This is a genomic window from Limnobacter sp. MED105 (genome assembly GCF_000170915.1).
In the GTDB taxonomy this organism is placed as follows: domain Bacteria; phylum Pseudomonadota; class Gammaproteobacteria; order Burkholderiales; family Burkholderiaceae_B; genus Limnobacter.
In genome coordinates this window covers 1-162,476 of sequence record NZ_ABCT01000007.1, presented here as the reverse complement: position 1 = coordinate 162,476, position 162,476 = coordinate 1, and the positions used below count along the sequence as shown (strand labels likewise).

Below are 162,476 nucleotides of genomic sequence, written 5' to 3'. Positions count from 1 at the left end.
AGCAGCGCGGCCAAGAGGGTTAGGCTCAGATCAAAGGGTGGGTTGTGTGCCTCGGACTTTTCTTGCGAGGAATCCAGCTTGGGCTTCTCCAGCTTGGTGCTATCCAGCTCGGAATTCTCCATAGCAGTGAGCAGCACATGGGCCACTGTTTCGGCTGTGTGCACCAACAGCCCGTGATCGGTGTGGTGGTGACTGCGCGTAGAAGCTGCGTACTGCAAAAACTTGGTCAAGCGACCTTCTTGCCCCAAGATCTCCAGCAAGAGTGCACGATCACAGGGTTCAAGATGCCGAAACACTTCGCTTAAAAATGCGCAAAGGCTCGCTGTAATGAGGAAATCCCCCGTGCCTTCCAACTTGATGCGTTTGGGAAGCACCGCTTGCGCGTAATCAAAAGGATTGAAGTGTGGGTCTTCATCCACCGGGTCCATGCATGACACCCAATAGGTCTTGCCGCCCAAATCACCATTGCCATCGGTGTGATCAACACATTCGGCCTTGGCCCACACCTTGGGGTCGACCTGCACCGCAGGGCAATCTTGCAAGGTGTTCTCACCACGGCAGGCAAGATTCACCGTAATCATGCCTTTGTACAGTTTGTCCGAGGAGGAATACACCGGCACCAAGACAGTGGCGTGTTGTACTTCACCGTCGTATTGGTGCGCTTTGACGAATCCTTGTTTGGCCAGGCAAATATCCCCGCGAGATGCGGTGAACTGCGGTGCGTTCAACCCAAACAAAGCACCGGTGAATGGTCTGTTGAATTCCCGAATCGCGGGCACGGTCAGTGGCACGGCCACATCCCCAATTGTGGAGCCAAGCGCTGCATGCGCCTTGGCGATCAGGCTCTTGATATTGCGAGAAGTGAAGATGGGCATGAGGTTGTAGATTTTCATTGTTGTTCTCCTTCTGATTTATTGTTTTGGTAGCTTTCAAACATCTGCAGCCATGGATTTTGAATGGCGGGTTTGGAAGCAGGTTTTTCGTTACTCACTGGAGTGGACGCAAGGTCCAACGCTGTGGGTACCCGAAGTGACTGGGGTGGCTGTAATGGCTTGGTAACCGCCAACACGGAAGGCTTTTCCGCCACCACCACGGAAGTCTGAGCAACCGGCGGAGCAACACCCGGACCTAGGTTCGCCGCCAACATGCGCTCAAAGGCTGAGCCATCACGACGGGTCAAGTTGGGTACATAGCGTGAGTACACCTTGAACAGCATTTCTGTGGAGGAATGCCCCATCTGAAATGCAATCCACTCCGGTGACTCACCTGCGGCCAGCATCAACGTGGCGAAGGTATGCCGGGTTTGATAGGGGGTGCGGAGTTTCAATCCCAGTGAGCGCAGCATGGGGTACCACACACGGTTGCTCATGTTGCGGTTGGTCAGTGGCCCGCCGTTACAATTGGCAAATACATAGGGCGACTTCGTGCCTGTAACTCCCCATTGGGCTTTGAGGGCCTCATACACCTGTGGCGCCATCTGGATATCTCGGTTGGAATCCGCGGTCTTTGGCGTTTCCTCATAGTCATCCACAATGGTTTCGCGAATGGTGATCAGGCGCTTTTCAAAATCGATGTACTTCCACTTCAGACCGTGAATTTCTCCAGGGCGCATGCCCGTGAAAAACTTCACCGTGAAGTAATCCCGAAAGTCTTCGCGGCAGTACTTGATGATCATCTCCACCTCTTCAATGGTGAAGGGTGTGACATCCGTCTTTTTGATCCGCATCCGTTTGATATTCTGGTACGGAGTGGTAAAGTTGAATCGATCAGCGGCTTCATCTAAGACCTGTTTCACAGACGTCATCACATGATTGATCCGTGAGGCTGACATTGTTGTTCCTGGTTTTTTGCCCGGGGCTTTGGCGAGAACTGAGCGAAATTCCAGAAGGTCCTGTTTGGTGATACTGCTGATCACCCTCTTTCCAAACTGTGGGATCAACCATTTCTCCAAGATGTCCCGCTTGGTGCGAATGTTCGAACGCTTCCACAACGACTCGTTTTCTTCGATGAATTTCTGAGCGAATTCAGTGAAGGTGGGATGACCTGATGAGGAAATATTATCAACCGCTTGGCGCACCGACTGGTTGGCCATTGGAATGGAAACCATTGGCGAAGTTGGCTGGTATTGCTCAGTTTCGAGGGCCTCGATTTTTTCCAGATTTCTGCTTGACGGAAAGGCTGATCTATACCGGAAAGTACCTTTTTTAATCTCAGCAACGATTCCAGCCATCACGCGCTCCATGAGCTTGCGATTCTCGGGCGTATCTTTCAAATTAGACTGTTCACGACACCTCACTTTCAAATACTGAAAGTCGAAGTAAAGCAGTCCAGTCTCGGGTCGTACACGAATATGTGACATCACATACTCCTTGAAGCGGTCATGGGAATAGCCGATGCCAAGGAGGCTGCTGAGAACATATCTTGCTCAATCTGCTCCCAGATAAACAAAATCTTCCTCCCTCCGAAGGGTCGAAAATAATGACGCCCCTCGATCAAAACTGAATCTTTCAGGCGATCGCGGATGGTTCGAATGTCGTACTTGATGCGAGCAGATAGCTCTTCTGTCGTCAAATAAGTTGCCATGATTGCTCCTTTAATGGTTAAAATAGGAGACCATTAAGACCTTCTAAAGATTATTTTGATCTCCTGTAGATCATTATGCATAAATTTTGATCTTTTGCAAGTCTTTTTGATCTTCTATAGATCATTTTGTATTCAAGGAGCATCATGCGAATCCACTTCGCGCGACTTTTAGGCGAACACAAGAAGAAAATTACTGATGTTGCACGGGACACTGGTATCAACAGAGGGACGTTGACCAGGCTGTATCACGAGACCGCCGAGAGAATTGATCTTGAGGTGCTGCAGCAGTTGTGCGACTACTTCGACTGCGAAGTAGATGTTCTATTGGAGAGGACGAAGGACTAATCGTATGTGTGGTCGGTATGTCCTTGAAGGACCAGTTTCCCGGTTAACCGCATATTTCGATGCACGCTATACCGAAGACGAAAGTCAATTCAAGAACAGCTACAACATTGCTCCCACCACAAAGGTACCCGTAGTAAGAATAAATCGCGAAGGCGAACGAGTCATTCTCAACCATATTTGGGGGCTCATTCCCCATTGGGCTAAAGATAAAACTGGCAGTGCAAAACTGAACAATGCACGCGGAGAAACTGTTCATGAAAAACCATCATTTAGAACAGCTTTCAAAAAGTTCCGCTGCTTAATTCCAGCAAGCGGCTACTATGAATGGCAAGCACCACCTGAGGGGAGTGGCAGCCGCAAACAGCCTTTTTATATTTACCCCAATGAAACATCCTATTTCGCGATGGCTGGTGTTTGTGATCACTGGATCGACAAAATAAGTGGTGAGCTTGTCATGAGCACTGCGATCATTACAACCGAGCCTTGCGAGAAACTGAAACAGGTTCACGACCGCATGCCAGTGATGATTTCGAAAGAGTATTGGACTGAGTGGTTAGATCCAAAGAATCAGGATTTGAATTCGTTAAGGCAATTTGTTTCGAGCAGTGATGAAGTGAATTTTCATGCGGTGGGTTTTGGAGTGAGTGGGACAGGAAAGAATAGGGTCGACTCTGAGGCGCTTACACAGCCAATGGATCCTAAGCTATCTGAGTAGATGAATGGCGACTTTTCAGCCAATACGGTCGTGAAACTATCTAATCGGAAGGTATCCAAAGTGGTCGCGAGCCGACTTCGAGTGAAGCTTGCATCAGGAGCGCGACGTCAGAAGCATCCCCTGCATGCACTGGTTATAAGTCATTTAACTATTCTCAAATAAGGCGGAAGCCTCTTCCCTCCGGCGCTTTGAGTATCCTCACCCAAAAAGGTCTTCCGTGCCTCATCTACGACCCCCTCAAGTTCTTTCAGGTAATATTCGCAAAGCTCCTCGATAGACTTTTTCTTTAAATCGTCATCATTTGGAACCGGCAATTCACTGAAGTGCTGCCGAACCTTAGCTATGCTCTCGGGGAGTTCAACATAATACTTTTCCTTTGTCCCATCCTGCAATTCGATTTCCCACCCACTGCCGCCAGTTTGATCTCCAATGAAAAATCCACTGGCTCCTGGGGGAGGCGTTCCCAACTTTGCCATGTCAGAAGATGAAAAGTTAACTGAGGCGGATGTGCTGAGCGGGAGTTTTCCCTGCTTGAGTATTTCGTTTCTCAGCGTGACGAAATACTTCATCAGAACATCTGACTTCATTTTTTCTTGTATCGGTTGATACCAAGCATCAAACCGATCAGAACCAACAGGCGTTTTAAGGTTCTGAATTACGAAAGTCACCGACCGGCCAAAAACGACCAAGTTCCGGAGGCCCGTATATCTCCGGTAACGGTTTCCGGAGGTGAGATCCTCGTAACCAAACCGAGCAGTTTGGAGCGTTTCTTCAGCCTTCTGAATTATCGCCTGAATATCATTAACCACTCAAAACCTCAATGGCTTATAACACCAGCGTAATAGGCACAAGCTTGCGAGCGTCCTGACTTGCGAGTTTGTTGTCTTTTGGCTCATTTAATTATCCCATTTCTGAAGATGGATTTCTTAGTACCTTTTTGCAGATACTCAACTACACCAACAAGCTCCTTAGAGAAGTCCATTTCTATCAGCTCATTTATAGGCTTTGATACGGAATATTCGATTTTATAGCCGACTAACTTAAGTTTGATATCTTGATGATATATAAAAGCCTTTTCAAGTTTTACGGTCTTTTTAAACACACCATACTCTTTCCCTTCCTGCTCCGATAACTTACTAGCCAGCTCATGAAGGGAATATCTTTCATTTTCAATTAGGTCTTCTATAAATATCTCATTATTTAAGCCTGAAAAATTAATTAGTGATTCAGTAGCAATATCATTATTGGCTTTGATCCATTCACTATCCAAAACAGGCTCAAACTTATGAATATACGCGGGTATCAACAAATGCATGTTAATGCATATTTTTTTGATTAGTGGCGTGCCGTCATCATATGTCCAGTCGGTATCATTTTGCTCGCGAACAATTAGAAGGTCGATTTTGTTTTTTTCGGCTTTATTCTTAGCACCAGACTGATACCCTTTCTTGGTTGCAAATACCGCCTTCAGATCTGGGATGTCACGAATTTTTCCAATCAATGCATCTATCTTATCCATAGATACCTTTGACGCATAGTCCTTACACTCGATGACAGTTTTATATGTAAGGCCACCAAGCTCGTATTCCCAATAAATATCGAACTGCCTATCAATTCCGCAACTGTCGGTGATCTTTTTGTCTACTTCAACCTTAATATTCTTTTGCGTAGTAATATTTTCGGCATTAAGTAGTGCTTGCTGTAAATTTCCTACGAACATTTCGTATTCTTTCCCTGTATTTGCCACTTAAAAACTCCGATGCTTAATTTTTTGCGAAAGATAACGCCCGCGGTAAGCTACGCCGTAAGGAGCGAAGTGACTGAAGGGAGCCCAAAGCGCGGCTTTTGGCGTCAGCTTGACAAAACAGTTAGGCCTTTTCCGCTTATCACATCAGATTTTTGCACTCAATACAAACATGCAACACCCTTCACTCTTACTCCCATGGGGCAGATTATGGCCTTAGCTATTTAGCCCGCTTTGCCTCATGTTCTCTGATTAACCTCTTTAAGCGAGCTTCCATACGTTTTGCCCTAGCAACTTCTACTTCGTACTCTGCCTTGGACTGCGGTCGTCGCCCAAATTCATCCTGAAAATAAAAGGTACCATCATCCTTCCCGACGACCGTATACCCAACTTGCGCGGCAATTTCATAGCCAGAGGGAAGTAGAAACTTACCGAGCTTGTTCCACATCCTTGTTTTGAGCTGCCGCTCGGGAAATAGGTCGTCCACTTTAACTCCAGCAACATACTGTTTTGCTCGTGTTTTCAGTATGTAGTTAACCTCTCTGACCTGCTCTGCATTAAGTGATCGATTCCGTATTGTGTCGTGATACCAAACCATGCTGTTATCGAACAACCTTGGGTTCGTGCGAGACTTGCGGGCATTCTTAGGTAACGGATTTCGTGCCCATTCATAGTGGGTCATTACGAATAAGCGATTGCTGTCGAAAGGAAACAGCGTTTGCGTACCTTGCCAATGTTGTAATGGATCCAAATGGGGTGGGATCGCTGGATCTGCTGGAAAGACGTGGCGATTGAAAAAAGTGACTGGATGATCAGTGAAAATGAATTTCGCATCGGAATCCTCTGCAGACAAAATTTCCCGAGCACCTTCTGCCCACATTAGGCAGTGCATTTTTCGAAGTCTCTGCATTTCGAATAAAAGAGCTTCATGGTTGCGAGATTTCGTGATTGCTCTGAGAAATGCCAACCCCTTGGGTGTTCTAAGTCTTAAAGCATCTAAAAACTCGAACATTTGCCAGTAGGTTTTGTGTACGGTATTCCAGTCCTCTGCTAGAAATGCATCTATTGCGCGTCGACCTTTCCTGTCTATGGCTCCAAAGAGATAGGTCTCGATATCGTCATTTGGCGTTCCGAAAACTCTTGTACTGTAGAGATTCTTTTCAAAGAACCATGCAGCTGGCCCCTTATTAAGAATTGAGGCGCTTGTACCTCTAACTACACCCCTGTTATCTCGAAATTGCTTGGGATGAAGGTCGAGTATATTGAAAGCGGTTGCCCCAGAGTGCAAGAATCGGCGCTGATACCACTCAGGTACATAGTGGTGTCTATGGCTTAATTGAGTTGGCATTTTTTGTGTACCTATTGGGCTTTCCTAACCAAGGGAATTCTAGCCTCTCATAAGTGTAAGCCAAACGCTGCTTTATGCGTAAGGTCCGTGTTGATCGCGGAGTTAGGGCGAAGAAATTGTCAAGATGCCCTATACGACGTGGGTGTCCGGCATTGCAGGTGTAGCTGGTATAGCTGGCGTGGCTGGCGTGGCTGGCGTGGCTGGCGTGGCTGGCGTGGCTGGCGTGGCTGGCGTGGTTGGCGTGGTTGGCGTGGTTGGCGTGGTTGGCGTGGTTGGCGTGGTTGGCGTGGTTGGCGTGGTTGGCGTGGTTGGCGTGGTTGGCGTGGTTGGCGAAATCTTCCGCCTGCGTTGTTTCATGATTTCTTTTTCCTTCATGGTTCAACTCCAAGCCAAATCCCAACCGATATCTCACTTTTGAGGCTCTGGGGTTCTAGGTTCTTCAGGTCCAAGGTTTTGGGAAGTTTCCTGTTTTACATCTTTGCCACTAAGCTTTGCGCTAAAACCATCAGCAAGAGTTTTTGCAGCATTACCCGTGGCAAAAAACTTTCCAAGCCCGACGTTGTTATTGTTAGTGCTCGATGTAACTTCAAATTGTCCCAAGACTGATAATGCATCTTCATGGCTAGCCGTGGCTTGGGCGCGAACCTGAGTTGAACTACCATCTTTTTGTTTTACCGTAACAGGAACAATTGCAAAGTTCTTATCCTTATAACCTAAGGTAAATTCAGCACCCTGATCAGTTGCGGAGCCGCTAATTGTTATGCCGACTGTCTGGGTTTGTCCAAATACAAGAGGCATATTCTCAGTAGTAGCACAGCCTGATAAGATGACGCAAGTCGCGACAATGAAAGTTGAATAGTTCATTTAAATCTCCTATTGTTCAGAGGTGTGTACACAAATACTCTTGTTTCTACTAACGACTTCAAGTACCGCCTTGGCTTGGTTTTTATCTTTTACCCAAAATATAACTCGACAATCATCATTAAAAATTGTTATTTCCTGATTGGAATATCCCACAGAGTGACCAGCCGGACCAGATGATAATCCGATGGATGTCATCTGAATAACTACCGGCGTGGCCTCAGGTGCAACTGAGACCGCGGCGAAGCCAAATGACCTCTCTATCTTCGTATGCCCTTCAGAAGATGTAACGGAGATTGTGGTACAGGCACCCAATGCAAGAGTTTGCAAAATCAAGAGGCAACAGCGAATAAGCATCAGAGGATTTGATGTCACGGCAGTATGCCTCATTGCTTTTGGTTGAACGAATGGTTTCTAATTTCACTCACCACAGATTACATGAGCATGACTTTTATCTTGTTTTTTCGAGAAGATCTATAGCCCTTTGAGAAGTCCGCTAATGCTCAAAGTCTCCGCCATCAAATACACAGGAGTCAATGAGAATGAAATTATCACAAGGATTAAAGTCCATGAACCCCACCTGAGACATAGCGTTTGAGAGGAGAGGAATCTCTCGGCTTGCCGAGTGACGTCATTTCGATTAAAGGGTTAGTCATCGAGCGCCATGTTTGAACGGATCCAATCACCGACTATTTCGTATCCAAACTCCTCAGAGAGCGCTTGCCTAGCCAGGCCAACATGAGTGAAGAAAACGCCGGCAGCGGCTCGCTCGGGTGTAGTGCCGAAATACTCCTCGTCTTGTTCACTCTGGTTAACACGCTCTGCCTCAGCAACGAGGATCTCAGTAATGTGCTTGGCTAGTAGCTCCCGCAAATCGTCGGCGGTATTTATACCGAAGTGAAAAAGGTCATTGAGCAATTCTGCGTAATTTTCGTCGCCGTTGCGGTTTTGTGGTGGGAGCATGTCGGAGAGCACCGACCGGGCAATATCGACATTTAGGGGTTCAGACGGATCCAGTTTGGAAATTCCCGCCTCTACATACAAGGCTCGTTCAGCAAGAAGCCGCTCAAACTCTAGATCGATAGTCTCCAGCAAGGCGGAAACTCGGTGTATCGAGCGCTTTAGTGGCGGAGGTACCGTAGCTTCATGTTTGTATTGAAGCTTGTGTGACGCGGCGGCCCAGATATGCTGCGCTAGCGTACGTACTTGTATCTCCGCTTTCAGATGTCCAAGCCCTGCAAAACTCGGAACGCGCAGCCACGGTTCAGGGAGTCTCAGTATGTAGTGACGGGATTGATAGCCGAACTGACTTTCTGTCAGGCGAATCGATGTGTCCTCTGTACTCAGTACGTTGAACGTGGCGTGAAGTAGTTCGTTAACGCGCACTACATCGGGCAGAAATAGCAGAATGATTCGAAGGCCGACGAAATCGTCTAAGTCTTGAAGATTCTGTATTTTGAGGGACTTTCGTTCTATCTTCTCGGCGATAGAGGTCCATGACTTAACGCGTCCTTCCATTGGAACGCCCAGCGTGACTCCATTGGTTGAGAAGAGACTTTCGAGTTGATCCAAGAGTGCAATGCGCAGTCGAGTTGCGTCTCCGACTAATGTATTGAATTGGGTTTGGAGTGCTTCACTGGTCATTCCGATGCCTAACTTGATTTATCGAACAATAACGGCGAGATTAATTGATGCGAACATCGAAAGTTATTTCTTTAACTTAACTATTTCAAATGCACGCTAAGCATCACATAAACAACATGAAAAATAAATCCCAGTTATTCGCCACCAAACGGTAAAATTGCGACCCGATTCTGAAGATCAGTTCATCAGCGGCTACCGTCTAGGTACCGAAGTACACTTTTACTAATAACCAAGAACTTCCACAGGGCCCTTCCAACGTCCGCCTCGGGCGATTAGCGGAAGCTTCGTTTCAGAGGTTACTTGTCGTTAAACACTGCCACCAAGTTGAATTTCTTCTTATGTGACAGATAAACATGTGTCAAAGATAGGTCGATACTCACGAAACGTCTGTGACAGAAAACTTGTCACAGAATTTGTCACAGGCTTGTCACAGCCGCATACTGATGGGTGGAGACTAAAAGGCAAATTTCCAAATAAATGGCCAGTGAGGAAATTTCTCTGTCGAGAATAATGCAGGCAAGAAACAAGAAGGACCTAGCACCTTACAGCGCTAAGTCCTTGATATTGTTGGGGCGATGTATGGGGCTCGAACCCACGACCCATGGAATCACAATCCATTGCTCTACCAACTGAGCTAACACCGCCACCGTAAACCGGTACTAAATTCTTGGCCTGCCCGGAGGGGTTCGAACCCCCGACCCTCGGCTTAGAAGGCCGATGCTCTATCCAACTGAGCTACGGGCAGAATTTGCATTGTAACTCGCACACGCGAATGGGTAGAAAGCACCCACTGGACAAGGATAGAACATCCTTTAAATTCGGTGGTCGGGGCAGAAGGATTCGAACCCTCGACCCTCTGGTCCCAAACCAGATGCGCTACCAGACTGCGCTATGCCCCGACAAAGAAGCGGAATTTTATGTTGATTTCAAGGTTTCGTCAAGGCCTCACACAGCGTTAAGTCAAATTGGGCGCTGCGTTGAAGGGGCTCAGGCCATTTGCCTTCAACTACGCCGAGTTTGCGCGATTCCTTCGCTCCCAACTCAGCAGCACGTTCCAGCCATGTTTTAACTGGGCGAAACTTGAAAACCGATCGGTTTCTGATCGCCGGGCTGCCATCTGAATACACAAACTGCCGATATTCATCGGCAATGGCTGCCCGATCAAACCCGCTCACTTGCCGCTCTGCAAGCTGGGCAAAAAACCCATTCGCGTTGTAAGCCATACCAGTCAACTCCCGACAGGTGGATGGCGAGGGCGGCACTGCAAACTGGGTTTGCCGGGAAAAAGGCTCCTCCAGCCACCTGGCCATACCCTCGGTAAACCACTTGGTTTTAAAGGGCGAATAGGCGTATTGGTACACATGGAACAGTTCATGGGCGGGCGTGGTGCTCAGGCGAGGGTCCACCTGTGAACCAATTTTTATTTTCAGCGTAAAGGCCTTGGAGGACTGACCCTCGTACCAGTTGGGTTTGGTGGGCTCATCAAACGCAAGGCCTGTACCCTGGTCGAAGTGCTGAATATGCACCTCGATTCCATCGCTTTGAGCGTATCTCGGGTGTTTCAAAGGCGGAACCAAATTCAGCTGGGTTTGATATAACCAATCCGCAGCCTTTAGTTGCACAAAAATATCGTCTACTCGATCGGGAACCCCATTGCCATTCCGGTCATCTGGAGGAACGGCATGTTTGCCTTCGGTGGTGTAGAAAACCCTGAACACCCCTTCAGCCACACTGTGGGTGTAAAGTGCTTTGGGGTGAGGCTTGGCCCACGCAGACTGCGCAAGGATTAAAAATACCAACAATCCGGGCAAGCAGAGCGAATGCGGTTCAGGCTTGATTACACTGAAAACCTGGCTCGGCAAATATCGGCATATTTCTTTTATTTGCATCATTTCTTTACTGAAATCTGACTGAAAACATTATGTTCCTGGACTTCATTGAAATTGGCACCTCCGACTTCAACACCCTGATTCAGGCGGCTGGCCCCAATACGCGCGGCCTGTCCATTGATCCCATATCACTTTACATCGACCGCCTTCCAAATCGCCCAGGCTGTAAAAAAATCAACGCGGCCATCTCCAATGTTGAAGGCTCGGTAAATGTCTATTTCATACCACCTCAAACTCTGGCAAAACACAAACTGCCCAACTGGCTTCGCGGCTGTAATTCAATCGGCGCACCTCACCCCACAGTGACAAAACACCTTCAGAAAACAGGCTTGGCCCAAGAAGAAGTTTTGGTGACCCAGGCAGTACCGTGCCTTCGACTGCAAACCGTTTTTAAACAACACGAAGTTGACGGGGTGTTCATGCTCAAGGTCGACACCGAAGGCCATGATGCAGTCATACTGAATGACTTTTTCAGCGATGCGAAACCCGAACAATGGCCGCATCAAATTATTTTTGAATCCAACAAGTTATCTGACAGCGAGACCATTCATCGGCTGATCTCAAAACTGATTTTGATGGGCTATGACATCGTGTCTTGCCAAACCGGCGGCGGTGCCAGCGACACGCATCTGCGATTGAACCTCAATCGCTTGAAGGGCGAGCGCGCCACCATTCAAACAGCGCAAGGCTATTACCTGGAGGGTTATCCGAAAAATTACTCGCCACTCAACCTGCCGCACGAGAACAATCTGGATTCAGCCCTGAAGTACGCCAGCCAACAACAAGCGGCTGGCGTCACCTTTCAATATGGTCGGTATGAAGTTCGGCAGGGGCGCTACCTTCAACACTCTGTAAAAGACTTACAGGTGTGCAGTTGGGTAACGCTTCCGGCAAGCTGAGTAAAGCTGAATCAGGCTTTGGGCAAGGCTTCAAGAATGGAATCGACCAGGCGATTGGCTGTCGATTTGTCGGCCGTTTCCACCATCACGCGCAACACAGGCTCGGTGCCAGAAGGACGAATCAACAAACGACCATTGCCACCCAACTCAGCCTTCACAGCCTCACATACACCCTGCACTTTCACATCGTTGGCCCAATCGTACCCAACCGGCAAACGGGCGTTTTTAAGCACCTGTGGCAGCATGGCCACGGGCTTCAAAATGTCGGCCAGGGGCATGCCCAGGTTGCGCACAGCGCGCAGCACCTGAAGGGCACTCACAATGCCGTCACCAGTGGAATGGCGGTCAAGAACCAACAAATGCCCTGAACTTTCACCCCCCAACTGCCAGCCATTGGCCTGCAGTTTTTCAAATACATAGCGATCACCCACCTTGGCGCGCTCAAAACCCACATTCAGTTTATTCAAGGCCAGTTCAAGCCCCAGGTTGCTCATCAAAGTGCCCACCACGCCGTCCACCTTGCCCTGCATGTGCAAGCGCTCGGCCACCAAGGCAAACAACAACTCATCGCCGTTGTAAATTCGGCCGCTACCATCGACGCAAATCAAGCGGTCCGCGTCGCCATCCAGCGCAAAACCGTAATCGGCCTTGTGTTCAAACACAGCCCTGGCCACGAAATCAGGATAGGTGGCACCCACACCACGGTTAATGTTCAAACCATCGGGCTGATCGGCCAACACGACCACATCGGCCCCCAGTTCACGGAAAACCGCAGGCGCAATTTGGTAGGCTGCACCATTGGCACAATCCACCACAATTTTCAAACCACGCAGGTGTTTGTCCCGGGGAAAGGTGCCTTTACAAAATTCGATGTAGCGGCCCGCAGCGTCGTTTAAGCGCTTGGCCTTGCCCAACTCTTCCGACGATTTACAAGGCGCATTCAGCGCCAGTTGTGCCTCAATTTCCATTTCCCAGGCATCGGGCAATTTGGTGCCCTCACCCGAGAAAAACTTGATGCCATTGTCTTGGTAAGGGTTGTGGGACGCACTGATCACCACGCCAGCCGACATATTCAAGGCGCGTGCCAAATAGGCCACACCCGCAGTGGGCATGGGCCCCACCATCACTACATCTACACCCACCGACGTAAAGCCCGCTTCAAGGCAGCTTTCCAGCAAATAGCCACTCACGCGGGTGTCTTTGCCAATCAACACACGCGGGCGCCTTCCATCGCCTTCGTGTTTGGCCAGCACCGTGCCCGCGGCTTGCCCCAAACGCAACACGAAATCGGGAACCATGGGGTTTTGTCCCACTGTGCCGCGAATGCCATCGGTACCGAAATATTGTCTGCTCATGGAATATCTGCAATATAGGTGAATAATGTTTATAGGTCTGATTTTACGGGAACTGCGCTGCGCCCCAGGTAATCGATCCCGCTTAATTTACAAAAGCTTTCGAGGTGCGCCGGGTTCTCAATACCGTACACCCCCAAATCAGCGCCCGGCGTGAACAACGCGTTGGTGCGTTCGTTGGAGCGCTGTTGCAACCAGCCAAAAGCGGTGTGGCGCTTGGCCTCCATGTCGGGGTGCCAATGCTGGCCTTCAACCACTCGGCCCACTTCTTTATACAGGTGATACAGCGGAATCAGATTGTGCCGGGGGTGAAACACCTGATAACCCTTCGCATGCGCGCGCAGGGACAGGCTTTGCTCCTCACCCCGAAAATACAGATAGGGGTCGTACGGCACCTGCTGGGTAAAATCGCCGGTCGTGAACAGAAAACAGGCCCCCACATGAAAACCGGGAAGGTGGGTCACTTCGGGCGGCTCAGTCCGCTTGCGAACCACCCGGAACTGCAGCACCGCTCGATCTGCCGTCAACACACTGCCAGGGTCGCGTTCAATGAAAAATATCTCATCCGATTTTGAAGGTTCATCCGCCACCGCCCTGCCCTGCCCATCGAACCGGAAACCTGGGGGGTATGTGCTAATTAAAGGCTTTGGGTGCGCGGCCTGCAGTTGCTGTAGTTGATCAATCAACAATTCATCCCAAGCTGGATCAAACAAAGTATGAGAATCAATTTGCAGCAAATAATCCTGATCGTTGTACAAAGAAAAAGCGATCGACCTCGCCCAACTTACCCCGCGGGAATCAACAGGCGACAATCCCACATAGTTGATGTTTTTGCGCGCAGGAAACTGACTCAACCATGCCGGGTTCAGCTGCTCGGACTGATCAACCAAACCCACATAAATTCGCTGCGGATAAGTTGCTTTGGCAAACAATTGATGAATGGTCAAATGCAGATGGGGCTCGCAATACGCAGCGACACTCACGAAAATCGTGGGCAGCTTGAGCACGCTGGCAGCCTGCATCATTGATTCAAGGCGAAGGCCACTTTCAAAGCCTCCACAGTTTCACGCACATCGTGCACCCGCAACACAGCCGCCCCATGTTGCGCCGCATAGGTAGCCGCAGCCACCGAGCCCGCAGTACGTAAACCCGGGTCGGCTTGCCCGGTTAGCTCCGCAATCATGCGCTTGCGCGATACGCCCACCAACACGCCCGCACCGAAGGTAGAGAACAAGGGCGTTGCTTTCAGCAAATCAATGTTGTGTTGCAGTGTTTTGCCAAAACCAAAGCCAGGGTCAACAAGAACACGGCTGGATTGCACACCTGTCTGCTCAAGCGCCACCATGCGTTGGTTCAAAAACCCCTCAACCTCGCTGACCACATTGGTGTACTGGGGCGATTTTTGCATCGTTCGCGGCTCGCCTTGCATGTGCATCACCACCGCTCCTGCATTCGACTGCGCAAGCACCGCCTCCGCACCCGCATCCCGAAAACCGTTCACATCGTTCAAAATATCCACACCCAAATGCACGGCACGCGCCATCACATTGGCTTTCATGGTGTCGATGGACAAGGGCACATTCCAGTTCATCAACTCTTTCAGAACCTCTGCAACACGCGCCCATTCGTCGTCGGCATCAACACCCTGCGCACCTGGGCGGGTCGACTCCCCGCCAATGTCCAGAATTTGCGCGCCCTGCTCCACCAGCTTGCGGGCATGCTCAATGGCCAGGCTGGTTTGGTTGTACCGACCGCCATCCGAAAATGAGTCGGGGGTTACATTCACAATACCCATAATCAGGGGCTTGCCGTGGGTGTAGGTAAGCTCGAAACGACCTGCTTTCCAAGTGCGAACCATGTGCTGCCTTGTGAGTTGCTGTGCTGGTATTTTACGGCATAGCAGCAGCTTAGTTCGCCTGCTGTGCTCACAGCTTATCCGTTAGCCTAGCCCGCTCAGGTGCGCACCCGTTTGTCCAAGCTTGCTCAGGTGCATACCCTCTCTCGCCAGAAAACCTGAATACCCCCTTGTTATTGATTAACCGCCCTAAGCGCACCCGCTAAACAGCGGGCGGGCTGCGCTTTCGGCCTCGCCGAACGGACGGTTAATTCAACACCAAGGGCAGGTTTTCTTGATCGGCGCTGCGAGGGTATCGGCCCTGAGCGCACTGGCAACGGAGTTAGCGTACTGGCTTACTGGCCTACTAGCGCGGGCGTTGGCGCTGCTGGCGTTGGTTCGGGCGAGGCTTGGGCGCTGTGCCGCCTTGCCGGCTTTGCAAGGCTTCCCGGCGGCTTCGTAGCGCGGGGCGGTTCCGCTAGGAACCGATGCGAAGACGCTTAAGCGTTTCGCATGCCCCAAGCCAGAAGCATCAAGCCGGATCAGAAGCATTGCTTAGGCAAGGTGGCACAGTACCCAGGTCTCGACCACACCAACGCCGCGCCACAATCAAAAGACTTGCTTAAGGCTTGGTGACGTAGCACCCAAGCCTCGCCATAACCCAACTCCGAAGCAAGCAACAAAAAAGCCGTTGGTCGCAAAACCAACGGCTTTCATTTTTAACAACCAGGCGAAAATTAATCCGCTTTCACACTCATTGCAGCAGGTGCAGGCTGAGGCGAAGGAGCAACCTTCTCGCCACCGCCACCACTGGAGCTGGGGCTGCCACCCGCAGGAGGTGTGCTACCGCCAGTTGACGGCGGGCGAGGGTCCTTGCCATCCATGATGTCGTTGATCTGATCGGCATCAATGGTTTCCCATTCCAACAAGGCCTTGGCCATAACGTGTACTTTGTCGCGATTTTGATCGAGGATGTCCCAAGCCACTTTGTACTGGGAATCAATGATCTTGCGAATTTCAGCATCCACCATTTGCATGGTTTGCTCGCTCATGTGTGTGGTCTTGGTCACTGAGCGGCCGAGGAACACCTCGCCTTCGTTCTCGGCATACACCATGGGGCCAAGAGCCTCGGTCATGCCGTAACGGGTCACCATGTCGCGGGCAATGGCTGTTGCACGCTCAAAGTCATTCGATGCACCAGTGGTCATCTGGTTCATGAAAATTTCTTCAGCAATACGACCACCAAACAGCACAGCAATGGTACACAGCATGCGTTCTTTGTCCATGCTGTAGCGGTCACCTTCGGGCAACTGCATGGTCACACCCAAAGCACGGCCCCGCGGAATAATGGTCACTTTGTGCACAGGGTCGGTTTTTGTCATCAACTTGGCAACCACAGCGTGGCCCGACTCATGGTAAGCCGTGTTGCGGCGTTCCTCTTCGGGCATCACCATGCTGCGGCGCTCGGCGCCCATGATGATTTTGTCTTTGGCTTTTTCAAAGTCGTTCATTTCAACCACACGGCCATTTCGACGTGCAGCAAACAAAGCAGCTTCGTTCACCAGGTTGGCCAAATCTGCGCCTGAAAAACCAGGGCAACCACGCGCCAACACAGATGCATTCACATCGGGCGACATTGGAATTTTTCGCATGTGCACTTTTAAAATCTGCTCGCGACCACGAATATCGGGCAGGCTGACCACCACCTGACGGTCAAAACGACCTGGGCGCAGCAACGCTGGATCCAATACATCGGGGCGGTTTGTGGCCGCAATCACGATAATCGCCTGGTCGGTCGAAAAACCGTCCATTTCAACCAGCATCTGGTTCAGGGTTTGCTCGCGTTCGTCGTTACCGCCACCCAAACCTGCACCGCGCTGGCGCCCCACCGCATCAATTTCGTCAATGAAAATAATGCAAGGTGCCTGCTTCTTCGCCTGTTCGAACATGTCACGAACACGGGCTGCGCCCACACCCACAAACATTTCAACGAAATCAGAACCGGAAATCGCGAAGAAAGGTACTTTGGCTTCACCCGCAATCGCCTTGGCCAGCAAGGTTTTACCGGTACCTGGTGAACCCACCATCAGTACACCACGCGGAATTCGGCCACCCAGCTTCTGAAACCTTGTGGGATCTTTCAGGAAATCCACCATTTCCTGCACATCTTCTTTGGCTTCGTCGCAACCGGCCACGTCTGCAAAAGTAACCGGGTTGGTGTTTTCATCCAGCAACTTGGCACGGCTTTTACCGAAGCTGAACGCTCCGCCCTTGCCGCCGCCCTGCATTTGACGCATAAAGAAAATCCACACGCCAATCAACAGGATCATGGGGAACCAGCTGACGAACAGACTCATCAACAAAGAGGGTTCTTCTTCGGGTTTGGCGCGCACCTGCACACCGTACTTCAGCAGATCACCCACCATCCAGATGTCGCCGGGTGAATACACCACGCGCTCACGGTCGTCGGTGGTGAGGGCACGCACGGTGCGGCCTTCAACGATCACGCTCTTGATGCGTCCATTTTGCGCATCCTGCATGAACTCGGAATAGGTCATTTCGTTGGAGCGTGTTTGCTGCCCTTCAAACTGTTTGAACACAGTAAAGAGCACCAGCGCTACAACCAACCAAACTGCTGCTTTGGAAAACGAATTATTCAATGCCACTTCTCCTCGAGGACTCTGCCACCACCCTAGGGAAATGGGGACAGGATGTCCATTTTAAACCCAAGCGAATGAAATACGCCATCACACTATTTCATGGTGTGGATTAACAATCGCAATCACTTGGATCATGATGCTGCAAAATACCTATTTAAGACCCTTGCAAAGCAAAAAGGTTTCACGAGAACGATCTCGCGAGGCCTTGGGTTTGCGCGGCGATACGCTTTTAAACACCTGCTTCATCTGGTGCACAATATTGCTGTAAGAGGATCCATGAAAAATCTTCACGATCAGGGCTCCATTGGGCTTGAGGTGATTCAGTGCAAAATCAATGGCAAGCTCGCACACATGTTCAATGCGGGCTGAATCGGCCGCGGCAACACCGGAAAGATTGGGGGCCATGTCAGAAACCACCAAATCCAGTTTTTCGCCACCCAAGCGTTGATTCAGGTCCTCTAGCACCGCTTCGTCGCGAAAATCCCCTTGAATGAATTCAACACCTGCAATTGGTTCCATTGGAAGCAGATCCAGTGCGATAATACGGCCGTTGATGACACCACCGGGCCCGACCAAGGCTTCCCGAAGCACCTGCGACCAACTTCCTGGCGCACTGCCCAGGTCGACCACCTTGATGCCCGGCTTCAACAATCCTTCCGGCTCTGCGATTTCCTTCAATTTGAAGGCAGCGCGAGCTCGATAACCCGCATTCGTGGCCATTTTCACGTAAGGGTCGTTGATGTGGTCATGCAACCAGTTTTTATTGAGTTTCTTCTTTTTAGCCACCGATTACCCAACCGAGTGAAAAATTAATATGACGGACACCACAGCTGTAACCCTGACACCCGCCGAGAAAAAGGCGCTTAAAGCCCAGGCCCATGCGTTGGATCCGGTAGTTTTGATCGGCGACAAGGGCTTAACACCCAACGTTGTCAAAGAAATCGACATGAACCTGAACGCACACGGCCTGATCAAGGTACGCGTTGCGGGCGACGACCGGGAAGCACGCCTTGAATATGCGCAAGCCATTTGCGATGAAACTGGCGCAGCCCTGGTTCAACACATCGGCAAGTTGCTGGTGTTGTTCCGCCCCAAAGCAGAAGACTCCGAAAAAGCCAAAGCCAAAAGCCGACCTAAACCCAAGGGACCGCGCCAAACCAAGCGTCAGTTTGCGTCGAAGGCCTGATTTATCCTACTGAAGTCGAAACCGGTTTGACACCAAACCGGTTCAGGCCCCACACCAAAGCCCCAATCATTTTGACGGAATACAGCACGCTTGAAATGGCGTGCATATTGCCGAACTGGCTGCGCATGGCCGCCAGCTCGTCACCTTGCAAATCAGCCATGGCCGCACGCAGGGTATTCATGTAGGGCTGAAGCCAGGCCAGCTCAATTACACTTACTGCCAAAATAACAGCCATCAAACCACTGAGCCGAAAACTGGCCCGCAACTCGCCAGCAAAATTTGACAAGGCCAGCAATACGGCGCTACTCACCAGGGAGTACAGGGCCAGCATGTAAAACAACCGGCCGGCTACCAATCCAGCCTCAGGGCGCGGCAACCACTTGAACAAACCTGGCGCAACCAGAATGGCCATGAACCACAAAGCCCCGAGCCAAATTGCCCAGAACGCCAGTTCCGCACCCCGAAAACCGCGCCAAGTCATTGTTCCTGCACTCCTTTATTGATTCAACATCAAATGTACTTCACTTCCAGCACTTCGTATTCGCGCAAACCGCCTGGAGCCTGAACATGGGCCACATCGCCTTCGTACTTGCCAATCAAGGCACGTGCGATCGGACTGGAGATGGAAATAAGGCCAGCCTTGATGTCTGCCTCATCGTCGCCCACAATTTGGTACTCAACAGTTGCGCCGGCTTCAATATCTTCCAGTTTTACAGTGGCACCGAACACCACGCGGCCTTCGGCGTCCACGTTGGTGGGGTCGATGATCTGCGCATTGCTCATCTTGCCTTCAATTTCCTTGATGCGCCCTTCGATAAAACCCTGCTTTTCCTTGGCTGCATCGTATTCGGCGTTTTCGGACAAATCGCCCTGCGCGCGCGCCTCGGAAATGGCATTGATCACTGCGGGGCGATCAATGGTTTTCAGGCGGTGCAATTCTTGTTTCAGCTTTTCAGCACCCTTGACGGTCAATGGAATAGTGGCCATAAATTCAGTTGTTCCTGCAAATGGAAAGCCGCCTGATAGCAAACATTGCTATGAGACGGCTTAAAGGTTCAGACAGGCAGATTAAGCGGAGAGTTCCGCATGCAGGCTTTGAACGCTGTAAACGTCCATTGCGCCGAGGTGTTTCATGCCCTCGACTGAAGCCAATGCACCTGCCATGGTTGTAAAGATCGTAACACGAGAACTCAGTGAAGTGGTTCTAATGTAACGGCTGTCGTTGATCGCACTTCGGCGCTCTTCAACCGTGTTCACCACCAACTGGACTTCACCGTTTTTCAGCATATCGACAATGTTCGGGCGACCTTCCAGCACCTTGTTGACCACGGTGCATTCAATACCACCTTCAGCAATGGCCGCTGCCGTGCCTCGCGTTGCAATAATCTTGAAGCCCAGATCGATCAAACCCTTGGCAAGCTTCACGGTGTGCTTCTTGTCTTCGGTTTTCACGCTGATAAAGGCTGTACCGCCCTCGGGCAGCTTGACTGAAGCAGCCAGTTGCGACTTCACAAAAGCCTCACCGAATGTACGGCCCACGCCCATGACTTCACCAGTCGACTTCATTTCAGGGCCAAGAATGGTGTCAACGCCCGGGAATTTCACGAACGGGAACACGGCTTCTTTCACTGAGAAGTACTTGGGCACTGGAATTTCTGTGATGCCTTGATCTGCGAAAGTACGGCCCGCCATGCAGCGCGCTGCAATTTTGGCCAATTGCTTGCCCGTCGCCTTGGACACATAAGGCACGGTGCGTGAAGCGCGGGGGTTTACTTCCAGCACATACACGGTGTCGTTTTGAATGGCGAACTGCACGTTCATCAAGCCGATCACATTCAGGGCTTTGGCCATGAGTTCGGACTGACGTTTCAATTCAGTCACCATGTCGGCCGACAGACTGTACGGGGGCAAGCAGCAAGCCGAGTCGCCACTGTGCACACCAGCCTGTTCAATGTGCTCCATCACACCGCCGATCATCACGGTTTGGCCGTCGCACAAGGCATCCACGTCTACTTCAATCGCGTCGTTCAAGAAGCGGTCGAGCAGCACAGGGCTGTCATTGCTTACTTTCACGGCTTCGCGCATGTAGCGTTCAAGGTCTTTCTGCTCATGCACAATTTCCATGGCACGGCCACCCAGCACATAGCTTGGGCGCACCACCAAGGGGTAACCAATTTCCTGGGCATGGGCAATGGCTTCGGCTTCAGTGCGCGCGGTGCGGTTAGGCGGCTGGCGCAGGTTCAACTTAGTCAACAACTTCTGGAAACGCTCGCGGTCTTCGGCGATGTCGATGCTTTCAGGGCTGGTACCGATAATGGGTACACCATTGGCTTCGAGTGACTTCGCCAATTTCAATGGCGTTTGGCCACCGTATTGAACAATCACGCCGACAGGCTTTTCGATGGCCACAATTTCCAGCACGTCTTCAAGCGTCAATGGCTCGAAGTACAGGCGATCGGAAGTGTCGTAATCGGTTGAAACTGTTTCCGGGTTGCAGTTGACCATGATGGTTTCATAGCCATCTTCACGCAGTGCCATGGCAGCATGCACGCAGCAATAATCGAACTCAATGCCCTGGCCAATGCGGTTGGGGCCACCACCCAGCACAATGATTTTCTTCTTGTCGGTAGGCGCAGCCTCACATTCCTCTTCGTAAGTGGAATACATGTAGGCCGTACCGGTTTTGAATTCGGCCGCACAGGTGTCCACGCGCTTGTACACGGGGCGCACATTGTGCTGGTGGCGCAACTTGCGAATTTCCGCTTCGGACACGTCCAGCAAATAGGCCAAACGACGATCGGAGAAACCTTTGCGCTTGAGCAGCCGCAAAACCGGCTCAGTCAAATCGGCCAGGGTTTTCGTTTCCAGTTCAAGTTCGGTTTCAACAATGTCTTGAATCTGGATCAGGAACCAACGGTCAATCTTGGTCAGCTGGTGCACTTCTTCCAGGCTAAAGCCTTGGGCAAAAGCATCGCCCACATAGAAGATACGCTCCGGGCCGGGCTCACCCAGCTCGCGCTCAATCACTTCGCGATCGGTTGTTTTCTGGTTCAACCCGTCCACACCCACTTCCAGGCCACGCAGGGCCTTCTGGAAACTTTCCTGGAATGTGCGGCCCATGGCCATTACTTCGCCCACACTCTTCATTTGTGTGGTGAGGCGGTCATCGGCTGTTGGGAATTTTTCGAATGCAAAACGTGGAATTTTTGTAACCACGTAGTCAATCGATGGCTCGAACGACGCGGGTGTCAAACCACCAGTGATATCGTTTTTCAGCTCATCGAGGGTGTAACCCACAGACAGCTTGGCTGCCACTTTGGCGATCGGGAAGCCGGTTGCTTTAGAAGCAAGGGCAGACGAACGCGACACGCGAGGGTTCATTTCAATCACGATCATTCGGCCATTGGCCGGGTTGATCGAGAACTGCACGTTTGAACCACCGGTATCTACGCCAATTTCGCGCAGAATGGCAATGGAGGCATTGCGCATCAACTGGTATTCGCGGTCGGTCAGTGTTTGTGCAGGCGCTACGGTAATGCTGTCGCCGGTGTGCACGCCCATGGGGTCGAGGTTTTCAATGGAACACACGATAATGCAGTTGTCGGCGCTGTCGCGCACCACTTCCATTTCGTATTCTTTCCAGCCAATCAGACTTTCTTCAATCAGAAGCTCGTTGGTGGGCGAGGCTTCCAGGCCACGGCGGCAAATGGTTTCGAACTCTTCGGCGTTGTAAGCGATACCGCCACCGGTACCACCCAAGGTGAAGCTGGGGCGAATAATGACCGGGAAGCCATTGCTGCCTACTTCTTTGGCAATGCGGGCCTGCACTTCCAGCGCTTCTTCCATGGAATGGGCCACACCGCTTTTTGCAGAATCCAGACCAATGCTGGTCATGGCATTCTTGAACTTCAAGCGGTCTTCGGCTTTTTCAATGGCCTCTTCTTTTGCGCCAATCAACTCGACATTGTATTTGGCCAAAACACCGTGCTTGGCCAGATCAAGCGCACAGTTCAATGCAGTTTGACCACCCATGGTGGGCAACACGGCATCGGGGCGCTCTTTTTCGATAATGCGCTCAACAACCTGCCAAGTGATGGGTTCGATGTAGGTGACATCGGCCATTTCCGGGTCGGTCATGATAGTGGCCGGGTTGCTGTTGACCAGCACCACTTTGTAACCTTCTTCGCGAAGCGCTTTACAGGCTTGGGCACCTGAGTAATCGAATTCGCAGGCCTGACCAATCACAATGGGGCCGGCGCCGATGATCAGGATTGTTTTTAGATCGTTACGCTTTGGCATAACTTCCCTTTAATTTTAAAAATTTCAATACGGTTCAGACGAGGGTGTGCACTTGGGGCCGGTTAGGCTTTGGCTGCCTTGATGTCTGAAATAAAACGGTCGAACAATTCAGCCAGATCGTGTGGACCTGGGCTGGCTTCCGGGTGACCCTGGAAGCAGAAGGCAGCCCGGTCGGTCCGCTCAAGGCCTTGAATAGAGCCATCGAACAGCGACACATGGGTAACACGCAAGTTGCCAGGCAATGAGTCGGCATCGACCGCAAAACCATGGTTCTGACTGGTAATGGCCACGCGCTTGGTTTTCAGGTCTTGAACCGGGTGGTTTGCACCGTGATGGCCAAACTTCATTTTCATGGTTTTAGCGCCGCTGGCCAAAGCCATCAACTGGTGACCCAAACAAATACCGAATACAGGCAGCTTGGTGTTGTCCAGAATGTGCTTGATGGCGGAAATTGCATAGTCGCAAGGCTCGGGGTCGCCTGGGCCGTTGCTCAAGAACACACCATCGGGGTTCAAGGCGAGTACTTTCTCCACTGGCGTTTGTGCAGGCACCACCGTAACACGGCAGCCGCGCTGGGCCAGCATGCGCAAAATATTGCGCTTGGCGCCGTAGTCGAACGCCACCACGTGGTGCGGACGCTCGCCGGTTTGGAAATGAGGTTCTTCAGCGGCCACTCCCAAGGCCCATTCGCCTTCAACCCATTCATGAACCTCGGTGCAGGAAACCACCTTGGCCAGGTCCATGCCGGCCAAGCCAGGGAAGCCTTTGGCCAATTCAATGGCGCGTTCAGCGCTGAAAGTTTCGCCGCTGTCCTCGGTCAACAGGCAGCCATTTTGGGCACCTTTTTCACGCAGAATACGGGTCAGCTTGCGGGTATCAATGCCTGCAATGCCTGGTACGCCATGCTTTTTCAGGTAATCGGCCAACGGCAGCGTTGAACGAAAGTTCGACACCAGTTCGGGCAGGTCTTTGATGACCAGACCTGACAAATGAAGCCCTGAGGATTCTTCGTCTTGCGGGTTGGTACCCACATTCCCGATGTGCGGATAGGTGAGGGTAACAATTTGGCGACAATACGATGGGTCGGTGGCAATTTCTTGATAGCCCGTGAGCGAGGTGTTGAATACCACTTCACCCACTTTCGTGGTGGGGGCGCCAAAAGAAATGCCCTCGAATACTGTGCCGTCTGCGAGCGCGAGCAAGGCGCGCGGGTGGGCGCTTGCGACTAATTTCGACAAGGGAAACTCCAATAGATGCGACAAAACACCCGGGGACAAATAACACCCGCGCAGGCTTTTTGCCTAAGAATCATTCAGCTAGCCGAGAATTATACCCGGAACAGCCGGGTTCGGCCACACCGAAGTGCGGCCTATCCAGAAGTTTGGAAGAATTTGGTCGCAAATCAGTTGGGAAGTCTTCTGCCGTACCAACAAAGCAAAGCAACAGTGACATACATCAACAGCCCATAAACAACGACCGGGACAGCAATTTCCGCGTTACCCAACAAAGACAATGCAATTGTTAAACCCAGCGTAGAGTTCTTGACACACATCTCTATTGAAACGGTCAGACTGTCACGGGCATTCAAACCGCTTAGCTTTCCACCCAACAAACCCAGGGCGATTGCGGCGAAATTCAAAGCGACGACAGGCATCCAGGCCTGAGCAAACCAAGTGGGCATATTTTCAGATTCGCTCACTCCAATCAAAACAATAATCGCAACCAACACAAACACCGCAAACTTGTTGATTGCTGGCTCAAATTTCTGGGACAGCTCAGGTTTCTTGGCACGAACAAACATGCCAATACACACCGGAATAATCACGATCACCATCATGGTAATGAGGGTTTTCAGAAAAGGAAGTTGCAGCTCGGTGTTGGCCCCGACAAACAGCGGAAGCGCGTAGGACATGTAAAAGGGAATGGTGAGCACTGTCAACAGGCTGGCAATCACAGTCAAGGTGATGGACAAAGCCAGGTTGGCTTTGGCCATGTAAGTCAGGACGTTCGAAGTGGTGCCGCCAGGCATGACCGCCGACAAAACCAGACCAGCCGCCATGACCCCGCCGCCGAAAAGACCGCCGATTGCAAACCCCAGCAAAGGCACACCAAGCAGTTGCAACACTGTACCAACGATCACCCCTTTGGGCTGTTCTTTGATGCGTCGAAAATCTTCCACGGTCAGGCTTAAACCCATACCGATCATGATGATAAAAAGGGAAACCGGTAAACCGATCGTGATGTAGGTGTTGCCGAGCATTGTGTCTCCGAGAATATTTTTTGTTGTTCAGCTAATGTAGCCGATGGCTGAAAGATTCGCTGTCAGCAAAATGCGGTTTAATCAGCCTTTTTGAATTCTGTGCGAACAATTTGCTCAAGAAAGTCGGCGACCACCCGGGTTTTCAGGGACAACTGGCTGCTTAAACCCGGTGGAAACACCAAGTACATGGGCAAACCGCCTGTGGCCGGGTTGTCGCAATACCAATCTGAAAGAATTTCAACCAGTTCGCCACGTGCCAAGGCGCCCTGCAGCATCCAGTCTGCGCTTCGACCCAAACCCAAACCCGACTGAATGGCACGCACCACCATCATTGGACTGGAACAGGTAAGCCATGAAATCACCCGGTGCTTTTGACTGGGCTGCGCGCCGTTCTTGGGCCAGAACTCCCATTCCTTTTGGTCGCCTCGCTGAGAAAATGCAATGCACTGGTGGTGTACCAAATCGGCCGGGGTTTGCGGTACGCCATGCTTTTCAAGGTAAGCGGGTGCGGCATACAGCTTTCGCCAAATGGTGGCCACTTTGCGGGCCCGCAAGGTGGAGTCTTGCAACAAGCCAACACGCAAAGCAATATCAAAGCCTTCTTCTACAATCATTGCGTTGCGGTTGGAGAGGTCCACTTGCAGTTGCACATCGGGGTACTTGGCATGAAATTCAGACAGGCGGGGTGCGAGTATCTTTTCGCCCACGATCACCGGAAGGCTGATACGAACGGTTCCGTGCGGCTGCCCGCTTTGCAGTTGGGTAATCGCATCACGCGCCTCTTGCTGACTTTCCAGCATGCGCTGCGCATACAGTTTATAAATTTCGCCTGCCTCAGTAATTTTGACCTGCCGCGTGGTGCGGTTAAGCAGACGGATATTCAAATGGGCCTCGAGCTGCGCAATGGCTCGGCTGATACTGGACGGGTTCTCGCCTTTCAGCTTGGCCGCAGCCGCAAAGCTACCTGTGTTGACCACCATCAGGAAAGTTTCAGCGGCTTGAAGTTCATTGAAATTGTTGCTCATGGCGCAATGGTGTAATTCGATACCGGTAGTTTATTTGCACAATGTACATCAATACCATGACTTCACACCATCTCAAAAGGAGTGTGAATCATGAACGAATGGCCCGAAAACCTCACTGGCCTGGACCTGAACTGGAACCTGTTTGAAACCGCAAACAAGGCAGTCAGGACAACATTAATTTTGCTGATTGTTTTGGCTGGCATTGGCCTGGCCCAAGCCACGAATCTGACCACTGAGCTGCCCACCGTGCTGGTGACCGAAACCACGGAATGGCTGAACTTTTCTGGCTGGTTTTCTGACGGTGCAATTGGCGGATTTGACGCAGCAGGTGCCAGCATTGGGGGTTGGTAAGACCAGAATGACACAACTGTAATCATGCAGTGGGAAGTTTGTCATTCGAAAGGTCGCACAGTGGAACTGGATTCGGTACGAGGTCGTGCCGAATCTTCAACCACTGGAGACCGCCATGAAAACATTCGCACAAACTTGCTTTGCAATCGCCATAAGCACAGCATCCACCCTTGCTTTGGCAAACAACCCGGTGAATCAACCGATGACCGAATGCGAGAAAGCCAAGGCCACCAAGACAACGGAAATTGCTCAACAAACCACACACCATGATGTGGTGATTCAAGCGATTGCCAAGGCAATGCATGAACCAAAAACAAAGTATTAACTGCAAATTCGCTGCGGCGGCCAGCGCCACCAAGCCGCCACAACAGCGAGAGCGAACAGAGTATAGGCCAGGGCAAATACCCAGCCTGGGGCCTGGTAGAACATCACGCCATGCACCCAATGCTGAATGAAACTGCCCTGGTAAACACCCTGCCCAGCCTGCAAACGCAACCAGTTTTCAAGCGTAGTAAGCGGGCATTCAATGCCCAGCCAACTTTCAAGAACAACCACTGAAATTGCAAGCAGGTGTATGGCCCTGAACCACCAGCGGTTTACCCAAGGCCAACACAACAAATTGCCCAAGATGATCAGCAGCAAACCACCCACCACAAATAGCACAATGGCAAAGTGGATCAGCAACACCAGGTCAGCAAGATTTGAATAATTCATGCATTGAGCATAAACAAAAAGCCCCTCGATGTGAGGGGCTTTTCATTGACCGAATTACATGGGCAGTTTAGAAATTGGCAACGGCCATTTCGGTGACACCCTGGTAACCATTCACTATGCTGTCGCGCAAGCCAGGCACTGTATTCAACACATGGTCGGCGAAGAAGCGGGAAGTCAAAATCTTGTCGCTGTAGAAACTGTCTGTTTCGCCAGCCTTGATTTTTGCTTCTGCGGCCAACAGCGCACGCGCCATTTGCCAGCCAGCCACTGTGGTGCCGGCCAGTTTCAGATAAGGCACTGAACCGGCAAACACTGCGTTGGGGTTGCCTTTCATGTTGTCGACTACAAACTGTGCTGCATCCAGGAATGAGGCGCGGGCCGCATCCAGACGCGCTGCCACTGCCTTGGCGTGTGCAGAACCGGATTCATTCAACTGAACCACTGTGCGTGCAATTTCCGCACACAGGGCTTTGACCATGGCACCACCGTCACGCGAGGTTTTGCGGCCCACCAGGTCGTTGGCCTGAATGGCGGTTGTGCCTTCGTAGATGGTCAGGATTTTTGCATCGCGGTAGTACTGCGCTGCACCTGTTTCTTCAATGAAGCCCATGCCGCCGTGTACCTGCACACCGGTGGATGTCACATCGATACTCATTTCAGTCGACCAGCCTTTAACCAGCGGCACCATGAATTCATACACAGCCATGTTTTGCTTGCGTGTGGCTTCATCGGCGTGGAAATGGGCGGCATCGTATGCAGCACCGGCCACGCAAGCCATGGCGCGCGCAGCTTCAACCTGCGAACGCATGCTCATCAACATGCGCTTCACATCGGGGTGGTGAATAATGGCAACGGCTTCGTTGGCAGAGCCATCAACCGGGCGAGACTGCACGCGGTCGTTGGCGTACTGCACGGCTTTTTGATAAGCACGCTCGGCCAAACCAATGCCCTGAACACCCACCTGGAAACGGGCGGCGTTCATCATCACGAACATGTACTGCAAACCCTTGTTCTCTTCACCCACCAGGTAACCAATTGCGCCCTGGCCCACTTCACCCTTGTTGTCGCCGTACAGCAGCACCGCGGTTGGCGAGGCCTTGATGCCCAGCTTGTGTTCGATGGATGCGCAGTACACATCGTTGCGTTTGCCCAAAGAACCGTCTTCGTTCACCAAAAACTTGGGCACTACGAACAGACTGATGCCTTTCACGCCTTCGGGCGCATCGGGGGTACGGGCAAGCACCAAGTGCACAATGTTGCCGGCCATGTCGTGTTCACCGTAGGTGATGTAGATTTTCTGGCCAGAAATACGATAGGTGCCATCGCCTTGCGGCACGGCTTTGGAACGCACCAGCGCCAGGTCTGAACCGGCCTGTGGCTCGGTCAGGTTCATGGTGCCGGTCCATTCGCCGGAAATCATTTTGGGGATATACGTTTCTTTCAGTTGCTGGCTGCCTGCCACCAACAACGCTTCAATTGCGCCATCGGTCAGCAAGGGGCACAACGCAAAGCTGAGGTTGGCGCCGTTGACCATTTCCATGCAAGGTGTTGCCACCAGCTTGGGCAGACTTGGCCGCCAAATTCAGCGGGGTGCTGCAGACCTTGCCAGCCTTGCTCGCCGAAGGCTTTGAATGCCTCTTTGAAGCCTTTGGCTGTGGTTACAACGCCGTCTTTCCAGTTGGCGGCCTCTACGTCGCCCGACCAGTTCAATGGGGCTACCACTTCGCTGGTGAACTTCGCATTTTCATTCAGAACCGCATCCACGGTTTCCTCGGTTGCATCTTCACAACCGGGCAACTGGGATACTTGATCCAAGCCGGCCAATTCTTTCAAGACAAACATCATGTCTTTGACTGGGGCGTTGTAACTCATTGTCGTCTCCTGATACAGCTTTGCGTTTTTGATTACTTACAGTTTTGTAATTACAGCTTTTCAGTCAGCTGTGGCACTACGTCGAACAGGTCGCCCACCAAACCATAGTCGGCCACACCAAAAATTGGTGCTTCGGGGTCTTTGTTCACAGCCACAATCACCTTGCTGTCTTTCATGCCGGCCAGGTGCTGAATGGCACCGGAAATACCGAAGGCCATGTACAACTGGGGTGCCACGATTTTGCCGGTTTGGCCCACTTGCCAGTCGTTGGGTGCATAGCCTGCATCCACTGCAGCACGAGAAGCGCCGATGGCCGCATTCAGTTTGTCGGCCAAGGGGTTCAACACGCTGAAGTTTTCAGCAGAGCCCATACCGCGACCACCAGAAATAATAGTGCCTGCGGCTGTCAGTTCAGGGCGATCGCTCTTGGCCACTTCGCGACTTACGAATGTGGACTTGCCAGAATCGGCAGCGGCGCTCAGGTTTTCAATGGCAGCAGAACCGCCTTCGGCCGCAACCGGGTCGAATGCAGTTGTGCGAACGGTGATGACCTTGGTGGCGTCAGAGGACTGAACCGTGGCGATCACGTTGCCGGCGTAAATTGGGCGTGTGAAGGTGTCTGCGCTTTCAACACTGATGATGTCGGAAATTTGAGCAACATCCAGCTTGGCGGCAACACGCGGCAACACGTTTTTACCCACACTGGTTGAGGGTGCCAAAATGTGGCCGTAGTTGCCAGCAATTGCCAGAATTTGCGCAGCCAGGTTTTCTGCCAACTGGTCGCCCAGTGAGTCAGAATCTGCAACCAATACCTTGGCCACACCAGCAGCCTTGGCGGCTTGTTCCGCAGCAGCGCCACAACCCTTGCCGGAAACCAGCACGTGAATGTCGCCACCAATTTTCTGGGCCGCAGCGATGGTGTTCAGCGTAGCGGGCTTGATACTTTGATTGTCGTGTTCTGCAATAACGAGTACTGACATGATTTGTGCTCCTTGAATCCCTGACTTAAATGACTTTCGCTTCGTTCTTCAGCTTGTCGACCAACGTGGCCACGTCGGGCACGGTGATACCAGCGGAACGTGTGGGGGGGTCACTTACTTTCAGGGTTTTGATACGTGGATCAACATTCACGCCCAAATCCGCAGGCTTGATGGTGTCGATCTGCTTTTTCTTGGCCTTCATGATGTTGGGCAAAGTCACATAGCGTGGCTCGTTCAGGCGCAGGTCAGTTGTAACAACCGCTGGCAGGCTCAAGCTAACTGTTTCCAGGCCGCCGTCTACTTCACGGGTTACATTCACTTTGCCGCCTTCAACCACAACCTTCGATGCGAATGTGCCCTGTGGCATGTCGGCCAAGGCAGCCAGCATTTGACCAGTTTGGTTGCAATCGTCGTCGATGGCCTGCTTGCCCATGATGACCAGGTCAATGCCTTCTTTCTCAACAATCGCTTTCAGGATTTTGGCCACAGCCAGAGGCTGCAACTCAACATCGGTTTCAACCAGAATGCCGCGATCCGCGCCAATGGCAGCCGCAGTGCGCAGTGTTTCAACACATTGGGCCACGCCACAGCTTACGGCGATCACTTCAGTTGCAACGCCAGCTTCTTTCAGGCGTGTTGCTTCTTCTACGGCGATTTCGTCGAAGGGGTTCATGGACATTTTTACGTTGGCGATATCTACGCCAGAACCATCGCTTTTGCAGCGCACTTTTACGTTGTAATCGACTACGCGTTTAACGGGTACCAGGATCTTCATGCAAGCCATCCCTTCTTGAAATTGGAAAATGTGTAATTTGGATTATACGAAGCGTTTTCTCAAAAAACGCACGATCGTTCGATTTTTCATAGAGTCTACACTCTAAGGGGGGGGTTTGTCGAGGTTATTGGTAGCGCGCGCAGATCGATTTCATGGCCGAAAAGCAGCATTCATCGATTTCATCCCGGCTTCGAATTGTGCAATCCAGATCGATGACCCGCCCGGTTGAAAGGCTATACACCAAGCCCCCCACCGCCACCGGCTCTCCCCGCGCCCAGGCAGCGTTCACGGCCGGGCTCAAAGCCGCCAAGCGCACCTGCTGAATCACATTCAGCTCGCACAACTTGTCGACATTCCGGTGGGCCTCTTCGAGCGATGCCGGGTTGAACAGCTGGTGATCGTGGGCCAGTTCACGCACACCCTCAAGCCAGTCGCCCGGCGAACCGCCCGCATGCAAACCCAAAGCAATGCGTACGCCGCCACAGTTGTGATGCCCAAACACCAACAGGTGCTTCACCTTCAAGCTGTCAATAGAAAACTGAATGGCAGTTTGCAAACTCAGGTCGTTCAAACCGGCCTGATTGGCCACGTTTTTATAAACGAACAGCTCGCCAAGATTGCTTTGCAGCAGGGTGTTGGGGTCTGCCCGACTGTCGCAGCAGCTAATCACGGTAAAGGCTGGGCTTTGCCCCGCCGAGAGCCGCTTGAAATAATCGGGATCCTGAGCGGTAATTTGCGCCACCCATTCGGCATTGCGTGCCAGCATTTCGCCGAGTCGTTCCTCTGAGTAAGGCGCAGGAGTCGAGAATATCAAGATGCAAGCGCCTCCACATGGGCATACACAGAATCGGCCAAGGCCTCCAACTCGTAACCGCCTTCCAGCGTACTGACCAGTTTTCCGTCGCAATATTCCTCAGCCACCCGTTTCAAAAACTGCGTAATCCAACCGTAGTCCTCAGTGGTCAATTGCATGTCGGCCAGCGGGTCACTTTCATGGGCATCAAACCCGGCCGAAACCAACACCAGCTGAGGCTTGAAGCGATCAATTGCATCGACCCAGTGGGTTTGAATGGCCTGCTTGATTGCCTCGCGACCACCGCCGGGTTGAATCGGGCAATTCACCATGTTGCGCGCACCGTCGAGCCCACCGCTGAAGGGATAAAGCGGCGACTGAAAAGTGCTGCACATCAACACCTTGGGATTGTTGGCAAACGCATGCTCAGTGCCGTTGCCGTGGTGCACATCAAAGTCCACGATCAACACACGCTCCAAGCGGTAGGCATCAATGGCATGTTGTGCAGCAATGGCGACGTTATTGAACACACAAAAGCCCATGGCCCGGTCTACGCAGGCATGGTGACCTGGCGGACGAACGGCACAAAAGGCATTGTTCACAGCATGGGCCATCACCAAATCGACCGCATGCACGCAAGCACCCGCAGCGCGGCGTGCCGCATCCAGCGAGAACTCGGACAAGGTGGTGTCGCCATCGATGTCGATGTTGCGCTTCAAAGGGAAACGGGCCTTGATACTTTCAACATAGGCCGGGTTGTGCACTGCGGTCACGGCAGACCATGCCACCTCTGGAGCCTCACAATGCACCAAACGTGGCCAAAGCTCGGAAGATTCCAGTTTTTCTCGAATCACGCGCAAACGAGCCATGCTCTCGGGGTGACCAAGACCGGGATTGTGCAGGGCGCAATCAGAATGGGAAATATAGGCTGTGGTCATGGCTTAGGCCCGAACAGCAAGGGAATGCTGGGTTATAGTGAATAACAGACCTGCCAATTCAAGCAAACACGCGCCGGGTCGACCGCTACTTCTTTTTATTACGCCTATACCGGACATGCTGACTCCTTTTGTGACTACTCAACGAATCTTATCAAGCTTTGCCACCATTCTAATCAGCACAGCACTGTGCACTCAAGCCGTACAGGCCCAAGAGACCGACAAGGTTAATTTTGCCGAACACAAAAATGCGACAGCCCTGGCAGAGCGACTGAAAGCCAAAGAGGGCATCCCAGCCAGCACCACACTTGAACTGTTGAAACAGGCGGAACTTCTGCCCCAAGTGGTGAAGGCCGTAAAGCCACCCAAAACCAAGGGCGTGCGCAACTGGGACACCTACCGCAGCCGTTTTGTGGAACCCTACCGCATTCGCAAAGGCGTGGAGTTTTGGGACGCCAACCTGGAAACCTTGAAAGAGGCTGAGGCCCAATACGGCATTCCACAGGAAGTGATTGTGGCCATTATTGGTGTGGAAACCATTTACGGGCAACACATTGGCAATTACCGGGTACTCGATTCACTGGCCACACTGGCCTTTGCTTACCCTGAAGGCCAACGCGACCGATCCGAGTTTTTTCTCAGTGAACTCGAGGCCTTCATCGCCCTTTGCAACAGAACTCACCTGGATGCACTGGAGGTGAAAGGCTCGTATGCGGGTGCAATTGGTTTGGGCCAGTTCATGCCCAGCTCATGGACTGCATTTGCAGTCGATGGCGACGCCGACGGCATCGTGGATTTATTCCACAGCCGCCGCGATGCAATTTTCAGTGTGGCCAATTTCCTGAAAGTGCACGGCTGGGAAACTGGCAAAGCCACTCGCGTGCTGGTGGACATTGAACATGCGGACAATTTGAAAGAATTGCTGGCGCCCGACATCGTACCCACCTTTACCCCGGCTGTGATGCGGCAAAAAGGCGTGAAATTGAATGGTGAAACGCTGCCCGATGAAAAACTGGCGCTGATTGAGTTGGTGCGGGGAGATGGGGAACCCGCCTTTGTGGCGGGCGGGCAAAACTTTTATGTGGTGACCCGCTACAACCGCAGCTCCTTCTATGCCAACGCCGTGCTGGAACTTAGCGAAGCGCTGAAACTTAGAAGGGACATGCTGAACTGAGGGGCAACAGCGCGCAACTAGGCTGGAAATACACCTGTGGACAAATAGCGATCGCCGCGGTCGCACACAATAAACACGATGGTGGCGTTTTCAACTTCCTCGGCAATTTTCAGGGCAATATGCGCTGCACCTGCTGCTGAAATACCGCAGAAAATACCTTCTTCGGCCGCCATTTTTCGGGCCATTTCTTCGGCTTGAAGCTGGGTAACCTGCACAACACGGTCTACCCCGGCTGGCTTGTAAATTTTAGGCAGGTACTCTTGCGGCCATTTGCGAATACCCGGAATTTGCGACCCCTCGCTGGGTTCAGCGCCAATGATTTGCACATTGGGGTTTTGGCTTTTCAGGTAACGAGACACTCCCATGATTGAGCCTGTGGTGCCCATGGCACTGACAAAGTGGGTCACCTTGCCACCTGTATCACGCCAAATTTCAGGGCCTGTGGTTTCAAAATGCGCCAGCGGGTTGTCTTCATTGGCGAACTGGTCAAGAATCACGCCCTTGCCCTGATCTCGCATTTGCTCGGCGAGGTCGCGCGCATATTCCATGCCGCCTTTTTGTGGCGTCAGAATAATTTCCGCGCCAAAGGCACGCATGGTTTGGCGGCGTTCAATGCTGAGGTGTTCAGGCATGATCAACACCATGCGATAACCACGAATGGCTGCAGCCATGGCCAAGGCAATGCCGGTATTGCCTGAGGTGGCTTCAATCAGCGTGTCACCAGGCTTGATAGTGCCGCGGGCTTCGGCACGCTTGATCATGGAAATTGCGGGGCGGTCCTTGACTGAGCCGGCTGGGTTATTGCCCTCTAGTTTGCCCAGAATCACATTGCCGCGATCGGCATTGGCCTTGCCTGGCAAACGTTGTAACTGCACCAAGGGGGTGTTGCCGATGGTGTCTTCAATGGTGAGGTATTTCACAGCCGGATCACTTTTAAACAACGGTAATCCGGCTATTTTAGCTTAATGTGGGTGCACAACACCGTCACGCAGCGCTGGCCTGTGTTCGATCCACTGTGGCAGAAGCGAAGCAATGATCATGGAGAACAAACCCAGCACCATGCCCAGCAGCTGGGGCGGCCAAATTTCGCTTGGGAAAAAGTTTTTGGCGATCAGCCAACTGCTGACACCCACCACAATTGACACAACTGCGCCTTGGCTGGTGGCCTTCGACCAGTACAAACCAAAAACAAGCGGTACAAAAGCAGCCGCCAAAGTAATTTCGTAAGCGCTCTCCACCATCTCGAAAATAGACGAATCGCTGTTGATGGCAAACGCCACCACAATGATGGTGAATACAAACACTGAAATACGCATGGTCAATAACAAGGCCTTGTCGTTCATTTTGGGATAAATGTTCTTGACAATGTTCTCTGCGAAAGACACGGACGGTGCCAGCAAAGTGGCACTGGAGGTACTCATGATGGCCGAGATCAGTGCGCCAAAGAATATGATTTGGGCAAACAAAGGTGTGTGCATCAACACCAGGTTGGGCAACACCATTTGCGAGTCCTCCGACACCATGGCGGTGAAGGTGGCGGGGTCAATCATGATGGCACCGTAGGCCAGAAACACCGGAATGAATGCGAAGAAAAAGTACATGGAGCCACCCAGTACAGCGCCACGCACAGCGGTTTTCTCGTTTTTTGCTGAACTGATGCGCTGAAAAATGTCCTGCTGGGGAATTGAACCAAAAGCCATGGTCAGAAAGGCGCCCACAAACGGCACCCAGAGCACATAGCTGAATTCTTCCGGGAAAAACTGCAGCTTGCCTGCAGCCTCTGCATGATCAACCACCGTGCCTACACCACCCGCCAGGTCAGCCACAATCCACATGATGTAAACCAAGCCAGCCGCAATCACCACCATCTGGATGAAATCCAGCACCGCCACTGACAACATGCCACCGAACAAGGTGTAGATAAGCACCACACTGGCGCCGATCACCATGCCCCATTCCTGGGAAACCGCACCATCGGTGAGCACGTTGAAGATCAATCCCAGTGCACTGATTTGCGCAGCAACCCAACCCAGGTAAGACACCACAATACAGGCGCTGCAGAAAATTTCGACCGCCCGGTTGTAACGCACCCGGTAGTAGTCGCCCAAAGTCAGCAAATTCAGGCGATAAATTTTGGGCGCGATGAACAAACCAGCCAGAATCAGGCACATGGAAGCACCAAACGGGTCGGCCACAATGCCACTCAAACCCTCTTCCACAAAGGTGGAGGAAATGCCCAGCACAGTTTCCGAGCCAAACCAGGTCGCAAACACTGTGGCTGTAACAATGGGCAGGGAAAGGTGCCGGCCAGCCACGGCGTAATCCGCCGCACTACTTACATTTCTGGCCACATACAGGCCAATGAGCACAGAAACCAGCAAATATGCAACAACGGAGGCAAGCAACATCTTGAAAACCCACCAGAGAGAAAAATTGATTTCGGATTATAGGCAAGAAATGTGCGCGCTGCTAGAACAAGCCTTTCGGCCCGGAGTAGCCGATTAAAAACGGCCACAACAGGTCGAGTGCCACCACACCAAACAGCACAGCCAGCATCAACACCATCCAGAACAAAGCCCGGTTCAATCGCTTTTGCTGCTTGACCAATTGTTCAATTTGATCATCGACCCGACCATTGGAGTGCGTGAGCGTTTGATGCAAGAGGCGCGGCAAGGCAGGCAGAATTTGTGACCATTGCGCAGCCTCCCATTGCAGACTGGACTGAAAACCCTTGAAGCCAATTTGCTGGTGCATCCAGTTTTCAAGGTAGGGCTTGGCGGTTTTCCACAGGTCAAGATCGGGGTCGAGTTGGCGGCCAAGGCCCTCCACGTTCAACAGGGTTTTTTGCAACAGCACCAGTTGAGGCTGAATTTCAACATTGAAGCGGCGGGAAGTTTGAAACAGACGCATCAGTGCCTGCCCCAGCGAAATTTCCTTCAACGGTTTGCCAAAGAAAGGTTCAATGCAGGCACGAATGGCGGATTCGAGCTCGTCGATGCGCGTGCCCTTGGGCACCCAGCCCGACTGCACATGCAACTCGGCCACTCGCTTGTAGTCTTGCCGGAAAAAAGCCAGGAAGTTTTGCGCCAGATATTGTTTATCGACATCGCTGAGGGTGCCGACAATGCCGAAGTCCAACGCAATGTAGCGACCGAAATCCTCGGGCTGATCACCCACGTAAATATTGCCAGGGTGCATGTCCGCGTGGAAAAACCCGTCGCGAAACACCTGGGTAAAGAAAATTTCCACGCCTTCGCGCGACAGTTTTTTCAAATCAATGTTGTTCTCGCGCAGCCGCTCGATCTGGGAAATCGGAATGCCGTGCATGCGCTCCATGGTGATCACGGTGCTACAGCAATAGTCCCAATACATTTCGGGTACGCGCAGCAAGTGGCCACTGCCCGAAGTAGGCGAAAAATTTCGACGCAACTGCGATGCATTGGCCGCCTCGCGCATTAAATCCAGTTCATCGTGCAAGTATTTGTTGAACTCGGCCACCACTTCCCGGGGCTTTAAGCGCTTGCCATCGGATGAAATTTTTTCAATCCAGCGGGCAGCGGTTTTCATCAAAGCCAGGTCTTTGTCAATCACCTCAATCATGCCGGGGCGCAGTACTTTCACCGCCACTTTCTGACCTTCATTGGCTCCTTCGCGAATCACTGCAAAGTGAACCTGGGCAATGGAAGCACTGGCCACGGGGATGTTCTGGAAATCCAGAAACATGTCATCAATTTGACGACCCAGGCTGGCTTCAATCAATTCACGGGCTTTCTCGGAAGAAAACGCGGGCACCTGGTCTTGCAACTTGGCCAACTCGTCGGCCACGTCTTCGGGCAACAAATCGCGCCGGGTCGACAACAGCTGACCAAACTTCACAAACAAGGGGCCCAGGTCTTCCAGCGCACGGCGCATGCGTTCGCCGCGTGGGGCCTGCACATGCGAGCGTGAAGAAATCAGCGTGAGAAACCACTTGGCCAAGCCATTGTTGATTGAGTCGGCGGCAATCAGGAACAGGCCATACTTTCGGGCCACCAATGCAATGCGTGCCAAACGGCGAAGCTTCATTTGGGCGCACCCAACTTGGCAAGGCGCTTTTCCAGCCGGGCCAGCTCGTCGCGCAGTTGGTTTACTTCATCGCGAAAAGTGTCGAACTCAGAAGCAGTGGGTGTCATGGCTTTTTCATGCACCACATACTCGCGCAAGTTGCTTTTAAAACGTTGCACCACATCGCGGGCATTGGTACCCAGAGCAGACAAGGTATTCATTACCCACACCGCCTGCGCATCGCCCACCACGCGGGCCAAATCGCGCTCGGGGTCCCAGCTCAAGTCGTTGATTACGGTAGACACAGTTTGCGCAAAGTCCATGTCGCCCTCGATGGCGGCTTTTCTGGACATGCTGTTGGGGTTGCTGACCGAGCCGATCAAATCGGCCCATTGCATGGAAATGGTGGTGTCAGCGGATGCCGCAACCCCATTGGTGGCGTTGCTCGGCTGAAAATAGCCTTGGTCATTGACACGCAAGTTCAGGGACATGGGAGCAATGCTGAGTGCCAGAACCTTGCCCGCTTCCTTTTGCAGTTTGGTCTTGCTGCTGCGCTGTTGATCCAGCAAATGGTTTAGTACCAAGCACACAGTCTGGGTGACTGTGGCTGACATCAAGTTCAAGGGGGCAGACAGCAAACCACCTGCCGCAGCTGCGCCTTTGGCTTGACCAGAGGAAAGCAGTTTAGAGGCGAACTGAAAAAACAATACGGGGGGACTGGCCAAGGCACACTTCCAACAATCAAAAATTTGTTTGAGTGTAACCCAGCCGGGCAAGCCAAGCCCGGCGGGTGAGGTCAAAATTTACAGATTGTGAATGCCTGAAAGAACCCATCCACCGCCTGAAACTGGACGGGACATGATCCACAACTCATTGATTTCTTCAGCGGCGGCGTCTTGCTCCTCGCGCAACATACCAGTGAAGGCCACTGTCGCGATTTGCTCGTCCACGTCGGTCTCGAAACCAATCAGCTGGGCATCCAGCGTAACCACGTCGGTGCGGTTCACTGCATTGCCACGGGCTTCAATTTCAGCACGTAGATGGTCCACCACATCGTCGCTACAGTATTCACGCAAACCGTCAACATCGCCCTTGTCAAAAACCCCTTGCATGGTCACAAAGAACTTCTTGGCGCTGTTCACAAAATTGGCTTCATCAAACCCGGCAGGCAGGTCTTTTACGGGTGTAGCGGCTGGCATTGGTGCGTCGAAGGCGGAGGCATTGCCAAACTGGCCAAAGCCTTGGTCGTTGCGCGGCGCGCCCATGCCCGGGACCGGGTCGTTAATGGGGTTTGTTGACGCTTGACGATAACTGTTTTGGCCAGAACCTGTTGCGCCCGGTGCGCTGTAGGCAGGGCGAGGCTTTGCAGCCTGCTGACCACGCAACATACGAACCAGGAACATGACCGCAAACACAGCGGCGGCGATCATCAACATGGTGCCCAGGAATTCAGCCATGCCGGCGCCGAAGCCCAGATAACCGAACAAGGCTGCCAGGCCCAAACCGGCCGCCAAGCCGCCCAAGGGGCCCAGGAAACGGTTACGTGGCGCAGCAGCCGTGCCTGCGGTAGCGCCCGCAGGGTTGGTAGCCTGCTGCTTGCTGGGTGCTGTACTGGTGGTGCCAGAAGGTGCCGTAGATGGAGACTTCTGGAACTGGGAAGGTGCAGAGCGGCCAAAACTGCCGCCGCCACCCAAGCGACGCGCTTCTGCATCGGTTGGAAGTACACTCAAGCCAAGAAATGCAGCCACAACGGCCAACACAGACAATCGAACAGACCAAACTCGGGTTTTCACAGCAAAAGCCTCCAGAATAATAATTTTTCGCATGCACCAAATAGACAAACTCAGGCGAATTTGGTTCCTTGGTGTAGCGCCACGACACCTGCAGTGAAGTTGGTGTATTTCACTTGGTCGAATCCACTTTCAAGCATGATGCTCTTCAGGGTTTCCTGATCGGGGTGCATGCGAATGCTCTCGGCTAAATATTGGTAACTGGCACTGTCTTGCGCCACGATTTGACCAATTTTTGGCAAAACCTGGAATGAATACATATCGTAGGCGGGCGCCAGCAAAGGATTCACTTTCGAGAACTCAAGTACCAGCACCTTGCCACCCGGCTTGATTACCCGGCGCATTTCGCTCAAGGCCACATCTTTGTGGGTCATGTTGCGCAAACCAAACGCCACAGTAACCACATCGAAGTAATTGTCGGGAAATGGCAGCTTTTCCGCATCGCAAAGGGCCATTTTCGGCAAATACCCATGATCAATCATGCGATTTCGACCCACTCGCAACATACTTTCATTGATGTCGGTCAGCCAAACTTCACCGCTCGGGCCCACTTTGTCCAGAAAAGCCTTGCTGAGATCGCCGGTACCGCCGGCAATGTCGAGCACCTTCATCCCGGGGCGAACCCCGGCCGCGCGCACAGTGCTTGCCTTCCACAGGCGATGCATGCCACCCGACATGAGGTCATTCATGATGTCGTATTTGGCCGCTACCGAATCAAATACTTCGGCTACTTTCTTGGCTTTCTGGTCTTCAGGAACCTTCTCGAAGCCGAAATCGGTAATTTTGTCGTTCATCGTGATGTGTGGCGTTATTTAGTGGCTTGCGCAGGCGCCGCCTTTCTTTTGTTCAAATGGAATGTTTTCAGGTGCGTTGGGTTCTCGGCTCGCGCCGGCTGCTTTCATGCGTTCCAGATAGTCTTCCCACAAACCTTCCTGGTTTTCGCCCATCCACAGCAGGTATTGCCAGCTAAACAAGCCTGAATCATGACCATCCGAGAAAAACGGCTTGATGGCATACATGCCCACAGGCTCGAGATTGTTGATGGTTACTTCTTTTTTACCCACTTGCAGGGTTTCCTGCCCAGGGCCATGTCCACGAACCTCGGCCGAGGGTGAATACACCCGCAACAGCTCGAATGGCAGGTTAAAACAGGCGCCGGTGTCGAACTCAATTTCGAGTACCTTGGACTTTTGATGCACCACAATGCGGGTTGGGGTGGGGATATTGGTGGTTTCCATGCTGCTTAGGGTCTTTGGAATGCGTAATCCTCAAGTGTATCTCATCAAGGCCAACAGCGGTTTACACCACCGCGCGGGATTAATTTGATGACGATTCATTCAAGTGTCATATTACTGTCATGGAAATCCACTACTTTAGGTGGCATTGCACAAAACAAATATGCCAGAGAAGAGGAAAAACGAGATGTCCAGCACCATCCTAGTTGTTGAAGATGAACCCGCGATTGCCGAATTGATTGCCGTCAACCTAAGCTTTGCTGGGCACAAAGTGCTGCGGGCCGCTGATGCGGACCAGGCCAAAACCCTGATCACCGCTGAATTGCCTGACCTGGTGTTGCTGGACTGGATGCTACCCGGTAAAACCGGCATTCAGTTTGCGCATGAATTGCGCGGTCACGAGCGTACGCGCCATGTGCCAGTGATCATGTTGACTGCCCGCACCGAAGAACAAGACAAAGTAGATGGCCTGGAAGCCGGCGCAGACGACTACATCACCAAGCCCTTCTCGCCCAAAGAACTACTGGCACGAATCAAAGCTGTGTTGCGTCGCCGTGCGCCCCAGTTGACTGACGATATTGTTGAAGTACACGGCCTGAAACTGGACCCGGTGACACACCGAATTATGGGCCATGACAAGATTATCGACATGGGCCCCACAGAATTCCGCTTGCTGCACTTCTTTATGACCCACCCAGAGCGCGTGCACAGCCGCACCCAGTTGCTGGACCAAGTGTGGGGCGACCATGTATTTGTTGAAGAGCGCACCGTGGATGTACATATTCGACGACTGCGCCAGGCTCTGACCATTTCCGGACATGACCGCCTCATTGAGACGGTTCGCGGTGCCGGCTACCGTTTTACTGCAACGCAAAATGAGGGTGCACTAAACTAAGGGCTCCCCTGGAAGGGATATTCCCCTAGAATACGCACCTATGGCGTTCATCTTTTTTCGATTGATACTGTTGGCCATGGTGCTGGGTGCAGCCGCCATCGTGGGTCAAATGGTTGCTGGCCACAAAGGCGCAGTGGCGGGGTCTATCTTGGCCTCGCTTTTCATTTATGCCCTGCATGTGCGCTCCGGCCTTCGAATTATCGAATGGCTGGACAACTTCAAGGTTGAAAACGTGCCCGACGTGTCGGGCTGGTGGGATGACCTTGCCGCAAAGCTGTTTCGCTACCTGCGCTTACACCAACGTCAACAACAGGCACTCACCAATGCACTGGTGTCATTCCGCACCGCGGCGCAAGCCCTGCCCGACGGGGTAGTCACGCTTGATTCCGAGGGGCACATTTCCTGGTGCAACGACACAGCTCAAGACCACCTGGGCTTGAAATTGGGCAGTGACATAGGGCAGCCCCTCATTAACCTGGTTCGCAACCCAAACTTCTCCAAATACATTCGCAGCCGCTCTTGGGAGCAACCCTTGATCATGACTGCGCCACGCAGCCGAAGCAAGGTTTTGTCGGTGCAATTGGTCAGCTACGGCGACCAACAAATGCTGGTGTTGTCTCGCGATGTCACCCAGGTTGAAAAACTGGAACGAATGCGACGCGATTTCATTGCCAATGTGTCACATGAGCTGAAAACACCGTTGACTGTGCTGAGCGGTTTTCTGGAAACATTCCGGGACCTGCCGTTGAGCAAAGAACAGCAAACCGAATACCTGAATTTGATGTACACCCAGGCCAATCGCATGCAAAACCTAGTGGAAGACCTGCTGGCCTTGTCGGCGCTGGAGTCTTCACCCAACGCAGGCGAAGGTGGCGAGCCAGTTGACCTGAGCGGAATTGCCCAAAAAACAGGCGATGAAGCACAACAACTGTCGGCCGGAAAACACAATATTTCTGTGGATGTTGAAAAGGGCCTGATGGGCTTTGGCAACTCGGCTGAAATTTTCAGCGCATTCTCGAATATCGTGACCAATGCGGTGCGCTACACACCGGAGAAAGGAAACATCACGATTACGCTTCGACGCTCAGAAAACGAAATTGGCAAAGCCTGTGCCGCTTTTGTGGTGCGCGACACCGGCATTGGTATTTCGGCAGAACACATTCCGCGTTTGACTGAGCGTTTTTACCGTGTAGACCGCAGCCGTTCAAGAGAAAGTGGCGGCACGGGTTTGGGCTTGGCGATTGTGAAACATGTGGTGCAACGCCACGATGGCGAACTGGACATTCAAAGCCGACCAAATGCAGGCAGTACCTTCACCATTCTGATGCCGCTGGCGAAGGCTGGTGCCGCTGCTTCGAAAGCGGCTTTGGCTGAAGCAACGACGGTAGTTGGCGCTTAGTTCGGTTTGAATGCCACATCACCTCGCCTTAGCAAGACTTCCATTCCGGCTTGATGCTTCTGGCTTGGGGCATGCGAAACGCAGTGGCGTCTTCGCATCGATTCCTGACGGAATCGCCCCGCGCTGCGAAGCCGCCGGGAAGTCTTGCAAATCCGGCAACGCGATGCAGCACACAAACCGCCAATCGTCAGCGCGTTGCTTCGCTTGCGAAGGTAGCAATATCCTCGCTGCGCCGATCAAGAAAACCTGCCCGTTTGAATTCACCCGCCACGGTCGGCCAAAGGCCGGCACCGAGACTCGGCCCGCTTTTTTGCCGAGCGAGGTGAGTCAGGGTGAATCTCAAAAAGGGAAAAACAGGTTTTCTGGCGCGAGAGGGTATGCGCCTGAGCGAGCGAAGCGACTCAGCCCGGAAATGCTGCCAGCAATTCAGCACGCAGCGCCAACATCCATTTTGGCTTTGAATCAAGCACCCACTGCTGGCGGGGCGACAGCGACACCCCCGGTTTGGCTGCAGCCCACACGGGCGCAGGAAAGTGTTTGTCGTCTGTAAAACGGGGAATGACGTGCCAGTGCAAATGCGGCACCACGTTACCCAGCGTTGCAATATTCGCTTTGTCGGCTTTAAATACGCGAAGCACGAATTGTTCAAGCAACACCACCGCATCCATGCACAGCATGCGATCTTCACGGTTTAAATCGGAAAACTCCCGCACATGGTCGTTCCAGACCAGGCGAAGAAAGCCGGGATAATCTGCATCGACTGCCTCAATCACACGGAACTTGCTGCAATTGAACACCCAATCACCGCCCGGTGTGGCACACAGGGGGCAATTGGGATTTTGTGAAACGGAATCAGACAAGGATGCGCTCGATACCGCCGTCATTGGCTTCTTTCACGTAGTTTTGCAGCCATTCCTTGCCCAGTACATTCTTGGCAATTTCAACCACAATGTAATCGGCATCCACATTGGCGTCGTCGCTGTAGCGGCTCAAACCTTGCAAGCAAGACGGGCAGCTGGTCAAAATTTTCACATCGGCCTGTGGCGCTTTCTCACGCAGCTTGTCGGCACCCTTGCGCATTTCCTCTTCCTTGCGGAATCGAACCTGCGTGGCCACGTCTGGGCGCGACACACCAAATGTGCCCGACTCGCCGCAGCAACGATCATTTTTCGTGATGTTCTGGCCTTGCAACTCGCTGTTCATCAACTGGTTCACAACCTTCAAGGGGTCGTAAGTTTTCATGGGCGTGTGGCAAGGGTCGTGGTACATGTACTGCGTACCCGTGACGTTGTCCAGCTTCACACCTTTTTCCATGAGGAATTCATGAATGTCGATGATGCGGCAGCCCGGGAAAATTTTCTCGAACTCATAACCCTGCAACTGGTCGTAACACGTGCCACAGCTGACCACCACGGTTTTGATGTCGAGGTAGTTCAGTGTGTTGGCCACGCGATGGAACAACACACGGTTGTCGGTGATCATTTTCTCGGCTTTGTCGTACTGCCCTGCCCCACGCTGCGGGTAGCCGCAGCACAAATAACCTGGCGGCAACACGGTTTGTACGCCCACATTCCACAACATGGCTTGCGTGGCCAAACCCACCTGACTGTACAGACGTTCGGAACCACAACCGGGGAAGTAGAACACAGCTTCCGTATCGGCTTGCGTTGTTTTCGGGTTGCGGATCACTGGCACGTAATCGCTGTTCTCAATGTCGAGCAGCGCGCGCGCCGTTTTCTTGGGCAAACCACCGGGCATGGGCTTGTTGATGAAGTGAATCACCTGCTCACGAATCGGTGCCTTGCCCACCGTGGCAGGTGGCTTGGCTGTTTGCTTGTTCAACATGCCCAGCGATTTGGCCACTTTGTAAGCGCCGCGTTGCAGCTTGTAACCAATACCCGTCATGCCAACACGCATGGCTTTGATGGTGGCCGGGTCTTTCGCATTCAGGAAAGTCATGGCCAGGGCTGTGCCGGGGTTGAAGCTTTTCTTGTCCATCTTGCGCAACAAGGCACGCATGTTCATGGATACATCGCCAAAGTCGATGTCAACCGGGCAAGGCGTCAAACACTTGTGGCACACGGTGCAGTGGTCTGCAACGTCTTCGAATTCTTCCCAATGCTTGATAGACACACCACGGCGGGTTTGCTCTTCATACAGGAAGGCCTCAACCAACAATGAGGTGGCCAAAATTTTGTTGCGCGGGCTGTACAGCAGGTTGGCGCGAGGCACGTGCGTTGAACACACAGGCTTGCACTTGCCGCAGCGCAGGCAGTCTTTCACTGAAGTCGCAATGGAGCCAATGTCGCTTTGGCTCATGATCAGGCTTTCATGGCCCATCAAGTTGAAGCTGGGCGTGTAAGCGTTGGTCAAGTCGCCACCGGGCAACAGCTTGCCCTTGTTAAAGCGACCTTCCGGGTCAATGCGCTGCTTGTAGTCCTGGAAAGGCTGCAACTCTTCCTTGGTCAGGTATTGGTATTTGGTAATGCCAATGCCATGCTCGCCGGAAATAACGCCATCCAGATTGCGTGCAATCTGCATGATTCGGTCCACGGTGTGTTCCGCTTCATGCAACATTTCATAGTCGTCGGAATTCACTGGAATGTTGGTGTGCACATTCCCGTCGCCAGCGTGCATGTGCAGCGCCACGAAAAGGCGGCCACGCAGCACTTGCTTGTGAATGGCCTTGCACTCTTCCATCACCGGCACAAACACCCCGCCCTCGAAAATGCGGTTCAGGTTGTGGCGTAGTTCTGTTTTCCAGCTAACGCGAATGGTGCGGTCTTGCAGCACATCGAACATGGTGGCTTCGGGCTGGTCGGCCAAGCGCTTTTCAAGCGCAGCATCCAGATGGCCCAAACCAATGGTTTTCAATACCGGGTTGGCCTGCGCCAAAGGCATGTTCATATTGCCCAGCAACCAGCTCCAGCGCTCATGTACCGACTCAAGCAGTTCAACAGCGCGGCCCACACGGTCGCCTACAATGTCTTCGACAGACAGCTTGGTGGAATCGACTTCGTCGGTTTTGCCCAAGGTGAGCGGCTTTTCGAAGAACGAACGCAGCGCTGCAACCAGCTTCAGCTTGTTGCGAATGGACAGCTCGATGTTGATACGCTCAATTTCATCGGTGTACTCGCCCATGCGCGGCAGGGGAATCACGACGTCTTCGTTGATCTTGAAAGCATTGGTGTGGCGCGCAATGGCCGCTGTGCGGGCACGGTCCAGCCAAAACTTTTTGCGGGCTTCGGGGCTGACCGCCACAAAACCTTCGCCAGCGCGACCGTTGGACAAGCGAACCACCTCAGAGGCCGCTTGGGCCACTGCGTTTTCGTCGTCACCCACAATGTCGCCGAACAACACCATTTTCGGGAATGCGCCACGCTTGGATTTCGGGCTGTACTTCACGGCGCGCAAATAGCGCTCGTCGAGGTGCTCAAGGCCCGCCAGAATGGCGCCCATGGCTTTGCCTTCGCCGTCGAGGTAATTCTTGATTTCAACAATCGAGGGCACTGCGTCGCGGGCTTGACCATAAAACTCCAGACACACCGTGCGGGTATGCTTGGGCATGCGGTGCAAAATCCACTTGGCAGAAGTGATCAGGCCGTCACAACCCTCTTTCTGAATGCCGGGCAAGCCAGCCAGAAACTTGTCGGTTACGTCTTTGCCCAAACCCACTTTACGGAAACGCGCGCCTTCCACTGTCAGGCGTTCGGTTCTCAGAATTTTGGCATTCGGCGCCTGGCGGCCATCTGACCACACCAAGTCGAAATCGGCCTGTGGTGCATCATGAATCTTGCTCAGGTTGTGGTTAACGCGGGTGACTTCAAGCCAGTCACCTTGCGGGTCAACCATTCTCCACCAAGCCAGATTGTCCAGCGCTGTGCCCCACAGCACAGCTTTCTTGCCGCCTGCGTTCATGGCGATGTTGCCGCCAATACAGCTGGCCTCAGCCGATGTGGGGTCTACAGCAAACACCCGGCCTGCATGCTCTGCCGCCTCTGATACGCGCTTGGTTACTACACCCGCGCCGGAGAACACGGTGGCATATTCTTCGCTCAAGCCAGGCAGCACTTCCATTGTCACCTGGCCGAGTTCTTCCAGCTTTTCGGTGTTGATGATGGCGGACATGGCCGTGAGTGGCACTGCGCCACCGGTGTAGCCTGTGCCGCCTCCGCGTGGAATGATTGTCAGCCCCAAGTCGATACAGGCCTTCACCAAACCAGGAATTTCAGATTCACGGTCGGGGGTGAGTACCACAAAGGGGTATTCAACACGCCAGTCGGTTGCGTCCGTGACATGGGAAACTCGGGACAAACCGTCGTACTTGATGTTGTCTTTCGCGGTGTGCTCGCCCAGCGCTTTGCGGGCATGGCCACGCAAAATGGCCATGGCTTCCAGCTCGCGCTGGAATTCAAACACCGCTTTTTCAGCCACGGTGAGCAATTCGCGCACTTTGGCGCTGCGGTCTTCAGAGTCGACCTCAACAGCCGCTTCTTTCACCTCAACACGGCGAGCGTCAATTTCGCTCAAGCGGTGGAACAGGGCCTCGATCAGCGCGGTCAGGCGTTTGGGATTGTCCAGCAAGTCGTCTTGCAGATACGGATTGCGACGAACCACCCAAATGTCGCCCAATACTTCAAACAGCATGCGGGCTGACCGGCCGGTTTTTCTCTCCTGACGCAGCTCTTGAAGAATGTTCCATGCAGACTCGCCCAGCAAGCGGATCACAATCTCGCGATCCGAAAACGAGGTGTAGTTGTACGGAATTTCCCGCAGGCGTGCGGTTTCGCCGGCTGAGGGTTTCAGTGTTTTCAATTCGACGGGTGCGTTCATGTAAAACCTTTAGACTACCTAGCCTTTTATGGTACCAAAAACCGGGCACCTGCGCCTAGAGAATGGGCACCTCAGTTTTGCTGCAAAACCCTTATTGGACAAGGGTTTTGAGCCCAAACAATCAAAATCTGCTTACATCCGTTTCGGCGCCGAAACACCCAACACCGCCAAGCCATTCGACAACACAGTGGCCACAGCCACCAACAGCCCAACCCGCGCGGTTTTCAGGGCCATGTCGTCAATACGTACGCGTTCAGCGTTGTAAAAAGTGTGGAAAGCACCAGCCAGTTCACGCAGGTAAAACGCAATGTGGTGTGGCGCCAGTTCCTCGGCGGCCTTGGACAAAATGTCCGGGTAAGAAACCAACGTTCGGAGCAAAGCCAGCTCGGATGGTGCCGCCAACAGGGTCAAATCAGCGCCATGAATGGTGGACAGGTCAACTTCAGCCTGATCCAGAATGGAATGAATGCGGGCGTGCGCATACTGCACGTAATACACCGGGTTCTCATCAGACTGGGCCAAGGCCAAATCCACATCAAACACGAATTCGGTGTCAGCCTTGCGACTCACGAGGAAAAAGCGCACCGCATCACGGCCTTTGGTCAAGGCTTCGGGCTGGCTCAGCATGGGCTGGGTTTCATCGACACCGCCCGACCAGCAGATGAGGTCGCGCACGGTCACGTAGCTTCCCGCACGCTTGGAAATTTTCACTTCCTGACCACCCTTCATCACTGTGACCATTTTGTGCAACACATAGTCAGGGTAGCCCTGCGGAATGCCCACGTTGCAAGCCTGCAAACCGGCTCGAACACGCGCAATGGTGCCATGGTGGTCGGTACCCTGAATATTGATCACCTTGCCGAAACCACGCTTGAATTTCTGGATGTGATAGGCCACATCGGGCACAAAGTAGGTGTAACCACCTTCGGATTTGCGCATGACGCGGTCTTTGTCGTCGCCGTAATCGGTGGAACGCAACCAAAGCGCGCCACCCTCCTCAAAAGTTTTACCGGACGCAACCATGAGAGCGACTGCCGCTTCAACCTTGCCCTCGGAATACAAGGAGCTTTCCAGGTAAAACTGATCGAAATTGACGCCAAAGGCCTTCAAATCGAGGTCTTGCTCGGCACGCAGATAAGCCACAGCAAAAGCACGAATGCATTCAAAGTCGTCTACGTTGCCAGTGCCTTTGACGGGTTCGCCGTCGGCGGCCTTCACTTCCTTGCCAGCCAGAAAATCCTCGGCAATGTCGGCAATGTAGTCGCCGTTGTAGGCACTTTCGGGCCATTCAACATCACCGGGCTTAAGCCCTTTGGCGCGGGCCTGAACGGACGTGGCCAAAGTTTGAATTTGCACGCCCGCGTCGTTGTAATAAAACTCTTTGTGAACTTTCCAGCCCTGGGTTTGCATGACCGCTGCCATGGCATCGCCCAGCGCAGCCTGCCGGCCATGCCCCACATGCAAGGGGCCGGTGGGGTTGGCCGACACGAACTCGATCAAGACAGTTTCACCAGCGTGTGCACCGGATTTGCCAAATTCAGTGCCTTGCTCAAGCACTTGTGCCACAACAGCTACCCGAGCATTCTGGCTTAAACGAATATTGATAAAGCCCGGGCCCGCAATATCCACAGCATCAACCAGGCTGACGCAGGCAGGGTTCGCTTTCACATGATCAGCCAGTAGCTGAGCCAACTCACGTGGGTTGCGCTTGGCAGGCTTGGCCAATTGCATGGCCAGGTTACACGCCACATCGCCGTGGCTGGCGTCTTTGGGTTTCTCCAGCGTAACCACGCCCTCAAAAGGCTGGTTAAGGGCAGCAGCAGCGGCCGCTTCAAATGCGGCGATCAGCGTATTTCGTTGTTGGGCAAGCATGGGGACAGTTCAGGCAGGGTTGAGCTAAGCCTCTGATTGTACCAAGTATTCCCTGTCTAGAACCTGGCTGCGCTTCTGACAGCCTCAATGTCTTGCGGCAAGGTCATGACGAGTTCGTTGCGGGCCAGCGCCAATCGGGAATGATTGATAGCCGCTTCAGAGACGGGTTGATACTTAAGCGCTGAGAGGCTTTCAAACGCTTTTTGCAAGCGAATCGCCACCTCGACCGCACCCGCGCCATCCCGGGCAATGCCAGTAAATGCGTCGTCAAACATATCCCGCTCGTCCAAACCCGGCACCATGATTCGATCGTATTGCACCTCTGGGGCTTTGTCCTGCTGACCACCTGCCCACTGATGAAACAAACGAACCAAAGTTCCGATGACATCAATTGCGGTGCCAGGATCATTGACCGCAGGAGATAGCGCGCGACTGGCAATTTCACACAACACCACCAAACCGAACCTAGGATCCTGATCAAAAGTGCGCGTGTCAGACAACACAAAACACTCGGCAATGGCCTGCAAACATTCTTCAGCCAAGTCCTCAGCCTGCGAGGGCTGCTCTACCATGGCGATCGCGCGGTTGGGAGTACAAAAGGTACCAGGCAATGATTGAACATGAACCTTCAGATCAAATTTTTCAGCCAGTGATTGTAATTTGACCATGTCAATTCGCTGCAGGTAAGCGATTGAGGAACGAACCACAGGTACCCCATTCGCTACCTTTCCATCGCTTTTTTGCCCGCCCAGATAAGGCATACCGAGACGCTGCCCGAAGGCGTTCGATGTGGCAGCTTCAACTTTGTCGATTGTATTGCCCAAACGCCCTAGCCTGGCAATGCTGTCCACCCACCGGATGAACGCAAGAATCACGATTGCAAACACCAAAATCGTCAGCACAAACAGGGCAAAGACACCCGCCTTTTCATAGAAATCATTTTTCAGCGCAATCAGGGCCACCACGCTGAAAATGAATACCCCGATAAACGTAGACAAGGCATTTTGTGAGGTGTCATCAGCAACCACCAGCGGAAACGACCTGGGTGTTGCCGAGCTGCTGGCGGAGGCATAAGCGGACACCATTGAGCCCACGGAAAACATGGCAATCACTAACATAGTCGAGGCCACCAACTCCAACAGGGTTTCCACAGACTCCTTGCTAACGGTGGGTAACCAGTCGCCCACGCCAGGCCGATCAGCCAAGGTTGCCAGAAAGGCAGCCACAATCGACAGCAAACACATTACCAAAGGCTTGACCCAGAGCTTTTCGCGAATTCTGTTCAGGTAAAACAACCAGTTTTCATTCATGGCGATAGCCCCTTTAACGGATTGACTTATTTCTTTTTGGCGACCCAGGCAAAATGCCTTTGCAAGGCCTCATCGGCCAGCAGTGTTTCGGCGCTTGAAAATTGCTTGGCCAATTGCATTTCATCGTACAAATCGTGAATGCCGTCATGACAAAGTCTGCAAATATTGACACCCTGGTTCAAAGTTTCCCTGTCGAACTTTTTTCGATAGAAAGCACGTCGATGTAATTTTTTGGGAATGAGGTGATGAAAGGTTAGCGCAGTAATACGCCCACAACACAAACACTGACCGCTTTTTAACCGGGACGAAGGCATGGTGCAACAAATGGGCTAAAGGTGTTTTTTCACCAAATCACGCATGTAAAGGGCTTTTTCTGTGCCGTCCTCTTCCAGCCCCTGCACCACAGTGACCCTGTTTTTGGACGGCTGGTTCTGGCTGACTTTCCATTTGCCAACCATGCTTTCGATTTGGACTTCAAAACCCACAATGGCCTGTTTGATTTGATTCAGAAATTCTGCGGGTGCGTCATTCACTGACCAAGGCGTCTTTCGGCTGCTTTCCTGTTGCGCGGTCAAGTCTTCCAGTTGCTGGTGTAACCACTCGGCGTCATCCACTACGCGCATTTGACCTTTCACATGCACCACCGCGTAATTCCAAGTGGGAACGACTTTCTCGGTTTCTTTTTTGGTGGCATACCATGAGGGTGTGATGTAATGCTCAGCACCTTGAAACACCAACAAGGTTTGCGCGGACACCGCCAAATCAGCCAGCATTGGGTTGGCCCTGGCCACATGGCCGCGCAACACCATCGTTGCATCCGCATTTTCCGCCACGACCATGGGTATATGGTTGGCGTTTAGCCCTGAGGTTGACAGCGTAATGACTGTGGCCAAGGGGTGAGCCTTGATCAAACTCAACAACACCGGAATTGAGGTTTCCTCAAACTGCTTGGGCAAATACATGGGCTTACTTCACGATTTGAATTTGGGCTGGATCGACGACAACAATTCGGGTTTGATCGCCGAATTGCTCAACAATCCCCGACACCACAATATTTTTACCAAAAAAGAATTTTGGCAAGTCGTGAATACCTTGATAGGAATACCAGGCGGCCACGCGACCATCGACAACGACTGTCAAGTTGGCTGGATCACGAAAACTGGTGTGTGAATTCAGGTCGACTTCATCGCGATCGGTGCGCAGTTTGCTGGAACGCACTTTCATTTGAACCTGTACTTCCTGATTCAAACGGGCAACGGCTTTCTCTGCCGTAATTGGTGCGGCTAGCAGCGGGCCTGTATTCAGAAGGCCGATAAGGCCTGAGATGACGCAGATTGCAACCCACATGCGACGCATGTTTTTCTCCCTGGGGTTTTCCGGCTTTTAGTGTATATCAGCCTACAGCCAAAGCACACGGGCAATCATGTAGCCGCCCAACAGCAGCAAGCCCAGGAAAAAAACGGTTTTGAAAGTTTCGGCACTCAGCAAGGCACGGCATTTTTGCCCAGTCAGCACGCCGGCCATGGTCGGCACCAGGCACAAAGTTGATTCCCAGGCAGCTGCCAGTTCAAACCGCCCCTTGACGTACAAGCCCACCGCCAAAGCAAAAGTACCCACCGTAAACACCAAACCCAAAGCCTGTAACAACTCGTCTTTGTCCATGCCCAATGAATTCATGTAGGGGGCTGAAGGCACCGACGACACCCCGGTTGCACCGGCCAGAAACCCGGTCAGCCCACCCACCAGGGGCGAGGCCCAACGTTCCTTGTGCGCAGTGACATGCATGTTGAACTTGAACAAGCCGAGCACGGCATACACAAACAACACCAGGCCCAAAGCCAGCGTGGCATAGGCAGGCGTGCTGCCAGTTAAAACGCCGACCCCGAAAGCGGCCCCAACACACACCATGACCAACAAGGCAGCAAAGCGGCGTACCGCCTTGAAAAAACCAGGGCCAATCAGCATTTGCCACACATTGCTGACCATGGAGGGCACAACAATCAGTGCGGCTGCCTGCACGGGCGAAACGGCAACGGCCATTAAACCGATTGCGATCGGGGGCAAGCCCATGCCTGTGACGCCTTTGACAAAACCCGCCACCAAAAAAGCCAGCCCCACGATCAGGGTGTAATTGCTAATATCCAGAGTCATTTCCTCAAAGTGGCGGGGGTGCAGAATTGCCACCCTCACCCAAAGCACGTTGCATAATCAACGTACCTACCCAGCGATTGAACTTGTAACCGACATTGGGCATGCGCCCAACTTCCTGAAAGCCCAGCTTGCGGTGCAACTCAGCCGAACCTGCCGTACCACCTTGAGTAATGACTGCAACCATTTGCCGCCATGGACCTTGTTCGCAACGGCGAATCAACTCGTTGAGCAATGCAGCACCAATGCCCTTGCCGGTGTGGTTGGGTGACAGGTAAACGGAGTCTTCAACGGTGTAACGGTAAGCAGGCCTGGGCCTGTAGCTGACTGCATAGGCATAGCCCACGATCACGTCATCGATATGGGCCACAAGGTAGGGCAAATGGCTGTCCAGTATGGCTTGTCTGCGCGCGCACATTTCTTCATGGGTGGGGGGCACCAGTTCAAAGGTGGCCAACTCCTTGAGTACGTAATGCGCGTAAAGCGCCTGCACGGCGGGCATGTCAGCCAAGGTGGCATCCCGAATATCAAAAGCTGGGTGCATGACATTGTGCATGGCCGCTTAAACCCACTTCACCACCGCGGGTGCGGTGTAGGTTTTGAAGGCCTCGAGAAGCGAATCGGCGCAGGTATTTGCCATCAACATGCTGCGGTGCTGGGGACGAATGAATGACTCGTTGCGGGCATGATCCAGAAACGAGAGCAAACCATCGTAGTAGCCATTCACATTCAATACACCCACAGGTTTGTGATGAAAGCTGAGCTGCGCCCAGGTCAGGATTTCAAACAGCTCTTCGAAAGTTCCCAGGCCTCCGGGCAAGGCGATGAAGCCGTCAGAGCGCTCGGCCATCATGGCTTTGCGCTCGTGCATGTTGCGGGTCACGATCAGCTCAGATAATGCAGGGTGGGCCAACTCTTTGGTCACCAACGATTCAGGAATGATGCCGGTGGCTGTGCCGCCCAGGGCCAATACCTCTTCGGCCACCACACCCATCAAACCCAGATTGGACCCGCCGTACACCAAGCCCAGATTATTACCCACCAAGGCGCGGGCCAAGGCTTTCGCGCCTTCGGTGTATTCAGCCCGATTGCCCGCGCTGGAGCCACAGTACACACAAATATTCTTCATGACAGCTTCAAACCCAGAACACCCAAAACAATCAGCACCACACTGCCAATGCGCAGTGCATTGACGGGCTCATTGAATAAAACAACACCCATCAGTACAGTACCCGCCGCACCAATACCGACCCACACGCTGTAGGCGGTGCCCACCGGCAAGGTTTTCATGGCCAAGCCCAACAAACCGAAGCTGATTGCTGCAGCAATCAAGGTGATGGCAGAAGGAACAAGGCGGGTAAAACCATCGGTGTACTTCAGGCCGATGGCCCATACGATTTCAAAGAGACCTGCTACAAACAGAATTAACCAGGACATGACAACTCCCATTTAACTAAATGGGGCCGTCCCCGATCGAAGGTTGAGCGGTGAGGTCGTCCTCACTTCAAGAATCAAAAGTATTTGGAATGCAATTCTTCCACCCACGCCAAGCGGGCGTTCGCAGCCACTTGGGCCACCTGTTCGCCAAGCGGGTGATTTACAATTTTATCACCAAGAAAAGCTTTGTAATGCCCCTGTTCCAATTCCGCCACAGCCTGCTCGACAAAAGCATGCACCCGCCCTTCCCCATGGATTTGTGCTACAAGCTGGTTCACCTGCCGCAAACGGGCAGGCTTTCTGTACAAATCTACCTGACCGAAAAACCGGGCGAAACTGTCGGGATCGGTGCTTTGCTGCTGCACAAAGGCAAGGCAATGGCATGCCAACACCGACAGGTCTTCGATAGTGCGGGGCAAACGCCATGCCTTGGCCAAGGCTTTGATGTGTGCCAAGCTCAAGAAAAAACCAAGCGAATAAACCCAGCGCGCTTCTGCCCCGGAAAGACTGTTGAGGCAATCGTATTCAGGCTTGTCAAAACTTGAAAACGGCACTGAACAGGCAGGCGCCAATTCACCCCACCCATTGAGTTTGCTGATCAACTTGATCATGCGAGAGGGCTTTTCCTCCCCCATGCCTTTGGTCAATTCGGCGTACACACGCTCGGGCACCAGGTGTTTCAATTCCCCGCTGGCCTGAAGTTCGCGGCACAAGTCCATGGTTTCTTCAGCCACCGAGAAGTCAAGGAAGCGTGCCAAAAAGCGCGCCAAGCGAAGTACACGCAACGGGTCTTCACTGAATGCGGGGCTAACATGCCGCATACACTTGTTTTCAAGATCGGCAAGACCTTGAAACGGGTCGATCAGCCCGCCCTCTGCATTCATGGCCATGGCATTCACGGTGAAGTCACGGCGAGCCAAGTCTTCCTCAAGGGTAACCGAGGGTTCTGCATGAAAGGTGAATCCCTTGTAGCCATGTCCACTTTTACGCTCGGTGCGTGCCAGGGCATATTCTTCGTGGGTGCGCGGATGAAGAAACACGGGAAAGTCAGAACCCACCGGTGTGAAGCCAGCGGCCAGCATGTGGTCAACGGTTGCACCGACGACGACCCAGTCCCGGTCACTGCTGGCACGCCCCATCAACGCGTCGCGCACAGCACCTCCTACCACATACACTTTGACATGGTTGGGTAGTTGTTCAATGACTGGGTCGACTTGAAAACCTTGCAGTTCAGGGTGGCGGGCCATGGGCAACATGAAAATGAATGTTGCCCAAGATTACCATCGAATTATGCAGCGTGGTTTGCAGGCAAACGCGTGCGGTTGTGCTCGCGCGCAAAGTCGATGGCAGGGCCTGCGGGCACAACACGGGTGGGATTGATCATGTCGTGGCTGTAGTAGTAGTGGCGTTTGATGTGGTAAAAATCGACGGTTTCAGCAACACCCGACCACTGATACAACTCGCGCACGTAATTCGAAATATTCGGGAAATCTTCAAGCCTTTGGCGATTGCACTTGAAATGACCGTGGTACACCGCATCAAACCGAATCAGGGTGGTGAACAGGCGCCAGTCGGCTTCAGTAATTTGTGGGCCCACCAGGTAGCGGTTGTTTTCCAGAATTTTCTCGATTGAATCAAGCGCCATAAACACGGCGTTGTAGGCCTCTTCATAGGCACCCTGCGCAGTGGCAAAACCGGCGCGGTACACACCATTGTTGATGTTGTCGTACACCAGGCCATTGACCCTGTCGATCATGCTGCGCAAATTCTCGGGATAGAAATCTTCGTGGTTGCCGGTGATTTCATTGAATGCGGAATTGAACATTCGAATGATTTCAGACGACTCATTGCTGACAATCTGATTGGTTTTCTTGCACCACAGCACAGGCACAGTGACCCGCCCTGAATAGTCGCTTTTGTTGCGTGTGTAAATTTGATGCATGAATTCGCTGCCGAACAACAAGTCGCCAGTACTGCCGGCATCCACATTGAATGTCCAGCCATTGCTGAGCATGTCGGGGCTGACCACTGACACATCAATGTGATTTTCAAGGTTCTTCAACTTGCGAAAAATCAGGGTGCGGTGTGCCCATGGACAGGCCAGCGATACGTACAGGTGGTAGCGCCCACTTTCTGCCTTAAAGCCGCCTGCACCGCTTGGTCCTGCACTGCCATCGGCGGTAACCCAGTTGCGCAATTTGGCGCTTTCGCGCTGGAATTTGCCACCGCTTGAACTGGTGTCATACCACTTGTCTTGCCACTGACCATCTACCAGCAAACCCATGCTTCTACTCCCTGAACTTCAACAACGAAGCCTTACCTTAACAAAGCATGGGCTTACAGTTGTTCAATATTCTTGAAGGTGTCGGCCACTTTTTGCCGAAGTGCAGTGCGTTGCGCATCGTCCAGCCGTGCAATGTTTTTGGCCATCAAACCAGTGCGCGGGTTGGCTGACAGCATTTTTTCATGCTGATCCAGAAAACCCCAGTACAGCGTGGTGAACGGGCAGGCCTGTTCACCGGTTTTCTCAGCCGGGTTGTACTTGCAACCGGTGCAATAGTTGCTCATGCGCTTGATGTAAGCGCCCGATGCAATGTAAGGCTTGCTGGTGAACCGCCCGCCATTGGCAAACAGCGCCATGCCGGCCACATTCGGCAGTTCAACCCATTCCACAGCATCCACATACACCGCCAAGAACCAATCCTCGACCTGCTGTGGCACAAGCCCCGCCAGCAGGGCAAAGTTGCCGATCACCATCAGGCGTTGAATGTGGTGCGCATAACCGTAGTCCAGCGTTTGACCAATCGAATCTTTCAGGCAATTCATGTGGGTATTGCCAGTCCAGAACCATTTGGGCAGATCAAGTTTGGCTTGCAAATAATTGTCTTCACGCATCTTGGGCATGTCCAGCCAATACACCCCGCGCATGAATTCACGCCAACCCAGAATTTGGCGAATGAACCCTTCTGCACTGGCCACATCCACTTTGCCAGCGCGATAGGCCGCTTCTGCTTTTTGTATCACCTCGAGCGGATGTAACAAATGCAGATTGATTGAACTGGAAACAAGCGAGTGCCAGCCGAACGGTGTGTTGGTCCACATGGCGTCCTGATAAGTACCGAAGTTGGCGAACCGGTTCTCGATGAAATTATCGAGCGCCTGCAAAGCTTGTGTGCGTGTAACTGGCCATGCAAAATTTTTAAGCGTACCGGGATGATCCGGGAAATTTTCTTCAACCTCAGCAAACACCGCTTGCGTTATTTCATCGGGTTCAAAAAATGCAGGGGGTGTAATATCGCCGGGGCCGGCTTTGGGAAATGCACTGCGATTGTCTGCATCAAAATTCCACTTGCCGCCAGCAGGTTCAACACCCTCCATCAACACACCGGTGCGCTTGCGCATTTCGCGATAAAAATACTCCATGCGCATTTGTTTGTAGCCACTGGCCCACTTTGCAAATTCCGACCGACTGCACAAATAATGTGTGTCTTCAAGTAGTCGCAACTTCAGATTTTCCGACTTCGCAAACTTCAAAAATTCTTGTTCCAGGCGCCACTCACCTGGCTCGGCCATATCAATGCTGGTGTACCCGTGCTGTTTGCACAGGTTTGCAACTTCAGTGGTCAAGTTGTTTTGGCCCGTGTCGCGCAAGCTGCGGTAATGCACGGTGTAACCCGCCTTGCGCAATTCTTCTGCAAAATGGCGCATGGCACTGAGAAACAAAGCGACTCGCACTTTGTGAACCCACACCACAGTGGATTCAACAGGTGACTCCACCATGAGTATGTCTGCTGATTTCGGGGGGTTGGCCAGAAGTGCGGGGTTGTTAAGGTCGAGTTGATCGCCCAACACAACCACGGCTTTGGTTTTGCTGCTCATGCTATTTACTGCCTGCTTATTTGCTGCCCGCTCTGGGCGCCGCCTTGCGGCAGGCCTCTGAGCAATATTTTACGTCATCCCAATTCTTGGCCCAGCTTTTGCGCCAGGTCATTTCCTTCCCGCACACGGTGCAAAGCTTGCTGGGCAAATAAGATTTATTGCCTTTGAAAGACCGCTTATCCGGCACGGAAATTAATTCTGATTGAATTTGTTGCGCAGTCGCCAGTCTGCAATTGATTCACTGATGGACTCCAGGCTGGACAACAACACGAAATCTTCAGAAGGCTTTTTGCGCAATGCTGTAGAAGAGCCACCACACCAAATTTCAACCATCGGAGGCAATTTTTCACGCAACTCGGCCACTGCTTCCAGCACGGCGGGCGAACTTTGAATAACAGAGAATGACAGGGCCACAATATTGATGTTCTGCGCGCGCGAGGCCAACACAATGTCGTAAATCGGGGTTTGAGTGCCCAAAGAAATACACTGTGCGCCCTCCATGGAAAAAATGCACTCAGCCATCAGCAAACCCAAACCATGCAATTCGTTGGGCAGTGTGGTCAGCAACACCCGCGGGCCTTTGCGTGTGGACGGAATGGTGTTCAAGGCATTGCGCAACACCACCTGAATGGTTTCGGTGTAGATGTGCTCTTCAAAAATTTCAAAATAACCACGCGCCCAGGCATCGCCCACCATTGCGTTCATGGGTGCAACCACCTCTACCACGAAACGATGCAGCCCCATCGTCAGCGCAAGGCGCGACATGGTTTGGCGGAATTCTTCGGCATCGTGCCGCTTGATCAGTTCCATGTAACTGTTTAGCTCGTCCAGGCTGTCAGGCGCCACATTCATGCGCGACCCCGCACTGCTGACCTCGGCCAGTTTCACCAACTCATCAATGCTCAACCCGATGATTTTTCCTGGGCGATGCCCACCATCGAGCAAGCGCTTGATGACTCGCAGTTTTTCAACCTGATCAATGGAATAAATGCGCTCGCCGAAAGAATCACGGCCAGGCTGCGGGAAGTTATAGCGTTTTTCCCAAACACGCAGGGTGTCCTTGGGCAAGCCGGTATCCCGCTCGACTGCTGCAATTGAAAATGAGGGTTGACTTAAATCTGCACGCTCATTCATACCTGAACCTGACCACGGTGAAACTTCAACATCTTTGTTTTGTCCTAGACAAATTGACTTGCCACTCTGAACGAATAATAATGGAACTCAAAGCCTGATTACTAATCAAATTAGCATATTGGCTGAGATTTCACCACACATATAGAGACATTCAAGTGGATAAAGCGCATTGTAAAGACAAGCATCTGTCTAGTCCAGTCCGGGTAAACCTTGGGGAACGGGTTCTGGCCGGAATGATCGCGCTGTTTGGCTTGCCGCTGTGGAATTCTGCGCAGGCAAAGCCTGGCCAGTACAAGTCCAAAGGCTTCAGTGTGGTGGGCTTTCCATCCAGCGACTTTGGCATGGTGAAAGGGGATGTGGCCAACCCCTTGTATAAGCATTTGGCCAAAGCCAGCGGAGAACAACCTGACTGGAATTTTCACAAATACCTGATCAATCGCAAGGGCGAAGTGGTTGGCACCATCAAAAGCGGTGTTTCACCCACCAGCCCCCAGATTACCCAGGCAATTCGCCGTGCACTCGATGCACATCCAATCACAGAGCAGTAATTATCATTGGAGCGCTTCTTCATGAATGCACCGGACGGACTTTTTCTACCTGACGAACAATCACGCGCGGACAAGCGCAACATTGCCATTCAACGCGTGGGTGTGCGCGCAATCAAGCACCCAATCATTGTGGAAACACTGGAAGGCCCTCAGCCATCTGTGGCCACAATCGACATGTCAGTGTTTCTGCCCAGCGATGTGAAAGGCACGCACATGTCGCGGTTCCTTGAAATTCTTCAAACCCAGGAAAGCGCCCTCACGCCTGTGGGCATGAAACAAATGATGCGGGACATGCTTCAACGCCTGGACTCCAACGCCGGCACCATCACCATGAAGTTTCCCTACTTCGTGCGCAAGGTTGCACCCGTGTCGGGTGTAGCCAGCTTGCTGGACTATGAGGTGACCCTGGAAGCGGACAACAATGGCGACAAAAACACCGATGTGTTCATGACCGTGGTGGTGCCTGTGACCAGCCTGTGCCCCTGCTCCAAGAAAATTTCCGAGTATGGCGCGCACAACCAACGCAGCCACATCACGATTCGCGCCTTGGTGGCCGATGGCATTGCTGTTGAGGAACTGATCCGGATGGCGGAAGAATCGGCTTCTTGCGAACTGTGGGGCTTGCTCAAGCGCCCAGACGAAAAATATGTCACCGAGCGCGCTTACGACAACCCGAAATTTGTTGAAGACCTGGTTCGCGATGTTGCCATTCGCCTGAGAGCCAGCAAAAAGGTTTTGGCTTACAAGATTGAAAGTGAAAACTTTGAATCAATCCACAATCACTCAGCAGTTGCATGGATTGAAGAAGACAAACGCAAACAAAATTAGTCGGTAACCTGGCTCTGGCTCGAAAAGCCAGAGCCAATTTCACTTACTGCAGTAAATAAAAGGTTAGGATGCTGGTGAATACCCTTGCTTTTTTTAACCCTGAGTACACATGATCAAGAATTCAAAAGAATTGCTGCCCAAAGTCGCCATTGTGGGTGGAGGAATTTCTGGCCTTACCGCCGCTTATGCCCTGCGCGAACATGCACACACCACGTTGTTTGAAGCCAATGATTATATTGGGGGCCACACCAACACCGTAGACATTGAAGTCGAGGGGAAACAGGTTGCGGTGGACACGGGCTTTTTGGTGTACAACGAACGAACCTACCCTAACCTGATTCGCCTGTTTGATGAACTTGCTGTGGAAACCGTGGAATCGGACATGTCCTTTTCAGTGTGTTTGCCTGAGTTGAATATTGAATGGGCAGGCACGAACCTGAACACTGTATTTGCGCAGCGCAGAAATTTGTTGCGCCCGCGTTTTATTCGCATGTTGCTGGATATTTTGCGCTTCAACAAAGAAGCCACTGCGATGGTGGCCGACGCTGGCCGGGCAGCACTCTTTCAAAGCAAAGCGAAAATGCAGTTGGGCGACTACCTGATCGAGGAAAAATACAGTGCAGAGTTCCGCGACTGGTATTTGATTCCCATGGCTGCGGCCATTTGGTCTTGCCCCAGCGAGCAGATGCTGGCGTTCCCTCTGGCCACATTCATTCAGTTTTGTCACAACCACGGTTTGCTGCAAGTTAATGACCGGCCCAAGTGGTTCACTGTGAAAAACGGTGCGCGCAATTACGTGCAAAAAATATTGCCTTTCGTCGACGAAGTGCACCACAGCACACCTGTGCTGGAAGTTAATTCCACAGGTGCAAAACCGATCGTAAAAACCAAACTGGGCGACCTGGAATTTGACCATGTAATAATGGCATGCCACAGCGATGAAGCACTGGGCATGCTCAAGGGCAACGACCTGCAAAAAAACCAGCTAGAACACATTAAATATCAGCCCAATGTGGCCTTCTTGCACACAGATGTGAAACTGATGCCCAAAACCCGCAGCACGTGGTCATCCTGGAACTACTTGAGCGACGTGTTGAATCCCCAGCCCAGTGTGTCGGTAACCTACTGGAGCAATCTGCTTCAACCTTTGCCAGTGAAAAAACCGATTTTCGTGACGCTGAACCCGATTATCCAGCCCGATGCAAAGCAGGTATTCCGGGAAATTCATTATTCCCACCCCGTGTTTGACGTGCCGGCGGTTCAGGCTCAACAGGCCCTGACCGAACTTCAGGGCTTGAACAATGTCTATTTGGCAGGTGCGTGGATGAAATACGGCTTTCACGAAGACGGGCATACCTCAGGCTTGAACGCCGCACGCGCGGTGATCGACAAGTTGGCAAAAACCAGACAAAAGGCGGCTTGATGGCGCAGGGGCGTTTTCAACTCAACGAAGTAAAACTGGCCTGGGGCTTGGTGAAGCATCACCGGGCACTTCCCAAGGCCAACGGCTTTACTGCGGGTGCCTGCTTTGTACGCCTCGTTTTTTCGACGCAATCCGATTCAAAACCCACACATGCCTACCCGGTGATTGACGGCAAAGGCTTGGTGTCGGTTTCGGCACGCAATTACGGGTTTGAGCCACACACCTTAGGCTTCCCCGAGTTTGTTCCCGAGTTGGTACACAAGGTGGAACAGGAAACGGGTATGGCACTGCAAGGCCAAGTGCATTTGCACACCTTCCCCAAGGTGTTGGGCTATGTGTTCAACCCAGTCAGCTTTTGGTATTTCCACGATGAGGCGCAACAGTGCCGCGCCGTGATGTGTGAAGTGAACAACACTTTTGGTGAAAGACATTTTTATTTACTAACGGCCCCGGAAAGCAAAGCACCGCTGAACAAAGGCATGCTGCTGCATGCCCGAAAAGAATTTCATGTGTCGCCTTTTTTCCCGGTGTCAGGGCGCTATGAGTTCAGGTTTGTGAGCAGCACAGACCGCACAATGGCTCGCATTAATTACTTTGAAGGATCGGTTCAACAGCTTAGCACCAGCGTGAGCGGAGAACTGATGCATCCAAGCACCCTGCTTTGGGGTAAAACCTTATTGAAATACGGCTGGTTTACATTGGCCGTGATTGCAAAAATTCATTGGCAAGCAGTGAAACTTCTATTCAAAGGCGCGAAGTTTCATGGCAAGCCAGCCCCGCCCCGTCAAACAATTACGCAGACTGAACTCGAAGCATGACTCAAGCCATTACTTTTTCCCAGTTCCAACTGCCCAGCCACGCACCATCGTCGGCCCAGTGGACCCTGAAATTGCTGACCAAACTGAAGAAAGGCCGCCTGGAGATTGTGACTCCCGAAGGTGTCCACTTGCTGTTTGGGGGCGAAGAGGACCAACCCAGCGCAAAAATCAAGTTGAACTCGTGGGCCGTGTGCCAACGGGCTTTGAAAGCTGGTGATATCGGCTTTGCTGAAGCCTACATCGCGGGCGAATGGGAAACTCAGGATATAGCCTCTATTCTTGGCGTGTTTCTGGAAAACCGCAAAGCTGTTGAAACAGTTATTTATGGCAGTTTTCTGGGCAGTATTGCTTACAAAATCAAACATCTGCTGAATCGCAACACCAAGGCACAGGCCAAGAAAAACATTCATGCCCATTACGATTTGGGCAATCCGTTTTACCAGTTGTGGCTAGACCCGACCATGACCTACTCAAGCGCACTGTTTGATGGTGACACCAGCTTGAGCCTGGAGCAGGCGCAACACGCCAAGTACCAGGCCATGCTCAACTACCTGACCCCAAAGTCCGGGGAGCAGGTTTTGGAAATTGGTTGTGGTTGGGGTGGTTTTGCCGAGAAAGCCTGTGCGGCAGGCGCCAACCTGGTGGGCCTGACCTTGTCGACCGAACAACTGGCTTATGCCAAAGCGCGGTTGGCCAAACAGGGTTTTGCAGATCAAGCTGACTTCCGTCTGCAGGATTACCGGGACTGCCGTGGCCAATTTGACCACATTGCCTCAATTGAAATGTTTGAAGCCGTGGGTGAAGAATATTGGCCAGCCTACTTTCAATCAGTGAATCGTCTGCTGAAGAAGGGTGGCAAGGCAGCCATTCAAACGATTGTGATTCAAGACGAGTTGTTTGACCGTTACCGCAAAGGTACCGATTTTATTCAGCAGTATATTTTCCCGGGTGGCATGTTGCCCTCACCTGCCAAATTCAGGGCCATGGCAGAGAAGCATGGTTTGCGCGTGGTGTCGGAAAAAGCCTTTGGAAAAGACTATGCTGAAACATTACGCCGCTGGCGAGAACAATTCATGAAAACGCTTAAACAGGTTAAAAACCAGGGCTTCGACGATCCATTCATTCGCACTTGGGAATTTTACCTGGCCTACTGCGAAGCAGGGTTTGAATACGAGAGCACCGATGTCATTCAGTTTTACCTCGAGAAGGTGGAGAATCAATGAAGTTGTTTCCGGCTCAGTTTATTCAACGCGCGCTGTTGTGCCTGGCCCTGCTGGGCACTGCACCCTTGGCGCTGGCCAACAGCAACCTGAACCCGCCGCCGAAACAGGTCACACAAACCATTGAGAATGCGAAGCTGATGGGCTACGGCACGCTGCGCTGGTTTGGTTTGCGCGTGTATGACGGGCAACTGTGGTCCAACACCGACCCGGAAGGCTTTAACTACAAACGTGACCCTGCATGGCTGGAACTGAAATACGCCCGCGATTTTGAAGGCAGCGATATTGCCGAGCGCAGCATTGATGAAATGGAAGAAATTGGTGCGGGCACTGAGGTTCAGCGCCAGGGTTGGCTGGTGAAGCTAAATGAAATTTTTCCAGACGTCAAAAAAGGCCACACCTTGAGTGCCTTGTTTACACCGGGCAAAGGGGTTCAGTTTTTTCGCAATGGCTTGCCTTTGGCCAAAGTGGACGACCCCGAGCTGGCCGAAGCCTTTATGGGTATTTGGCTGGATCCAAAAACTTCAGCGCCTGAAATGCGCCGCGAATTGATCGGCTTAAAACGCTGATACGGCTGCGCCGACATGATCCAACCGCCCCGCACCAGCGCCAAAGACCTGCTGAATTACGGCCTTCTGGGCTGGGCCCTGGGCGCCGTGGCTGTGCCCATCTACATTCAGGTGCCCTACCTGTACTCCCGCATTTACGAAGTGCCATCCGCATGGGTGGGCGTTATCCTGCTGCTGTCACGGTTACTGGATGCTGTACTCGACCCCGCAATTGGCCTGTGGGTAGACCGCCGAAGTGGTCAGGGAAACCGCTACGCCTTGCCCTTGTTGCTGGCGGTGCCTTTGTTGTTATTGGGCATGGCGGGTGTATTTTTCCCGCTGGGAAGCACACCCACTGAATATGCGGCCAGCCTCATGGTCAGTTTGATTGTGGTACATCTTGGCTACAGCTTTGCCAGCATTGCTTACCAGGCCTGGGGAGCTGAACTGGGCCACACCGACAAAGAACGCTCTACTTATGTGGCAGTGCGTGAAGGCGTAGGCATTCTGGGTGTGGTGTTTGCCGTGTCGCTGGCACTTGAAACGAATGCAGGACTGATCTTCACGGTGTTCGCCGTGATGCTGGTGCTGGGTATGTTTTTGTTGCTGAAGTATTCGCCACAACCCGACCGAACAGCTCAACAGGGTTTTCAGCACACTGCCAACCCATTGGCTCAAACATTCAACAACGCGCAAGCCAGCGTGGCCGCTGCGATTCGCAAAGGCTTTGCCGACATCGTGCAACCGTTGCGCCGACAAAACTTCCGCAAGTTAATGGGAGTATTTTTGTGCAACGGGTTGGCCGCTGCACTGCCGGCCACGCTAGTGCCTTTTTACATGCGCGACCGCCTGGGCTTGGGCGATTCTGATCAATGGGTGCTGGCTGTTTACTTTTTGGTTGGCGCAGCGTCCACGGTATTCTGGGTGTGGCTGGCCAGCAAAATTGGCCTGGCGCGTTCTTGGTTGTTGGGCATGGTGCTGTCCATCCCCGCCTTCATCGTTGTGATTGCCTTGGGTGAAGGTGATCTGGCTGGCTATCTGTTTGTATGCATTGTCACTGGCTTCGCGTTGGGCGCCGATTTGTCGCTACCCGCAGCCTTGGTCGCCCGCTTGATCGAGGAAAACGGCGAGCGAGGCAAAACCGAAGGCACTTACTTTGGTCTTTGGAACTGGATCAACAAATTCAACCTGGCCTTGGCACCCAGCTTTGCACTGGGCACCTTGCAGTGGTTCAGCTATTCAGCAGACATGGCAAAAACCGAGTCTTATCAAAACATGGGTTTGCTGCAACAACTGGCCAACGACCCGCTGCTGTGGGTTTACGCCTTGGTGCCCTGTGCCCTGAAGTTGCTGGCCATTGTGCTGCTGGGCCGCAGTGGCCTGGCCAGCCTGAACCGAACAACAAGTAATACCGCAATTGGGAGTACAGCATGACTATCGCAAAGCAATGGGCAAAACAATGGGCACGCAAACTGCAACTGGGCTTCCTTGCCCTGGCTGGTGCGTTGATTTTAACCGCGTGCGCGAGCCCGCAACCCGCGGACTATGCACAGGAAAAACCGGTGCTTGACCTGAAAGAATATTTCAATGGCACTATTGATGCGTGGGGCGTGTTTCAGGACCGTTCTGGCAAAGTTGTAAAGCGTTTCACCGTGGTCATGAAATGCACTTGGGATGGCAATACTGGCGTACTGGATGAAGACTTTGTTTACTCCGATGGCACAACCCAAAAACGGGTGTGGACATTGAAGAAAGACGGTAACAAGTACACCGGCACCGCGGGCGACGTTCTGGGGCAAGCCAACGGAGAAACTTCTGGCAACGCATTTCAGTGGAAGTACACCATGCTGCTGCCAGTCGATGGCACCACCTACGAAGTGCAGTTCGATGACTGGATGTACCAGATGGACGACAAGGTGATGCTGAACCGGGCCACCATGAGCAAATTTGGCATTGAATTGGGCGAAGTGCTGTTGAGCTTTCGCAAACGAGATTAAGAAGGAACCCGCATGAGCTTTAACCCGAAACTGACCCAGTGGAAAAACAAGCGGGTGTGGCTGGTGGGCGCATCCACCGGTATTGGCGAGGCCTTGGCACGTCAGCTGGACCAGCTGGGTTGCAAACAAATGTTGTCGGCGCGCAGTGCCGACAAACTAACCACACTGGCAGGTGAGCTGCAACACGCCACCGCCCTGCCCCTGGATATTACCCAACAAGCCGCAGTGAAAACGGCTTTCGACAATGTCATGGCCGCTTGGGGTGGTGTGGATTTGATCGTGCTAATGGCAGGCACTTACTCGGAGATGTCGGTTGCTGAATTCGACATTGAAAAAGTAAAACAACAAATTGATGTCAACCTGAACGGCACCATGTATGTGCTGGCCAATGCACTACCCAAGCTGCTTGAACAGAAGTCGGGGCACCTGGCCATCGTCTCGAGTGTGGCGGGTTATCGGGGTTTGCCAAACTCACTGGCCTATGGCCCCACCAAGGCGGCATTGATCAATCTGGCCGAAGCTTTGCATGTGGAATTACAACCCCACCACGTGGGCGTAAGCGTGGTGAACCCAGGCTTTGTAGACACGCCGCTGACCCGCAAAAACACCTTTCCCATGCCATTTTTAATTACTGCTGAAAAAGCGGCACAGGAAATTATTACAGGGCTGGAAAAAGGTGAGTTCGAAATTCATTTCCCCAAAGCATTCACACGTACCCTGCGTACCTTGCGCATACTGCCTTATTCACTGTACTTTGCTGCGGTGCGCAAACTGACTGCAAACAAAAACAAAGCGGAACTGGGTCATGAGCAAAGCAAATAACACCGCCCACAAAACTGGTGGCCTGGCTCCGCTGGATCGTCAGCAGTTGTCCGAACCCTTGCGCAGATTAATCGATTTTTTTGAGCACCTCACTGAGCAAACCGTGGCTGACATGCCCAGGTTTTACGCGGGTGACGCCTATTTCAAAGACCCGTTCAACGAAGTGAACCGGGTAGAAGACATCGCCCGTATTTTTGGCGAGATGTTCCATCAGGTCGACAACCCGCGCTTTGTAGTGCACACCGCGTTTCAATCGGGTCAACAAGTGTTCATGGCTTGGGACTTCCTGTTCGAGATGAAGCGCTTCAAGGTGGGGCAAGTGCAGTGCATCAAAGGATCGTCGCACCTGCAGTTGAACCAAAATGGCCTTGTGCAGTCACACAGGGACTATTGGGACACAGCTGAGGAGCTGTACGAGAAGATCCCGGTGCTGGGGGGACTGATGCGCTGGTTGAAAAAACAGGCAGGCTGAAAGCCTGAATTCGACCTGTTTCGGCGTACACATGTGCACATAAATGCCATGTGTCACCAAATCTTCATGCGCTTCATGACATGTCTTGTTAAAATCACAAAGTCGAATTTATTCAGTGAAGGTGGAGCAACATGTTGTATCCAGAGTTATTCAGGTCGTTGGAGTCCGTTCGTTGGAACATGGAAAAGGACATCAACTGGGATCAGTTTGATGCCTCCAAGTTGTCTGAAGAACAGGCCCAAACCATCAAAATGAACGCCATTACCGAGTGGTCGGCTTTGCCCGCTACCGAAATGTTTTTGCGTGATAACAAACACGACAGCGACTTCTCTGCCTTCATGTCCATTTGGTTTTTTGAGGAGCAAAAGCACTCACTGGTGTTGATGGAATATTTGCGCCGTTTCCGCCCCGACTTGCTGCCCACAGAAGAAGAGCTGCACGCTGTGCGCTTTGAATTTGACCCGGCACCACCCCTTGAAACACTGATGCTGCACTTCTGCGGCGAAATTCGATTGAACCATTGGTACCGCTGCGCCTCAGATTGGCATACAGAACCGGTGATCAAGCAAATTTACAAAATCATTTCACATGACGAGGCACGTCACGGTGGTGCTTACCTGCGCTACATGAAAAAAGCCTTGGTCGAAGTGGGCGATGGTGCACGTGCTGCATTCAGTAAAATTGGCGTGCTCATGGCCTCGGCCCGTCGCACACAAAAACCATTGCACCCCACCAATTTGCATGTGAACAAAGACCTGTTCCCGAACGACACCGTACAAAGCCGCTTGCCCGATCCGGATTGGCTGGAAAACTGGCTGGATGGTCAAATTCGCTTTGACGCCGACTGGGAAAAGAAAGTGGTTGACCGCATTTTGCACAACATGAGCTTGCTGTTTGAACGCACTTTTGAATCGGTGCAAGACTTGAACCGCTACCGCAAGGAAGTCATGGCGCGTTTGGGCGCAACCGAACCGCCTGTTGGCAACGCAGCCTGATTAGATTGCACCATGACAACAACCGGAAAACCGGCACGCTTTGAAAAAAAAGTGTGCCACCCCAGCGAACTCGCTGAACGCGCACAGCAACTCAAAGGCCCCGTGGTTTTTACCAACGGGGTTTTTGATTTGTTGCACCGTGGGCATGTCACTTACCTGGACCAAGCCGCGCAAGAAGGCCAGAGCCTGATCGTGGCAGTCAATTCGGATGAATCCGTCAAACGCTTGGGCAAGGGACCAGACCGTCCCATCAACACCCAAGTGGATCGCATGCATGTACTGGCCGCGCTGGAGTGCGTAGCTTTGGTCACCTACTTCGAAGAAGACACGCCTTTGAATGCAATTCTGGCGGCGCGCCCGGATGTACTGGTAAAAGGTGGCGATTGGCCCGTTGAAAAGATGGTGGGGGCCAAAGAGGTGCAAAGCTGGGGAGGCACGGCACTGTCTATCGCGTTTGAGCACGAGCGCAGCACCACCGCCACGCTCGAGAAAATCCGCAAACTTTAAGGCTGCTGAACCGGTTGAACACCTGCCTGTGCAAATTGCTCAGGCAGACTGGCCACGTGCAATGTGGTGGTGGGAAAAGCAATTTCAGCGCCGTGCTGTTCAATAATTTCAGCGATTTTCAGCAACACGTCTTGCTTCACCTCGTGGTATTTCACCCAAATGGTAGTTTTCGTGAAGGTGTACACCATCAAGTTAACGCTTGAGTCAGCAAACTGATTCAGATTCACAATCAAGGTTTGATTGTCATCAATTTCGTCGTGCTCAATCAACATGCGCTTGACCGAATCGACGATACTGCGCACCTGTTGCAAATCCTCATAACGCACACCCACCGTTTCCTGAATTCGACGGTGCGTCATGCGCGACGGGTTTTCAAGTGAAATTGTGCTGAAAGTGGCGTTGGGCACATACAGCGGGCGTTTGTCAAAGGTGCGTATGCGCGTGAGTCGCCAGCCGATGTGCTCTACGGTGCCTTCGATATTTTTGTCGGGTGAGCGTACCCAGTCACCCACTACAAACGGTCGATCCATGTACACAGTCAGACCACCAAAAAAATTCGCCAGTAAGTCTTTCGCAGCAAAACCCACTGCAATACCACCCACTCCGCCGAATGCAAGTACACCCGAAATACTGAACCCCAGATTTTGAAGAATCACCAAGGCAGCAGTGATGATGATGGAGGCGCGAAGCAGTTTGCCGATGGCGCTGGCCGTGGTGGCGTCGAGCGGTTCTTTGACCCGGTCCGGACTTTGCAGGGCAAGCTCGAATCGCTTGGCCAGACCAAACAGGAACCAGGTGATCAACACAATGACACCCACCCTGCGAACTGGGTCGATGAATTCAAAGATTTCCGCGTTGCTCGCGGTATGTGTGATTCTGGCAGCCCAGGAAATACCAAGTAACCAGATCAGAATCTTCAGTGGCTTACGGGCGCTTTCGAGGAACACATCGTCCCAGGGATTGTTTGATCTTTCAGCAAGTCGACCCAAGCGATTGAAAACCAAACCCACGGTGTAACTGACCAAAAGGGTCAGAAATACAACCATAAAAACCTGGTACACCCAAGTGTTGTAAGCAAACACTTTGCTGGGCACACCCAAGCTGACAAGCCATTCTTGCAGGCTGGAAAAATTCATGACTACTTTTTGTTGGTATCGAAAAGAAACAGTGTAGAGAACCTGAACAACAAAAATGCCCCCGAAGGAGCATTTTTGAACACTGCGTTTTGAAAGACTGAATGAAACAGCAAATTACTTCTTGTCAGCCTTCAGCTTGCCGCCAGCTTTCACATCGGCTTTTACGTCGGCCTTGGCTTTCACGTCGGCGGCAGACTCAAGCTGACCTGTGCGCTTGCCCACTTCACCTTTGGCTTCAGAATGCAAGGCACCTGCTTCACTGCGCATTTCATCGCCCTGAGACTTGGCGCCTTTCACGGCCGCACTGGACTTGCCTTTCAAGTCAGCATTGGCGTTGGCATCGGCTTTGGCTTTGGCGTCTGCATTCAGAGAAACTCCGGGCACTTCAGCCTTTACGCCTACACCTGTGTTCACACCCAAGCCCACCGCCATGGCGGAAGCGGAAAACATCAGGGCACTGCTCAGTACGGCAAATTTCAAGGTATTTTTATTCATGGTTAAAGTCCCCTATTGAATGTTGTTTGGGAACACAAATAACGGTTATGTTCCTGGAGTGGTTGACGGCTTTTTCCAGAACTCGCTTTTGGCGACAGCCGGATCAGGATCGGGCCAAGCCAGGCCCATGCGCTCCAGTGTGCCCACCAAAATTTCAGCCACCAGCATGTTTCGAAAGCCTTTGTGATCGGCGGGAATAATCCACCAGGGTGCCTGCTTGGTACAGGTTTTTTCCAGAACCTGTTCGTAGGCATTGGCATACATGCTGTAGTTCTCGCCACAATGAAGATCTTTTTCAGTCAGCTTCCAGCGCTTGTCGGGCGTTTCCCAGCGTTCAATCATGCGTTGATGCTGTTCTTCACGGGAAATATTCAGGAATACTTTCAAGACCGTGGTTCCGGTTTCAACCAAGAGTCGTTCAAAGTCGTTCGCTTGGCGAATACGTTCATCGATCCAGGTGGCTGAGACATTGTCTTGAATGATCGGCATGATGATGCCGTCGTAATGTGAGCGGTTAAAAATCACCGATTGACCCGCGCCGGGCACGTGGGGATGAACACGCCACAAAAAATCATGAGCCGCTTCCTGCTCGGAAGGCTCTTTGAAAGACACCATACGCAAAGCCATGGGGTGCACTGAACGCATAATGGCACGGGCTGCACCGTCTTTGCCGGCGGTGTCCATGCCTTGAAGAATCACAAGCAGTTTGTGCTCACCTTGTGCATACAGACAGGTCAGCAGGTGGTTAAGGCGCTCCGACAATTGATCGACGCGCTCGTGCATGTCTTCTTTGGAAGGCATGTCGCCATAACGCGTTGGCCATTGACGCAAGCGAACTGCCTTGCCGTTGACCATGCAGGCCTGGCCTAAGATTTCCCACTGGCTCTCGGGCACCAAAGCATCAGGCAATACTTTTTCGGAGCGCTTGGTTTCCTTGCGTTTGGTGACTTTGGTTTCAGGTTTGTTGTCTGCTTTGGTCATGCTGATCCAGGTTGTGCTTGTTTTCCACGGACTTTTGAATCTCGAACCGCACTTGTTCAAATGATTGGGCACGAACATGACCGAATCCTTTCACCTGATTGAACAGGTCAAGAAGGTGATCGATCTGTTTGCTGTGCTGCAACATTGAAGGATTATTGTGCATCAGTTCTAACCAGGTTTCAAACCAAGTCACCAGTAAAGTCTGGTTTTTACGCTCTAAACTCCCTCTAAATGGGTCAAATGCAGTGTTCCGCAAATGGCGTGAAGCGGCCAATATTTTGAGCAAGGGGTAAATCCATGGGCCCAGTTTTATTTTTTTCGGCCGGCTGCCGTGCCCTGCCAGCCACGTTGGAGCGAAGTGAAAGTACAACTTCGCACCCGGTTCAAATTGCGCCATGGTCTGTTCTTGCCACTCAGGGCTGGTGTGCAGGCGAGCCACTTCAAACTCGTCTTTGAAAGCCAGTAATTTGAAATAGGTGCTGCACAGGCGCATCCATTGGTGCTTCAAACCCTGAGAATCAAACATTGCACGCAATGGCAACACTTTGGCGGCATAGCGCGCCGCCAGTTGCTCGTTTTGATAATGCGCTAACTCGGTTTGATAGCGGCTCAGTTTGTCCTCATCACTTTCAAACTGAGCACTGGGTGCAACATTCTTTCCCAGCATCTGCTCAAGCAAACCGGGCTTTGAGACCGCCACGCGGCCCGCATCAAAGGCCAACAGGTTTTCATTCACCTTCACGCCGTTCAACTCAATCGCCTTGCGCAGGGCTGCCAGCTGCAAAGGCAGGCAACCACGTTGCCAGGCGGCGCCCAGCAGCAGTGCATTGGCATACACGGTGTCGCCAAACAGTTTTTCGGCCAGCCATTGAGCACGAATCGATGTGTAACGTTGCCCTGGGTTATTCAAGGCCCCGGTTATGTCGGCATGCATTTGTTCAACCGGAGCGCACCAGTCGCGCTGAGTAATAAAATCGGCTGTCGGCTGTGTGTCGGTATTCACGATTGCAAAAGCCTGGCTGTTGAGCAGCTCCAGCGTTTTTTCATGGGCCGACACCACCAGGTCGCCGCCAATCATCAAGTCGGCCTCACCCACAGGAATTCTGGACGAGGCCAGGGTGTGACCCGCTGGGGCAAACTGCACATGAGAAAACACGGCACCGCCCTTTTGCGCCAAACCAGCCATGTCCAGCGCCAAGGCCTCCATACCCTGCAAATGAGCAGCCATGCCCAGCCATGCGCCAATGGTGACTACACCAGTGCCGCCCACGCCATTGATCAAAACAGCATAACGTTGATCCAGTTCATCGGGATGAATGTGATATTGCGGCTCAGCAAGACTTTCGCAAACTTTGACAAGCGCACTGTGATGCGTCGAAACATCCGGCTTTCGCAATTCACCACCCTCCACCGTCACCAGGCTTGGGCAAAGCCCCTCAAGGCAACTGTAGTCTTTGTTGCAGGTGGATTGATTGATCGTGCGCTTAACGCCCCAGGGCGTTGATACAGGTTCGATCGACAAACAATTGGAATGTTTGGAACAGTCGCCACAACCCTCGCACACACGCGGGTTGATCAACACGCGCTTGGGTGGGTTCGGAAATTGCAATTGGCCCGTGACCGGATCAGTGCGCTTGCGCCTTCGGCGTTTTTCCGAGGCGCAGGTTTGCTCATAAATCAGCACTGTGGTGCCCTGGATTTCACGCAGCAATCTTTGAACGGTGTCCATGTCGCGCCGGTGAAACACTTCAGTGCCCTCGGCCTTCGGGTCGTTTGGCAAGTTGCGCAAGTGCAATGCAGGGTTGTCACTGACCACCACAATTTTGGCCACGCCCTCAGCAGCAAGCTGGCGGGTTAGTTGTGGCACGGTGAGTGTGCCATCCAGGTGTTGTCCGCCCGTCATGGCAACCGCATCGTTGTAAAGCAACTTGTAGGTGATATTCACACCCGCAGCAATGCTGGCGCGAATGGCCAAAATACCAGAGTGAAAATAAGTGCCATCACCCAGGTTGGCAAACACATGTTGAGTGTGCGTAAAAGGTGCCTGCCCTATCCAGGGCACACCCTCGCCGCCCATTTGTGTATAAGTTTGAGTATTCCGATCCATCCACACGGCCATGTAATGGCATCCAATACCAGCCATGGCACGGCTGCCTTCAGGCACTTTTGTCGAGGTGTTGTGCGGGCATCCTGAACAAAAATACGGTTTACGTTCCACGGGCAAATGTGCTGAATGCCCTACCTCATGGCTGTGCTCGATCGTGGCGATGCGATTGTCAATCAAGGTTTTAATGTCGGCAGGCAACTGCATGTGCCGCAGGCGTTTTGCAATGGCCACGGCAATCAGGGCAGGATCGAGCTCGTAGTGACTGGGTAATAACCAGTTGCCTTGCGGCAAAGACCATTCTCCGCCCTCGCGACCATCCTCCGACAGTCTTTCATCAAACTTGCCGTACACCTTGGGACGAACATCCTCACGCCATGCGTAAAGCTCCTCCTTGATTTGGTACTCCACGAACTGGCGCTTTTCCTCAATCACAAGAATTTCCTGCAAACCCCTGGAAAATTCACGGATACCCACCGCATCAAGTGGCCATACCATGCCTACCTTGTACACCCGCAATCCGATTTCGGTGCAACGCTGTGGGTTCAACCCCAAATCGCTCAGGGCCTGCAAAGTGTCCTGAAACGCTTTGCCTGTGGCCACAATACCGAAGCGGGCGACGGGCGAATCAATCACTGTTTTGTTGATGCCGTTGGCCCTGCAAAAAGCAAGCGCTGCATACAATTTGTGATCGATCAAACGGGCTTCCTGGGCCAAAGCAGTGTCGGGCCAGCGAATGTTCAAATCGCCTTCAGGCATCGTGAAATCGCCGGGTAACTCAAACTGGTATCGCTTGGGATCAATATCAACTGTCGCCGAGCACTCCACTACATCGGCCACTGCCTTCATGCCAACCCACACGCCGGCATAGCGACTCATCGCGTAGCCCAGTACACCGAAGTCGAGAATTTCCTGCACATTGCTTGGAAACAGCACCGGGATCATCGCGGCTTTCAACACGTGGTCAGACTGATGAGGCAAGGTGGAGCTTTTCGCGGCGTGGTCATCACCCGCCACCAGCAACACGCCACCGTGTTTGGAGGTGCCTGCTGCGTTAGCATGTTTGAACACATCCAGGCTTCGGTCCACACCCGGCCCTTTGCCATACCAAAGGCCAAAAACACCATCGACGGTTGCGCCTTGGAACAGGTTAAGTTGTTGACTGCCCCACACGGCGGTGGCGGCGAGGTCTTCATTCACACCGGCCTGAAAGTGAATGTTTGCAGGCTTCAAAAATTGTTGTGCCGCCCAAAATGCCTGGTCCACTCCGCCAAGGGGTGACCCTCGATAACCCGACACGAATCCGCCTGTGTTCAAGCCATTCATGCGATCCAGCTGTGACTGAAGCAACATGAGTCTCACTAGGGCTTGCGTGCCCGTCAGGTAAATTTTTCCTTGGGAGAGGGTGTATTTGTCACTGAGCGTGACTGCGCGGTACAGCGGGTACTGAGGGGCATTCATGACCACTTTCCTCCACGAAACGGATGAGTTTCTGCGAGTGCGAGGTGCCTTGGATTTGCCTTGTGAGCAACACGAGGCTCTGTTCGAGTGTTACACAGAGCCCGCGAGCGTTCAAGCCCCTTGGTCGGGTTGAATATCTTTCACATTGTCCACGTTGAACATTTCCTCTGGCCTTGGGTAACTTTTCTTGGTTTTGCGGGCTGGTAATTTTTCACCAGAAAACATTTCAACCGCAGTGCGCGCAACTTCTTTGGTATCCAGCGCAGCATAGGCAGACACAACAGCTGCGCCGGCCAGAGGCACAATTCGGGATGCGGTGCGTTTGGCCACTCGCTCAAACACCACCTGCCCAATTTGTTTGGTGACCCGAATGGCCACATCACGGCTTCCACTGCGGGTGAAACGATCGATCAAGTCAAGCACAGACTTGCCTGTTTTCTCTTCATGCTCCAAGGGAATTGATCGTTCATACTCACGCACAGCCGTTCCCGCAACATGGCTGAACAGGCACGTCATCAAATCTTGCTCAGTCAAAGGTTTTTTGTGACCAAACGCCACAGCGATGTCGGCCACCATTTGTGCCTGAATACGCCACACAATAATAAGGTCGGGCAACACGGTGAGCATGCCCAGGGGACCCACTGGCAAGGCCAAGCTACCCGACACAGCAGCCGCCTTCGCGCAGGCCTTCTGCGTAATTTCTTTTGAACGCTCATAGGGGCGTTTGGCTTTGCCTGGCTCTTTGGAAACGGGCACTCCACCGGTGACTAGACCGATTACGGCATGGAGGGGCCCCATTAGGGCTCTGGGTAAATTGGTCTTTTGCATGAATAATTCATCAAAGGCAAATTGTTTCTAATAGTACTAATCAACAAGTCACAGACTTGGTTTACTATCGTAACTCACAAGGAGTAATCAGTTTGGGGGTATTTCCCTAGGATTGCTGTGGTCCTTGGGGTCAAAATTGTGAATAGACGGTGCAATTCACGGTCTGATTGTGGTTTTGATCCATTTGGAGTACCCCTAATATGGGGGAATTCGACCTAGAGTTCGATGTTTTCACACAGGAGTGAATGTCATGAGCAAAGCAGCAAACAAGCAGTTGGTTTTGAAACGTAAAGAAGAAGGTGCCTCCTTGATCGAGTACGCAGTAATCGCGGCCTTGGTAGTAGCGCTGGCAGTGGCTGGTTTTGCTACTTTGGGTGACGGTCTGGATACCGCATTCACCAACATCGTGAACACCCTGACCGGTGGCGGTGCAGAGTAAGACTCTGCCGATGAAGTAACCATGACTACAGCCACTCGGGCTCACTCTGCATTTGTAAACCGCGCTGAAAATCAGCGCGGTGCGCAGCTTGTGGAGTTGGCTTTGATGTTGCCGGTTGTGCTCACCGTCATTTTTGCGATTGTGGGTTATAGCCTCTTGTTCATGGTGCAACACACGCTTAGCTCAGCAGTATCTCAGGCTGCGCGAAGCGTGGCTGTTGCAGGAAGCACAGCCGATCCGGAGGCTGCTGCCAGGCAATTGTTATTGAATTCCCTGCCCAGCGCGATGTACCCGGCAGGCTTCAGTTTTTCAACCGACCAATTGGCCGGTGCAGCAGATTGTGGCAACGCCTTGGGTGCAGGTACCAATCCAGCCCTGAGTTGCCTGGAATTTCGAGGGTTTTTCAACACCGCCGAGAATCCGTTTTTGTCCAACATTCCTTTTGCAGATACTTTTTTTCCAGAACAACTCAGCGCCAGCGCTGTAGTTCTGTACCAGAACACCGACGCACTGTAATTTCTTCCGGGAGCCCTTCGCGACATGTCAGGAAAAACAAAAATACTCGCACTGCTGCTATTGGGAATCGGATTGATTTTCATGGTCATGGCTTTTCTATCCGGCCAAAACGTGAAGAAAGGTGGGGAAGCCATCAAAACCGAACTCGAGCGTTTTCCAGTGGTAGTCAGCACAGTCGAAATTCAATTCGGTAAACCTGTTACCCCCGAGATGCTGAAGGTGGAGAAATTTGCGATTGCCCCCAGTGGTGCCTTCACCGACATTGGCGATGTGATCGGCAAAAAACCTTTGTTCAATATCGGCAAAGGTTTGCCAGTGACCAATCAATACTTTGAATCTGGCGCCGTGGCGGCTGAAGTTCGTGAAGGCTACCGTGCCTTTGCCTTGCGCCTGGATGAAAACAACGTGGCCACCGCCAAAATAAAGGCAGGTGATTATGTCGATGTGTTCTCGATTTTCAAATCCAACAGCCGGGATATTGAAGAAACAATTTCTCGATTGATCATGCCCAAGCTTCGCGTGCTGTCGGTGGGTTCACAACTGGTGAATGCGCCAGAAACAACGAATGCCGCCAATGACAAAGATGTCAACAATCGCCCTGTGCGCTTGAAAGCCATGATGGTTGAAGTACCCACTGGCGACATCAACACTTTGGCGATTGCGCAAACCCAAGGCGAGTTGTTCGTGGTGTTGCGTAGCCCCGACGAAGAAGAATTGCCCGACATGAGCAAGTATCCACAACCTGAACCCATCTTGAAACCGGCCTTGGTGAAGGGCCCCGATGGGAAGGTGCTGAAAAATCAACCCCCGGTTGAGCTGACAGCAAGCGACAAAGCTTTCGCTGGAATTTCGCTGGACAATGCCATATTGCCCGGTAGCGGCAACACAAAAGACAACAAGAAACCCGCGCAAACTACCCAACGCACGGCCGAACCGGCCACTGTTGAAGTCATTCGCGGCGGAGAAACAACCCGGGAAACAGCGCGATGAACAAGAACAACATCACTTTGAAAAGCGTGGTTGCAGCAATTTCATTGATAGCCTGCGCAGGGCTGATCAGCCCTCAGGTGGCAGTAGGACAAACGCCTGCTGCACCCAGCAGCGCAGCACCTTTTGTGCTCACCTTGAGCACTGGTTTTCAAAAAGTCATCAGCTTGCCAGGTATTCCGGCACGGGTGTCGATTGGAGACCCCACGATTGCCTCAGTCACCGTACTCAAACCCACTGACCGCGGCGGCAAGAATGCAGGCGTGCTGGTCACTGGTTTGAAAACAGGTTCCACGTCGCTGCTGATTTGGGACCGCGGTGCCAGCATGGCCCGGGTAATCACAGTATCGGTAACCGGCAAGGCGGCTGAAACCATTTCCACCTTGAAAGACTTGAACCTTGAAACCGAAGGACAGGTATTGAAACTTTCGGGCTCAACACCGAATGTGAGCACCTATCAGCAAGCACGCGAGAGTTTGATCAAGCCCGGTAGTGACGGCAAACCTGCAGAACTGATTGACCAGGCCACCATTCAAACGTCTGGCACTGTGCAGGTGGATGTGAAAGTGGTTGAATTCACCCGCAGTGAATTGCAACGCTTGGGGATTAACCTGACAGGCCAAGTTAATGGTGGGGGATTCACATACTCAATTGCGGGGCCGGCAAGTGTGAGCGGTTCGGGCGGGGTATCGAATGCATTCTCTTTGGCTTTTAATGGTGCGGGGTGCGTTGGAGAGGCCGTAATTGGCGCGCTTAACCCGACGCCTGTTGGTCCACGCACCTGTGATCTGGTTTCTGGTCTGAACATCCTTCAAGCCGACGGCTATGCCAAAGTTCTCGCCGAACCTTCATTGATCGCCCAATCTGGCCAGGATGCATCATTTCTGGCGGGTGGCGAGATTCCAATTCCCGTGCCCTCCGGCAACGGAACCATTGGTATTGAATACAAAAAGTTTGGTGTGGGTTTAAGTTTCACGCCCACCATTTTGTCGAACAAAACAATCGCTTTGAGAGTATCGCCCGAAGTCAGCGATCTCGACTTCTCTCGCGGCACCTCCATTCAAGGTGTGCTGGTTCCCGCCATTTTGACGCGCCGTGCAAGCACCACGGTTGAATTGGGCGAAAATCAAAGCTTCGTCATCGGTGGCTTGATCAGTCGAAACATTATCGCAAACGCCAACCGGGTGCCCTGGTTGTCTGAAATTCCGATTCTGGGTGCCTTCTTCAAGGGCAACACCTACAGCCGGGAAGACAAAGAATTGCTGATTATTGTGACACCGCGATTTGTAAAACCCCGTGCAGCAGACGCACCCGCTTTGGCCCTTCCAGGTCAAAACGTAGGTATGCGCCCGCGCAGCGTGTGGGGCCAACTCTTCCTGCCTTCCGCAAAAGAGCCTGTTCCTGGCTTCACCACCAATTAAGGGGAATTAGCGATGCAACAAAGCATGCCCCGAATATTGTTCATCAGTGGGTCTGACGCCAACTGGCTTTGGCTGTCAGACGCAGTGGGCGACCGTTTCATGTTGGTGCGCGAATCGGGCACATTCAGTGAAATTACCAAACGCGTGGGCCTGGTATCGCCCAGCATGGCCGTGGTGGATTACTCTCCCCAAGTGGGCCTGGACGCCAGCCTGATCGTGAAAGAACTGCGCGAGCTGGCCCCCGATCTGCCTGTTGTGGCCATGGGTTCAAAAGACTCGACTGAAGATGTGGTCAATGCGCTGAGATCGGGTGTGAAAGACTTTTTGAGCCTCGACTCCAGCGCTGGCGAAGTCACAAAAATTCTGACAGGCGTGGTTGAAAAAGCGCCCAAACAAAGCAACGAGCGCAAGGGCTACGCCTTGGTGGTGTTGGGCGGACGGCAAGGCGTAGGCTCCACAACGCTTGCAGTCAACCTGGCAGTGCAGCTGGCCAAACAAAACAAAGACAGCACGTTGCTGCTGGATTTTGGTTTGCCCTTGGGCGATGGCCTTGTGCACTTGCCCGCCGAAGACAAGCAGGGTGCCATGGATTTTGTGGAATGCGTGCGCAACCTGAAACGCTTTGATGCGACCCTGGCAAAAACGGCATTTCGCCGCAACAACGCTACCGGCGTGGCCATACTTTCACTGCCGCGAAACCTGGCAGACCTGCGTGATATCTCCGCATCTGATGCGTTGAAATTTCTGAACCTGATCAAATCATTTTTCGAGAATATCGTGATTGATTTGTGCGGGTTCTCGAACATTGAATTTGTGGCCAGCCTGCTGCGAAGCGCCGACGCCACCATGGTGCTGACACCACAGTCGGTGCCGGGCATTGTGACTGCCGCCGAATTGATCAAAAGCCTGAACGACAAGGGCATTGCGACCCAGACATTCGACCTGGTGGTTACGCCTTATCACAAAGATGTTGCGCTGGATGCAGAATCAATTGCCAAGAAACTGAACATTGAAACAGTACACACCCTGCCCGACCGACGCGCACCACTAATCAATGCGGTGAATGGCGGCCAGGTGCTGTCTGCAGCTGATTCAAAAGATCCCTATGCCAAAGCAGTGGCCCAGTTGCTCGACAAAGTGAATGCCAACCGCAAACACATGGACGGCCAAGGCGGCCTTGCCAGTACATTCAAGAAATGGTTCAACAAATGAGTGAAATCATTTTCGGCCAGGAAGCGCCGCCCCCAAAACCCAAAGAACCTGAGCATGCCGAAGGTTCAGTGTCCAATGCTGCAAATGCCGTAGAAGACTTGCAGTTTGCCACCGCGAAAGTCAGCGAAATGGACTCTGCAGTGCTGGCCGATGTCAAAGAAATGGCCCATGAACACATTTTGGCCATCATCGAAAAGAAAGGCGCTACCTTTGCCAAAATGGACAACAGTGCCCTTGAAAAATTTATTCAAGGTGAAGTGCAAAGCCTGATTTATGGCAAGCAGATTCCATTGAATGACTCTGAGGTGGCCTTCGTGGCCGACTCGTTGTACAAGGAAATTGCGGGCTTTGGCCCACTGGAAGATTTGCTGGCTGACCCCAACGTTGAAGACGTGATGATCAACGGCTACAAGGACGTGTATGTGTCCAAAATGGGTCGTATGGAACGTGTTCAGGCTCGCTTTGTCGACAATGCACACCTGCTGCGAATTGTTCGCCGTATCCTGGCACCGCTGGGTCGCCGGCTTGATGAGTCCAGCCCCATGGTCGACGCCCGCCTGCCCGACGGCAGCCGGATCAACGTCATTATTTCCCCACTGGCCCGTGATGGCGTGGTGGTGTCCATTCGTAAATTCAGAAGCACCCCGCTGCGCGCTGAAGACCTGATGGGCTTGGGCACCTTTGATGCCCGTGTGTATGAATTGATGCAGGAAGCCGTTCGCAAACGCTGCAACCTGGTGGTGAGCGGTGCAACCTCCACGGGTAAAACCTCCATGTTGAACGTATTGGCTGAATTTATTCCAGCCGGCGAACGTTTGATCACCATTGAAGACACGGCAGAATTGCAACTGAACCACCACCATGTGGTTCGACTTGAAAGCCGCCCGGGTGGTCACGAAGGTGCAGGTGCAATTTCAATTCGCGACTTGGTCAAAAACAGCTTGCGTATGCGCCCCGACCGCGTGGTGGTGGGCGAAGTACGCGGCGCCGAAGTGCTGGACATGCTACAGGCGATGAGCACGGGTCACGATGGATCCATGGGTACCATTCACGCCTCGACGCCCCGCGATTGCCTGCACCGATTGGAAATGTTGTCTGGCTTTGCTGGCTTTACCGGCAATGAAATGAGTTTGCGCCGACAAATTGCCTCGGCGCTCGACCTGATTGTTCAAATTGTTCGTCTGCCTTCTGGCAAACGCCGCATTTACAGCATCACGGAAGTGGCCGGCATTGTAGATGACAATATTCTGCTTCAAGACCTGTATCGCCATGAAAGCCGACTCGGCCCCGATGGGCAGGAGCTGGACAACTGGGTACCCGTGGTGCCCTACCCCAAAAACCCGAAAATCTCGCACATCCGCCTGACATGACATTCGGACTGATCGCCGCTGCCTTGGTATTCATTTCTCTGGCCCTGCTGTTGCTGGGCCGGGGTGCTGAAGAACAAAACCGCAAACTGGCGGAAAGCCGACTGGATGTAGCACTGAGCAAGTCCAGAGATCCACTGGCGCTGGAAAAAGACCCCCTGCGCAAAAAATACATTCCGCAATGGATCACAGACAGCCTGATTTCAGCCGGCCTCACCATTGATCGAACACTCGGCATTCGCGTTGCCATGTTCACGCTGATACCGGCGCTCGCTGCCTTTGTTTTTCGGGGAGCGGCCAGCGCAGCAGGTGCACTCATTCTCGCCATCCTGGGCATTGCCGCCTATGTGCTGTATCGCCAGCGCAAACGCAGACTTCAAATGCTGGGGCAATTGCCCAACTTTCTGGACGGTGTGGTGCGTGTCAGTGCAGTAGGTTACAGCCTGACCGTGTCGTTCAACACTGCGCTTGAAAATGCCGAACAACCCCTGAAAGAAGCGCTGGGTCTGGCAGTTCAAATGCAGTATGCGGGCCTGGAACTGGACCAGGCCATGCACCGACTGGCGCGGGTGTATGGGCTGAGCGAATTCAAACTGATTGCCTCTGTGGTAGCGCTGGCGCTGAACTATGGTGGCAAGAGCGATATTTTGCTGGGCCGCCTTGCGCAGTACCTGCGCGACCGCGAACAACACCATCAGGAAATGCTGGCGATGTCATCGGAAGCCCGCATGTCAGCCGTGTTCATGTGCTGCTTAACACCGGCATTGGCCGGCATTATCCTCACGCTGAACCCGGCCTACCTGGGCACCATGTGGAATGACGACACCGGCCGCATGTTGCTGTTTGTTGCAGGTATCTTGCAAATTGCTGGCGCTGCGATCATCTATCGCATGGTCAAGAGCATTTAAGGGCGCCATTATGGACATGAACACATTACTGGCGATAGGCATCTTCCTGCTGGGTCTGGGTTTTGTCGGGCTGGCGTGGAGCCTTCTCAGCCAAACCAGCCGCAAAGAAAAAGCGCTGGCCCGAATTGATGAATACACTGAACTGCGACGCAAAGTACAAAGTTCGGCGAACATGCGAAACCAGGTTCCAACCAGTGTGCTGACAGGCCGCATTGAGCGACTTGGTCAACAATTCAGCAAAACAAAAGCCTTCACTTACTTCGTTGAAGAAGAAGACAAAAAACTGCTGGGCCGTGCCGGTTTCGGACGCGAAGAAGACCTCAGCCGATTTGTGCTCATTCGTATTGCACTGGGTCTTCTTGGCTTGCTAATTGGACTTTTCCTGAACTGGGATGCCGGTTTTGGTGCCATCCCCATGATTCAGGTCATCGCAGTCACGGGCATCGGTTTCATGGCACCCAAGTGGTACCTGAAAACGGTTGGAGAAGGCCGAGAGGCTGCGTTTGAACGGGAACTCGTGGCTGTGGTTGACGTAATGCGCTTGTTACAAGGCGTGGGCCTGAGCGTAGACCAATCCATCGAGGTCATGACCTCACAACTCTACGACCTCGTGCCGATCACTGGCCGCATGCTGCGACGGTCTCGTGCCCAGGTGAAGTCCGGGGTACCCTGGATAGTGATGTTGAAACGAATGAGCAGCATGTATTCGAGCGACGAATTCAAATCATTCGTGCAGGTGCTGGAGCAAATTGAAAAGTTTGGTGGTGCTGTTCAGGAACCTTTGAAACAGTTCTCAGACCGACTCGTAGAAAAAGAAAGAGCCAACGCCAAAGAAACAATGGGCAAACTGACTGTTAAACTGACTGGTGTGATGGTGATCACCATGCTGCCAGCCTTGCTGATCATGACTGGCGGCCCCGGTATCATCTCCATTATTCGTGCATTTGAACGGGTTGGAGGTTAAAGCGTGTTGAGCAGTCGTTTAATTTCAGGACAATTCAGTCGGCAACTGGCCATGGTCGCCTTGCCCTTGATTCTGGCCGCGTGTGCAACACCGCAGCAGTCACCCAATGCCCCTGCGCCGGCACCCGAGCCCGCAATTACGCCCAGCGTGCCCAACATCAGTGCCACCAGCCCCACGCAAGATGCATTGATCGAAGCCGAACGCAAAGAACTTGACCGGGAAGACGAACAAACCAGAAAAGCCCGCGCCGAACGCGAGAAAAACCTGCACCTGAAACTTGTTCAAACCATGATTGAACAGGACAACGCCTACGCAGCCCTGGCCCACCTGGATGCTTACGACCAAAAATGGGGATCCGATCGGCAAAGCAAACAACTGCGCGCCGATTCACTGCGAAAAACCAGCCAGCTGGACCAAGCCGAGCTGGTTTACAAATCACTGCTGAGCGGACAAGGTCAACAAAAAAGCGGGCCGGTTTGGTATGGCTTGGGCAAAGTGGCCATTGAACGAGGCGACTTGAAAACCGCAGCAACCCGACTGGAGAAATCCATTCAGGTTGACCCGCTGAACATCAATGCCTACTCGGACCTGGGTTTGGTGTACTTGCTGGAAGGCCAGAAAGAACCGGCTTACAACACGCTGATGAAAGCCAATCAACTGGCCAGCGGCGATTCGAAGATCATGGCCAACCTCGCCTTGTGGGGCCTGGTATTTGATGATTTCAACATGGCCATGGACATCGCGGACCGACTGCAATGGTCTGACAACACCCGCAACCAGGTGATGTCGCAAGCCAATTCCATCAAACGGCGTTTTGACGCCAAAGGAAACCCCCAATGAACTCAAGCAAGCAATGGATATTGGCAGCCGTGTTAAGTGCCTCCCCCTTGTTGGTTGCCGCGCAGGACGCTGCGCCCACGACAAACCAAGGCTCATCGCACATTTCCGGCACCACCGATGCGGAAACTGGCCTAAGCACCCGCACCTGGCTGAAAGAGCAGGCCGAGGGAATTAACCGGGGCGAGGTTGAAGCCTACAGCGCTGAATCAGCCGGCAAAGCCTACCGGGCGTACACCGATTCAATTGGTTCCAAAGATCAAAAAGCACCGGTGTCTCAGGTTTCAACGATCAAGACCAACTAAATTCTTACGTGCTGCGCCTGCTACTCAAACTGCTGTCTTTTGTCACCGGCCAACGGCTGCTGACACCCGAGCAGGCCGCAAGCCAACAACTTGAACTCAACGACCTGCGCAGCAAACAGGCTGCACTGGAATCACTGTCCAGCAAACTGCGCAGCGAGATGAAACGCCAGCAAGCCCTGGCACGCGAACAGTTAAAAGAAACCAAAAGTTCACATGAACAAATACTGTCCGCCCGGCAGTCTGAAATTGACAGCCTGAAAGAATCACTGGGTCAACTGAATCAAAGTGTCGACATTGAAACCCAGCGACAACTGAAAGAGAACAACGATTTACTCAGTCAGTTGAACTGGTTGTCTGGCACCATTGCCCACGATTTCCGAGCCCCACTTCGCGCCATCGATGCCTACTCTTTTTTCCTGGCCGACGACCTGGGCGACAATGCGCCGCCCGAGGCCAGCCAATCACTGGAAGAAATTCGCCGGAACGGCAAGCGCATGGGTGTACTGCTGGACGCCCTGATTGAATACCTGCGTCTCGGTGTTTGCCCATTGAATGTTCAACTGCACGACCTCAACGAGACACTGGTGCAAGTGGTCAACGAGCATTTCGACTTTTCGCCTGTGCCAATTGAAATCCAGGTTCAAGGCAAATGGCGATTTGACAAGCCAATGATGATGAAGGCATTCAAAGAGTTGATTGACAACGCTGTGAAATTCTCCAAACCGGTGGAGTCTCCAAAAGTTATTGTTCGGCAAAGCAGCCCGAACAACCTGGAAATCATCGACAACGGGGTGGGCTTCTCGGAAACCCACGATGCCCAGAAATTTCAACTGTTTCACCGCATGCATGGCAATGACGAGTTCGAAGGCGAAGGCATTGGCCTGGCCACCGCCGAGCGCATTGCCTCTCGCCATCACATCGCCCTGAAATTAAACCGCGTGGGCAATCAAACAGTGGCCAGCCTGCAACTGCCTGAACGCGGATCGTTCTAAACCACCTTGGACAACAACTCCAGCAGGCCGGGCAATTTACCAAGGTCTCGCCTGGGCAATGCATTGCGCACCTTGTTGCCATCGGTGGAGGTGTCGACCAATGCAGCGCCCGGGCCTGGAGAGGGCAAATTGCGAAACACCAGTACCACCGGGCTGATTGCGGTTTCACCCCGAATCAGGCTGCAACCAATCTGATTGCCGGTTAACTGCACCAGGCTGCCAGCCGGGTAAATTCCCAACTCCTCAAGAATGATGGCAGTGAAACAGCTGTACAAGTGGTCCGCATGGGCAAACAGGTCTTTTACAGCCTGCTCCGCCGTGAAATTGCTGCGGTAGTCGCGCTGGGCCATTCTTGCATTGAACGAATCGCACACACTCAACAGCACAGAGCCCACATTGTTGTTGGGTATCTGGTTCGGATACCCCGAACCATCGGGCAACTCGTGGTGCATGCGCACCGATTCAATCCAGATTTCATCCTTCACACCCAGCAACTTCAGTTTGTTGGCGCTTTGCTCCGGATGTTTGCGAATGGTTTCTCGCTGGTCTCGCGACAGTGGTTCAGTTTGAGCCCGCAAACGCGCCTGCAAAGTCAACATGCTGATGTTCATGGTCAACGCGGCTTTCAAATGCGAACTCAACTCGCCCTCTGAAAACCGGTTGCTGCACAAACCCACTCGAAACAGGGTCAAGGCCACCAGCATATGGTGCATCACTGGATAATCGTCAGCCGTGTGCCAGGCCAGGTAAGCGTAGGCAAGGTCGAAGTGATGAATAGCGATGTGCTTGAACCGCCCAGCGAGCTCGTCCATCACCAACACGAAAGTTTCAGGCTCTTCATCCACCAAGGCTTTGGACAACACCTTGTAACAACAATCCAGTTCTTCAAACAGATCCTGCGCTTGAAGGTATAGCAAAGTGGATTGAGTCAGTTCAGTTTCCAGCGCAACCAGGCTTTCCCCAACCATGCGCGTACCCGGGTTGTAATGCTTGCCGGAATAAAGATACAAATGCTCGGGCGACAGTGACTTGCGTTGCAACAAAGGTTGCACCACCTGGGCATCTGAAATATTGATCAACATGGGGCAGACTCCTATTCGTCATGTTGATAACGAGTGGCTTGCCCAAAAGAAGATCGCCCGATCGGTGGAGTCCGCTTCAGGGATCTGCTGAACTGAGTGAAAAAAAGTGGTTTATTCGGAAAGTGGACAGACAGGCAAAGGTGAGATTCTTGGATCAAGTCAGATTCAGGTTCACCACCATGCAAGCCATACAACTGCACGCCACCCCAAAACACGACTTCCGCTTCCCGGAAACGGTTGAGCTTCAAATGGCTGCGCCATTGCTAGACAGCGACACCAACCTGGACGATGCATTGGCCGTGGTTCTGAATGCTGTCAGGCAAAGCAAAAACCCGCATGCCATGGACGCACTGGGCGCCTTGCTGGGCTATATGGAAACCCTGGAAAGAAAACAGTTGAGCAGCCAAGGTACCCAGAACTGGGTGACCCTGGCCAACCCCATCACCATGAGCCTTTAACGTACTGTCGAGTACGAACAGCGATCAACAACACCAGGCCTTGCGCCAGAAAACCAAGTCCGCTCCACATGGGCAATGACAAGCCCAACAGGGGTGGAAATTCATCGGTGCACAAACCATCAGCAACAAACATATCGGGCCAGTACTGAACCCAAGGCAAGGCATTCAAAGTGTTTTGCAGGGGGTCGACGCCACAGGTTTGAGAAGGGTTGGACAACACCCACACGTGATAAAAAGCCACACCCGCCCCGGCCAGAAACCCCAGCAGCGTCAACAACACAAACACCGATGACCACATGCTTTTTTTGCTGGTCAAACCAATGCCGAGAAAGCCCAAGGCAGTTTCCAGGTAAGCGTAACGCTGAATAATGCACAGCGGGCAGGGAAACCATTCTTTGCTGATTTGAAAGAACAGTGCAGCCCCAAGCGCACCGAAACTAATGGCCAGGCCCAGGCTGGCCCAAGGCCGTGCGGAAGAATATTGCATGATTTATTGCTTGCTTTGTACCCAGTCCTGGGTCGATTGAAAAATAGCATTCATGGCAGACAGGTAGCGCCGGGTTTCCTCACCAAGCGGATTGTGCTCCATGCACAAAAAAGCGAACCTCAGTTTCTTGAAGCCTATGGTGCCCGCAGCTCCGGCGCTTCGGTGCGCCATGGACTTAAACGCTTTCTCATCCATGGAAAAAGGGTCGAAACCAGGCACAAACCAGATTTCACGGGTTTCCTCAAAAAACTCCAGCGCAAATTCCTGCAGCATCTCAAGCCCCAATTCACTCTCGAGGCGCCCCCACTGATCATCGTCAATCAAGGGTTGTTGTTCAAGTTCTTGTTCAGAATACATGGCGAGTACTCATCGTTTGTTGTGTTTTTTTAATTCCTGACTCAAGGATACTATTTCATTCATCAAATAAACGCCTTAAACGCCTATACTGGGCCGTACTTCGTTGAATTTTCGCCACCATCAAGACATGAGCAACGCACTAGAACAACTGAAACAAGCCACCACTGTGGTGGCTGATACGGGTGATTTTCAGGCAATTGCCGCCTTTCTTCCCCAAGATGCCACCACCAACCCTTCGCTAATTTTAAAAGCAGTTCAAAAACCACAATACTTGCCCTTGCTGGAGCAAATCAAGATCAAGTTTGGTCATGAGCCGCTTGAGCTGCAAACTGATCGCCTGCTGGTGGCCTTTGGCACTGAAATCCTGAAAATTATTCCTGGTCGCGTTTCCACTGAAGTGGATGCAAGGCTTAGCTTTGACACCGAAGCAACCATAGCCCGCGCCAACCGCATTGTGTCTTTGTACCGGGCTGAAGGCATTGACACTCAAAAGCGCCTGCTGATCAAAATTGCTTCCACCTGGGAAGGCATTCAGGCCGCAAAGGCGCTGGAAGCAGAGGGCATTCACTGCAACCTTACCCTGCTGTTTTCACCCATTCAGGCACATGCCTGCGCCAAAGCAGGTGTTCAATTGATTTCGCCCTTTGTGGGTCGAATTTACGACTGGTACAAGAAATCAGCAGGTAGCAATTGGGATGAAGCAGCCAATGCAGGCGCAAACGACCCTGGCGTGCAATCGGTGCGCCGTATTTATGCCTATTACAAACAAAATGAAATTCGCACAGAGGTGATGGGTGCCAGCTTTCGCAATGCGGGGCAAATCAAGGCGCTTGCGGGCTGCGATCTGCTGACCATCAGCCCTGAATTGCTGGGCGAACTGCGGGCAGACGATACGCCATTGAATGTTGAGTTGAACGCTGACTGGGCACTTGCCCAACCGCGTGAGACATTCCCAGACGGCGAGGCGGCATTTCGCTTTGAACTGAATGCCGATGCCATGGGTACTGAAAAACTTGCGGAAGGCATTCGAGCGTTTGTGAAAGACTCGGTTACGCTGGATGGGTTGTTGAAAGCGTAAACTTGCGGGAAGGTTTTTAACCAGACATTCGCAAAGTCGCATGCCCTCCTCCGCCAGAAAGCCTGAATTCCCCTTATTGAATTCACACTGACTCACCGAGATTCGGCAAAACTGATGGCCGAACTCGGTGTCGGCTTACAGCCGAACGTGGCGTGTGAGTTCAAACGGGCAGGCTTTCTTGAAGGCGGAAGGACGGCAAAGCGATCTTTGCGAGTGCGAGAAACGGTCTAATGACTTGCGACATGCTGCTCCGATGCGGATTAAGTCACTGCCATCTCTTAACCGGCGGGAGTTGATTGGTCAGCCCGCGAAGATTTGCAGCAGCATCGCATCGTTCTGCCGATTCAAGATCAAGTCGCCCGGTTTGATTCGAAGCGAGGGGCGACCTGCAAGGTCGATGCGAAGACGCTTTTGCGTTTCGCATGCCCCAAGCAAGATTCAACACCGAGGAATTGGACTTGATCAAGGCAGAATGAGGGATGCACTGCAAATCACGAATCACAATCACTAATCACTAAGCACTAAGCACTATTCAAATTACGCCATCATCCAACATGCGCTGAATCTCCTCAGCCGAATAACCCAGCCCCTCTAGCACCTGCGCATTGTGCTCACCCAGCTTGGGGCCAAGCCAACGGGTTTGCCCGGGCGTATCGCTTAACTTGGGCACAATACCCGGTACTTTCAAAGTTCGGTCTTCGCCAAACGCATGTTCTTCAATCATGCCGCGGGCCGCAAATTGGGGGTCATGCACAATGTCTTCAATGCTGTAAATTTTGCTGACAGGCACATCTGCTTTTTCAAGCACTTCAAGTGCCTCATCAATGCTGCGTTCTTTGCACCACTGGGCAATCGTGTCGTCAATCAACTCTGTGTGGCGAACCCTGCCATCGTTGCTGGCCATGTCGGGGTTTTCTGCAAAATCGCTTCGACCAATCGCAATCATTAAGCGCTTGAAAATTGCATCGCCATTGCCACCAATCACAATGAATCCACCACAACCGCAGGTGTAGGTGTTCGACGGCACAATACCCGGCAAACTGGCACCCGAACGTTTGCGCACCACGCCTGCGAAGTCGTACTCGGGCAACAGACTTTCCATCATGTTGAACACCGATTCATACAGGGCCACGTCCACCACTTGCCCCTTGCCTGTTTTGTGGCGATGCTGCAAGGCCATCAGCGCACCGATTACCGCATGCAAACCAGCCAAAGAATCGCCAATGGAAATACCCACGCGCACAGGCGGGCGATCGGTGTCGCCACTTAAAAAACGCATGCCCCCAATCGATTCAGCAATCGCACCAAAACCTGGGCGGTCCTTGTAAGGGCCGGTTTGGCCATAGCCACTCAAGCGCACCACAATCAGGCCAGGGTTCAAGGCCTGTAATTGTTCAGGACTCAGCCCCCATTTTTCAAGTTGCCCCGGGCGAAAGTTCTCGACCAGCATGTCGGCGCTTTCAATCAGCTTGCGCAACACAGCCAGCCCTTCTTCGGCTTTTAAGTTCAGGGTGATCGATTTTTTGTTGCGGGCCTGCACAGCCCACCACAGGGAGTTGCCCTCGTGCAGCACACGCCATTTGCGAATGGGGTCGCCGGTGCCGGGCGTTTCAACCTTGATCACTTCGGCACCGAATTCACCCAGCATTCGGCTTGCAAAAGGCCCCGCAATCAGCGAACCCAATTCAAGTACGCGGATGCCAGCCAATGGGCCGTTGTTAACAGGTGACGATTGCTCAGGGGAATTGGTCATGATGTGCACTTGTGCATGCGAAACATTATTCCGGGTCAGAACCCAACTGGCGGCGGTCCAACAAAGCCCGCGCTACAGTGCTGGGATCGGTGTATTCAAGCTCACCGCCAATTGGCACGCCACGGGCAAGGCGGCTTACTTTCAACGCCATGCGGCGAATTCGATCGGTGAGAAACACGGCAGTGGCCTCGCCTTCGTTGGTGAAATTGGTGGCCAGAATAACTTCCTTCACTTCGCTGTCGTCCAGTCGCTGGCTCAGCTTGGGCCAATCCAGCGACTCGGGGCGCACACCGTCCAAAGGCGAAGCTCGGCCCATCAGCACGTAGTAATAACCGCGATAGGTTTGAGTGGCTTCAATGGCAGCCAGGTCGGCCGGGGTTTCAACCACGCACAGCAAACCGGGGTTGCGGCGGGTGTCGCTGCAAATGGAACACACATCGGCATGGCAAAAATTGTTGCACATACTGCAGTGGCGAATTTCAGCCACCGCTTTCAGCAGCGATTCGCCCAAGGCTGTGGCAGCCTGACGATCATTTTGCAACAGGTGGAAAGCCAGGCGTTGCGCCGACTTTGGCCCTACTCCGGGCAAGCGTTTAAGCGCTTGCACCAGATCAACCAAGGGGTCGAGGCCATCGAAGGCGTCAAACGCGGAACGGCTCATGGGTGTTGCTTAGAATGGCATTTTGAAGCCGGGGGGCATTGGGAAACCAGCGGTGACTGAAGACATTTTTTCAGTCATGGTGGCTTCGGCCTTGCGCACAGCGTCATTGAATGCAGCAGCCACCAGGTCTTCCAGCATGTCTTTGTCTTCGCCCAACAGCGAAGGGTCGATGGTAATGCGCTTGCAATCGTGCTTGCAGGTCATCACCACTTTCACCATGCCACCGCCCGATTGTCCTTCAACTTCCAGGGCACCGATCTCGGCCTGCATTTTGGCCATCTTTTCCTGCATTTGCTGGGCTTGTTTCATCAAGCCGGCCAATTGGCCTTTCATCATGTTCATGTCGAAATCTCTCCTGTCAAATATCGGCTGGGCCTGTGTTGCTCAGCGTGCGTTCTGAACCTGAGACCACGGTTGCGCCCATCAAGTTCTGAATGTCTTTTAAAAACGGGTCTTCCTGCAAAGCCTGCTTGGCCCCCTCAAGGGCCTGCCTGCGGGTTTCACTTTGCACAGCGTGCGCGGTTTGCTGCGCCTCGCCAAACTGCATTTGCAGCCGTACGGTACTTCCATAGTACTGGCCAAGGGCACCCTCAAGGCGGGTCACCATGCTGGCCTCGGTGTAGGCCTTGATTGCCGTGCGCAAAACAATTTGTAGTACGTCGCCTTCCCGGCTGGCCTCAACCAGTTCGGCCTGCACCAATGCCTGGCGTGTCAGGCCTTTGGCTGGCACTTCTTGGGACACCTGCGGCCAATTGGTTGCGCTGGGCAAATCACCGCTGGCTGACTGGTTGTACACCGGCTGTGGCTTGATGGCGGGCGCAGCGGGCTGTGATTGGGCCACCGGTAAATCATCGGCAGTGTCCCAAGGCGGCGACTCATCGAAGTCGTCTGCCACTGCAGGGGCAGCGGCCTGGGGCGCAGCTTTGGGTAAAGGTGATTGGGCAACTGCTGGTTTTGCTGCCATCACGGGCACTGTCGCTTTCACGACTGCCGGGGCCAATGGTGCAGAACGAGTGACTGCGCCCTGCCCACCCGGCTTGAACGCCAGCATGCGCACCAGTGCCATGGAAAATCCAATGTGTTCTTCCGGGGCCAAATGCAATTCAGCGCGGGCGTGGGTGGCAATTTGATAAATCAATTGCAGGTCTTCCGCACCAAAGGCGCCTTGCAGGTTTTGCAATGCGGCCTGATCGGGGTCATCTGCATCAAGCCCGCCCGCGAAGTGCGCAACAGAAAGCCGATACGCAATGGCGGCCAGTTCATCAAGAATGGCACCAAACGGCGCACTGGCTGCGGCCAGGGCATTGCTCAATTCAAGCAGGGCCTTGCCATCACCTTGGGCCAAGGCTTGCAACAGTTGGTGTACCACTTGCTGGTCGATGGCACCCAGCATGGTTCTCACCGTGTCCTCAGTGACATGGCCTGCGCTGTAAGCAATGGCCTGATCGGTCAGTGAAAGCGCATCACGCACACTGCCGCGGGCCGCCTTGGCCAACAGGCGCAAAGCACCGGGCTCGAAGGCAATTTGTTCTTCAGAAAGAATGTGCGCCAGGTGATCGGCCAACTGGTCGGGCGGCAACTGCCGCAGGGCAAATTGCAGGCAACGCGACAGCACGGTGGCCGGAATTTTTTGCGGATCGGTGGTGGCCAGAATAAACAGCACATGCCCCGGTGGTTCTTCCAGCGTTTTCAGCATGGCGTTGAACGCACTGGTGGACAGCATGTGCACTTCGTCGATCACATACACTTTGTAGCGGCCTGCCGTGGGTGCATACATTGCGTTTTCAAGCAAAGCACGCATTTCATCCACACGCGTGTTGGTGGCCGCATCCACTTCCAGCAGATCAACAAATCGACCCTGACTGATTTCAACACAGGCCTGGCATTTGCCGCAGGGGGTGCGACTAATGCCCTGTTCGCAATTCACTGCTCGGGCAAGAATTCGTGCAATCGTGGTTTTGCCCACGCCGCGTGTGCCCGTGAACAAATAGGCATGGTGAAGGCGTTGATTGTCGAGCGCGTGGGAAAGGGCTTTGACCACGTGGGCCTGGCCCACCAGCGAATCAAAGTCTCGCGGTCGCCATTTTCGAGCCAAAGCCTGAGATGCAGTTTGATTCATTCAGAGTGGGTCCACGTTTGTGTGCACAGGTGTGTCCAACAAATTAAGAGGCGAGCCAGAACCCCGGCACTGACTTCACGGTTGTGGCTGCTTCCTTCCGGACCTGACCAGGTTGGCCGCTACGCCATGCGGGGAGGCCCGCCAGACTGAATTCTACACCGAAGTCAGCCAGTGAACTTCGCCATGCCGGTCAATCAGTGCAGCTTGTGTGGGCGCTGGTTTATCCCCCTTGTTCAGGCTCAAGTCAACTAAGCCCACGTATTCAAGCACTTGCTGGGTATAGCCTTGTAAATTGCCTGAATTTACTGCCCATTTGTAGTCCAGCACCAGAAAACGGTCGGGCAACTCGAGCACCCGGTCAGCCCGCAGCGATCGGCCATCGCCCAATACCCATTCCAGTTCATTGAACACGCTGTGGTTGTTGGCCACCGCCCCCTGCAACCAGGGCTGCAAATCGCCTTTGTTCACCAGCAAACGGCAGGCTTGCTCCACATGCTGCAATTCATCATCGCGCAGGGGGCGAAACACCGCCTCGCAACGCACGGCCACCTTCGCCCACCAGGCATCGAACGGCGTTTCAGCCAGCTCATCCACCCATTCAAGCGCGGCATGCCAGGCCGTACCTTTTCGCAGCTCGGGCGAGGCAAGCCGGGGCACCACATTGCCCACAGGCGCACTCAATGCATTGAGCACCGGAAACTGCGGGCGCACCCACAGTGCTGGTGGATCAAACAAGCCCGCCAATTCAGCCTGGCCTGGCCATTGCGTCGCGCCTTGCGGCATGGGCCATGTGCTGTGCACCTGTGTGGCAAAGGGCAACAAACGCTCATACCAGCCCTTGCTGGCGCCCCGCTTTTCACTGCCACTCAAGTGAATGGAATGCCGGGCGCGGGTTAGCGCCACATACAGCAGGTGGTCTTCTTCATCGGCATAGGCTTGTTGTTCAATCTGTTGTGCGGCAGCACGGCCTGGGCTGGGGTTACCCAAATTGCCCATCACCGTGACTGACTTGGGGTGCGATTCGCCCAAGGCCCAATCAATCAGCAAACCCGCATTGCTGCCACCCGGTTTGGGCGACGAGTTTGCATCGAACAACCACACATGGTTGGCCTCCAGCCCCTTGGCTGAATGCACGGTCATGATGCGCAACACGTCGGGATTGTTGGCTGCACCTTCGCTGTCAGAACTTGCATAGGTTTGCAGTTTCACGGCCTCATCAAAGGCCTGTTGCAAACCAGGGAAACGACCCTTGTTCAAACCCAGTGCCCAAGCCTTCAGCCAGTCCCAGTGCTCAGCCATCATGACCCGCTGACGCGGTGACGCAGAATTCAAATATTTTTCAGAGGCCTTGGTATCAGCAACCACTTTGGACAGGGTTTCAAACAGCGGCAAGGCGCGCGCCATGCGCAACCATTCCGACAACTGCGCATGCAGCGCAGTCCACGGCGCTTTACATTGGCCAGCCAACAGCTCAAGCGTGCCCCACACCGTGGCGGTTTGATTCATTTTACCGGCCTGTATCAGGGACTGAAATTGCGCTGAAGAAAGGCCAATGAGCGGACAACGCAGCAATTGCAACAAGTGCAAATTGGCGTGCGGGTCGTTTAAAAACCCCAACAATGCAATGGTGTCGCCCCACACCTGCGAGGTGTAACGCTCGCCTTTGTCTTTGATGGTGTAGGCCAGGCCCGCTTCACGCAGAGCAGCCATCAAGGGCACACCACTTTTGTGGGCACGCACCAGCACCATCACTTCACTTAAATTCTGGATGCTGCCATTGGCCAGCCATTGTTGCAGGGTTTGAACCACGCGCTGCGCTTCATCGGGGCCTTCGTCTTCTTTGAGCAGCTTGGGATAAATATTCAAACCCTTCAAGGTTGAAACGCTTTCGCCAGCCAAACTGGTGTGAGCGCGAAAAGCGGTTTGTCCCCGAGTTTGCCCTGGCTCGAACACGGCGTTAACCACATCAACCACAGACCGCGCACAACGTCGTGTTGAATCGGACTCCAAAGTTTTCGCGGCGAAGTGTTCAACCAGCCAAGCGCGCGCGTGGTTGAACAATCGCGCTTCGGCCCGTCGAAAACGATAAATGGATTGTTTGGGATCACCCACCAAAAACACACTGGGCTTGTCATCGCCACTGTAGTCTTGCAACCAGAGTTTCAGGATATTCCACTGCACAGGGTTGGTGTCCTGAAATTCATCCACCAACAAATGGCGCACGCGCGTATCCAGTTTTTGTTGCATGTAAGCACGCTGCTCATCATTCATCAGCATGCGCAAGGCTGTGGCTTCCAAGTCATCGAAATCGCACAAACCTTGCTCAAGCTTGATTGATTTGTAAGTGTCAAACAGTGGCTCAATCAATTGCGCCAAAGCGGCAGTCGCCTGCATGTCGAGCTGGTCTTTTTCAAGTTGCAAAGCCTGTGCAGTTTGCAGGGCCAGGCCCTCCAGTGTTCGCACATAGTCAGTTTCATCCACTGCAGTTTTTTGCCCCGCAGTCATCTTGAAAAAGTTTTTACTTGGCTCATTTTTTGCGGTCAAACACACTGCCTTTAACTGCTCAAACACATCCGCTGCATGCGCACCCTCGCGCAATGCAGTCAGTGCCTTTTCAATGTCTACCGCATGGCCCTGCTGCTTCGCGGTGCCCAAAGCCAACCAGCGTGCCGCCTGTTGCCACTGCTCAAGAAAATGCCTGTTATTCAACACCTCGACAGGCCATTGCTCGCCTTCACCAATTTCAAACACCCTATTCAACGGCGGCGCTTCGCTGTTGTGCAACCAAAGGCTGCAGGCCACACGATTGGTCAATGCATGCTGTAACACCTGCCGCACCACGGCGCGGTCCATTTGTGACACCAGCGTGTCAAAGGCTGGCAGCAACTCCGATTGATCGTTCAGCAAATTGGCAGTGAACACATCAATGGCCATGTCCATCCAGAACAGGGTTTGATCGGTGGGTTCGCTTTGCCTTGAAAAGCCGCTGGCCAAGGGTGCCATTTGGCAAAGCGATGCAAACCAGCCATGGAAGGTGTCGATGGTTACCCCACGAGAATTGGTCAACACCTCGCCAGCCAGTGCCCGCGCTTTATTCAAGTTGGCCTCATTGGCCACAGCGCCGCGTTCGGTCAACAGGGTGCTTAGTTTGTCATCACTCAACAAGGCACATTCACGCAACAAGCCAAACAGGCGTTCCTGCATTTCCTGCGCGGCTTTGCGTGTGAAAGTAATTGCCAGAATTTGATCGGGCCGCGCCCCGCTTAACAGCAAACGAAACAAGCGTGCAGTGAGTAACCAGGTTTTGCCACTGCCTGCACAAGCCTCCACAACAACGCTGTTGGCAGGGTTGCAGGCAATCGAGGTGAAGTTGGTGTGTAAATCAGTCATCTTCACCCTCCTCACCGTTCATTCCTTCGTTGAATGCAGGGTGCGTTTCTGGCCTGCAAACGCCACGCACGGCGCAGTATTCACAAGCCTCACCCGGATTGGCCTGCCACACCGCTTTGCCCTGAAAAAACGAATTCAGTTCAGTGGCCAGTTGGCTGAGCAACACCTCGCCCCACGACTTGAACCCCTGTTCACTGAACTCATTGCTTAAGGGCGGAAAACTGACCCAATCCACTTTGTCTTTGTGCAAACCCAGAAAATCAAGTTGCGCACCAGGGCTGTTCAACATGGCCTGGTAGGCTGGCAGTTGAGGTTGACTCAGAGGGTCTGCCAGTCGCTTTTTCAACACAGCCGGGTTGGTAAATTTAATGTCTGAAATCGCCAGCGCTTCGCCCCGTGTGTCGAGCCTGTCGACCCGGCCTTTCAATGCAAGCGAGGCTCCACTGGGTTGCAATACAAGTGTGTGTTCAATCTGCTGCTCCGCCCCCTTGAATTGCCAACCCTGAATTTGACGTTCCATTAATTTACCGGCCAGGCGCGGCACAATTTGATCAAAAAATTTCAGGAAAGGGTAAACGGTTGCGCGGTCATCCAACTCCAGCTTGTTCCACACAAGCTGGGCCTGGTCCAACAAGGTTTGTTTCCATGCTTGTAGTTGATTGACGGGCTGGCCGGGCAAAGCCATGTACTGTGCTGTTTTTTCCAGCACCTTGTGCACAAAAATACCGCGCAGCTGCTCATAGCGCATGGCACCCTCATCACGCTGCGCAGGCCAGGGCAAGGCATGTTTCAAACCAAAGCGGAGCCGACACGCCTTCCAGTCGTCCAGCGCGGTCACTCTCAACGACTCTGGTATCGAACCCGAATCGCTCAAAGCCGTTAACTGCAAGGCCTGCTCGGGTGCTTCGCGCACTTCAATTTCAAAATCGGATGGCGCGCGGTACCACTGGCTGGCCCAAGGCTGGGCATGGCTTTCGGAATCTCGCAGCACAATGTCCAGCCACATCAATTCAGGCAACAGCATCTCGGGTTTGCCAGCCACTTGCGCACTGTGTACCAAGGTCACTTCATTGCTGTGCAACAGCAACTCGTACAAGGCAGATATTTTTTGAATGCGGGCCAAGCGCGGGCCGGGAAAACCCAATTCCTGTGCCACAGCGGGCGGCAACAAACCGGGCGGGCTTTCCTGAAAATGCGACTGTGCACAACCCAATACCAACACACGCTTGAATTGCCGCATGCGCGTACTGAGCAAGGGCACCATGCGCACGGGGCTTTCAATGTCCAACGGCCGAAAACGTTGCGATTCAGCCCAACTGCGCCAGGCTGCCAAAAATTCGTGTGCATCAAATTCGGTTTGTGCAGGCACTTGTCGCATCAAACCCAACACAGTCAGCAATTGTTGCCCTGCCTCGTCAGGCTGCAAGGCGGTATCCAGGCCATGTTTTTCAAACAAGGCCAGAAAAGCGCCTGCCCACTGCGCCAGCGGGTGTCGGCTCCCTGTTTTTCCGAAAGCCCAAGGCTCTAGGTGCTCAAGCGGCAAACCGGTGAAGGGCTGAACAATGTCGGTGAGTTGCCCTTGCGCTACAAACTGTTGCAACAAGTGGTCAAACCAGCCTGCAACATTCGAGGTGGACAAACGCCAGCCCGTGCGGTCGTCCACCAACACGCCTATATCTGCCAGCAGCCCCACCAGCCGGCGCGCAGCCAGGCGATCCAGTACAGCCACCGCAATCTCGGTCACGGGGTCTTCCCGCAACCATTCCAGAATTTGATGCGCAGCCTGCTGGGCCTGCGTGGTTTCATCGGGCGCCACCTGCAACACCACGGGGCTGGGCTGGATGTTAAAACGCGTCGCGCCCAATTGTTGCCAGGGTTGTGGGCCCTCAATGGCAGAAAGCCTGAACACCTGAACCGGCACCTCGGGGTAGAACAGTTCCAGCCAAAGGCCAGGCACAGTTTCGCCGTCATCAAACCACACCACATGCAGTGGCGGCTTGCCCCCGGGTTCGGCGGGTTTGGGCAACAGGTCCATGAGTTCAGCTGCATAGGTTTGAGCCAAGGTGGCCACCACCTGCGCCTCTTCGGCGGCGAAAGTGTTGTTCTCAACATACTGGGCAAGCGCACTGGTGTTGCGTTTTTGCACCAAAATCTGTCGCAAGGCCAACTCCAGGTATTCCTGGGCCAAACCCCACAATTGCGAGGGCGATGAACCGCCACCCAACAAAGGCAATTGCCGCAACACACCCACCAAATCGGCTTGCAGGGCTAGCCAGGGGCCCATGGCAGCAGGCTGGCTTAAGCGGTCTGCTGTTTGAATCCACGGGCCCAGCGTGGCAAGGCCTGCGTGGTGGCGCGCCCAGTGCCGTTTGAAGCTGCCCACAGTCTCGATGCGGGGCATCACCCACAACACCTGGCGGGCATCCAGACCCGATTGGCTCAGCCAGTCAAAGGCCGCCGCAAACGGGGTGGATTGAAAAGGATCGCTAGAAACAGGGTGTTGGGTCAAAACGTGTATGGGCTGGTGTGTGTTGTTAAGTCGATTAAAACGTACGCGGGTTTGTGTTTCAGTTCGATTTCGCTGTACCATTCAGAATAGCATTTTCTTAAATGAAGAACTTTCATGGTCTGCGCGTGTGCTTTAATCACCCGGACACGCTTTGTGAACACCCTCCAAAGCAATTACCCAACTGAGGATTTAAATGAGCAGTGACCTGATCAAACACGTCAGTGACGCATCTTTCGACAGCGATGTTTTGAAAACCGACGGCCCAGTGCTGGTGGATTATTGGGCTGAATGGTGTGGTCCTTGCAAAATGATTGCGCCAATTCTTGATGACCTTTCATCTGAATACAACGGCAAGCTGCAAATTGCCAAGATGAACGTGGACGAGAATGCTGAAACGCCCGCCAAATACGGCATTCGCGGCATTCCAACCTTGATGTTGTTCAAGAACGGTGCCGTGGTCGCCACGAAAGTGGGTGCGTTGTCCAAATCACAGCTGGCCGCTTTTATCGACAGTCACCTGTAATACAATATTGATTGAGTCGCCCGGCATGTGCCGGGCATCGAACCCCCTCACTGCAGTAAAACCCCCACCCTTCGTTAACCTGTTTACCTCGCGGCGTTCGCCACCTACACAAATAGCCAAACATGTATCTATCTGAACTAAAAACGCAACACGTCTCTGCCCTGCTTGAAGTGGCTGGTGGCCTTGAAATTGAAAACGCCAACCGCATGCGCAAACAAGAATTGATGTTCGCAATCCTGAAGAAACGCGCCAAAAACGGCGAGCAAATTTTCGGTGACGGTGTGCTCGAAGTACTGCCCGACGGCTTTGGCTTCCTGCGCTCACCAGAAACATCTTACCTGGCCAGCCCGGACGACATTTACATTTCCCCCAGCCAGATTCGCCGCTTCAACCTGCACACAGGTGACAGCATTGAAGGTGAAGTGCGCACCCCCAAAGACGGCGAGCGTTACTTCGCACTGGTAAAAGTAGACAAGGTGAACGGCGAAGCGCCTGAAGCCAGCAAACACAAAATTCTGTTTGAAAACCTGACACCGCTACACCCGAACCAGCCCCTAAAGCTGGAACGTGACATGCGCGGCGAAGAAAACAACACTGGCCGTATCATCGACCTGGTGGCCCCAATCGGCAAAGGTCAGCGCGGTTTGCTGGTGGCCCCACCGAAATCGGGTAAAACCGTGATGCTGCAGCACATTGCGCACGCCATTACTGCCAATCACCCCGACATCACCTTGATTGTGTTGTTGATCGACGAACGCCCGGAAGAAGTGACCGAAATGATGCGCTCGGTGCGCGGTGAAGTGATTGCCTCCACATTCGACGAACCGGCAACCCGCCACGTGCAAGTTGCTGAAATGGTGATTGAAAAGGCCAAGCGCCTGGTTGAGCACAAACGCGACGTGGTCATTCTGCTGGATTCGATTACCCGTTTGGCCCGTGCGTACAACACGGTAGTGCCCTCTTCCGGCAAGGTTCTGACAGGTGGTGTAGACGCCAACGCCCTGCACCGCCCCAAGCGTTTCTTCGGTGCCGCACGTAACATTGAAGAAGGTGGCTCACTGACCATCATCGCAACTGCACTGGTCGACACCGGCAGCCGGATGGACGAAGTGATTTACGAAGAATTCAAGGGCACCGGCAATATGGAAATTCACATGGAACGCCGCATGGCGGAAAAGCGTGTGTACCCGGCCATCAACATCAACCGCTCTTCAACACGCCGCGAAGAATTGCTCATCAAGCCCGATTTGCTGCAAAAGATTTGGGTGCTGCGCCGCCTGCTGCACGACATGGACGAAATTGCTGCGATGGAATTCCTGATGGACAAGATCCGCCAGACCAAGAACAACGCAGAGTTTTTCGAGATGATGAAGAAGTAATTCAAGTCATCTTTTCTGACCAAAGCCCATGCTGCAGTTGCACCATGGGCTTTTTTAATTGCACAATCAGTTAACCACCCCACAAGGAGCGTTCATATGAATCGCGTTTTTTCTCTGTTCACGTTGATGTTTGCGCTGACACTCAGCGGCTGCGGTTACAACACTATTCAAACCACGGACGAACAGGTCAAAGCCGCTTGGGCGGAAGTATTGAACCAGTACCAGCGCCGGGCCGACCTGGTGCCAAACCTGGTGAATGTGGTGAAGGCAGAAGCCAATTTTGAGCAGGAAACACTGACACAGGTGGTTGAGGCGCGCTCGAAAGCAACGTCGATTCAAGCCACTCCGGAATTGATCAACGACCCGGAAGCCTTCAACAAATTTCAGCAGGCTCAAGGTGAGCTAAGTGGTGCCTTGTCGCGGCTGTTGTTGATCACCGAGAACTACCCCAACCTGAAAGCCAACCAAGGCTTTCGTGATTTGCAAACGCAGCTTGAAGGCACCGAAAACCGGATCACAGTGGCACGCAACCGTTACATTAAATCGGTGCAAGACTACAACGTGACCGTGCGTTCATTCCCCAACAACCTGACTGCCATGGTCATGGGCTATGAAGTCAAACCAAGCTTTACGGTTGAAGACGAGGCTGCGATTTCCAAACCACCCACTGTAGATTTTGGTACCAAGTGACAGCCACCATGCGCAACATGTTTAGCCGTTTTTGGCTGTTTACCCTGCTGGCGTTGATACTTGTACCTTTACCAGGGCCGCTGTGGGCTCAAGCGGGGGTTCAGGAAGTTCCAGTGCCCCCCTTGACTGCGCAAGTAGTCGATACCACCGGCACCTTGGACGCTGACCAACAGACTGCCCTGATTCAAAAACTGCAGGCCTTTGAAGCTGCCAAAGGCAGCCAGATTGCCGTGTTGCTGATACAGACCACTGAACCTGAAACCATCGAGCAATACGCCCTGCGTGTGGCAGAAAACTGGAAAATTGGCCGCAAGAATGTGGACGATGGCGCCATTTTGGTGGTGGCTTTGCAAGACCGCGCGCTGCGCATTGAGGTGGGCTACGGCCTTGAAGGCGCACTGACCGACATCACTTCCAAACGAATTATTGAAGAAATTATTGTGCCGCAGTTTCGCCAAGGCGACTTTGCAGGTGGTGTGGCCGCTGGCGTGGACCAAATGATCAAAGTAATTAATGGCGAACCCTTGCCAGAGCCTGTTGCGCAACAAGCCGCAAACAAGGCAAGCACCATTGAAGACATTGCACCGCTGCTGTTCATGGGGACGCTTTTCATCGGCGGATTTCTACGCAAAGCGATTGGCAAATTACCCGCCGCAATGGCCACTGGCGGTTTGGTGTTTGTGGTGGCCTGGTTGTTTGCTGGTGCGGTGGTTTTCGCCTTGCTGGCTGCTGTGGTCGCTGCCCTGCTCACCCTGTTTGGCAACTCGGTGGGTGGCATTGGTGGTGGTCGCGGTGGATTTGGTCGTGGCGGCGGGGGGTTTGGCGGCGGCGGTGGTTTCAGTGGTGGTGGTGGCGGTTTTGGAGGCGGTGGCGCCTCGGGAAGGTGGTGAATATGGGCATGAATCGCATTTTCACGCACCTGATGACTGCAGAACGCCATGTCCGGAAAATCTTCCAGACACAGCAACTGGAACACATTTCAACTGCCATCAAAGCCAGTGAAACACGCCACTCAGGTGAAATTCGCGTTGCAGTGGAAAGCTCGCTTGAACTGCAACCCCTGTTAAGGCAGCAAACGCCACGGCAGCGTGCCATTGAGGTGTTCAGCGAATTGCATGTGTGGGACACCGAGCTGAACAATGGGGTGCTGATCTACGTGCTGTTGGCAGACCATGCCATAGAAATTGTGGCCGACCGGGGAATAAACGCCAAGGTAGGTCATGCATACTGGGAAGAACGATGCAAGGAAGTGGAGCAGGCATTTGCGCAAGGGCAGTTCGAAGCCGGGGTGATGAACTGCATTGCGGCGGTTAGCGAGAAGTTGATTGAACACTTTCCGCACAACGGGGGTGGCAAGAATGAGCTTCCCGACACCCCAGTGGTGATTGGATAAACACCCAAGCCGGTTTTACATGGGCTCTATTGGGCAGCTTTTCTGGACTTTGTAACCTTCAGGCAAACTGCACTCCGAGGCTTTGCCGTCGATCGAGCAGCGCACTTTCTTCAACAGGCGCAGGGCACAGCCATCGTACACGCCGTCTTTACTTAAGCTGATGCGGGCTTCGCGCATCATGGTGGTGTATTCCACCTTGTCCGCATCGCTCATTTTCAACCAGGCTTTCTCTGGAATTTGGCGGTCAATTTTTTTCACGGCATCCAAGGCTTTGGGCATTTCTCGCGCCACAAAGGCCCGCAATTTCTGACCTGAACCAGGCTGAAATTTCGACTTGCGCAGAATAATTTGGTAAGTGACCATCGCCACAGGCAACTGAATAATTGCACCGCGTTTTCCCAAGCCTTTGTAAAGCTCTAGCGGAGCGTATGCAATGGAAGGGGCCACGATAATGTCCACGGCGCCATTATTGAACATTGAGCCGTAGTTGGACACGTCTGCAGCAATCGGTTGTGCGCCAACCTGCTCAATCAGCCGTCGCTGCGACTCATCATGCGACAACGCCGCCACTCGCTTGCCTGCAGCCTTGGCCAGTGAATTGATTTCGCGATCACGCACAAACACATAAGCGGTGCCGAAGGGCAGCACCCCACCCACTTCAAAGTCACTTTGCTGCATCACACTTTGCAACTGCGGGCTGCCCATCGACTTCAAGGCCAGCAACACTGCATCATAGTTGGGCAGGCCACCCACAGCATCCAGGCTGCCGGTGAAGCTATTGTATTTTCGGGTGCGAATACCCGTGGCCACCAGTCCATCGCACTCACCAATTTCAAAATCTTTGGCAGCGACCGATTCATTGGTATACACCACTGGTTTAAAGCCATAGCCGTTTTTGCGACCTTCCAAAGCGTATTCCTGAGCCAAACCAAATATCGGCCCTTTGGCACCCAGCAAGTCGAACACGCAAATATTAGGCTCTACGCCACTAAGCGTTTGAGCACGTGCCGTGTTCTGGAAGCCCAGGAAAACCAACAGCATCAAACTGAAAACAGCCGCGATTCGCAAACTGTTTTTTACACATGGATTCATCATTTTTTTCCTGCCTGCAAGGCGCGAAGCGTAATGATTTGGGTCAGGTTGACCAGGGTTTTGGTCATCATCCGGTTCCAAATCAAATCAACTACAACCGCCTTGAATACGAGTCGCTTGGGCCCAATGCCCAAGCCGGGTGTTAAATAAAACAGATAGCGCCAAGTCACCAGGGTGCCGTCGCCATCCTTCTCAAATTCAAATGAACCTTTGGCGTGATCAAGCCAACTCAACAGGGGTTGGCTAAAGCCGGTACCCCTGTAAACAAACTGGCGATTGGGAACAAAGGCCAACACTTCTTCATCAATCACAGCGCCGCCCTTGAAGGTGATTCGCTGAACGTCGCCCACTTCATTGAACGATTTGCCCTGAATCATTTCTATATGAGTGATGGGCGCGATCAATGCGTCACTGTGAATGTATTCATCCGCTTTCAAACGGGTATACAAGGCAAAACAATCGGCCAAGGGCACCGGGATTCGGCATGAACGCTGGATCATCAAGGGAGCTTGGGTCACAATGTTTCCTCTTTTATAGTTGGGCACAACGTATGTTTTTTACTCGGTTTTTTCCAATTCTTACCAAACTCAAAGCCCTGAAGACCCATGGCCGCATGCTGTGGCACGCCTTTCGGCATGCCGACACCCCAAAATGGATCAAGGGCTTCATGCTGGCTGTGGTGGTTTACCTGTTCAGCCCCATCGACATGATTCCCGACTTTTTGGTGTTGTTTGGCATCACCGACGACTTGGTCGTGATTAGCGCTGCAATGTGGTTTTTAGGCAAAGTTGTTCCTGAAAAAGTCAAAAACAGCTTGCCGGTAGAACAAGGCAACACGCAGCCAGCACCGCAAAAAACTGCCAGCACTTCCACCCATTTGCCTGCGCCGCCCGCCAAGACAAGCCCGCTCAAGCCTTTCGGAATTATTCTGCTGCTGGGTTTACTCATTGCTGCTTTGGCAAGCCACCCTTGGGTGCATGCGCAATTTCAAAGCATTGGAGCATTTTTTTGAGTGTGGAAGTAACAGTTTTACTCTAGAAAAACAAAAAGCCCGGTGATTTCTCACCGGGCTTTCAAGCTTCTTGAGCCCTGCCTTTCGATGAAGGCAGTGGTTATTGTTGAACAGTCAATCAGTGACCGGTTGCTACGCCTGCACCACGTGGGGTACGAACGTCTTCAACCAAGTGCTGAATGTGCTCTGGAGGTGGTGCTGTTACCTTGCTGACCAGATAGGCCACTACAAAGTTGACAATCGCACCCACGGTACCGAAGGCTTCAGGCGTGATGCCGAAGAAGCCGTTGGCGCCGCCCACCAAGTGCAGGTACTCAGTGCCGTTGATGAACAAAATACCCTTGTGTGCGAACACATAGAACAGGGTCACAGCCAAGCCACTCAACATACCTACGATTGCGCCTGCGGAGTTCATGGTCTTGGAGAAAATACCCATCATGATCACAGGGAACAGGCTTGATGCTGCAATACCGAAGGCCAAGGCCACAGTACCCGCCGCGAAGCCAGGTGGGTTCAAGCCCAGATAACCGGCCAGAACAATCGCGAAGGCCATGGAAATTTTACCGGCCAGCAATTCGCTCTTTTCAGAAATACTTGGATTGAATACGCCCTTGATCAAGTCATGCGATACAGCAGACGAGATCGCCAGCAACAAACCAGCAGCAGTCGACAACGCAGCAGCCAAACCACCGGCAGCCACCAAGGCGATCACCCAGTTGGGCAACAATGCAATTTCAGGGTTGGCCAACACCATGATGTCGGCGTTTACTGTCATTTCGCTGCCTTTCCAGCCTGCCGCTTCTGCTTTGGCCAGGAATGCTTCGTCTTTGGACTTGTCGTTGTAGTATTGAATGCGACCGTCACCGTTCTTGTCTTCAAACTTCAACAAGCCTGTGGTTTCCCAACGACCCATCCAGGCCGGCTTCTTGTCGTTTTCCAGTGCAGCTTCAGCGGCAAACAAGTCACCACCAGTCGCAACATTGGAATTGACCGTTGCATGCAGGTTGTAGCGGGCCATTGCGCCAACAGCAGGTGCTGTGGTGTACAGAATCGCAATGAATACCAGTGCCCAACCAGCAGATGAACGCGCATCAGCCACTGTGGGTACAGTGAAGAAGCGAATGATCACGTGGGGCAGACCCGCGGTACCAATCATCAAGCTAACGGTGTAGAAGAAGGTGTTCAGGTAGCTGCCACCGGCTGGGGTGGTGGTGTACTGATTGAAACCAAGGTCAGTCACCACTTTGTCCAAGGTCGCCAACATCGGCTGACCGTTGGCCAACATGTCAGAACCCAGGCCCAACTGTGGCAAAGGATTGCCTGTCAGGTTCAAGGAAATGAAGATGGCGGGAATGGTGTACGCCATGATCAACACGCAATACTGTGCGATCTGTGTGTAAGTAATGCCCTTCATGCCACCAAACACTGCGTACATGAACACAATACCCATACCCACATAAATACCCACTTCAGCGGACACGCCCAGGAATCGGGAGAAAGCCACACCCACGCCGGTCATCTGTCCAATTACGTAAGTAATGGAAGCCACCAGCAAACAGATCACAGCCACTGTGCGGGCTGTGTTGGAGTAGTAACGGTCGCCAATGAACTGGGGTACCGTGAACTTGCCAAACTTGCGCAGGTACGGAGCCAGCAACATCGCCAACAACACATAGCCACCGGTCCAACCCATCAGGAATACGGAACCGCCGTAACCCATGTTGGCAATCAGACCCGCCATTGAAATGAACGAAGCGGCTGACATCCAGTCCGCCGCAGTCGCCATACCGTTGGCCACGGGGTGCACACCACCGCCAGCCACATAAAATTCACCCGTGCTGCCTGCACGAGCCCAAAACGCAATACCGAGGTACAGCGCAAAACTCAAACCCACGATGACGTAGGTGATTGTTTGCAAATCCATTAGCAATCTCCTTAGTTTTCGTGGACGTCGTGTTCGCGGTCGATCTGACCCATTTTCTTCGCGTAGTAGAAAATGAGGATGATGAATGTGTAAATAGAACCTTGTTGGGCAAACCAGAAGCCCAGTGGGTAACCACCGATGCTGAATTGATTCAGTTGCTCAACAAACAGAATACCGGCGCCGTAAGAAACCAAAAACCACACGATCATGATCTTGGTCAACAGGCCGAGTGTCGCTTTCCAGTAGGCTTCACCGCCCTTTGGGTTGCTCATCGCTTGTCTCCTTTTTAAGGTTGTTGTTAACCGCAGGCCGGAATACGAGGTCACATCCCTCCGAGCCTAGGCTTGCGAACGAGTATCAAAGCGAAAACTTACGCCAAACTGAAAGCCTGTCAGATAGGCGATTAAACCCCTCCCCCAACATTGCCCCCCTACCCAAACGTGCGATTCCCAAGGCTTGGAAAACCGCAATTGGCCGGTAATTACCTGTTTTATTAAGTGATCAAGTCGACTTATGCCCCACACAATGGTAGTTACCCCAATCAAGCCAACTCATTCTGATTAGCAAGGCGACCCATGACACCCAATACCGAGCAGCCTAACAACCACCGTATCCACCTGTTCAACGCGCTGACCCAAAGCCAAGCTTGCATTGAATTCGACCTGAACGGCACTGTGCTGTATGCCAATGAAAACTTCCTGAATGTTTTCGGCTACTCGAAAGATGAGGTGCTGGGAAAACACCACAGCCTTTTTTGCACTGAAAGTACCGCCGAGTCAGACGAATACCAGTTGTTCTGGAGCAAATTGCGCGAGGGCGAGTTTCAAAGTGGCGAGTTTTTGCGACTGGATTCGCAAGGTCAGGAAGTTTATATCCAGGCAAGCTACAACCCGGTTCGGGACGATGACGGCAATTTGGTGTCAGTCATCAAGATTGCGTCGAACATTACGGAGGCCAAGAGCAGGTCGCTTGAAAATGAAGGCAAAGTGGCCGCGATCGACAAAACTCAAGCCGTGATTGAATTTGACACCAGTGGTCGCATTCTGGCTGCGAATGACAACTTCTTGAACACCATGGGCTATCGCCTGCAAGAAATTGTGGGGCAACATCACCGTCAGTTTTGTGAAAAAAACCATGCGGAATCCGAGGAATACAGCAACTTCTGGAAAGACCTTGCGGCTGGCGAGTTCAAATCAGGCGAATTCATGCGCTTGAATCGGCATGGCCGCCCTGTGTGGCTTCAGGCCACATACACACCAATTTTGGGTTTGAACGGCAAGCCAGTGAAGATAGTTAAATTTGCCAGCGACATCACTGCCACAAAAATGAAGGCGATTGAGGACGACGGCAAGGTCAATGCGATGAATCGCTCACAAGGCATTATCGAATTTGACCTGGGCGGCAATATTTTGCATGCCAACGAGAATTTCCTGAGCCTGACGGGTTATTCACTGGCTGACATTGTGGGCCAACACCACAGCATGTTTGTGGACAAGGAAGAGGCCAGCAGCGGCGCTTACCGCGCTTTCTGGCGAAAGCTGGGCCAAGGCGAGTTTGATTCGGGTGAATACCTGCGCGTAGGCAACCACGGCAAGCGGATCTGGATACAGGCCAGCTACAACCCTATTCTGGATCTTGAAGGCAACCCGGTGAAGGTCATCAAATTTTGTAGCGACATTACCCAGTCAAAATTGCATGCCATTGAAACTCAGGCACGCATGGACTCAGTGTCCAGCACGAGCTGCATTCTTGAGTTCAATGCGGAGGGGAAAATTCTCAACAGCAACGAACTGATGCAGAAATCACTGGGATACAGCCAAGCCGACCTAATCGACAAGTCCGAAGGTTTTTTGATGTTCGACGAGGAACGCAACGACAGCAATCACTTCAAGATCTGGAATGATTTGCGCGAAGGTAAAAACCTCGTCGGTGAATTCCGCTACAAGGGCGTGGGTGGCAAAGAGATTTGGCTTTCAGGCACACGTAGCCCGGTAATAGGCCTTGAAGGGCAACTGATCAAAGTGGTGTTGATGCTGCAAGACATCACTGAATCCAAACTGTCCCGGCTGGATGCCGAAGGCAAACTGGGCGCCATTGACCGCTCACAAGCGGTGATCGAATTTGACATGCAGGGCAAGGTTCTTGCGGCCAACAGCAACTTCCTGAAACTGATGGAATATTCAGCCGAGGAAATTACCGGTCGCCACCACCGCATGTTTGTGGATGCGGCTTATGCCGCCACACCGCAGTACCAGGCCTTCTGGGAAAGCCTAGGACGCGGCCAGTTCGAGTCAGGTGAATACAAGCGGGTGGCCAAAGGTGGGCGCGAGGTTTGGATTCAAGCGACTTACAACCCGATTTACGACCCACGCGGCAACTTGGTCAAGGTGGTGAAATTTGCCAGCGATGTCACCGAAAGCAAACTGAAAAACTCGGAATTTGAAGCCAAGGTCGAAGCCATTAACCTGGGGCAGGCGGTGATTGAGTTTGATCTGGACGGCCATGTGTTGAATGCAAACCGCAACTTCCTGAACGCAATGGGCTATACCTCGCGTGAAATTCAAGGGCAACACCACAGCATTTTCTGTACGCTGGAGTACACCCAAAGTGAAGAATATCGCGACTTCTGGTTGAAATTGAACGAAGGAAAATTTGTCAGCGGCCGCTTTCACCGCGTGGGCAAATTCAACCGTGATGTGTGGATTCAAGCCACCTACAACCCCATTCTGGACTTGAATGGGAATGTGGTTAAAGTGGTGAAATATGCCTACGACGTCACCAAAGAAGTGATGCTTGAACAGGGTATCAACAAAAAGTCGGGCGAAATGCGGGAACGTGTGTCCAAACTGGTCGACAGTATTACCGACATTTCCAGCAACTCTGCAACTGCCACCCAGCTTGCTGAAAAAGGCCTGGACGCAGCCAACCAGGGAAGCCGCGAATTGAAGCGATCAATCGCTGCCATTCACGCCATTCAGAACAGCTCCAGCAAGGTATCGGAAATTGTGCGGGTCATTGGCGACATCGCCAACCAAACCAACTTGCTGGCATTTAACGCTGCCATTGAAGCGGCACGCGCCGGGCAACATGGTGTTGGTTTTTCAGTGGTGGCTGCCGAAGTGCGCAAGCTGGCTGAAAGCAGTTCAAGCGCGGCACGTGAAATTGCCACATTGATTGAAGAATCGGTTGCACAGGTTGAGGAAGGCGTGGAGGTAAGCCAGAATGCGGCACAAAGCTTTGAAGGCATTTTGAGCAGCGTGACTGAAACAGGCCAAAGCGTAAAGCAAATTACCAGCTCGGCAGAACAACAGCGCGACCTGGCGATTGCCGTAAACCGCCTGATTGAAGAACTCACAGGTGGCCTTGAAAAACACACTGGCAACAAAACCGCATGAGTGAATTGAGCCAATACGAACAGGGCTTTGGGTCGTTTCGAATTGGCGAGATGACCCTGGCCCTGCCGATGAAGTCGGTCAGGGAAGTGGTGCCCTTTCATCCCTTGATGGCATTGCCTTGCCCCCACCCTTGGATCAAGGGTGGCCTGGACCTGCGCGGCGTAAGTATTCCTGTGCTGGACCTGGAATGTTTGTTGAACCGGCCCGGCCACCAGTATTCACCGGGCTGTATTTTGCTGATCGCCCATGAAAATCATTTGCTGGGGCTGATTGCCGACCAGGTGAAAGCCTTGTTTTTTGCAAACCCCAATAGCCTGCACACCGTCAGTTCCACAGATTCAATCGGCCGCCTGTTTGCCGGCAGCCTGATGAACCGCGAACTAAACCAACTGGTTCAGGTGCTTTCCACGCAAGCCTTGTTCGAGTTGCCCGGCTTGCCCAAAGCAAAAGACCCAGAACCGCACCGCCAATCACTTGAATTGCAAACGTCGAACGAAGACACTGCCCTGAACACGCGCACGCCGCTGATGCTGATGCAAAGCATGGCCACCCTGTTTGCAGTGAATCCGAAAGACATTGAAACCACCGTGGTCAACCCGGTGCTGCTGCCCAGTGAGTACGCTGGAGGATTTTACAAGGGCAACCTGGATTACAGGGAACAAACCATTCCGGCAATAGACCTTGCAGGTTACATGGGCCTTGGCGCCCACAAACAAGCGCAACAGCCTACGCAGCAGGCCTTTGTCATTCGCGTTGATGGACACCCGCTGGCCCTGTTGATCGATCGCGTTTTGGACATTGTGCATGTGCCACACAATTCCGTGATTCCCCTGCCCGGTTTTGGTCTGCCCAAGGCGGCGCAACTTGAAGGGGCTTTGCCCAGCAAGGTGTTTTCAAAAGAAGATCCACATTCACAACGTGGTCCGCAATATTTCGTGCTGTCCTGCCAGCGAATCAGCGAAGACCAGGAGTTGATTGAACTGGCCAGTATTATGGCCAAGGCCAGTGCAACAGCCCAGCAAGATACCGACAAGCAGCAAGGCAAAGCCACACATGGCCTGGACCGCTTGATGGTGTACCGATTGGGCACCGAATTTTCTACGCCCATTGAGCAAGTGCGAGAGGTGCTCCCTTATCGGGCAGACATCGAGATTTTTGAACGCGGTAATCCCATGCTGGGCATGCTGACCCACCGCAATGAATCCATTCCGGTTTTTGACCTCGCGCAGTGGCTGGGTGCAGAACGCCAAAGTCTTGATCATGAATCCAGCATTTTGGTGGTGAATGCACATGGTGCCAGCGTTGGCTTTGCTGTTACTTCACTGACTGCGATTGAGAATGCGCAATGGGAACCCAGTGTGCCCGTACTGGGCGAACAGCGGCAATTGCTGCATGGTCAGTTAAAGACCACGCAACGCCTTGCACAAATTGGAGAAGAAAAACACCAGCGCATGGTGGAGGTAATCGATTTGCAACAGCAGGTGTTGCTGATTCTCGATCAGTTTGGTCTGACTGTATCGCCTGCTATTGAGGCTGTTGCTGCAACTGCTGTTGAGCCATTTGCGCATTCTGACCCCGCAGCGCATTGAACTCTTTGACAAATTCCTCAAAGCGGTCTTGCTCGATTGCTTCGCGCATTTCACGCATCAATTCCAGGTAGTAATGAAGATTGTGCATGGTGTTTAACTGTGCACCCAAAATTTCTTTGCTGCGATCCAGGTGGTGCAGGTAAGCACGTGAGAAATTCTTGCAGGTATAACAACTGCAAGTGGCATCGAGTGGACTTTCATCGTTGCGGAATTTCGCGTTGCGAATGCGAATGTCGCCCGTGCGGGTGAACAACCAGCCGTTTCGCGCGTTGCGGGTGGGCATGACACAGTCGAACATGTCGATGCCCTGCCCCACTGCGTTCACCAGATCTTCGGGAGTACCCACACCCATCAAGTAACGCGGCTTGTGCTGTGGCAACTTGGGCGCGGTGTGCGCCAAAATTCGTTGCATGTCGTCTTTGGGCTCACCCACCGATAAACCACCAATGGCATAGCCATCAAAACCGATTTCTTCGAGGCCTTGCAGTGAAATGTCGCGCAGGTCCTCGTACATGCCGCCCTGCACAATACCGAACAAACCGTTGTTGTTGCCAAATTCATCGAAGGAGTCACGGGAACGGCGTGCCCAACGCATGGACATTTCCATGGACAAGCGTGCCTCAGTGTGAGTGGCTGGATAAGGCGTGCATTCGTCGAAAATCATGACGATGTCAGAATTCAACACCGTTTGAATGCGCATGCTTTCCTCGGGGGTGAGGAACAATTTGTCGCCATTCACTGGGCTGCGAAAATGAACACCCTCTTCCTTGATTTTGCGCATGGCCCCCAGGCTAAACACCTGAAAGCCACCTGAATCAGTCAAAATTGGCCCATTCCAGCCCATAAACTGATGCAAACCACCGAATTTTTCCATGATGTCCAGGCCCGGCCGCATCCACAAATGAAAGGTATTACCCAGAATGATTTGCGCCTGAATTTCGGTGAGGTCGCGCGGCGTCATGCCCTTCACGGTGCCATACGTGCCCACAGGCATGAAAATCGGCGTTTGAATGACGCCGTGTGCGGTGGTAATTTCACCGCGACGGGCTTTGCCCGAGGTGGCTTTGAGTTTGAAGGACAGTGCGCTCAAGGAAAATGCCTTTTTAGAATTGGCCGTATTTTAAATCATTTCAAGCACATGGGCCTGAAAACCACGTTTTGAGTCACCATTCCAGCAATTCAAGCGCTTGTTTGGCACAATGGAGACATTCACAAAATTAGAAGTACCCCATGCAACAACCTGCCAAACCCGAATTCATTCGCGCCGAGAAACGCGAAGGCGACGCCGAGCTGGACGCGCACATGTTTCGGCAAGCACTGGCCCAATTCGCCACCGGCATCACCATCATCACCACCAAAAACGCCGAGGGCAAGTACGTGGGGGTGACCGCCAATTCATTCAACTCGGTGTCACTCCACCCGCCTTTGGTGTTGTGGAGTTTGTCGAAGAAAGCCAGCAGCCACGATGCATTTGCTGAGGCCACCCATTATGGCGTCAGTGTGTTGTCGGCCGATCAGGAAGATTTATCGCATCATTTTTCGACATTCAAAGGCGACCGTTTTGCTGGTGTCGAAGTCATCGAAGGCTTGGGTGGCTCACCTTTGATTCCCCATGCATTGGCACATTTTGAGTGCAAAGTGCGCAGCCGTTACGACGAAGGCGATCACTTCATTATGGTGGGCGAGGTGTTGCGTTGCGACTTCCGGGAAGGTGAGGCGCTGGTGTATCGGTCGAGGAAGTACTTCCGGAACTGATCGGTGAATATTCATTGCCCAATTGGCTTAGGTTCCGCTCTTACGCAGGCTTGTTTATATCGCCCAATCGGCTTGGGTTTCAATCTCTCGCCAGAAAACCTGATTTTCCCTTTTTGATATTCACCCTGACTCACCTCGCTCGGCAAAAGGGCGAGCCGAGTCTCGGTGCCGGCCCATGGCCGACCGTGGCAGGTGAATTCAAACGGGCAGGTTTTCTTGAAGGCGAGGCGATCGAAACACCGCCGCAGATTGGGCTACAAATTCACTTGCTTCTTCGCCCCGGCACGAGAATCACGGCCATCGCACCAAGAATCAACACCAGCGCAACGAAATCTGGCCAGTGCGGCACTTCACCCAAGAACAGGCTACCCGACATCACACCCACCACCGGAATGATCATGATCGACAAACTCGACACAACCGGTGGCAGCGACTTCGCCAAGCTAAACCACGCTACTTGGCAAAACGCAAACACACCAAATGCATTGTAAAAAATTGGCCACCATTGTGACCAACCCTGCGGCGCGCCCACGTCAGTACCCTCAAACCAAAAACCAGCCAAGCCCATGGCAACAATGGTCGGCGGCATCATGGCATGAGTGAAAGTTAGGGCATGCAAACCCGTGGGGTAATGCCGAATCAGCGTGGTGCCAAAACCCCAGCATGCGGCGGCAATCAGCATCAAAATCACGCCCAGTGGGCTGCCAGCGATTGCGGCAAACTCGGACGAAAGCAGCAACATCGCAGCCACCATCGCCAGGGTCAAACCGATCCAGCCACGCCGACTAACTGGGTGCGCGAACATCAAACCTGATAACACCGCCCACACGGGCATGGTGTAGCCCAGAATGGCTGCGCGACCCGAGCTGAGCTCCTTCACCGCCAAAATACAAAACAGGTGCCAGCCAATCATGTTCGGAATGCACAGCAAGGCAAGCCTGCCCCACATCTCGCGGGGCACCTTCAGAGACACTTTCATTTGCCGCGCGACAAACCACATGGCCACCATGCCAAACACCATGCACAAAGTGCGAAAGTGCAAAGGCGGGTATTGCGTGACCGCATACTTCATCACGGGCCAGTTCATTCCCCAAATGGCGGTGATGCCAAGCAGAAGCTGGATTTGTTTTAAGGAAAGAGTTGCAGCTGGCACGTAAGTGAATGATCGTTCAGTAAAGCGCCCCAGTGTAGTGCATTGGCCCATACTTGCCCCTAGGGGCTTGCCCTGATCCTGTACAATAGCGACACCTTCCAACTGTTCCTGCACGCAATGGCCAGCAATCGTTTTACGCAATTTACCTCTTTCCCGAAACGCCTTGCGCACAGTTGGCAACACAGCAATTCCATGCTGTGTGTGGGTCTGGACCCGGATGTGTCCCGCATGCCAGAAGGTTACGGCACCAGCCCGGCTGAAATCGAACGCTTCTGCATGGAAATTGTGAAAGCCACAGCCGAGTTCGCCTGCGCATTCAAACCGCAAATTGCCTACTTTGCTGCCAATCGCGCGGAAGCTGCGCTGGAAAACATTCTGGCCTATGCCAACGAAATTGCGCCACACGCCACTACCATTCTGGATGCAAAACGCGGCGACATTGGCGCCACCGCAAAGCAATACGCCATTGAAGCATTCGAGCGCTATAAGGCCGACAGCGTTACATTGAGCCCCTATATGGGCAGCGATTCTGTCGAGCCCTACCATGCGTATGCCGACCGGGGTCTGTTTTTGCTGTGCCGCACCTCCAACCCCGGTGGCAACGACTTGCAGTTTTTAAACACTGAGAAAAACGAACCGCTGTACCAAACAGTCGCCAAACTGGCCACCACCACCTGGAACCCCCACCTGCAAGTAGGCTTGGTGGTGGGTGCAACCTATCCGGAAGAAATCAAAACCGTGCGCGCTTTGGTAGGTGATTCACCCCTGCTGGTGCCCGGCATTGGCGCACAGGGTGGCGACTTGCTGAACACTGTTAAAAACGGCCTTTGTAGCCAAGGTTGGGGCCTGTTGATCAATTCATCTCGCGCCATTTTGTACGCCAGCAGCAAAGCCGATTTCGCAAGTGCCGCAGCGCTCGAAGCCCGAAATACCCGTGACGCAATTCAAGCTGCGAAAGCTGCGGCACTTTCAGGCTAAAATCAAAGCACTACACATATTCATGTTCAGGTAAAAAGAGCCACACTGGCCGGCCTGCACTGAGGAGACAGGGATGAAAATACTTCTGGCCGAAGACGACAGTTTGTTGTCTGAAGGTTTGTCGCAATCGTTGCGACAGGCTGGCTACGCCGTCGATTGCATGTTCAAGGGCAGCGACGCCGACACCGCGCTCACCACCATGAACTACGACATTCTGATACTCGATTTGGGTTTGCCAAAAATGAGTGGGTTGGAGGTGCTGCGGCGGCTGCGCGCTCGCGGCAACAACATGCCTGTGCTGATCCTGACTGCAGCCGACAGCGTTGAACAACGCGTGCAAGGCCTGGACGCCGGGGCCGACGACTACATGGCCAAACCTTTCGACTTGAAAGAGCTCGAAGCCCGTGTTCGGGCTTTGGCGCGAAGGGGCACGGGTGGCGGGGCCAGCATCTGGAAGCACGGCCCATTAACTTTTGACCAGGTGGGTCGCATTGCTTACATCAACGACGACATGCTCGACCTTTCCGCTCGCGAAGTGGGTTTGCTCGAAGTACTTCTTCAAAGGGTAGGCCGCCTGGTCAGCAAAGAACAATTCGTAGACCACCTTTGCGAGTGGGGCGAAGAGGTGAGCAACAACGCCATTGAGGTTTATATTCACCGACTGCGCAAAAAAATTGAAGTTAACGGTGTTCGAATTGCCACCGTGCGTGGCCTGGGTTATTGCCTTGAAAAATTTGTCGAGAAAGAGGCCACTCCAGATGCGAATGCCAACGCCAACACATAAGGCAGGTGCCTGATTGGCTTGGTACAAACGCAACCCGCTGGCCTCGGGGCAACAACAACGGCGCTCCCTGTTTGGCGAAATTCTCGACTGGATGCTGGCGCCTCTGCTTATTTTGTGGCCCATGAGCATTGGCGTTACTTACCTGGTGGCCAAGTCGATTGCCAACGATCCCTTCGACCATATTCTTGATGACAAAATAACTGCGCTGGCCCAAGAAGTGGCTGCGCAAGCACCCAGCAACCAATTTGCCATTCCCAAAGAAGCCATGGAAATATTGCTGGCCGATGGCACCGACCAGTTGCGCGTTCAGGTGTTGGGCAAAGGCGGCGAATTTTTATTGGGTGACGAACGCACACTGCCCATTCCGCAACGCGAGGCCCGGCAAATTGGCGTGGTCAATTTCCGCGACATCGTGGTGAATGGCGAGGACTTCCGCGCAGGCCACCTGTGGATTGAACTTCCCACCGTGGGCGAAAACCGGTTCATGCTGATTCAGATCGCAGAAACACTGGGCAAACGCGACAGCCTGGCCAATGAAATCATCAAGGGCGTAATTCTGCCGCAATTCGTGATCCTGCCCCTGGCCGTATTGCTGGTGTGGTTTGGCCTGTCGCGAGGCATCGCCCCCCTCAACAGCTTGCTGGACATTATTCGTACCCGCAAACCCGACGACCTCAGCGCCCTTCAAACCACGGACACACCCGAAGAATTGCTACCGGTAATTACGGCCTTGAACGAGCAGTTGGAAAGGCTTGAACAAACCATCGACACTCAAAAGCGATTTGTAGCCGATGCAGCCCACCAACTTAAAACACCATTGGCTGGCCTGCGCATGCAGGTTGAATTGCTGAGCGATGAAACCGACGAGGCCGCCAAGCTGCGCAGCCTGCGCCGCCTGAAAGTTGGCACCGAAAGGTCAACCCGCCTGGTGAACCAATTGCTGGCCTTGGCTCGAACCGAGGCACCCTCCGTTCTACAGTTTGAAAAACTTGATTTAACCCACATTGCGCGCACAGTAACCCGCGACTTTGTGCCAGACGCGATGAACAAGCGCATCGACCTGGGCGTTGAAGTACCCGATCACCCAGTGTACGTGAACGGCCAAACCTTGATGCTGACCGAGATGCTGAAGAATCTGGTTGAAAATGCACTGCGCTACACTCCGAATGAAGGCTGCGTGACTGTGCGGGTGGATGACAGCCCCCAACGTGAAGCCATTGTGCTGGAAGTGGAAGACGATGGTCCCGGCATTCCGGAAAGCGAACGCTACCTGGTATTTGATCGTTTTTACCGCGTACTGGGCACCAGCGAAGATGGCTCAGGGCTTGGATTGGCGATTGTGCAGGAAACCGCCACACAGCATGATGCCAACGTCAGCATCCATGACAACCCGAAATCCAGCAATCCCGACCGACCAGGCACCCTGATGCGTGTCAGTTTCCCGCCGCGCCACCGGCAAATGGAAGATTGAATGCTTAAAATACAAACTCAACTTTTCTAGAAGCACCCAATGAAAGCAAAAGGCAGTGAATGGCACGCCCCCGAAGACGACAACCACAAGCTGGCAAACCTGTGTGGCCCGGTGGACGCCAACCTTCGGCAAATTGAAGCCGCTTTGAATGTAAAAATTGCACGCCGCAATGGCACCTTGAATGTGGTGGGCGACAAGGAAAATGCCAAGCAGGCTTTCATCCTGATCAATCATTTTTTTGAGAAAAGCGACAAGCCGGTTACTGCTGACGAAATTCAATTGGCCTTGGTTGAACTGAAAAACACCAGCACCGTGGCCAGCACAAAAAAAGAAATTCCCCTGATTGCCGGGGCTGAGGAGCCCGTGGTTTTGCGCACCAAAAAAGGCGACTTGCAGCCACGCACAGAACGCCAAAAAGACTACTTGAAAGCTGTGCTTGAGCACGACTTGACCTTTGGTATTGGCCCAGCCGGTACTGGTAAAACCTACCTGGCCGTGGCCTGCGCCGTGGATGCACTTGAACGCGACAGCGTGAAACGAATTATTTTGACTCGCCCCGCTGTGGAGGCTGGTGAACGCCTAGGCTTCTTGCCCGGTGACCTGAACCAGAAGGTAGACCCCTACCTGCGCCCCTTGTACGATGCGCTTTACGATTTGGCGGGCTACGAGCGCGTTCAAAAATGGTTTGAGCGCAATGTGATTGAAATTGCGCCTCTGGCCTACATGCGCGGCCGCACGCTCAGCCACGCTTTTGTCATTCTGGATGAAGCCCAGAACACCACGCCCGAACAAATGAAAATGTTCTTGACCCGCATTGGTTTTGGCAGCAAGGCAGTGATCACCGGTGACGTGACCCAGATCGACCTGCCACGCGGCCAGCAAAGCGGCCTGGTGCAAACCCAGCATGTACTGCGCGGTGTGAAAGGCATTGCCATGACCTACTTCACCAGCGCCGACGTGGTGCGCCACCCGCTTGTGGCCCGCATTGTTGAGGCCTACGAACGTTTTCACAACCCAGAACGAACCGGCACCGCTGGCGAAACCAATGACGAGTAAAACAAACACACTGGTCAGCGTGGCCATTCAATGGGCCATGCAGGCCGACCACCCTCCCTTCTCGGAAGTGGACAACAGCCGCATTCGCCGTTGGGCCAAAGCCTGTTTCATGGACAGGGCTGACATTACCATTCGCATGGTGGGCGAAGAAGAAGGCCAACAACTGAACCGGGATTTTCGGGGCAAAGACTACGCCACCAACGTGCTGACTTTTCCCATGGACATGCCCGACCTGGGCGCTGACTCGGGCCTGCCCGTGTTCATGGCCGACATTGTAATTTGCCCGGCTGTGGTGGAACGCGAAGCCTTGGAACAGGGCAAAGACCCGATTGACCACCTGGCCCACCTGATTGTTCACGGCTGCCTGCACGCCCAAGGCTATGTGCATGAAAGCGACAATCAAGCTGAATTGATGGAAAACCGGGAAATTGAAATTCTAAAACGTTTCAAGATTTCAAACCCTTACGTGATTTCAGCTAAAAAATAGTGGCTTTTTACGGCCGCAGGGCTTGACCACTTTTAAAAACTTGGCCATAATCGCGGTCTTCGGTTGAGGGCCAACGCCCAAAAGCGAAATGTGGGTCGTTAGCTCAGCTGGTAGAGCAGAGGACTTTTAATCCTTTGGTCGTGAGTTCGAATCTCGCACGACCCACCACAAAATACAAAAAGCCTGAGTGTAAAAGCTCAGGCTTTTTTCATTTCTGTCTCTCAAAAGAACTTCACTCCATCAAATCTGGTTAACCACTCACCCCATTCAGAATAATACTGTTTTAATATACAGTTTTTTCGTGTTTGAATTCCTGTCCACCCCAATCAGTATTCCGCGTCATTCGGCTCCCATAAAAATGACGATTTCGCTGAATATTTGTCGACTTCAGAAGGCTTAGGGGCATTTTTTAGCTATGATAGGAACGATTACATGACAATTTGTCCGCTTTTTGACCCAGAGGAATTCGTACTGATGAATGCTCCAGAGAACTTCCACTTCCAGGCACTGTTAGCGCAAGTCCTTAAATTCAAATCCAAAAAAGACATTGCACAAGCCCTGCGAGTGGACTCCAGAACCATTCGAAGATGGGAAAACGGCGACAGTATTCCTCCCTCATACACTAGCATTGCCCTGCGTCAGTTCCTTCCACCAGAACTTCCTCTTGAGGACGAAAACCACGCTTTCACCTTCATCGACCTTTTCGCGGGCGTGGGTGGTATTAGACGAGCATTTGAAAACCAGGGCGGAAAATGCGTATTTACCAGCGAATGGGACAGTTACGCCCAGAAAACGTACAGAGAGAACTACCAGCGTGACCATCACGAGATTTCCGGTGATATCACAAAGGTCAATACTGTCGATATTCCAAATCACGACGTGTTGCTTGCAGGCTTTCCATGCCAGCCTTTCTCGATTGCAGGAGTATCCAAGAAGAACTCTCTTGGCCGTTCGCATGGCTTTCTGGATGAGACTCAAGGCACATTGTTTTTTGATGTCGCCCGAATTATCAAAGACAAACGTCCACGTGCATTCCTGCTCGAGAACGTAAAGAACCTTGTATCGCATGATAAGGGCCGTACCTTTACAGTGATCAAAGAAACGCTAGAGAAAGACCTGGGCTACAAGATTCATTGTCGAGTAATCGATGGCGCTCATTTCACGCCGCAACACCGCGAACGTATTTTGATCGCTGGCTTTGCAGACCAGGTTGCTTTTGATTGGGACGCAATTCCTTTGCCGCCGAAAGGCTCCAGAAAACTCAAAGAAATTTTGCACAAGACAGACGGTTCAGAACCCTACCTGCCTTGGGATGAAAACCGTTTCTTCGACCACGACAGCAAGAAAGTGCAAGACAAATACACCCTAACCCCGGGCCTTTGGACTTACCTGCAAAACTATGCAGCGAAACATAAAGCCAAAGGCAACGGTTTTGGGTTTGGTCTGGTTGGCCCAGAGAGCACAACCCGAACCCTGTCTGCACGGTATTACAAAGACGGATCGGAAATTCTTGTTGATCAAGGCAAAAAAAAGAATCCCAGACGCCTTACACCTCGCGAGTGTGCTCGCCTGATGGGCTTTCCTGATGATTTCAGAATTCCGGTTTCTGATACCCGAGCTTACAAACAGTTTGGCAACTCTGTAGTTGTTGATGTGATGGAGCATGCTGCCAAATTGATGTGCCAGTTTGTAGCTGAAGACATGCAACCCGAATTGCCACTTGTTCGCATGGCAGGATGACAGATGTAGTCGATCCAAAAACCAGAAGCAGGATGATGGCCGGGATAAAAGGCAAAAACACCCGGCCTGAAATTCTTGTACGCTCTGCGCTGCACAGGCGAGGCTTCCGGTTCAAACTGCATGACAAAACCCTGCCTGGTAAGCCAGACATTGTTCTCCCAAAATACAAAGCCGTAATCAACATTCATGGGTGCTTTTGGCATGGCCATGATTGCAAATTCTTCAAAGTCCCTTCAACACGAACTGAGTTCTGGCTCGCAAAAATTAACGGAAACAGATCACGCGACAGCCTTCACAGAGACGCGCTTCTGAAGCAAGGTTGGAGAGTACTCACCGTTTGGGAGTGCGCATTGCGTGAACTCAAACTTGATGGTTATGAAAAGGTCATGGAAGAAATCATCAAATGGCTTACCGTTGAGCCGATTCCTTCCACGGAGATCACTCCATAAAGACTACCTTACGTTGATTCAACAGAATACAATATTCAACGAGATCGATAAATGGAGCCATTAAATGTCGAATGTAATTGGCACGTATGACACAAAACCATCAAAAGATGCAAACCTAAAAAAGATATTAAGAATTATTTCAGATCTAGGAGCGGAAAGAGTTTTCGTTAAAAAGCTATCACCCAATGACAATAGTAAGAATCAGCCTTACTTCGGCGCTCATTTCTCAGATATCCCCTTTATTCCGACCGGTACAACAGTCGCCTCCAAAACTAAATCAAATAAATCGCCAAGTAAAAAGAATAAAAACAGAGAAATTAAATTTCAAGCGACGATGAAGTTAATATGGTTCGACGCAGAAGGACGTACATACCCAGCACCACAAGCAAAACTTATTTACTATCCCCAATACCCTGAAGTACGTCTATCAGGATTCTTGAAGGGATCGTCTGTGAACTTAAGCGACTGGATGAACGTTGAAAAAAAAGGTAGGGCTCGAGGTCGATGGATGATTCTTGGGATTTCGACTGACGATACCGTCTATGCATACCTAGCAACTCCAGACAGCACTGTTGCCCATGAACTTAACGATACCAAAATTATCGAAATAAACTCAATATTTGGTGAGCTACGGTTTACGCAAACAGAAATCAAATCGACGAAAATCGCTTTAATAACTAGACTTCTAGAAATTACTGAATTAGGCTGGATTGATGGACAAAAACTTGAAAGCTCTGGAATAAAAGAACCCTACAGCGCCTCCAACGCTGGGGGTTACACTCTTGAAGCTGAATTGGGAATCGTACCCAATAGTGTCGCGGAACCAGACTTCCTAGGCTGGGAAGTTAAGCAATTTGGGATCACAAGATTTCCAAAAATTGGAGCAAAACCAACAACGCTTATGACCCCTGAACCTAATGGAGGATTTTATGTCGAAAACGGCGTGGAAAATTTCGTAAGGAAATTTGGTTATAACGACAAATCAAACAAACCCGATCGAATAAATTTTGGGGGTCGCCACGTAATTGGTAAGCTGTGCAGGGCTACAAACCTAAGACTGCAGTTTTCCGGATATGACCCAGAAAATGGCCTGATCACAGACGCCGCGGGAACTATCGCGCTGATCAGTAGCAACGATCATGTAGCAGCAAGCTGGAGTTTTGCGAAAATTATGGATCACTGGAAACGTAAGCACGCACAGGCAGTTTATATACCCTGCATGGCTCAAAAATCGCCAACAGCTATAAAGCAATACAAATATGGAAATAATATAGAATTAGGGATAGGAACTAGTTTCGAAATGCTTTTGGCAGCTATCGCTCAGGGAAACGTCTACTACGATCCAGCCATAAAACTAGAAGAGGCTTCTTCAACGAAACCCAAAATAAAAAGACGAAGCCAATTCCGAATAAACCATAAAAAAATCAGTAGCTTATATAGTAAATATGAATATTTAACACTTGGTATAAATAATACTTAAGAGAACAAATCAAATATTATAATTTTGTTTTAAAACTATTTTTTATCGAATAATATTAATCAGAAAAAATATAGGAATTACTCAAAAAATTATCACCATTAGAAAAATAATTAAAAACAAGAAATCAAATCAATCCTTTTGAAGATAAAATCTTTTCTTTAGGGCAGCTCATGAACACTACGTTAGAATTAAAATTTGATCCAAATACAATTGAACACCTCGGTGTTTCGCTTTATTCACAATTGCCGAGTGTTCTTTCAGAGCTTATCTCCAACTCTTGGGACGCAGATGCTACGACAGTAAAGGTTGACTTTCTAACCTTGGAGAATAGAAAGGAAATTAGTATTCGAGATGACGGTCATGGAATGACATTTGAGGAATTAAACAAAAATTATCTGGTTATAGGCCGCAACAGAAGACTGTCAGGAACACCGACAACACCAAAAGGACGAAAGCCGATTGGAAAAAAAGGTCTAGGTAAACTGTCAGTATTTGGCATATGTAATTCCGTAGTAGTTCGATCTGTTAAATTTGGCAAGGCGAACCAATTCATACTTGATCTAGAAAAAATAAAAAGCAGTACGCATAACTCTTATCATCCTACAATCATTGAAAAAGATATAGAAACTACAGATCCCGACGGGACTCAAATAACACTGAAAGACGTAAGAAGAAAGTCCTCATTTAATATAGAGGAAATGATAATAAGCATATCTAAAAAATTTACTGTACTGGATCAATTTAAGTTAATTTTTCTAGAGAATGGTTCAAACCCAAAACAAGTTCTTAATGAGGACAAATTTAAAGGAATGAAAAGTCAATTTACATGGGAATTTCCAAGTAAAGAATTTGGCGAGGACTACAGTTATTTTAACAGCATCACCGGAAAAATAATAACCTCAGAAACACCAATAAAAGATACCGAAATGCGCGGGATATATCTCGCATCCAGAGGAAAAATAGTAAATTCCGCCAGTTTTTTCGGTTTGCGTGACAACGATCAGTTCCACAATTATATTACAGGCTATCTACACATTGATTTTATTGACGATCTGGATAAAGATCTAATTTCCACAGATCGACACTCTTTAAATTGGGAATACGATGTAACAAAGGAGCTTCAGGTTTACCTCAAGAAAGTTATAAGAGACATAGGAAGCGAATGGAGAAAAAAAAGACAAAAATTAAAACTTGATCAAATAAAATTAGAAAAAAATTTGGATATTGAAAAATGGCAAAGTTCGTTACCAAAATACGAAAAAGAACTTAGCAGCCAAATTATAAATCCTATACTTGAAGACAACAACATCAGCTCTGAGGGTGCGTCTAGCATAATTGGTGGGGTAATAGATAAATTTAATAATGAAACTTTTAAAAGATATGCCTCAGATATCGCGAATATCTCGAGAGACGAAGACATACCAAAACTTCTTGATTTAATGAATCAGTGGAAATCAATAGAGACTAAGCAGTTTAAAGATCTTGCGTGCTCTAGAGTCGAAGTAATTAAGCAATTTGAAGAACACATTAAAAACGATACAAAAGAGGTACCAACACTTCATAACTTTCTCAAGAAATTTTCATGGCTTTTAGACCCAAGAATCCTTGAATTTCGGGATGAGGTTACCTATTCGTCGCTTTTAAAAGAAACATTTCCGAACTCGGAATTAGAAGAAAAAAATCGTAGGATCGATTTTCTATGCAGTAATGCTCTCGGTGAAATTTTGTACGTTATCGAAATTAAGAAAAGTAAATATAAAGTCGATCATAAAGCATTAGAACAGGCTTATGAGTATGGCTCTTTTTTGACTAATAAATATGCTAGCTCAACGGGATTCTCCAAAGTAGTTTGTTTTGTAGTCGGCGGTGAGAAATCTGATGACTACAACTTTAAAAGCAAAGAGAGAACTTATATGAACTCTGGAGAGGTTTTTGTGAAAACTTATCGTGAATTATTGGAGCAATCGAAGGAATACCACAAGGAATTTATCGATGCCTACGACATGTTCAATAAGTGAAAACGGTATCACACTGCAACCTCCGGAGCTGACTAAAGAAGAATTCCACTTTTGATTTCACATCAAAGCCTCCTCTATGAGTAAAATTCTAGGTAGTCAAGCAGTAGCCATTTTTCGGGTTACTTATTCACTCTTAAACTATTTCACACGACTACACTCGGCTGGCTAGCCCCAACACGCATAACTCGAGCTAGGACATGGTTGTGTACAAAGGTGCTTTCAATCCTTTGGTCGTGAGTTCGAATCTCGCACGACCCACCACAAAATACAAAAAGCCTGAGTGTAAAAGCTCAGGCTTTTTTCATTTCTGCCCTCGCCCGGGATGTGTCGGCCTTTTTACATTACTGGCATTCTCCGTGTCACAAACACATCTAAATCTTTCCCCCCTTCAGTAACAGACAATCACCACCAATATTTCAATGGGGTTTGCCTGATGAATGTGAAAGCACTTCTCGCCCTTGGCGCAACAGCAGCACTCCTTTCCGCTTGCCTGTCTGGCGGAGACTCCACAACAAGCGCCAGCAGCACTGGCCAACCCATCAACCCCAGTGAAACACCTCTGCAATTGTCAGAATTCTCGGTGGCCAACGGTTGCTTCGGTTTGCAATCCGCATTCAGCCGGCAATTTGTGCAACCGGCAGCCGCCCGCTATGCAGCAGGCCCGGCCACGCAGGCAGAAAACTTCACCCTGCGCCCCACTGAATTGGGCAAGTATCTGATTTACGGCAGCGATCGGCGAATGATCACAGCCCAAGGCAACACCTTGGTGGCCAGCGCTGAACCCACCGATGCAGCCGTGTGGCAAGCCAGTTTTGACCAAGCCAAAAGCCAGTTCAGCTTCACCAACGCGGCAGGCCAGTTTCTGGCGCTGGATGAAACTACCGGCCTAAGCACCACAAGCGAACCCACCGAACGCACTCAATTCAAATTAACACCCAGCAGTGATTGCGCGGCCTACCCCGAAATGCCCACCGCCATGGAAGGCACGCCCTACAAAGGCCGCGGTGAAAACCAACCCATTATTGGCTTTGCCGACACCCACACGCACATGGGCATGTCCAGTGAAATGTCACTGGATGGCAGCGTAGGCCCCTCCGCAGGTGGCGTGCTGTACGGCGAAGTGGTTCACCGTTTTGGCATTCCCCACGCACTGGGCAGTTGTGAAGGTTTTCACGGTCCCAATGGTATTCGCGATGCCAACAACATTCTGGAAACAACTCCAGGCGCTCAGCACGACACACAGGGTTGGCCCACATTTGTGGACTGGCCGCGCCGCAACTTCCTGACCCACCAAGTGATGTATCACGCCTGGGTTGAACGCGCATGGCGCGCAGGTTTGCGTGTCATGGTGAACCACGGCACCAACATTGCGGCCCTGTGCCGGGTCGGCCAAACCTATGCAGGAAAACCTGAAGCAGACTGCAACGACATGAGTGTGGCCAGCAAACAGGTGGAGTATTTGTACGACGTACAAGATTATGTGGACGCGCAATTTGGCGGCCCCGGCAAAGGCTGGTACCGAATTGTAAAAACCCCGGCCGAAGCCCGCAAAGTGGCCAATGAAGGCAAACTGGCCGTGGTGCTGGGCGTGGAAGTAGCGCAAGTGTTCAACTGTGGCGTCACCATGCTGCCCGGTGGCGCTGAAATTCGCAAATGTGACCAAGCGCAAATTGACGAAGAAATCGACAAACTGTGGGCACTGGGTGCACGCCATGTGTACCCCTTCCACGACATCGACAGTTCACTGGGCGGTGCCGGTATTTTCAGTGGCGACGTCATCAACTTCCTGAACTTTCTGGACACCGGCGCCTTCTGGAAAACCACAGAATGCCGCGACTTTCCCGAGAACGAACCCTCGGTGCGTGAACCCGGCACCAACATGACCACTGCTGTGCCCGGCACGGGCAGCAACGCACTGACCAATATGTTGCTTGAGGCCGTGGGTGGCATTACGCCCCTGTACCCGGACGGCAAGCGTTGCAATGCCCGCACGGTGACCGATCTTGGCCAATACGCGCTCACTGCGCTGATGAACCGCGGCTTTGTGATCGACATTGACCATGCGGCCTACCACAGCAAAGACATCATGCTGGACTTGGCCGAAAGCATGAACCCGCCCTACCCCATGGCGTCTTCGCACGATGCGCACGGTGGCTTGACCAGCGACCAGGCTGTGCGCATGCTGAAAAGTGGTGGTGTGATTTACCCCTACAAAGGCAACGGCATCAAACACGTGGAATTTCTGGAAAAGCTGAAATTCTGGCGCAACAAGGCTGGGATGAATAACTCGCTACTAGGCTTGGGTTACGGTGCAGATGGAAACGGTTTTGGTGGGCATCCCGGCCCGCGCGGTGGCGACAGCGTGCCGGTTCAATACCCATTCACCCTGTTCCGGGGTGAAGGCTGGGGCCCGCGCTACCAATCGCTGCCAGAAATGAAAGTGAACCTGCTGACCATTCCGGAAAGTGGCAAGTTCTGGCACATCGATGAAGTGGGCATGGCGCACTACGGCATGGTGGCCGACTTCGTGGAAGAAGTGCGCCTGGAAGGCGGCGGTGAAGCCATCGACGCGCTGTACAACAGCGCTGAAGCCTACGTACAAATGTGGGAGAACGTGTACTACCGCAACAATCCGAAATGAAATTGCTTGGCTTGATCGCGGTGCTGCTTGCAGCACCCGCCAGCGTTTGGGCACACGCCTTTGGCGAGCCTGTGCAACTGCCCATGCCCTATGGGCTGTACATTGCAGGGTCGGTGTTGGCGCTGGTGTTGTCGTTCGTGCTGCTGGCTTTCAGTGGTCAAGCTGGCGGCAAATTGCTCCATCGATTGAATGCATACGGCCTGTTGCCCTGGCCTGCCTGGCCTGCACAGTGGGTTGACCGGGTACGCGCGGCAGGCTCATTGTTCTGGCTAAGCGCGCTGCTGTTTTGCATTGTCACAGGCCTTGTGGGCAGCAACGACAGCCACCGTAACTTCAACATGACCTTCTTCTGGATTCTGTTTGTGCTGGGTGGTGCCTATGCATCGATGCTGATTGGTGACTGGTACAAGCACCAACACCCTTGGCGATTTCTGCTGCCCGCACACTGGCCTGGCGTTCGAAAATATCCACACTGGCTTGGCCATTGGCCAGCTTTGCTGCAACTGGTGTGCCTTGTTGCCATTGAACTGTTTTTTCACAGCACGCCGCGCAAGCTCGCTTTGCTGTTGATCGCTTTCGGGGTTTTCAACCTCGCAGGTATGTGGCTGTGGGGCACACGGCGCTGGTTGCAACGTGGTGAATTGTTTGCGGTGTTGTTTCGGCTGTTCGCAGCGTGTGCACCGCTGCGCAGAACTGCCAGTACCGATGGAAAATACCGGTGGCGTATTGCCCTGCCCTTTTCCGATCTTCGCCGCCTTCGGCTGTGGCACCCTGCACAATGCCTGTTCGTGCTGTTTCTGCTGTCGTCCACCGCTTACGACGGCCTGCGTGAAACCGCGGTGTACTTCAATATTTTCTGGCAAGACCCATGGGGAATTTTAACCAGCGCCTTTGGTGATCACCCGCTGAAAATTTATCCCCAAGTGCGGCCCTGGTTCATTGCCTGGGAAATGGTCTTGCTGATCGCATCCCCGTTTTTTTACCTGCTGCTGTTTATTCTGTTTCTCGCCTTGGGGCGCATGCTGACCAGTGGCAAACAACCCATTGCCTTTCTGCTTTGCCGCTATTTGCCAAGCTTGGTGCCCATTGCCGTGGTGTACCACCTGACGCACTACTACACCTTGCTGTTTAGCCAGGGCTTGAAAATTCGGGGTTTGGTGTCTGATCCCTTCGGCTGGGGCTGGAATATTTTTGGCAATGCCATCACGGGCCGCCTGCCCTGGCTGCCCGACATGGCCAACATTTGGACTAGCCAGGTGGTCTTGATTTTGGCGGGGCATGTTGCGGCTGTGTGGTTGGCTCACCAACAGGCTTTGCAACTTGAACACAGTAGCAGCCGCGCCACATTAAGCCAGTTGCCCATGCTGGTGTTGATGGTGGTATTCACCAGCGTGGGGCTTTGGATACTGGCACAACCGCTACAGGGTTAAGCCATCAGCCTGGCATTTTGGTGGTACGCAGGTAAGGCAGCTTGATGTCAATGTTTCCGAACTTCTCGGTGGCCTGCTCATTGTTCAGCGACAAAGCAACAATCACATCTTGCCCCTGTACCCAGTTGGCTGGTGTTGCAATTGGCTTGCCGTACGTGGCTTGCAGCGCATCAAGCGCGCGCAGCACTTCTGCAAAATTTCGGCCCACCGACATTGGATAAGTCATCGACAACTGCATTTTTTTGTCGGGACTGAAAATGAATACCACTCGAACACTGGCAGAGTCTGCCGCTGTTCTGCCATCGGGCAAGTAGGCATTTGCTGGCAACATGTCGAGCGCCTTCGACACGTCAAGCGACTTGTCCGCAATGATTGGGAAAGATGCCTTCGCGCCAGAAAACTTTTCAATATCGCCTTTCCATTGCTTGTGTTCTTCAACACCATCAACCGACAAACCGATGACCTTGGTGCCGCGCTTTTTCCATTCCTCGGCCAACTGCGCCACTGCGCCAAACTCAGTGGTGCACACAGGGGTAAAGTCTTTGGGGTGACTGAAAAGAATGGTCCAGCTGTCGCCAATGAAGTCGTGCAACATAAAGCTTCCCTGGTCCGTCTCCAGGCTCAGATTAGGTACCACGTCATTAATTCTTAAACCCATTGATATCTCCTTGTTAAGGCATTTCACGAACCTAGCTGCCAAAACCTTTCAGCAATACGGCAGTCAGCTCATTCAGAGTCCCCAAGGGTACTCGTTTCTTCGGCGTCAATCCATCCGTGAAACCCATGGCTCTGAAACGGTCCAGAAGGCGCTCATCTTTGGACACAACAAACACTGGGACGTCCCAAGGCGTTGGCTCTCGCGATACGCTGCCTGTGGGCTGGTGGTCACCGATCATCACATACACGGTTTCTCGTGGCTCGGGCTGGCTGAAATAACCCGCAAGCCAAGTGTTGGTGTAATTGATCGTGCGCAGGTAATCGGGTTTCATGTATTCCCAATTCACAGGCTCGGCCTGCGCGCGGGCTGCAGCCGCCGCATCAAAAGGTTGGGGGCCTAACAACTTTTTCCAGTCAGACTGATAGGGTGGCACCTGGTGAAAAGGAAAATGGCTGGAAATGGTTGGGAAAAAAGTAAACCTGGGCTTGGCCGATTCATCGCGCGGGTACAGCTGCTCAACCCGGGCCGCAGCAAACTGGTCTGGAATTTTCCAGAAACCAAATGCAGGGCCTTCGTAATTCAAGGCCGGGCCATCAATGTATTGATCAAAACTGTAAAAGGCGCGCTCCACCCACTCCCAGCCCACGGAATGATAAAGGCCAAAGGTTTCGTAACCTTCTCGCTCAAACACATCCAGCAAAGTGGGTCGCTCAGTGGTCAACAGCACATCATGTTTACGTGAATCTTTTAAATCAATGCCCGACAACACAGACAAGTGCGCAAGATCACTCGCACCGCCAATGGTCGGCGACACATAAAACGCAGACACTACATTGCGGCCACTCGCCAAAATAGACTTTTCAAGTTGTGTGCGGGTTTGCGCAACAGCCGCTGAAGAATCTTTCTGGTCATAAAGCACGGCGCCATAAGTTTCCAGAAAAATCATGTGTACATCGCGATTGTTCAGCGCAGCCAAGGCGGGTGTATTTTCCTTGGCCAAGGTCTCGTCGATCACTGTGGTGGCTGGCAGCAATTGCGCCGCACGCGAGGGCACCAAAATGTCGCGCAGCTTCATCGCCTCTTTCCAGTAAACAGGCACCACAGCCTTCGATACAAAAGTGGGTTTGTCCGGGTCTTCGGAATAATTAACAAGCACGACCACGCCGGCCAACAGCAAGGCACTCCACAACCACAGTGTTTTCGCAACAGGTTGTACAGCATTGCTCACGGTTTGCATGGCAATCCTTAGCAGGCGGTAATAGGCCCACACTGCTGCACAAGCCAAAAGCGTCACCAAGGCCGTCAGCCACACAGGCAAGCCCTGAACGGTAACCCATACAAAACGTGGAAGCTGGGGTACGTCCCAATACAAATTAACCGGTCGACCCAATAAGTTGGGTACCACTACATCGGCGTAGTGGCCAAACGCCATCAACAAATACACTGCAGAAATAACACTCAAGGCCCGTGCGGAAGGTTTACCGAACACTGCAACCCAAGCGGACAACAGCATGATCAGGCACACAAACTCGGGCGATACTCCCAAGTCGGGAAGCACGTAAACCGTGGGCCAAATTGCCGAGAAACACAGGGTGGAGTTTAAAAAAATCAAGGCCAACAGCAGTTGGCCACTGAAACGCCACTTTGAAACCTCTGCTGCACCACCGACAGCCAGGCCAAGGTTGCCCCGCAGTGCTGTATCTGTAGAACTCATGACTGCTTTACACCAATTTCATTGTGCGCCACAGCCCTGGGAGGCGCAGCACTGAGTAAGGAAACGACAACCGCCGCAACAAAAGGCAAGCTTTGAGACACCAACACCAGGCACCAAGCCAGGTTTTCTTTGGAATCAAAGCCCAACTGAAAATAAATCAGCCCTACGGCACACAACAACACAAACGCCAAAACAGATTCATCGCGCGCAGCATTCACTGCGTACAACACAGCCATTCGATTGGCCATTTTTGGGGTTCGGATGAAGGGAATTTTTCTCCCCACAAACAGACCCGACAGGGTGGCACGCCCAATCGCGTAACTTAACGACAGGCCCGCCAATGTGGCCGCCAATGCCGTTCGAAAGCTGGCCTTGACCTGTACCAGATACAGCGTAAAAAGTTTGGTGATTTTGAACGCAAAAAACATGATGGGCACCACGCTAATCAACAACGGCGGCGCATTGAATGCCAAGGGGTCGAACAACATTAATCCCGACCACAGCACAGCCAGCAGGGTGAAAATCAGATTGACCCCATCGGCGATCCAGGGCAACCAACCCGACACAAAGTGATAACGCTGGCCTGCGGTCAGTTTGCTTCGTTTGAACCCCAGCAACTGACCCGCATGCTCGCGCAAAATTTGCATGGCCCCATAAGCCCAGCGATGACGCTGTTTTTTGTAGTCTGTAAAAGTGTCGGGGATCAAACCATGTCCATAACTTTGATCGATATACACCGCTTCATGGCCCTGCTCAAAAATTCGCAGCCCCAGTTCGGTGTCCTCGGTAATCGTGCTGACTCCCCAGCACCCCACCTGCTCAAGCACCGACCGGCGAACCATGGTCATGGTGCCGTGCTGAATAATTGCGTTGCGCTCATTGCGGGTGACCATACCCAGATGGAAAAAACCTTTGTACTCGGCGTAGCACACGGATTTGAATGCGCTGTCCACGCCATCCCGGTAGTCTTGCGGCGCTTGCACAATTGCAATCTCGGGCTTTTCAAATTCGGGTGCCAGGTGTTTTAGCCAATGCGGCAGCACCTTGTAGTCGGCATCAATCACGGCCACCACCTCGGCCTGCGGGGAGGTTCGCTCCAATGCAAAATTCAAGGCACCCGCTTTGTAGCCGCTCAGGGGGCTCACATGAAAAAACCGGAAGCGCTTGTTTGGCTGTTGGTCCAAATGTTGGCAATGGGCCTGCACAGGTTGCCAGGTAGCTTCGTCTTTCGTGTTGTTGTCCACCACAATCACTTCAAAGTGCGGGTAGTCCAACCGGGCCAGCGCATTCAAAGTGTCGATCAGCATTTCAGGCGGCTCTTCATAAGCTGGCACGTGAATCGAGACTAAAGGCTGATAGACCGCAGCACTTGCGGCCTCGACTTCTGCACCCTTGGGCAAGGTCAACAGCCTGCGCCTACTGCTGTACCACATGGCCTCGGCCCATTCATGGGCTTCCGACATCACGATCACAAACACCCCAACCACGCCCAACAACAAAAACACCGAGATCGCGACACTGGCCCAGGTGTGGTACTGCAAGGTGAAGTCGTAAATCACATAAATAATCAAAGATGAAATGACAAATGCGTTGAAAATCAGGAATGTGCGCCCGCTGTCGCGCAGGGTTTTGCTGTCAATCAGCAGCAGGAAAGTCATCATCAACGCCACTACGATGGATGCCGCTGCTAGCAACTTCCATTGCGGTATGGCAATAATCGGCCGATCGGGTTCAAATTTCGGATCGCGGAATGAATCGAACACGCCCCAATGCCCGCCCACACTGCCTTCAATATCCGACTTCCACGGTTGATCGAAAGCCTCCATCACATAAAACACCATGTTCTCTTGCTCGGCACGCTGAATGAAACGGCGCAAGAACTTGGCTTGATTGGCCTGTGATGCATCGGCCTGCTTGATGGAGCGACCATTGCTGGGCCAGCCCACTTCCGTGACTACAATTGGTTTGCCAGGAAACGCCATTTGCAGTCGCTTGTAGGTGTTGATTGAAAAATCAACCGCATCGTTCAGCGCAATTCCCTCCCAAAAAGGCAGCAAATGCACGGCAAGATAATCGACGTGCTCAGCCAGTTCCGGGTTTTTCAACCACACATGCCAAGGTTCGGCGGTACTCACCGGAATGTCCGTTTCAGCACGCACCTGGTCCAGGTAAGCAATCATTTGCTTCAGGTTCAGGTCTTCTCGCAGCAGGGCTTCGTTGCCCACAATCAAACGGACAACATTGTAGGGCGGGCTGTGCGCCACGCTGAGCAAACGTTCAAGTTCTTTTTCATTGGCGGGCAGGTCTGGACTTAACCAGGCCCCCAAGGCCACATTGATGCTGTGGGCTTGGGCCAGCGCGGGAATTTCTCCGAATATGCCAGCCACTGTGTAGGTTCGAATGGCCAGTGTTTTACCTGCCAACAAGGACAAGTCGCGATTGATGTCTTCAAGCTTGGGTTCGATGTTGTCGATGGGGCTTTGCCCGGCCTGGTAGGGCGAAAACGCGAAGCCTGGAATAATCTGATTCCAGGGCGGTTCCTGAGCAGGTTGGTTGATGTAACCGTAACCCCCGACAACCAGCAACACAAAAGCAAACAGCGCAAAAACGGAGGGCATGGGCGTACTGCTTTAAAATCGATTCAATGAATTCTATCTTGACCATGCAGATGCGCAAGAAGTTCTTGCAACACGGCACCCGGTTGTTCGGCTTGAAGAAAATGGCCGCACCCGGACAGGGTACAGGCTCTTACTCCTTTCGGAAAATATTGTGTATCAACCATGGGCTTTTGCAGGGCAGCCTGCATGCAACCGTCATTTTCACCAGCCAGCACCAGTGTGGGCACATTCAGTGGTTTTCTGGACAGCGAGTAGATGGCACGGGTTACACCACGGTGCAATGTGAACAGCGATCGGTAGTAGCGGGTGGCCGCCCAAGCCACCCCGGGATTTGAAAACGCATCGAGCACTGGTTGAATCTCGGACTCGGCATACTGCCACCCTGGGGACCAACTGTTCCACAGCGCCCGAATGCGACCAAACTGATTGGCCACCAACCGAGCGGGTGCTGCGGTCGATTGCATTTCCAGCATGTATGCAGAAAGCACAAGCTGTTTGGGCATTAATCGCCAGGCCCGCTCAACTCTTTGAAATGGTGGAATTGCCAGCAGGCTGAGAGTTTTCCAGGCCTGTGGATCAGTGGCCGCTGCAGCCATGCCGGCCACGGCACCCCAGTCGTGCCCTATTAGGTGAACATCACGCCCTTCAAATAAATTTCGCCAGGCCAATAAATCAAGCCCTGCATTGAACGGATCATAATCTGCATTTGAATTAACCGAACCAGTGGTGTAACCGCGAAGCCATGGCCGCACCACAAGGTAGCCCGCCTGCACCAGCCCTTCGGCTACAGCGTGCCAGCTGTGCGGTGTGTCGGGGAAGCCATGCACCAACATGGCAACAGGGCCATTGGCGGGTCCACTCGCAGAACCCTCCACCATCGCACTCAGCTGCAAGTCATCGCGCTGCAAATTAAGAACAGAATACGTCATAGGGAGCGGCTGAAGTTACCTCTGAAAAATGCCTCCAGGCGGAAGGTCAAAGCCACATAGGGGTCGCGATTGCCTTCGGTCGGGAAATGAATTTCAGGAATGATGTCCATAAACAGAATATTTTTGTGAATGTCACGCCGATAATAGGCCTGCAAAATATAATCCTTGATTGTGTTCTCCCCGCGATCCTCGCCAACAACAATCAAGGCGTATCGAAGCGCAGTACGAGAGTCCAGAATACGGTTAATTTCAGCAGTCTGAGAAAACACCGTAGAGTCGCGCCTTTCGTCGTACTCTGCATAGGTTTGAAAACGCAGGGTTTTCTCTTCGTCCAGCGGCTTGTTTAAATCGAAATTGGTTCGCACCTGCAAGCCGCGCTGGTTGAACTGGGTCACCCGGCTTGAGGAATTGATTTGCCATTTGCTTTCGCTGAAATTCCACTGCCGCAAGGCGGAATAACGCAGGTAAGGATCAAGTGGTGCACCAAACTTCACACCCAGGCCCAAGCCCTGTACCCACGCCTGGGTGGGGTCTTTGGACGAACGCTGTTCCAGACCTACCGCCGAATTGTTGGTATCGAACCGTTCGCCACCGCGCACTTCTCGAATACCCTGCTCCGAAAGACGACCCAGAGGTTCTTCAATGTCACTTTCAATAATCAGGCGCAATCGTTTTTTGGTGGTGGGCATGTCCACCCGAAAGCGAACACTGGGGTCTAATTTGGAGTCGCCGGGCTGAAGCCGAGTGTCCAGCGCCACACGCAGAAACGATTGGTTTTCAACAAACAGGCTGTCTTCAGTGCCAAAAAACTGGTCAATATTGCGTGCAGTGTTGTCGACCATTCGGGTTAAATCATAATGCACTGGCTCAAAACGTTCTTGAAGCCAAACAGGCAAATCACTCTCTGTGTTCGCAGCTTGGGCAACACTGCCCAAAGTAAACACGCACAAACCAACGGCAACAACGGCGGGGGCTATTTTCAAAGCCTTCTCCTGATCAAGCTGTACTGCAGGTCAATACACGATACCAATGTACGCCTTTAAACAAGGGGGCGTAAGTCCCTGAATCTAGTGATCAATGCTGCTAAACACATCGAGTTCAAGCGTTTGAATTCCCCTCCCCGCCTTTTCTGCGCAACAAGCTGACCACCAGGGTGATCACCGTGATCGGCACCACAAAACTCAGCATGGTATTTGAATACAAATCGAGTGCATCATGGCCTTGCGCATCCAGAATCAAATACACCACATACGCGGTGTAGTAGGCCAGAAATACGCCACCTTCCCATCGCGCAATTTCTCGCCCGGTCAGGAAAATTGGCAAGCAGGCAAACGCCACCGCCAGCATCACCCACATATCAAACGCGAGCAAAGAAGGTGCAACTTGCAAGCCAGCGGGTACTGCCACCAGGCTTGAAATACCCAGGCAAGCAAAAATGTTGAAAGTTGAACTGCCCACCACATTGCCCACGGCAATGTCGCGCTCCCCCTTGAGTGCGGCAGCAATCGAAGTGGCCACCTCCGGCATGGAGGTGCCGGCCGACACAATGGTCAGTGCAATAACCACGTCGCTGACTCCCATGGCCTTGGCAAACACCACAGCTGAACCCACCAACCACTCTGAACCCAATACCAACAAACCCAAACCCAAAGCAATCAAAGCCAGTTGCACAGGCAATTTGGAATCCCAACTGCCTTGCGCAGCAGGGTGTATTTCTTGCTCATACTCAGCTTGAGCCTCTTTAACTTGGGTTCGGGACTGAATAATCAAAAAAGCGGTGTAAGCCACCATCAACACGACAAGAATACCGCCATCGCTCCATGACAATTGCCCATCCAGACTCAGCAGAAGAAGCAGTACCGATGCACCGATCATTATTGGTACCTCCTGGCGAATCAGTTGAAGATTCACCACCAGAGGTGAAATCAACGCACTTAAACCCAGAATAAACAGCACATTGAAAATGTTGCTGCCCACCACGTTGCCAATTGCAATATCAGTGGTCCCTACCAATACAGCACCCACAGATACCGCTATCTCCGGAGCGCTCGTACCAAAAGCAACCACCGTCAAACCCACCACCAAGGGCGAAATGCCGAACGAAAAGGCCAGGTTGGATGCACCACGCACCAGCACATTGGCCCCCAACACCAGCAAACCCAACCCGGCTACAAACAACAACACGTCGATGAGCATTCAACTTCCCCTGTGCAACAACCCCATTGTGAGGGATAAGAATTCGCTCGATTTCTCATCCCGGATGCGTTTCTCGTACGATACAAATGTTACCGCCTGAATTCTAAAAACGCATGAAACCTGTAATTTTTTGCCTCGAAGACTTTGAAATGCATCGTTTTGTTCTGGAAACGCATTTGACACGCCTGCTCGCCGATCGGGTCGAGGTGAAATACTTCAGGAGCCTCGCACAGCTAAAGGCCTCGAACAGCCGTTGCCAGCTTCTTATCTCAGATCTGAATGTAATCGACTCCAAAGCAGAAAACACCGCCCGCTTTTTGCTCGAGTATTGCGAACACACACCTGTCATTGTTCAGTCCACCGAGGAAGAACTGCCATGGCAGCTGGAACAGCAAGCTGCAGGTCGAATTCAAGCCGCTGAAAAAGGCGGTCAAGGTCAAAGGTTTACACAGGCCATTGAACACTTCATGGCGCAGTGTGATCAAAGCTTGTCCCTAAAAATGAAATAAGCTGCACCCACCAGGCACAAACCGGCCCACAAATAATCAAGCTTTAGCGGCTCTTTCATATAAAACACCGCAAACGGCACAAACACCGTCAACGTGATGATTTCCTGCATCACTTTCAATTGCCCCACCGACAACACCGTGTATCCAATACGGTTAGCAGGCACCTGAAACAGGTATTCAAACAAGGCAATTCCCCAACTGACCAAGGCAGCAATAATCCAGGGTTTCTGGCTCATGTCTTTCAAATGGGCATACCATGCAAAGGTCATGAAAATATTGCTGATCAACAACATGGCAATGGTGACCGGAACAGCGGGCATGGCAACTCCAGATGATTTGACGAACTTGCGGCATTGAATCTGAGCTAGTGTAACCAAATTGCCGTACTGAACGAATACGCTACCTAGACTCAAATTCAAATAACCGAGTAATCAATTTGCCATGCTTAAATTTGTAAAAACATTGTTGCTGGTGATCGCATTTTCAATCAGCAGCGCCAGTTTTGCAGCCGACTTTGACCACAACTACACGGCGTGGAACAGTCTGCTTGCCAAACATGTGAAGTGGCTACCCGACAACAAACAAACCGCTGTGGACTACGCGGGCTTTCAAAAAGACCGCCAGGCCTTGAAAGCCATTCTCGGCGACTGGTCGACGCTTAGCCAAACCGATTTCAACAGCTTCTCGAAAAGCCAGCAAATGGCATTCTTGATCAACGCCTACAATGGTTTCACCATTGAGTTGATTTTGACCAAGTATCCAAAAATCAAATCCATCAAGGAAATCGGAGGCGTGTTCAGTAGCCCCTGGAAGCAGGAGTTTTTTACATTGCTGGGCGAAAAGCGACACCTGGATTGGATTGAACACGAGCAACTTCGCCCCAAGTACAAAGAACCCCGCGTTCACGCTGCTGTAAACTGCGCCAGCATTGGCTGCCCGGCCTTGCGCAACGAAGCCTTTACCGCAATCAAACTGAATGCCCAGTTGGACGACGGCATGCGCCGTTTTCTAAGCGACGCCAGCCGCAACCGGGTCAAGAACGGTGAGTTGCAAGTGAGCCCGATATTCAAATGGTTTGCCGAGGACTTTGAAAAAGGACATCAGGGTTTCAAAGAAGTGAAGGATGTATTTGCCAAATGGGCCAAAGATATGGGCTCTACGCCGGAAATAGTCGATAGAATCGCATCCAAATCATTGCCGGTGACGTATACAGAGTACGACTGGTCGCTCAACGACATCCCACGTTAATCCTGATTCACCGATTCATGCCTCATCCAAAAACGCTGCTACTGTTTAATTACGACTGGGACGAACAAGGAGCCAACCGGCTTCGTGCCCAGTGGCCCAGTGTGGCTTCAGGATTTGATTTGTTCAGCTTTCCGAGCAATGCACGCCTGGCTTGGTTCGACACCGAGCGCTTCGTGGCCAAGGCTGCAGTACTGGCCAAACTTCACGGTGCAAAAGCTGTGGCGTCCAACCACGAACAGTTTGGTGCCCTGTGCGCTGCCCTGCTGGCCGAAAAAATGGGCTGGCCCGGCACGCCTGTGAACGCCATTCTGGCTTGTCAGCACAAATTGCACGCCCGCGAGGTGCTGGAGCAAGTAGCGCCGGAAGCGAACCTGCCTTTCGCCAGACTGAATGCAGCCTATGGCGGCCCTGTGCCCCAAGGTATTGAATATCCACAATTTGTGAAACCTGTGAAGGCCGCTTTCTCGGTGTTGTCACGACAGGTTAAAAATGCCCAGGAACTGCACGACCACACCCGCTTTGGGCCCTGGGAACTGTGGGTGATCAAGCACCTGGTTGAGCCGTTCGAGCGCGTCGCCAAGAAACGGCTTCCTGAAGCAGGCACTGCGCACAGCATGATGCTGGAAGCCCCCATGCGTGGGCGGCAATTCAACCTCGACGGCTATGTGTGGCAAGGCCAGGTTCGACCGCTGGGCGTGGTGGACGAGGTCATGTACCCAAACACCGATGCCTTCATGCGCTTTGAGTACCCCAGCAAATTGCACCCTGATGTACAGGCACGCGCGGCCGATGTAGCAAGGCGTTTTCTGAACGCAGTTGGTTTTGATCATGGTTTGTTCAACATGGAATTTTTCCATGACGAAGCCACAGACAAAATCACCGTGATTGAATTCAATCCACGTATGGCCTCGCAGTTCTCTGACTTGTATTTGCGCGTGGACGGCATCGATCTGCATGAAATCGCATTTGCACTGGCGCACGGCATTGACCCGGCCACACTGGCACGCCAGGTGCCCACTGCAGGCGCCACCGCCAGCTTCGTGTACCGCTCATTCGATCCGAAAGCCACGGTACCATTTCCAAGCTTTGTACAAAAAACCACTTTCCGGAAAGCCTTTCCGGATGCCTTGCTGTTTGAATACCCCAAAGACACCAAAGAGTTGCACCGGGATTTCAAGTGGCTGCGCAGTTACCGCTATGGAATCATCCACTTGGGTGGCGACAACCCTCGTGATCTAAGGCATCGCTGCGAACAGGCGAGCGCCATGCTAGGCTGGCCAGCGCCTTATCTTGAAGACCCGGCAGGAACTGTTTTCAGCGAAACAGGTCAGTTCATCGACTTGATTCAACCCCGCACAGGAGAAGTATTTTGACATTTACACGCACCCACAAACTATTGATCGCCGCCAGCCTGGTGTTGGGCCTAAGCGGCTGTAGCGCAATGACCGCCCAAAACCCCGCCAGCGAATTGACGCCTGTGAACGCCGCAGAAATGGAAGGTGCAGATCGCCTGATGCTGTTTGGCGCCGATGTGGTGGCCTATTTCACACAAAACGCCTACGTGCAGGGAAAGCCTGAGTTCAGCAGCACCTACCAGGAAGTGGATTTTCACTTCTCGAGCGCTGAACACAAGGCGCTGTTCGATGCAGAACCCACGAAATACATTCCTCAATATGGCGGCTACTGCGCCAACGGCATTATGTTCGGCATTCCCTGGGGTGGCAATGCCACCGACTTCAACGTGGTGAACGGGAAACTGTACATTTTCGGCGGCACGGTGTCGCAAGCGGCCTTCGAGCTTGAAATGGAGAAAAATATTGCCTTGGCTGACGACTATTGGGAGCAAGAGGTGAAGGGCAACAACAGCTTCATTCAACGCGCAAAGCGCCTCGTCATTCGCGTACCGCACTACAAAACCGGAGAAGAGCAGGCCGCTGAAGTTCAGGCCGCCGGTAAGCTGGGCAGCTGAAGATTAAAAATTAAATGTTAAAAAAACAGTCGTACAAACATTTCATCATTGAAACGTGAATTGTTTGTGCGATCATCAATTTTCGAGTTTTTTCCAATCGTTCTATATAACGAGGTACTCATGAAAAGTTCAGCAATTTCCATTTCACGTCGTCTCTTTTCTGTGGCAGCCATTGCGCTGGCTGCAGGTTTTTCCGTTTCAGCCCACGCAGAACAGGTCTTGAAGGTATCCACCATTCCTGAAGAGGCGGCTACCGAGCAAATCCGTAAATTTGAGCCACTGGCCAATTACTTGTCCAAAGCTGTGGGCATGAAAGTCGAGTTCACCCCAGTGAGCGACTATCCAGCTGCTGTGGAAGCATTGGCCAATAAAAAAGTCGACTTGGTATGGCTGGGCGGATTCACATTTATTCAAGCATCTCGCCGTTCCGATGGCAAGGTGATTCCAATTGCACAACGCGTGGAAGACACGAAATTTCAGTCTGTGTTTATCGCCAAAACCGATTCAGGCATCAAAAGCCTGCAAGACATGAAGGGCAAGCAAGTGTCATTCGGGTCACAAAGCAGCACCTCGGGCCACCTAATGCCCCGCAATTTCCTGCTAGAAGCGGGCCTGGAACCCGAGAAAGCCTTCAAACGTGTGGCTTATTCAGGCGCGCATGATGCAACCATTGCATCTGTTGTCAGTGGCAAAGTGGATGCTGCAGCACTGGACATCACTGTGTGGAAAAAATTCGTGGACGCCAACAAGGTCGACACCAATGCAGTGAACGTGTTTTATACCACCCCACCGTATTACAACTACAACTGGACCGTTCATCAGGACATGCCCGCAGAACTTCGCAAGAAGATTCAAAAGGCCCTGTTTGACCTGGACCCGGCAGTACCCGAACATGCCGAGATACTGAAGTTGAACCGTGCCACTCGTTACATCGATACCAAGCCCGAGAACTACAAAGGACTTGAGGCTGCTGCAAAAAGCGCAGGCTTGTTATAATCGAACGGTTGAGGGGCTGATCAGCCCCTCACTGTTTTAAAGGAAGAGCCGCGCAGTGAAGCTTCAAATTCAGGACATCGATGCCTGCCACCCCTCAGCGCCAACCGGCGGTATTCCTGCAATCAAGCGCATGTCCTTGACTATTCAGGCAGGTGAGCAAGTCGCCTTGATAGGTCCATCTGGCGCTGGCAAAACTACCCTTTTGCAGGTATTGGCCTGCACGCTCAAACCGCTGAACGGTGAATTCAAGGTGAACAATCAATCGCCTTGGGCACTGAGCAAACGCAAATTACAAAAACTGCGCGGAAACCTGATTGTCGCCCCGCAGGTGCCCCCCCTACCCCCCAGGCAAAGGGTAATTACATCCGTATTGGCCGGAAAGCTTCCAGCGATGGGATTGCTTCAGAGCATCAAATCACTGTTTTATCCGGTAGACATTCCCGCTGCGCACAGCGCACTGAGCAAACTGGATTTGCCCGAGAAAATATTTGAACGTGTTGACCGGCTCTCTGGTGGTGAACGTCAGAGGGTGGGTCTCGCGCGTTTGTTCGTATCGCCTGCCCAGTTGTGGCTTGTGGACGAACCTCTTTCAGCATTAGACCCCACAAGGGCACGCCAGGCCATGTCTGCGTTGACCGAATCCGCTACGGAGAATGGCATTACCCTGGTGTGCACACTGCATCAGGTTGACATGGCGCTTGCTTTCTTCAAGCGTATTGTGGGTTTGCGAAACGGTCAGATTGAATTTGATCTGCCAACAGAACAGGTAACACCTGCCATGTTGAAAACCTTGTATTCGCAATACGAACATGAACTGCTCGGTCAGGTAGACCGCGAATTGATCGAGAAGCAGTTCGAGAAAATGACACCCGCCGTGGTGGTCAACAATTGTCGATGAGCAGCCTGCCTGTGCACAATCCGCGGTTTGACGTGCCGCTACGCGACCCCGCTTGGCACCAACGAGTCTTCTGGATTGTGTTTTCCCTGGTGCTGGTTTGGCCGTTGGCAGTGGCCACCGAATTCCGCCCGGGAGTGCTGTTTGAAGCCGAGAATATGCGGATCAGCGCCGAATTTATAGGCAGTTTTTTTCCGCCTGTGCTCGAACCTGACCTACTGTGGCGAATAGTTGACGCCACCTGGACCACGGTTGCCATCGCAACGGCGGGTATGGTCATGGCGCTGACCATTGCATTTCCGCTCACCATTTTGTCCACCCGTGTGCTGTCAGTTTCCGCCATTTCGGGCCGCATGAATGCACTGCCATTTATTGTTCGACAAACCATTCGCTGGGTGCTGATTTTTCTACGCAGCATTCCCGAACTGGTTTGGGCCTTGGTGTTTGTGCGCGTGGTGGGCCTGGGCCCCACGGCGGGCGTGTTGGCCATTGCACTGACTTACGGCGGCATGTTGGGCAAGGTGTACGGCGAAATTCTGGAAAGTGGTGAAACCACGCCCACCGAGACATTGCTGCGCAATGGCAGCGGTCGTTTGCAGGCATTCTTTTACGGCTTGTTACCCCAGAATGTGATGGAGCTGACGTCTTACACGGTGTATCGCTGGGAATGTGCCATTCGATCATCCGTGGTTTTGGGTTTTGTCGGTGCAGGCGGACTGGGTCAGGAACTGGACAATTCGATGAAGATGTTCAATGGTGGAGAAGTATCCACCATGCTGATCGTATTCATTTTGCTGGTAGCACTGGCTGATGCGGTTAGTGCATTTTTCCGCAAGAGGCTTGTATGAGCGCACAGCCCAACCCAACGCCCTGCCCAAGCAAAGCCCCCGCGATCATGAAAAGCGGCACGGCCATGTTGCTATTGGCCATGCTGTCACTGATTATCGCCAGCTTCTGGACATTGGGCCTGAAATGGGGCGATTTTCTGTCCATGGAAGCCTTCAGATCCATGGGACGCTTTGTTGCTGAATTTTTTCCAATCGAAACTGACTCAGAATTTCTCGTCAAAGTAGGCTGGGGTACTGTTGAAACACTGGCCATGTCCCTAATGGGTACCGCCCTTGCCGCCCTGGCTGGGCTGGCGCTGGCAATCCCGGCCAGCAAACTGCACAGTGGCGACAAAGGCTTAATGCGCACGCCGACCCGCTGGGTTCTGAATGCATTGCGCTCCATTCCGGAATTGGTGTGGGCAGCACTTTTGCTGATTTCAGCTGGCCTGGGGCCATTCGCTGGTACATTGGCATTGGCTTTTCACACCACTGGTGTACTTGGGCGATTGTTTGCCGAGTCTATCGAGAATGCGCCGCCAGAGCCTGCGGATGCCCTTCGTACCCAAGGAATCGGGAACTTGCGCGTGTTTTATTTCACCACCTTGCCACAGGTAATCCCGCAACTGATGAGCTATACCCTCTACCGGTGGGAAAACAACATTCGTGCTGCGGCCATTCTGGGCGTGGTTGGTGCCGGTGGTTTAGGTCAGCTTCTATCTTTCCACATGGGCTTGTTCCAAATGGGCAAGACAGCAACCATATTGGCCGCCATGTTACTGTTGGTGGCAATCGTGGACAGCATGAGCTATCACCTTCGCCGTCGTATGACCCGTTAATCGATCTGAACCAATGACACCCACACCTCAATTCATACAGATTTACCAAGCCCAAGCCGAGCACATTCGTGAGGAGTTGCTAAGCGGCCTACGCGCCAGCAAGGCGCACACATCGCCCAAGTATTTGTACGATGAGCTGGGCTCCAAACTGTTTGAAGCCATCACCTGCATCCCCGAGTACTACCCCACCCGCACCGAGGCACTAATTTTTTCAAGCCATGGACATGACATGGCCAGGCAGGTGCCCAAGGGCTCGGTGTTCATCGATCTGGGCGCAGGCAATTGCGAAAAAGCGGCCAAACTTTTCAATGTATTCCACCCGGCGCGTTATGTGGCTGTGGACATTTCCGTGGACTTTTTGAAAGGCGCGCTGGAATGCCTGCAAAGGCAATTTCCGGAACTTGAAATGAGCGGCGTAGGCATGGACTTCTCCAGCGAACTGAACTTGCCTGCTGGCCTGGCACTGAACCCGGCTCAGCCACGCGTGATGTTTTACCCGGGCTCCAGCATAGGCAACTTCACCCCTGAAGAGGCACTTCTGTTTTTGAAACAGGTGCATACTGTGTGTGCAACAGCAACCGGTGGCGGTCTATTGATTGGTGTCGACCTGGTGAAAAGCAAAACGGTGCTTGAAGCAGCTTACGACGATGCACTGGGTGTGACTGCGGCATTTAACCGCAACATGCTGCTGCACTTCAATACACTGGCTGGCACCAACTTCCAGTTGGAAGACTGGAAACACATTGGCCTGTACAACACCGAACTGAACAGAATTGAAATGCACCTGGAAGCACTGCGCGATGTGGTGGTGACTTGGGAAGGTGGACAACGCCAATTTGTAGAAGGCGAACGAATCCACACAGAGAACTCTTACAAGTGGACGCTGACCGGGTTTGAAGACCTTCTGAAACGTGCGGGTTTTTTGGCGTGTAAGGCTTACACCGACCCGGATCAAAAGTTTGCGGTGTTTTGGGCGCAGGCTTGAAAGGCAGCTCCGCGAACTTGCCTGTTTAATAGCCACCTCGGCGGGGTTGCCCGATTCCGCACAGAAAACCGCCTGCCGAGTTGGCTGCATCTCAGACCACTGCGAGTCAAAGTGGCAGAGTTTAGAAACGCCGACTTTGGCGATTCTCTCAATTTTCCGATAGTGCGCGGGTGCGTGATCATTCACCGACCTGTTTGTTGCTCACCAACTAATCGCGCAATCAGCAGCGTGGTCTCAATCGCTTCGCCTTCAAGAAAACCTGCCCGCTTGAATTCACACGCCACGTTCAGCCGCAGGCTGACAATCCGATCGACCATCTGTTTTGTCGAGCGGATTGAGTCAGGGTGACTTCAAAAAGGGATTAACAGGTTTTCTGGCAAGCGATTGGGATTCGCGCTGATTGAGCGACAAACACGCGCCGAGTGGGCATTAAAGCAATCACGCAGCAGCAAGCCGCCACAAACTGGTCACTTCCTTGCTCCGTGCATCAAACAGCACATCGCTGGCATCAAATGCCTTGCCATGCTTGGGCTTGGCATCCATGCGGCCCAGTACCTTCAAACCTGCCAGTTCAATCCAACCCAACAATTCTTCACGCGTGCGCAATTTCAGGTGCTCCGCCAAATCAGACAAAATCAGCCAACCCTCGCCGCCTGCATTCAAGTGCGCAGCCAGGCCAGCCAGATACGCTTTCAGCATGCCGCTGTTTTCATCGTAAATAGCGCGTTCAATCGGTGAAGTGGGCTTGCCCGGCAACCAGGGTGGGTTGCACACAATCAAATCGGCTTTGCTGTCGGGAAACAAATCGGCCTGCACCACTTTCACCTGCTTGCCCATGCCCAAATTCTGGACATTGAATTGCGCACATTCCAGCGCGCGCGGGTCGTTGTCGGTGGCCACAATATTGCTCAACCAGCGTTGAGCCAGCACGGCTGCCAACACGCCCGTGCCCGTACCTACATCTACCGCCGAGCCGTTGACTTCACAGGCTTTGGGCATGGGGGCTTTCAGTACCAAATCAACATACTCGCCCCGCACCGGGGAAAAAACCCCGTAGTACGGGTGAATGCGATTATTGGGAGGATCGCCAAGCGCGGGTACATCCACGCCTTTTTTGCGCCATTCATGCGCACCTACCACGCCCATCATCTCGCGTAGCGAAGTCACAATCATTGGGCCGTCCACTTGTGGCTCGCCCCAGGCTTCCGTGCACGCCAACAACACATCGGGTGCGCGGCGCAAGGGAATACTGTAATCGGCGTTGAACGGAATCAGGATTGAACCCAGAATTCGCGCGCGCTGTGCCTGGGTTTGGCGATACAAATGAAATTTTTGGGGATATTCCACGTCGGTCTTGCCTGCCTTGGCCGACTTGCTTTTCTTGTGCTCGGCATTTTTGTCCACACGGCGCACCAAGGCTTGCATCAACTGGCGAGCATTTTGAAAGTCGCTTTGCCACAAAAACACATTGCCCTCACAGGCCAGGCGGTAAGCCATGTCAGCGGTCAGGGTGTCGTCAGCCAGCATCACTTTGCCGGGCACCGCCAAATTGCGCTCCGATTGCCAGCGCGCGCTGAACGTTTCCTCGCCTTTGGTCCATTGGATCACAGGGGTTTCTTGGGCTGATTGCATGCGGGTTCTCGCGGTGAATGGCGGGTCGGATCGTGTAAACTTCTTCAGGGTCGCAGTGTACCACCTCGGGTGGTTATCTCCCCCGAATTTACCCCCTCCAATTAAGTGGCTGTTGTCTTGATTAAACCGTCTGTCGTCATCGTAAGCCCCGCACTTGCCGATTCCAACAATGGGAATTGGCAAACCGCCCGCCGCTGGCAATTGTTTTTGTCCGGGCATTTCAATGTGCGCATTGTGAAGCACTGGGAAAACACACCCGCCACACAACACGATGTTGCAATGATCGCGCTGCATGCACGGCGCTCTGCCGATTCAATCGCCGCCTGGGCACACAGCCGTGATACCGATGCAAACGGAAGCCCTGGGCTGATATTGGCGCTGACCGGCACCGACCTGTACCGCGATATCGAAACCGATGAAACTGCGCAAAAATCGCTGGAATTGGCACAACATTTGATCGTGTTGCAGGAAAAAGGCACAGAGAAACTCAGCGAAGCCTTGCAGGAAAAGACCTCTGTTATTTTTCAGTCCACCACGACACGCAAAACCCTTTCGAAGGCCAAACGTCGTTTGAAGGTGGTTATGGTGGGCCATTTGCGCGATGAAAAAATGCCCCAAACCCTGATGGAAGCTGCCGTGTTGTTGCGTGGCTACCCCGACATTTACATTGATCACATTGGTGGCCCCCTGGACCCCGAGCTGGCCCAAGCCGCCGAGGAAACCATGCAGGCTTGCCCCAACTACCACTGGCTGGGCAATCAGCCACATGGCGCTACCCGAACACGCATTCAACGCGCCCATGTGCTGGTGCACGCCAGCAAAATGGAAGGCGGAGCGCATGTCATCATGGAAGCGGTGTGCAGCGGAACCCCGGTGGTGGCCAGCTACATTGATGGCAATATCGGCATGCTGGGCGCAGGTTACCAGGGTTATTTCCCTTTGGGCAATTCGCATGCCCTGGCCAATATGCTGACCCAGTTGCAAGAAGACATAGTGAATCCGAAACCCCTGCCACCGGGTAAATCCAGTTTGTACACCAAGCTAAAAAACCAGTGCGCCGAGCGAGCGAAATTATTTGCCCCGGAAAACGAACAAAATCACCTAATTCGACTCGTACAACGAGCCATTCAAAACAAACAAGAAGTAAACAATGCAAACATTTGACCAACCCATTCTTCGTGACATCGTTTTAGTTGGCGGCGGTCACAGCCATGTGGGTGTGCTGCGCATGTTTGGCATGAAGCCCTGGCCCGGTGTGCGCCTTACCCTGATTTGTACCGACATTCACACACCCTATTCCGGCATGCTGCCCGGCTACATTGCGGGCCACTACAGCTACGACGACGTTCATATCGACCTGGGCCGCCTGTGTGCATTTGCGGGTGCACGCTTGTTCAAAGACGAAGTGGTGGGCATTGACCGCGCCAATCAAAAGGTGATTTGCAAAAACAGACCACCCGTGGCTTACGACGCCTTGTCCATCAACATTGGCAGCACGCCGCAAGTGCAACTGGTACCGGGTGCTTTGGAAAACGCGGTGCCCGTGAAGCCGATTGCACGATTCAACCAGCGCTGGGTAAGCCTGTTGGAGCGAGTAAAAACCCACGCAGGCAAAACCACCATTGCCGTGGTGGGTGGTGGAGCCGGTGGTGTTGAACTGGCGCTGGCCATGCAGTTTCGCTTGCGCAACGAACTGCGCACCATGGGCCGCAACCCCGATGAACTTGAATTTCACCTGTTCACCGCCGATGCTGATGTACTGCCCACGCACAACGCTGGCGTGCGCGCTCGTTTCGAGAAAGTGCTGACCGAGCGCGGCGTAATGCTTCACCGCGATGCAGAAGTGATTCAGCTCGACGGCCACACCCTGCAAACCAAACAGGGTGAAAACCTGCATGCCGATGAAATCATGTGGGTCACACAGGCTGGTGGTGCAGCGTGGCTGAAGAACACCGACCTTGAACTGGATTCCCGTGGCTTTATCAACGTGGGACCAACCCTGCAAACTACGCGCGACCCCAAAATTTTTGCAGCAGGCGACATCGCCAACCTGACCAGCACACCACTGGAAAAAGCCGGTGTGTTTGCTGTACGCATGGGCAAACCACTGACCAAGAACCTGCACCTGTTTGTGCAGGGGGCCGACCTGCTGGAATACCGACCCCAAAAAACCTGGCTGGCCTTGATCAGCACTGGCGACAAATACGCCGTGGCGTCCAAAGGCTCCTTGGGCTTTGCAGGCGCTTGGGTGTGGCAGTGGAAAGACTGGATTGACCGCCGCTTCATGGCGAAATTCAGTGAATTTCCTGAGATGGACCCCAACGCGAAGCCGGCTGGTGGTAGCATCACGCCCAACCTCGCATTGACTCAGGAAGAAAGCCTACAGGCCATTTCAGCCATCGCCATGCGCTGTGGTGGTTGCGGCGCCAAAGTGGGTTCAACAGTTTTATCTCGCGCACTCGGTAACCTAAAGCCGGTGGATCGCGAAGATGTATTGGTAGGCCTGCATGCCCCTGACGATGCTGCGATTGTGAAAGTACCCCCCGGCAAAGCCATGGTGCACACAGTCGACTTCTTCCGGGCTTTTGTAGACGACCCTTACATTTTCGGCAAAGTTGCCGCCAACCATGCGCTGGGCGATGTATTTGCCATGGGTGGCGAGGCGCAATCGGCCACCGCCGTGGTCACCGTACCCCCCGGGCTGGAATCGAAAGTTGAAGAACTGTTGTTTCAAATGATGAGCGGTGCAGTTGAAGTGTTGAACGAAGCAGGTTGCGCACTGGTGGGCGGTCACACTGGCGAAGGTCGTGAGTTGGCCTTGGGCTTTGCCATCAATGGCTTGGTCGATGAAAACCTGGACGGCGTGATGATCAAAGGTGGCATGCGCCCCGGCGATGCAATATTGCTGACCAAACCAATTGGTACCGGGACACTGTTTGCCGCCTTGCCCCAGTTGAAAACGAAGGGTCGTTGGATTGATGCAGCACTGGAATCGATGGTGAAGAGCAACCGAATTGGCGCACAGTGCCTTCGTGAATATGGATCGAAGGCCTGTACCGACCTGACTGGTTTTGGGCTGTTGGGCCATTTGGTGGAAATGACCCGCCCTTCAGAGGTAGACGCTGAACTTGATCTAAGCGCCCTGCCTTTGCTGGACGGCGCGCTTGAAATGGTCAGCGCTGGTATTGTGAGCTCTCTGCAACCGGCGAACGTGCGCTTGCGCCGCGCCATTCGAAATCAGGCTGAGTATGTGAATGACCCGCGCTACCCGCTGATATTTGACCCACAAACAGCAGGTGGTTTGCTGGCCACCGTGCCCGGTGACAAAGCTGAGGCCTGTGTGGCTGCATTGAAGAAACTGGGCTATGAACACACCGCCATTATTGGCCGCATACTGCCTCAGGGCGAAGCCATTGAACCGATTGTATTGAAGGGTTAAGGAAGCACTTGATGCAAAATGCTGTTCAACAACACTGGAAGAAAACCACACTGATGCTGGTCGCGGCGGTGCTGTTGTTGGTGTGGCTCAGTGCAGATGTGTCGCTGCAAGACATGTTGGCTGCCCAGCGCGAATTGGCCATGCACTTTATGGACAACCCCACGTTGGTCACTGTCATTTACTTCGGTGTATTTGTATTGCTCACAGCGCTGTGCCTGCCCGGTGCAGGCGTGTTGATGCTGGTGGGTGGCGGCTGCATGGGTTTTGGCTTGTGCATGGTCGTGTCCACCGCAGCATCGGCTTTGGGTGCCTTGCTCACCATGCTGTTTGCGCGGCACTTTTTCCGATCCTCAGTTGAAAGCCGCTTTGCCAACAAGCTGAATGACATCAACAAAGGCATTGAGAAAAACGAAGTGGCTTACTTGCTCAGCCTGCGACTGGCACCCATCATTCCTTTCGTTGCATTCAATCTGCTGGCTGGCCTTACACGTGTAAAGCCGTGGACCTTCTTGTGGACCAGCTTTCTAGGCATGCTGCCTGGCACCATGCTGTATGTGAATGCGGGCAATGAGCTGGCCAAGGTGAACAGGCTTGAGGAGCTTATTTCGCTTGAGGTGGTCATTTCACTGGCGGCACTGGCTTTGGTGCCGTTCCTCATTCAGTGGGGAACGCGGCAATTTCAACTACGAAAAGCGGTTTAGCACAACCGGCTGGTTCACTTGGCCCAATCAGCTCGTGTTCCGCCCTTTCGCCAGAAAACCTGTATATCCCTTGCTGAGCCTTACGATGCCTGAGAACGCCCCTCCAAAAAGCGAGTCGGGCGCGTTCTCTGTCGCCCATACTGGGACGACACCGGCCCTGCTCGACACGCAAGGGCAGGTTTTCTTGAAGGCGAGACGATCGAAACACCGACGCCGATTGTGCCCTGAAACCTGCTGTGAACTGCGCGGCGGTAGATAGTAGTTCGCACCAGTTGCGCTGTGACGCGAACTTGCTGGTGAGCCGCTGGCGCTAGTTTAAGCCAACTCGGCAGTGGGCTTGCCTGTTCCGAACTTCAAGAAAACCGCCCCGTTTGAACCAAGGCTTCAATGCTCGCCCGTAGGCGACACCCAAGACCCGACCATCTTTCTTGTCGGGCTTGGGTGAATTGAATGCCTTGGCTCAAAAAGGGATCAAGCGGTTTTCTGTGAGGAAGCAGGTAACCCCGTCGAGTTGGTTATAACTAAGACAACCCCGCCGAGTTGGCTATAAATTAACGAATGTCAAACAACTCGACATCAAACACCAAGTCGGTGTTGCCAGGAATCGGACCCGCACCACGCGCGCCATAAGCAGTGTCTGAAGGACAGAACACGATCGCACGATCACCCACCACCATTTCGCACAAAGCCTGAGTCCAGGCAGGAATCACACGGTTCAAAGGGAAGGAAATTTTTTCATTGCGCTTGATCGAACTGTCAAAAACGCGACCGTCCAGGAAGGTGCCTTCGTAGTGCACTTCGACGATTGAATTGGGTGTTGGCTTTTGCGTACCAGTGCCGCGCTTTTTGAAAGTCAGCTTCACGCCAGATGGCAGTACGAGTTCGTCGCCAGCGGCGGCGTTGTTGGTTGAATCAGTCACGGCATTACCCCAGGTAAGAATTAAGACAAGCGTCTATTCTAACCCGGGGTGTTCAATCAGCTGGAAATTCAGCCTTGAAATCAATAGGTTTTGTAGGGCAGGAATTTGCCGCTCATATTGATACTAACGCGGTCGCCCATGGGGTTTGGCTCACGCTGCAAATCCATTTTGAAGTCGATGGCGCTCATGATGCCGTCGCCAAACTCTTCATGAATCAGTTCCTTGAAGGTGGTGCCGTACACGCTAATCAATTCATAAAAGCGATAAATCAGGGGGTCGGTGGGCACGGCTGTGGGCAGCGATCCTTTGTAAGGCACCACTTGCAGGCAATCTACCGCTTCAGGTGGCAAAGCCAAATACTCACCAATTTTCTTGGCCTGCTCCTCAGTCAAGGTCATCTGGCCCAGCAATGCAGCTGTACTCCATTCCTTGGACTGGCCCAGTACTTTGGCGCAGTCGTCCCAAGTGCATTTTTTCTTGCGCTTGGCCAATACAATCATTTCGGTTACGTCGGTTCGTTTCATGGTGCACTCCTTTGAATCAAATTTAGTGGGGGTGTTGTCTCGGTATTGGCCAAGGCTTTTAGGCCAGGGCGAACCACCGTGGGTTGTTTGTGTAGTTCGGCGTTCAACTTGTTGCCATCGGGTTCAGTGCTGGGTGCGGGTGCAGCGCGGTTGACCAGAAAATCAACCAAGTGATTTCGAATGGCGTAGTACTGTGGATCGTGATGAACAGTGCTGCGGGTTCGTTCACGCGGCATGGTGTTTTCAACAATTTCGGCAATGCGGGCGCGTGGACCATGGCTCATCAGCATCACTTTGTCGGCCAGCAAAATGGCCTCGTCCACATCGTGCGTAATCATGAACACGGTTTGCCCGGTGGCCTTCACGATTTGTAACAACTCGTCTTGAATCGTGCCGCGTGTCAGTGCGTCCAGCGCGCCGAAGGGTTCGTCCAGCAACAGCATCTGCGGCTGAATGGCAAAAGCACGGGCAATGCCCACACGCTGCTTCATGCCGCCTGAAAGCTCATGCGGCTTTTTGTTGGCAGCTTTGCTCAAACCCACCATGTCCAAATATTTCATGGCGTGTTCGCTGATTTCCTCCGGGGTTTTATCAGGCCAGCGGGAACGCACGCCAAACTCCACGTTCTTCAACGCTGTCATCCAGGGCATCAGTGCATGGCTTTGAAACACCACACCACGATCCAACGACGGGCCCACCACTTCCTTGCCATTCATGATCACGTAGCCCTGCGTGGCGTCATCCAGCCCGGCCAGAATGTTTAGAATCGTGCTTTTGCCACAGCCTGAATGGCCGACGATGCAAACGAACTCACCTTTCTGAATATCGAAGTTCACAGCTTCAAACACGGGTGGAACTGTGGCATCCGAAGGAGCGTAACTTTTTACCAAACCCTCCACTTGTAGGAATGCTGCGGCTTTTTCGCCGGGAACCAGGTCTTTGCTGAATATTTTGTGTTCAGTCGTCATTGTTGTTTACTCCTTGTAGCTGACCAGCTTGGCCATGCGGGCCAACAGCGTGTCGAGCAACATGCCGATCAAGCCGATGAACAAAATGGCGCTGATGATGTTGGCAATCGACAGGTTGTTCCATTCGTTCCACACGAAGTAACCAATCCCTGTACCACCCACCAGCATTTCGGCAGCAACGATCACCAACCAGGCAATACCCACCGATATGCGCATACCGGTCATGATGGTAGGTGCCGCCGCAGGCAATATCACTTGGAAGGCTGTACGAAGCGAACTCACTTCCAGCGTTTTCGCCACATTCAACCAGTCACGCCGCACACCGGCCACACCAAAAGCGGTGTTCACCAACATCGGCCAGATCGAGCAAATGAAAATCACGAAGATGGCAGAGGTGTCGCTGTCTTGAATGGTGTACAAAGCCAGCGGCATCCAGGCCAAAGGCGACACGGGTTTCAAAATCTGAATGAAGGGGTCAAGCGCCTTGTACAGCAAAGGCGACATGCCAATCACAAACCCCAAGGGAATCGCCACCAAGGCCGCCAAACCAAAACCCACGAGCACGCGAAAAATGGAATAGCCCAGTTGAATGCCAATGCCTTTGTCATTGGTGCCACGGTCGTAGAACGGATCGCTGATGTGCCCCCACAGTTTTTCGCCCACATCGCCCGGTGTGGGCAATGGCGTTTCACCGCCAGTCGATGCCGCCTGTCCAACCAATGCGGCATATTCCGGATCCACAATCACTTCCGATTCCTCCGGCATTGTTGCAATGGTCCAGATCGCAAGCATCACGACCAGGATCAATGCAGACAATGCCGATGGTGCCCACTTTTGCTTCCTGAAATCTTTCATGCCGCTTAGCCCTTGGTTCTGGAAATTGCGAAGCTGTTGAGGTATTCCTCAGGCTTCTTGGGGTCAAACGGCTTGCCCATCACACTGAACTTCTTGTCCAGCGATGCCGGTGGCTGCATACCCACTTCTTTCATCAAGCGGGTTGCATCGGTGGCCAAAAATACATCCTTGGCAATCTTGTTGTAGTCCACATCGCCTTTGATCTGTCCCCAACGTTTCATCTGCGTCAAAATCCAGATCGCAAAACTTTGGTACGGGAAGGGATCGAAGTCGATGCGCTGCGGGTCTTTCTTGATACCGCCCAAACCATCAGCGTATGTTCCAGTCAACACCTGTTCAACCACGGTCAATGGCTGGTTCAAGTAATTGGTGGGCGCAATCGCTGCTGCAATTTCTTTGCGGTTCTCGGCTTTGCGCGCATACGCAGTGGCATCCAGCACAGCCTTCAACAATGCTTTGTAGCTGTTGGGGTTTTGGGTCACAAATTCTTTGCTGGCTGCAAACGCGCAACAAGGGTGGCCAGACCAAATTTCTTTCGACAAAATGTGAATAAAGCCCACACCGTCATACACCGCACGCTGGTTCACGGGGTCGGGCGCCAGGAAGCCGTCGATATTATCCGCACGCATATTGGCCACCATCTCGGGAGGTGGCACAGAACGAATTTGCACATCACGATCGGGGTCCAAGCCAGCCTCGGCCAGGTAGTAACGCAACAGGTAGTTGTGCATGGAGTAGTCAAATGGCACCGCAAACTTGAAGCCTTTCCAGTCTTTGGGGTTGCGTTTGTCTTTGTGCTTCATCGCCAAAGTAATGGCCTGACCGTTAATGTTTTCAACGGCGGGCATGGTCCATGGAATGGCGTTTGAACCAACCCCCATGGAAATGGCCAAAGGCATGGGCGACAACATGTGCGCCGCGTCGTATTCCTTGGCAAGCGCTTTGTCACGCACCACGGCCCAACCTGCTGTTTTCACCACTTCAACATCGAGGCCCTGCTTGGCGTAAAAGCCAAGTGGCTGCGCCATGATGATTGGAGTTGCACAAGTAATTGGAATGAAGCCCACCTTGAGTTTTTGTTTCTCCAGGGGACCATTGCTTTGCGCAAAGGCCTCCTTGGCCGCTGCCAATGGAAACAGACTACCGATTGCAGCCATGGCAGTGCCACTGCCTACTGCACGCAGGAAATTGCGGCGCAGGTTGTCATCGGGAAACAACGCATGCATCACCGCGTTTTCAACGGCACGTTCTTCCATTTGTTGAACGGCAAGTTGTTGGTCGTGTTCAGCCTGGCTGTTGTGCTGGCCACAGGCGCAACGCATGCCCAGGCGGGTGTTGGGGTCAAACGGGTTCTTGAAAAAGGACATGGTGAACTCCTATGCAGTTTGTTCAACGATCAAGCTGAAGCGCGGTTCAAAGCGGGGCGAAAATAATCAATGTCGTGCTGGTATTGCTGATAAGCTTTGGTGTACTCCATCACGCGAGCCACCTCGGTAATAAATTCTTCGTCGTAACGTGCGCGGCGCAGCAGGTGAAAACCCACTTCCATGCCGCTGGCGATTCCGCCGCCGGTCACAATGCGGCCAGCATCCACCACCCGTGCGTGGCTCACCTGGCATGCCGGTGCAATTTCGGCCAAGCGGTCTATTGGTGTTTTACCAAGGTGTGAGGCTTCAAGACGATCGGGTTCTTTGCGATTGGTGGCAGCCAGGCCATCGAGTAAACCCATGCGGGCATAAATCCAGGAGCCTGTGCACACGCTGGTCAGCAAACAGGTGTTGGGAAGCGACCGAATGTAGCGGTGCAAATTGCCGTTGTTCATTTCCTGCCGTGTACCGAAACCACCGGGGATCAGAAACGCATCCATTGCAGGCGTGTCGCCGAATGAATAATTGGGGAGCACGGTGAAGCCCGCTTGTGTTTGTACCGGGCGCATGCTTTCGGCAATCAGAAAAACATCAAGCTCAGGGTCAAAACGCTTGGCCACCGAGAACACGCCGTAGGGTGCTGCGTAGTCCACCACTTCGGCTTCCTTGAACACATACACACCCAGTCTGAACCCTTGCATTCTGGCCATTGGCGCTTCTCCGGCAACACTGCGTTAAACAGGCTTTCAGTGTGCCGCGCTGGCCTTGGACTGGGTATCACGCCATTTGTGATTGTGTTGTAGTGCTGGCCCTACAAGAACACTACAGCCCATGCAGCTTGGTGTAGTTCACCAGATCAACCAGGTTCTTCAGTTCCAGCTTTTCAAACACGCGGGCCCGGTAGGTTGAAACCGTGTTGCCCGACAGGCACAAGGCCTGCGCAATGTGTTGAACAGTCTCGCCTTGCGCCATCAAACGCAGCACCTGCATTTCGCGATTGGACAAGCGCTCATGGGGCGGTCTGTCAGCGGGTTTACGCAAATCGTTTGCCATCAGGTTGGCTGTGGCCGGTGTCAGGTACACCTGCCCGGCACAGGCCATTTGAAGGGCCTGCGTCAACTCTGCAGGCGAGCAACCTTTGTTCAGGTACGCATTGGCGCCACTTCGAATTGCACGCAAAGCGAACTGCGCTTCGGGGTAGACCGACAACATCACCACGCCCAGTTTTGGAAATTCACTGCGCACGCTTTTAAGTACATCAAAGCCGTCGCGTTCGCCCAGCGCAACATCCAGCAGCACGGCATCGAAGTTATCCTTGCGAAGTTTCTGCATGGCCTCCACGCCATCGGCCGCCTGCTCGCTGTGGTACTGCCCATCAAACTCATCAAGAATTTGAACCAGGCCGCGGCGAATAATCATGTGGTCGTCCACAATCAAAATCTTCATAAGGCCAACACCTCGGGCAGACGCAGCTTGATGCACACGCCCTGCCCCAAAATAGAATCGATCGTGCAACGCGCACCAATGTCCCACGCCCTTTCTTCGATGCCCATTAAACCGAAGCCCGCATTAAAGGTTCGCACCGCCATGCCACGGCCGTTGTCTTTGACTTGAAATACAACTGCCCTGCCCTCGGTGTTCACAGTTACTTCAACCTTGCTTGCACCTGAATGCTTGCTGACGTTGTTCAGCGCCTCTTGCAAAATTCGATACAGCGCAGTTTCGGTGGCTTTGCTCAAACGCACATGTTCCAGCTCGGGGGCAATGTCGAGCACACTCACCACTTTGGTGCGTTGGGAGAACTCGCCCAGCAAATGTTCCACTGCGGCCCAAAGTCCGAGATGATCCAACACCCCGGGTCGAAGATCCGAAAGTATTCGGCGCAAACTTTCCATGGCCCCCTGGGCAAGGTCGAGCATACTTTCAATTCGCACTGTTAATTTCTGATCGTTGGCACAGCGGTAAGACAGTGCTTTCAACTCCAGATCAAATGCTGTCAACTTGGCACCCAGGTCGTCGTGCATCTCGCGCGCAATTCGGGTGCGCTCTTCTTCACGAACGGTGGTCAGGTGTGCGGAAAGTCTGCGCATTCTGTCGTGCGCTTTCTGCAATTGAGCCGTGCGCTCAATCACCCTGCGCTCCAGTTCAGCCTGTGCAGCCGCGCGAATGTTTTGCGCTTCAACCCGCTCGGTGATGTCGTTGAAAGTGACCACAGCGCCCACCACCGCTTGCTCTTCGAAAATCGGGTAAGAAGCATACTCGGCATGAAAGCAGGTTCCGTCCCGGCGCCACAACACCTCGTTGTCAACGCGGCAACCTTTGTTTTCCTGAAAGGCACGAAAAATATGACACTCACAAACAGGCATCAAATCGTTGTTCGCATACGAGTGGTGCATCAGGTAATGCATGTTCCGTCCAAGCACTTCATCGGCGGAATAACCCAACATTTCTGCGCCCGCTTTGTTGATGAAAACACAGCGCCCTTTCAGATCGATGCCATAGATGCCTTCACCGGTTGAGTCGAGCAACAATTCAAGTTGTCTTCGCCAGGCAGCGTGATGAGAAAGTTTGGAAAGATGCTTGAACACGGCAGTGCACTCGAAGTTGAATCAACATCAAACTAGCAAGAGCAGTGCCAATAAAATTCAAAAAGTTTTTGAAAATTTGCACGCGAGTGGTGCGAAAAAAAAACGACAAAACTTATTGAAAATTACACACAAACGGGTTGTTGATCATGTATTGATGAAAAAAGCTTTTCAGTTAATAAAATTTGATGTACACATAACTCACCACACCGTTTAAGGAAGGTTACACAACATGGTTACAACAGATCAAAAGCCAGTCGAAGCCGAGGCAAGCAAAGCAACCCCAGCTCCTAAAAAACCAGCAGCAAGAAAACCTGCTGCAAGAAAACCTGCCGCTGCAAAACCAGCGACTGCTGCGAAGCCAGCAACTGCAGCAAAACCAGCAGCAGCGAAAAAACCAGCAGCAAAACCCGCTGCCGCGAAAAAGCCAGCTGCTGCAAAACCAGCCGCTGCCAAGAAACCAGCCGCCAAACCAGCTGCTGCCAAAAAACCCGCCGCTGCAAAACCAGCTGCAGCGAAAAAGCCAGCCGCTAAAAAGCCAGTTGCTGCCAAGAAGCCCGCAGCAAAACCCGCAGCGAAGAAGCCAGTAACATCACGCGCCAAGGCAGCCACTGCCAGCGTAGCGAATGCTGCAGCCAAGGCGAAGAAAACTGTGGCCAAAGCAAAGCCAGCCGCCAAGGCCAAGGCCGCAGCAGCCAAATCAGTATTTAGCGCAACGGATCGCAAGAAATTGTTGAGTGATGTTCAGAAGCAGATCAAGGACCTTGAGAAACAAGTCAAGGGCATGGTCAAGTCAGTTCAAACTGACGTGATCGCCAAGATCAAAAAGCAACTGGGCATGAAGTAATCCAGGAATAGCAAAAATAATAAGACCGCTACACGACCTTTCGTATGAAAGGTCTTCTTGTAGACTTGATTGAAACCCGTTGTGCGAAAGCACCGCGGGTTTTTTATTTTCCGAGCGGGTTCATTTGCGCATCGAAGTGATCCAGACTGGGATATGAAACCCGCGGGCGTGAAGCCAGTGTGTTCACTGCATCATCGAGCTGCTCAAGCATTTCAACCCGGGCCTCTTGCGTAATGTAGGGTACATGGTAGGCCGCGAAGGGTTCCAGTACGTCAAAGCCAGCGTATCCCAAGCTGCCCCGCAACACTGGGCGCAACATGGTGTTCAAGTCACCATGAATGGCCTCGTCGCCAAACATGTGGTCGCGACCTCCGAGTGTAAAAGTAAGCCAGGCCTGTTTGCCTTTCATCAAACCACGGTCGTAAAAATTCCGGCCGCCATAAACCACGCCCGATAAAAATACCCGATCAATCCAGCCCTTCAAAATTGCAGGCAAGGAAAACCAGTAAAGCGGAAAATTCAACACCAGCAAGTCGCACTGCTTCAGCAATTCCAGTTCTGCAGCAATGTCCGCTGG

General features: G+C 52.6%; 154 protein-coding genes, 4 tRNA genes, 1 other RNA gene and 1 pseudogene. 69 read left to right on the top strand and 91 right to left on the bottom strand.

The genetic code is table 11. The features are described 5' to 3' along the window. The 3 genes from LMED105_RS08915 to LMED105_RS08905 form a co-directional block, all read right to left on the bottom strand. The coding region (locus LMED105_RS08915; RefSeq protein ID WP_008250378.1) for a hypothetical protein at positions 1 to 893 on the bottom strand (893 nt) is incomplete at its 3' end. After that, positions 890 to 2,359, bottom strand: coding sequence for a tyrosine-type recombinase/integrase (locus tag LMED105_RS08910; protein WP_083797148.1), 1,470 nt, complete (start codon positions 2,357 to 2,359; stop codon positions 890 to 892). The genes LMED105_RS08915 and LMED105_RS08910, both read right to left, overlap by 4 nt. Further along, the gene (locus LMED105_RS08905) at positions 2,359 to 2,583 is read right to left on the bottom strand and encodes a hypothetical protein (protein WP_008250376.1); all 225 of its coding nucleotides are present in this window, start codon (positions 2,581 to 2,583) and stop codon (positions 2,359 to 2,361) included. The genes LMED105_RS08910 and LMED105_RS08905 overlap by 1 nt, the downstream gene beginning before the upstream one ends. 144 nt (positions 2,584 to 2,727) lie before the next feature. Between LMED105_RS08905 and LMED105_RS08900 the strand changes: the two genes are divergently transcribed. Together LMED105_RS08900 and LMED105_RS08895 are read left to right on the top strand one after the other, a co-directional pair. Further along, positions 2,728 to 2,928, top strand: a complete 201-nt coding sequence (locus LMED105_RS08900) for a helix-turn-helix transcriptional regulator (protein WP_008250375.1) — start codon at positions 2,728 to 2,730, stop codon at positions 2,926 to 2,928. Positions 2,929 to 2,932: 4 nt separating this feature from the next. Then, the gene (locus LMED105_RS08895; protein WP_008250374.1) at positions 2,933 to 3,643 is read left to right on the top strand and encodes an SOS response-associated peptidase; all 711 of its coding nucleotides are present in this window, start codon (positions 2,933 to 2,935) and stop codon (positions 3,641 to 3,643) included. Between the two features lie 140 nt (positions 3,644 to 3,783). Here LMED105_RS08895 and LMED105_RS08890 read toward each other — a convergent pair whose 3' ends face one another. From LMED105_RS08890 to LMED105_RS08880, 3 genes are all read right to left on the bottom strand, one after another. Further along, a complete protein-coding gene (locus tag LMED105_RS08890) occupies positions 3,784 to 4,452 on the bottom strand; it encodes a hypothetical protein (protein ID WP_008250373.1) in 669 nt (222 codons plus the stop codon). Positions 4,453 to 4,535: 83 nt separating this feature from the next. After that, positions 4,536 to 5,390, bottom strand: coding sequence for a restriction endonuclease (locus tag LMED105_RS08885; protein ID WP_198006828.1), 855 nt, complete (start codon positions 5,388 to 5,390; stop codon positions 4,536 to 4,538). A 217-nt stretch (positions 5,391 to 5,607) separates the two neighbouring features. After that, positions 5,608 to 6,735, bottom strand: coding sequence for a DUF4238 domain-containing protein (locus LMED105_RS08880; RefSeq protein WP_008250371.1), 1,128 nt, complete (start codon positions 6,733 to 6,735; stop codon positions 5,608 to 5,610). Positions 6,736 to 6,859: 124 nt separating this feature from the next. Between LMED105_RS08880 and LMED105_RS17015 the strand changes: the two genes are divergently transcribed. Next, positions 6,860 to 7,153, top strand: a complete 294-nt coding sequence (locus LMED105_RS17015; protein ID WP_083797147.1) for a hypothetical protein — start codon at positions 6,860 to 6,862, stop codon at positions 7,151 to 7,153. On the opposite strand, the gene LMED105_RS17010 is transcribed toward LMED105_RS17015, so the two are convergent. The 6 genes from LMED105_RS17010 to LMED105_RS16320 form a co-directional block, all read right to left on the bottom strand. Beyond that, positions 7,144 to 7,599, bottom strand: coding sequence for a hypothetical protein (locus LMED105_RS17010; RefSeq protein WP_008250369.1), 456 nt, complete (start codon positions 7,597 to 7,599; stop codon positions 7,144 to 7,146). The genes LMED105_RS17015 and LMED105_RS17010 overlap by 10 nt on opposite strands. Before the next feature lie 645 nt (positions 7,600 to 8,244). Beyond that, complete coding sequence (locus LMED105_RS08865; protein ID WP_008250367.1) at positions 8,245 to 9,240, bottom strand: GTP pyrophosphokinase family protein; 996 nt, start codon at positions 9,238 to 9,240, stop codon at positions 8,245 to 8,247. A 568-nt stretch (positions 9,241 to 9,808) separates the two neighbouring features. Beyond that, positions 9,809 to 9,884, bottom strand: a tRNA-His gene (locus LMED105_RS08860). A 24-nt stretch (positions 9,885 to 9,908) separates the two neighbouring features. Continuing rightward, a tRNA-Arg gene (locus tag LMED105_RS08855) sits at positions 9,909 to 9,985 on the bottom strand. A gap of 77 nt (positions 9,986 to 10,062) precedes the next feature. Then, positions 10,063 to 10,139: transfer RNA gene (locus tag LMED105_RS08850), tRNA-Pro, on the bottom strand. 27 nt (positions 10,140 to 10,166) lie between these two features. Continuing rightward, a complete protein-coding gene (locus LMED105_RS16320; protein ID WP_156799615.1) occupies positions 10,167 to 11,051 on the bottom strand; it encodes a hypothetical protein in 885 nt (294 codons plus the stop codon). Between the two features lie 110 nt (positions 11,052 to 11,161). Between LMED105_RS16320 and LMED105_RS08840 the strand changes: the two genes are divergently transcribed. Beyond that, positions 11,162 to 12,028, top strand: a complete 867-nt coding sequence (locus tag LMED105_RS08840) for an FkbM family methyltransferase (protein ID WP_008250363.1) — start codon at positions 11,162 to 11,164, stop codon at positions 12,026 to 12,028. Positions 12,029 to 12,039: 11 nt separating this feature from the next. On the opposite strand, the gene glmM is transcribed toward LMED105_RS08840, so the two are convergent. The 6 genes from glmM to LMED105_RS08815 all read right to left on the bottom strand — a co-directional run bounded on the left by glmM (position 12,040) and on the right by LMED105_RS08815 (position 18,660). Then, the gene (gene glmM / locus LMED105_RS08835) at positions 12,040 to 13,383 is read right to left on the bottom strand and encodes a phosphoglucosamine mutase (RefSeq protein ID WP_008250361.1); all 1,344 of its coding nucleotides are present in this window, start codon (positions 13,381 to 13,383) and stop codon (positions 12,040 to 12,042) included. Between the two features lie 29 nt (positions 13,384 to 13,412). Next, entirely contained in the window at positions 13,413 to 14,402 is a 990-nt protein-coding gene (locus LMED105_RS08830; RefSeq protein WP_198006826.1) for a GlcNAc-transferase family protein, read from the bottom strand. Continuing rightward, positions 14,402 to 15,238 carry a dihydropteroate synthase gene (folP, locus tag LMED105_RS08825; RefSeq protein WP_008250357.1) on the bottom strand — a complete coding sequence of 279 codons (837 nt, stop codon included), beginning with the start codon at positions 15,236 to 15,238 and terminating at the stop codon, positions 14,402 to 14,404. The genes LMED105_RS08830 and folP overlap by 1 nt, the downstream gene beginning before the upstream one ends. Positions 15,239 to 15,487: 249 nt before the next feature. Then, entirely contained in the window at positions 15,488 to 15,766 is a 279-nt protein-coding gene (locus LMED105_RS16795) for a hypothetical protein (RefSeq protein WP_156799614.1), read from the bottom strand. 185 nt (positions 15,767 to 15,951) lie between these two features. Further along, positions 15,952 to 17,874, bottom strand: a complete 1,923-nt coding sequence (gene ftsH / locus LMED105_RS08820; RefSeq protein WP_050771198.1) for an ATP-dependent zinc metalloprotease FtsH — start codon at positions 17,872 to 17,874, stop codon at positions 15,952 to 15,954. 150 nt (positions 17,875 to 18,024) lie between these two features. After that, complete coding sequence (locus LMED105_RS08815; protein ID WP_008250353.1) at positions 18,025 to 18,660, bottom strand: RlmE family RNA methyltransferase; 636 nt, start codon at positions 18,658 to 18,660, stop codon at positions 18,025 to 18,027. Positions 18,661 to 18,688: 28 nt separating this feature from the next. Between LMED105_RS08815 and yhbY the strand changes: the two genes are divergently transcribed. Further along, a complete protein-coding gene (yhbY, locus tag LMED105_RS08810) occupies positions 18,689 to 19,060 on the top strand; it encodes a ribosome assembly RNA-binding protein YhbY (protein WP_008250351.1) in 372 nt (123 codons plus the stop codon). A gap of 1 nt (position 19,061) precedes the next feature. On the opposite strand, the gene LMED105_RS16315 is transcribed toward yhbY, so the two are convergent. The 6 genes from LMED105_RS16315 to LMED105_RS08780 all read right to left on the bottom strand — a co-directional run bounded on the left by LMED105_RS16315 (position 19,062) and on the right by LMED105_RS08780 (position 26,644). Then, positions 19,062 to 19,541: a DUF4149 domain-containing protein gene (locus tag LMED105_RS16315; protein WP_008250349.1), complete on the bottom strand. Its 480-nt coding sequence runs from the start codon at positions 19,539 to 19,541 to the stop codon at positions 19,062 to 19,064. A 29-nt stretch (positions 19,542 to 19,570) separates the two neighbouring features. Further along, complete coding sequence (greA, locus tag LMED105_RS08800; RefSeq protein ID WP_008250341.1) at positions 19,571 to 20,047, bottom strand: transcription elongation factor GreA; 477 nt, start codon at positions 20,045 to 20,047, stop codon at positions 19,571 to 19,573. 81 nt (positions 20,048 to 20,128) lie between these two features. Next, positions 20,129 to 23,359, bottom strand: a complete 3,231-nt coding sequence (gene carB, locus LMED105_RS08795; protein ID WP_008250339.1) for a carbamoyl-phosphate synthase large subunit — start codon at positions 23,357 to 23,359, stop codon at positions 20,129 to 20,131. Between the two features lie 62 nt (positions 23,360 to 23,421). Continuing rightward, positions 23,422 to 24,597 (bottom strand): glutamine-hydrolyzing carbamoyl-phosphate synthase small subunit, encoded by a 1,176-nt coding sequence (gene carA / locus LMED105_RS08790; RefSeq protein ID WP_040513056.1) that lies wholly within the window; start codon positions 24,595 to 24,597, stop codon positions 23,422 to 23,424. A 164-nt stretch (positions 24,598 to 24,761) separates the two neighbouring features. Beyond that, positions 24,762 to 25,619: a bile acid:sodium symporter family protein gene (locus tag LMED105_RS08785; protein WP_008250335.1), complete on the bottom strand. Its 858-nt coding sequence runs from the start codon at positions 25,617 to 25,619 to the stop codon at positions 24,762 to 24,764. Between the two features lie 77 nt (positions 25,620 to 25,696). Then, positions 25,697 to 26,644: a LysR family transcriptional regulator gene (locus LMED105_RS08780; protein ID WP_008250332.1), complete on the bottom strand. Its 948-nt coding sequence runs from the start codon at positions 26,642 to 26,644 to the stop codon at positions 25,697 to 25,699. Positions 26,645 to 26,734: 90 nt separating this feature from the next. Between LMED105_RS08780 and LMED105_RS08775 the strand changes: the two genes are divergently transcribed. Both LMED105_RS08775 and LMED105_RS08770 read left to right on the top strand, forming a co-directional pair. Next, entirely contained in the window at positions 26,735 to 26,995 is a 261-nt protein-coding gene (locus tag LMED105_RS08775) for a hypothetical protein (protein ID WP_008250330.1), read from the top strand. A gap of 115 nt (positions 26,996 to 27,110) precedes the next feature. Next, positions 27,111 to 27,320, top strand: a complete 210-nt coding sequence (locus LMED105_RS08770) for a hypothetical protein (RefSeq protein WP_040512957.1) — start codon at positions 27,111 to 27,113, stop codon at positions 27,318 to 27,320. Here LMED105_RS08770 and LMED105_RS08765 read toward each other — a convergent pair. The 6 genes and pseudogenes from LMED105_RS08765 to LMED105_RS08740 form a co-directional block, all read right to left on the bottom strand. Next, complete coding sequence (locus LMED105_RS08765) at positions 27,317 to 27,709, bottom strand: DUF2784 domain-containing protein (protein WP_008250328.1); 393 nt, start codon at positions 27,707 to 27,709, stop codon at positions 27,317 to 27,319. The two genes, LMED105_RS08770 and LMED105_RS08765, sit on opposite strands and share 4 nt — an antisense overlap. Positions 27,710 to 27,776: 67 nt before the next feature. Further along, positions 27,777 to 29,581, bottom strand: a pseudogene (locus LMED105_RS08760) (acyl-CoA dehydrogenase). 50 nt (positions 29,582 to 29,631) lie between these two features. After that, positions 29,632 to 30,561: an electron transfer flavoprotein subunit alpha/FixB family protein gene (locus LMED105_RS08755; protein ID WP_008250325.1), complete on the bottom strand. Its 930-nt coding sequence runs from the start codon at positions 30,559 to 30,561 to the stop codon at positions 29,632 to 29,634. 25 nt (positions 30,562 to 30,586) lie between these two features. Continuing rightward, complete coding sequence (locus tag LMED105_RS08750) at positions 30,587 to 31,336, bottom strand: electron transfer flavoprotein subunit beta/FixA family protein (protein WP_008250324.1); 750 nt, start codon at positions 31,334 to 31,336, stop codon at positions 30,587 to 30,589. Between the two features lie 124 nt (positions 31,337 to 31,460). Continuing rightward, positions 31,461 to 32,150 (bottom strand): carbonic anhydrase, encoded by a 690-nt coding sequence (locus LMED105_RS08745; protein ID WP_156799613.1) that lies wholly within the window; start codon positions 32,148 to 32,150, stop codon positions 31,461 to 31,463. Then, positions 32,147 to 33,067 carry a histone deacetylase family protein gene (locus LMED105_RS08740; protein WP_008250322.1) on the bottom strand — a complete coding sequence of 307 codons (921 nt, stop codon included), beginning with the start codon at positions 33,065 to 33,067 and terminating at the stop codon, positions 32,147 to 32,149. Before LMED105_RS08740 ends, LMED105_RS08745 begins: the two co-directional genes overlap by 4 nt. A gap of 130 nt (positions 33,068 to 33,197) precedes the next feature. Between LMED105_RS08740 and mltB the strand changes: the two genes are divergently transcribed. Next, positions 33,198 to 34,238, top strand: a complete 1,041-nt coding sequence (mltB, locus tag LMED105_RS08735; protein WP_198006825.1) for a lytic murein transglycosylase B — start codon at positions 33,198 to 33,200, stop codon at positions 34,236 to 34,238. A gap of 17 nt (positions 34,239 to 34,255) precedes the next feature. Here the strand turns inward: mltB and cysM are convergent, their stop codons facing one another. The 7 genes from cysM to LMED105_RS08700 all read right to left on the bottom strand — a co-directional run bounded on the left by cysM (position 34,256) and on the right by LMED105_RS08700 (position 41,310). Beyond that, complete coding sequence (gene cysM / locus LMED105_RS08730; protein WP_008250320.1) at positions 34,256 to 35,158, bottom strand: cysteine synthase CysM; 903 nt, start codon at positions 35,156 to 35,158, stop codon at positions 34,256 to 34,258. A gap of 42 nt (positions 35,159 to 35,200) precedes the next feature. After that, positions 35,201 to 36,646 (bottom strand): sodium:solute symporter family protein, encoded by a 1,446-nt coding sequence (locus tag LMED105_RS08725; protein WP_008250319.1) that lies wholly within the window; start codon positions 36,644 to 36,646, stop codon positions 35,201 to 35,203. Between the two features lie 61 nt (positions 36,647 to 36,707). Continuing rightward, positions 36,708 to 38,303 (bottom strand): ubiquinone biosynthesis regulatory protein kinase UbiB, encoded by a 1,596-nt coding sequence (ubiB, locus tag LMED105_RS08720; RefSeq protein WP_008250318.1) that lies wholly within the window; start codon positions 38,301 to 38,303, stop codon positions 36,708 to 36,710. After that, positions 38,300 to 39,007, bottom strand: a complete 708-nt coding sequence (locus LMED105_RS16310) for an SCP2 domain-containing protein (protein ID WP_156799612.1) — start codon at positions 39,005 to 39,007, stop codon at positions 38,300 to 38,302. Before LMED105_RS16310 ends, ubiB begins: the two co-directional genes overlap by 4 nt. Positions 39,008 to 39,085: 78 nt before the next feature. Continuing rightward, the gene (locus LMED105_RS08710) at positions 39,086 to 40,108 is read right to left on the bottom strand and encodes a Tim44 domain-containing protein (protein ID WP_008250316.1); all 1,023 of its coding nucleotides are present in this window, start codon (positions 40,106 to 40,108) and stop codon (positions 39,086 to 39,088) included. A 17-nt stretch (positions 40,109 to 40,125) separates the two neighbouring features. Then, on the bottom strand, positions 40,126 to 40,866 hold the full coding sequence (gene ubiE, locus LMED105_RS08705; protein WP_008250309.1) for a bifunctional demethylmenaquinone methyltransferase/2-methoxy-6-polyprenyl-1,4-benzoquinol methylase UbiE: 741 nt from the start codon (positions 40,864 to 40,866) through the stop codon (positions 40,126 to 40,128). Between the two features lie 18 nt (positions 40,867 to 40,884). After that, positions 40,885 to 41,310: a gamma-butyrobetaine hydroxylase-like domain-containing protein gene (locus tag LMED105_RS08700; protein WP_008250308.1), complete on the bottom strand. Its 426-nt coding sequence runs from the start codon at positions 41,308 to 41,310 to the stop codon at positions 40,885 to 40,887. 184 nt (positions 41,311 to 41,494) lie between these two features. On the opposite strand from LMED105_RS08700, the gene phoB reads away from it, so the two are divergent. Beyond that, a complete protein-coding gene (phoB, locus tag LMED105_RS08695) occupies positions 41,495 to 42,202 on the top strand; it encodes a phosphate regulon transcriptional regulator PhoB (RefSeq protein WP_008250307.1) in 708 nt (235 codons plus the stop codon). Positions 42,203 to 42,242: 40 nt separating this feature from the next. Continuing rightward, on the top strand, positions 42,243 to 43,601 hold the full coding sequence (phoR, locus tag LMED105_RS08690; protein WP_008250306.1) for a phosphate regulon sensor histidine kinase PhoR: 1,359 nt from the start codon (positions 42,243 to 42,245) through the stop codon (positions 43,599 to 43,601). 401 nt (positions 43,602 to 44,002) lie between these two features. On the opposite strand, the gene LMED105_RS08685 is transcribed toward phoR, so the two are convergent. The 15 genes from LMED105_RS08685 to LMED105_RS08615 all read right to left on the bottom strand — a co-directional run bounded on the left by LMED105_RS08685 (position 44,003) and on the right by LMED105_RS08615 (position 60,214). After that, a complete protein-coding gene (locus LMED105_RS08685; RefSeq protein ID WP_008250305.1) occupies positions 44,003 to 44,461 on the bottom strand; it encodes an HIT family protein in 459 nt (152 codons plus the stop codon). Beyond that, positions 44,454 to 48,434 carry an FAD/FMN-binding oxidoreductase gene (locus LMED105_RS08680; protein ID WP_008250304.1) on the bottom strand — a complete coding sequence of 1,327 codons (3,981 nt, stop codon included), beginning with the start codon at positions 48,432 to 48,434 and terminating at the stop codon, positions 44,454 to 44,456. The genes LMED105_RS08685 and LMED105_RS08680 overlap by 8 nt, the downstream gene beginning before the upstream one ends. A gap of 132 nt (positions 48,435 to 48,566) precedes the next feature. Further along, positions 48,567 to 50,306, bottom strand: coding sequence for an arginine--tRNA ligase (argS, locus tag LMED105_RS08675; protein WP_008250302.1), 1,740 nt, complete (start codon positions 50,304 to 50,306; stop codon positions 48,567 to 48,569). 56 nt (positions 50,307 to 50,362) lie between these two features. Further along, positions 50,363 to 51,616, bottom strand: coding sequence for a DUF2254 domain-containing protein (locus tag LMED105_RS08670; RefSeq protein WP_008250300.1), 1,254 nt, complete (start codon positions 51,614 to 51,616; stop codon positions 50,363 to 50,365). A gap of 329 nt (positions 51,617 to 51,945) precedes the next feature. Continuing rightward, positions 51,946 to 52,578 carry an FMN-binding negative transcriptional regulator gene (locus LMED105_RS08660; protein WP_008250296.1) on the bottom strand — a complete coding sequence of 211 codons (633 nt, stop codon included), beginning with the start codon at positions 52,576 to 52,578 and terminating at the stop codon, positions 51,946 to 51,948. A 4-nt stretch (positions 52,579 to 52,582) separates the two neighbouring features. Beyond that, positions 52,583 to 52,972, bottom strand: a complete 390-nt coding sequence (locus tag LMED105_RS08655) for a hypothetical protein (protein WP_008250294.1) — start codon at positions 52,970 to 52,972, stop codon at positions 52,583 to 52,585. Positions 52,973 to 53,014: 42 nt separating this feature from the next. After that, complete coding sequence (locus LMED105_RS08650; protein ID WP_008250291.1) at positions 53,015 to 53,767, bottom strand: sulfite exporter TauE/SafE family protein; 753 nt, start codon at positions 53,765 to 53,767, stop codon at positions 53,015 to 53,017. Positions 53,768 to 53,771: 4 nt separating this feature from the next. Next, positions 53,772 to 54,320, bottom strand: a complete 549-nt coding sequence (locus LMED105_RS08645; protein WP_008250290.1) for a GNAT family N-acetyltransferase — start codon at positions 54,318 to 54,320, stop codon at positions 53,772 to 53,774. 6 nt (positions 54,321 to 54,326) lie between these two features. Next, the gene (locus tag LMED105_RS08640) at positions 54,327 to 54,893 is read right to left on the bottom strand and encodes a TIGR00730 family Rossman fold protein (protein WP_008250289.1); all 567 of its coding nucleotides are present in this window, start codon (positions 54,891 to 54,893) and stop codon (positions 54,327 to 54,329) included. After that, a complete protein-coding gene (gene sugE / locus LMED105_RS08635; RefSeq protein ID WP_008250288.1) occupies positions 54,890 to 55,201 on the bottom strand; it encodes a quaternary ammonium compound efflux SMR transporter SugE in 312 nt (103 codons plus the stop codon). The genes LMED105_RS08640 and sugE overlap by 4 nt, the downstream gene beginning before the upstream one ends. A gap of 74 nt (positions 55,202 to 55,275) precedes the next feature. Beyond that, the gene (locus LMED105_RS17105; protein WP_008250286.1) at positions 55,276 to 56,457 is read right to left on the bottom strand and encodes a Polynucleotide adenylyltransferase region:Metal-dependent phosphohydrolase, HD subdomain; all 1,182 of its coding nucleotides are present in this window, start codon (positions 56,455 to 56,457) and stop codon (positions 55,276 to 55,278) included. Positions 56,458 to 56,489: 32 nt separating this feature from the next. Beyond that, a complete protein-coding gene (locus tag LMED105_RS08625; protein ID WP_008250285.1) occupies positions 56,490 to 57,485 on the bottom strand; it encodes a glutathione S-transferase family protein in 996 nt (331 codons plus the stop codon). A 53-nt stretch (positions 57,486 to 57,538) separates the two neighbouring features. After that, positions 57,539 to 59,080, bottom strand: coding sequence for a cryptochrome/photolyase family protein (locus LMED105_RS08620; RefSeq protein WP_008250283.1), 1,542 nt, complete (start codon positions 59,078 to 59,080; stop codon positions 57,539 to 57,541). A gap of 16 nt (positions 59,081 to 59,096) precedes the next feature. Then, entirely contained in the window at positions 59,097 to 59,267 is a 171-nt protein-coding gene (locus LMED105_RS16665) for a DUF2256 domain-containing protein (protein WP_008250280.1), read from the bottom strand. 5 nt (positions 59,268 to 59,272) lie between these two features. After that, positions 59,273 to 60,214: a MerR family transcriptional regulator gene (locus tag LMED105_RS08615; RefSeq protein ID WP_008250278.1), complete on the bottom strand. Its 942-nt coding sequence runs from the start codon at positions 60,212 to 60,214 to the stop codon at positions 59,273 to 59,275. Between the two features lie 233 nt (positions 60,215 to 60,447). Between LMED105_RS08615 and LMED105_RS16300 the strand changes: the two genes are divergently transcribed. The 12 genes from LMED105_RS16300 (at position 60,448) to rfaE2 (ending at position 70,392) form a co-directional block, all read left to right on the top strand. Beyond that, the gene (locus LMED105_RS16300; RefSeq protein WP_008250277.1) at positions 60,448 to 60,762 is read left to right on the top strand and encodes a glutathione peroxidase; all 315 of its coding nucleotides are present in this window, start codon (positions 60,448 to 60,450) and stop codon (positions 60,760 to 60,762) included. Positions 60,763 to 60,783: 21 nt separating this feature from the next. Then, positions 60,784 to 61,590: a GTP cyclohydrolase FolE2 gene (folE2, locus tag LMED105_RS08605; RefSeq protein WP_008250275.1), complete on the top strand. Its 807-nt coding sequence runs from the start codon at positions 60,784 to 60,786 to the stop codon at positions 61,588 to 61,590. Positions 61,591 to 61,699: 109 nt separating this feature from the next. Continuing rightward, positions 61,700 to 63,013 (top strand): NAD(P)/FAD-dependent oxidoreductase, encoded by a 1,314-nt coding sequence (locus LMED105_RS08600; RefSeq protein WP_008250273.1) that lies wholly within the window; start codon positions 61,700 to 61,702, stop codon positions 63,011 to 63,013. Continuing rightward, the gene (locus LMED105_RS08595) at positions 63,013 to 63,831 is read left to right on the top strand and encodes a DUF1365 domain-containing protein (RefSeq protein WP_008250272.1); all 819 of its coding nucleotides are present in this window, start codon (positions 63,013 to 63,015) and stop codon (positions 63,829 to 63,831) included. Before LMED105_RS08600 ends, LMED105_RS08595 begins: the two co-directional genes overlap by 1 nt. Further along, positions 63,828 to 65,054: a cyclopropane-fatty-acyl-phospholipid synthase family protein gene (locus tag LMED105_RS08590; protein ID WP_008250271.1), complete on the top strand. Its 1,227-nt coding sequence runs from the start codon at positions 63,828 to 63,830 to the stop codon at positions 65,052 to 65,054. The genes LMED105_RS08595 and LMED105_RS08590 overlap by 4 nt, the downstream gene beginning before the upstream one ends. Further along, complete coding sequence (locus LMED105_RS08585; RefSeq protein ID WP_008250270.1) at positions 65,051 to 65,620, top strand: chalcone isomerase family protein; 570 nt, start codon at positions 65,051 to 65,053, stop codon at positions 65,618 to 65,620. Before LMED105_RS08590 ends, LMED105_RS08585 begins: the two co-directional genes overlap by 4 nt. 15 nt (positions 65,621 to 65,635) lie before the next feature. Further along, a complete protein-coding gene (locus tag LMED105_RS08580; protein ID WP_008250269.1) occupies positions 65,636 to 67,033 on the top strand; it encodes an MFS transporter in 1,398 nt (465 codons plus the stop codon). Next, positions 67,030 to 67,596 carry a DUF3833 domain-containing protein gene (locus LMED105_RS08575; RefSeq protein WP_008250268.1) on the top strand — a complete coding sequence of 189 codons (567 nt, stop codon included), beginning with the start codon at positions 67,030 to 67,032 and terminating at the stop codon, positions 67,594 to 67,596. Before LMED105_RS08580 ends, LMED105_RS08575 begins: the two co-directional genes overlap by 4 nt. A 12-nt stretch (positions 67,597 to 67,608) precedes the next feature. Further along, entirely contained in the window at positions 67,609 to 68,418 is an 810-nt protein-coding gene (locus LMED105_RS08570; RefSeq protein ID WP_008250267.1) for an SDR family oxidoreductase, read from the top strand. Continuing rightward, positions 68,402 to 68,890 (top strand): nuclear transport factor 2 family protein, encoded by a 489-nt coding sequence (locus tag LMED105_RS08565; RefSeq protein WP_008250265.1) that lies wholly within the window; start codon positions 68,402 to 68,404, stop codon positions 68,888 to 68,890. Before LMED105_RS08570 ends, LMED105_RS08565 begins: the two co-directional genes overlap by 17 nt. A gap of 131 nt (positions 68,891 to 69,021) precedes the next feature. Next, positions 69,022 to 69,885, top strand: coding sequence for a ferritin (locus LMED105_RS08560; protein ID WP_040512948.1), 864 nt, complete (start codon positions 69,022 to 69,024; stop codon positions 69,883 to 69,885). 12 nt (positions 69,886 to 69,897) lie between these two features. Then, positions 69,898 to 70,392 carry a D-glycero-beta-D-manno-heptose 1-phosphate adenylyltransferase gene (gene rfaE2 / locus LMED105_RS08555; protein WP_008250261.1) on the top strand — a complete coding sequence of 165 codons (495 nt, stop codon included), beginning with the start codon at positions 69,898 to 69,900 and terminating at the stop codon, positions 70,390 to 70,392. Here rfaE2 and LMED105_RS08550 read toward each other — a convergent pair. The 5 genes from LMED105_RS08550 to LMED105_RS08530 form a co-directional block, all read right to left on the bottom strand. Then, entirely contained in the window at positions 70,389 to 71,528 is a 1,140-nt protein-coding gene (locus tag LMED105_RS08550; RefSeq protein WP_008250259.1) for a mechanosensitive ion channel family protein, read from the bottom strand. The genes rfaE2 and LMED105_RS08550 overlap by 4 nt on opposite strands. 114 nt (positions 71,529 to 71,642) lie before the next feature. Next, positions 71,643 to 72,023: a hypothetical protein gene (locus LMED105_RS08545; RefSeq protein ID WP_008250256.1), complete on the bottom strand. Its 381-nt coding sequence runs from the start codon at positions 72,021 to 72,023 to the stop codon at positions 71,643 to 71,645. A gap of 45 nt (positions 72,024 to 72,068) precedes the next feature. Next, positions 72,069 to 73,004: a PPK2 family polyphosphate kinase gene (locus LMED105_RS08540; protein WP_008250255.1), complete on the bottom strand. Its 936-nt coding sequence runs from the start codon at positions 73,002 to 73,004 to the stop codon at positions 72,069 to 72,071. Continuing rightward, the gene (locus LMED105_RS08535; protein ID WP_008250251.1) at positions 72,979 to 76,569 is read right to left on the bottom strand and encodes an indolepyruvate ferredoxin oxidoreductase family protein; all 3,591 of its coding nucleotides are present in this window, start codon (positions 76,567 to 76,569) and stop codon (positions 72,979 to 72,981) included. Before LMED105_RS08535 ends, LMED105_RS08540 begins: the two co-directional genes overlap by 26 nt. A gap of 111 nt (positions 76,570 to 76,680) precedes the next feature. Beyond that, complete coding sequence (locus LMED105_RS08530) at positions 76,681 to 77,367, bottom strand: EcsC family protein (protein ID WP_008250250.1); 687 nt, start codon at positions 77,365 to 77,367, stop codon at positions 76,681 to 76,683. Positions 77,368 to 77,647: 280 nt separating this feature from the next. Between LMED105_RS08530 and LMED105_RS08525 the strand changes: the two genes are divergently transcribed. The 11 genes from LMED105_RS08525 (at position 77,648) to LMED105_RS08475 (ending at position 87,345) form a co-directional block, all read left to right on the top strand. Further along, positions 77,648 to 77,836 carry a Flp family type IVb pilin gene (locus LMED105_RS08525; protein WP_008250249.1) on the top strand — a complete coding sequence of 63 codons (189 nt, stop codon included), beginning with the start codon at positions 77,648 to 77,650 and terminating at the stop codon, positions 77,834 to 77,836. 21 nt (positions 77,837 to 77,857) lie between these two features. Next, a complete protein-coding gene (locus tag LMED105_RS16295) occupies positions 77,858 to 78,352 on the top strand; it encodes a TadE/TadG family type IV pilus assembly protein (protein WP_008250247.1) in 495 nt (164 codons plus the stop codon). Between the two features lie 24 nt (positions 78,353 to 78,376). Next, complete coding sequence (gene cpaB, locus LMED105_RS08515) at positions 78,377 to 79,342, top strand: Flp pilus assembly protein CpaB (RefSeq protein ID WP_008250244.1); 966 nt, start codon at positions 78,377 to 78,379, stop codon at positions 79,340 to 79,342. Continuing rightward, positions 79,339 to 80,760: a type II and III secretion system protein family protein gene (locus LMED105_RS08510; RefSeq protein ID WP_008250243.1), complete on the top strand. Its 1,422-nt coding sequence runs from the start codon at positions 79,339 to 79,341 to the stop codon at positions 80,758 to 80,760. The genes cpaB and LMED105_RS08510 overlap by 4 nt, the downstream gene beginning before the upstream one ends. Positions 80,761 to 80,772: 12 nt before the next feature. Next, positions 80,773 to 81,972: a two-component response regulator gene (locus tag LMED105_RS08505; RefSeq protein WP_008250241.1), complete on the top strand. Its 1,200-nt coding sequence runs from the start codon at positions 80,773 to 80,775 to the stop codon at positions 81,970 to 81,972. A 128-nt stretch (positions 81,973 to 82,100) separates the two neighbouring features. Then, a complete protein-coding gene (locus LMED105_RS08500) occupies positions 82,101 to 83,342 on the top strand; it encodes a CpaF family protein (protein ID WP_105029804.1) in 1,242 nt (413 codons plus the stop codon). Continuing rightward, positions 83,339 to 84,247: a type II secretion system F family protein gene (locus LMED105_RS08495; RefSeq protein ID WP_008250236.1), complete on the top strand. Its 909-nt coding sequence runs from the start codon at positions 83,339 to 83,341 to the stop codon at positions 84,245 to 84,247. The genes LMED105_RS08500 and LMED105_RS08495 overlap by 4 nt, the downstream gene beginning before the upstream one ends. A 16-nt stretch (positions 84,248 to 84,263) precedes the next feature. Further along, positions 84,264 to 85,211: a type II secretion system F family protein gene (locus LMED105_RS08490; protein WP_198006824.1), complete on the top strand. Its 948-nt coding sequence runs from the start codon at positions 84,264 to 84,266 to the stop codon at positions 85,209 to 85,211. 6 nt (positions 85,212 to 85,217) lie between these two features. Continuing rightward, on the top strand, positions 85,218 to 86,051 hold the full coding sequence (locus tag LMED105_RS08485) for a lipopolysaccharide assembly protein LapB (protein ID WP_156799611.1): 834 nt from the start codon (positions 85,218 to 85,220) through the stop codon (positions 86,049 to 86,051). After that, a complete protein-coding gene (locus LMED105_RS08480; protein WP_008250232.1) occupies positions 86,048 to 86,353 on the top strand; it encodes a hypothetical protein in 306 nt (101 codons plus the stop codon). The genes LMED105_RS08485 and LMED105_RS08480 overlap by 4 nt, the downstream gene beginning before the upstream one ends. 8 nt (positions 86,354 to 86,361) lie before the next feature. Continuing rightward, the gene (locus LMED105_RS08475) at positions 86,362 to 87,345 is read left to right on the top strand and encodes an ATP-binding protein (RefSeq protein ID WP_008250230.1); all 984 of its coding nucleotides are present in this window, start codon (positions 86,362 to 86,364) and stop codon (positions 87,343 to 87,345) included. Here LMED105_RS08475 and LMED105_RS16290 read toward each other — a convergent pair. Beyond that, positions 87,342 to 88,427, bottom strand: a complete 1,086-nt coding sequence (locus tag LMED105_RS16290; protein ID WP_008250228.1) for an HD-GYP domain-containing protein — start codon at positions 88,425 to 88,427, stop codon at positions 87,342 to 87,344. The two genes, LMED105_RS08475 and LMED105_RS16290, sit on opposite strands and share 4 nt — an antisense overlap. A 149-nt stretch (positions 88,428 to 88,576) precedes the next feature. On the opposite strand from LMED105_RS16290, the gene LMED105_RS08465 reads away from it, so the two are divergent. Beyond that, the gene (locus LMED105_RS08465) at positions 88,577 to 88,885 is read left to right on the top strand and encodes a hypothetical protein (protein WP_156799610.1); all 309 of its coding nucleotides are present in this window, start codon (positions 88,577 to 88,579) and stop codon (positions 88,883 to 88,885) included. Here LMED105_RS08465 and LMED105_RS08460 read toward each other — a convergent pair. Both LMED105_RS08460 and LMED105_RS08455 read right to left on the bottom strand, forming a co-directional pair. Then, positions 88,869 to 89,372 (bottom strand): disulfide bond formation protein B, encoded by a 504-nt coding sequence (locus LMED105_RS08460; RefSeq protein WP_008250224.1) that lies wholly within the window; start codon positions 89,370 to 89,372, stop codon positions 88,869 to 88,871. The genes LMED105_RS08465 and LMED105_RS08460 overlap by 17 nt on opposite strands. 3 nt (positions 89,373 to 89,375) lie before the next feature. Continuing rightward, positions 89,376 to 89,729 (bottom strand): hypothetical protein, encoded by a 354-nt coding sequence (locus LMED105_RS08455; RefSeq protein WP_008250223.1) that lies wholly within the window; start codon positions 89,727 to 89,729, stop codon positions 89,376 to 89,378. A gap of 127 nt (positions 89,730 to 89,856) precedes the next feature. Between LMED105_RS08455 and tal the strand changes: the two genes are divergently transcribed. After that, a complete protein-coding gene (gene tal / locus LMED105_RS08450) occupies positions 89,857 to 90,807 on the top strand; it encodes a transaldolase (RefSeq protein WP_008250220.1) in 951 nt (316 codons plus the stop codon). Positions 90,808 to 91,339: 532 nt separating this feature from the next. Here the strand turns inward: tal and LMED105_RS08445 are convergent. The 7 genes from LMED105_RS08445 to LMED105_RS08420 all read right to left on the bottom strand — a co-directional run bounded on the left by LMED105_RS08445 (position 91,340) and on the right by LMED105_RS08420 (position 101,320). Beyond that, on the bottom strand, positions 91,340 to 92,560 hold the full coding sequence (locus LMED105_RS08445) for a CaiB/BaiF CoA-transferase family protein (RefSeq protein WP_008250217.1): 1,221 nt from the start codon (positions 92,558 to 92,560) through the stop codon (positions 91,340 to 91,342). Between the two features lie 25 nt (positions 92,561 to 92,585). Next, the gene (gene recR / locus LMED105_RS08440; protein ID WP_008250216.1) at positions 92,586 to 93,221 is read right to left on the bottom strand and encodes a recombination mediator RecR; all 636 of its coding nucleotides are present in this window, start codon (positions 93,219 to 93,221) and stop codon (positions 92,586 to 92,588) included. 9 nt (positions 93,222 to 93,230) lie between these two features. Further along, on the bottom strand, positions 93,231 to 93,557 hold the full coding sequence (locus LMED105_RS08435; protein ID WP_040512993.1) for a YbaB/EbfC family nucleoid-associated protein: 327 nt from the start codon (positions 93,555 to 93,557) through the stop codon (positions 93,231 to 93,233). A 22-nt stretch (positions 93,558 to 93,579) separates the two neighbouring features. After that, on the bottom strand, positions 93,580 to 95,340 hold the full coding sequence (gene dnaX, locus LMED105_RS08430) for a DNA polymerase III subunit gamma/tau (protein WP_008250214.1): 1,761 nt from the start codon (positions 95,338 to 95,340) through the stop codon (positions 93,580 to 93,582). Positions 95,341 to 95,386: 46 nt separating this feature from the next. After that, positions 95,387 to 95,483, bottom strand: an RNA gene (gene ffs, locus LMED105_RS16660) — signal recognition particle sRNA small type. 10 nt (positions 95,484 to 95,493) lie between these two features. After that, a complete protein-coding gene (locus tag LMED105_RS08425; protein ID WP_008250213.1) occupies positions 95,494 to 98,730 on the bottom strand; it encodes an exodeoxyribonuclease V subunit beta in 3,237 nt (1,078 codons plus the stop codon). Continuing rightward, positions 98,723 to 101,320 carry a PD-(D/E)XK nuclease family protein gene (locus LMED105_RS08420; RefSeq protein WP_008250212.1) on the bottom strand — a complete coding sequence of 866 codons (2,598 nt, stop codon included), beginning with the start codon at positions 101,318 to 101,320 and terminating at the stop codon, positions 98,723 to 98,725. The genes LMED105_RS08425 and LMED105_RS08420 overlap by 8 nt, the downstream gene beginning before the upstream one ends. A 112-nt stretch (positions 101,321 to 101,432) precedes the next feature. Here LMED105_RS08420 and trxA point away from each other — a divergent pair, with 112 nt between their 5' ends. The 5 genes from trxA (at position 101,433) to LMED105_RS08395 (ending at position 105,224) form a co-directional block, all read left to right on the top strand. Then, entirely contained in the window at positions 101,433 to 101,762 is a 330-nt protein-coding gene (trxA, locus tag LMED105_RS08415; protein ID WP_008250211.1) for a thioredoxin TrxA, read from the top strand. Between the two features lie 122 nt (positions 101,763 to 101,884). After that, positions 101,885 to 103,141, top strand: a complete 1,257-nt coding sequence (gene rho, locus LMED105_RS08410; RefSeq protein ID WP_008250210.1) for a transcription termination factor Rho — start codon at positions 101,885 to 101,887, stop codon at positions 103,139 to 103,141. A 96-nt stretch (positions 103,142 to 103,237) separates the two neighbouring features. After that, positions 103,238 to 103,831: a LemA family protein gene (locus LMED105_RS08405; RefSeq protein ID WP_008250209.1), complete on the top strand. Its 594-nt coding sequence runs from the start codon at positions 103,238 to 103,240 to the stop codon at positions 103,829 to 103,831. A gap of 8 nt (positions 103,832 to 103,839) precedes the next feature. Beyond that, positions 103,840 to 104,721 carry a YgcG family protein gene (locus LMED105_RS08400; RefSeq protein WP_156799609.1) on the top strand — a complete coding sequence of 294 codons (882 nt, stop codon included), beginning with the start codon at positions 103,840 to 103,842 and terminating at the stop codon, positions 104,719 to 104,721. Between the two features lie 8 nt (positions 104,722 to 104,729). Continuing rightward, complete coding sequence (locus tag LMED105_RS08395; protein ID WP_232222729.1) at positions 104,730 to 105,224, top strand: TPM domain-containing protein; 495 nt, start codon at positions 104,730 to 104,732, stop codon at positions 105,222 to 105,224. Between the two features lie 15 nt (positions 105,225 to 105,239). On the opposite strand, the gene LMED105_RS08390 is transcribed toward LMED105_RS08395, so the two are convergent. Beyond that, positions 105,240 to 106,316 (bottom strand): putative solute-binding protein, encoded by a 1,077-nt coding sequence (locus LMED105_RS08390; RefSeq protein WP_156799608.1) that lies wholly within the window; start codon positions 106,314 to 106,316, stop codon positions 105,240 to 105,242. Further along, positions 106,316 to 106,834 carry an SRPBCC family protein gene (locus LMED105_RS08385; protein WP_156799607.1) on the bottom strand — a complete coding sequence of 173 codons (519 nt, stop codon included), beginning with the start codon at positions 106,832 to 106,834 and terminating at the stop codon, positions 106,316 to 106,318. Before LMED105_RS08385 ends, LMED105_RS08390 begins: the two co-directional genes overlap by 1 nt. Before the next feature lie 32 nt (positions 106,835 to 106,866). Between LMED105_RS08385 and LMED105_RS16655 the strand changes: the two genes are divergently transcribed. Further along, entirely contained in the window at positions 106,867 to 107,328 is a 462-nt protein-coding gene (locus LMED105_RS16655) for a YkvA family protein (protein WP_008250204.1), read from the top strand. Positions 107,329 to 107,446: 118 nt separating this feature from the next. On the opposite strand, the gene LMED105_RS08375 is transcribed toward LMED105_RS16655, so the two are convergent. Both LMED105_RS08375 and LMED105_RS08370 read right to left on the bottom strand, forming a co-directional pair. Next, positions 107,447 to 109,252, bottom strand: a complete 1,806-nt coding sequence (locus tag LMED105_RS08375) for a sodium:solute symporter family protein (RefSeq protein ID WP_008250203.1) — start codon at positions 109,250 to 109,252, stop codon at positions 107,447 to 107,449. 11 nt (positions 109,253 to 109,263) lie between these two features. After that, entirely contained in the window at positions 109,264 to 109,524 is a 261-nt protein-coding gene (locus LMED105_RS08370; RefSeq protein ID WP_008250202.1) for a DUF4212 domain-containing protein, read from the bottom strand. Positions 109,525 to 109,827: 303 nt separating this feature from the next. Between LMED105_RS08370 and LMED105_RS08365 the strand changes: the two genes are divergently transcribed. Then, complete coding sequence (locus tag LMED105_RS08365) at positions 109,828 to 112,647, top strand: PAS domain-containing methyl-accepting chemotaxis protein (protein WP_008250198.1); 2,820 nt, start codon at positions 109,828 to 109,830, stop codon at positions 112,645 to 112,647. Then, positions 112,644 to 114,236 carry a chemotaxis protein CheW gene (locus LMED105_RS08360; RefSeq protein WP_008250196.1) on the top strand — a complete coding sequence of 531 codons (1,593 nt, stop codon included), beginning with the start codon at positions 112,644 to 112,646 and terminating at the stop codon, positions 114,234 to 114,236. Before LMED105_RS08365 ends, LMED105_RS08360 begins: the two co-directional genes overlap by 4 nt. Here LMED105_RS08360 and tgt read toward each other — a convergent pair. Then, the gene (tgt, locus tag LMED105_RS08355; protein ID WP_008250194.1) at positions 114,172 to 115,326 is read right to left on the bottom strand and encodes a tRNA guanosine(34) transglycosylase Tgt; all 1,155 of its coding nucleotides are present in this window, start codon (positions 115,324 to 115,326) and stop codon (positions 114,172 to 114,174) included. The two genes, LMED105_RS08360 and tgt, sit on opposite strands and share 65 nt — an antisense overlap. Before the next feature lie 140 nt (positions 115,327 to 115,466). Here tgt and LMED105_RS08350 point away from each other — a divergent pair, with 140 nt between their 5' ends. Continuing rightward, positions 115,467 to 115,991, top strand: a complete 525-nt coding sequence (locus tag LMED105_RS08350) for a flavin reductase family protein (RefSeq protein WP_008250193.1) — start codon at positions 115,467 to 115,469, stop codon at positions 115,989 to 115,991. A 262-nt stretch (positions 115,992 to 116,253) separates the two neighbouring features. On the opposite strand, the gene LMED105_RS08345 is transcribed toward LMED105_RS08350, so the two are convergent. Continuing rightward, positions 116,254 to 117,195 carry a DMT family transporter gene (locus tag LMED105_RS08345; protein ID WP_008250190.1) on the bottom strand — a complete coding sequence of 314 codons (942 nt, stop codon included), beginning with the start codon at positions 117,193 to 117,195 and terminating at the stop codon, positions 116,254 to 116,256. Positions 117,196 to 117,261: 66 nt separating this feature from the next. Between LMED105_RS08345 and pyrF the strand changes: the two genes are divergently transcribed. From pyrF to LMED105_RS08285, 12 genes are all read left to right on the top strand, one after another. Beyond that, entirely contained in the window at positions 117,262 to 118,122 is an 861-nt protein-coding gene (gene pyrF, locus LMED105_RS08340; protein WP_008250188.1) for an orotidine-5'-phosphate decarboxylase, read from the top strand. Positions 118,123 to 118,195: 73 nt separating this feature from the next. Beyond that, positions 118,196 to 118,906: a response regulator transcription factor gene (locus LMED105_RS08335; RefSeq protein WP_008250186.1), complete on the top strand. Its 711-nt coding sequence runs from the start codon at positions 118,196 to 118,198 to the stop codon at positions 118,904 to 118,906. A gap of 13 nt (positions 118,907 to 118,919) precedes the next feature. Next, the gene (locus LMED105_RS08330) at positions 118,920 to 120,377 is read left to right on the top strand and encodes a sensor histidine kinase (protein ID WP_008250184.1); all 1,458 of its coding nucleotides are present in this window, start codon (positions 118,920 to 118,922) and stop codon (positions 120,375 to 120,377) included. Positions 120,378 to 120,416: 39 nt separating this feature from the next. Further along, on the top strand, positions 120,417 to 121,433 hold the full coding sequence (locus LMED105_RS08325) for a PhoH family protein (RefSeq protein WP_008250183.1): 1,017 nt from the start codon (positions 120,417 to 120,419) through the stop codon (positions 121,431 to 121,433). Then, complete coding sequence (ybeY, locus tag LMED105_RS08320; RefSeq protein ID WP_008250180.1) at positions 121,423 to 121,920, top strand: rRNA maturation RNase YbeY; 498 nt, start codon at positions 121,423 to 121,425, stop codon at positions 121,918 to 121,920. The genes LMED105_RS08325 and ybeY overlap by 11 nt, the downstream gene beginning before the upstream one ends. A 92-nt stretch (positions 121,921 to 122,012) precedes the next feature. Continuing rightward, a tRNA-Lys gene (locus LMED105_RS08315) sits at positions 122,013 to 122,088 on the top strand. 306 nt (positions 122,089 to 122,394) lie between these two features. Beyond that, positions 122,395 to 123,660 carry a DNA (cytosine-5-)-methyltransferase gene (gene dcm, locus LMED105_RS08310; RefSeq protein WP_050771192.1) on the top strand — a complete coding sequence of 422 codons (1,266 nt, stop codon included), beginning with the start codon at positions 122,395 to 122,397 and terminating at the stop codon, positions 123,658 to 123,660. Then, positions 123,657 to 124,109: a very short patch repair endonuclease gene (locus tag LMED105_RS08305; RefSeq protein ID WP_008250177.1), complete on the top strand. Its 453-nt coding sequence runs from the start codon at positions 123,657 to 123,659 to the stop codon at positions 124,107 to 124,109. The genes dcm and LMED105_RS08305 overlap by 4 nt, the downstream gene beginning before the upstream one ends. Positions 124,110 to 124,173: 64 nt before the next feature. Continuing rightward, positions 124,174 to 125,589 carry an MvaI/BcnI family restriction endonuclease gene (locus LMED105_RS08300; protein WP_008250175.1) on the top strand — a complete coding sequence of 472 codons (1,416 nt, stop codon included), beginning with the start codon at positions 124,174 to 124,176 and terminating at the stop codon, positions 125,587 to 125,589. A 170-nt stretch (positions 125,590 to 125,759) separates the two neighbouring features. Then, positions 125,760 to 127,607, top strand: a complete 1,848-nt coding sequence (locus tag LMED105_RS08295) for an ATP-binding protein (RefSeq protein ID WP_008250170.1) — start codon at positions 125,760 to 125,762, stop codon at positions 127,605 to 127,607. Positions 127,608 to 128,040: 433 nt separating this feature from the next. Beyond that, a complete protein-coding gene (locus LMED105_RS08290; RefSeq protein WP_008250169.1) occupies positions 128,041 to 130,248 on the top strand; it encodes a hypothetical protein in 2,208 nt (735 codons plus the stop codon). After that, positions 130,245 to 131,678, top strand: coding sequence for a hypothetical protein (locus tag LMED105_RS08285; protein WP_008250168.1), 1,434 nt, complete (start codon positions 130,245 to 130,247; stop codon positions 131,676 to 131,678). Before LMED105_RS08290 ends, LMED105_RS08285 begins: the two co-directional genes overlap by 4 nt. A gap of 4 nt (positions 131,679 to 131,682) precedes the next feature. On the opposite strand, the gene LMED105_RS08280 is transcribed toward LMED105_RS08285, so the two are convergent. The 6 genes from LMED105_RS08280 to LMED105_RS08255 form a co-directional block, all read right to left on the bottom strand. Next, complete coding sequence (locus LMED105_RS08280; protein WP_040512938.1) at positions 131,683 to 132,336, bottom strand: peroxiredoxin; 654 nt, start codon at positions 132,334 to 132,336, stop codon at positions 131,683 to 131,685. A gap of 31 nt (positions 132,337 to 132,367) precedes the next feature. After that, positions 132,368 to 134,050, bottom strand: a complete 1,683-nt coding sequence (locus LMED105_RS08275; RefSeq protein WP_008250165.1) for a sulfatase-like hydrolase/transferase — start codon at positions 134,048 to 134,050, stop codon at positions 132,368 to 132,370. Then, positions 134,047 to 136,668 (bottom strand): glycosyltransferase family 2 protein, encoded by a 2,622-nt coding sequence (locus LMED105_RS08270; protein ID WP_008250163.1) that lies wholly within the window; start codon positions 136,666 to 136,668, stop codon positions 134,047 to 134,049. The genes LMED105_RS08275 and LMED105_RS08270 overlap by 4 nt, the downstream gene beginning before the upstream one ends. A gap of 23 nt (positions 136,669 to 136,691) precedes the next feature. Beyond that, a complete protein-coding gene (locus tag LMED105_RS08265; RefSeq protein ID WP_008250162.1) occupies positions 136,692 to 137,597 on the bottom strand; it encodes an alpha/beta fold hydrolase in 906 nt (301 codons plus the stop codon). Further along, a complete protein-coding gene (locus LMED105_RS08260) occupies positions 137,594 to 138,580 on the bottom strand; it encodes a hypothetical protein (protein ID WP_008250161.1) in 987 nt (328 codons plus the stop codon). Before LMED105_RS08260 ends, LMED105_RS08265 begins: the two co-directional genes overlap by 4 nt. Before the next feature lie 115 nt (positions 138,581 to 138,695). Then, positions 138,696 to 139,793, bottom strand: coding sequence for a calcium/sodium antiporter (locus tag LMED105_RS08255; protein WP_008250160.1), 1,098 nt, complete (start codon positions 139,791 to 139,793; stop codon positions 138,696 to 138,698). 149 nt (positions 139,794 to 139,942) lie between these two features. Between LMED105_RS08255 and LMED105_RS08250 the strand changes: the two genes are divergently transcribed. After that, positions 139,943 to 140,302, top strand: coding sequence for a hypothetical protein (locus LMED105_RS08250; RefSeq protein WP_156799606.1), 360 nt, complete (start codon positions 139,943 to 139,945; stop codon positions 140,300 to 140,302). Here LMED105_RS08250 and LMED105_RS08245 read toward each other — a convergent pair. After that, positions 140,275 to 140,622: a DMT family protein gene (locus tag LMED105_RS08245; protein WP_008250158.1), complete on the bottom strand. Its 348-nt coding sequence runs from the start codon at positions 140,620 to 140,622 to the stop codon at positions 140,275 to 140,277. The genes LMED105_RS08250 and LMED105_RS08245 overlap by 28 nt on opposite strands. 121 nt (positions 140,623 to 140,743) lie before the next feature. On the opposite strand from LMED105_RS08245, the gene LMED105_RS08240 reads away from it, so the two are divergent. From LMED105_RS08240 to egtD, 8 genes are all read left to right on the top strand, one after another. Then, positions 140,744 to 141,550: a DUF547 domain-containing protein gene (locus LMED105_RS08240; protein WP_008250156.1), complete on the top strand. Its 807-nt coding sequence runs from the start codon at positions 140,744 to 140,746 to the stop codon at positions 141,548 to 141,550. A gap of 17 nt (positions 141,551 to 141,567) precedes the next feature. Then, positions 141,568 to 142,923, top strand: a complete 1,356-nt coding sequence (locus LMED105_RS08235) for an acetyl-CoA carboxylase biotin carboxylase subunit family protein (RefSeq protein ID WP_008250154.1) — start codon at positions 141,568 to 141,570, stop codon at positions 142,921 to 142,923. Beyond that, on the top strand, positions 142,920 to 143,519 hold the full coding sequence (locus LMED105_RS08230; protein WP_008250152.1) for a YHS domain-containing (seleno)protein: 600 nt from the start codon (positions 142,920 to 142,922) through the stop codon (positions 143,517 to 143,519). Before LMED105_RS08235 ends, LMED105_RS08230 begins: the two co-directional genes overlap by 4 nt. 120 nt (positions 143,520 to 143,639) lie before the next feature. Further along, positions 143,640 to 144,515: a putative selenate ABC transporter substrate-binding protein gene (locus LMED105_RS08225; RefSeq protein WP_008250150.1), complete on the top strand. Its 876-nt coding sequence runs from the start codon at positions 143,640 to 143,642 to the stop codon at positions 144,513 to 144,515. A 55-nt stretch (positions 144,516 to 144,570) separates the two neighbouring features. Next, complete coding sequence (locus LMED105_RS08220; RefSeq protein WP_008250148.1) at positions 144,571 to 145,413, top strand: phosphonate ABC transporter ATP-binding protein; 843 nt, start codon at positions 144,571 to 144,573, stop codon at positions 145,411 to 145,413. Next, complete coding sequence (locus LMED105_RS08215; RefSeq protein WP_008250146.1) at positions 145,410 to 146,258, top strand: ABC transporter permease; 849 nt, start codon at positions 145,410 to 145,412, stop codon at positions 146,256 to 146,258. The genes LMED105_RS08220 and LMED105_RS08215 overlap by 4 nt, the downstream gene beginning before the upstream one ends. Beyond that, positions 146,255 to 147,076, top strand: a complete 822-nt coding sequence (gene phnE, locus LMED105_RS08210; RefSeq protein ID WP_008250145.1) for a phosphonate ABC transporter, permease protein PhnE — start codon at positions 146,255 to 146,257, stop codon at positions 147,074 to 147,076. Before LMED105_RS08215 ends, phnE begins: the two co-directional genes overlap by 4 nt. A gap of 13 nt (positions 147,077 to 147,089) precedes the next feature. Next, entirely contained in the window at positions 147,090 to 148,061 is a 972-nt protein-coding gene (gene egtD, locus LMED105_RS08205) for an L-histidine N(alpha)-methyltransferase (RefSeq protein WP_008250143.1), read from the top strand. A gap of 182 nt (positions 148,062 to 148,243) precedes the next feature. On the opposite strand, the gene LMED105_RS17085 is transcribed toward egtD, so the two are convergent. Together LMED105_RS17085 and LMED105_RS08200 are read right to left on the bottom strand one after the other, a co-directional pair. Next, positions 148,244 to 148,378, bottom strand: a complete 135-nt coding sequence (locus LMED105_RS17085; RefSeq protein WP_008250140.1) for a hypothetical protein — start codon at positions 148,376 to 148,378, stop codon at positions 148,244 to 148,246. Positions 148,379 to 148,499: 121 nt separating this feature from the next. After that, entirely contained in the window at positions 148,500 to 149,693 is a 1,194-nt protein-coding gene (locus LMED105_RS08200; RefSeq protein ID WP_008250139.1) for a class I SAM-dependent methyltransferase, read from the bottom strand. A 117-nt stretch (positions 149,694 to 149,810) separates the two neighbouring features. Here LMED105_RS08200 and senB point away from each other — a divergent pair, with 117 nt between their 5' ends. Genes senB through LMED105_RS08185 form a run of 3 tightly spaced genes read left to right on the top strand, consistent with a single transcriptional unit; the run spans position 149,811 to position 153,833 of the window. Further along, a complete protein-coding gene (senB, locus tag LMED105_RS08195; protein WP_050771191.1) occupies positions 149,811 to 150,857 on the top strand; it encodes a selenoneine biosynthesis selenosugar synthase SenB in 1,047 nt (348 codons plus the stop codon). Then, entirely contained in the window at positions 150,844 to 153,132 is a 2,289-nt protein-coding gene (gene selD / locus LMED105_RS08190) for a selenide, water dikinase SelD (protein WP_008250137.1), read from the top strand. Before senB ends, selD begins: the two co-directional genes overlap by 14 nt. Positions 153,133 to 153,143: 11 nt before the next feature. After that, positions 153,144 to 153,833 carry a TVP38/TMEM64 family protein gene (locus LMED105_RS08185; RefSeq protein WP_008250136.1) on the top strand — a complete coding sequence of 230 codons (690 nt, stop codon included), beginning with the start codon at positions 153,144 to 153,146 and terminating at the stop codon, positions 153,831 to 153,833. A gap of 551 nt (positions 153,834 to 154,384) precedes the next feature. Here the strand turns inward: LMED105_RS08185 and LMED105_RS08180 are convergent. The 8 genes from LMED105_RS08180 to LMED105_RS08145 form a co-directional block, all read right to left on the bottom strand. After that, positions 154,385 to 154,753 carry an FKBP-type peptidyl-prolyl cis-trans isomerase gene (locus LMED105_RS08180; RefSeq protein WP_008250135.1) on the bottom strand — a complete coding sequence of 123 codons (369 nt, stop codon included), beginning with the start codon at positions 154,751 to 154,753 and terminating at the stop codon, positions 154,385 to 154,387. An 80-nt stretch (positions 154,754 to 154,833) separates the two neighbouring features. After that, on the bottom strand, positions 154,834 to 155,277 hold the full coding sequence (cynS, locus tag LMED105_RS08175) for a cyanase (RefSeq protein WP_008250133.1): 444 nt from the start codon (positions 155,275 to 155,277) through the stop codon (positions 154,834 to 154,836). Then, the gene (locus LMED105_RS08170; RefSeq protein WP_008250126.1) at positions 155,274 to 156,245 is read right to left on the bottom strand and encodes an ABC transporter ATP-binding protein; all 972 of its coding nucleotides are present in this window, start codon (positions 156,243 to 156,245) and stop codon (positions 155,274 to 155,276) included. The genes cynS and LMED105_RS08170 overlap by 4 nt, the downstream gene beginning before the upstream one ends. Before the next feature lie 6 nt (positions 156,246 to 156,251). Beyond that, positions 156,252 to 157,100, bottom strand: coding sequence for a nitrate ABC transporter permease (gene ntrB, locus LMED105_RS08165; RefSeq protein ID WP_008250125.1), 849 nt, complete (start codon positions 157,098 to 157,100; stop codon positions 156,252 to 156,254). Positions 157,101 to 157,105: 5 nt separating this feature from the next. Continuing rightward, complete coding sequence (locus LMED105_RS08160) at positions 157,106 to 158,467, bottom strand: CmpA/NrtA family ABC transporter substrate-binding protein (protein WP_008250124.1); 1,362 nt, start codon at positions 158,465 to 158,467, stop codon at positions 157,106 to 157,108. A 29-nt stretch (positions 158,468 to 158,496) separates the two neighbouring features. Continuing rightward, positions 158,497 to 159,177, bottom strand: a complete 681-nt coding sequence (locus tag LMED105_RS08155; RefSeq protein WP_008250123.1) for a DJ-1/PfpI family protein — start codon at positions 159,175 to 159,177, stop codon at positions 158,497 to 158,499. A gap of 112 nt (positions 159,178 to 159,289) precedes the next feature. After that, positions 159,290 to 159,913: a response regulator transcription factor gene (locus tag LMED105_RS08150; protein WP_008250122.1), complete on the bottom strand. Its 624-nt coding sequence runs from the start codon at positions 159,911 to 159,913 to the stop codon at positions 159,290 to 159,292. Then, positions 159,910 to 161,055 carry a PAS domain-containing sensor histidine kinase gene (locus tag LMED105_RS08145; protein ID WP_040512932.1) on the bottom strand — a complete coding sequence of 382 codons (1,146 nt, stop codon included), beginning with the start codon at positions 161,053 to 161,055 and terminating at the stop codon, positions 159,910 to 159,912. The genes LMED105_RS08150 and LMED105_RS08145 overlap by 4 nt, the downstream gene beginning before the upstream one ends. 229 nt (positions 161,056 to 161,284) lie before the next feature. Here LMED105_RS08145 and LMED105_RS16650 point away from each other — a divergent pair, with 229 nt between their 5' ends. After that, entirely contained in the window at positions 161,285 to 161,899 is a 615-nt protein-coding gene (locus LMED105_RS16650) for a hypothetical protein (protein ID WP_198006823.1), read from the top strand. Between the two features lie 103 nt (positions 161,900 to 162,002). Here the strand turns inward: LMED105_RS16650 and LMED105_RS08130 are convergent. Next, positions 162,003 to 162,476: NAD(P)H-dependent oxidoreductase (locus LMED105_RS08130; RefSeq protein WP_008250114.1), on the bottom strand; the 474-nt coding region annotated here is incomplete at its 5' end.

What these genes read in the sequence shown, in the direction of transcription:
- LMED105_RS08910 (WP_083797148.1), bottom strand. Translation starts at nt 2,359, where the DNA reads ATGTCACATATTCGTGTACGACCCGAGACTGGACTGCTTTACTTCGAC.
- LMED105_RS08905 (WP_008250376.1), bottom strand. Translation starts at nt 2,583, where the DNA reads ATGGCAACTTATTTGACGACAGAAGAGCTATCTGCTCGCATCAAGTAC.
- LMED105_RS08900 (WP_008250375.1), top strand. Translation starts at nt 2,728, where the DNA reads ATGCGAATCCACTTCGCGCGACTTTTAGGCGAACACAAGAAGAAAATT.
- LMED105_RS08895 (WP_008250374.1), top strand. Translation starts at nt 2,933, where the DNA reads ATGTGTGGTCGGTATGTCCTTGAAGGACCAGTTTCCCGGTTAACCGCA.
- LMED105_RS08880 (WP_008250371.1), bottom strand. Translation starts at nt 6,735, where the DNA reads ATGCCAACTCAATTAAGCCATAGACACCACTATGTACCTGAGTGGTAT.
- LMED105_RS17015 (WP_083797147.1), top strand. Translation starts at nt 6,860, where the DNA reads ATGCCCTATACGACGTGGGTGTCCGGCATTGCAGGTGTAGCTGGTATA.
- LMED105_RS17010 (WP_008250369.1), bottom strand. Translation starts at nt 7,599, where the DNA reads ATGAACTATTCAACTTTCATTGTCGCGACTTGCGTCATCTTATCAGGC.
- LMED105_RS08865 (WP_008250367.1), bottom strand. Translation starts at nt 9,240, where the DNA reads ATGACCAGTGAAGCACTCCAAACCCAATTCAATACATTAGTCGGAGAC.
- LMED105_RS08840 (WP_008250363.1), top strand. Translation starts at nt 11,162, where the DNA reads ATGTTCCTGGACTTCATTGAAATTGGCACCTCCGACTTCAACACCCTG.
- glmM (WP_008250361.1), bottom strand. Translation starts at nt 13,383, where the DNA reads ATGAGCAGACAATATTTCGGTACCGATGGCATTCGCGGCACAGTGGGA.
- LMED105_RS08830 (WP_198006826.1), bottom strand. Translation starts at nt 14,402, where the DNA reads ATGCAGGCTGCCAGCGTGCTCAAGCTGCCCACGATTTTCGTGAGTGTC.
- folP (WP_008250357.1), bottom strand. Translation starts at nt 15,238, where the DNA reads ATGGTTCGCACTTGGAAAGCAGGTCGTTTCGAGCTTACCTACACCCAC.
- LMED105_RS16795 (WP_156799614.1), bottom strand. Translation starts at nt 15,766, where the DNA reads ATGCTTCTGATCCGGCTTGATGCTTCTGGCTTGGGGCATGCGAAACGC.
- yhbY (WP_008250351.1), top strand. Translation starts at nt 18,689, where the DNA reads ATGACGGACACCACAGCTGTAACCCTGACACCCGCCGAGAAAAAGGCG.
- LMED105_RS16315 (WP_008250349.1), bottom strand. Translation starts at nt 19,541, where the DNA reads ATGACTTGGCGCGGTTTTCGGGGTGCGGAACTGGCGTTCTGGGCAATT.
- greA (WP_008250341.1), bottom strand. Translation starts at nt 20,047, where the DNA reads ATGGCCACTATTCCATTGACCGTCAAGGGTGCTGAAAAGCTGAAACAA.
- carB (WP_008250339.1), bottom strand. Translation starts at nt 23,359, where the DNA reads ATGCCAAAGCGTAACGATCTAAAAACAATCCTGATCATCGGCGCCGGC.
- LMED105_RS08785 (WP_008250335.1), bottom strand. Translation starts at nt 25,619, where the DNA reads ATGCTCGGCAACACCTACATCACGATCGGTTTACCGGTTTCCCTTTTT.
- LMED105_RS08780 (WP_008250332.1), bottom strand. Translation starts at nt 26,644, where the DNA reads ATGAGCAACAATTTCAATGAACTTCAAGCCGCTGAAACTTTCCTGATG.
- LMED105_RS08775 (WP_008250330.1), top strand. Translation starts at nt 26,735, where the DNA reads ATGAACGAATGGCCCGAAAACCTCACTGGCCTGGACCTGAACTGGAAC.
- LMED105_RS08770 (WP_040512957.1), top strand. Translation starts at nt 27,111, where the DNA reads ATGAAAACATTCGCACAAACTTGCTTTGCAATCGCCATAAGCACAGCA.
- LMED105_RS08765 (WP_008250328.1), bottom strand. Translation starts at nt 27,709, where the DNA reads ATGAATTATTCAAATCTTGCTGACCTGGTGTTGCTGATCCACTTTGCC.
- LMED105_RS08755 (WP_008250325.1), bottom strand. Translation starts at nt 30,561, where the DNA reads ATGTCAGTACTCGTTATTGCAGAACACGACAATCAAAGTATCAAGCCC.
- LMED105_RS08750 (WP_008250324.1), bottom strand. Translation starts at nt 31,336, where the DNA reads ATGAAGATCCTGGTACCCGTTAAACGCGTAGTCGATTACAACGTAAAA.
- LMED105_RS08740 (WP_008250322.1), bottom strand. Translation starts at nt 33,067, where the DNA reads ATGACCACAGCCTATATTTCCCATTCTGATTGCGCCCTGCACAATCCC.
- LMED105_RS08725 (WP_008250319.1), bottom strand. Translation starts at nt 36,646, where the DNA reads ATGTTGCTTGCCTCCGTTGTTGCATATTTGCTGGTTTCTGTGCTCATT.
- ubiB (WP_008250318.1), bottom strand. Translation starts at nt 38,303, where the DNA reads ATGAAGCTTCGCCGTTTGGCACGCATTGCATTGGTGGCCCGAAAGTAT.
- LMED105_RS08710 (WP_008250316.1), bottom strand. Translation starts at nt 40,108, where the DNA reads ATGCGAAAAATTATTATTCTGGAGGCTTTTGCTGTGAAAACCCGAGTT.
- ubiE (WP_008250309.1), bottom strand. Translation starts at nt 40,866, where the DNA reads ATGAACGACAAAATTACCGATTTCGGCTTCGAGAAGGTTCCTGAAGAC.
- LMED105_RS08700 (WP_008250308.1), bottom strand. Translation starts at nt 41,310, where the DNA reads ATGGAAACCACCAATATCCCCACCCCAACCCGCATTGTGGTGCATCAA.
- phoB (WP_008250307.1), top strand. Translation starts at nt 41,495, where the DNA reads ATGTCCAGCACCATCCTAGTTGTTGAAGATGAACCCGCGATTGCCGAA.
- phoR (WP_008250306.1), top strand. Translation starts at nt 42,243, where the DNA reads ATGGCGTTCATCTTTTTTCGATTGATACTGTTGGCCATGGTGCTGGGT.
- LMED105_RS08680 (WP_008250304.1), bottom strand. Translation starts at nt 48,434, where the DNA reads ATGAACGCACCCGTCGAATTGAAAACACTGAAACCCTCAGCCGGCGAA.
- argS (WP_008250302.1), bottom strand. Translation starts at nt 50,306, where the DNA reads ATGCTTGCCCAACAACGAAATACGCTGATCGCCGCATTTGAAGCGGCC.
- LMED105_RS08670 (WP_008250300.1), bottom strand. Translation starts at nt 51,616, where the DNA reads ATGAATGAAAACTGGTTGTTTTACCTGAACAGAATTCGCGAAAAGCTC.
- LMED105_RS08660 (WP_008250296.1), bottom strand. Translation starts at nt 52,578, where the DNA reads ATGTATTTGCCCAAGCAGTTTGAGGAAACCTCAATTCCGGTGTTGTTG.
- LMED105_RS08655 (WP_008250294.1), bottom strand. Translation starts at nt 52,972, where the DNA reads ATGCGTCGCATGTGGGTTGCAATCTGCGTCATCTCAGGCCTTATCGGC.
- LMED105_RS08650 (WP_008250291.1), bottom strand. Translation starts at nt 53,767, where the DNA reads ATGACTCTGGATATTAGCAATTACACCCTGATCGTGGGGCTGGCTTTT.
- LMED105_RS08645 (WP_008250290.1), bottom strand. Translation starts at nt 54,320, where the DNA reads ATGCACAATGTCATGCACCCAGCTTTTGATATTCGGGATGCCACCTTG.
- LMED105_RS08640 (WP_008250289.1), bottom strand. Translation starts at nt 54,893, where the DNA reads ATGAAGAATATTTGTGTGTACTGTGGCTCCAGCGCGGGCAATCGGGCT.
- sugE (WP_008250288.1), bottom strand. Translation starts at nt 55,201, where the DNA reads ATGTCCTGGTTAATTCTGTTTGTAGCAGGTCTCTTTGAAATCGTATGG.
- LMED105_RS17105 (WP_008250286.1), bottom strand. Translation starts at nt 56,457, where the DNA reads ATGTTGCCCATGGCCCGCCACCCTGAACTGCAAGGTTTTCAAGTCGAC.
- LMED105_RS08625 (WP_008250285.1), bottom strand. Translation starts at nt 57,485, where the DNA reads ATGGGTTTGCTGGTAGATGGTCAGTGGCAAGACAAGTGGTATGACACC.
- LMED105_RS08620 (WP_008250283.1), bottom strand. Translation starts at nt 59,080, where the DNA reads ATGAGCAGCAAAACCAAAGCCGTGGTTGTGTTGGGCGATCAACTCGAC.
- LMED105_RS08615 (WP_008250278.1), bottom strand. Translation starts at nt 60,214, where the DNA reads ATGAATGAGCGTGCAGATTTAAGTCAACCCTCATTTTCAATTGCAGCA.
- LMED105_RS16300 (WP_008250277.1), top strand. Translation starts at nt 60,448, where the DNA reads ATGATCGCGCTGTTTGGCTTGCCGCTGTGGAATTCTGCGCAGGCAAAG.
- folE2 (WP_008250275.1), top strand. Translation starts at nt 60,784, where the DNA reads ATGAATGCACCGGACGGACTTTTTCTACCTGACGAACAATCACGCGCG.
- LMED105_RS08600 (WP_008250273.1), top strand. Translation starts at nt 61,700, where the DNA reads ATGATCAAGAATTCAAAAGAATTGCTGCCCAAAGTCGCCATTGTGGGT.
- LMED105_RS08595 (WP_008250272.1), top strand. Translation starts at nt 63,013, where the DNA reads ATGGCGCAGGGGCGTTTTCAACTCAACGAAGTAAAACTGGCCTGGGGC.
- LMED105_RS08590 (WP_008250271.1), top strand. Translation starts at nt 63,828, where the DNA reads ATGACTCAAGCCATTACTTTTTCCCAGTTCCAACTGCCCAGCCACGCA.
- LMED105_RS08585 (WP_008250270.1), top strand. Translation starts at nt 65,051, where the DNA reads ATGAAGTTGTTTCCGGCTCAGTTTATTCAACGCGCGCTGTTGTGCCTG.
- LMED105_RS08580 (WP_008250269.1), top strand. Translation starts at nt 65,636, where the DNA reads ATGATCCAACCGCCCCGCACCAGCGCCAAAGACCTGCTGAATTACGGC.
- LMED105_RS08575 (WP_008250268.1), top strand. Translation starts at nt 67,030, where the DNA reads ATGACTATCGCAAAGCAATGGGCAAAACAATGGGCACGCAAACTGCAA.
- LMED105_RS08570 (WP_008250267.1), top strand. Translation starts at nt 67,609, where the DNA reads ATGAGCTTTAACCCGAAACTGACCCAGTGGAAAAACAAGCGGGTGTGG.
- LMED105_RS08565 (WP_008250265.1), top strand. Translation starts at nt 68,402, where the DNA reads ATGAGCAAAGCAAATAACACCGCCCACAAAACTGGTGGCCTGGCTCCG.
- LMED105_RS08560 (WP_040512948.1), top strand. Translation starts at nt 69,022, where the DNA reads ATGTTGTATCCAGAGTTATTCAGGTCGTTGGAGTCCGTTCGTTGGAAC.
- rfaE2 (WP_008250261.1), top strand. Translation starts at nt 69,898, where the DNA reads ATGACAACAACCGGAAAACCGGCACGCTTTGAAAAAAAAGTGTGCCAC.
- LMED105_RS08550 (WP_008250259.1), bottom strand. Translation starts at nt 71,528, where the DNA reads ATGAATTTTTCCAGCCTGCAAGAATGGCTTGTCAGCTTGGGTGTGCCC.
- LMED105_RS08545 (WP_008250256.1), bottom strand. Translation starts at nt 72,023, where the DNA reads ATGAATAAAAATACCTTGAAATTTGCCGTACTGAGCAGTGCCCTGATG.
- LMED105_RS08540 (WP_008250255.1), bottom strand. Translation starts at nt 73,004, where the DNA reads ATGACCAAAGCAGACAACAAACCTGAAACCAAAGTCACCAAACGCAAG.
- LMED105_RS08535 (WP_008250251.1), bottom strand. Translation starts at nt 76,569, where the DNA reads ATGAATGCCCCTCAGTACCCGCTGTACCGCGCAGTCACGCTCAGTGAC.
- LMED105_RS08530 (WP_008250250.1), bottom strand. Translation starts at nt 77,367, where the DNA reads ATGGGGCCCCTCCATGCCGTAATCGGTCTAGTCACCGGTGGAGTGCCC.
- LMED105_RS08525 (WP_008250249.1), top strand. Translation starts at nt 77,648, where the DNA reads ATGAGCAAAGCAGCAAACAAGCAGTTGGTTTTGAAACGTAAAGAAGAA.
- LMED105_RS16295 (WP_008250247.1), top strand. Translation starts at nt 77,858, where the DNA reads ATGACTACAGCCACTCGGGCTCACTCTGCATTTGTAAACCGCGCTGAA.
- cpaB (WP_008250244.1), top strand. Translation starts at nt 78,377, where the DNA reads ATGTCAGGAAAAACAAAAATACTCGCACTGCTGCTATTGGGAATCGGA.
- LMED105_RS08510 (WP_008250243.1), top strand. Translation starts at nt 79,339, where the DNA reads ATGAACAAGAACAACATCACTTTGAAAAGCGTGGTTGCAGCAATTTCA.
- LMED105_RS08505 (WP_008250241.1), top strand. Translation starts at nt 80,773, where the DNA reads ATGCAACAAAGCATGCCCCGAATATTGTTCATCAGTGGGTCTGACGCC.
- LMED105_RS08500 (WP_105029804.1), top strand. Translation starts at nt 82,101, where the DNA reads ATGGACTCTGCAGTGCTGGCCGATGTCAAAGAAATGGCCCATGAACAC.
- LMED105_RS08495 (WP_008250236.1), top strand. Translation starts at nt 83,339, where the DNA reads ATGACATTCGGACTGATCGCCGCTGCCTTGGTATTCATTTCTCTGGCC.
- LMED105_RS08490 (WP_198006824.1), top strand. Translation starts at nt 84,264, where the DNA reads ATGAACACATTACTGGCGATAGGCATCTTCCTGCTGGGTCTGGGTTTT.
- LMED105_RS08480 (WP_008250232.1), top strand. Translation starts at nt 86,048, where the DNA reads ATGAACTCAAGCAAGCAATGGATATTGGCAGCCGTGTTAAGTGCCTCC.
- LMED105_RS16290 (WP_008250228.1), bottom strand. Translation starts at nt 88,427, where the DNA reads ATGTTGATCAATATTTCAGATGCCCAGGTGGTGCAACCTTTGTTGCAA.
- LMED105_RS08460 (WP_008250224.1), bottom strand. Translation starts at nt 89,372, where the DNA reads ATGCAATATTCTTCCGCACGGCCTTGGGCCAGCCTGGGCCTGGCCATT.
- LMED105_RS08455 (WP_008250223.1), bottom strand. Translation starts at nt 89,729, where the DNA reads ATGTATTCTGAACAAGAACTTGAACAACAACCCTTGATTGACGATGAT.
- tal (WP_008250220.1), top strand. Translation starts at nt 89,857, where the DNA reads ATGAGCAACGCACTAGAACAACTGAAACAAGCCACCACTGTGGTGGCT.
- LMED105_RS08445 (WP_008250217.1), bottom strand. Translation starts at nt 92,560, where the DNA reads ATGACCAATTCCCCTGAGCAATCGTCACCTGTTAACAACGGCCCATTG.
- recR (WP_008250216.1), bottom strand. Translation starts at nt 93,221, where the DNA reads ATGAGCCGTTCCGCGTTTGACGCCTTCGATGGCCTCGACCCCTTGGTT.
- LMED105_RS08435 (WP_040512993.1), bottom strand. Translation starts at nt 93,557, where the DNA reads ATGATGAAAGGCCAATTGGCCGGCTTGATGAAACAAGCCCAGCAAATG.
- dnaX (WP_008250214.1), bottom strand. Translation starts at nt 95,340, where the DNA reads ATGAATCAAACTGCATCTCAGGCTTTGGCTCGAAAATGGCGACCGCGA.
- LMED105_RS08425 (WP_008250213.1), bottom strand. Translation starts at nt 98,730, where the DNA reads ATGACTGATTTACACACCAACTTCACCTCGATTGCCTGCAACCCTGCC.
- LMED105_RS08420 (WP_008250212.1), bottom strand. Translation starts at nt 101,320, where the DNA reads ATGGTACAGCGAAATCGAACTGAAACACAAACCCGCGTACGTTTTAAT.
- trxA (WP_008250211.1), top strand. Translation starts at nt 101,433, where the DNA reads ATGAGCAGTGACCTGATCAAACACGTCAGTGACGCATCTTTCGACAGC.
- rho (WP_008250210.1), top strand. Translation starts at nt 101,885, where the DNA reads ATGTATCTATCTGAACTAAAAACGCAACACGTCTCTGCCCTGCTTGAA.
- LMED105_RS08405 (WP_008250209.1), top strand. Translation starts at nt 103,238, where the DNA reads ATGAATCGCGTTTTTTCTCTGTTCACGTTGATGTTTGCGCTGACACTC.
- LMED105_RS08400 (WP_156799609.1), top strand. Translation starts at nt 103,840, where the DNA reads ATGCGCAACATGTTTAGCCGTTTTTGGCTGTTTACCCTGCTGGCGTTG.
- LMED105_RS08395 (WP_232222729.1), top strand. Translation starts at nt 104,730, where the DNA reads ATGAATCGCATTTTCACGCACCTGATGACTGCAGAACGCCATGTCCGG.
- LMED105_RS08390 (WP_156799608.1), bottom strand. Translation starts at nt 106,316, where the DNA reads ATGAATCCATGTGTAAAAAACAGTTTGCGAATCGCGGCTGTTTTCAGT.
- LMED105_RS16655 (WP_008250204.1), top strand. Translation starts at nt 106,867, where the DNA reads ATGTTTTTTACTCGGTTTTTTCCAATTCTTACCAAACTCAAAGCCCTG.
- LMED105_RS08375 (WP_008250203.1), bottom strand. Translation starts at nt 109,252, where the DNA reads ATGGATTTGCAAACAATCACCTACGTCATCGTGGGTTTGAGTTTTGCG.
- LMED105_RS08370 (WP_008250202.1), bottom strand. Translation starts at nt 109,524, where the DNA reads ATGAGCAACCCAAAGGGCGGTGAAGCCTACTGGAAAGCGACACTCGGC.
- LMED105_RS08365 (WP_008250198.1), top strand. Translation starts at nt 109,828, where the DNA reads ATGACACCCAATACCGAGCAGCCTAACAACCACCGTATCCACCTGTTC.
- LMED105_RS08360 (WP_008250196.1), top strand. Translation starts at nt 112,644, where the DNA reads ATGAGTGAATTGAGCCAATACGAACAGGGCTTTGGGTCGTTTCGAATT.
- LMED105_RS08350 (WP_008250193.1), top strand. Translation starts at nt 115,467, where the DNA reads ATGCAACAACCTGCCAAACCCGAATTCATTCGCGCCGAGAAACGCGAA.
- LMED105_RS08345 (WP_008250190.1), bottom strand. Translation starts at nt 117,195, where the DNA reads ATGGGCCAATGCACTACACTGGGGCGCTTTACTGAACGATCATTCACT.
- pyrF (WP_008250188.1), top strand. Translation starts at nt 117,262, where the DNA reads ATGGCCAGCAATCGTTTTACGCAATTTACCTCTTTCCCGAAACGCCTT.
- LMED105_RS08335 (WP_008250186.1), top strand. Translation starts at nt 118,196, where the DNA reads ATGAAAATACTTCTGGCCGAAGACGACAGTTTGTTGTCTGAAGGTTTG.
- LMED105_RS08325 (WP_008250183.1), top strand. Translation starts at nt 120,417, where the DNA reads ATGAAAGCAAAAGGCAGTGAATGGCACGCCCCCGAAGACGACAACCAC.
- ybeY (WP_008250180.1), top strand. Translation starts at nt 121,423, where the DNA reads ATGACGAGTAAAACAAACACACTGGTCAGCGTGGCCATTCAATGGGCC.
- dcm (WP_050771192.1), top strand. Translation starts at nt 122,395, where the DNA reads ATGAATGCTCCAGAGAACTTCCACTTCCAGGCACTGTTAGCGCAAGTC.
- LMED105_RS08305 (WP_008250177.1), top strand. Translation starts at nt 123,657, where the DNA reads ATGACAGATGTAGTCGATCCAAAAACCAGAAGCAGGATGATGGCCGGG.
- LMED105_RS08300 (WP_008250175.1), top strand. Translation starts at nt 124,174, where the DNA reads ATGTCGAATGTAATTGGCACGTATGACACAAAACCATCAAAAGATGCA.
- LMED105_RS08295 (WP_008250170.1), top strand. Translation starts at nt 125,760, where the DNA reads ATGAACACTACGTTAGAATTAAAATTTGATCCAAATACAATTGAACAC.
- LMED105_RS08290 (WP_008250169.1), top strand. Translation starts at nt 128,041, where the DNA reads ATGAATGTGAAAGCACTTCTCGCCCTTGGCGCAACAGCAGCACTCCTT.
- LMED105_RS08285 (WP_008250168.1), top strand. Translation starts at nt 130,245, where the DNA reads ATGAAATTGCTTGGCTTGATCGCGGTGCTGCTTGCAGCACCCGCCAGC.
- LMED105_RS08280 (WP_040512938.1), bottom strand. Translation starts at nt 132,336, where the DNA reads ATGGGTTTAAGAATTAATGACGTGGTACCTAATCTGAGCCTGGAGACG.
- LMED105_RS08275 (WP_008250165.1), bottom strand. Translation starts at nt 134,050, where the DNA reads ATGAGTTCTACAGATACAGCACTGCGGGGCAACCTTGGCCTGGCTGTC.
- LMED105_RS08270 (WP_008250163.1), bottom strand. Translation starts at nt 136,668, where the DNA reads ATGCCCTCCGTTTTTGCGCTGTTTGCTTTTGTGTTGCTGGTTGTCGGG.
- LMED105_RS08265 (WP_008250162.1), bottom strand. Translation starts at nt 137,597, where the DNA reads ATGACGTATTCTGTTCTTAATTTGCAGCGCGATGACTTGCAGCTGAGT.
- LMED105_RS08255 (WP_008250160.1), bottom strand. Translation starts at nt 139,793, where the DNA reads ATGCTCATCGACGTGTTGTTGTTTGTAGCCGGGTTGGGTTTGCTGGTG.
- LMED105_RS08250 (WP_156799606.1), top strand. Translation starts at nt 139,943, where the DNA reads ATGCATCGTTTTGTTCTGGAAACGCATTTGACACGCCTGCTCGCCGAT.
- LMED105_RS08245 (WP_008250158.1), bottom strand. Translation starts at nt 140,622, where the DNA reads ATGCCCGCTGTTCCGGTCACCATTGCCATGTTGTTGATCAGCAATATT.
- LMED105_RS08240 (WP_008250156.1), top strand. Translation starts at nt 140,744, where the DNA reads ATGCTTAAATTTGTAAAAACATTGTTGCTGGTGATCGCATTTTCAATC.
- LMED105_RS08235 (WP_008250154.1), top strand. Translation starts at nt 141,568, where the DNA reads ATGCCTCATCCAAAAACGCTGCTACTGTTTAATTACGACTGGGACGAA.
- LMED105_RS08225 (WP_008250150.1), top strand. Translation starts at nt 143,640, where the DNA reads ATGAAAAGTTCAGCAATTTCCATTTCACGTCGTCTCTTTTCTGTGGCA.
- LMED105_RS08215 (WP_008250146.1), top strand. Translation starts at nt 145,410, where the DNA reads ATGAGCAGCCTGCCTGTGCACAATCCGCGGTTTGACGTGCCGCTACGC.
- phnE (WP_008250145.1), top strand. Translation starts at nt 146,255, where the DNA reads ATGAGCGCACAGCCCAACCCAACGCCCTGCCCAAGCAAAGCCCCCGCG.
- egtD (WP_008250143.1), top strand. Translation starts at nt 147,090, where the DNA reads ATGACACCCACACCTCAATTCATACAGATTTACCAAGCCCAAGCCGAG.
- LMED105_RS17085 (WP_008250140.1), bottom strand. Translation starts at nt 148,378, where the DNA reads ATGGTCGATCGGATTGTCAGCCTGCGGCTGAACGTGGCGTGTGAATTC.
- LMED105_RS08200 (WP_008250139.1), bottom strand. Translation starts at nt 149,693, where the DNA reads ATGCAATCAGCCCAAGAAACCCCTGTGATCCAATGGACCAAAGGCGAG.
- selD (WP_008250137.1), top strand. Translation starts at nt 150,844, where the DNA reads ATGCAAACATTTGACCAACCCATTCTTCGTGACATCGTTTTAGTTGGC.
- LMED105_RS08185 (WP_008250136.1), top strand. Translation starts at nt 153,144, where the DNA reads ATGCAAAATGCTGTTCAACAACACTGGAAGAAAACCACACTGATGCTG.
- cynS (WP_008250133.1), bottom strand. Translation starts at nt 155,277, where the DNA reads ATGAAACGAACCGACGTAACCGAAATGATTGTATTGGCCAAGCGCAAG.
- LMED105_RS08170 (WP_008250126.1), bottom strand. Translation starts at nt 156,245, where the DNA reads ATGACGACTGAACACAAAATATTCAGCAAAGACCTGGTTCCCGGCGAA.
- ntrB (WP_008250125.1), bottom strand. Translation starts at nt 157,100, where the DNA reads ATGAAAGATTTCAGGAAGCAAAAGTGGGCACCATCGGCATTGTCTGCA.
- LMED105_RS08160 (WP_008250124.1), bottom strand. Translation starts at nt 158,467, where the DNA reads ATGTCCTTTTTCAAGAACCCGTTTGACCCCAACACCCGCCTGGGCATG.
- LMED105_RS08155 (WP_008250123.1), bottom strand. Translation starts at nt 159,177, where the DNA reads ATGGCCAGAATGCAAGGGTTCAGACTGGGTGTGTATGTGTTCAAGGAA.
- LMED105_RS08150 (WP_008250122.1), bottom strand. Translation starts at nt 159,913, where the DNA reads ATGAAGATTTTGATTGTGGACGACCACATGATTATTCGCCGCGGCCTG.
- LMED105_RS16650 (WP_198006823.1), top strand. Translation starts at nt 161,285, where the DNA reads ATGGTTACAACAGATCAAAAGCCAGTCGAAGCCGAGGCAAGCAAAGCA.